Genomic DNA, 223,862 nt, shown 5'->3' on the forward strand with positions numbered 1-223,862 from the left:
GGACTGTCCAAGCACACGGTCGACGCCTATCTCCGACGCATCCGCGCCAAGCTCAACATCAACACCACCGCCGAGCTCACCCGCCTCGCGATCTCCCTGGGGCTGTGACCCCCCTGAGCCCTACCGAGTGCAACGACAGCGTGGCGGAGAAACGGGCACTGTTCCCTGGTATGTCATGAGTGGATGACCGAGCCGTCTGCCGCCGCACAGCTCCGCCGGATCGCACGCCGACGGAGCGCCAGGGATCCTCGGCGGCAACGGGGCCGCCCGATCGGGCCGGGCGGCGACGCCGGTATCAGCCGGCTGACGTGGGTGGCGCTCGCGGCGTCCACGCTGCCGGGACTGGCCGCACTCGTCGCCCTGCTGTTCACGTGGATGTCGGTGGGGCAGACCGACAAGGATCTGCAGATCTCCGAGCAGGGGCAGATCACCACCCGGTTCAACGCCGCGATCACCAACCTGGGATCGGCATCGCTGGATGTTCGCCTAGGGGGGATCTACGCCCTGCAACGCATCATGCAGGACTCCTCCCGGGACCAGCGCACCGTCGTCTCGGTGCTGTCCGCGTTCGTACGTCAGCACGCTCCCGTCCCGGCCGGTGGCTTCAAGCCGGCAGGGGAGTACAGACCCCCTACGGACGTGGCGGCTGTGATCGGGGTGCTGGGCAACCGGTCCGCCGACCGGGAGGAGACCCAGGACGGGAAGCCGCTCTACCGCGTTGATCTGAGCGGCGTCGATCTGGACGGCCTGGACCGCGAAGTGGGCCTCACGGACGGCGGCATCCCCAGGCGCGGCAACTTCCGCTTCGCGAACTTCACCGGCGCGGACCTCCGACGCGCGGGCCTGGAGAATTTCGACCTCTTCGGCGCGTCCCTCGACGATGCGAACATGTCCGAGGTGAACCTTCAGGACACAGACCTCCGGCAAGCGTTTCTCGGAGGCGCCACTCTGACCGGCGCGCGTCTGGGCGCGGCCGTCATGACCGGCGCGGACCTCGGTGGAGCGAACCTTCACAAAGCCCACCTGAGCAGGGCCGAGGAAACCAGCGAGACCAGCGCGGCCGACACGAGCGCCGACCTGACCCGCGCCTCTCTGATCGACGCGAACCTGAGCACCGCGGACCTGCGCGGGGTGGTCCTGATCGACGCGGACCTTACCGGCGCGAACCTGGCCGGCGCCGACCTGCGCGGTGCGGACCTGAGGGACGCGGACCTGACGAACGCGGACTTGACCGGGGCGAAGCTGTCGGGTGCGAAGCTGAAGGGCGCGATCTTCGAGGGCGCACGCGGAGTGCCTCCGCACAGCCGTGACGGCTCGCCGTGACTTCGGCGGCATCACGCATGCGAGTTCAGTAATCCGTTCGGATGATCCTCGCCCGGTGCCCTTGTGTGCACCCGCCCTTGTCGGAGTCACTGGGATCATCCGTCAGTGCGCTGCCCATCCACTGCGATCTCCTGTGGTCGAACAGAAGTCGGTATCGAGGCAGCCATGGTCCAACGACGTTCCAGAAACCGGCGTCTGCTCGTCACCTCCGCGGCGGCGCTGTTTCCCGGTGTTTCCTTCGTGCTGGGCTCCGTGATCAGTCATGTGGCCGGAGTCGTGCAGATCACCTTCATCGCGGTGGGGGCGACCTTCTCCAGTCTGGCCGCCTATGTGGCCCTCCGCTCGAAGGCGGCGCTCGCGAACGCGGAGGTTCTGGCGCTCAGCGAGAACCTCTGCGTCATCGTGGAGAACGTGGCACGGCTCGCCCAGGAACCGGAGGGCGCCGGTGAGTTGAGGGTCCAGACGGTGGACTGGATCACCGCCCTGATGGCGACGACCGTCGGGCCCAGCACCAGATGCGCCTTCTACGCTCTGAACGGGCAGGGCCGGCGTCTGCACCGACGGGGGCAGTACGGTGACGTGAGCCAGGCGCCCGAGGAATACAGCGCGGACGATCCGGACGGCAGGGACCTGCTGTGGGCTCTCGGACGCAAGACGACGATCAAGATCGACGACACCCACGCCACGTGCGGATACCCGATGATCAATCTGGGGGACGGCTACCGGTCGTCGATCATCGCTCCCGTACACGCGGGAGACCGGCCGGTCGGCGTTCTCATCGTGGACGCGCCCCCGGTCGCCGCCTTCGCGGACGTCGACGAGAGCTATGTGCGTCTCTTCTCGCTCCTCCTCGGCATCGCGCAGAGCGTGGATTGCGGATCGACCGGCACCGGAGTGATCGGCCGGCCGAGGAACCCGCCGGCGCGGGACGGTGACCGCGAGCCGGTGGAGGAGCGGCGCGACAACGGCGTCTGACCCCGCGTCACCGTGGGGAGTCCGATGGTGCGTCCAGGACCCGGCGGCGGGCGTTCCGGTCCGGTTCCCGCCGGCGCAGGGCCCATACGGCGACGGGGGCCCCGGCTCCCACGAGGAGCGCGGCGACACACAGCCCGGCCTGGTACCCGGTGAGCAGGGCGTCGGGACGGGGCACCCGCCGGGACAGGCACACACGCTGTACGAACGTCACCACGACCCCCACGAGCACGATGCCGAACACTCCGGAAAGCTCACGGGCGGCACTGAACAGGCCGGCCGCGAGGCCGGAGAGGTGACCGGGGGAGGACTCCAGGGCCCGCGTGGTGAGGGGGATGGCCAGCGAGGAGCCCACGCCGACGACCGCCAGGCCGGGAATCAGACCGGCCAGCCCGCCGTGTCCGCTGCCCAGCGCGAGCAGCAGCAGCCCCACGGCGACCAGGAGCAGACCCGCGGCGGAGATCCGGGCCTCTCCCCACCGTCTCGCCATCGCCGTGACGAACGGCGCCGTGAGGAAGAGCGCCGAGAAGACGGGAGTGAAGGTCAGGCCCGCCTGCGTCGGACTGAGCCGCAAACCGCTCTGCAGAAACTGGCAGGTGTAGAAATAGACACCGCTCACACCAAGGCCCCACAGGAGTTGGGTGACAAGCCCACCGCTGTAGGCCCGTTGCCGTAGCAGTTCCCCCAGGGCCGGATGGCGGCAAAGTCCGCCACGGCACAGGGCGAGCGCGCCCGCCGTGGAAATCACCGCGCAAAGGACGACGGGCGGTTCGGAGAATCCGTAGGCCGGCCCCTGGATCAGGCAGTAGACGAAAGCGGCCAGGGAAATACACGCCAACGCGACGGTGCGGTTCGGCACGGCTGCCGACGTGCGCGGAACAGGGCCTTTGCGGCGGCCGGGAACGGCCACGGCGCCGACGACGAAAGTGGCCGCTCCGAGCGGGACGTTGATGAGGAAAAGCCATTCCCATCCCAGATGCTGCGTCACCACACCGGAGATCACGGGTCCGAAGGCCAGCGCACAGCCCAGTGCGGCGGTCGCCGCGCCGAACGTGGCCGTGCGCATCCTGGGCGGCAGGTCGTGCGCCATCACGGCCAAGGACGCGGGCAGGATGAAGGCGGCGCCGGCGCCCTGCAGACCGCGGAAACCGACCAGCATCACTCCGCCGGCCGACAGCGCACAGCACGCCGACGCCGCGGTGAACACCGCCACCCCGGTGAGCAGCGCCCAACGCCGTCCCCTGGCGTCGGCCAGCTGCCCCGCCCCCAGCAGCGAACTGGCCAGCGTCAGCGGATACGCGGTCGCCACCCACTGCACATCGGTCTGCGTCAGGCCGAGTTCGACGCGCATCCGAGGCAGTGCGACATTCACCACGGTGTTGTCCAAAGCCGTCAGGAAGGTGGAGCACATGACGGCCGCGCAAACGCTCCATACACGCAGCCGGCTCATGGCCGAACCATAAGTCTTTCCGTATGACCAGATGCCCGCAGCTCACTCGTATTCGGCGTGTCGACGGAATAAGGGCGACGGCCCCGTGTTTCGCTGTCTCCCGCCGCGGCCCCGCTGAAAACGAAGGTTCGGTGAGCCAGTGCCATCATCGGTGACGGATACACTCAGCCACCATCTCGCCCACGTCGCTGCTCTCACACCCGACGAAACGGCCTTCACCTTCGTCGATCACAGCACTCGGATCGAGGGAGAGATCTCCTCACTGAGCTGGAGCGGGCTGGAGGACCGGGTCCGCGCGGCGGCCACCGGACTGCGCCGCATGGGCGCGGCGGGTGAAAGGGTGGCCGTCGTCGCGCCGCAGGGTCTCGAATACGTCGTCGGTTTCCTCGCCGCCGCCTGTGCCGGAGCGATCGCCGTCCCGCTGTTCCCCCCGTCCCTGCCCGGGCACGAGGAGAAACTGGTGGCGGTGCTCAAGGACGCCGCCCCCACGGTGCTGCTCACCGTCGAAGCCCAGCGCCCGCTGCTCACGGACTTCTGCGCGACGCACGGCCTCAGCACCGGCTCCCGCATCGTCACCGAACCGGAGCTGTGCCAGGAGGCGGCGCACTCCGAGACCCCGTCCGGCGAGCCCCGGCCGGACGACGTGGCGTACCTGCAGTACACCTCGGGATCCACCCGTGTCCCCTCCGGTGTGGAGATCACGCACGCCAATGTGTGCGCCAATGTGCGCCAGTCCATGGAGGCCTACGATCTGCGCCGGGGCCGCAACTGCGCCGTGGGATGGCTGCCGCTGTACCACGACATGGGACTGGTGCTGGCCGTCGCCCTGCCCGTCGTCGGCCACCTGCCCTCGGTCCTCATGGATCCGCTGGCCTTCATCCAGCAACCGGGACGCTGGCTGCGCCTGCTGACCCAGCACCCCGGGGCCGTGACCGCCGCGCCCAACTTCGCCTACGACTACTGCGTCCGACGCGTGGACGCCGAGGAGCGCGCCGAACTGTCGCTGGGGCCCGTCGCTGCCATGGTCAACGGCAGCGAACCCATCACCCCCGCCACCCTCGAACGCTTCCAGGCGGCCTTCTCCCCGGCCGGCATGACACGCACGGCCATGCGCCCCTCCTACGGCCTGGCCGAGGCGACCGTGTTCGTGTGCTCCTCCCCGGCGGGAGAGGAGCCGACCGTCACCACGTTCCGCCGGGACGCTCTCGGCCAGGGCATCGCCCACCCCGTGGACAGCGCCGACCAGCAGGCGGTGGCCGAACTGGTGGCATGCGGCCGGCCGACCGGTCAGGAGATCGCGATCGTCGATCCGGCGACCCAGCGGCGCCGGGAGGACGGCCGGGTCGGCGAGATCTGGCTGCGCGGCCCCAACACCGGGCGCGGTTACTGGGGCCGCCCCGAGCAGAGCGAGGCCACCTTCCGCGCGGTGCTCCACGGCGAGGAGCGGGGCGGCCCCTGGCTGCGCACCGGGGATCTGGGCGTGTGGCACGACAAGCAGCTCTACGTGACCGGCCGGTTGAAGGACCTGGTGATCATCGACGGCACCAACCACTATCCGCACGACATCGAGGAGACGGTCCAGGGCGCCCATCCGGCCATCCGCTCCCGTCGCATCGCCGCCTTCGCCGTGTCCGCCGGCGACGGGGAGCGCCTCGTCGTCGTGGCCGAGCACGACCATGACCCGAGCCGTGGCGACACCCTCGGGCAGGAGGTGACGCGCGCGGTGCGGGCGGCGGTCGCCACCGGGCACGGCGTCGGCGTCCACGACCTGGTGCTGGTGCCGCCCGGCGAGGTGCCGCACACCACCAGCGGCAAGGTCTCCCGCAGCGCGTGCCGCGAGAAGTACCTGGCGGGCGCCTGGAGTACGGGCGGCGCGAACACCTGACACGCCATCACACGGCAGCACCCCAGGGCGCAGGCAGGGAGAGAGACAGATGGAACCAGACACGGATTCGGCCGCTGCGTCCGGGCAGACCCCGCCGACCGCCACCGAGCTGCGGGCGACCCTGCGCACCCTCATCACCGAGACCTGCGACATCCCCGAGGACCAACTCGACGACGCCCGGCCCCTGGTGGAGTACGGGCTGACCTCGCGTGCCGCCGTCGGCCTGGCCGGACGTCTGGAGCGCGTCCTGGGCAGGCCCCTGTCGGCCACCCTGCTGTGGGAGACCCCGACCGTCGAAGGGCTCGTACAGCACCTGAGTACGATCGGGCAGACCGCGCCGGAGGACGGGCAGGACGACGTGGAGCCCGCCACGCCCCGCGATTCCCGCACCGCCGCGGCTTCCACCGCCGGGGGCGGTCGCGGCGGGCCGCCCACGGCGTCCTGCCCCGTCGCCGTGATCGGCATCGGCTGTCGTCTGCCCGGCGGCATCAGCGGACCCCAGGCGTTCTTCCGGCACCTCCTTGCGGGCAGCGACCTCGTCGGCCACGTCCCCGGCAGACGCCTGCGGGACTTCGCCACCGGGCCGGGCGCGGCGGCGCTGCTGGAACGGACCACGCGCCGGGGCGCCTTCCTCGACGACATCGAGGCCTTCGACGCGGACCACTTCGGCATCACCCCCCGCGAAGCCGAGGTCATGGACCCCCAGCAGCGCCTGCTGCTGGAAGTCGGCAGCGAGGCGCTGGACCACGCCGGACGTCCCGCCCACAGTCTCGAAGGCAGCGACACCGGGGTCTTCGTCGGCCTCAGCGCGCTCGAATACGGACACCTGACCACCGCGGACCCGACCCGGCTGACCCCGTGGACCAGCACCGGGGCCGCGGGCAGCATCACCGCCAACCGGCTGTCCTACCTGTTCGACCTGCACGGCCCGAGCCTGACCATCGACACGGCATGCTCCTCGTCCCTGGTGGCCGTGCACCAGGCATGCCGGAGCCTGGCCGCCGGAGAGTGCGACACCGCCCTGGCGGCAGGCGTCAACGCCTTGCTCACACCCGCCGTCACGGCGTCGCTCGAGCAGGCGGGGGCGCTGGCCGCGGACGGACGCTGCAAACCGTTCGACGCGGCGGCGGACGGCATCGCCCGGGGAGAGGGCTGCGCGGTCGTCGTCCTGAGACGTCTCGTCGACGCCCAGCGCGACGGCGACCGGATCCTGGCCGTCATCAAGGGCACAGCGGTCAACTCCGACGGCCGCTCGGCAGGGCTGATGGCCCCCAACCCCGCGGCTCAGGAGCGCCTGCTGCGCAGCGCGCTCGGCAACGCGCGGACCGACCCCACGAGCATCGACTACGTCGAGGCACACGGGACCGGCACCCTGCTCGGGGACCCCATGGAGGCAGGTTCCCTCGGGGCCGTCCTCGGCCGTGGCAGACCGGCCGACGAGCCGCTGCTCATCGGCTCCGTGAAGAGCAACCTGGGCCATCTCGAAGGCGCCGCGGGCATCGTCGGCCTGATCAAGGCCGTACTGGCCCTGCACCATCAGCGCATCCCGCACACCCTGCACTTCCACACGCCCAACCCGCACATCGACTTCACCGGCCTTCGGCTACGGGTCGTCACAGCGCCCACCGCCTGGCCCGAGCGGGACTCCCACCCGCCCCGCGCCGGCGTCTCCGCCTTCGGCTTCGGAGGCACCAACGCGCACGTCGTCCTCGAACAGGCACCCGCGAGCGCACCCGTCGACAGCACACCCGCCGACAGCACACCCCAGGCAGGCCCGCATGCGCTCGTCGTCTCGGCCCGCTCCCGGCAGCGCCTCGGCGACGTCGCGACCGCCCTGGCCCGGCGGACGGCCGCCGACGACGCACCGGAGCTGCGGGACCTCGCACACACCCTGGCCCGGCACCGAAGGGGCCCGGCGTGTGCCGCAGTCGTCGCACGCACCCATCAGGAGGCGGCCGACCGGCTCGCGGCCCTGGCGAGCGCCGACGAAGGCCCCGGCATTCTGACGCCCCGCACCGACAACCCCGGCGGCCGCTCGTCCGGCGACCACCGCCCGGTGTTCGTCTTCTCCGGCCACGGCTCGCAGTGGCAGGGGATGGGCCTGCGCCTGCTGGAGGACGACCCCTTCTTCGCCGCCGCGGTCGACGACCTGGACTCCGTCTACGGCAAGCAGGCCGGCGCATCGCTGCGGCAGCTGCTCACCCGGCTGGAACCCGGCAGCGGCGTGGAGCACATCCAGCCCGCCCTGTTCGGGATGCACATCGCCCTGGCCCGGACCCTGAACGCCTACGGTGTCCACCCCGCCGCCGTCATCGGCCACTCGATGGGAGAGGTCGCCGCGGCGGTCGTGGCCGGCGCCCTCGACGTGGCCGGCGGACTGCGCGTCGTCCTCAGCCGGTCGGCCCAGCTGGCCACCCTCGACGCCGAAGGCGCCGGTGCGATGGCCGCCGTCGAGCTGGCCGCGGAGGACCGCGCCCAGGTCCTGTCGCGCTTCCCCGGCGTGGAGATCGCCGTGCACTCCTCCCCGCTCCGGTGCACGGTCGCCGGCCCCGCACCCACCGTGCGGCAACTGGTGGACGAACTGACCGCCCAGGGCCGTCTCGCGCGGCTCCTGGACGTCGGGGCAGCGGGGCATTCCCCCGCGGTCGACCCCATCGTCCGCGAGCTGCGGCGCGGCCTGAGCACACTGCGCGCCCGGCCGTCCGACATCGCCTGGTACAACACCGTGTTCGACGACCCACGGGCCCGAGTGGCCGCGGACGCCTCCTACTGGTGCGCCAATCTGCGCCGTCCCGTACGCCTGCACCAGGCGGTGGCCGCCGCCGCTGCGGACGGCCACGACCTCTTCCTGGAGATCTCGCCCCACCCCATCGCCCTCATTCCGCTCGGCGAGACCCTGCAGAGCGCGGCGAACGCCTCCGAGGCGGCCGTCGTCCCCACCCTGCACCGGCAGCGAGACGAAGCCGTCGACCTGCGCACCGCGCTGACGCGACTGCACTTCGCCGGGGTACGGGTGGAGGAGGACCGGCTGTGGCCCAAGGGCACCCGGGTCCCGTTGCCCAGCCCTGTCTGGCGCCATGAGCGCTACTGGTTCGGCCGCCGTGGCCGGGCCACCGGTGCCACCGGCCCGTCCCACGCCCTGCTGGGCCGTCGCATCGACGACCCCCGCTCGGGCGCCGTCCTGTGGCAGACCGACCTCGGCCCGGGCGACGCGCACGCCCCCGGACGCCGCCTCCACGGCCGTCCCGTCCTCGACCTGCCCGAGGCCGCCGCGCTCATGATCGCGGCAGCCGGGGAGATCCACGGCCGCGACGGCGTCAAGGGCCTGCGCATCGAGGAACTCGCCATCCACCGGTGGCTGCCGCTTGCCAGCCGTACCCCCGTCACCCTCACCTGGGAACCCGTCGGCGCGCACGCGGCCGTCGCGGTCAACGCCCGGGCGACCGACGGCACATGGCATTGCCACGCGTCCGCGCGGGTGCATGCCCACCCGGGGCCCTTCGAGGGAGGCGAGGCGCCCGGCACCGCGCCGGCCGCCGTCCTGCACTGGACCCCCGCCACACCCGAGGAACCGGCCCGGCATCCGTACGAGGAACTCCTCACCGCCATGCTGTACGCACCGGCCGAGACCGCCGAGCCCACCCCGAGCGACACCGCCCCCGACGGGCCCCGCACCGAGACGGTCCCCACCGCCCTGCGGAGCCTGCACATCGAAGACCTCACGGCACCCGCCACGCGCTGCACCATCGAGGCCTTCGCCGAGCCCGGCCCGCACTGGAACGTCGTGGCCGGCGCCGCACACGGCCGGATCACCGCGACGGGCCTGCTGCTGCGTCCCGCCGAGCGCTGCGAGGTACCCAAGCCGCTGGAAGCGCTCACCTACGAGATCGAGTGGGAGAAGTCGCCCGTCCCGCTCCCCGGCCGGCTCGGCAGCGCCCTGTTGCTGGCCGACGAGCCCGCGGCGGGCGCGGGCGGCACCCTGGCGGCGGCCCTCGGCGCCGCGCTGGCGGCGAAGAACGTGCGCACGACCACCGAGGACGCCCCGGCAGCCCGCACCGGACAGCTGATCGACCGCTGGCTGGAGGACACCACCCCGGGCGATCCCAGGGCGGTCGTGCTGCTGTCGACCCGCCCGGCCGGGTCCCACGACCCCGAGGTCCTGTACACCGCCACACAGCTTGCGCGACGCCTCGCCTCCCGCCCCGGCGGAGGGCCGCCGCCCCGCCTCTGGCTGGTCACCGTACGCGCCCGCTCCACGGCACCGGGCGAGGCCGGCCACCCGGACCTGGCCAGTCTGCGCGGACTGGTGCGCACACTCGCCATCGAGGAACCCGCCCTGCGGGCTTCCTTGGTCGACATCGACACCCAGCCCGACGCCGTCGACGACCTCTTGCAGGAACTGCTCGGCGACAGCCCCGAAGACGAAGTCGCCTGGAGAGCCGGAACCCGTCTCGTCGCCCGGCTGACCTGCGCCGAGCTGGCGGAGCAGCAGTACGAGGCGCCGTTCGTCCGGGGCGACGGTGCCTACCTCGTGACCGGCGGCCTGACCGGTCTCGGCCTGGAAACGGCCCGCCGCCTCGCCGAACAGGGAGCCGGACGCCTCGTCCTCAACGGCAGGCGGCCCCCCACCCCCGAGGCCGAGGCGGTCATCGACCGGATCGGCGCCGCCGGAACCTCCGTCGCGGTGATGCGCGGAGACATCGCCGACCCCGACGTGGCCCAGCACCTGGTGCGAGCCGCACTCAGCGAGGGACACACCCTGCGCGGAGTCGCCCACTGCGCGGGCGTCCTGCACGACCGCATGATCACCCACCTGGAGACCGCCGACCTCGACGCGGTACTGCGGCCCAAGGTCACCGGTGCGCTCCACCTAGAGGCCGCCCTGGACTCGCACGACCTCGACTGGTGGGCGTTCTACAGTTCGGCGGCGGCCCTGCTCGGCTCGCCCGGGCAGGCCGCCCACGCGACCGCCAACGCCTGGCTGGACGCGATGGCGCAGCGCCGCAGAGCCGAGGGGAAGCCCGCCACGTCCATCGCCTGGGGCCCCTGGAGCGACACCGGCGCCGCCCCCGCCGACCGGGCCCTGGCGCTGGAGTCCCTTACCGTGTCCGAGGGACTGGACGCCCTGCAGACACTCATCGTCCACAACCGCACGCACACCGGTGTCCTCCACCTCGACACCCCGCGTCTCCTGGAGGCCTTCCCCGGCTTCTCGGGCATCCCCTTCTTCACCAACAGCCTCCGCGCCGAGGACCTGGCCCCGGACGACTGGACCGGCCCCCTCGGCATCAAGGCCCTCGGTGACGGCGCCGCGGACAGGGTCTACCAGCGCCTGGTCAAACGCACGGCCGCCGTCATGGGCTTCAGTCCCGCGGACCTCGACGAGGCCGTGCCGCTGCCGGAACTCGGCCTGGACTCGCTGATGGCGGTACGCATCCGGAACGCGGCGCGGCAGGACTTCGCCGTCGACCTGCCCCCGGACCTCATGCTGCGCGGCGCGACACTGCGCGAGGTCGGCGACACCGTCCTGCGGGCGCTCGGACTCGCGCCCGACACGCCGGACACGGTTGACACGGCGGATGGGAAGGACGCGGCAGCCACGGCGGCCACACCCACGTCACCCGCACTGCCCGGCACACCCGACGACACGCCGCCGTCCGCGCCGCTGCCGTCCACCCTCCAGCCGCGCGACGCCGCCGAACGCCTGGTGGCCGGCGCCTGGGCCGAAGTCCTGGGGCAGCCCCCCGCCGACGTCCGCGCCGATTTCACCTCGGCCGGCGGCAACGAGCGCACGGCCGAAGACCTCGTCGACCACGTCCGCCGCCGCCTGGGCGACGCCCAGCCCGACCTCACCGCCGAGACCGTGCTCGAACAACGCACCGTCGCCGCCATCGCCGATCTGATCAGACCGGCCGTCAACCCGAGCGGCGACGGTGTCGTCAACGTCCTGCGTCCGCCTGGCGCGGGCTCCTCCGGGCCCCCGCTGTTCACCTTCCACCCGGCCGGCGGTCCCACGTCCGTCTACCAGCCCCTGACCCAGCTCCTGCCGTCCGACCAGGCCGTGTACGGGATGGAGCGGCTGGACGCGTTGAGCACGATGGAGGACAAGGCCGCGCACTACGTCACCCTCATCAAGGACCTTCAGCCGCGGGGACCGTACCGGCTCCTGGGCTGGTCCTTCGGCGGCTGCCTCGCCTACGAGACGGCGCAACAGCTGACGGACGCGGGGGAGACCATCGATTTCCTCGGCCTCATCGACACCATCCTGCCCGCGGCCCTGCCTGACCTGGACTCGCCGCAGGTGCTGCTCGAACGCTTCGGCCGGTTCGCCGCGTACATCGAGAAGACCTACGGCCGTCACCTGGAACTGCCCTACGACGAACTCGCGGCCACCCCCGAGGACCAGCAGATCGAGGTCGTGATGCGCCGGGTGGCCGAGGCCGGCCTGGACATGAGCCCCGGCGTCATGCAGCACCAGCGGACCTCGTACGTCGACGCCCGCGTCGGCGAGCGGTACGTCCCCCGCCCCTACCACGGCCACGTGGTGCTCTACCGGGCTCGACAGCACCACCTGCTCACGACCGCGCTCGACCCGCGCTATCTGCGGACGGAGGCCGACCTCGGCTGGGCGCCTCTGTGCCCCCGCCTCGAAGTCGTCCCCGTCGAGGGCGACCACCTGTCCCTCATCGACCCGCCGCATGTCGCGACGATCGCCCAGCACCTTGGGCGGACCTTCACGGCGTGACCGACCGGCGCTTCGCGTGCCCGCGCCCGCCCCTGGAGCACCCACACCCATGACCAGACGCCTCTCCCTCCCGGCCCGCCGCACCCGGACCCTCCAAGCCTGCCTGCTCACCAGCGCGATGGTGCTGGCGTCCCTGTGCACGGTCGGCACCCCCGCGGCGGCCCGCGCGGCCCGTCCGGCAGCCCGCGCGGACGACGGCGCCTACATCAGTGCCGTCAAGCACCTGGACCCACGCACGCTCGACCTCACCGTCGAATCCCCGGCCATGAGGAAGGGCATGCCGGTGCGCGTGATCCTCCCCAGGCACTGGAAGCCCGGCACGAAGCGGACGTTCCCCGTCCTGTACCTCCTCCAGGGAGCCGGTGACGACTACACCTCCTGGACCCGTGAAACCGACGTCGAACAACTCGCCGCCCCCGCCGACGTCCTCATCGTCATGCCGGACGGCGGGCGGGCCGGCTTCTACTCCGACTGGTGGGACTTCGGGCGTGCCACGGCCCCCCGCTGGGAGACCTTCCACACCCAGGAACTCAAGCAGTTGATGGAACGGGCATACGGCGCCGGCAGCACCCGCGCCGTGGTCGGACTGTCCGAGGGCGGACTGGGTGCCTTGAACTACGCGGCGCGCCACCCGGGCGACTACCGCTTCGCCGGCTCGCTCAGCGGCATCGTGGACGTCACCGATCCGCTCATGCAACTCACGATCAGCGCCACCTGCCTGCGCGAGAACCTCGACCCGGTGCGGCTGTGGGGACGCCCGGACGAACACCGGGACATCTGGGACGCCCACAATCCGTCCCACCTGGTCCACGCGTTCGCGAACACCTGGGTCTACCTCTACGCGGCCAACGGGGAGCTCGGCGGCCTGGAGCAGCAATACAGCTCCGCCGCCGCGCTGTTGGAGCAGCCCCTGGGCCAGTCGACCTACCGGTTCGCCCAGCAGTTGCGGCGCGCCGGGGTGACGGTCACCACCAACCTCTCCCAGCCCGGCACCCACTCCTGGCCCTACTGGGAACGCGAACTGCACACGATGTGGCCGTCCCTCCTCTACGCACTCCGCGTCCCGCCTCCCACCGACTGAGTGGTCACCGCCGCCTCACCCGCCGAGTGGTGCGACGCGGCGTCACGCCGTGATGTCCACCAGGACCTTGCCGACGGCGCCGCTCTCCACCGCCCGGTGCGCGTCGGCGGTGCGGTCGAGCGGAAAGCGGACCAGCGGCAGGCCGTGCTCCTCGCCGACCGGCAAGGCCTTGTCGCGGACCGCGGCGGCGACGTCCTCGGCGGCCGCGGCGCGCGCCGCGGCCCCGGCCGTGTAGAGCACCAGGAACTGCAAGCGTGTGTTCAGCACCATGTTCCGCAGCACGTCCAGTTCGACCGGCTTGCCACCGTCGTTGGCGTAGGTCGAGATCGTGCCGCGCGTCCGCAGCACGGCCAGGTCCAGTGCCAGGTTCGCGCCCAGCGCCACCTCCGCGACGATGTCGACGCCGTCCGGGGCGATCTCGCGGATCTCGGCGGCCGGGTCGCCCTCGCGATAGTTGATCACGTGGTGGGCCCCGGCGGCGGTGGCCAGCCGGGCCTTCTCCGGGCCGCTGATCGTGCTGATCACGGTGGCTCCGGCCCATCGGGCGAGCTGGATCACCGCGTGCCCGACCGCCCCGGCGCCGCCCGCGGCGAGCACCACCCTGCCGTCGAGCGCCCCGGGCCGCAGACGGCGCGGCCCGTCCTCGGCGACGGTGAGCGCGCGGTGCGCGGTGAGCGCGGGGACGCCGAGTGAGGCGCCGACGTCGAAACCGGCCTCGCCGGGCAGCGGCACGGCCTGTTCGGCGGGCACGACGGTGAACTCGGCGGCGGTACCGGTGGGCCGTCCGGCGGCGGCCATGAACAGCCAGACCCGCTGACCGACCCGGCTCCGGTCGATCCCCTCACCGACGGCGTCGATCGTGCCGGCGCCGTCGAGGTGCGGGGTGACCTCGGGGAAGTGCTTGGGGTGGGCGGCGCCGGAGCGGGCCTGCCAGTCGGTCGGGTTGACGCCGGACACGGCAACCCGGACGCGAACCTCGCCGGGTCCGGGCGCGGGCAGGTCACGGTCGACGAGCCGGAGAACGTCGGGGCCGCCGTTGTCGCGGTAAATGATCGCCTTCATGATCCGTCCTTAGGGACTCCGGGCCTCGCGACCCGGGTCCGATGGTTGTGGTCAGCCGATGGGGAGATCGTTGGAGCGGGACTCGACGGCCTCGCCGCGGCGGTCGCGCAGGCGCTCGAGCTGCAACGGGCCGTAGCCGATCCGGAATACGGTGCGGCCGGCGAACGAAGCGGTCCGGGTGGTCATGACGCTGTCTCGACGGGCGGTGACTGCAGGGCGGTGTACAGCAGTTCGGCCTGGTAGAGCGCCAACACCCGGTGGGCGATCGGGGTGGCACGCTCCCGGGCCCCGGCCGGCTCGTGGTGCTCGGCCTTGACCAGCCACGCCGTGACGCAGTCGTGCAGCATCGCGCGCATCCGGTCGGTCATGTCGACGACGATGTCGCGGATGGCCGGGTTGGTGGTCGCCTCGCCCCAGGTCTGCACGCCGACCCGGGCCTCGGCGGGGTCGATCGCGGCGATCAGGCGGGCGAGCAGTTCGTCGGGGTCGGGCGGGGTGGCGCTCGCGGCGTACTGGCCGAGGACCTTGGCGCGCGCGGCGAGCACCTCGCGGGCGGCGGCCTGGACCAGGTCGGCCTTGTTGCGGTAGTGGGCGTAGATGGAGCCGGCCGAGAGTCCGGCCTCGGCGGTGATGTCGGCGATCGAGGTCCGTTCCAGGCCGTTGCGCCCGAAGCAGCGTACGGCGGCCTCCGTGATCTGGGCGCGCCGGAGTTCCTTGCGCGCGTCGGTGAGCCGGGGCATCGCGGTCCCTCCTGCAAAAAGAACGGTGGTTCTGCTTGTGACACCCTACAAGCAGAACCACCGTTCTTTTTGCGGTGGGCGGGTCACGGGTGGGCGCGTCACGTACGAAACAAGCCCGGTCGTGACGACCGGGCCTGTTCGCGACGGGTTCGTCGTGCCCATCGGCGTTGAACTCGTACCGGGACGGCTCCCGTCAGGGCTGAGTACCGCCCCGGGGCGAGCGGGTCACGCGTAGGTGAATCCGCCCGTCACGTTCGTACTGCCCGCGGGAGTCGTCACGACGACCGCGGCGTTGCCGGCGGCTCCCGCAGGAGTGAGCCCGGCGACCACGTTGCCGGAGGAGACGACGTTGGTCGCCGCCACTCCGCCGAAGGTGACCTGAGCCCCGGTCAGGTTGGAGCCGGTGATGACGAACGGCGTACCGCCCGCGGTGGTCCCGGTCGTCGGGTTGATGGACACCACGACGGGGGGAAGCGGCGTGACATAGGTGTATCCGCCCGGGACGGTCGCGGTGCCCGCGGGCGTGGTCACCTGGACGGCCGCGTTGCCCGCGGCCCCCGGAGGTGTCAGGCCGGTCAGGACGACGCCGGCGATGACGTTGACGTTGGTGGCCGGGACGCCGCCGAAGGTGACCGTGGCGCCGGTCAGGTTGCTGCCGACGATGGTGAACGGTGTGCCGCCCGTGGTCGGACCGGTCTGCGGGGTCATGACGGCGACGGTCGGCGGCTGGGGGGCCGGCGGTGCCACGTAGGTGTAGTTGGCGGGAGTGCTGACCCCGGCGGCGGCCGTGACGACCACGGGAACGCTGCCCGCGGCGTGGGGCGGGGCGGCGACGGTGATCAGGGTCCCGGAGGGGTCCTGGGACAGGATGGTCGCCGGCGTGCCGCCGAAGGTGACGGATGTGGCTCCGCCGAGGTTGGTGCCGATCAGCAGCACGTTGTTGCCGCCCGCGGTGGGGCCGAAGCCGGGTACCGCGGCGAACAGGGTCGGCTGCGTCAGTACGGGAGGCAGGGGCGGCAGCAGATTCACGGACATGGTGGTTCCCTCGTGAGAATTGGCGATCGATCCGCTGGAGTCCGCCGGTGTACGGGCACGGGTGCGGCGGATCGGCTGACGTTCTGTCAGGAGTCGGCCTGGTCACCGAGGCATGCGTCGCGACGGCTGCGTGGGCAAAGCAGCGCCGAGGGAGCTGGGACAGCTTCCTGGGGCAGACCCCGGACATCGGTGATGTCGCGTGTCCGGCGTGGATGGGCTGCCTGCCGGTACTTCAGTGGTAGAGAGCGTTGACCTCCACCGACAAGCCTCCTGCGTGAAGCTCACCCCTACGAGGGAGCGCGAAGGGTGTGAGCCGACCTTGTCGGCGCACCACCAGCGGCGCCGGGCGCCCTATATGCGCTGTTTCTGGCTCTGTCAAGTCCCGAGCCTTCGGAACATGAGGTCGTGGGGGTGGTGCGGGCCTACTTGAAGTGCGGTCCTCGCCGGAAACTCCGGAGACGAAATCTGAGGTCCGCCGGGCACAGGAAAGTGCCTCTCACTTCAGGAGGAAAAGATCATGATGCGTATGATCCGCGGCCAGGACGACGCTCGTCCCAAGCGCCGTCTCGGGCTGGCGACGGCGGTGGCGTCGGCGGTGGTCGTCGCCGGGGGTGTGATTCTGCCGGCCGCAGTCGCGACCGCGGCACCGATGCCGGAGGCGTCGGTGCCGGGCATGGCCCAGGGGCATCCCAGCAAGCACCACAAGGAGTACTGCTGGTCCAAGAAGCACCACAAGCACCACAAGCACCAGAAGTACTACTGCTGGGACGACCACTACAAGTACTACTGGGATGACCACTACAAGTGCTACTACGTAGTGGAAAAGCACTACAAGTACTACTTCTGGGACTCCCACAACGACTTCCACTGGTGGGACAAGCACCACGATCACCACAAGCACTGGGACACCAAGGACAAGGACCACTGGAAGGGCGAGCACCAGGTAGAGAAGCACGAGCCCAAGAAGCACGAGCCCAAGAAGGAGGACCCCAAGAAGGAGGACCCCAAGCAGGATCCGCCGAAGAAGGACGACCCGAAGAAGGACGAGCCGAAGCAGGACGATCCCAAGCAGGATCCGCCCAAGAAGGACGATCCCAAGCAGGATCCGCCGAAGACCGGGGGTAAGGGCGGCGACGGCGGTGCCGGTGGTGTCGAGGGCGGCGACGGCGGTCCGGGCGGTAAGGGCGCCGACACCGGCGGCGACGGCGGCAAGGGCGGCACCGGTGGTGTCGAAGGCGGCGACGGCGGCCAGGGCGGCGACGGCGGCAAGACCGGCGGCGACGGTGGCCAGGGCGGTACCGGTGGTGTCGAGGGCGGCACCGGTGGCGACGGTGGCCAGGGCGGTCAGACCGGCGGTGACGGTGGTGACGGCGGTACCGGTGGTGTCGTCGGCGGCGACGGTGGCGACGGTGGCCAGGGCGGTCAGACCGGTGGCGACGGTGGTGACGGCGGTACCGGTGGTGTCGTCGGCGGCGACGGCGGCGACGGTGGCCAGGGCGCTCAGACCGGCGGTGACGGCGGTGACGGCGGCGCCGGTGGTGTCGTAGGCGGCGACGGAGGGGCGGGCGGCGACGCCGTCTGACGGCTCCGGCCTGTCAGTACTCACGGCCCGGGCGGATTCATCCCGCCCGGGCCGTGACCCCCGGATAGGAGAAAACTCATGATCAGGCGTATATGGCAGCGTTGCGTCGTACTGGTGGCAGCCGCACTGGCTTCCGCGGTCGGCATCACCTTCGCCGCTCAGGCAGCACAGTCACCGGACGACATCGCGGCAGGCTCCAGCCACCGAGCGGGGGCTGCTGGCCTCCCCGGCGGCCAGGGCGGCCAGGGTGGCAAGGGCGGTGACGGCGGTGAGTGCGGCAACGGCGGCGACGGCGGCAAGGGCGGCGACAGCGGTCAGGACGGTGGCCCAGGTCAGCCGGGGGAGCCCGGCAAGCCCGGCACCCAGGGCTGTACCCGGTTCGAGGACCTGCCGGACAAACCGAAGGAGAAGCTCACGCTGGCGGACAAGGTCCGGGTCGTACTGGTGGTGCTGCACGGGCCCACGACCAGTGCCCAGGCCGCCGAGAAGTACAAGATGTCGGCCCACGAGATCGACGCCTGGATACGGGACTACCGTGCCGGCGACTGGACGGCCCTGATGGGCAAGGCCCCGGCCGGGTGAGGGAAGACGGGTATCGGGTCAGCCGCATACACTCGCGACTGATGACGGCCAGAACCCGACACGGCCTCTCTGAGGGGATCCCCGAGGTCCCCTTCGCCGCACCGGCGGGTACGCCCGCCGGCGTGGAGGTCATGTCGCTGGCCGATCTGCGCGGACGCGTACCGGAACACACCCTCACCCGGCCGCAGCGCCCCGACTTCCATCACCTGCTCACCCTCACGGCGGGCGACCTGCGGCACACCGTGGACTTCACCGCCCATGCCCTCCGGCCGGGCTCCTGGACGTGGGTCCGGCCGGGTCAGGTGCAGCAGTGGGGCGATCTCACCGAGGCCGAGGGCAAGCTGATCCTGTTCCAGCAGGACGCCCTCGATCCGGCCACCGCGACGGCGGCCCGCGTCGACGACCCGTACGCGCCCGTCGTCAGCACCCCCGTCGGCGACGACGCCGAAGCCTTGAACCTGGCCGCGGAGCACCTCAGCCGCGAGTTCCACGCGCTCGGTCACCTGCCTCTGGAGGTGCACCTGGCGGCCCTGCGCCACCTCTTGGCGGTCCTGGTGCTGCGCCTGGCCCACCTCACGGTCCCGGCCGGCAGCCCCGCACCGGAGCCGGACGAGACGTACACACGCTTCCGTGACGTGGTCGAACGGAACTTCACCCGCACCCGGCGAGTGGAGGACTACGCCCAGATGCTCGGCTACTCCACACGCACGCTCGCCCGGGCCACGCTGACCACCGCCGGGCTCGGCGCCAAGGAGTTCGTCGACCGGCGGGTCGTCCTGGAGGCCAAGCGCCTGCTGGCGCACAGCGACCGGACCGCGGCCCAGATCTCGGAGCAGCTCGGCTTCGCCAATCCCTCGCAGTTCAACAAGTACTTCACGCACCGGGCCGGCCGGTCCCCGATCGACTTCCGCAACGAGGTGCGCGGGCGCGACGGGGAGGCCGCCTCTTCGGCTCAGGCTCGCTCGCCGAGAGCGCGCCGGTAGGCCGTCTCGTCATCGGCCCCGAACACGGTGAACACGACCCGGTCGAACCGGCCGGGGTGGGCGTCGAGCCAGTCGCTGACGGTGCCCAGGGCTACGGGGGCGGCCTCGTCCTTGGGGTAGCCGAAGACGCCGGTGCTCACGGCGCAGAAGGCGAGGGTGCGGATCGTCCGCACTTCGGCGGCGAGGTCCAGGCAGGCCCGGTAGGAGGAGGCCAGGGCCTTGGCGTCACCGTGGTCGGGACGGCCGTGGACGACGGGGCCGACGGTGTGCAGGACGTAGCGGGCCGGTAGATGGTAGCCCCGGGTGATCTTGGCGGTACCGGTCGGCTCGGCGGCACCCTGCAGCGTGATGACGGTGTGGCAGTCGTCCCGCAGACGGGGCCCGGCGGCGTGGTGGATGGCATTGTCGATGCAGGGGTGCAGGGGGCGGAAGCAGCCGAGCAGGGCGCTGTTGGCGGCGTTGACGACGGCGTCCGCAGCGAGTGTGGTGATGTCCCCGCGCCACAACGCCGTATGACGTGCCGCCGGGAAGGCGGTGTCGGGGAACTCCTCGGCAATCGTGGGCAGTCGGCGTGCCGGAACGGCTGACCGCAGTCGGCGTTCCGCACCGAGGACGGTGTCCACCGCGGCGGCGGCGCCGTCGGGCAGCGGGCCGGGAGCGCGGACGGTCAGCAGGGCGCGCAGCACCCGGCGGGCCGTCGTCGCGTCGGCGTCCGCGGCAGCCCGCAGTGACTCCGCTCGCAGGCCGAGCCGCTCCACGGCGGGGTCGGTGCCGAGCAGTCCCAGGGCCGAGCGCACGTGCGTGTCCAGCCGGTCGGCCGGGGCGGGGGGCGCCGACGGCCGGAAGGGTTCGTCCAGGGCGATCGCGGCGCGGTAGGCGGCCGGCGGCAGAGCCGGGGGCAGAGCTGAGGGCTGGGCGGCCGCCTGTTCGGCGAAGCCGTCGTACCGCGCGCGCGAAACGGTCATGAAAGGCCCCGGTCGGCGCGGATGACGTCGGCGAGGGGCGTGGCGGGGTGGCCGGTGAGGCGGGGCACGGCGTCGCTGACGCCGTCGAGCCGGCCGGCCGCGATGGCCGTGTAGGTGGACACCCAGGCGTCGAGCTGCCACTGCGGGGCACCGTAGGAGGCGCGGGAGGCGTACGCCTCCTCGACCGTCTGAGGCCGGTAGGTGACGGTGCGGCCGAGCCGCTCGGAAAGGATCGCCGCCGCGTCGTCCAGCGTCAGGGACTCGGGACCGGTCAGGTCGTAGGTGCTGCCGGCGTGTTCGGCGGGCCGGGTCAGGACCGCGGCGGCGGCGTCGGCGATGTCGTCCTGGGAGACGAACGCGGCCCGCCCCCGCCCGGCCGGACCACGGATGACGCCGTCCTCACCGACCAGGCCGGGGACGAACTCCGCGTACAGGTTGTCGCGCAGGAAGGTGTACGCCAGACCGGCGGTGCGGATGTGCTCCTCGGTGTGGAAGTGGTCGCGGGCCAGAGTGAACGTGGCGTCGGGTGCCGCACCGAAGAAGGACACGTACACCAGGTGCCGTACCCCGGCCTCGGCGGCGGCGTCCACGAACGTCCGGTGCTCGCGGAGCCGGTCGGCGCTCTCGGAGGCGGACACCATCAACACGGTCTCCGCGCCGCTCAGGCCGCGCAGGACGGCCTCGCGGTCGCCGTAGCCGCCGCGGACCGGTGTGGCGCCGGGCAGTCGGGGCGCCCGCTCGGGGCTGCGCACCAGCAGCCTCTGCGCCAGGCCCCGCTCGGCCAGGCGGCGGGCGACGCGCCCGCCGAGTTGTCCCGTGGCCCCGGTGACCACCACCGTCGGTTCAGGCTGATCGGTCATGGCTGACATCCCTTCCGGTCGGGTCGAGTGAGTGCGTCCAGGAGCACGTCCGCCCCCGAACGGCACGGACAGGGCACGGGCTCCGAGGTCGGCGGGGACTTCCGGGTGGCCGGGATTCACCCGCACCAGGCGTGCTCCAGGCGTGTGGCGGACGATGTTCTCCATGGGCAGGCGGACCACGCCCGGAGTGTTGAAACCGGCGCCGAACTCCAGGACGAGCAGACGGGCACCGCCGGGCGCCTCGCCGAGCCACCGCACCAGCCGGTCCCCGGCGGACATATAGGCGCTGTCGACGAACTCGGGTCCCACCCGTACGTTGGGGAAGACGTCCGCACCGCAGTGGGGGCAGACGGGCAGGGCGGCCGGGTCGGTCACCCGTCCCGTGCCAGGGTCGTACGCGGCGAGGATCCGCTCGAGGAACGGCTTGGCGGCCCAGGTCTCCCGCACGCACGGCACGGTGCACTGCAGACGTCCGTAGTCGCCCTGGGGCGTGAAGATCCGGCCCGGCCCGAAGCCGTTGCGGGCGAACAGCGCGTCGACGTTCGACGTCGTCACCCAGTGGTCGCGGTCCCCGACCAGGGCGCGCAGCCGCCGGTAGAGGGGGTTCGGCCGGGATCCGAAACGGATGTCGTCGATATGGACGGCCCAGTAGCCCCACATCATGTCGGCGGGCAGCGGCACGCCCAGCAGGTACCGGGAGCGCAGTCCGAGCCGGTGCAGCGCCGGGAACAGCTCCCTGAACCGCTCGACGTCACCGTAGTCGTACCCGGCCGCCGCGCTCAGCCCCGCACCGGCCGCGACCAGCACCCGGTCGGCCTCGTCGAGCCAGGTACGCACCGTGTCGGCCGGGGGCAAGTCGTTCTGAACGGTCATCTGTCGAGTTCCTTTCGGCTTCACCCCCAACGTAGGAGGACGAGCCGCACGGAACGGGACGGGATTACGACGGGCAATGGTCAGAATCCGACAAGCGACAGTCGGTGTCTCCGGCTCAGTCCACCGGAGAGGTGCGGATGGCGGCGATGTCGAACTGCAGGCGCACCTTCTCGCTCACCATGGCGCCGCCCTCGGCCAGTCTGGCGTTGTACGTCAGGCCCCACTCGGAACGGTTGATGGTGGTCGTGCCGTCGAAGCCGACCCGCTCGTAGCCGAACGGATCGGTCACGCGTCCTATGTAGGTGAGCTCCAGGACGACGGGACGGGTGGTGTCCTTGATGGTGAGGTCGCCGGTCATGCGGTAGACGTCGGCGCCCGCGAGTTGCACGGCGGTGCTGGCGAATCGCATACGCGGATATGTCACGGCGTCCAGGAAGTCACGGCCGACCAGGTGGGCGTCGCGTTGTTCCACCCCGGTGTCGACACTCGCGGTGGACAGCGAGATCTCGGCCCGCGAGCGAGCGGGATCGCGACCGTCGAAGTAGAGGCGGCTCTCGAACTCCGTGAAGGCGCCGCGCACCGTGGTCACCATGGCATGCCGCACGGAAAAACCGATCCGGCTGTGCGCCGGGTCGATCGCCCACTCTCCGGTCAGCGCCGCCAGGGCGGGATCCGGCAGACCGGTGCCGGGGAAATCCATGGTGTGGACCGGGAGTTGGCGAGAGGTGGGGGCGCCGAGCGGCGCAGGGACGCACCGCGGTTGAACAGGTTCATGATCCACGTAGTTACTGCAGGGCGGATACCGCCGCAAGCGTTGGAGGAGACCCGCACACGCTCGTCACGGAAACTCCTCTACTCGCCTTTTCGCGCCGGAGGATAGTCTCGAAGCCCGGGTGACAACGTTGCCGGCCCGGTCGCTCAAACGTGTCGGACGACGGAGGCGAGCAGTGGCTGCCAGTGCGGTGGTGATCGGTGCCGGTGTCGCAGGGCTCACCACGGCGGTGTGCCTGGCGGAATCGGGAATGGACGTCCGGGTGGACGCCGATCAGCCCCCCGGTGCGACGACCTCGGCCGCCGCGGGCGCGATGTGGGATCCGTATCTGGCAGAGCCCAGGAACCAGGTCGAGCGATGGAGCCGGGAGACCCTGCCGGTGCTGACCGCGCTGAGTACCGTGGCGGACACGGGAATCCGGCTGGTGGAAGGCGTTCAGCAGTCCAGGATTCCCTGCGACATGCCGGCGTGGGGTGGTCTGGTGGACGCGCGGATGTGCGCCCCGATCGACCTCCGGGACGGTTTCGTGGCGGGGTGGCGCTACCGCGCACCCGTCGTCGACATGCCCCGATACCTCCACTACCTCGTCCGGCGGCTCACCCAGGCCGGCGGATCCATGCGCCGGCACCGCTACCGGACCCTCGAAGAGGCGATGCGCGAGGCGCCGGTGGTCGTCAACTGCTCGGGTGCCGGAGCCCGGTTCCTGGCGGACGACCCCGCGGTCGAGGCGGTGCGCGGCCAGCTCGTCGTGGTGGAGAACCCCGGGATCGAGTCCTTCTTCTGCGACGACACCCCCGGGGCCGAGGTGCTCACCTACATCTACCCCCACCGCGACGTGCTGGTCCTCGGCGGAACGGCGGACCGGGGAAGGTGGGACCTCCGGCCCGACCGGGCCGCGGCCCGGGAGATCGTCCGCCGCTGCGCCGCCGTCGAACCCGCCGTCGCGGAAGCACGGGTGCTCGGGCAGCGGGTGGGGCTGCGACCCGTACGGGAGCGGGTCCGGCTCGTTCAAGAGCGGTATGAGGGCTCGCTGCTGCTGCACAACTACGGTCACGGCGGAGCCGGACTGACGCTGTCCTGGGGGTGCGCCCGGGAGATCGCGGAGCGGGTCCGTGCGGCGGTGGGACCTACTCCCTGATCTGCCACTGCCGGCGCTCCGCGATATCGGCCTCCGCGCCTCGGCGATAGAGATACAGCCAGGTCCGGGCGGCGAGCGTGGCGGTGATCACGGTGGTCCAGGGCCAGCTGGTGACATCCGCCGCCACCAGCGCCGCGCCCACCGCGGGCGAGACCGCCGTGAGCGCCATCAGCACGATCTCGGGCCCGGATCGCCGGAACCGGTAGGCGATCGAGAATGCGGAGCGCTCGTAGCAGGCGATCGCGGCACCGAGTACGACGGCCAGCACCATGGTCGACCACGGATCGCCGCTGGCCTGCGCGTAAGTCACGGGAAGCGAGATCAGAAAGGGGAACACGCCACCGTACTCGGACAGCACGTTCCCCCATTTCATGATCTCGCCGAACGAGTTCGAGCGGATCCGGGCCAGTTCTCCGGAGGCGCTCGCGTAGACGATCAGGGAGAGCACGGTGCTGAACGTCGCGCCGATGAGGAGCAGGCGCACGTCGTCCGGGAAACGGGTCGACGAGAAGGCGAAACCCAGCAGGAAAGTGATCGCGGCGAGTATGGAACCGGAGAAGGCGATGCCGGCCGCGGCTTCCCCGGACTGGAGGGTCGCGGGGTCGTCCTGATCGAATCGGGCGATCTCGAACGCGGGCTCACCGCCGAGCGTCACCAGTGCCGTCAGCGCGTGGTCGGAGGGCGCCAGGGACTCCTTGAGCTGCTCCCGCGCATGGGCGTGCACGAGATGCCGGGCGTCCGGATCCAGGTATTCGACGCGCGCCTTGTACTGATAGTGGATATGGAGACCGTCTTCCCAGTCGCTGACGTGCATGACCCGGGTTCCTATGAATCCGCACGCCAGCAGGAGGCGGGTCACGGCCAGTTCCCCCGTGCTCGCCACGGCGGATATCAGAGGCGGTTCGCTCGACCTTTGTGGCAGTTCCCGCACCGTCTCAGCGAGGAGCCGGGCGGCAACGCCCTGTCGGCGCATTCCGGCCCGGACCGCGATCACCGAAAGACGCGCATGACCCGGGGACGGCATTTCCGCGGCGACGCAACCCACCAATTCGCCATCGGATTCGGCCACTCGGACCAGGTCGTGCTCAACGGCGTCGGCGAGGAGCGCGGACGGGGGAACGACCGCCGTGTCGCACGCCTCGGTCAGCAGAGAGCGCAGCTGGGGCAGGTCGTCTGGGCAGGCCGCCCGGGTGGACCACGCAGCCATGTCCGTCCGTTTCGTTCAGCTCGGAGTGCTGTCGAGGGACATGATGCATCACAACTGACGGCCCTTTCGGCCGAGTTGTACACCTGGTCGACACACCGGACCACTTTTCGCCCACATCATCCCGATTCGCCGACATGTTCCGTTCTGTTACGAGCCGACCGCCGCGCTCGTGTCAAGGAGCCCCGAGGGCTGACGGCGGCGCGAACGGTGTGGATGGCAAGATTCATTCACGCCATCATCGTTTCGAAGGGGATGTGACCATGTCTGTGGCCCGTCGGCCAACGCTCAGCGATGTGGCGCAGCAGGTCGGAGTCAGCGCCAAGACGGTGTCCCGGGTGCTCAACGGTGACGGGCCGGTCGCCGCCGAGACCCGGGAGCGGGTGATGGAGGCCGTCCAGCGGCTCGGCTTCCGGCCCAACCTGATGGCACGTCATATGCGCCTCGGCAGGAGTGACACCGCCATCGGGCTGATCGTGCCGGACATGAGCAACCCGTTCTTCGCCACGGTGGCGAGCGGCATCGAGTCGGTGACCCACGGCAGGGGCCTCACCCTGCTGGTCGGGTCCTCCGCCCAGGACGCCGAGCGGGAACGCACCCTGGTCGGGACCTTCCTGGACCGCCGGGTCAGCGCCCTGCTGGTGGCGCCGACCGTGAAAGCGGATCACGCGTACCTCAAGGCGGATCGCTCCGCGGGGCTGCCGGTGGTCTTCCTGGACCGCCCCGGCACCGGCCTGGCCGCGGACAGTGTGCTCAGCCCCAACCGGCGCGGAGGCCGCGAGGGCACCGCGCACCTGATCCTGCACGGCCACCGCCGGATCGGTTTCGTCGGAGACAGCCCCACCGCCCTCTACACCCGGCGGATGCGTCTGCGCGGCTACCGGGACGCCCTCGCGGAAGCCGGACTTCCCTACGACAAGGCGCTGGTCGTGGGCGGTCACGACGTGCAGTCGGCGGCCGACGCCACCGAACGCCTGCTGCACCTGGCGGACCCGCCGACCGCACTGTTCGCGGCGAACAACTTCGCGTCGATGGGGGTCGTGATGGGCCTCGCCCGGACCGGCCGCAAGGATGTCGCACTCGTCGGTTTCGACGACATCCCCCTCGCCGAGGTTCTCGAGCCCGCCCTCACCGTGGTCGCCCAGGACCCGGCGGCCATGGGCGCCACGGCCGCGACGATCGCGCTGGCCCGTCTGGACGGCGACCGCTCCCGGGCGCGCTCCACGGAGATTCCCACCCGGCTGATCCCGCGCGGCTCGGGGGAGCTGCGGCCCCGCTGAGCCCGCCCGGACGCGTGGACCACCGAGTGGTGGCCGGTGCCCCTGATGCCGAGGGAGAGGTCCTTCTCCAGGATCACTCCGTGCTTGGTCCAGGGACCGGTGGGGGAGGGGCCGGTGGCGTAGGCGACCCGGTAGTCCTCGTCCCGGGTGTCGTTCTCCGACCACATGAGGTAGTAGGTGTTCTCGCGCTTGATGACGAAGGAGCCCTCGTTGTAGCCGCCCGGAGTGATGTCGGTGACCTTCGACGCGTCGAAGGAGACCATGTCGTCGTTCAGCGGGACCACATGGGCGTGGCCGTTGCCCCCGTAGAGGTACGACTGCCCGTCGTCGTCGGTGAAGACGGCCGGGTCGATCATCTGGCCGCTGTACTGGCCCGCCTTGAGCAGCGGCTTGCCCAGGGCGTCCGTGAACGGGCCGGTCGGCGAGTCGGAGACGGCGACGCCGATGTTCGCGTCGGCACAGAAGTAGAAGTAGTACTTCCCGTCCTTCTCGGCGATCGTCGGCGCCCAGGCCCTGCTGTCCGCCCAGGAGACGTCCGGCCCGAGGTCGAGGATGACGCCGTGGTCCTTCCAGTGGACCAGGTCGGTGGAGGAGTACGCCTTGAACCGCGTGCCGCTCCAGCCCTCGAAGCCGTCGGTGGTCGGGTACATGCAGAAGGTGTCGCCGAACCGCACGATGTTCGGGTCGGCGTTGAGCCCCGACAGGACGGGGCTCCTCATGACGAGCGCCGACACCGTCCAGGTGCGCTTCTTCCCGTCCGATCCGGTGACCTCGTACCGTACGGGCTCGGTGAAGTCGCGGACGCTGCCGGAGGCCGGGCTGATCGCCGCGCCGTGGGCGAGGGTGAACTCCGGTGCCAGGGCGGTGAGATCGGTGCCCTCGGTCAGCGGCAGGGTGATCCGGCTGTGGGCGTCGTCGACGAGGGCGTCGACCTTCAGCGCCGGGTGGGTCGCCTTCGCGACGCCCGTGGTGTTGCCGCTGAGCTCCAGGACCTCGGCGGCCGACAGGGCCCGGTCGTAGATCCGGAAGTCGTCGACCTCGCCGCCGAAGTACGGGTCGGCGGAGTAGAGGGACCGGCCGATGTAACCGCTGAAGTCCTTGGCCCCGTCGTACAGGTCGGACGGCTTGATGGTGATGCCGGTCGTGCGGGCGACCTCGGTGCCGTCCACGTAGAGGACCGCCGTGCCGGAGCCGCCGTCGAGGGTGACGGTGACGTGCTTCCACTCGCCCGGGGTGAGCCGCGAGCCCGCGGTCAGCTTCGACTCCGCCGACCAAGTCACCTTGGTGATGGAACAGCGACGCGGCGGCCAGGGCGGCGATCCGGCCCGCCCGGTGTCTCGCGCGGCTGCGCGGACGTGCGGTGTACGGCATGACGAGTTCCCCTGCTGAGGCATGGCTGACGGGAAGGGAAGAAGGCGCGCGGAAGCGGTCCGGCGACGGGGGCCCCGGCCGTGGGCGCCCTGTCGTTTCGGCTGTGTGACGTCGTGTTGCGAGAGTCTCGATCGGGGTGTGGCGCAGCGTCAAGGTTTTTCGAACGATGTCCGGCCCACCGAACGCCGGCGCGGATTTGCCTTCGAGTGGACTCCAGCGTCCACACTCGTCGCGACGGAACTCCGCGCGGTGAAAGGCGGCATCAGATGGCGACGGCGAGGCGGACGGGGCACCCCCTGCCCTACGACATCTACCGGCAGGCGATCGAGCGGGAGACCCTGCGCTACGTCGAGGTGGTCGAGGGCGCGGACCCCGCGACCGGCGTACCCTCCTGCCCCGACTGGACGCTGGCCGAGCTCACCCGGCACGTGGGATCGCTGCAGCGCTGGTTCTGCGCGCTGCTGACCCGGCTGGTGCAGGAGCCTCCGCGCAGCCGTGACGTGGAGCTGGGGCTGCCGGAGTCTCCGGGGGAGTACGCCGGCTGGGTGGCGGCGGGCGTGCCCCAGGTGGCCGCCGTGCTGCGGGCCACGGATCCCGAGGCGGGGATGTGGGCCTGGGCCGAGGACCAGCACGCGCGGTTCTGGGTCCGGCGGATGCTGTTCGAGACGCTGGTGCACCGGACGGACGCGGAGCGCGCCGTCGGCCGGGAGTCGGACATCGACCCGGTCCTGGCGGCCGACGGGGTGGACGAGTTCCTCGTCAACCTGCCCTACGCGGGGCTCTTCGCCCCAGGCGTGTCGAAACTGCGCGGCGACGGCGAGACCATCGGCTTCCAGTGCACCGACCCCACCGGCGAGACCGTGGAGGAGTGGCGGGTGCGGCTCGACCAGGACGGATTCCGCCTGCTCCCGCCGACGGCCACCGACGCCGCCCCCGCCGAGACGCGGGCGACGGTACGGGGACGGGCGGCGGACCTCCTGCTGCTGCTCTACGGGCGGCGGTCGTACCAGGACACCGCCTTCGACGTCTCGGGCGAGGCCGCCGTGCTCGACGTCTGGTTCACCCACACGGCCTTCTGATCCCACGCCGCCGCATCCGACGGCCACGCCCGGGCTCCGGAGGGGAGCGGGCCCCTGCCGGTGATCACGCGTCGTATTCGTCGGGGAGGCGCATGGCGGGGCCGCCCACCTGCAGACCCAGGGGTACCGCGCGGCCCCGCGGCTCCTCCCATGCCTCCTGGCGGCCGAGCGCGGTGAGGTCGAGGTACGGGTAGCCGTTGTGGAACTCCTCGATGCCACGGCCGAAGGCGGAGTAGGTGTGGAAGACCTCGTCCCCGACGCGCAGGAACGCGCTGATCCCCGGCCAGTCGCCGCGCATGCTCTGCGACCACGGCATTCCGGCCTCGGCCAGCTCGGCCTCGGTGCGGTGGAAGATCTGCACCGGCGCGACCCGTTCGTCGACGGTCGCGTGGAAGTCATGGTTGAAGTCGCTGCCGGCCGAGGAGTACCAGGGGAACGTCCAGCCCATGCGCGCACGGAACGCGGCGATCTTCTCGTACGGCGCGCGGGACACCGCGACCAGCGTCGTGTCGCGGACGTGAAGCTGCCGCGGGTTGCCGATGCCGTCGGCCGCGGAGGAGCAGCTGGGGCAGCCGGTGTCGCGGGGGTGCTCGGTGCCGTCGGCGTCGATGTCGTAGGTCCACATGAAGTGGTGCATGACCAACTGGGAGCGCCCCTCGAACAGGTCGAGCAGACCGGCCTTCCCGTTCGGGCCTTCGAAGGTGTACGGCTTGTCGACGCGGACCATCGGCAGCCGCCGCCGGTCGGCGTTGACCCGGTCGCGGGCCCGGGTGAGTTCCTTCTCCTCGGCCAGCAGCTCCTTGCGGGCGGTGAGCCACTCCTCGCGCGACACCACCTCGGGCAGATTCGGCATCGTCGTCATCTCCGCTCTCCCCACCGGTCGGGCACCCACCGTCCAGCTTGCGCCCGGCCCAGCCTCTGTGCGAGGGCGCTCACCCGCCCGGCGACTCCTGTCGCAGCAGCGCACGGGCCGCCCCTTCCGCTCGCTCCACCCGGGACATCAGGCGCGCCCGCCGCCTGGGCCACCAGGCCAGGTCGAGCGCGAACAGGGCGACCACCAGCCATGACACCAGGGCCTCCCGGGCCGACCCGGCCACGGTGTCGTAGACGGCCAGAGCCACCGCCGCCACGGCGGCGAGCACGACCACCCACCGCAGGAGCCGGTCCTGATCCCGCGCGGCGCGCAGCGCGGCGGCGTATTCGACGACCGCGGGCGCCAGCCGGGCCTCCCCGGCAGCCTCACCCCGTCGGGTGGCCCGTACCACCCGCGCCCGGTCCGCCGGCTCCAGATCCGCGGCGCCGGGCCACAGCCTGCTCATCCGGCGGGCCACCCTGACGCCGTACAGGAGGGAGAGCACCACGAAGACGACGGCGGCGCCCACCCAGGAGCCGGACTCGACGACCACGAAGGCGGCGAAGAACACGCCGGCGGGAAGGCCGGCGCCCAACGCCCTGCGCAACGGGCTCCCTCGCCACACCCAGCCCGGGACCAGAATCACGGGCCCATGCTGTCGATCACCGGTTTCGTAAGCAATCACCACACCGGCGAGTCCGCAGGGTGTTCGTCGGCCGGCGGATGCGGGAGCCGGCGTCCCCGCACGAAGATGGGACGCGTGAGCGGAACGAGTGAGCGCAACGGTCCCGCGGTCTCGCGCCGGGACTTCGACGCGCTCTTCGAGGCGGTCCGCACCTGGGGGCGCTGGGCCCCGGCCGACCGCGGTGCCTGGAACCGTGTGACCGCGGACCATGTGCGGCGGGCCACGGCCAGGGTGCGGTCGGGGAGGGTCGTCCCGATGGCGCTGCCCTGGAACACCCGGCCCGGACCCGACAACCGCAGGCCCGCCCTGCACCACATGACCGATCTCGGTGACGTGGAGAGCCCGGAACCCTCCACCCACAAGGACTTCATCGCCGTCGACTACCACGGCAAGGGCGTCACCCATCTCGACGCGCTGTCCCACATCGCCTATCGGGGGCAGCTCTACGACGGCCGGACGGCACACGAGGTCGTGGACGCCGCGGGCGCCCGCTTCGGTACGGTCTCGGCGCTCGGCCCCCTGGTAACGACGGGCGTGCTCCTCGACCTCCCCGCCGTCCTCGGGATCCGCTGGCTGGAGCCCGGACAGGCGGTGCACGCGGAGGACGTCGTCGCCGCGGAGAAGGCACTCGGGGTGACCATCGGCGAGGGCGACGCGGTGCTGCTGCGCTCCGGGCACGTCCGCCGCCGCGAGGAACTCGGTGCCTGGGACCCCGACACGGGGAGCGCGGGCTTCCATGTGGACGCCGTGCCGCTGCTGGCCGAGCGGGGCGTCGCGCTGCTCGGAGGCGACGGTGACAGTGACGTACGGCCCTCGCCCGTCGAGGGCGTGCACTCCCCGGTCCACGCCCTGGCCGTCGCCGCGATGGGGGTGCCGCTGCTGGACAACCTCGACCTCGAAGCCCTCTCCGCCGCCACCGCCGAGACCGGGCGGTACGAATTCCTGCTCGTCGTGACTCCGCTGAACGTTCCGGGGGGAACGGGCTCGCCCGTCAGTCCGATCGCGGTGCTGTGAGGACCGGCGCGGCCGGTCACCGTGGGTGCGGTCTACGAACCGTGACTCGTGCCTGTAATGCCCGTATCCTCGTCAATGCCAGATTTTTTCCGAAAAACGGATTATCGGCGGGGGCGAGTGAGGCGAAACGTGGTTCGGTCCGGCGGGGATCCGATACCGACGGGGCGTGCGACAGGCGGCACGGGCCCCGCCCGTTTTCGCGAGCGTTTTCTGCAGGGCGAGCCGGTCGAAGCGGGGGTGCGGACATCGATCCTGAACTCCTGGCGGCGCTGCCGGACCCTGGGCCTCTCCCCGGACCAGGCCGAGCTTCCCTTCCGGGAGGACTTCGATCCGGGCGGGCGGATCGTCCGCGCGGCCGTACCCGTGCTCGACCGGCTGCAGGCCAGGTACTCCGGCAGCGAGATCAACATCTGCGTCGCCGATGCGAGCGGGACGGTCCTCCTGCGCCGTTTCGGAGAGGCATCGCTGGCCAGAAGCCTCCCGGCGATCCAGCGGGACCCGGGATTCGTGTTCGCCGAGCAGGTCGCCGGCACCAACGGCATCGGTCTCGCCCTGGCGGAACGGCAGCTCACCCGGGTCTACGGCGCCGAGCACTTCGCCGAGCGCTCCCAGGGCAGCGCCTGCCTCGCACTTCCCGTCCGCGACCCGCTCAGCGGGCGTATCGAGGGCGTCCTGTGCTTCGGCTATCCCCGCAGCGCCGAGGCCCCGGCGCTGCCCGCAGTGATCCGCAAGGCGGCCGCGGCCGTGGAGCGGCGGCTGCTGGGGCAGAGTTCCGCGCGTGAGCGCGCGCTGCTGCGGGCGTACCTGGCCACCGGAGCCGAAGCCGCCGTCAACCTCCACCGCGGCGTCGCGGTGGACGAACTGGCCCTGGAGCTGTGCCCCCGTGACCGGGAGATCCTCATGGAGAAGGCCACCGAGCTGATCTCCCGCGCGCAACGCGCCGCCGTCGACGTGTCCCTGCCCGACGGACGGCGCGTCACCCTCGTCAGCCGTCCGATGACGAGCGCCTCCGGCGTGGAAGGCATGGCCGTCGAGGCCGTCCTCCCCGGCCGCCCACCGGCCGAGACCTTCGTCATCCCACGCCAGGGGGACGAGCCCTCGGCGTTCCCCGAGCCTGCGGGGTTGCCCGCGGCGCCTGCCCTCGTGGCCACCCTTCCGCCGCTCGCCCGCCTCTCCGTCACCACGCCGTCCGGACACCTGGCCGACGCCGTACCCGGCAGGCTCGGCACGGACGGCAAGGTCACCGCCGACGGCGCCGACGGTGCCGACGGTGCCGACGGTGCGACGAACGCCCACCCCGAACCGCCGCCCTCGACCCGAGGGCTCCTGCTGGTGGGGGAGCCGCACGTCGGGACGTACGCCCTGGCGGCGCGACGCCGACTGGAGCTGCTGTCCGAGGCCAGCGCCCGCATGGGCACCACCCTGGACGTGCGCCGCACCGCCGAGGAACTCGCCGAGACGGCGGTCCCCCGATTGGCCGACTTCGTCACCATCGACCTGCCCGAGGCCGTGCTGCGCGGCGAGGAGTCGGCCAACCCCCTCGGCGACCTGCGCCGCACGGTGGTGCACGGCATCCGCGACGACCTCCCCTTCACCCCGGTCGGCAAGCGGATCGAGTTCGGCCCGACCGTGCCCCAGCTGCGCTGTCTGACCAGTGGAGAGGCGGTGCTCGAACCGGACCTGCAGGCTGCCGCGGGCTGGCTCGCGCAGGACCCCGAGCACACCGAACGGTTGCTGACCCACGTCCACTCCCTCATCGCGGTACCCCTGGTCGCGCGCGGTGTGGTGCTGGGCATCGCCAGCTTCTACCGCGCGGAGGATCCCGCCCCCTACGGGGACGACGACTGCTCGCTGGCCCAGGAACTCACCACCCGCGCCGCCCTCTCGATCGACAACGCGCGCCGCTACACGCACGAGCGCAGCATGGTCCTGGCCCTGCAGCGCAGACTGCTCCCGCACGGTCTGCCCGACCAGCACGCCGTCGAGGTCGCCCATCGCTACCTGCCCGCCGAATCCGACGTGGGCGGAGACTGGTACGACGTCATCCCCCTCTCCGGCAGCCGCGTCGGCCTCCTCGTCGGCGACGTCGTCGGCCACGGCATGCTCTCCGCCGCCACCATGGGCCGGCTGCGCACCGCCGCGCGCAGCTTCGCCGAACTCGACTTCCCGCCGGACGAGGTCCTCATCCACCTGGACAACCTCGTGGGGCGCCTGGACCGGGAGGACCCCGACGGCGAGGGGGCCGGCATCATCGGCGCGACCTGCCTGTACGCCATCTACGACCCGACCTCCCAGCAGTGCGTCATGGCCCGCGCCGGCCACCCTCCGCCCGCGCTGGTCCACCCCGACGGGGGCGTGTCCTATCCCGACCTGCCGGCCGGACCCCCGCTCGGCCTCGGCGGGCTGCCCTTCGACGCCGTCGAGGTCGACCTCCCGGAGGGCAGCCAGCTGGTCCTCTACACCGACGGACTCATCGAGGACCGGCACCGCGACGTCGACGTGGTCCTCGACCAGCTGCGTGTGGCCCTGGCCCAGCCGGAGCGCACACCCGAGGAGACCTGCCAGGTGGTCCTGGACACCGTGGCGCCCGCCCACCCGTGCGACGACATCGCCCTGCTCGTCGCCCGCACCCACGCCATGGACCCCGGTCTGATCGCCACCTGGGACCTGCCCGCAGACCCGGCCCTCGTCAGCGAGGTCCGCGCGTCCGCCCTGCGACAACTGGCCGACTGGGGACTCGACGAGGCCGCGTTCGCCGCGGAACTGATACTCAGCGAGCTGGTCACCAACGCCATCCGCCACGGTGCCGGCCCCATCCGGGTGCGGCTGGTGCACGACCGCACCCTGATCTGCGAGGTCTCCGACACCAGCAACACCGCTCCGCACCTGCGCCGGGCGGCCTCCACCGACGAGGGCGGACGGGGTCTGTTCCTCGTCGCGCAGCTCGCACAGAGCTGGGGCACGCGCTACACCCCGGAGGGAAAGCTCATCTGGGCCGAGTGCGGGCTCGACGGCGTGTAGCGAATGGGTTAATGCGCGGAATGCCGGAAATGATGCGATGTGCCGGTTAGTATCCCTTTGAATGTCGGGAAGAACTCGCCAGGCCGACCCCCCGGAGATGTCCGTGCACGACGCTCCCGGCACGTCCGCGAAGGTGCCCGCGCCCCTCGGGCCGGATCCCCTGCTCCGCATCCGCGGACTCGGCAAGAGGTTCGGCGGCACCGTCGCGCTGGCCGGGGTCGACCTCGACGTCCACGCCGGCAGCGTCCTCGCCCTCCTCGGGCCCAACGGCGCCGGGAAGTCCACGCTCATCAAGGTGCTCGCCGGCGTCCACCACCCCGACACGGGACAGATCACGGTGGACGGGCACCCGCTCGGGACGCACTCCGCCACCCGCGGCATGTCCTTCATCCACCAGGACCTCGGTCTCGTGGAGTGGATGACGGTCGCCGAGAACATCGCCCTGAGCACCGGGTATCCGCGCCGCGCCGGACTGATCTCCTGGCGGCGCACCCGGGAGCGCGGCACCGACGCGCTCGGGATCGTCGCCGCGCATCTCGACCCCGACGCGCCGGTGGCCCGACTCGGCCCCGCCGAGCGCTCCCTGGTCGCGATCGCCAGAGCCCTGGCGGCACGCGCGAAGCTCATCGTCCTCGACGAACCCACCGCCCGCCTCCCCGCCGCGGACTGCGCCCGGCTGTTCCGGGTCCTGCACGCCCTGCGCGACCGGGGACACGCCATCCTCTACGTGAGCCACCGCCTGGACGAGGTGTACCAGGTCGCCGACACCTTCGCCGTACTGCGTGACGGCCGCCTCGTCGGCCACGGCCCGCTGGCGGGCCACAGCCCCGGGCGCCTGGTCCGCGACATCCTCGGCGAGGAACCGGCCGACCACCGCCCCGCCCCCGCCCCGGCGGGCGGACCGGTCCTCCTCACCCTCGACGGCGTACAAACCGCCGGGACGGGACCGGTCGGCTTCGAGCTCAGGGCCGGGGAGGCCCTCGGCCTGGTCGGCCTCTCGGGCGCCGGACACATGGACCTGGGCCGGGCCCTCGCGGGCTGCCGCCCCTTCCTCGCCGGGCGTGTCCTGCTCGACGGCCGGCCCTACCACCCCCGCACGGTCGCCGACGCCGTCGGCCTCGGCGTCGGCTTCGTACCGGGCGACAGACTGCGGGAGGGGTGCGCCGCCGAGCTGACCGTACGGGAGAACCTCCTGGCCAATCCACGCGCGGCGGGCCGGCCGGCGCTGTCCTGGATCGGCCCCCGCCGCGAACGCGCCGAGGCCGCCACGCTGATCGAGCGGTTCTCGGTGCGTCCCCGCGACAGCGAGGCCCGCATCGCCACCCTGTCCGGCGGAAACCAGCAGAAGGTCGTGATCGGCCGGTGGCTGCGCCTGGGCCCGCGGCTGCTGATCCTGGAGGAGCCGACCGCGAGCGTGGACATCGGCGCCAAGGCCGCGATCCACCGCCTGCTCGACGAGGCGCTCGCCGCGGGTCTCGCGGTCCTGCTCATCTCCACCGACTTCGAGGAGGTCGCCAAGGTGTGCCGGCGCGCCCTGGTCCTCGTCCGCGGATCGGTGACGGCCGAGCTGAGCGGTCCGGCCCTCACGGTCGCCGGGCTCACCCGGACGGCCTCGGCCCTGCCCCCCTCCGCAACCGCGGCGAACCCATGACCGCCCCGGCCTCGCCGCGACCGCACCGGCCGGCCGGGCACCTCGTCGGCGCCTACGGCCTCCTCGCCCTCACCGCGCTGCTCGTCCTGGTCTTCTCCCTAGCCCTGCCGCGCACCTTCCCCACGCTGGACACCGTCGACTCGATCCTGTCCAACCAGTCGATCCCGGCCGTTCTCGCGCTCGCCGCCATGGTCCCCATCGTGACCGGCGCGTTCGACCTCTCCCTCGGCTACGGCCTCGGTCTGGCGCACGTGATGGTGATGCGGCTCGTCGCGGTCGACGGCTGGCCCTGGCCGCTCGCCTGTCTGGTGGTGATCGCCGGAGGGGCGGCCGTGGGCGTCCTCAACGGTGTCATCGTCGAGTTCGGCCGGATCGACTCCTTCATCGCCACCCTCGGGACCGGCAGCATGCTGTACGCCGTGACCGGCTGGATCACCGACGGCGGCCGGATCGTCCCCGGCCCGCAGGGCCTCCCGGAGGCCTTCACCGACCTCTACGACTCCACGTTCCTCGGCCTTCCGGTCCCCGCGTTCTACGTGCTCGCCCTCACCGCCGTCCTCTGGCTGGTGCTGGAGCGGCTGCCGCTCGGCCGGTACCTGTACGTCGTCGGCTCGAACCCCGCCGCCGCCGGCCTCGTCGGCATCCCGACCCGCACGTACACCGTCTACGCGTTCGCCGCGTCGGGGCTGATCGTCGGCTTCGCCGGGGTGCTCCTGGCGGCCCAGCAGCAGATCGGCAACCCCAGCGTCGGCCTCGACTATCTGCTGCCCGCCTTCGTCGGCGCCCTCCTCGGCTCCACGGCGATCAAACCCGGCCGGCCCAACGCCGTCGGCACGCTGGTCGCCGTCGCCGTCCTCGCCGTCGGCCTCACCGGCATCGGCCAACTGGGCGCCGACTTCTGGACGGTGCCGCTGTTCTACGGCGGCACCCTGCTGATCGCCGTCGGTCTGGCCGGCTACGCCGCCCGCCGCCGGCTGCGTACCGGTGCCGTCGCGGCCCGCGACGCGCCTGCCGTACCGCCCGCGCCACCGTCCTCCCCGAGACGGGAGGACGGCACGGCCGGCCCCACACCCTGACCCGGCCGCGGGCACCATCGCCGTGCCCGGCCGCGTCCTCCCGCTCATTCCTCCGCGAGGAGCTCCCGTGCACGGCAACCGCAAAGCCACCCCCGGTGTCTCCAGGGCCCGGCTCGCCTCGTGCGCCCTGCTGGCGACGGCGACCGTCCTCGCCGGCTGCGAACGTGGCTCGTCGGGCGGTTCGGGGCAGTCCACGACGGGCCCGAGCGGCTGTCCCGCCGTCCACGCCCGGGCCCAGGCCGCCGTCACCCGGGCCGAGCGGACCGACGTCCCCTGGAACGGGCCGACCAGCGGCCCCGCGGCGGTCTCCGGCAGGACGATCGTCTTCGTCGCCCAGACCATGACCAACCCCGGAGTCGCGGGCGCCGCGAACGGGGTGCGGGAGGCCGCGCGGGTCATCGGATGGCGTGTCCGGGTGATCGACGGCGCGGGCACCCCCGCCGGCATCCAGGCGGCCATGAGCGAGGCCGTGACCCTCAAGCCCTCGGGCATCGTCATCGGCGGCTTCGACCCCGACTCGACGGCGCAGCAGGTCTCGCGGGCCAACGCGGAGCGCATCCCGCTCATCGGCTGGCACGCCGTCGCCGCTCCCGGCCCCAGCCGGCGGCCCGAGCTCTTCACCAACGTGACCACCCGGGTCGAGGACGTGGCCGGCATCAGCGCGCGGTGGGTCATCGCGACCTCTCGCGGCCGGGCCGGGGTCGTGCTCATCACCGACGCCTCGATCCCCTTCGCGAGGAACAAGTCCGACCTCATCAAGAGGGAACTCGCCACCTGCGAGGGCGTGCGGCTGCTCGCGTACGAGAACATCCCGATCCCGGACGCCAGCAGCCGCACCCCCCGGGAGATCTCCTCCCTCCTCGCCCGCTTCCAGAGCCGGTGGACCCACTCCGTCGCCATCAACGACCTGTACTTCGCCGACGCGGCCCCCGCCTTCCGCGCCGCCGGCCGAAAGGGCACCGGCCCACCCTTCAACATCGGCGCCGGCGACGGCGACCCCTCCGCCTTCCAGCGGATCAACAGCGGTAGCTACCAGGCCGCCACCGTGCCCGAGCCGCTCTCCCTCCAGGGCTGGCAGATCATCGACGAGTTCAACCGCGCCTTCTCCGACCGCCCCGCCAGCGGATACGTGGCCTCCGTCCACGTCACCACGGCGGACAACACCGGGGGCGCCACGACCTGGGACCCGTCGGGCTACCGGGAGGCGTACCGGAGGATCTGGGGCAGGTAACCCGTCTTCGCGAGGCATGCCAGGATGCCGTTCTGACAGTCACTCACCAGGCTTTGTCCGGTGGGGGGATGAGAGCGAAGGACGGAGCCAGGACCATGACTTCCCTCGGCAGCGGCGGCAGCGGCGCTCACCCGGTCGAGATAGACACGAGCAGGCCCCACCCGGCCCGGATGTACGACTACTTCCTCGGGGGGAAGGACAACTTCGAGGTCGACCGGCAGGCCGCCGAGCAGTTCATGAAGGCGGCCCCGGAGGTGCAGGCGGGTGTCCTTGCCAACCGGCGCTTCATGCACCGGGCCGTCCGGCACGTCGTCGCGGAGGGCGGCATCCGGCAGATCCTCGACGTGGGGACGGGTCTGCCCACCAAGCCCAACGTGCACCAGATCGCGCACGCCATCGCTCCCGACACCCGTATCGCCTACGTCGACAACGATCCGATCGTCAGCGCCCACTCGATGGCGCTCATGGCCGACACCGACACCTCCGTCGTCCTGGCCGACCTGCGTGATCCCCGTGCCGTCCTCGACCATCCCGAGGTGCGCAAGGTCATCGACTTCGCCCAGCCGGTGGCGCTGCTGCTGGTGGCCGTCGTGCACTTCATCTCCGAGGCGGAGGACCCGGACGGCATCGTCGCCGCCCTCCGCGACGCGCTGCCCACCGGTTCCTACCTCGTCCTGTCGCACGCGACGGGTGACATCCACGAGGACCGGCGCGAGGACGCGGCGGCCGTCTACAACAGCGCCACCGCCTCCTTGAACCTCCGCTCCCATGCCCGGGTCCTGGACTTCTTCGGCGACTTCACCCTGGTCGATCCGGGTCTGGTCCAGGTCCCGGACTGGCGGCCCGACGAGCCCGCGCAAGCCGACGCCCCGCCGATCGGCATCTACGGAGGAGTGGCCCGCAAGCACGGCTGACCGGCCGAAAAGTGTTGCCGGTGAGGGCGAACGGCAGTCGGCGAGGGTCAATTTGAGCCGTTGATCTGTTGCAGTCATGACAACCCCAGGGGTGGGGTGTCACTCTGCTGTCGCACTCACCATGTGTTCACAAGTCCCTCACCTTCCCCCACCACTTCCCAGGGCACGGCCTCGCCGTGTGCCGTGCCCTGTTCACCCGCGCGCCGCCGGACGGCCGTACCCGGCCCGACCCGCTCTCCCGGACCTCACCGAGTCCGCTCACCCCACCGAAGGAGAACGCCTTGTTCCGGCAGGAACGTCAGCCACACCGACCCCGATACACCGCGGCCCTGGTGCTCACCGCGGTCGGCACTCTGCTTGCGGCCGGTGTCCAGACCGGCACCGCCTCAGCCGCTCCGGGCGGCCGACCGAACGCGAAGATCCTGGCCACCCCCCGGGCCGGAGCGGCCCCGGCGAGTCTCTCGCCGAAGAAGCACGCCGCGCTCGTCAGAAGAGCGGCCGGGGCCGCCGCGAGCACGGCGAGAAGCCTCCACCTCGGGGCCAAGGAGAAACTCGTCGTCAAGGACGTCGCACAGGACGCCGACGGCACCACCCACACCCGCTACGAGCGGACCTACGCCGGCCTCCCCGTCCTCGGCGGCGACCTGGTCGTCCACGCCAGGAGCGGCCGGCTCACCGTGTCCAAGGCCACGAAGGCCCACCTCGCCCTGCCGACCACCACGCCGAAGGTCTCGTCGGCCTCGGTGCGCACCAAGGCGCTGGCGGTGGCGGTGAAGGCCGGTGGCGAGCGCGCCAGGATCGACGGCGCTCCGCGTCTCGTCGTCTGGGCCGCCGGTGCCGAGCCCGTGCTGGCCTGGGAGTCGGTGGTCGGCGGTTTCCAGGACGACGGAACACCCAGTGAGCTCCATGTCATCACCGACGCCGCCTCCGGCAAACCCGTGTCCCGGTTCGAGAGCGTGCGGACGGGGACCGGTACGGGGCAGTTCAGCGGAACGGTGCCGCTCGGCACCACGCTGTCGGACTCGACCTACCAACTCGTCGACGGCGACCGCGCCGGACACCGCACCTACGACCTGAACCAGGGCACCTCCGGCACGGGCACCCTCTTCACGGACGACAACGATGTCTGGGGCGACGGGACCCAGGCCGACCGGCAGACCGCGGGCGTGGACGTCGCCTACGGCGCCGCGGCGACCTGGGACTACTACAAGGACGTCTTCGGCCGCAACGGCATACGCAACGACGGAGTGGCCGCCTACAGCAGGGCCCACTACGGCAACAACTACGTCAACGCCTTCTGGTCCGACACCTGCTTCTGCATGACGTACGGCGACGGCTCGGGCAACACCCATCCGCTGACGGCGCTCGACGTGGCCGCGCACGAGATGAGCCACGGCGTCACCAGCGCGACCGCCGGCCTCAACTACTCCGGTGAGTCGGGCGGCCTGAACGAGGCGACCTCGGACATCTTCGCCGCCGCGGTGGAGTTCCACGCCGGCCTGCCCGCCGACGTCCCCGACTACCTGGTCGGCGAGAAGATCGACATCAACGGCGACGGCACCCCGCTGCGCTACATGGACAAGCCCTCCAAGGACGGCGCCTCCCGCGACTACTGGAGCTCGTCGCTGGGCGGTGTCGACGTCCACTACTCCTCGGGCCCCGCGAACCACTTCTTCTACCTGCTGTCCGAGGGCAGCGGTGCCAAGACCGTCAACGGGGTCGCCTACGACAGCCCCACCTACGACGGGCAGCCGGTGACCGGCATCGGCATCGACAACGCCCAGCGCGTCTGGTACCGGGCGCTCACGACGTACATGACCTCGACCACGAACTACGCGGGCGCCCGCACCGCGACGCTCCAGGCCGCGGCCGACCTCTTCGGCGCCTACAGCCCCACCTACCTCGCCGTGGCCGACGCGTGGGCGGCGATCAACGTGGGCAACCGGATCAAGCTGGGCGTCAACCTGGCCCCGATCGCGGACCAGATCAGCGGGGTCGGGCAGGCGGTGTCCCTCCAGACCGACGCGTACACCACCAACTCCGGCGCGCGCCTGACCTATACGGCGACGGGCCTCCCGGACGGACTGACGATCAGTGACTCGGGCCTGATCTCCGGCACCCCGACCACGCTCGGGGCCGGTGACGTCACGGTGACGGTCACCGATGACACGGGCGCGACGGCCGCGGTGAGCTTCACCTGGCGGGTGGCCGACATCTACGCCAACAGCAGCCGCGTGGACATCCCCGACAACGGTGCCGCGGTGGAATCCCCGATCACCATCACCGACCGGCCCGGCAACGCCTCGGCCACCACCCAGGTCTACGTCAAGATCGTGCACACCTACCGCGGTGACCTGACCGTCGACCTCGTCGGCCCCGACGCCACGGTCTACTCCCTGCTGAAGCGCAGCGGCGGCTCCGCCGACGACGTCGACCAGACGTTCACCGTCGACGCCTCCGCCCAGCCGGTCAACGGCACCTGGAAGCTGCGGGTGCAGGACCACGCCGGTATCGACGTCGGCTACATCGAGCGGTGGCAGCTCACCCCCTGACCCGGTCCGCCCCGACGCGCCCGTCGGCCCCGGGAAGCCTCCCGCTTCCCGGGGCCGACGGCCGGTCGTGGTTCAGGCGGCCGCGGGCTCCTCTCGCTGGTCCTGCCCGATGCCCGCCGTCGCGGTCTCGTCCCCCTTCGCCCGCAACGCGATCACGCTGAGGAGGCAGCAGGCCAGGGCCGCGACACCGCAGACCACGTAGCCGATCGCATAGCCGTTGCCGAGGGCTTCCAGGGCGATGGGTGCCGCGCCTCCCGGCGGGGACGACGGCGGAACCGAGTTGGCGGCGAGCGGGCCGCCCTCGGCCGCGACCTGCCCCGCCGCCGTCTTGACCTGGGCGCTGAGGTCGGAGGCGGCGAGCTTCTGGGTGAACTCGTCGGCGGCACGGCTGAGGGCGATCGCGCCGATGACGGCGGGGCCGAGCGTGAAGCCGAAGTCGCGCAGCAGGCTCGTCGACGCGCTGGCCATACCGGCGTAGTGGACCGGCACCGTGTTGACGGCGGTCGCGGTGATCGCGGAGACGGTGAGCGCGAAGCCGATGCCGACCAGGCCGATGGGGAGGATGAGCGAGGTCAGGGCGCGGTCGTCGACCGGCAGGGTGGCGGCGATGAAGTCTCCCGCCGCCATCAGCCCCAGACCGGCGCCGAGCACCCAGCGCGGGCTGACCTTCTCCAGCAGCCGGGAGATCAGCGGCATCAGCAGCAGTGTCCAGGCGTTGAGCAGGATGAAGGCGAACGAGCCGCGCAGTGGGCTCTGGTGCTGGATCGGGCCGAGCCGGATGCTGGTCGCGTAGGCGGTGCCGAGGTAGCTGAACATGCCGACCACCGCGACGAACGACGCCACCGCGAAGGCCCGGTTGGTGAACAGGTCCAGTCGCAACAGCGGTGCGGCGGCGCGCCGTTCGGCCACGATGAACAGGCCGATGAACACCACGGCGACGACGTACGCGATGACCACCGGCGTCGCGGTCCAGCCGTCCGCCGGGCCCTGGATCACCGCGTACAGCAGGGCGAACATACCGATGCCGATGGTGATCTGGCCGGCCAGGTCGAGTGACCGGCCCTGCGGGGCACTGGAGTTCTTCGCCAGCAGCTGGCTGAGCACCGTGCTGATCACGGCCAGTGCGGTGACGACGATGAAGGCCCAGCGCCAGGAGCCGTAGTTGCCGGTGATACCGCCCAGGACCGGGGCCACGAAGCCGCCGCTGGACAGGGCGGCGGCCCAGAGCGTGATGGTGCGGGCACGGTCCCGGGCCGAGTGGGTGCCCGCGGCGATCATCGCGAGCGAGGTCGGGAACAGCGCTGCCGCGCCCAGACCGGCGATGGCCTGGCCCACCCAGAGCATGTGGATGCCGGTGCTGGCGGCGGCCAGCGCCTCGCCGAGCACGAGCAGCGCGCCACCGCCGACCAGCAGCCGTTTGCGGCCGAAGAGGTCGCCGAGGACGCCGAAGGTCAGTTCCAGGACGGAGACGGGCAGCAGGAACGCGTCCGAGATCCATGTCAGCTGCGAGCCGACGGGATGCAGGTCCTCCTGGAAGAGCCCGTTCAGGGTGGCCGGCATGGCGAGGGCGATCTGCGCCAGGCAGACCGCGAAGCAGCCGGCGACGAGGGTGCCGATGGGCAGGCCGGCGGGCGGTTGCGGGGCGACCGTGGAATCGGGCTGGGTATGCGTTTCGGTGGACACGGATGCTCCCCTTTGAGCGGCTTGGGTGGTGGGGATGGCGGCGCCGAGAACGCGATGAATGTAGGGCGATTTTTCGACGGCAGTCAATAGACTGCCCAATATCGACGGACAGACCTGTCCGGAAGAGGTGCCGCGAGCTCGTGGATCCTGGGCTGACCGGCCTGTCCGCCGAGGTCACTCGCCCGGGGCGGCCACCGTGATCACGTCCAGTGCGCGGGCGGCCTCCTGGCGGGCCGGCTTCTCGTAGCGGCGCGCCAGTGCGTGGAACCGCTCCTCCGCGCGGGCCGCCGGCCACTCCCCGGGCAGGTGCTCGGCGGGCAGATGCGGATCCTGCCGGATCTGTTCCAGCCAGTCGGTGTGCAGCAGCAGCTGCCGTACGAGCGCCCCCGCCTCGTCGGCGTCCCCCGGCTCCTGGTCCGGGTCCGTGCTCCACCGGGCGAGGAAGGCCCCGTACCCCTTCGCGATGGACTCCACGTCGAACGCCGTGTGCAGGACCGTACGCGCGTCGGTCGGCGAGACGGCCGTGGCTCCCTGGAAGACCCTCAGATACGAGTCGAGGCCGAGCCCCGCCACCACCTCGGGCACGTCCACCGTGCCCGGCGCCACCCACAGGCCGTTCTGCAGCGGGCCGAAACCGCTCCACACCAGCCGGGAGCGCAGATCGTGCCGTTCGCTGCGCCACGCCTCAGGGAGTGAGAAGCCGACGAGTGTCCAGGTGCCGTCCCAGTCCCGGTTGACGGCTCCCGTGTGCCAGATCCGGTCGTGTCCGTCCTGGAGGACGCGGGCGGCCCGTGAGGTCAGCCCGAAGTACGTCTTGCGGCCCCGGCGGTGCCGGTCGAGCAGGCCGCGCTTGACCATGCGCGTCAGCGTGGACCGCACGGCGTCCTCGGTGATCCCCGCCTGCGCGAAGACGTCGATCAGGCTGCCGGCCGACAGGGCGACGTCCCGGCCCAGGGCGTGGATACCGAAGAAGCTCAGCATCAACGACTGCGGACGCGGCGCGCTGCCTGCCTGATCGAAGCTGGTCACGGGGCAAGAGTAGATCCGCGCCGGGTGAGTTCAAGGGCCGGGGTGCCGGGGCGGTGGGCCGCGCTGCTCCGTGCCCGGGCAGTCAGCACTGCCCGGGCACCATGCCTGGCCTGAGGAGCCGGTCAGGCGGGGGTGATGTTCTCCGCCTGCGGGCCCTTCTGGCCCTGGGTGATCTCGAACGTGACGGCCTGGCCCTCGTGGAGCTCGCGGTAGCCACTGGCGTTGATGTTGGAGTAGTGCGCGAAGACGTCGGGGCCGCCGCCGTCCTGCGCGATGAAACCGAAGCCCTTTTCGGCGTTGAACCACTTGACGGTGCCGCTGGCCATGTCGGTGCCTTCCAGTCGATGGCGGGTCCGCACCGCGCGGACCCGGAGGTGATCGTCCTGGTCCTCGGGCACTGCACAGCAAAACGCCCGCACCACAGCGCGGGCAGGAACTGCGAACCACGACATCTGATGGCGACGCTACACGGCGCGTGCGCCCCTCACCAGTAATTAAGTACCCCCGGTCGGTGGCGTGTTGGGACCGTGGGCGACACGGAGGGCGCCTTGGGGCCCCAGTCGTCCGAGTGGCCCGAGTCGCCCGAATCGCCCGGGACCGCAGAGGCCGTCCCGGCGGCGACCGCCGTGCAGCCGCATGCCGCCGGTACCGCCGCGGGCCGCCCCATTCCTCCGAACTGCTGGCCGAGGGAATTCGTGGCAGCCTGGAATCGTGTGAGCCTCATGCGAGAGGAGCGCCAAATGGTCACGCACGGTGCAGGAATGCAGCAAACCACTGCCGGCAGGGGAACGGGCGTATCGGGGTGGACCGCATTCGCCGCGATCATGATGATCTTCGGCGGCATCATGGCGATATTCGAGGGAATAGCGGCGATCGCCAAGGACGACGTGTTCGTCACGGCGCGCAATTTCACCTTCCAGTGGAGCCTCAGTGGCTGGGGCTGGCTGCACCTCGTCCTCGGCGTCCTGGTGACAGCGGCGGGCTTCGCCCTGTTCCGCGGCGCGATGTGGGCCCGTGTCACCGGCATAGCCCTGGCGGGACTGTCACTGATCGCCAACTTCGCGTGGGCGCCGTGGTACCCCTTCTGGGCCATCATGGTGATGATCATCGACGGGTTCGTCATCTGGGCCCTGTGCGTCGGCCCGAGCAGGGACGCCCGGGCCTGACCCGCTGCGCCGTTCAGCCTCGGCCATCACCCCCAGGTGGCGCCGAGGCACGCGCCGCCGGGCTGTCGTGGTGCGGTGATGCTTACGTGGTGGTGCGGATTTCCCCGGGCAACGGGATTGCACCCTAGGGAGTGTCATCAGTGGAGACCAACGGCGGCGAGGACGCTCAGCCGATCGCCTTTCCCCTCCTCAAGGGCCAGAAGGCGCTCGTCACGGGCGCGAATTCCGGCATCGGCAAGGCGACCGCCATCGGTCTGGGGCGGGTGGGAGCCGATGTCGTGGTGAACTACGTGGCGGACCAGGACGCCGCCGATGAGGTGGTGCGGGAGATCGAGGGATTCGGCGTCCGCGCGTACGCGCACCAGGCCGACGTCTCCCAGGAGGACCAGGTCGTCGACATGGTCACCCGTATGGTCAAGGACTTCGGGACCATCGACATCATGGTGGCCAACGCCGGCCTGCAACGGGACGCCCCCATCACCGACATGACGCTGGACCAGTGGCGCAAGGTGCTGGACGTCAACCTCACCGGCCAGTTCCTGTGCGCCCGCGAGGCGGCCAAGGAGTTCCTGCGCCGGGGCGTGGTGCCGGAGGTGTCGCGGTCGGCCGGGAAGATCATCTGCATGAGCTCCGTGCACCAGATCATCCCGTGGGCCGGGCACGCGAACTACGCGGCGTCCAAGGGCGGCGTGCTGATGCTGATGGAGACGCTCGCGCAGGAACTCGCTCCGCACCGGATCCGGGTCAACGCCGTGGCCCCGGGCGCGATCCGCACGCCCATCAACCGCAGCGCGTGGGACACCCCGCAAGCCGAGGCCGATCTGCTCCAGCTCATTCCCTACCGCCGCGTCGGCGACCCGGACGACATCGCGAACGCGGTGGCCGCGCTCGCCTCCGACCTCCTCGACTACGTCGTAGGCGCCACGATCTACGTGGACGGCGGTATGACGCTCTTCCCCGGCTTCGCCACGGGCGGCTGAGAAGTTCCGTTCCCCGCCCGTCCCGACGACCAGCGAGGCACCGCGTGACCCACGCGATCGACGTCCTGGCGGCCACCCCGCCCCAGCTGCTCCCCGCGCGCGAACTGATGGCCTTCACCCTGGCCACGCACATCCTGCTGGTGCCCTTCGGGGTCGCCCTGCCCGCCCTCACCCTGCTCATGCACCACCGCGGGCTGCGCAGGGGCGACGAGGTCGCGCTGCGCCTCGCCCGCCGCTGGTCGGCGGTGATGGCCGTGCAGTTCGCCATCGGCATCGTGACCGGCACCGTACTGTCCTTCGAGTTCGGACTGCTGTGGCCCGGCATGATGGGGCGGTGGGGCGACGTCTTCGGACTCGCCTTCGGCATCGAGGGCTGGGCCTTCTTCCTGGAGGCGATCCTCATCGCCATCTACCTCTACGGCTGGCGCACGCTCAAGCCGTGGCCGCACTTCTGGACCGGCGTTCCGCTGTGCGCGTCCGCGCTGCTGGGGGCGTTCGGGATCATCGCCGCGAACTCGTGGATGAACACACCCCGGGGCTTCACCCTCGACGCGTCCGGGAACCCGGTGAGCGTCGACGTACGGCGGGCGGTCTTCACCCCGATCCTCGGCCCCGAGTACTGGCATTTCCTGGCCGCCGCCTACATGACCGCGGCGTACGTGGTGGCGGGCGTGTACGCGGCGGGCTGGCTGCGCGGACGCCGGGACCGCTACCACCGGCTCGGCTTCACCCTGCCGTTCACCGTCGCGGCCGTCCTCACCCCCGTGCAGTTCATGCTCGGGGACTCACTGGCACGTGCCGTGTTCCACAAGCAGCCGGTGAAGTTCTCCGCCATGGAGATCGTCTGGCGGACCGGCACCCATGTGCCGGAGTACATGTTCGGCCGGTTGCACCCCGACGGCAGCATCTCCGGCGGGCTGAGAATCCCCCAGCTGGACTCGATCCTGGCCGGCTTCAGCCCCGACACGAAGGTGCCGGGGCTCACGGCGGTCGCCGCGAGCAGCCGTCCGACGGCGACTCAGGCGACCATCGTGCACTGGGCGTTCGACATCATGGTGACCCTCGGCAGCCTGCTCGTCCTGCTCGCGCTCTGGTACGGCTGGTGCTGGCTGCGCCGGCGCGACCTGCCGGCATCACGCTGGTTCTTCCGGTGCGCGGCCGTCGCGGGCGCGGCCTGCCTGGTCACCGTCGAATGCGGCTGGATCACCACGGAGGTGGGCCGCCAGCCCTGGATCGTCTACCAGCACATGCGGGTGTCGGAGGCGGTCACCGGCACCCACGCCTACGGCCTGTGGACGATGTTCGCCGTCGTCGTCGTCGTGTACGCGTGCACCTTCGGCGCCTTCCTGGCCGTCGTACGGAAAATGAGCGCCGGATGGCGGCAGACGGACTCGGGCGCGGAACCGCAGGCCGCGACGGAGGGCCCGGAGAGCGGGATCCCGTACGGGCCGCGGGTGATGTCCGGCGCCGACGACCGCGCCGGGCGCGGGAACGGAGACCGCGCATGACCGTCGCGGACCTCATGGCCTGGGTGCTGCTGATCCTGGTCGCCGCCTACGCCTGCGCCGGAGGCACGGACTACGGTGCCGGGTTCTGGGACCTCATGGCCGGGGGCGCCGAGCGCGGCAAGCATCCCCGGTGGCTGGTCGACCACGCGATGGCACCCGTCTGGGAGGCCAACAACGTCTGGCTCATCTTCATCCTGGTCGTCATGTGGACGGGCTTCCCGGTCCTGTTCCAGACGATCTTCTCGGCCATGTGGCTCCCGCTGGCCCTCGCGGCGGTCGGACTGGTCCTGCGCGGCGCCGGATTCGCCCTGCGCAAACCCACCCGGCGGCTCGCCGGCCGCAGGGTCTACGGCGCGATGTTCGCCGTCTCGTCACTGCTGACGCCGTTCTTCCTCGGCGCGGTGGTCGGGGGCCTGGCCACCGGCCGGGTGGCTCCGGGGACGCCGGCCTCGGCCGAGTCGTGGTCCAACGGCACCTCCGTGCTCGCGGGCCTGCTCTCCGTCGCGGCCACCGCCTTCCTCGGCGCGGTGTTCCTCACGGCCGACGCGCGCCGCTTCGGGGCGACCGGCCTCGTCGGCTACTTCCGGCTGCGGGCCTGGGCGAGTCTCGGCGCCGTCGGCGTCCTGACGCTCATCGGCCTCGGCATGACGCACGACGACGCGCGGTACGTGCACGACCGGCTCACCAGCGGAACCGGGCTGGTCCTGGTGCTCCTGGCCGCGGTCGGCGCCCTGGTCACCGCGGCGCTGCTGCACCGCTACGCCACCGGGTGGGCGCGGTTCACCGCGGTCGCCTCCGTGGCCCTCGTGGTCTTCGCGTGGGGGCTGGCCCAGCGCCCGTACCTCATCCCCACCTCCCTGACCGTCTCGCAGGCTGCGGGGGCGTCGACCACACTGCGCTGGCTCGCCCTCGTCATGGTGATCGCCGTCGTACTGGTCGGGCCGGCGCTGTTCCTGCTCTACCGACTGGACACCCGCGGCGCCCTGCAACCGCTCACCGAGGCGGACCTGAGCGGGGCGGCCCCCGACGACCCCGCTGGACGGACCGGCCGCTGATTCACTCGGCCGACCCCTCCCGCCTCGCCCGGTCGCGTCGGCCGGGGTCTCCTCGAAGACATGACAGCCAGCGGCACGCCCCCACCGGAGCCGGAGCGCCCCCACGGCGCCTCGTCCGGCGATCAGCGGCTCTCGAAACAAGAGCGCGACGAACTCGACGACCTGCGCGGCCGGATCAGCGCGCTGGAGGGCGCCGAGCGCCGGCCGCGGCACCGGCTGCGGTCGCTGGGCTCGGCCCTGCTGATCATCCTGGCGTCCGTGCTGGCGATGCTCTCCGTCGTCGCGGTGTGGACCAACAGCATCGTCCGGGACACCGACCGCTACGTGGCGACCGTGGCGCCGCTGGCCGCCAACCGCGACGTCCAGCAGGCGGTCACCGACCGGGTCACCGACGTCGTACTCCAGAAGATCGACGTGGACGCGCTGGTCGCGCAACTCAGCCAGGCCGCCGCGGAGAAGGGCGTGCCGCCCCGGGCCGCGGACCTCATCAACACCCTGAAGGGCCCCATCAACAGCGGTCTGAAGCAGCTGGTGAGCTCCACCGTCATGCGGGTGGTCTCCAGCAGCACCTTCGAGACGGTCTGGACGGACGCCAACCGCCGGGCCCACAGCGCCGTGGACAAGGCCCTGACGGGACAGGCCGGCGGAGCGCTGTCGCTGCAGAACAACCAGGTCGCCATCGACATCGGGCCCCTCGTGGCCCAGGCGAAGGACCAACTGGTCAGCGCCGGGTTCGGGCCGGCCGCGAAGATCCCGGAGGTGCACACGGACTACGTGGTGGTCCAGGGCAAGGACATCGGCAAGGTCAAGACGTATCTGAGGCTGCTACAGATCGTCGGCACCTGGCTGCCCGTCCTCACCGTGCTGATCGCCGCCGCGGGCGTGTACCTGGCGACCCATCGACGGCGGGCCCTGATCTGGGCCGCGCTCGGGGTGTTCGCCGCCATGGTGGTGCTGGGCGTGGCCCTCAGCGTCTTCCGCACGGTCTACCTCGATCTCCTGCCGCCGGGCACGAGCGAGGCCGCCGCCGGGGCGGTCTACGACGCGCTGGTGAGGTTCCTGCGCGCCGGTGTGCGGGCCGTCGGCGCGCTGGCCCTGTTCACGGCGCTCGGCGCGTTCTTCGCCGGTCCGTCCCGGGCCGCCGTGTTCACCCGCCGCTTCTTCGGCAGGAGCATCTCCGCCGCGCGCGGCGTGGCCGCCTCGGCGGGGCTGCGCCTGGGCGCGGTGGGCCGGTTCGTGCACCGTTTCAAGAGGTGGATCGGGGTGGTCATCCTGGCCGTGGCCGCCATCGTCCTGTTCACCTGGAACTACCCGACCACGGCCGTGGTGACCTGGACGGCGGTGATCGTGCTGGTGGCCTTCGCCCTCCGCGAGTTCCTGGACGCTCCCGCCGCGTGAGGCCGCTCAGTCCGGCGGTGTCCGGTGTGCCGCGCGCTCGTCCCGGCTTGTGCCCACGCGGCGCCAGATCGCCCGTTGGCACTTCAGTGTGGCGGTGCCGACCAGGATCAGGATGCCGATGTTGAGCAGCAGTTGGAGCAGCGAGCCCGAGGCCTCGTGCCAGTCGGCGAAGGCGCAGGAGACGCCGATGTCGGCCCCCGCCGGAATGGTGGTGACCGAGATGAAGACACCGAGCAGGGCGCTGGTGCGGGCTTCCGCCAGGGACACGATGCCGACGACTCCGGCCAGCACGGCGACCACCACGGAGAAGAAGTTCGGCGTGTCGATCAGGTGCGAGACGGGCCGGATGCCGAGGCCGAACGCCGGCGGCTGCAGGCCCTGATCGCGGACGAGCAGGGCGAACAGGAACGTGCAGGCGACGGCCAGGACGAACCCGACGAGCAGGGCGGCGAGTCCGTGGCGGACCCGGGATCCGGAACGCCGGTCGATGCCGAGCGCGACGCTGGTGATCGCCCCGTACTCGGGTCCGACGACCATGGCCGCGACGATGAGGATCTGGGAGTTCGTGATGATGCCCACCGCACCGATGAGGCCGGCGATCGCCAGGAACAGGTAGAAGCTCGGCGGATAGCGTCCCTCGGCCCGGATCCTGGCCTCGACCTGCTCCCACACCGGCGCCCGCAGCCGGGCCCCGAGCTCCCGCGCCCCGGCCGTCGCGGCGCGGTCCGAGAAGGCGAAGTCGACCGGCGCCAGGACGATCGATCCGCGGTGCTCGATCTCCAGTCCGCGCAGGCCCCGGAGCACCTCGTTCGCGGCCCCGGTCAGTACGTCGCACTCGATGGCGTCGCCGTCGGGGTTGCGTACGCGGCCGGGATGCAGGACGAGGTTGAGGACACACGGCTCGGCGCCGAGCAGGGCCATCGCCCGTTCCGTGAGGTCCGGCGGGGACACCGCCCGGACGTGCAGCATGTCCATCGCAACCTCCGAGTCTCAGGGCGCCAGTCCATTAGCGCGGCGGGACCGGCTCCCGGCAAATCGGCACGCGGCGCGCCGATCGGCTCGGCGCGCGCCGAACCGGGCTCTGCCGGATGGTGGGAACATGCCGACGTCCCACGGACTCAGCGAGGCCGACTTCCGTGCCCTGCACCGGCGTCTGCGCGGCACGGCCCCCGGCGCCGCCGCTCCGCGCGGTGCGCTGGACACCCTCACGGCCGAACGGGTGCTGGCCGCCGCACGTGAGGTGCGGTCCGGGCGTACGCTCTCGCTGGCCGCCCCGGTGAACCTCGTCCCCGCACCGGACGATCCCGAGCCCGCCGAGCACCGGCTCACCGCTCCGCCGGGCGGCGTCCCGGAACCGGGCGGGGGCCTGGACTTCGCCAGGGACCGCTTCGCCATGGACGTCCACGGCGACGTCAACACCCACCTCGACGCCCTGTGCCACGTCATCTACGACGACACCCTGCACGGTGGCGTCCCGGCCGCCGGCGCCCTGTCGCCCGAGGGGGCGGACACCCTGTCCCTGGACCTGGTCCGGGACGGCGTCGTGGGACGCGGCGTGCTGCTGGACGTTCCGGCACTGCACGGCCTGCCCTGGCTCGAACCCGGATCCCAGGTCACCGCGGACGACCTCACCGCCGCCGAGGCCCGGCAGGGTGTGCGGGTCGGGCCCGGCGACATCCTGCTCGTCAGGGTGGGGCACCGGCGCCGCCGCGAGGAGCTGGGGCCGTGGGACGTGGCCCGCGCACGCGCCGGACTGCACCCGGCGGCCCTGGAGTTCCTGGCCGAGCGCGAGGTGGCGGTGCTCGGCGGCGACGGCAACAACGACACCGCGCCGAGCGCGGTGCGGGGCGTCGGCTTCCCGGTGCATGTGCTCGCCGTGCACGCCATGGGACTGCATCTCCTGGACTACCTGCGGCTGGAGGAGCTCGCGCCCGTCTGCGCGGAGGAGGGTCGCTGGTCCTTCCTGTGCGTGATCGCACCGCTGCGGCTGCCGTCCGCGACCGGTTCGCCGGTCAACCCGCTCGCCGTCCTGTGAGAGCCGGTGCCTCGCCATCCGCGGGCGGTCGCCAGGCCGATGGGCACCGGACCGAGCACCGTCGCTGTCCGCGCGGGTCCTGCCGCACGCTCGCACATCCTCGGCGCATCCGGCCGCGCCGTCACCCGTTCGGCCCCCGCTCGGCTCGCGTCACGGTCCGCCGGGGCCGCCGCCACGGCACGCTGGCAGCATGCAGCCAGGCACAGGACCCGGAGGGGGCGGCCCGGCCCCGCGGCGTCGGCGGGGCGCGGCGGTCCGGTCCCGGCTGCACGGGCTGCGCGACCGGGCGGAGACACGGTTCCCGGTGATCACGCATCTCATGGAGCACCTGCTCACGGTGTACCTGCTGGACTCCGCGACGCGGCTGGCCGCCCAGACCTTCCTGACCGCGGTACCGCTGCTCTTCGTGGCGGCCTCCGTCGCCCCGGAGGCGCTGCGCGACCAGTTCGTCGCCTCCCTGCACGACGTCTTCGGACTGACCGGAGCAGCGGACGCCCAGTTGAAGGAGGTCTTCCAAGGTGACACCTCCGAGCTGCGTCAGACCACCGGGGTCGTCAGCGGGCTGATGGTGCTGGTTTCGGCCACCGCCTGCAGCCGGGCCATGCAACGGCTCTGCGAGCGGGCCTGGGGCCTTCGGAAGGCGGGCGCGAGGATGGCCGCCTGGCGCTGGATCGCCTGGCTCGTCGCGTGGCTGGTCATGATCGGGCTGCAGGGGCCCCTGCGGGACGGCTTCGGCCTGGGCCGGTGGCTCGGCCTGCCGCTGCTGCTGGTCACCGAGGTCGGTATGTGGTGGTGGACCCAGCATCTGCTGCTGACCGGCCGGGTGCCCTGGCTGCCGCTGCTGCCGGGCGCCCTGCTCACGGGCACGGCCCTGACCGTCCTCACCTCGGCCGCGCCGCTGTACGTGCCCAGGGCCCTCAACCACAGCCTCGCCAAGTACGGTTCGCTGGGCGCGGTCTTCACCATGCTGTCCTGGCTCATCGCGCTGTGCGTGGTCGTGGCCCTCTGCATCACCGTCGGAGTGGTCGTCGCACGCGAGCCCGCGGTGGCCCGGCGCCTGGGCACACCCGAGTCGCCGGGCCCACGGTCCGGAGCTACGTTGGTAGGCGAATAGCATTCGACCGATTCATCCGGCAGGACCGGAGCACGCTCCGAGGACGGCGGCCGGTATGCGCGACGCACGCCATTATGACGTCATCATCATCGGCACCGGCGCGGGCGGCGGAACCCTCGCCCACCGGCTGGCGCCCAGCGGGAAAAGCATCCTCATTCTCGAACGGGGCGATTATCTCCCCCGTGAACGGGCCAACTGGGATTCCACGGCGGTCTTCGTCAAGGGAAAGTACCGCGCCCCGGAATTCTGGTACGACAAACATGGAAACCAGTTCCCGCCCGAGGTCAATTACTACGTGGGCGGGAACACCAAGTTCTACGGGGCCGCACTGTTCCGGCAGCGCCCCGAGGACTTCGGCGAACTCCGCCACCACGACGGCGTCTCGCCCGCCTGGCCCCTGCGGTACGAGGACCTGGAGCCGTACTACACGCAGGCCGAACAGCTCTACCTGGTGCACGGCCGGCACGGCGAGGACCCCACCGAGGGACCCACGAGCGCCCAGTACGCCTACGAGCCGGTCCAACACGAGCCGCGCATCCGGCAGTTGAGCGACGACCTGGAAAAGCGCGGGCTGCACCCGTTCCATCTCCCGATCGGGGTGAACCTCACCCAGGACGACCGGGGACGGGCGACCCACGACAGCGTGTGCATCCGCTGCGACCGCGTCGACGGCTTCCCCTGCCTGGTGGGCGCGAAGTCCGACGCCCAGGTCATCTGCGTCGACCCCGCGCTGCGCCACGACAACGTCGAGATGGTCACCGGCGCCGAGGTCCGGCGCCTGGTCACGGACCCGGCCGGCCGGAGCGTCACCTCGGTCGTCGCGGCCCTGCCCGACGGTTCGACCGCTGAGTTCAGCGCCGACATCGTGGTCGTCGCCTGCGGCGCGGTCAACTCCGCGGTCCTGCTGCTGCGTTCGGCGGACGACCGGCATCCGCACGGCCTGGCCAACAGCTCGGGGGTGGTGGGCCGTCACTACATGCGGCACAACAACCTGGCGCTGATGGCCGTGTCCAGGGAACCGAACGACACCAAGTTCCAGAAGACGCTCGCCCTGCACGACTGGTACCTGGGTTCGGACGACTGGGACTACCCGCTCGGGGGCATCCAGATGCTCGGCAAGTCGGACTCCGAACAGATCCACGGAGAGGCGCCCCGCTGGGCCGGAACCGTCTCGCCCGACCTGCCCTTCGAGGTGCTCGCCCACCACGCGGTCGACTTCTGGCTGTGCGGCGAGGATCTGCCCGCCCCCGGCAACCGCGTCACCCTCGACCGGGACGGCGCCGTGCACCTGGCACTGGACGAGAACAACAACACCGCCGGACTGAAGCGGCTGCGCCACAAACTGCAGGGCATGCTCGGCCACCTGGGGATGCACGAACACCACCTGCTGCCGCACAGCCTCTACCTGCACAAGGGCATGCCCATCGGCGCCACCGCACACCAGGCGGGCACCGTCCGCTTCGGCAGCGACCCCGCGAGCTCCGCGCTCGACGTCCACTGCAAGGCCCACGACCTCGACAACCTCTATGTCGTCGACACCAGCTTCTTCCCGAGCATCGGGGCGGTCAATCCGTCGCTGACGGCCATCGCCAACGCCCTGCGCGTGGGCGACCACATCGCGGAGCGCCTGCGATGAGCGAGCCCCACCCCACCGGCCACGACCTGCGGCACCGCACCCCGAAGGAGCGGGCCGCGCTGGGCCGGGCCGCCCGCTCCGCCGTCCCCCGGTCCGCGCACGCCGAGTTCACCCCCTCGCCCAAGCGCACCGATCCGGTGGACACCATCGAGGCCCAGTCGGCGAAGCGGGTCCCGGACCTCGTACCGATCCGCTACGGCAGGATGAGCGAGTCACCGTTCCGCTTCTACCGCGGAGCGGCCGCCATCATGGCCGCGGACCTCGCCGACACTCCGCGCAGCGGCATCAGAGCGCAGTTGTGCGGCGACGCGCACATGCTGAACTTCCGGCTGCTGGCCTCCCCGGAGCGCCGCCTGATGTTCGACATCAACGACTTCGACGAGACCCTGCCCGGCCCGTGGGAGTGGGACGTCAAGCGCCTGTCGGCCAGCCTGGTCATCGCGGGCCGTGCGAACGGCTTCAGCGCCAAGGAACGGGCGTCGGTGGTGCGGGCGGCCGTACGGGCCTACCGCGAACGCATGCGCGCCTTCGCGGCCCTGGGAAACCTCGAGGTCTGGTACACCCGCTTCGAAGCCGACGAACTGCAGCAGCAGTTCGCCCCGGAGCTCGGCGCCAAGGACCGCGAGCGCTGGGAGCAGACCCGGGAGCGGGCCCGCTCGCACGACACCCTGCAGGCCTTCGACAGACTCACCCGCGTCGTCGACGGACGGCGCCGGATCGCCCCCGACCCGCCGCTGCTGGTGCGACTGGAGGACCTGCTGCCGGAAGCCGAACGCGGCGCGCTGGAGAAGCAGATCGGACGGCTGATCGAACGGTACGGGGAGACCCTGCCGTCCGACCGCCGGTTCCTGCTGGAGAGTTACCGCGTCGCCGACATCGCGCGCAAGGTCGTCGGGGTGGGCAGCGTGGGCACCCGCTGCTGGATCCTGCTGCTGCTCGGCAAGGACGACGAGGATCCGCTGTTCCTTCAGGCCAAGGAGGCCGACGAGTCGGTGCTGGCGCCGTACGCCGGCGCCAGCAGACTCCGTACCCAGGGCGAACGGGTCGTCGCCGGGCAGCGGCTGATGCAGGCCACCAGCGACATCTTCCTGGGCTGGGAACGCGTCCAGGGCATCGACGGCCGGCGCCGCGACTTCTACGTACGCCAGCTGCGCGACTGGAAGGGCATCGTGGTGGCCGAGAACATGTCGCCGAAACGGATGGGCCTGTTCGGCCAGTTGTGCGGCGCCACGCTGGCCCGAGCCCACGCCAGGTCCGGCGACCGGATCGCGATCGCCGGATACCTCGGCGGCGGTGACGTCTTCGACCGCGCGCTGGCGACCTTCGCCGAGCTGTACGCGGACCAGAACGAGAAGGACCATCAGGCCCTCGTCGATGCCATCCGGGCGGGACGGGTGCCCGCCGAAGCGGCCTGAAGGAGACTGCTATGGACCGCTACCCGCCCATCGCCGACCACGGACTGCTCGGGGACCTCCAGACCGCCGCGCTGGTGACCTCCGCGGGGGTGATCGACTGGTTCGCCGCGCCGCGCTTCGACTCGCCCAGCGTCTTCGCGTCCCTGCTGGACCACGACGGCGGCGGGCACTTCCTGTTCGCGCCCGTCTCCGCCGAGGTGACGCGCCGCCAGCTCTACTATCCGGACACCGCCGTGGTCGTGACCCGCTTCATGTCCCCCGACGGGGTCGGCGAGGTCATCGACCACATGCCGGTCATCGAGTCCCGCAGCCCGTCCGACCGCCACTCGCTGGTGCGCGTCGTACGCACGGTGCGCGGCACCGTGCGCTTCGCCCTGGAGTGCCGCCCCCGCTTCGACTACGCCCGCGCCGACCACGAACTCGACGTGAGCGAAGGGACCGCCACGTTCCGGGCGCCCGGTACGACCGCGTATCTGCAGGCCACACTGCCGCTGGAGCGGGACGGCCGGGACGTGCGGGGCTCGGTCACCCTGCACGCGGGCCAGACGGCCGCCGCCGTGTTCACCGTGTGCGGCCCGGACGGCGCGCCGCCACCGCCGCCGACCGTGGACTGGCTCACCGAGGAGCTGTGGAACAACATCGACTTCTGGCAGCGCTGGGTGCGCACCTCCCGGTACCGCGGCCGGTGGCCGGACATGGTCAACCGTTCGGCCATCACGCTCAAACTGCTCACCTACGCCCCGAGCGGGGCCCCCGTCGCCGCGGCGACGATGGGACTGCCCGAACAGGTCGGCGGCGAGCGCAACTGGGACTACCGGTACACCTGGATCCGGGACGGCTCCCTGTCGGTCCGGGCCCTGCTCGACCTGGGATTCGCCGAGGAGGCCGCCCAGTTCGTCGGCTGGCTCGGCGACCGTCTGCGAGACCGCGACGGGGAGGCCGGGGAACCGCTGCAGATCATGTACCGGGTCGACGGGGACCCCCGGCTGACCGAGGAGATCCTCGAACACTTCGAGGGCTACCGCGGTTCCAGCCCGGTGCGCGCCGGCAACGCCGCCGCCGACCAGCTCCAGCTCGACATCTACGGCGAGGCCCTCTACGCCATGTCCCAGGGCTTCGAGGAGATCGGCCAGCAGGCCGGATACCACGGCTGGAAGGGCCTCGCGCGGCTGATCGACTGGCTCGCCGACCACTGGGACCGGCCCGACGAGGGCATCTGGGAGACCCGGGGCGGCCGCAAGGACTTCACCTACAGCCGCGTGATGTGCTGGGCGGCCTTCGACAACTGCCTGCGGCTCGCCGAACAGTTCCGGCGGCCCGCCAACAGCGAGCTGTGGACCCGGGCCCGCGACACCATCCTCGAACAGGTCATGGAGCGCGGCTGGAGCCAGAAGGAGCAGGCACTGGTCCAGCACTACGGCGGTGACGTCCTGGACGCCGCGATCCTGCTCGCCCCCCGGGTGCGGTTCATCGCCCCGCGCAGCCCGGGCTGGCTGTCCACCCTCGACGCCATCGACCAACGGCTGGTCTCCGACAGCCTGGTCTACCGCTACGACCCGGCCGCCTCCCCGGACGGACTGCGGGGCTCGGAGGGCACGTTCAGCCTGTGCACCTTCCTCTACGTCGATGCCCTCGCCCGGGCCGGCCGGCTCCCGCAGGCCCGCTACACCTTCGAGAAGATGCACACGTACGCCAACCACGTCGGGCTGTTCGCCGAGGAGATCGGCCCGAGCGGGGAGCAACTGGGCAATTTCCCGCAGGCCTTCACCCACCTGTCGCTCATCATGGCCGCGACGACCCTGGACGACGCCCTCGACCGCCTGATGGCCTCGTACACCGGCGTACGCGCCGTCACTTCACAGAACGCTCACAGAGCCTCGCCAAAGCTTTAGGTTTCAAGCGCTACGCTCGCCGGCAGTCGAGTGGCCGAGGGCGGCCCAACCGCCGCGGCGCTCGTTCCTCCCAGGCACAGGAGACTCGGTGTGCGTGACGGCGACGTAGTAGTGATCGGCGGCGGCTATGCCGGCGTCCGTCTGGCGAAGCGACTGGATACGACGGCGCGGGTCACGGTGGTGGATCGCAAGGAGGTGTTCTTCCACCGCATCGCGTCCCTGCGCGCCGGCGTCCATCCGGCGTGGACGACGACCCCCTTCATCCCGTACGACCGGCTGCTGCGCCATGGCCGGGTGGCCGTGGGCAAGGCGGTGCGCGTCGACACCGGCGAGCGGCAGGTCGTGCTGGCCACGGGGGAGCGGCTCCCGTACGACGTCGTGGTGATCGCCACCGGCGCCGACTACCCCGAACCGGCCCGCTTCACCGGCGTCACCACCGCGGAGGCGGTCAAGTCCTTCGCCGAGCACCAGCAGCAGATCGCCACCGCCGACCACGTCCTCGTCATCGGCGGCGGGCCCTCCGGTGTCGAACTCAGCGCCGAGATCCGCCTGGCCAGGCCGGACGCCCGGGTCACGCTCGCCCATGCCGGGCCGACGCTGCTGAACTCCACGGGCAGCCCGCGGGCGGGGCGCAAGGCACGCGCCTGGCTGGAGTCCCACGACGTGGAGGTGCGGCTGGACTCCTTCATGGCCCCCGGCAACGACTTCGGTACCTATCGCGACGCCCACGGCGGTGTCATCGCCGCCGATCTCTCCTTCTGGGCGACGGGCACCACCCCCAACACCCTCTGGCTGCGCCTGGCAGGCCACGGTGACTGGCTGAACGCGGCCGGGCACGTGAAGGTCGACCGTACGCTCCGGGTCGAGGGGCGGCTGGACGTCTTCGCGGTCGGCGACGTCAACGACGTCAGCGTGCTGAAGACGACTCCCGCCGCGCTGGCCCAGGCAGACCTCGCCGCCCACAACATCCGTACCTACCTGCAGAACGCCGGCCGGCATCGCAAAGAACCCCGGCTCTACCGGGCGATCCATCGCACCCCGCTCGTCGTGCCCTTCGGCTCGGCCGACGGGCTGACCGTGCTGCCCGTGCCCGGCGGCGAGACCGCGGTCCTCGGCAGCCGCACCACCACACTGGCCAAGGCGAAGACCCTCATGACCCCGTACATGCGACGCCAGCTCGGTTACACCGCGGCCTGAGGCGCGTCGGCGGCGGTGCTCAGCGCACCGGGAAGCCGAAGGAGTATCCCTGCTGCTTCAGCCACGGCAGCACCTCGCGCAGGGCGGCCACGGTCTGGGAGCGGTCGCCGCCCGCGTCGTGGAAGAGGACGGTCGGGCCGCCCGAGATCTCCCTCTGGACGGTGGCGACGATCTCGTTCGTGCCGGGCTTCTCGAAGTCCTTGGAATCGACGTTCCAGCCCAGCGGCCGCATCCCCCGGGAGGCGGCGAGTTGACGGCTGTACGGGGTGAACGCACCGCCGGGCGCCCGGTAGTAGAGCGGCCGGACACCCCCGGACGCCTTGGTGATCATGCGCTCGGCGTCCAGGATCTGCTGTGACTGGTACGCCTCGGACTTGGTGTCCATGGTCGTGTCGTGCGACACCGTGTGGTCGCACAGCCGGTGCCCGGCCGCCACCACCGCCTTGACCAGGTCGGGGTGCGCCTGGGCCTGGGTGCCCACCATGCAGAACGTGGCCTTCACACCGTTGTCCTTGAGTATCTGCAGCACCTGGGGCGTCCAGTTCGGGTCCGGTCCGTCGTCGATGGTGATGTTGACGCCCCGGGCGCCGTGGTCCGAGGCGTGGGCGATGTCCACGGACACCCGTTCGGGCTGCCGAGGCGAGGAGGCGGCCGAGGCGCCCGCTCGCGCGCGGCCCTCCGCGGCGGAGTCGGCCTGCGCGGTCCACACCGAGGTGGCGGCGGCCACAGCCGTCACTCCGATCGCCGCCGCGAGCACCCGACCGTGCCAACCGCGTCCGCCATGCTTCACCATGTCCGCCCCGTTCCTTGCCGTCTCCGTGGGTCTTCGTGCACCTGTCAGGACGGAGGAACGGGGCCTCGGGATCCGTCCGTTACGGATCACGGACAATTCCGCGGGGATTCCGCGACAGGCAACCCCCGGACGTAGTACGCCAACCGGGCGGGACCGCAGCCCCGCGCTGGTCGTGGGCCTGTGCGTCGCGATCACACTGGCTCCGGTGCTGCAGCGCGGGGCCTGGCTGTTTCCGATGCCGGGCACGCGCGCCGCGTGCCGCGAGCTCGGCCACGCAGCACATCCAGAGCCATACCGCCGTCGCCGACTGCCTGGCGGCCACCACGACCCTGTGGGGCGCGGGGCACGGGTGACGGCGGTCGGGCGAGAACCTGTGGTTCTCCCCACAATTCCGGCCCAATGCGCTCTTTCGTGGCATCGGTCACATCGCAGGACGGGTGTTCTGTCTACGTTCGCAGTTCCGTGCCCTCCCACACGAACCGCGAGGCCTCTTCACCATGCCGCACCGACCGTCCCACCGACCGTCCCCCCTGTCGCACCCGCGCAGGCGCACGACCCGCGCCAGGCTCACCGCGGGCCGCGTCGGTGTCCTCGCGGCCTCGGTGGCGACGCTCCTGTCGGCCGGCACGCTCGCCCCGGCACTGGCGGCCACGGCGCCGACGGGGCCCGACGCGGACCACTTCCGCGCACTGGTGCGGCCACAGGGGAAGGAGCGGGTGACGGCCGCGGTGCTCGACCTGGACGGCACGGGCCGGCAGCCCGTGGTGTACGGCGACGACTCGCCCTACGACACCGCGAGCATCGTCAAGGTCGACATCCTCGCCGCCGCGCTGCTCCAGGCACAGCACGCCGGACACGGTCTGACCGCGCGGGAGCGCGCCCGGGCGACGGCGATGATCGAGCGCAGCGACAACACGGCGGCGAACGCGCTGTGGCGGAGCATCGGCCGGGCGCCGGGCCTGGAGGCGGCGAACAAGCGGCTGGGACTGACCTCGACCACGGGCGGCCCCGGCGTCAGGTGGGGACTGACACGGACGACGGCCAGCGACCAGATACGGCTGCTGCGCGCGGTGTTCGACACCGCCCCGGCCGCACGCGCTACCCCCGCGGCGCTCAGTGAGTCCTCCCGGACCTACATCCGCACCCTGATGGCCCGCGTCGTGGGCGAGCAGGCATGGGGCGTCTCGGCCGCCGGAGGCTCCGGGTGGGCCCTGAAGAACGGCTGGCTGCAGCGCGACACGACCGGCCTGTGGGACGTCAACAGCGTCGGACAGGTCACGACCGGGGGACACCACTACCTCGTCGCGGTCCTCTCGGACGGCAGCACCTCCATGAAGGACGGCATCTCGCTGGTGGAACGCGCGGTCCGCGCGGCGGTCCCCCCGGCGGTCCCCCCGGCGACCGCGCACTGACGCCACACCCGTGCCCCGGCCCCGTCCCGCCGCTCAGCGTCCCGGCAACGTCTCCTGCAGCCAGTCGAAGACGACCTCGCAGTGCTGCTGCGGGGCCATCGGGGAGCAGTGCAACTGCGCGCCGGTGGCGGCGCTGAGCTTCACGTAGTCCTTCGGGGAGGTCAGCTTGTCGTACATCTGGCGCGGCTGCCCGGGATAGAACTGCTCGTCGTCGTAGTCCAGGACCAGGGTGGGCGTCTTGATGCGACCGACGACGTTCGTGAGGTCGAGCGACTCGACGAGCTTGGCCGGGGTGTAGAAGTCGGTGAACATCTTCCCCTCGCGGGCGGCGAGCATCGCCGGCACGGAGAACGGTTCGAACCGCTTCCTCAGCGTCGCGGCCTCGGCCGGAGACAGCTCGGGAACGACCTCGGTGTTCCAGATGTCGTTCGTCTCCTCCTTGTCCGGGGTGAGGATCTCCCGGATCTGCGCGGGGAAACCCAGCCAGGGCCTCAGCACGCCGGGCATCGCCACCAGAGCGGCGATCCTGTTCTCGTAGGCGGCGGCGCGCGGCGCCAGCTCCCCTCCCATGCTCAGCCCGGTCAGGGCGATCCGGTCGGTGTCCACGTCGGAACGGGCGGCCAGCCAGTCGACGAGGGGAGTCACCACCGTCTCCCAGCGCGGCGTGAAGACGGCACGGTTCACGAAGAGCAGCTGGCCCTGGCCCGGTCCGTCGTACACGAGGGCGTTCCAGCCACGCTCCAGGGCGGCCGACACACCGTAGGTCCACATGTCGACGTTCTGCCCGTCGCTGCCGTTGGTGAGGATCACGGTGGGGCGTCGCTCGTCGGAGCCGGCCGGCCGGAAGAACCAGACCGGAAGCGGCGTGTTCCCGTACGGAACGTTCGCCGTCACCGGGGCCGGGTCGCACAGTTTGCAGAACGTGTCCCACGCGCCGCGCGCGGACTTGTACAGCTGCTCCTCGTCGCCGGGGGCGTCCGAGCCCAGGACGAAGAACAGCGCCTGGCTGTAGTACTGCGATGCCCGCAGCGCACTGAAGCGTGTGGTCTGCGGCCCGGGCTTGTCGCCCTCGGGCGCCTTCGACAGCCGGCCCGCCAGCTTCCGGAAGGTCTCCACATAGGTCTGCGCGGAGAGCCCGGCCTTGTTGATCGCGTTCACCGCGGTGAGCACCTCGCCCACCTCACCGGCACCCTGGCCGGACCCGCCGAGGGCGAGCAGCGCGTTGAAGTTGAAACCCGGGTCGTCGAAGAGGGCCATCACCCCGGGCGTGGCGGCGTCCGCGGAGCCGGTGGCCGACCGCGTGGGACTCGGGGCGGTCCCTTGCGCGGAGGTGTCCCCCAGGGCCGTACAGCCGGCCGCCAGCACGGAACCGGCGCCGACGAAGAGCCCGGTCAGCGCCGTGCGCCGGGTGCAGGCGGCGGCGTCCTTCGGTAGATGCGTCATATCAGCCGACCGTAGGAGCGGTGTCCCGCGCATCCCGTTGACCACACCGGCGATTCCCCCGAACAGCCGCCCCCCGGCCCGCACGGCTCTGATCAGGGCCGTTCGCGGGCACGCGCGGCCATCCGGTCGGCCGCCACCGACAGCGGCACACTGGCGGCCCAGCTGTAGACGGCGGCGAGGGGCGAGACGCGCGCGATCCCCACCGAGGCCAGGAACACGGCCGCCTGGGCAGGGAGCGGGACGCAGCGCCAGGTCGCCCCCGCCGCACGGCTGACGTGCAGGTCGAGCCCGTACAGCACCAGTGCGGCAGCGCCGATGACAGCCCCGTACAGACCGGGACCGAGGAAACGGTCGCCGTAGTTCTCCAGGACATGGGTGGGAAACGGGATCAAGGACACCAGCACCAGGAACGCGACGTTGAGCCAGAACACGTACGGGTCGATGTGCTCCAGGTTCCGCACCGCCGCATGGTGGGCCCGCCAGAACAGCGCGATCACCACCGCGCTCAGCACGAAGGCGCCCACCTGGGACTGGACCGCGTCCAGGGCCCGGCGCAGTTCGGCCCCCTCCAGACCGTCCGGCAGCTCGATGTCCAGCACGAGCAGCGTCATGGCGATGGCCATCACACCGTCGGTGAGGGCGAGCATCCTGTCCTTCGTCACGACATCCGCATCGGGCCGCACTCGTCGTGGCTCCGCGCTTGTGTTCATGGCACCCGTGGTAGCAGCCCCGACCCCGCGCGGGCGGGCAACGACGCGCGGGCGCGGCAGAGCCCCGAGCCGCGGCCGGGTCGCCCGCCCCGGCCGCCTGTGCCGCCTACCATGGAGGCATGGGCGAGATCGTCGTCGTGTACGAGGTCGACAGGCCGGTGGGCAAGCACTCCTCCCCGGATGCGCCGGGCGATGAGCAACAGCCCGTCCGCAGGGTGCACGCGGCGCCCGCTGCCCCGGGAGCGCCCTTCGCCAGGGGACCGCGCACCCTCTGCGGCAAGGACACCTTCGCCATGCGAACGGCCCTCTGGAGGCCCTCCGAACACCCCGCGGCGCCCTGGTACTCCGCGCAGTACGCGTCCGTGGTGTGCCCGGAATGCGATGCCGTGATGGAGCCCTGACCGGCCGGCGGCCCTCGCTCCTGCCGCGGCCGAGGAGGACCATGGGAGCTGAACGGAAAAGGGAGGCCTGCCATGAAGACCCAAGCCTCGGACTACGACACCTGGCTGTACTCACACACCCCCTCCCAGGCCGAGGGCGAGCGCGACGACCCGACCGAGCGCTCGGCCGTGGAGCAGCACCCGGACGTCCCCAGGACCGAGCCGTCCCAGGCGGAGGGCGAGCGGATGGACGACACCAGGACCGCCTGACCGCCGGTGGGCCTCACAGCGCCGCGAGGTAGCCGGAGAGGGCCCTCGCGGCGTCGGCGAGGGGGAAGCGCGGGCCGAGGTACCCGTCCGGGCGGACGACGAAGCCGGTCGGTCCGTCGGGGCGATAGAGCCGGGCGAACTCTCCGGCGGTGTCGCGGTAGCCGGGCACGGCCAGGCTGTCGGGAGCGGCCGGCGCGGTGTCGCGGCCGAGGACGGCGACGGTCTGCCAGCCGGTCCCGGCGGTTGCGGCGGCCGCGGCCAGATCGTGCGGGCCGGCCGCGTACAGGAGCAGCACATGCTCCGTTCGGCCGCGCAGGATGTCGAGCAGACGGAGCGGATAGGCCGCGACGGGTGCGGTCAGCCCGGCGCAGTCCGGGGCCCGGTCACCGGGCTGGGGCCCGTCGGCGGGCCCGCGGGTGCCGCCGGCGAGCGGACCGCCCCGGTAGCCGACGAGCAGCTGGGCCTCACGCAGCAGCAGGGTCCGCGGGTCCTCGGGGTCGCTCTCGATGCCCTGCGTGGCGTGCCGTACGGTCCGGCCGACGACCTCCTCGCCGACCGGGCGGCGCTCGGCGTCGTAGCTGGCGAGCAGGGCGGGCCCCGCCTCGCCCCGGATGGCGAGGGCGAGCTTCCAGGCCAGGTTGCAGGCGTCCTGGATGCCCGTGTTCATGCCCTGGGCGCCGGTGGGCGGGTGGATGTGGGCCGCGTCGCCCGCGACGAAGACGCGTCCGTCGCCGTAGCGGTCGACGATGCGGTGACTGATACGGAAGACGGAGGACCACCGCAACTTCGAGAGAACGGCCGGCCTGGGCGCGAGGCGGTCGACGACGGCCTGGAAGTGGGACAGTTCCGGACCCCGGCCGCCCTCCAGGCCGTGCTCCACCCCCTCGCCCGGTGCGGGCCCCCGGTCACTCGCCCGGGTGGAGAGCTCGGGGGGTACCAGCATCGACATGCGGTAGCGGCCCGTACCGGGCAGCGGGATGCAGACCAGGAGATCGTCGGTCGAACCGTCGTCGGCGCGATGGCTGGAGCGCAGGACGTATCCGTGCGGCAGATCCCAGTCGGCCTCGACGTCACCCAGCATGTACTCCTCCGTGAAGGCCGCCCCCTCGAAGCCGAGGCCCAGCCCCTTGCGTACGACGCTGTGCGCGCCGTCGCAGCCGATCAGATAGCCGGCCCGCAGCTCCTCCTCCGTGCCGGAGGCGGTGCGCAGCCGGGCGGTGACCCCGTCCCGGTCCTGCGTGAACGACAGCAGTTCGGTGCCGCGTTCGATGGCCGTGCCCAGGCCGGCGACGTACTCCTCCAGCAGGCGCTCCGTCTCGTACTGCGGCAGCGCGGCGAACGCGTAGGGCACCTCGGGGGGCAGGGTGAGGTCGATCCGCGCCCGTTCCCGGCCGTTGACGTAGATCAGCTGGCCGCGCACCAGTGCGGCGGACTCCAGGACGGTGCGGGCCAGGCCCATCCGGTCCCAGAGCTCCAGGGTGCGCGGCTGGATGCCGACCGCCTTGGCGTACGGCAGGCGGGCCGGCAGCCGGTCGACGAGTCGGCAGCGCACTTGGTGGCGGCGGAGCTCGGCGGCCGCACTCAGGCCGACCGGGCCGGCGCCCGCGATCAGTACGTCGGTTGTCAGGTCGTGCGCCACGGGCGTCTCCCAGTGCCTGGCCCCCGGACCGGTCCCGTACTCCATGGTCACCCGACGGCACACGGGCGGCGAGCCGGGCCCGCGGGCCGAGGGGCCGGGCCCGTGCGCATCCGGTCCGGTGCCGAAAATCCGGTAAACCTGCACACCGTGCACCGACCGGTCGTGGGAACCCGGACAGTCGTCGTGACCGTGCCGGGGCCCGACGGCTTTTGCGGGTGAGTGTCCGCCCCGGGAGGCGACGGCGGACGTCGCGCGTGTACCGGCGCGGCAGGCCATGTGAAGGAGCCCGCGTATTCGGTCACCGCGCTGTCACGCCGGTGAAGACGGAATCAGCGGTGCGTCCCGATCGGGCCTCTCGCGGCTGGCCGTCCCAATTACCGGCGTGCTTTGATCCTGCGCGTGGCCGAGTCGCCGACAACGTCTCCCGGCAGCGGGAATCGAGAAAGCGAACTCCGCCACGGAGAAATGCCTATGCGAAGGGAATCCGCGTTATGAACCTTGCCCCCCAGATCGAGACTGCCCAGATCTCCGACGCCGACCTGGACGACGTCTCCGGTGGCCTCGCGGGCGGCGGCTCCGGCGGTTTCTTCCTCGAGACGCCGATCGCGGACGTGTGCGCCGACGTCCTGGCCGTTGCCTCGACCGAGGGTCTCGCGGCGGGCGCCGGCGTCCACGCCGCCGCTCACTGACGACGACGTCCGACCGCCATGGGCCCGGGATCACCTGATCCCGGGCCCATGGCGGTCGTCCGCTCCGCATACGTGCGTTTCCGAATTCGCCCGAGGTTCACGTGCAAGGGTGGGGGAGGGGTGCACCGGATTGCCGAGTGGCGGAGGGACGGCATGAACTGGGCTCGCTTCGCGGAGCAGATGGCGTCGATGGCACGGGATCTGCTGGCACAGGAATCGGTCGCGACCACGCTGGAACGGATCACCGCCTCGGCCACCGAACTGGTGGAGGGCTGCCACGCGGCCGGCATCCTCGTGCTGCACGGCAGGAAGGTGGAAACGCTCGCCCCCACCGACACGCTGGTCATCGACAGCGACAGGCTGCAGGAGCGGCTGGCGGAAGGACCGTGCTTCGACGCCGCCCGTACGTCCGAGGGCGAGCGCGTCTTCCGCATCGCGGACTTCACTCGGGAGCAGCCGCGCTGGCCCGCCTACGCTCCGCGGGCCAGCGTTCTCGGTGTGGGCAGCATGATGGGCTTTCTGCTGTTCACCGAGGACGAGGACCTCGGTGCGCTCAATCTGTACTCCCGTGAGCCCGGCGCCTTCACCGAGGCCAGTGAGATGGCGGGCTGGCTGTTGGCCTCCCATGCCGCGGTCGCCTTCTCCAGCGCCCGTGCCCACGCCCAGATGGAGCGGGCGGTCGCCACCCGGCACATCATCGGGGAGGCCATGGGCATCCTCATGGGCAGCCACCACCTCACCGAGGAACAGGCCTTCGACGTGCTGCGTCGATTCTCCCAGGAGAACAACGTCAAACTCCGCGAGGTCGCCCGCCGGGTGTGCGAACAGGGCGACCTTTCCTGACCGTGGCGGCGGGCGGGGACAACCCCAGGACGGATCCGGGGGACTGCCCCGATGATCTCCGTACCGGGAAACGGTGAGATCTCCTCCGGAGGACGGGCGGCAGCGGCCCCATGCCGCCGCGGGACCGGTGTGGACCGGGGCGTGGGGGACAGCCGTGCAGCGGCCCGTCGTCCAACACGTACGGCACCACACCGCTGCGGGTCACCGCCGCGACCGTCGGCCGGTCCGCCGGTGACGCCCAGGTCTGGCCGGACAGCGTGCGTGAGCTGACGTTCGGGGGAGGCTGATCCGCGCCGCCCACGGCTATGTCTTCCAGGACGGCCTCCACCCCGATGAGGCCGGGTTCCACGCCATCGCCTCGGCCGTGGCCTTGACGCCCTCTGAGAGTCCGACCGGTCGCACCGGCCGGCGGCGGGCCCTGAGCGTGCGCTCATGCGTGGGAAAGGGCGAAGGAGACCAGAAAGCCGGTCACGGTGATCAGCCCGATGGCCAGGTGCGCGTCTTCGAAGGCCTCCGGGATCATCGTGTCGGCGATCATGGCGAGGATCGCCCCGGCGGCGACCGCGGTCACCGCGGCGATCACGGCGGGGGAGAAGGCGCCGACCACCGTGTACCCGAGGACGGCCGACGCGGTGCTCGCGGCGGCGATCGCGCCCCAGACGCCGAAGACGTAACCCCGGGTGCGGCCGGCCTTCTTCATCCCGGCCGAACTGGACAGCCCTTCCGGGACGTTGCTGATGAACACCGCAGCCACCGTCACCAGGCTGACCGCGCCACCGTCGAGCAGGCTGACCCCGATCACCGCCGACTCCGGCACCCCGTCGAGCAGCGCGCCCAGCGCCAGCGCCGTCCCGGATCCGCCCTGCTCCGCCTCAGACGGCTGCGCCTGTTCCGGATGGTGGCCCGAACGTCCCCGATGCCGGGCGCCCCGGCGGGCCAGCCACACATTGCCCCCGGTGTAGGCCAGCGCGCCGATCAGCGTGCCCGTGGCCGCGGGGGCGAGTCCCGCCTGGTCGTACGCTTCGCCCACCAGCTCGAAGGAGACGGCGGACAACAACACCCCGGCACCGAAGGCCATCACGGTCGCGATCACCTTCTGCGGCACCCGCGCCCCGTACCCCACCGCGGCACCGAGCAGCAGCGCAGAGCCCGCCAGAAGCCCCCACAGTCCTGCCTGTATCACTTCAGCCATGCTCGCCCGTCTACCCTGTCGGCGTCACTTCAGGGACGCGTACGAGTTTGTGTCAAGCCGTCAGAGTTCCCGTAGAAGCGGTGAAGAAAACAAGGTGAATCGAGCGTGTGTTCTTCCGTTCGCCGGGCACCAGGAGCGTCGGAGGTTGATAACTATGGTTCCCCTGCTTCTCGTTCTTCTGCTGGCTCTGGTTCTCTTCGGCGCGGGCTTCGCCCTGAAGGCGCTGTGGTGGATCGCCGTGATCGTCCTGGCCGTCTGGTTGCTGGGCTTCGTGGTCCGAACCGCGGATAGCGGCGGCCGAAGGGGCCGCTGGTATCGCTGGTAACCGTCAAGCGGTTCAGAACTGGCCTGGGGGCCCCGGACACGTCCGGGGCCCCCAGGCCAGTTCGGTGACGTGTGCTCCATGCCCCGGGATTGATGAAGTCAATACATCGGATCTCTCCCGTCCTGTTGACGCACAGCAGGCTCTTTTCTACGTTGCATCACGGGATAACTCCGATGAATTGACGAGCCCGCCTGGAGGTAACGTGTCCAGCCCCTCCGTGCCCAGTCCGTCCAGACGCACCGTCCTCGCCACCGGATCAGCCCTGGGCGGCGCACTGCTGGCGTCGGGCCTGCCCGCGCCGGCGAGGGCGGCGGACCGCGTCGAGGGCGCCGCGCAGTCCTCCGACCCCTGGCGCGCCGTCCTCGACGACGCCGACCTGGTCTGGCAGCGGATGCCGCAAACCTGGTACGAGGGACCGTTCCTCGGCAACGGCTTCCTCGGCTCCGGGATCTACGCCGAGCCGGGCGCCCCGACGACGGCCGTGCGCTTCAACGTCCAGCACTCCGAAGTGCAGGACCACCGTCCCGAGTTCGGCTCCCTCTTCGGTCTGGCCCGGCTGCCGATCGGGTACTTCACACTGCAGCCCGTGGGCGCGATCACCGGCCTCGACTGGCGGCTGGCGCTGCACGACGCCGAACTGACCGGCACGCTCACCACCGACCGAGGCACCCTGGCCCTGCGCGCCCTGGTCCACAACGACCGCTCGGTCCTGGCCGTGGAGGTGACGCCGAGCGAGGGCGAGCGCGACTTCCGATGGGTGTTCCACCCGGCGGACGCGATCAGTCCGCGGGCCGCCTTCAAACCACTGCCGGACGGCTACCAGGGCAACCCGCCCGCCGAGGTCGCCGACCACGACGGTGCGACCGCCGCCGTGCAGCCCCTGCTGGCGGGCGGACAGCACGTCACCGCGTGGCGCGAGCGCACCAGAGGCCGGACACGGACGCTGTACGTCCACGTCGCGCACTCCCACCCGCAGGCCACGGCCCTGGCACGGGCGCTGAAGACCGTCCGCGCCACCTCCCGACTTCCTTACCCCGCCCTGGCGGTGACCCACCGCGCCTGGTGGCACGCCTACTACCGCAAGAGCTTCCTCTCCCTGCCCGACCCCCGTATCCAGCGCTTCTACTGGATCCAGCTGTACAAGGCCGCCTCCGCCGCCCGCCGCGACGCCCCCGTGATGGCGACGAGCGGCCCCTGGCTGGAACCCACCCCGTGGCCCAACACCTGGTGGAACCTGAACGCGCAGCTGGAGTACTGGCTCATCCACGGCTCCAACCACCTCGAACTCGACGCGATCACCCGGGCGCTGAGCGAATTCCGGGACAACCTCGCCAAGGAGGTCGCGCCGCAGTACCGCGCCGACTCGCTCGGCATCCCCCGCACCACCGACCCCCATCTGGTCAACGGCGCGGCCGGCACCCTCACCGGCTACGGCGTGGGCATCCCCGGCCAGGACCCGCCGACACCGGAAGTCGGCGACCTCACCTGGGCGTTGCACAACGTCTGGCTGAGTTACCGGCACACGATGAACGAGTCCGTCCTCCGTGACGTCCTCTTCCCCCTCCTCCGTAAGGCGATCAACTACTACCTGCACTTCCTGGAGCCGGGCCCGGACGGGAAACTGCACCTGCCCGCCACCTTCTCCCCGGAGTACGGCGGCGACTCGCGCGACTGCAACTACGACCTGATGCTCCTGACCTGGGGCTGCCGCACCCTTCTCGAATCCGCCCAACTGCTCGGCATTCGCGATGAGCTGGCGCCGCGCTGGCGCGAGGTGCTGGCGAAGCGGGTGCCGTACCCGACGGACGAGAACGGCTTCATGATCGGCGCGGACATCCCCTTCGCGAAGTCCCACCGCCACTACTCGCATCTCCTCGCGGTCTACCCGCTGTACGAGGTGACCGGCCGCACCCCCGACGAACGCGCCCTGATCGAGAAGTCCCTGGCGCACTGGGTGGGCTTCGAGGGCGCCCTCCAGGGCTACACCTTCACCGGCGCCGCCTCGATGTCGGCGCTGCTCGGCAAGGGCGAGGACGCGCTGAAGTACCTCGGCGAGCTGATGACCCGTTTCATCCAGCCCAACACCATGTACAAGGAGTCGGGCCCGGTCATCGAGACACCGCTGTCGGCGGCCCAGTCACTGCACGACATGGTGTGCCAGTCGTGGGGTGGGATCATCCGCGTGTTCCCCGCCCTGCCCGCCGCCTGGGCGGACCTGACCGTGCACGACTTCCGTACACACGGCGCCTTCCTGCTGAGCGCGGTCCGCCGGGGCGGCACCACCCGCTGGGTGCGACTGGTCAGCGAGGCGGGCGCGCCCTGCGTCGTACGGCACGGCATCACGGGGCCGGTCGACGTACGGGACGGGCGGGGCCGGCCCCTGCGGTACGCCGACGCCGGGGACGGCGCGATCCGGGTCACCCTGGGCGAGGGCGAGTCGGTGCTGATCACGGGCGCGGGAGACCGCCCCGACCTGACCGTCACGCCCGTACGCCCGAACGGGGACGCGCCCCGCTGGGGGCTGCCCAGCCGGTGAGGCGCGCTCATGACCGGAGGACCAGAGTGCCGTCCGGCTCGTGGACGACGCGCGACCCGAAGTCGTGGCTCACGCGGTCCAGAACGGTCCGCAGCCACTCGGCGTCATCCTGCGAAGCGCGCAGCAGCCGCATCCGCCGTGCCTGGAAGGGCACCATCCGTACGGCGGCCGGTGCGCCGCTGTCCGGATCGACGGTGACGAGGAACAGCAACCGCAGGTCGTCCCGGTACCGTTCGTAGCCGCCGATCCCCTCGTAGTCGTCGACGAAGTCGCCGCAGCCGTACAGGACCGGCCTGCCCCGGTACACCTCCACCGGGCGCGGGTGGTGCGAGGAGTGGCCGTGCACGATGTCCGCTCCGCCGTCGACGAGTGCGTGAGCGAAGCGGACCTCGGCGCGGGAGACGCCGTACCCCCAGTTCGCCCCCCAGTGAATCGACACGACCGCGATGTCGCCCGGTCGCTTCACCTGCCGCAGACGACCGGTGATCCCGGCCGCGGCGGCGTCGGACGGCTCGGCCACGTAGTCCACACCGCCGCGCTCGCCGGTCGCGGCCCACCCCCGCGGGATGCCGCTGGACGGCGTCCCGCACGAGAACACCAGCACCCGGCCCCCGCCGTCGACCGGGACCACCGCCGGCCGCCTCGCCTCGGCCCTGTCCCGGCCCGCCCCCGCTGTCCTCAGCCGCGCGCCGGCCAGGGCGTCGAGCGTCTCGTCGAGTCCGCTGCGCCCGAAGTCCAGTACATGGTTGTTGGCCAGAACGCAGACGTCGGGGCGGGCGGCGGCCAGGCACGGCAGGTTCGCGGGGCTCATCCGGTAGTGGACCGCCTTTCCGGGCGCGAACCGGCCGTCCCCCGTGACACTGGTCTCCAGATTGACGATCCGGGCGTCGGGCGCGGCCTCGTCGAGGACCCGCAGCGCCTCGCCCCAGGGCCAGGAGAACCCGGCCGGCCGGGGAATCTCCCCGTTCACCGCCTCGGCCATCTCGACATACGCACGGGCGTCACGCACATACGTCTCCCGCAGCGCCGGGTTTCCGGGATGCGGAAGGATCTGATCGACACCCCGGCCCAGCATCACGTCACCGCACAGGAACAAGGTGACGGGGCCACCGCGCATGCTCCCAGCCTAGGCGGGTCCGGCCGGCACCGTCGCACACAGCCGCGCGCCGAGGTGCGGCACGCGCGGTGAACTGTGCGGTTGGCGCGGCGCCTCACATTCCCGGGTGCTGTGTTGTCGGACTGGTGAGACACCACCCGGCAATGACTCTGGAAGGGGAACCTCTCCATGTCCACGTCCACGACGACCGAGCAGGACGGCATCAAGTCGCGGCTGCCCAACCTCAACCAGGCTTTCCCCGAGCTGGCGGCACTGTCCGGAGCGCTGCGCAAGGCCATTGGGGACGGTCAGGTTCCGAAGACCACCATCGGCCTGGTGACGCTGCGCGCCGCGCAGATCGTCGGCAGCACCTACCACACCGTCCGGCTCACCAACGAGCTCCGCAAGGCCGGGAACCGGAGGAGCGCATCACCGCCTTGGCGACATGGCAGAGCGCCCCCTACTTCACCGACGCCGAACGGGTTGCGCTGGAGCTCGCGGAGGCCGTCTTCACACCCAGCCCGTTCGCGGATCGCGTCTCCGACGAGCTGTTCGCGCGGGCATCCGCCCACTACGACGACACGGCGCTCTGGACGCTCACCATGGCGATCGGCCACCTCTGCCTGTTCATCCCCGTCGCTCTCATCGGCAAGCCGATCCCCGGCAGGCCGTTCGGGAAGAACTACCACGCGTAACGCCCACCGGCTCCTCGAGGAGAAATCCGATGTCGACACTCACGGAAACCAACAAAGCCACGTTCAGCCGCTTCCATGACGCCGTCAACAGCGGCGACGCGGAAGTCATCGCGAAGACGATCGACGAGGTCGTCGAGCCGGACATGCTGTTCCACGCGCCAGTGCCGATGGAAACCACGGGGGCACAGGCACTCAAGCAAGTGTGGGCGGTGCTCCTTCGCGCGTTCCCCGACATCCGAGTGGAAGTCGAGGATGTGATCGCGGAGGGGGACAAGATCGTCTTCCGGAACACGGTTACCGGGACCCACCGGGGCGAGTACAGGGGCCTGCCGCCGACCGGCAAATCCGTCACCTACCAGGAGATCTTCATCATCCGTTTCACGGGCGGCCGAATCGCTGAGATCTGGGGAGTCGTCGACGTCTTCTCACAGATGCGGCAACTCGGCGCCATTCCGGCCTAGGGCCTGCCCGGCGGATCATGCCGCAGACGCGGGGCTTGGCACGCCCACCTGCGGCGTTGTCGTCGTTTGCCGACTCCCCCACGCTCGGCTTCGCTCGCGCGGGGGGACCCCCATCGCGTCGACGCCCTCCTCCGCCTTGCAGCTGGACGCTCCCCTTCGAATGCGCTCGCGGGGGGGACCCCCATCGCCCCGCTCACCAGCGCCGATGAGGCGCCGCCCGTGTCCTGCGACCTGATCCGCCGGACAGGCCCCAGCGGCGGGCGGGGCGGCGGCAGGACCCCGGGTCCTGCCCGTCTCCGGGCGAGTGCTCCTCGGCGTCGAGTACATCAGGGACCATGAAGCATGCGTCCGGATGACTGGCAACTCACCGAAGACTTCGACGAGTTTCTCGCCCGAGCCGGAGACTTCCTGCGCTCGCGCCCCGCCCTGCACACCACTCCGCTGACGGTGATCGAGAGACTGCGAACACGCGGGGTGGACGCGTACGGCGCCGAAGCCCCCGTCTTCGGCCGGCTGGAGCGAGGGGGCGAGGTCCGCGCCATCTTCTTCCGCCTTCCGTCCCATCGCCTGACCCTCACCCCCCTGTCCCTCGAACATGCCGACACTCTCGCCGCCCGCCTGGCCGACCTGGGCCGCCCCCTCTCCGGCGTCACCGCGGACCATGACACCGCCACCGCTTTCGCCGAGACATGGCAGCGGCACACCGGCGCAACGCCGGTGAAGAGCTGGCGGGGCCGTCTTTATCGGCTCGGCACGCTCACCCCACCGGAGCCGGTCCCGGAGGGCCGGGCGCGCGTGGTGGACGACCGTGAGCAACTCATCCGCTGGTGCGGTGAGTTCGCCGCCGCCGTCGGAGAGGCGCCCCCCATGGACGCCGGCTCCTGGGCCGACTCCCGCTTCGCCGACAAGCACTTCACGTTCTGGGAGACCCCGGACGGCACTGCGGTTTCCATGGCGGGCTCGACCTCGATGGTCGGCGGCATGGTCCGGGTGGACCCCGTCTACACCCCGGCCCACCTCCGGGGCCGCGGCTACGCGGGCGCCGTGACCGTCGAGGTGAGCGGAGCCGCGCTGACGGCGGGCGCGACGGACGTCGTACTGTTCACGAACCCGGCCAACCCCACCAGCAACGCCCTCTACCAGCGCATCGGATACGTCCCGGTCACCGACTTCACCGGGTACAGCTTCTCCTGACGACTCATCGGTTCTGCTCGCCTTCCGCGAACGCGGTGATCAGGCCGTGGGGTGCGTCGTCGCCGAAGAGGAGTCCGTGGAGCTGGTTGCCATCGACGGCGGCTTCGGTGCCGCGGGGGAACATGGCCTGCTCGTACTCGGTGAGGGCTGCTTCGACGTCGTCGGGGTGCGCGGCGATGGCCTTGCCGAGTTCGGCGCCGTCGTATAGGGCCAGGTTGGCGCCTTCGCCGTTCGGGACCGAGAGGTGGGCGGCGTCGCCGAGCAGGGTCACTCCCGGCACCCGATCCCACCGGTGCCCGGCCGGCAGGGCGTGGAGGGGGCGCAGGACCGGCGCGGTGTCGCAGTCGGTGATCAGCGCGGTGAGTTCCGGAGCCCAGCCGTCGAACTCCTGCGCGATCCGCGCGGTGGCCGCGGCGGCATCGGTGAAATCGACGGCGGCGAACCAGTCCTGCGGCTCGGTGAGCGCCACGTAGGTGTGCAGGGTGCCGCCCTTCTCCCGGTGAGCCTGGATCCCCTTGCCCGGCGCGAGCGCGAGCAATGCCCCGCCGCCGACCGCCTTCGCGGCGGCAGGGTGCCGGGTGTCGCCGTCGAACAGGTAGGTCTCGACGAACGACATGCCGACGTATTCGGGGGTGGCGTCGGAGAGCAGAGGCCGAACCCGTGACCACGCGCCGTCCGCGCCGACCAGCAGGCTCGTGACGACGGTGCCGCCGTCGGCGAAGGCCACCTCGTGGCGGCCCTCGCCGAGGGCACGGGTGCCGCTGACCTTGTGGCCCCACCGGACCGTGCCGGCCGGGAGCGAGTCGAGCAGGATCTGGCGCAGCTCGCCGCGCTGCACCTCGGGGCGTCCCCCCGTGCCGTCGTCGGGTTCGTCGACCAGGACGGTCCCGTCCCGGTCGAGGATCCGCATCGCCTGGCGGCCCTCCAGGACGAGGTCGCGGAACTCGTCGATCAGGCCCGCCGCCCGCAGAGCCGGTTGGCCGTTGTAGTCGTGGATGTCGAGCATCCCGCCCTGCGCGCGAGCCGTCGGTGAGGCCTCCGCCTCGTAGACCGTGGCCGTGATGCCGTGGACGTGGAGGACGCGGGCGAGAGTCAGTCCTCCGAGCCCGGCGCCGATGATCGTGACGTCAGTGGTCATGGTGATTCCTTGTATGTCGCACGCCTGCCGGATGGGCACCCGGCGGGATCTACGGAAAGGTCCCAGACCACGCCGACAGGCCGCCGACATCGGACCGACAGCCCCCGACAGATGACCGACACCGGTGAACGCCTGGCGGACGAACAGGTCCTGGTCGAGCACCATGTCCTCACCCGTGCCCGCCGCGGGATGCGTGATCATGGTTGCTGCGGAAGGATCGACTGGGGTGGTCGGCGCTCTGCGGTGCCGCGCAGGGCTCACCGCCGACCGGTGCCTCGGCGTCTGGCCGAGCTGGGGGTAACGCCCGTTCCGGCGTTCTTATCGGAGTATCGACATGCATGCCAAGCGCATCCTGCAGCGCCCTTCCCGTCCTGCCGCCGGTCCCGCTTCCGGTCCCGCTTCCAGTGCTGCGGAATCGGGAGCGCCCGCCATCACGGCGCCCACGTCGTCGGCCGCCGACTGGGGCCTGCTGCTCATCAGGCTGACCTTCGGGCTGCTGATGGCCGGGCACGGCGCCCAAAAGCTGTTCGGGATCTTCGGGGGCGACGGACTGGCGGCGACCGGTCGGGCGTTCGCCGGTCTCGGTTACCGGCCGGGAAAGCTCTTCGCCGTGATCGGCGGCCTGTCCGAGTTCCTCGGCGGCCTCGGCCTCGCCCTCGGGCTGCTCACTCCACTCGCGGCCGCCGCCCTGATCGGCGTGATGATCAATGCCATGGCCACGGTCAACGGCGCCCATGGCCTGTGGGAGGCGAACGGCGGCGTGGAGTACAGCGTCTGCATCGCCGTGGTCGCCCTGGCCGTCGCGGCCATCGGCCCGGGCCGGCTCGCCGTCGACCGGTTCTTCCGCTGGGGCTCGGGAGGCTGGGCCGAGGCCGCGCTCGCCCTCGGTCTGGGCGGTGTCGGCTCCGCGATCACGCTGAGTCTCTGAGGAGGAGTATGGTATTCAGCAGTCGATGAATTATTGCTCCCTCGAAGGGTGGGACCGTGATGGAGCGGACCACGTGCTGTGTGGTCGGGGGCGGCCCCGCGGGCATGGTGCTCGCCCTGCTGCTGGCCCGGGCCGGCATCGCCGTGACGGTGCTGGAGAAACACGGCGACTTCCTGCGCGACTTCCGCGGCGACACCGTGCACCCCTCGACGCTGGCGTTGCTGGACGACCTGGGCCTCGCCGAGCGCTTCGCCCGGCTGCCCCAGCGCCGGGTACGCACCGTCCAGCTGCCGGTCGGGGCCGGCCGATCGGCGGTCACGGTCGCGGATCTCGCGGTGCTGCCGGGCCCGTACAACTACGTGGCGATGGTGCCGCAGTGGGACCTGCTCGACCTCCTCGCGGACGAGGCCCGGCGCGAGCCGTCCTTCCGGCTGCTGATGGGCACCGAGGCGACCTCCTTCCTGACCGCAGGAGGCCGGGTGACCGGGGTCCGCTACCGCACCCCCGACGGCCGCGCCGGCGAGCTGCGCGCCCTCCTCACCGTCGCCTGCGACGGACGCGGATCACTGGCGCGCTCCCTGCCGGAGCTGGGACTGCGCAGCTTCGGCTGCCCGATGGACGCCTGGTGGTTCCGGCTACCGCGGCACGAAGGGGACCCGCGCGGACTCGTCGGCGGCGCCGGCGACCGCTTCCTGACCGCGATGATCGACCGCGGGGACTACTGGCAGTGCGCCGCGCTCATCCCCAAGGGCACCGACCCGGAGCGCCGTGCCGCCGGTCTCGACCGCTTCCTGGCCGACTACGCCGCCGCCGTCCCCTGGATCGCGGATCGCACCCGCCGGCTGCGCTCCTGGGACGAGGTCAAGCTACTCGACGTACGCCTGGACCGGCTGCGCCGCTGGCACCGCCCCGGGCTGCTGTGCATCGGCGACGCCGCCCACGCGATGTCCCCGGTCTTCGGCATAGGTATCAATCTCGCGGTGGAGGACGCCGTGGCCGCCGCCCGCTACCTGGTCGAGCCGCTGCGCCGCGGGAGCGTGGGACTGCGCGACGTGCGCGGAGTGCAGCGCCGCCGCCGTCCCACCACCGTCGCGACCCAGGCGCTCCAGCGGGTGGCCCACGCCCGCTTCATCGCCCCCGTCCTGCGGGGGCAGCCACCCCTCGGCAGTGTGGACCGGGCACGGCGCCTGGCGGGCCTGCTCAGCGGGTCACGGCTGATGCGCCGCCTCCCCGCGTACTTCATCGGCTACGGCGCGCTGCGCGAGCGACCACCGGCCGCGGCCGTCCGGCAGCGCGAGGGCGTCAGCGCCGGGCCTCGCTGATCAGCCGGGCCAGCAGCCGGGTGCGGGGAACCATCTGCGCGATGTCGACGTACTCACCATCGCTGTGGGCGCCCTCGCCCACCGCCCCCAGGCCGTCCAGCGTCGGGCACCCGACGGCCGCGGTGTAGTTGCCGTCCGAGGCGCCGCCGACGGCGACTCCGCGCAGGGGCCGCTGGCCCAGTTGCCGTGCCAGCCGTGAGGCGAGGGCCAGCAGCGCGCTGGAGGACTCCGGTTCCATGGGCGGGCGTCGGCTGCCGCCGCGCACCTCCAGCCGGGTTCCGGAAACCCGGGGAGTGAGCTGTCGCAGGAGCGCGTCGATCCGCTGCTGCGCCGTCGCGGTGGGCACCCGTACATCCACCAACAGGCGCGCCAGCGCGGGCACCGTGTTGCGGGTGCTGCCGGCCGAGAGCACGGTGGGGGTGATCGTGGGGGAGCCGAGCGCCGGGTCGCCCTCGGAGACCACCGAGGCGCCGAGTCCGGCAATGGCCAGTACCTGGTGGGCCGCCTCGATGGTGGCGTTGGCGCCCTTGTCCGGTTCCAGGCCCGCGTGCGCCGCTTTGCCGTGCACCACCACCTCGTAGACCGAGGTGCCCTTGCGCGCGGTCTTGAGTGTCCCTTCCAGGTCCGCCGAGGCCTCCAGCACGAAGGCCGCCACACAGCCGGCTGCCGATCGCTCGATCAGCTCCCGCGAGGTCGGGGAGCCGATCTCCTCATCGCCGGTGACGAGTACGCGCACGCCGTCCCGGGACACCAGGCCGGCCAGCGCGTGGAACATCTGCACCAGCCCGGCCTTCATGTCCAGCACCCCGGGCCCCGTGGCCCTGCCGTCGGTCACGGACCAGGGCCGGGCACGGAGCGAGCCGATCGGCCACACGGTGTCGTGGTGTCCCAGGAGCAGTACCCGGGGCGTGCCGAAGGTCCAGCTCAGATGGCTCACACCGTCGATCACGAGCGTCTCGGGCGTCTGGTGCAGCAGCCTCGACCCGAGCGCGGCGACCACTTCCGCACTGCGGGCCACCGCGGCGTGGTCGGCGGTGAACGACTCGCAGGACACCAGTTCCTCGAGGTCGGTGAGCATGGCCGACAACGTCGGCACGGTCTCGCGGTTCATCGGGCTCCCCTTCTTGCCGTTGTCCGCCGGCCCGGCGCGTGCGTCGACGCAGGCCACGACCACGACGGCCGGGACGCCGCATGCCCGTGTCCCGGTATGGCCGCCACCTCGACGTTAGGGAGGGGCGAGGTGTTCCACCAGCGACTGGGTTGCAAGGGCACGATGCGCCTCGGGAACGGGTGAGGCTGACGGGCTGCCGCCGGCCGACGGCATGACCACGGACGTCCTGTGCGAGGGCGGAAGTCCGGTGACACCGGCGTCTACCTCGGACAACGACGTGTCGCCGGAGACCGGTGAGACCTTACACAGTACGAGTGAATCAGCCGACTTTTCCGTTCGGCAACGGCGGCGGATCTTTTACGGTCTCCGCATGATCCGGCGGCCGCAGGGAGGTCCTGTGGGCCCGGGGGCCGGTTGAAGGGCGCACCGGATGGTGGGGTTGGGGAAGTCGCCGGACGTACTCAGGGTCCGCGCGGGGGTCTGGGGCGCGGTCGGTGTGGCCTGTCTCGTGGGAACGGTGCTGGCTGTCAGCGGGTTCCGGGCGGCCGGGAGCCTGGCGGCGCGGACGGTGGCCTCCGGGCCGTCCGTCGGTTGCTGGGTGCTGACGGCCTCCTTGATGTTCCGTGCCTGGAGTACGACCGGACTGGTGCGGACACGGCTGCTGCTCTTGGCGGGCTCCGCGGCCGCCGGGGGTGTGTACCGGGGGCTGGTCAATGTGCTGTCGACTCACCCTCAGGCGTGGGGCCGGGACGTTCGGCCCCTGATCGGTTCGGTGGTGGTGACCGGAGTGACGTTGGCTATCGGCCTGGGGATGGCCGGTCTGGTGGTCGCGGCCGATGCCGGTACCGGTCGGCATGTGCTGCTGCGGCGCGTGTTCGACGGGGTCGTCACGGCCGGGTCCGTGTTCATGACGGGGTGGGTGCTGTTGCGGGGGGCCGGTGACGGCTGGCGGCTCGGGAGGGGGATGGTCGGCGTCCTGTGGGCCGCGGAGCTCGTGTTCCTCTGCTTTCTGTTCGCTCTGCGCAGGCTCGTACGGGGCGACCGGCGGGCCACTTTGTGGGTGGGAGGCGCCGGACTGTCCCTCACACTGATCGGCGACACCGTGCGCATGTGGACGGTCGGCCCGCACGGCCCCGAGGTGATGTCCTTTCAACTGGTCGACGTCTGCGACACCGCGGGACTGCTGGTGGTCGCCGTCGGCCCCTGGGTGCCCGGCGGGGCCAGCCTCCTGGCCGCCGGACGGCCGACGTTGCGACTGGGGATAGAGGGCGCCGCGGCGTTCGTTCCCCTGACCGTCTGCACGGTCATGGCGCTGGGATACGCGTTGGCTCCCCTCTCCCGCGACCCCGTGCCGCTGGTGGTCGGCGGGGTCGTACTGCTCGCCCTCTGGGCACGCCAGACGTTCCTGCGGAGCGAGAACACCGGAAGAGGCGACGACTGAGTTCTCGTATGGCTCCGACCGAGGCGGAAGGCACCTGGAGACGGTAAACGTCGGCGCAGCGGGGTACGCAGCCAGGACCGTTCCGGGCTGAAGGGGTGAGGATGTGCGACGACGGCTGATGTGGATGCTGCTTCTGCGGGGCGCGGCGGCGCTGCTGTTCGGGGTGCTGGCGTTGGCCTGGCCGGCGGTGACGGTGCTGGCGCTGGCCATGCTGTTCGGTGTCTACGCGCTCGCCGACGGCGTGACCCTGCTCGTCGGCACGCTGCACCACGGAGGTGATCACCAGCACCGGATGGCACAGGCGGTCGGCGGTGTCCTGGGCGTGGTGGTCGGTCTGGTCGCGCTGGCCTGGCCCGGCATCACGGCCCTGGCCGTAGTGGCGCTGGTCGGCGCGTGGGCGGTGGTCACCGGTGCCGCGGAGCTGTGGGCGGCGGTGCGGTTCCGCCGTGAACTGCACCATGAGTGGACGCTGTTCCTGGCCGGGGCGGCTTCGCTCCTCCTCGGCCTGCTGCTGTGGGCGCGTCCGGGCGCCGGGGCCATCACCATCGCCCAGGTCACCGGTGGGTATGCGCTGATCACCGGCGTACTGGGCCTGGCCGCCGCCCGGCGGCTGCGCGACACCCCCAGCGGGGTGGGCCGGGCACGGCAGGCACGGCACGCCTGAGCCGCGGCCACCGCAACGAACGATCTTGTGAATGGTGTGTGCAACACCTGGCTGACCAGGTGTACTTCCCGGCTGCCGCGGGGTACCCGGCGCCGGACGACGTGCAGAAGGGTGACCACGATGACCGATACGAGCCGGTACACCGCTGCCGGCAGCGGGACCGAGCGGACCGCGACCGGCGGTGAGCCGGTGGGTGAACTGGTGCAGCGGGCCTCGCAGCAGCTGACGGAGCTGGTGCGCGGGGAAATGCGGCTGGCCCAGGCGGAGATGAAGGAGAAGGGCAAGCGCTACGGCAAGGGCGGCGGCCTCTTCACAGGCGCCGGCCTGACCGGCTTCCTCACCGCACAGGCCCTGGTCGCCACCGCCATAGCCGCGCTCGCGGTACCCCTGCCGGTGTGGGCCGCGGCCCTCATCGTGACGGCCGTCCTCGGGGTGGTCACCGCGGTGCTCGCCGTGACCGGAAAGAAGGAAGTCACCCAGGCCGCCCCGCCGGCCCCCGAGCAGACCATCGACAGCGTGAAGGCCGACGTGGCCGAGATCAAGGAGAGTGCCAAGCGATGACCCAGCCGCCCCATGACGAGCCCACCGCCTCCAGCCCCGAAGAGCTGCGCGAGCAGGTCGAGCAGACCCGCCACGAACTGGGGGAAACCGTGGAGGCGCTGGCCGACCGGACGGATGTCAGGGCCCGCGCCCAGGAGAAGGCCGCCGCGGTGAAGGAGCAGACCGCCGCGAAGGCCGCGGAGCTCACGGGACAGGCCAAGGCGAAAGCGGCCGAGGCCGCCCACCTTCTGCAGGACAGGCTGCCCGACCCGGTCAGGGACAAGGCCGCCGCGGCGGCCGATCAGGTCAAGGCCAAGGCCGGGCAGGCCGACCGCATCTGGCAGGAGAAGGCCCCCGGTCCGGTGCGCGACCACCGCTCCACGCTGATCGCCGCCGGAGCGGCGCTGCTGATCGCCTGCGTGGTGCTGCGCGGCAAACGGAAGTAGGGGGTGCTGATGGCGGCGCAAGTAGCCCTCCGCCAGAGAGTATTCGCGCCGGAGTGAAGCGGGTCGTGGTACGTTCGGCGTCGCCGTTTGGTGCTGCGAATCGAGGAGGTGAGACCGATCAACGCTGTGACAGGTCCGGGCTCCCTCCCTCGCATGGGCTAGGGAGTGCCCGCAGAAGGCATCCCGAAAGGCCAGAAACGCCATGCGCTTCGCCTCCCAGACGTCGTCCGACGGCGTCACCGAACAGCTCTTCACCCTGACCTTCACCTTCGGTGAGATCCCCGGCGTGCTGTGGACGCCGGACGGTGCGGCCGGGTCCCGCCCCCTGATCCTGATGGGACATGGCGGCGGACAGCACAAGAAGGCACCCGGCATCGTGGCCCGTGCCCGCCGCTTCGCGGCCGAGTGCGGTTTCGCGGTGGTGGCCCTCGACGCGCCCAGCCACGGCGACCGGTCGCGAACGGAGGAACACGAGCGGATCATCGCCGAGATGCGGACCCGTGCGCAGACCGGCGGGGACGTGACTGCGCTGGTCGCCCGTATCCACACCGTCCTCGCCGGCCAGGCCGTCCCGGAGTGGCGGGCGGTCCTGGACGCGGTCCAGGAACTGGACCACGTCGGCCCCGGCCCGGTGGGCTACTGGGGAATGTCGTTGGGCTGCGGCCTCGGCGTTCCGTTCATCGCCGCCGAGCCCCGCGTCCGCGCGGCGGTACTGGGTCTCAACGGGGTGGAGACCTCGGGCGAGGCCGCCGCCCAGATCACCGTTCCACTGGAGTTCCTGGTGCAGTGGGACGACCAGTTGGTGCCGAGGGCGGCGAGCCTGGCGCTCTTCGACCGCTTCGCCTCGCCCGAGAAGACACTCCACGCCAACCCGGGCAAGCACGGGGAGATCCCGGCGTTCGAGCTGGACAGCACGGTGCGATTCTTCACCCGGCACCTGAACTGACACCTTCGTCGTCCAGGACGCGCTGATCGGGTTCCGCTTCCGGTCGGCGCGTCCACCGGCCCGGACGGCACCCTGCTCCGTTCACCATCCGAGCATCGGGCCACCCAGCACTCGCTCACCGACCCGACTCGCCAGCCACTCCGCTCGGGGAAGATCGCCGAACTTCGTCATGTGCACAAACACCGTGTGGTCTTCGGCAGGCCGCTCCCAGCCCACGTCATCACTGTTGAACACGGCCTGAACCCCCTCGTACTCCGGGTTCGCCAGGAGTCCGAGTTCCGGGACGTCCGGCCAGGCGCCCCGCCAGTCGATCGTGGCGGGGCCGGTGCCGAGGGCACGAGCGAAGGACCGCTCCACTCCGTCCGCCGGCACATCGACGTCCACGAAGAGAGGTAGCAGCGCCCCGAGTTCTCCGCCACCGGCGGGCAACGTGTCCGCCCGGTACTCAAGACCTCGCTGTTCGGCCTCGTACCGGGCATGCGGCAGCACGCCCACCATCCGCCACACGTCCTCGGCCGTCCGCAGCTCGGCCGCCAGACGGACGGTCGGCTCCGACCACGACATCAACGTCCGCAGCCGCTGAGCCAGCGCGTACACATCCGCCGCAGCGCCGCTTCTGAAGACGGGGTATGCCGTGGAGTTGCCCATGGCCCCATGATCTAATACCCCGCCGGACGGTAGTACCCCAGCACCGCCGCCAGCTGCGCGAACCACTGTCCCAGCAGTTCGCGCGGCTTTGCCGCCACGACGCACTCGTAGACCCTGCCGTCGAGGTGGACGACGGCCATCATGAGGGCCTTGCCCGAGGGGCTCGCCTTGTAGTGGACGCTGCGGATCTCCTGCCAGGGGAACTCGGCGATGACATCGTGATCCTCGAAGGCGACGCCCATCTCGTCGACCACGATCGAGTTGTGCCGGTCGACGACCATGAACTCCGGACCCGTCGGCGGCGGCCCGGCGGGCATCGGCGGCATCGGGGCGTACTGCGGCGGGGGGCCGAAGCCCTGTGGCTGCTGGTGGCCGTACGGCGGCTGATTCGTCACGGGTCCCCCGGTCTTTCGCGCTTCGTCGTCTCCAGGGGAAACCTACCCGCCGTAGGCCGCGCGGGCCCCACCGCACCGGACTCGGCAACGACTTCCGAATCAGGGGGTGCAGACCTTGGTGAGTTCGCGGGCCGCGTCGGTCACCGGGCTGAGGTCCGGGGTGTCGTCGCCGTCCTTGATGGCCGTACGGACATTGTCGACCGCCGAGTCCAGGTCGTCGACCGCCTTGTTGACATCCGGGTTGTCCGTCCTGTCGCCAATCTCCTTCAAATCCTTGTCGATGGCGTCCAAGGAGGAGTCGGCCCGGTCCGGATTGACGGCCGCGTGCGCGGCTTCGAACTGGAGATCGGCGATGTCGTGGCTTATGGCCTCGGCGGTCTGCATGCAGTCCAGGGCCTTGTCGACGGCAGAGCAGCCGCCCGCGACGGCGGCGGTGAGTGCAGCGGTTGCCGCGGTGAGGGCGATCGGGGTACGTCGGTGTCGTCGCCTGGCCATGGCTGTGTTCCCTCCCCTTGTCGAGCCCCCGCGGGAGACCCTGCTGGTACCCGTAGGGACGCGAGGGCAGGCGGCCGGGCTGCCTGTGCCGGCCGGCCGCTTCATCGTCCCCTCGCTCGCTGGCGGTCTGCTCGAGCGCGGCCTGAGAACCGCCCCGCTGCCGCGACTCAGCCCAGGCGTGCCACCGCCCGCACCGGCGCCCCGTCGGCTCCCGGCAGCCGCAGCGGGAACAGGAACACCTCTACGTCGGGCACGTCGACCAGTCGCTCCAGGCCGGTGAGGTTCTCGGCGATCACCCCGCCCGCCCCGCACAGCACCCGGTGGGCGGGCAGGGCGAACTCGGCTTCCCCGGCTCCCGGTTGGGGTGTGGGGTCGATGCTCAGGGCGTCGACGGCGACCGTGCGGACACCGGCCGCGACGACTGCCTCGGCCGCCTCGGGCGTGAGCCACGGATGGGCGAGGTAGGCCTCGGTTCCCCAGTACGCCGACCAGCCGGTGGCGAGCAGGAGCACTCCGCCGGGGAGCTGTGCGAGGCGGTTCAGGGCGGGTGTCAGCAGGCCGGGCGTGATCGCCGCCCGCGCGGGCAGTCCTCGTACGTCGGCCACGACCGCCGGTCCGGCGAAGCGGTCCAGCGGCAGCTCGTCGAGCCGTGGCCAGGCGTCGTCCACGTGGTAGGGGGCGTCGACATGGGTGCCGGACTGCGAACCCAGGTGCAGCCGCAGCACGTTGACCCCGTCCGCCGGTGCCCGCAGGGCGGGGGAGACCTCGACCTCCGGATCACCGGGGTACACCGGCATCCCGGAGGCCACGGGCACCGACAGGTCGACCCAGTCCGCCGTCATCGGACCTCGGCGGCAGGCACCGGCGACGTCTCGCGGTCCCGCGCTCCCGGACCGGTGATCGGCGGCACCGGGACGTCGACGGTGCGGGCCAGCCACGCGCCCTCGGGGCCGTAGGCCGCGCGTGGCTCGGGGAAGATCCGCAGCAGCGCCAGATACAGCACCGCGGCCACGGCCATCGACAGCGGCAGGCTGATGTCGACACCGCCCGCGAGGTCGCCCAGCGGGCCCACGAACTGGCCGGGGATGTCGGTGAACAGCACGCCGATGAGGGCGGAGACCCACCAGGCGGTCATACCGCGCCAGTTCCAGCCGTGGGCGAACCAGTAACGGCCGCCGCGCTGACGGCGGTTGAAGACCTGGAGGGCGTCCGGGTCGTACCAGCCGCGCCGGGTGCGGAAGCCGAGCATCATCACGACCATCCAGGGAGTGGTGCAGGTGATGATCACGGTGGCGAAGGTCGAGATCGACTGGACCAGGTCCAGACCGAACCGGCCGACGAAGATGAACGCGATGGACAACACGCCGACCAGCAGCGTCGCCTGCACCCGGCTCAGGCGCGGGAACACCGAGGAGAAGTCGAGCCCGGTGCCGTACAGCGAGGTCGTGCCCGTGGACATGCCGCCGATCAGTGCCAGCAGACACACCGGCAGAAAGAACCAGCCCGGTGAGATGGCGAGCAGCCCGCCCACGAAGTCGGGCGCGGCGGGGTCGACGTACCTGGGGGCCTTCGTGGCGATGATGCTCGCGGTGGCAAGGCCGAAGAGGAACGGCAGCAGCGTGGCGATCTGCGACAGGAACGCGGCACCGATCACCTTGCGGCGCGGGGTGCTCGCCGGGATGTAGCGCGACCAGTCGCCGAGGAACGCCCCGAACGACACCGGGTTCGACAGCACGATCAGCGCCGCGCCGATGAACGACGGCCAGAACAGCGACCGGGTCGCCGCGTCCGCCGAGGCGGTGAAGACACCGGCGTACGACGGGTCGAAGTCGCCGGCGAAGGCGATCGCGCCCAGCAGGAACAGCACGGTCGCCGAGGTCACCGCGATCTTGTTGACGAAGAGCATGAACCGGAAGCCGTACACGCACACCGCGAGGACCAGACCGGCGAACAGCGCGTACGCGACGACGTACGACAGGGTGCTGCGCTCCAGACCGAAGAGCCGGTGCGCGCCGCCGACCAGGGCGTCACCGGAGCTCCACACCGAGATGGAGAAGAACGCGACGGCCGTCAGCAGGGAGAGGAAGGAGCCGACCACGCGGCCGTGCACGCCGAGGTGGGCGGAGGAGGCCACGGCGTTGTTGGTGCCGTTGACCGGGCCGAACACGGCCATCGGGCACAGGATGAGGGCGCCGGCGACGACGCCGAGGAGCGTGGCGGCCAGGCCCTGCCAGAAGGAGAGGCCGAACAGGATGGGGAAGGCGCCGAGGACACAGGTGGAGAAGGTGTTGGCGCCGCCGAAGGCGACGCGGAACAGGTCGAGCGGGGTCGCGGTGCGATCGGCGTCGGGGATGCGCTCGACGCCGTGGGTCTCGACCTCGGTGAGGGACGGGGGCTGCTCGGGCTGCGGGGACAAGGGGGCTCCAGCGGCAGGTCTACGAGGGAGCGCGGGGTGGCGCAGCGGGGCGAACGGCCTCCCGGTGCCGCGGGGTGGGCGGCCGGGCGGATGACGTCCTCGGTGGGTGCGCCGACGCTACGGCTCCCGCGAGGGTCCGCACCAGAGGACGGATCGTCCATCTTTCCGGGTGCCGGTGGACGGTTCCTCCATTCCTCCACTATCAGCTAAAGGAGGAGACCTCGTCATGACCCGCGCCGACCTCCCACTGCACCGCAGGACCATCACCCTCACCGCCTACGCGGAAGAGGGGGGCCGGGGGGATCTCGGTGGAGGGGGGAGCTGTGCGACGAGCGGCCGTGGGCCGGGCCGCCCGCCGCCGTCGTGCACCGGATGGCGCTCGCGGTGCGCGTCCGCCTCGCGGACATGGTCGTCGTGGCCGCCGACGCGGACATGCGGACCTTGCTCGACGCGGGCTGGCACCCGGGAACCGGCCCGCGGTCCTCTCCGGCGGATCATGCCGCAGACGCGGCGCTGATTCGGCGCCGCGACTTTCCCTCCGGCCTGATCCGCCGGACACGGCCTAGCGGCCCAGGTAGGCGAGTTCGGGGAAGTGGCGCTGGTAGGCGTCCAGCAGGCGCTTCGCGACGGCGTAGGAGTCAATCAGCGGGTGGATGGTCAGTGCCTTGACCGCGTGGGTGCGGTCGGCGGTGGTGGCGGCGTGGATCACCGCGCGTTCGACCGCCTTGACGGCACACACCAGGCCCTTGCCGTGGTCGGGCAACGGGGCGCCGGTGATGGGGCGCGCGCCGTTGGCGTCCACATGGCAGGGAACCTCGATCACGGCGTCGTCGTCCAGGGCGGGGATCCGGCCGCGGCCCCGGACGTTGAGGACCAGGGTGGTGCGCTCGTCCAGGGCGATGGCCCGCATGAGAGCGAGGGCCACCTGCTCGTATCCGCCGGATTCCAGGTCGCAGAAGTCCCGTTCGCCCATACCGACGGCTTCGCGGTTCTCGGCCATGTAGGTGATCTCGCGCTCCAGGCGGGTGGCGTCCCAGGCGTCCCAGGCGGCACGGGGCGCGGGCGGGTCGCCTCCGGCGGCGCCCATGGAGTCGTAGAAGCGCTGCTGCTGGGAGTGGAGGAAGGCGCCGCGGGTCTGTTCGCCGGCCCGCGCGGAGCCGAGCGACTCGCGGTGGAAGTAGTAGTAGTGCAGGTATTCGTTGGGCAGCGCGCCGAGCGTGCGCAGCAGGTCGGCGCCGAAGAGCTTGCCCTCCTCGAAGGAGGTCAGCGCGGCCTCGTTCGCGAGCAGGGACGGCAGCAGGTCATGGCCGTCGGCGTACAGGCCGCACAGCCAGCCCAGGTGGTTGAGGCCCACGTAGTCCAGGCGGGTGCGCGCCGGGTCGACGCCGAGTGCCCCGGCCACGCGGCGGCCGAGACCCACCGGAGAGTCGCAGATCCCGATCACACGGTCCCCGAGGAGGGCGGTCATGGCCTCGGTGACCATGCCGGCGGGGTTGGTGAAGTTGATGACCCAGGCGTCGGGGGCCAGGGCGGCGATGCGACGGGCGATGTCGAGCGCCACCGGGATGGTGCGCAGGCCGTAGGAGATGCCGCCGGCGCCGACGGTCTCCTGGCCGAGCACGCCTTCCTCCAGGGCGATCCGCTCGTCCGCCGCGCGGCCGGCGAGCCCGCCGACGCGAATGGCGGAGAACACGAAGTCGGCCCCGGTGACCGCCTCGTCCAGGTCGGTGGTGACGGTGACCGTGGGCGCGTCGGGGTGTCCGACCGCCTGGTCGGCGAGGACCTTGGCGATGGTGGTCAGCCGGGAGGCGTCCAGGTCGTACAGGGTCACGTCGGTGACGCGTCCTGCGCCGCGGTCGCCCAGCAGGGCCCGGTAGACCAGCGGGACCCGGAAGCCGCCGCCCCCCAGGATCGTGAGTCTCATACTTCGACCACCTCAACTCCCGCCTCGCGCAGGCGATTACCGGTCTTCACGTCCACCGGGGCGTTGGTCACCACGATGTCGATCTCCTCCGGACCGCACACCCGGGCCATTCCGGTGCCGGGAAACTTGCCCGCGTCCGCCAGCAGGACCACCTGGGCGCTGGCGGCGATCATCGCCCGCTTGACGGGCACCTCGACGGCGGTGGTGTCCAGGACCTGCCCGTCGGGGCGGACCCCGCTGGTGCCCAGGAACAGCCGGTCGGCGTGGACCTGCCGCAGGTTGTCCTCGGTGAGGAAGCCGACCAGCGAGCGGTAGTCGCGCCGGACCACGCCGCCCAGCAGGATCAGCTGGACGTCCTTGTCGTCCTGGAGTTCCTCGTAGACGGCCAGATTGCTGGTGATCACGGTGAGGGACCGGCCGTGCAGGTGGCGGGCCACCCGGTGGGCCGTGGTGCCGATGTCGAGCAGCACCGTCTCGCCGTCCCTGACGAGGTCCGCGCACCAGGCCGCCAGGGCGTCCTTCGCCTCGACGCGGAGGGTGGCCACGTCGGCGAACGGGTCGTCCTCACCCACGACGGGGGCGGCACCGCCGTAGACCCGCTTGAGCAGCCCCTCGTCCTCCAGTTGTGCGAGGTCCCGCCGGATCGTGGCCTGACTCGCCCCGACCTTCTCGGCCAGCGCGACCACCGTGGTGGGCCCGTCCGCACGCAGGGCGCGCAGGATCAGCTGATGTCTTCGGTCAGGGAGCATGCCGCTGACCATACTCGCGAACTCGCCAAACTCAAGCAAAGTCGCGCATGAATGTCTCGATATCTGCTTGACCCTTGTCAAACCCGCGCACCGGGTGCACTCTCTTGCGTAATTCGGAACCAGGTCCGGACCCCACTCCGGTCGGCCGAAGCGGGTGAACGGCGCATTCCGCCGTCACGGACGCGTCGGCACCCTCTGAGAGGACCAGGTCACACACCCCGGGTGGCTGAAGAGTTCCCACCCACGCCGATGCTCTTCAGCCACCCGGCCCCCGCCACTCCCCCCCGCGGCTCACACCTCACAGGTCCTGTCGGACATGCCGGACACGCCGAAAACTAGGAGAAGATCGTGGACCTTTCCCGCAGACGATTCCTTCAGGCCGCCGTACTGACGGCCGCGACGGCCGGCGCCACCGCGGCGTGCGGCGGCGGCTCCGGATCGGGCGGCAGCAAGGACAGCAAGAACCTGACCCTCTGGTACTGGTCCGGCGGCCTGAGCGACAAGGTCGTCGCGGACGCCAAGAAGCACTTCTCCGGCATCACCCTCAAGACCTCCGTGGTCGGCGGCGACTTCAAGACCAAGCTGCTCACCGGACTGCGGGCCGCCCAGTCCGCCCCGGACATCACCGGCGTCAAGGGTGAGGACATCGCCTCCTTCCTGCCCAACGCGAACCGCTTCATCGACCTGAACACCCTCGGCGCGGACAAGCTGGCCCCGCAGTACCTGTCGTGGAAGCTGAAGCAGGCCACGACGCAGGACGGCAAGCTCATCGGCTTCCCGATCGACATCGGCCCGTGCGCCACGTACTACCGCGAGGACCTCTTCAGGAAGGCGGGGCTGCCCACCGACCCGGCCAAGGTCTCCTCCGAGCTGTCCACCTGGGAGGACTACTTCAAGGCCGGCGTCGAGCTGCACAAGGCCGTCCCCAAGACGTATCTGATCAACAACATCGGCTCGGTGTTCTCGATGATCATCGGCCAGGGCACCCACCGCTTCATCGACGAGGACAACAAGTTCATCGGCGACCAGGACCACATCCGCACCGCCTGGACCACCGCCGTGAAGCCCTACACCCTGGGCATCGACGCCAAGATCAACGACAACACCTGGAACGCGGCCATCAGCGGCGGCGCCCTGGGGACCGAGATCGGCGCCGCCTGGCACGCGCTGGACATCAGCAACGCCGCCCCGGGCACCAAGGGCAAGTGGCGGGTGGCGAGCCTGCCGGGCGGGCCGTCCAACCTCGGCGGGTCCTTCCTGGCCATCCCCGCGACCAGCGGCAACCCCGAAGAGGCCTTCAAGATAATCAGCTGGATCCTCGACCCGGAGAACCAGGCCCGTGGCTTCACCGACGCGGCCCTGTTCCCGACCGCCCCGGCCGCGTACAAGCTGCCGGCGCTCACCGGCGGTGACGCCTTCTTCGGCGGTCAGAAGACCATCGAGATCTTCGGTCCGGCGGCCGAGAAGATCCCCGCCGCCTACGAGGCCCCGGCCGACGCGGCGGTCTCGGCGCCCTACTTCAGCGAGCTGACCAGCATCGAGGCCAAGGGCAAGGACCCCGACCGGGCCTGGAAGGACGCGGTCAGCCAGGCCAAGCAGATCGCCCAGCGGCAGGGAGTGAAGTGACATGTCGTCAAGCCCGGTAGCCGGCCCGGCACCCACCGGACCGACCTCCGGATCCGGCACCGGACCCATCGGCCGGCCGGCTCCGGACCGCCCGCGCGGCGGTCCGGGACGGCACGGCCGCCGGGTCCGCCCGGTGTCGGCCGGGGCCCGGCCCGGGCCGCGACGGCGGGTCGCCAGGCACTGGCCGCAGTACCTGGCCATCTCGCCCTACTACCTGATCTTCTCGGTCTTCATGCTCTTCCCGGTGATCTACACCGTGTATCTGGCGTTCCAGAAGTGGGACGGCATCGGCGACATGCACTTCGTCGGGTTCCAGCAGTTCCGCTTCCTGTGGGACGACCCGGTGTTCTGGCTGTCCGTGCGCAACACCCTCGTCATCTGGGTGCTGTCCACGGTGCCGATGCTCTTCCTCGCGCTGGTGCTCGCGGTGCTGGTGAACTCCACCAAGCGTTTCACGGCGTTCTACCGGGTGGCCCTGTTCATCCCCAGCATCACCTCGCTGGTGGCCATCGCGATCTTCTTCGGCGCGATCTTCAGCAACAACTTCGGCCTGATCAACGCCATCCTCCGCTCGGCGCACTTGTCCGCCGTGCCGTGGATGAGCAACGAGTGGACGATCAAGCTGGTGATCGCGGCCCTGATGACCTGGCAGTGGACCGGCTACAACGCGATCATCTACCTGGCCGGTCTCCAGGCCATCCCCTCGGAGCTCTACGAGGCTGCCAGGATGGACGGGGCCGGCCCGGCGCGGATCTTCTTCTCCATCACGATCCCGCTGCTGCGGCCCATCATCCTGTTCACCGTGGTGATCTCCACTGTCACCGGCCTGCAGAGTTTCACCGAACCGCAGGTGCTGTTCGGCAGCGAGGCGGCCACCAACCCCAACTCCGGCGGGCCGGGCCAGGCGGGCCTGACCACGTTGCTGTACTTCTATCACCAGGCCTTCGACAACAACGACTTCGGCTACGGGGCCGCCATCGTCTGGGCCTTCTTCCTGCTGATCCTGCTCATCGTCGTCATCAACTGGCGCCTGGTGCAGCGTAAGGAGCGACGGCCATGAACGGCTTGAACCGCAAGCGCGTCAGGGGGCTGAGCGTCCATGCCATCCTGATGCTCGGCGTGGTCATCTCGGTGTTCCCGTTCTACTGGATCGTCGTCATGGCGACGAACACCTCGCAGGACATCTACAGCTACCCGCCGAAGCTGTGGTTCGGTGACAACCTGCTGACCAACATCCACCACCTGTTCGGCAGGATGAACTTCTTCGGGTCGCTGTTGAACACGGTGATCGTGGCGGTCTGTACGACCTTGCTGGTGCTGTTCTTCGACTCCCTGGCGGCCTTCGCCTTCGCCAAGTACGACTTCCCGGGCAAGAAGTTCCTGTTCGGTGTGCTGCTGTCGATGTACATCCTGCCGACCCAGCTGGCGATCATCCCGCAGTACGAGATCATGGTGCAGCTGGGCTGGCTGGGCACCCTCAAGGCGCTCATCGTGCCCGCCGCCGCCAACGCCTTCGGCATCTTCTGGATGCGCCAGTACACCACCACCAGCGTCCCCGACGAACTGCTGGACGCCGCCCGCATCGAGGGTGCCGGGTTCTTCCGCCTGTACTGGCACGTGGTGCTGCCGTGTGTCCGGCCGGCCCTGGCGTTCCTCGGCATCTACACCTTCATCGCCGCCTGGAACGACTACATCCTGCCGTTGGTGATGCTGGTCAACCCCGACCGCCTCACCCTCCAGGTGGCACTGGCACAGCTGTACGCGGGCCACTCCACCGACTACAGCATGGTGATGTCCGGGGTGCTGCTGTCGGTCATCCCGCTGGTGCTGGTGTTCACCTTCTTCGCCCGCGGGTTCATCGCCGACGCCACCAAGGGCGCCCTTCGCTGACGGCGGCGGCGACCGGCCGCTCAGGCCCGCGGCTCGCGCGGCAGCCCCAGCACCTTCTCCGCGAGGATGTTCCGCTGCACCTGGGACGTCCCGGCGTAGATCGTCCCGGAGAGAGCGATGAGGAGCGCAGCGGCGCCCGGCCCACCGGCACCTGCCCGTGCAGGCCCATGATGTCCATCGCCAGGTCGGTGACCCTGGTGTGGTGCTCGCTCCAGTAGAGCTTGGCGATCGACGACTGGGGGCCCGGCTCGGCGCCCATGAGCCAGCCGGTGAGGATCCGGTAGCCGAGGTAGCGCATGATCTCGACCTCGGACCAGCACGCGATCCGCTGCCGGACGGCCGGATCCCGGTCCTTTCCGTACAGGCGGGCCAGCTCGACGAGGCGCTCCAGCTCGGCCCGGAACAGGGTTGGTGCCGCCTCCTTCCCGCGCTCCACGCCCAGCAGGCTCTGGGCGACCGCCCAGCAGTTGCCCGCGCCGCCGGCGACGAGTTCGAACGCTCCAGCGCTACGGGGAGGGCCGCCGACGCCACGTTCTTCAACCAGCAGGCGTGCGTGGCCAGCCGCTTCCAGTTGGTCGAGGGCTCCTGTGCCGACGCCGGCCGGTACGCCGCCCTGCTGTGCGAACGCCTGGGCGTCGCCCGCGAGTTCAGCTCGGCGGACGGCCCGCGGGTCGCCCTGGCCCTCCGTGAGGAGATCGACGTCCTGCGGTCCCTGGCACCCGACCACCGGGTGTGGGGCGGGTACGGCGGCCGGGGCCTGGTCATCCGCTCGCCCGAACCGGTGGACTTCCAGGAGTTCCGAGGGCGGCGCGGAACGGGCGGGCGGCGTGCTAGTCCTTGGCGGCGGGTGAGGTGCGGGTCGGCTTGCCCAGGGCCCAGAAGAGCACGCCGAGGAGCATGAAACCGGCGAGCGGGACGGCCTCCGTCAGCAGGTACTTCCAGCGCTCGCCGTGACTCCAGCCGTCCGGTGCGTAGTCCGAGCCGAACCAGTGGTCACCGAGTCCCGGGGCGACCAGCTGCACACTGGCGAACAGGACGAGCAGGGTGAGCACCACGCTGATGGTGCGGGGGAGGGGGGCCCTGTACGGGCGGGGGACGTCCGGGGCCTTGCGGCGCAGTACCGCGAGCGCCGGGAAGATGCCCAGGTAGCTGACGAGGGTGGTGGAGACGGCGAGGCCGAGGACGGCCCCGAAGAGTTTGGCGGCGCTGCCGTCGGTCAGCTCGTGGGCCAGGACCAGGACGACGGTGGAGACCACCCCGCTGAGGACGTTGACCCGTACCGGGGTGCCGAACCGGCTGGAGATGACGCCGAGGAACCGGGGCGCCGCGCCGTCGTAGCCGGAGACGGCGAGGGCGCGGTCGGAGCCCATGACCCAGGTGACGCCGGAGGACAGCACCGTGAGGATGAACAGGAGCGCGGCGAGGTCCCCGAGCAGGCTGCCGGCGCCGCTGAGGGTGGCCGTGCCGTCGGCGGCGACATGGCCGCCGTACACGGTGAAGACCTGCCGGATCGCGTCGATGAATCCGCCGAGCCCCGATATCGCCTTGACCGGCAGAACCAGCAGGATGCCGAGGATCGGCAGCGCGTACAGGAGGACGGCGAGGGCGGCGCTGCGGAAGATGGCGAAGGGCACGTCCTTCTGGGCGTCGGTCATCTCGTCGCCGGCGGTGTTGGGCAGCTCGAATCCGACGTAGTTGAACATCAGCACGGGCACCAGGCCGACGAAGCCCGCGTACGTCGGGGAGAAGTCCGCGATCCCGAATCCGTGCAGGCCGTGCTTGGCGCCGTAGACCACGACGGTGACGGTGAACAGGCCGAGCAGGACGAAACGGCTCCAGGCGCCGATGGTGGGAATCCACTTGCCGATGTCGAAGGAGAGGATCGCGGCGAGCACGCCCACCCAGACGAACACGAGGGTGAAGGCGTAGAAGGCCGGGGTGCTCAGGTCCTTCCCGTCGTTGAAGAAGGTGGTGTAGGCCGTGACGGCGGAAACGGAGAGGGTGCCGCCGAGCCACACCGGATTGGTGATCCAGTACAGGAAGTTGTTGACGGCACCGGCGAGGCGTCCGAAGGCCCGGCTGGTCCAGATGTAGGGGCCGCCCTCGTCCGGGAACGCGGCCCCGAGTTCGGCGGTCAGCAGCGCGGAGGGCACGAAGAACACGAAGGCGAGGACGATGAGCCAGGTGAATGCCTCGGCGCCGGACGAGGCCACCGTGCCGATGGTGTCCACCCCGACGATGGTGCAGAGGAGGAAGAAGAGGATGTCGAAGCGGCCGAAGTGCTTGCGCAGCTTCTGCCGCTCGGCCTGGGCTGCCGCCGGCGGGCCGGCCGGCTCTGAGGTCATCTGGCCAGCGGCCACCGGGGGCTCCTGCGGGCTCGGGGTACGAGTGAGATTCGGCCAATGATCTGCCGCCGCCGCGAAGTCCCACAAGCGTTCATGTACAAGTTTTGACCATCAGGCCGCCCTGTTCGGCTTCACCGACGCACACGAGCACGCGGACGCGGTCAGCGCCGCGCTCCCGGCATGGCCTTGACCTCCACGTTCGCGATCCGGCCGGCGGCGTCGAAGGCGACCTCGACCGCGCTGCCGCCGCCCAGGTCGGCGACGATCCGCTCGCCCTCGACCCGCTGGGGTATGCCGTGGTGATCGAAGTACCCGCCGACGACGTGCCGGGCCGAACACCCGATCAAGGCCGCTCCGTTGAGGAGCGTGCGCGGCAGCGCGACCGGGTCCGGGCCGACGCGTGGAACCTGCTTGTCCTCGGGCATGAAGTAGACCTGCGTGGCCGGTCCTGCCGGAACGCCGAGGTACCCGGGCGCCCCGGCCACCCCCATCCCGGTGAAGGCGAGCATCTCCGCCGCGCGCCGCGGGTCGTCGAAGCCGGACAGACGCACGATCCCGTCGGTCAGCTCGCTGATGCCGTGCGTCCGCCCGTATCGCTCGACCGCGCCCGTCAGGGCAACCACCTCGCTGCCCTGCAGCCCCGGGTTCGCCCAACCCCACATCCAGGACTGCTCGTCCATGTCGTAGGTCCCCAGCACGGCCACGCGCAGCTCCAGGTCGCCCTGCCGGTACCGGCAGGAGGACAGGTCGGCGTTCCACGGCCCCTCGGGCAGGAACGCGGTCAGGGCTTCGAGCTGGGCCGCGCCCCAGGCGGCATGCCGTTCGGCCTCCAGGAGGAACGCAGCGCTGAATTCGGTCACCATGCCCCGACCCTATGGCGCCGACGCGATCACACGTCAACCAGGGCTCTCCGCTTCTCAGTTGTCCGGAGCCGGTACGGCCAAGATCATGGCGAGATGACCGACGACTTCTCTTCCACATCGCCGACCGTGGTGCGGCTCCCGGACTACACGAGGGCCCAGCAGACCGAAATCCTCGGCGACAGTGCCGATCCGTTCGGTGTCGCGGACGCCGGGCTGACATGGCTGCCCAAGAAGGAGCATTTCGGCATCAGGTACAAGACCCGCCTCGTCGCGCACGCCGGTCTGCTGCGGCTGCCCCTCTCGATCGGCGGGGTCGGCACCGAGGTCGTGGGTGTCGGCGGGGTGGCTGTCGCTCCCGATCTGCGGGGACAGGGACTGGCACGGGCGGTCGTATCGGCGGCTCTGGACCACGCCCGGACGATGGGACCGCGGCACGGGCTGCTCTTCTGCCGACCGCCCCTCGTCCCGCTCTACCAGCGACTCGGCTGGCGAACCGTCGAGCAGGACGTGCACGTCCAGCAACCGGGAGGAACCGTCGTCATGCCGCTGCGGACGATGTGGACGCCACTGCGCGACGGCGCGGACTGGCCCGCCGGAGCGGTACACCTGCTCTCCCTCCCCATGTGATCGGTGCCCCGGTGAGTGCCGTCCCCCTCACCCCCGGCCGCTCAGACGCCGGGCGAGCCCGCTGCGCAGCCGGTTGGAAGCTCCGCGAAGGTCTCCGAGCTCCCTCACTTCGTCCACGTCGAGTTCCACCCGGCCTGCCAGAGCGAGCACAGCGGCATAGGGACGTTCTCCCTCCGCGAGCTTGGCTGCCGTGGCGGCGAGGACAGCTCTGAGCACGGCGCGGTCCGCTCGGGGGTGTGTCGACAACAGGTGAAGGAGCTTGTTGTCGTTCCACACGCTGTCGCGGACCGCGCTCAGTTCCACAAGGGCCTCGGGCGGGGTGTGGGGATTGGCGGCCAGCGCCTGCCAGACGAACGGGTACGGGCATCGCACGAGACGATGCAGAACAGCACCGTCGCTCTCAGCACGAGCCGGTTCGAGGTAGTCGGCAGGCGTGCGCATCCGGACAGCCCCCAAGATCGTCGAAACCGCCATACTGCCATGGTCCGGCCCACCAGGGAGTGGAGAGCGGGGTCGGCGGACAGCGCGGGGTGGATCGATATCGGATCGCGTGAGGTGGTCGCCCGCTGGCACGCTGCCTCCATGGAAGACGCGGAGGTACTTCTCATCGGCGGTCGGGCCGGTGTGGGCAAGACGACGGTGGGGTGGGAGGTCTCGGCGCTGCTGCGAGCGGCGGCGGTCTCCCACGCGGTCATCGAGGGTGACTTCATGGGGCAGGTGCATCCGGCACCGGAGGGCGACCCCGACCGCTCGGAGATCACCGAGAGCAACCTGACCGCGGTGTGGGCGAACTACGCCCAGCGCGGCTACCGCCGTCTGATCTATACGAACACGGTGAGCGTGCTGCCCGAGGCGACGGGCATGTTTCAGCGCGCCATGGGGGCCGGGGCGCGGATCGTACGGGTCCTGCTCACCGCATCCGATACCACCGCCCGCGAGCGGCTGGTGGGCCGGGAACTAGGCTCGGAGCTGGAGAAGGAGCTGCGAGGCAGCCTCCGCAAGGCACGGCTCCTGGAGCAGCGGGTCCCCGAAGGGACCGTGCGAGTGGTGACCGACGGACGTCCTGTCGTGGACATCGCGCGGGAGGTGGTGGCCGCCACCGGCTGGATCGGGCGTCACTCCGCCTGCGGATCGTGATCGGATTCCGAGGTCTTCTGTCCTGTGGGGGTGACGTGCGTCACGTCGCATCGTGTCACGTCCCGGCGGTCACCGGTGTCTTGAGGGCATGACTGAACACAGCAACCCCAGCAAAGTCGTGGTCATCGGCGGTGGTTACGCCGGAACGCTCGCGGCCAACCGTCTGCGGACGCGCGCCGACGTCGACATCACTCTGGTCAATCCCCGCCCGCGGTTCGTCGAACGCATCCGGCTGCACCAGTTCGTGGCCCGTACCGGCAACGCAACGATTGACTACGGCACGCTGCTCGGCGAGGGCATCCAGCTGCTCGTCGACAGCGCCACGCGCATCGACACCGCCACCCGCACCGTGCGGCTGGCGTCGGGCCACGCCCTGGACTACGACTACGTCATCTACGCGGTCGGCAGCACCGCGGCGACACCGCCATCGGTGCCTGGCGCGGCCGAATGCGCTGTGCCCATCGCCGAGTTCGAGTCCGCGCAGCGGCTGCGCGCCAGGCTGGAGGAACTGCCCCTCGACGCTCCGGTCACCGTGGTCGGCGGCGGACTCACCGGCATCGAGACGGCCGCCGAACTGGCCGAGCAAGGACGCACGGTCACGCTGGTGCGCGGCCGGACCCTGGCGCCCTCCCTGAGTGCGCCGGGGCGCCGATACGTCACCAAGTGGCTGACCCGGCACGGTGTCGCCGTGCTTGAGGGCGTGGTGACCGAGGTCCGGCCGGATGCGGTCGTCCTTGCCGACGGTTCTGCCGGCGGTGCGGTGCGTCCGAGCGCGCTGACCATCTGGGCGGCGGGCTTCGGTGTGCCGAAGCTGGCGGCGGCGAGCGGGCTGCGTACCGACACGCTCGGTCGGCTGCTCACCGACGAGACGCTGACCAGCGTCGACGACGACCGCGTCATCGCGGCGGGCGACGCCGCCGCGCCGTCGGGCCGGCCGCTGCGGATGAGCGGCTACGCAGCCGGGCCGCTCGGGGCACGGGCGGCCGACACCGTGCTGAGCCGCATCGCGGGGACCGAACCGGCGGTGATCGACCTGGCCTTCACGGGGGCGTGCGTCAGCCTCGGCCGACGCGCCGCCGTCCGACAGCTCGCCCGCAAGGACGACACCGCGGTGAACGTCTACATCGGCGGCCGCCTGGGCGCCGCGATCAAGGAGGTGACCTGCAAGTTCGTAGTGTCGAAGAGGATCTGCCGGGAGGCCCGCGACCCGGGTTCGATGGGCTGGCCCAAGGGCGGCCCGCGTCCCGCGCGGCCGACCTCCGCCGCACAGGAGGTCACCTCCCCGTGAGCACCGACGAGCACGCCGAGCGGTTCACCCTGTTGCGGCCGCTGCTGTTCACGATCGTCTACGAGATCCTCGGCTCGGCAACCGAATCCGACGACGTGCTGCAGGACAGCTACCTACGGTGGGCCGACGTCGACCTCGCGACGGTGCGGGACACCAAATCGTACCTGGCGCAGCTGGTGACCCGTCAGGCGCTCAACACACTGCGGGCGGGTGCGCGCCGTCGCGAGGACTACATCGGCCCGTGGCTGCCCGAACCGCTGCTGCTCGACGAGAACGACGCGTCGGCCGACGTGGTGCTCGCCGAGTCGGTGTCGATGGCGATGCTCGTGCTGCTCGAAACACTCACCCCCGATGAGCGTGCGGTGTTCGTGCTGCGCGAGGTGTTCGGCTTCGACTACGACGACATCGCCGTGGCGGTGGCCAAGTCCGCGGTGACGGTGCGCCAGGTGGCGCACCGCGCCCGCGAGCACGTGCGGGCGCGGCGTAAGCGCTTCGAGCCCGTCGACGCGGCCAAGACCGCGCGGATCACCGAACAGTTCATGACCGCGGCGGCCACCGGCGACCTGGAGGGGCTGCTCTCGCTGCTCGCACCGGACGCCACCTGGACCGCGGACGGCGGCGGCAAGACCACCGCGGCGCGTCGGCCGGTGGTGGGGGCGGAGCAGGTGGCCGCGGTTCTCATGCGCATCTTCCGCATGGGACGGCTGGCGGACCCGCGGATCAAGGTGGTCAACTGCAACAACACGCCCGCGATGGTGGTCTGCAGCGGCGACCACCCGGAAGGCGTCTTCCTGGTCGAGATCATCGACGGGAAGATCACCAGCGTCTACGCCATCCGCAACCCGGACAAGCTCGTCGCGGTGGCGGTCCCGCGTCGGATCAGCCGGTGAGGCGATCGGAAGGCCGAGTGGTCAGGGTGCGGCCGAGGAGGGGGAGCAGGCGGTCCCAATGGCGCTGCAGTCCTGAGGGGTTGAAGGCGTCGGTGTCGGACATGGTGAAGCCGTGGACGGTGCCGGGATAGATCTCGCAGGTGTAGCCGACACCTGCGGTGTCCAGGGCCTGGGTGAGCTCGCTGATGGCCTCGGACGACATGTCGTTTCCGGAGAGGCCGAGGTGGACTTCGGCGGTGAGCTCGGGGATGAGGCGGTGCGGGCTGTCGGGCGCGTCGGTGACCAGGAAGCCTGGATGGAATCCGGCCACGGCGGCCACCCGGTCGGGGTGGGCGGCCGCGGTGCGCATCGCCCAGGGGCCGCCCATGCAGTAGCCGATCGCGGCGACCGGTCCGGCGCTGACCTCGGGCCGGGTGGTGAGGAACCTGAGGTAGGCGTCGGCGTCGCGCAGGACGCGTTCGGTGGTCTGCGCCTCGATCCAGGGCATCAACTGGGCGATGACCGCGGGCCGGATCTCTTCTCCGATGTGCTCGGGAAGTTCGATCATCGGTGCCGGACCGTGCCGGTAGTAGAGGTTGGGGACGAGCACGTAGTACCCGTGCCCGGCCAGTTCGCGGGCCCTCTCCTCCAGTTCGGGCCGCACGCCGAAGGCGTCGCTGTACAGCAGCACCCCCGGGTGCCGCTCGCCACGGTCGGGGAAGGCGGCGAAAGCGTCGGCCTGGCCGTCGGTGGTGGGGATCTGCAGTGTCTTGGTGGGCAAGAGCTTCCTTCCTTGGGGTTCGCTCGGTAAACGTTCGTCGCACTAACGTTTTAGGCATGACTGAACGTATATCGTTAGTCGGACTAACGCAATGGATTAGGATGGGCGCCATGATCAGAGCCGAAGCCGAGGACGTACCCGACGACGGCGTGCTCAAGACGCCCGACAGGCTGCGCCGACGTGCGAGCCGACTCTTGTCGCAGCTGACCATGCGGTCGGACCGGCTGATCAGCGAAGGGCTGGCGAGGGCCGACGCCCGCAAGTGGCACTACGCCGTGCTCGCCTCACTGCAGGAGTACGGGCCGGGCAGCCAGGCGGAGCTGAGCAGGCGCTCCGGCATCTACCGCAGCGACATGGTCGGCGTGCTCAACGAACTGGTCGAGCGTGACCTCGTCGAGCGGGCACCGGATCCCGGCGACCGGCGCCGCAACATCATCACGATCTCCACCCGGGGCCGCCGCCACCTGCGCCTCCTCGACAAGGTCCTGGACGACCTCCACGACGAACTGCTCGCACCGCTCAGTCCGGCCGAACGCGACCAACTCGTGCGGTTCCTCACCCGCTTGCTGGACCACCACACCCAGACCTCCTGAGCCGCGTCCCCTGATTGACTGTGCGGCGTGACCGATATGATCAGTCACCCGCTGCATTCGGTGGCCCTGCTCTCGGTGGACCTGGACGCGGCCCTGTTGACCCGTCAGCGAGTGACGAGGCCGTCCACCATGGCTCGTAGCCCGTCCAGGTAGGTGTCTTCCGCGGTCAGGGGCGCCCAGTCGGCCGCGACCTGCGCCAAGCGGGGAAACTCGTCCGGGTCGAGTTCGGCGAAGACCTGTTCCCGATAGGTGGCACGGTCATCGTCCGCGCGCCGCCGGGCCGCTGTCGTCCGGATCACGATCTCTCCGGCGGTGTAGTACCAGATCGCGCGGTAACCGTGCACGGCCCGCTCGGGGGGCAGCCCGCATTCGACCAGGCCGTCCACGATCTGCTCGACGAACCACAGTGCGGACGTCGACATCAGGTCGTCGGCGGTCAGTACCTCCACGATCCAGGGGCAGGCGGCGAGTGCCTCGTGGATCGCGGCGGCGGCGACGACGATCCGCTCGCGAGGGTGGGCGGGTAGTTCGGGTCGGCGCAGCGTCCGCGCGGCGTAGTCGTCCAGCAGCAGGAGGAGCAGTTCCTCCTTGTTGCGGACGTGGTGGTAGAGCGCCATCGGGGTGCTGCCGATCTCCGTGGCCAGCCGTCGCATGGTCAGCCGGTCCACGCCTTCCTCGGCCACGAGCCGACGGGCCGTGTCGACGACCTCCTCGCGGGAGATGCGAGGAGGCCGGCCGAGGGTCTTGCGCGGTGCGGACGGTTGCGGCATGCCTCCATCATCCCCCAGGTGTCGACAACGACGCTCCCCTGACGCTACTTTCCTTACATGTATAAAAACTCACGAGGGCGCCCTGGCGTGGTGCTGGCGGCGGCTGCCGTCGCCCAGTTCGTCGTCGCCCTGGACATGTCGGTGGTCAACGTCGCACTGCCCGCGATCCACACCGCGCTGGGATTCGCGCCGCTCGACTTATCGTGGGTCGTACACGTCTACGCGCTCACCTTCGGCGGGTTTCTGCTGCTGGGGGGCCGCGCTTGCGACCTGTACGGCCACCGTCGGCTGCTCGTACTGGGCTTGACCGTCTTCGGGGTGTGCTCACTGGTGGGCGGGCTGGCCCAGGCACCCTGGCAGTTGATCGCCGCCCGGGCCGGTCAGGGCCTGGGGGCCGCCGCGGCCACCCCGGCCGCGCTGGCGATGCTCACCACCACGTTCACCGAGGGCCCGCGACGCGTGCGCGCGCTCGGGGTGTGGAGCGGGGTGAACGCCGCCGGGGGAGCGCTGGGGGTGCTGGCGGGTGGGCTGCTGACCGAGTACGCGGGTTGGCGCTGGGTGATGCTGATCAATCTGCCCGTCGTCGCGGTGGCTCTCGCGCTGGTTCACGCAGGCGTGCCCGCCGCAGCACGCCCCACCCGGCGCGAGAGGCCGGACGTGCTCGGCGCCGTCCTGGCGACCGGCGGAGTCGGGCTGCTGGTGTTCGGTGTCGTCCGCACCGACACCCAAGGGTGGGGCTCACCGGCCACGTTGTTGATCCTCGGCGCCGCGGCCACGCTCCTGGCCGCCTTCGTTCTCGCCGAATCCAGGGCCACCGCACCGCTGTTGCGCCTCGGCCTGCTGCGCAGCCGCTGGGTCGCCGGCGCCAACCTGCTGGTGTTCTTCTCCACGGCCGGGCAGTTCGCGGCGTTCTACTTCGTGTCCCTGTACATGCAGCAGGTTCTCGGCATGGGCGCCGCGGCGACCGGCGCCGCGTTCCTGCCTTTCTCCGTGAGCCTGGTCGCGGGCACCCTCGTCGCGACCCGCGTCACCGCGGCCCGCACCCCCCGTGCCGCGCTGGTGCCCGGCGCCCTGCTGGCCGCCGCGGGCCTGGCCTGGTTCGCCTTCATCAGTCCCGACGGCGGCTTCCTCACGGACGTGCTCGGCCCCTGCGTCATCACCGGAGTCGGCGTCGGACTGGTCATAGCCCCGATCGTCGCCGCCGCGACCACCGGCATCGCCCCCCGCGAGGCCGGTATGGCCTCCGGCCTCATGAACAGCTCCCGCCAACTCGGCGGCTGCATCGGCCTGGCCGCCCTGGCCACCGTCGCCGCGCACCGCACCGGCACGGCCACCGGCCCCACCGCGCTCAACGACGGCTACGCCCTGGGGCTGGCCGTCGCCGCCGCCCTCTTCCTGCTCGCGGCGGTCGTGGCGATCGGCGTGCTGCCCCGACGCCGGGCTACCCCACCCGTCCCGCGACCCGCCGCCCTCGCGGAGAACCGACTGGAAGGAACGCCGTCATGACGACGACACCCATCGACCTGTTCGCCTCAGCGCTGCAGTTCCACCCCGGCGGCGCCGTCCGGGCCGCCGAGCGGCAGATGACGAGCGGTGACCGCGGTGCCTGGCAGATCGCGACCTTCCATGTGGAGACCGACGCCGATGTCCACGCCGACCACTGGGAGATGCACCCGGCGGCCGAAGAGGCGGTGTGCTGCCTGACCGGCGGGGTCCGCCTCCACTTCCGCCCCACCGAGCCCGGCGGCTCCGAGGACGTGGTGCGGTTGGATGCGGGCACCGCCGTGATCGTTCCCCGCGGCCGCTGGCACCGCCTGGAACTGAACGCCCCCAGCGACCTGATGTCGATCACCCTTCGCCACGGCACCCGCCTCGAAAAGCGCACCGGGACCCGCTGACCGCATCGTGGCCCGGCATACCCGCTGCCGGGCCACCGCGCTCTCTTCTTCGGCCGTGGTTCAGGGGGTCCCTTCCGGAGAGGTCGCCACGGGCGCGGTGAGGTCCTTCTCCTGGGGGAGTTCCTCCACGTCGACGCCTCGGACTTGGGCGAGTTCGTGTTTGAGGGCCGCGAGTTCGGCGCCGCCGGCCATGTGGTTGGTGAGTTCTTCGAGGCTGACCTCGGTGCGGTCGGCGGAGAGTTCGAGGGTGCCCAGGCGCAGGACGCTGAAGTGGTCGCCGACCATGTAGGCGTGGTGGGGGTTGTGGGTGATGAAGATGACGCCGAGGCCGCGGTCGCGGGCGACGGCGATGTACTTCAGCACCACACCGGACTGTTTGACGCCCAGGGCGGCGGTGGGCTCGTCCAGGATGAGGACGCGGGCGCCGAAGTAGACGGCGCGGGCGATGGCCACACACTGGCCCTGGCCGCCGGAGAGGGTGCCGATGGGCTGTTCGAGGTCGTCGAGGACAATGGCCATGTTGCGCAGTTCCTCGTCCGGGAAGGCCCTGGGGGCCGCAGGAGCGGTCATCGGCACCCGCTTCCAGGCCACGGCCGAAGCCCTGGTCCACCCGTCGATCGCCACCGCGCTCGTCGAGGGACGCGGTCAGGACACCGGGCGCAACCGCGTACTCGACATCGCCCGCGGCTCGAGCCGGCCCTCCCGGTACACCGCTCGCACTCTGGGCCATCGCTACCTCGACCGATGGCGGGGCCGGGAAGCGGAACTCGCCGCGGACGCGCGGGCCCAGCGGGACTACCAGGACGACGTGGCACGGGGCGAGGTGCCGCCGCTGCCGGTATGGACCGGAGAGGCCGTCGACCTCATCACCGATCGGCCACCCGCGGCCGGTCTCGTCACCGCCCTGGCCGGACAGGCCGAGGACGCCCTGTCCCGCGCGGGAAGACACTGACCGCGACACCCGCCCCGCCCGGCGCGGCCATCAGGCAGGGGATGCCTTGTCCGTCGTATGCGGGCAGTAGGTCGACACCCGGGTCGTACTGCCGTCGTCCTCTGTGATGTTCCGGACGTGTTCGAAACCGATCTTGTCCAGCACCACTGGGTATCAGCCTTGCGGCTCCTGTGGCTTGACGTCGACCTCGCGCAGACTCCGGTCCTTGAGCTCGGTGCGGGCCTCCGTGCGGTGGCCGCGGGCGATGTAGTCCCGCACCACCGCCTCGACCGCGTCCTGGGGCGAGCCGATCCCTGCCAGGACCATCACTTCCACTACCAGTTCGGCGTCCAGACTGATGTTGACCTTGGCCACGGGCCGCTCCCCTCGTCGCGTCGCACCCGCACTTTAGCCGCAAGCCGGTCTGCTCTCGGCATGCTCCTGGGAATGGACGGCCGCCCGGTCAGTCTCCCGTTGCCGGACGTGTAGTGCGGGGCCGTGGGCGCGTCCCGGCCAGGCCGGTCTCCACGGCGGTGAGCAGGGTGAGGGCGGCGTCGAGGTGTTCGGTGTCATGGTGGGCGGCCTCGGCGACGGCAGTGGCCCATTCCCGGCGGACGAGGGCGTAGTTAGCGCGTCCGCGTTCGGTGGTGTGCACGGTGACCCCGCGTCCGTCACCCGGGTCGGCGCGTCGCTCGACGAGGCCCTTGCGCTCCAGGCCGCCCAGGACGGTGGAGAGGTTGGTGCGCTGCAGCCCGGTCGCGGCGGCGATGCGGCTCGGCGGGGCCGCGGACTCGCGCTGCAGGTAGCGCATCACCATGCCCTCGGACGGTGAGAGCGGCACCGCCCGCTCGTCGGTGTAGCCGCGGAACTGGATCTCCCGGCTGATGATCAGCACGAGGTCGGCCAGTTCGGCCCATCGCTGCTCGTGGTCCGGTCCTGCCATCGGGTCCTCCATCACGGCTCCAGGGTACGGGGTTGCCGGGAAGTAGTTATAGGCACATACTCATTATGAGTTCATAGTTATGAGTTCATAACATCAAACCATCGCATCAACCTTCTGAGAGCTGTCATGACGACGACTACTTCCTCCCGGCGCGCCGGAACACGTGCACTCTCGCCCCATGCCGCGGCCCGCGCGGGCGGGCTGCACCCCGTCGGGGTGTTCATCCTGCTGGCCGGCGCGTTCATGCCGATCGTGGACTTCTTCATCACCAACGTGGCTCTGCCCAGCATCGACGCCTCGCTCCACGCCACGGCATCGTCCCTGGAGTTGGTGATCGCCGGATACGGCGTCGCGTACGCCACCCTGCTCGTCCTTGGCGGACGACTGGGCGACCGTTACGGACGCCGTCGGGTCTTCCTCGGGGCGCTCGTGGGCTTCGTGCTGGCCTCGTTGGCCTGTGGTGTCGCCCCGAGCGTGGACGCGCTGATCGCGGCCCGCATCGTCCAGGGCGCCACCGCCGCCCTGCTCATTCCGCAGGTGCTGGCGACCTTCCACCACGTCCTCGCGGGAGAGCGCAAGGCCCGTGCCGTGGCCCTCTACGGGGCGACCTCCGGCATCGCCGCCGTGGTCGGGCAGTTGGTGGGCGGCCTGCTGGTCGGCGCCGACATCGCCGGCACCTCCTGGCGGCCGATCTTCCTGGTCAACGTACCCGTGGGCGTGATGGTGCTGTTCGTGGCGGCCCGGATCGTGCCCGAGACCCGCTCGCGCCATCCGGTCGGCATCGACCTCCCCGGCACCGTGCTGTTCGCCGCCACCCTGACCGCCCTGCTGGGGCCGCTGAGCGAGGGACACTCCCTGGGCTGGCCCTGGTGGACCTGGCTGCTGCTCGCCGTCGCGGTCGTCCTGGGGGCCGTCACCTACGTCGTGGAGAAGCGCACCGAGCAGCGCGGCGAGGTCCCGCTGCTGCCGCCGTCCCTGCTGCGCCTGCCGTCGATGGCCCGCGGACTGGCCATGGTGTTCGCCTTCAGCATCGGCTTCGGCGCGTTCATGTTCGTCTTCGCCCTGACCGTCCAGAACGGACTGCACGCCGACGCCCTGCACAGCGGGCTGGCGATCCTGCCGATGGCCCTGCTCTTCTTCGCCGGTTCACTGGTCGCGCCCCGCCTGATCACCCGGTTCGGCCGGGCCGCGCTCTCGGCCGGCGCCGTCGTCCAACTCGCCGGACTGGTCTGCCTGGTGATGGTTCTGCTCCGGAACTGGCCGCACGTCAGCCTGTGGGCGATGGCCGTCCCGCTGGCCCTGGCCGGTGCCGGTCAGTCGATGCTGTTCGCCGGTCTGTTCCGCAGCGTGCTCGCCGACGTTCCCACCCATCTGGCCGGTATCGGCAGCGGGGTGCTGATCACCTTGCAGCAGAGCGGACTGGCGCTGGGCGTGGCCACCCTCGGCACGCTCTATCTGGCCTTGGCGCCGCACGACGTCGCCCACGCGTTCGCCGGGGTCGAGTACGCGCAGATGGGCATCGTCGCCCTGCTCGCGGTCGGCGCCGCCGCCCTGCCGCGCTTCACCAAGGCCGCGCCCGCCGCCACTGCGGTCGTCGACGCCTGAACCCGCCGCCCCACGAGCGCGCACGTTCCCGGGTCTCGCGGGGCCCTACGCCACGATGCTCCTTGGAGCGTCCGGGCCCGGGCCACGGCCGTTCATCGCTCGCTGCCCTGCCCGTCCGGATGGAGTCCCGGCCCGCTGCGGAGCCCGGCCAGGGGGGTGGGGGAGAGGTCGGTGGGCTCCTCACCGGCTTCGAGCAGGGTGTCCGCGGCGCCGACGATCAACGGGTCGGGCTTGCCGACGACCGCGTGGTCCTTCGCCGGATAGTCGCAGCGGTCGAGGAGACTGCGCATGGCTTCGAGCCGGCCCCGTCGTTTGTCGTTGTTCTTCACGACAGTCCATGGAGCGTGCGCGGTGTCCGTGGCGCGGAACATCTCGACCTTGGCGGCGGTGTAGTCGTCCCACCGGTCCAGGGAGGCGAGGTCGGTGGGCGACAGTTTCCAGCGGCGGACCGGATCGACCTGGCGGATCGCGAACCGGGTCCGCTGTTCGGCCCGGGAGACCGAGAACCAGAACTTCACCAGCAGGATGCCGTCGCTGGTCAGCAGCCGTTCGAACAGCGGCGCCTGCTCCAGGAACTGCCGGTACTCGGCCTCCGTGCAAAAACCCATCACGCGCTCGACGCCCGCCCGGTTGTACCAGGAGCGGTCGAAGAACACGATCTCCCCACGGCCCGGCAGATGCGCCACGTACCGCTGGAAGTACCACTGCCCGGCCTCGTGCTCGGTCGGCTTTTCCAGGGCCACCACCCGGGCGCCGCGCGGGTTGAGGCGCTCGGTGAACCGCTGGATGGTGCCGCCCTTCCCCGCCGCGTCCCGGCCTTCGCAGATGACCGCGATCCGCTGACCGGTCTCCTTCGCCCAGCGCTGCATCTTCAGCAGTTCGATCTGCAGGAGCCGCTTCGTCCTGTCGTACTCGGCCCGGCTGACCTTGCGGCGGTACGGGTAGTTCTCCTGCCAGGTTTCTATGGGGCTTCCGTCGGCGTTGAGCAGCAGCGGCCTCTCCGGCCGCCGCTGGTCGACGTGAAGACCTTCGAGCAGACCGGCGTCGCCATCACCGTCGCCGTCACCCTCGTGTGCCCGCTCCATGCCCTCGTGCTCGGAAACCACGTCACTCCCGTCCTGTCCACCGACCCGCCACCGTTCCCGGCGCCGGGTCGGGCCGTCGTACCGCTCATGCCCACAGTTCCCGGCTTTCGCACAGACGCACGCCCATGTTGCACTCCATCATCCGCAGTGCCGCGTCCGCGAGGTCCGCGTGAATGTGCGCCACGGCGTCACGGGGAACGACGACCTCGAAGTGCCTTATGTGTGCGTCGAGGGACGAATAGAGCACACACTGCTCCGTCACCTGGCCGCACAGCACGAGCCGGTCGATCCCCTGCTGATGGAGCAGGTACGCCAGCGGTGTCTCGTAGAAGATCGAATGTCGGGCCTTGAGGACGAAGAGAGACGACTCATCCGGCTTCAGCGGCTCGACGAGCTTCGCGTGCGGCCCCGACAGGGCATGGTCGAGGACCTCGCCGTGGTGCGAGCGCCACTCGCCGAAGTTGTCGTTGACGTAGATGACGGGTACGTCACTCCGCCGAGCGCGCTCGATCAGGCCGGTCAGCGCCGGTACCACGGACTTCACCGAGGGAATCAGCAGCTCGGCGTCCTTGTGATCGTACGTGTTGATCATGTCGATGACGATCAGTGCGGTCTTGCTCATGCCGCCAGGGTTCCCACGGGCCGGCCTTCCAGTAACTCGTCCGCGTCACCGGTTCACCCGTTGGCGTCGGGCTCGGACGAGGATCGGCCGGCCCGCTCCCACCGCCGTGCGGAGCGGGCCCCGACGCCTCAGTGGGTGATCGGGCCGAACTCCTTGCGCGTGTCCACCGGTTCGCCGAAGAGCGACCATCGCTCGCCCTTGAACCGCATCAGCCGCATCGTCTCGATCGGGAAGGCGTCATCGGGCCCGGTGGCCAGGGTGACGCCGGGCAGCAGCATGCCCGCCTTGACCTCCTTGAGGTTGCGCACCGCGTCCCGCAGGCCCTCCCTGGTCGGGCACTTCATCGCGGCGAGGGCCCGGTGCAGGCTGGAGGCGACGGCCCAGCCGTAGGCGTTGAACTGGTTGGCGGGGTCGGCGTCCGGCGCGTACTTCCGCATCGCCTTGCGGTAGGCCTTCATCTCCGGGTCGTCGGCCCACTGCGGATCGGCGGGGTCCTTGAAGTAGGTGGCCGAGACCACGCCCTGGACGTTCTTGAACCCGACCGGCTTGAGCACGGCGGCGGACGAGGACACGTTGTTCACGATGTGCAGCGGGTTCCACTTGGTGTTCCTCGCGTCGGCGGCGAGGGCCTGGCTGCCGAACTTCGGCGTGGTGACGTTCAGCAGCACGTCGGCCTTGGAGCGGGCGAGGTTGGCCATCTGCGCGGAGACGGACGGGTCGGTGACCTCGTAGCTCTCCTTGGCGACCACCTTGATGCCGCTGCCGGCGACGGCCTTCGCGAACCCGCCGAGCAGGTCCTTGCCGAAGTCGTCGTTCTGGTAGAGGACCGCGACCTTCGCCTTCGGCCTGCTGTCCTTGAGGTACTTGGCGTACACCCGGGCCTCGGCCACGTAGTTGGGCTGCCAGCCGGTCGTCCAGGGGTGCTCGTCGTCCGTACCCCAGACGGAGGCGCCCGTGGCGACGAAGGGCTGTGGCACCTTCTGCTTGTTGAGGTAGTCCCACACGGCCGCCGTGGAAGGCGTGCCCAGGGTCTGGAAGACGGCGAAGACCTTCTCCCGCTCGACCAGTCTTCTGGCCTCCTCCACGGCCTTGGGCGGCTGGTAGCCGTCGTCGCGGACGATGAACTCGACCTTGCGGCCGTCGATACCGCCCTTGTCGTTGACGTACTTGAAGTAGGCGTCCACGCCCTCGCTGATGGTGCCGTACGCGGAGGCAGGTCCCGACAGCGGGTAGATCCCGCCCAGCTTGATGGTCTTGTCGGTGATGCCGGTGGTCTGCTGGCCCTTGCAGGCGCCGCCGGCGGTGGTGCCCTTGTCCTCCTGCCCTCGCTGGGTGGCACAGGCCGTGGCGGTGAGCAGGGCCGCGGTCGCGACCGCGGCCGCCCGCAGAGCGGTCTTGTTGCGCATGCGATTCATTCCTTTTCCGTGCGGGGCGATGCGCCCACGGTTTCGGCACCGAGCGGTGCGGGATCCGCGAGAGTCGCGGAGGGTTCGGGCTCGAGGGTCTGTGTCCGGTCCGGAGTGGTGGTGCGGGCGAGACGACGGGCGGCTGCGCCGCGGACGCGGCCCACCAGACCGGCGAGTCCCGCCGGGGCCACGTACATCACCGCGATGATCAGCAGTCCGAAGACCACACCGGGGGCGGCCTCGCTGAGGTCCTGCGCCACGTTCGGCACGTACATCACGAACGCCGCTCCCAGCAGTGGTCCGTACAGCGACGCCAGTCCTCCCACCACCAGACCGGCCAGCAGTGTGATGGACAGGACGAAGCTGAAGGAATCGGGGGAGACGAAGCCGATCACCCACGTGTACAGGCAGCCGGCGACACCCGCGAACATCCCGCTCCAGGCGAAGGCGAGGGTCTTGTGCAGCGACAGCCGCACCCCCATCACCTCCGCCGCACTCTCGTGGTCCCGGACGGCGAGCAGCGCACGACCGACCCGGGACCGCAGCAGATTGCGGGCGACCAGCAGTGCCACGGCGGTGACGGCGAGGACGAGGAAGTACAGCCACTGGTCCTCGGCCAGTCCGCTCCAGGCAGGCGGCTGCGGTTTGTCCACGGTCAGGCCCATGGAGCCGCCCGTCACCGGTTCGAGCCGCTTGAGCAGCAGCGGCAGGAACACCGCGAAGGAGAGGGTGACCAGGGCGAGATACAGCCCGCGCAGCCGCAATGCGGGCACGCCGAAGCCCAGGCCGAGCAGGAAGCAACCGGCGGCGGCCACCGGTAGCGTGGCCAGGTGACCGGTGTCGAACCGGTCGAGCATGACCGCCGCCGTGTAGGCCCCGGCGGCGAAGAACGCGCCGTGCCCCAGGGAGATCTGCCCGCCGTGTCCGACCAGCAGGTTCAGGCCGGCGAGCGCCACCGCGTACAGCAGCACCATGGTCAGCTGGAAGACCTGGAAAGGGGCGAAGTAGAACGGTGCGGCGACGGCTGCGGCTGTCGCGGCCAGTGCGGTGAGGGCCACCCGCAGCCGCCTGGCGCGGACGTCGTCGGCGCGGAGAATCCCGGTGCTCGTGCTCATGCGCGCTCCACCGCCGCCCGTCCGAACAGGCCCTGGGGCCGCACCAGCAGCACCACCAGGATGATCACCAGCGGAACGCCGATCTTGAGGTCGGCGCCGACGGCGTCCACGTACGCCCCCGACAGCGTCTCGGCGACGCCCACCAGCAGACCGCCGACGACCGCGCCGACCGGGCTGTCGAAGCCGCCGAGAGTCGCCGCGGCGAACGCGTAGATGAGGACGCCGCCCATCATGTTGGGTTCCAGGAACAGCAGCGGGGCGACGAGTACGCCCGACAACGCGCCGACCGTCGCGGCCAGGCCCCAGCCGAACATCAGGACCCTGCCCACGCGGATGCCCGAGAGACGGGCGGAGGTGGGATTGGCGGCGACCGCCCGCATCACCAGGCCGACCGAGGTGTGCTGGAACAGCAGGTACAGCAGCCCCATCACGGCGGCCACCACACCGATGATCCCGAGCGTGGACCAGCCGACGCTCACCCCCGCCAGGTCGATACCGCCGTCGGGGAACGGCTGCGGGAAGTCCTTGACGGTGAACGACCAGATCAGGCCGGCCACCGCGTTGACGAAGATGAACAGGCCCACCGTGACGATGACGAGGGTCAGTTCGGGGGCGCCCTCCACGGGCCGGATGACCACCCGCTCCACCAGCATGCCGCCGACGAAGGACACCGCCAGGGTGACCGGCAGCGCCAGCCAGAACGGCATGCCCGACGCCATCAACTGCCATGCCACGTAGGTGGAGAGCATCGCGAGCTCACCCTGCGCGAAATTGACGATTCCGGTGAACCGGTGAATCAGCACCAGGGCGAGTGCCAGGCTGGCGTACACCGCGCCCGCACCGACGCCCTCGACCACCTGCTGGAGAAGTTCGATCACGACGCTCACCCACCCTGCCGGGAGCGGACGGAGACCCCGAGGTACACCTCGGCGACCTGGCCGTCCTCGCGGATCTGCCCGGCCGGTCCGGACAGCACCAGGCGGCCGGCCTCCAGCACGTGGGCCCGGTGCGCGACGTCCAGCGCGAGCTGGGCGTTCTGTTCGACGACGATCACAGTGGTGCGTTCCTCCTCGTTGACGGCACGGACGATCTCGAACAGCTCGCGGGTGACCAGGGGGGCGAGTCCCAGGGACGGCTCGTCCAGGAGCAGCAGAGCGGGACGCAGCATCAGCGCCCTGCCGATGGCGAGCATCTGCTGCTCGCCGCCGCTGAGACTGCCCGCCGCCTGGCCGGCGCGCTGGCGCAGCTTGGGGAAGTAGCCGTAGATCCGCTCCAGGTCGGCGGCCACGGCCGCACGCTCGCCTCTGCCGCGGCGCAGGGCCCCGGTGCGCAGGTGGGCGCCGACGCGGAGGTTCTCCTCGACGGTCAGGTCGTTGAACGTGCCCCGGCCCTCGGGTACGTGCGCCACACCGAGCCGGGCGGCCTGCTCGGGGGAGCGGCCCAGCAACTGCGTACCGTTCAGCGTCACCGAGCCGCGGCCGCGGACCATGCCGCACAGGGCCCGCAGGGTCGTCGTCTTGCCCGCGCCGTTCGGTCCCAGGACGGCGCACACCTCTCCCCGCGCGACGGAGAAGTCGAGGCCCTGCAGCACGCGGGCCTGGCCGTATCCGGCGTGCAGGTCCGACACCTTCAGGAAGTCCGGCTCGACCGGTTCCGGGGCCGCGGTGGCGCGCTCCTCGGGGCGGTCGGTGGTGTGTTCGCTCACGCCGCCACCCCCAGGTACGCCTCGATGACGGCCGGGTCGCGCTGTACCTGCTCCGGCGGGCCCTCGGCGATCTTGCGTCCGAAGTCGAGGCACACCACCCGGTCGCACAGACCCATGACGAAACCCATGTGGTGCTCGACCACTACGAGAGTGAGGTCGAAGTCCTGCCGGATCGCGCGTACCAGGTCCGCGAACTCGTCGACCTCGCCGTGGCTGAGACCGTTGACGGGTTCGTCGAGCAGCAGCAGCCGGGGCCGTACCGCCAGCGCTCGGGCCAGCTCCACCCGCTTGAGCGTGCCGAACGGCAGCCCGGAGGCGGGTTGGTCGGCGACGTCCGCCAGGTCCAGCCGCCGCAGCAGCTCGTCCGCCTGCTCGCGCAGCCGCGCCTCCTCCCGCCGGACGCGGGGAAGGCGCAGAGCCGCGGCGAGGTGTCCCGCGCGGCCCCCGCTGTGGGCGCCGACCATGACGTTCTCGCGGACCGTGAGGCGTGGGAACAGCCCCAGGTTCTGGAAGGTGCGGGCGATGCCGTGGCGGGCCACGGCGTGCGGCGCGAGACCGAGCAGATCCTCGTCCTCGTACCGCACCGTTCCGGCATCGGGTGCGCAGCGCCGGGTGAGGCAGTTGAACAGTGTGGTCTTTCCGGCTCCATTGGGCCCGATGAGCCCGACGGCGGTGCCCGCCCCGACGGCGAAACCGACGCCGTCCAAAGCCGTTATCCCGCCGAAGCGCACGGTAATACCGTCGACCGTGAGCATGAGTGACGCCCTTTCCTCGGTCCCATGGGGGATGGGAGAGCGTCACCGTAGGGTGGCGCGATTCGAGCGCACATTGGGTGTGGGAACCCAACTTCACGACCGGTGACCTGTGCGCCGCGCACAGTCCCGCCGGAATCTCCTCCGCCAGACCTGTTGACGCGGCACGACATCGCGATGAACGATCTGCGCCATGCCTGGTGCACTGGTCGTGGGCACCCCTGCTCTGCCCGAACCGCTGAGACAAGAGCGACGGCGGATCCTGCGTGCTGTGCAGGACCGGGTCGAGGAGGTGGCGGACACCGCCGTGGCGGTGATGCGTGAGGAGATCCCGTCGTACGGGGTACAGGACGAGCGGTTCTTCCACGACGTACGGGACCAGGTGCTCTCGCACTACAGGATCAAACTGACGGTGCTGGCGGGTGAGCGGGACATCGCCTCGGAGGACCTGGTCTTCAGCCGCGCGGCGGCCATGCGCCGAGCACGCGCGGGGTTCGCCCTGGAGGACTGGATGAGTGCCTTCCGGGTCGGCCGGCAGGTCTTCTGGGATGCGCTGATGGAGTGCGCGGGCATCTCACCGGCGGCGCAGCAGGCCGCGTTGTCCCTGGTCACCCCGTTGATGCGGTACGTGGACTTCGCCAGCACGCATGCCGCGCAGGCCTATGTGGAGTACCAGCAGCACATCGTGGCCGACGCCGACCGGGAGCGCAGGGACCTTCTGGAGCAGTTCCTGGCGGGGGTGGCACCGACACGTGGTCCGCTGCTCGCCGCGGCGCAGGCGTACGGCATCGGCCCCCACTCACCGATGATGGTCGTCGTCGCGGTCTGTGTCCGCGACACCCGCACCGGAGACACGGCCCTGGCCGAGGACGGCTACGCCACCAGCGCCGCGATCACCTCCGCGGGATACTGGGCCAGTAGAACCCTGGTGGTCGTGCGCCACGGTGAGGTGGTGGCCGTGCCCGTGGTGCGCGCCGGCATGGACGAGGAAGACGTGTGCGCGCACTTCGACGCCATGCAACGCCGGCTCGCCCAGGAGGGGACCGCACTCTCCATGGGCATCAGCACGGTCGCCCGGGGCCCGTCGGAACTGCCGCGTGCCTACCAGGAGGCGCGGGCGGCGCTCGACCTGGTTCCGGGCGAGGGCGGGGTGGCGGCGCTGCCCCGGCTGTCCCCGTTCGCCTATCTGGCGCTGCGCGCCGACGACATCGCCCGTCAGCTGGTCGACCCCCGGGTGAGCGCGCTGCTGGACGAGGACTGCAGGCGTGGGGCCCCGCTGGCGGCCACGGTGCGGGCGTTCGCCGACGCGGACCTGAACCTGCGACTGGCCGCCGACCGCTTGCGCGTGCATCACAACACGGCGCACTACCGCTTGCGCCGGATCGAGGAACGCACCGGACGCAACCCGCGCCGGATCGCGGACCTGCTGGAACTACTGGTCGCCCTCGCCATCCGCGACGGGTCCCAAGAAGGCGAGAACAGACGGTGACCGAGACCGTTGAGCCGGCCTGGCCCCACCCCGCACAGCGGCGGCCGGCCGTGCAGGGGGCCCCCGCCGCTCCCGACTGCCCGGCCGCCCGGCGAACGCTGCTGGACGCGGCCCTGGAGGTGTTCAGCGCGCGCGGCTACACCGAGGCCAGCCTCACCGAGATCGCGGCGCGCTCGGGACTCCCCGTGGGGAACCTCTTCCAGCACTACGGCGGCAAGCGAGGGCTGTACCTGGAGCTGTGGGAGGAGTTCCGGGAGGAACAGGAACGCCGGACCGCAGGGGTGGTCGCCGAGGCCCGCAGCCGGGGGATGGATGACCCCGTCGCCCTCTTCGTGGAGGGGGCGCGGGCCTATCTGGAGGGTGCCTGGGAGAACCGCCGCATCGGCAGGCTGCTCGTGGAGGACGACGGCCCGGTGGGCTTCGACGCGCTGCGGCGGCAGTGGGACCGTGCGTGGGTGCGGCGCAACGCCCGGCTTCTGGAAGTGGACGAGCGGCGCCGCGCGGGCCGGGTACGGGTGATCGTGCTGACCACCGTCATCGGAGGGGCGGCACGGGAACTCGGCGACTGCCTGGACGAGGCCGAGGCGCAGGAGATCGTGGACGAGGTGTGCGGCATCCTGTCCCACTTGTCGGCGTCGCCCGGGTGAGCACCCGCTGGGGGCATTGCCGCTGTGCGAAGGCGCCCGGGGCGTCGTGCCGCGGTGTGCCGAACAGCGCCCCGGGCAGGTCGCCCTGGCGGTCTCGGGTCCTCACGAGGGCCCGGACCGGTACCCGCCGTAGGAGGAAGGCGGTGTGCGGGGCCGTGCGTGGGTGCTAGGGACCGGGGTGGGGGCGCTCAGTCCCTCCAGGACCGCCTCGACATTGCGGGCGGCGAGGTCCACCATGGCGGCGCGGGTGCCCTTTGCCGCGGAGCCGACGTGAGCAGTTCGTCGAACGGTACCCAGCGCGTCGCCGCCTTCGCCGCAGGCTGCAGTCGCGGTTCGCAGGCCGGCACCGCCGCCGACACGAAGGCCGGCTGCGCCGCCGCCCTGGCCAAGGCCCAGGCCGCGGTCAAAGCGGCCGAGGACGCCGACGCCCCGTGGGACGGCCCGACCACCGGCCCCAAGGCGGTCCCCGGCAAGACCATCGTCTACGTCGCCAAGAGCATGACCAACCCGGGAGTCGTCGGCGCCGCCGACGGAGTCAAGGAGGCGGCCAAGGCCATCGGCTGGAAGGTACGGGTCATCGACGGCCAGGGAACCCCGGCCGCGCTCAGCCAGGCGGTCGCCGTCAAGCCCGCCGGTATCGTGCTGTCCGGCTGGGTCATCAGCCAGTCCAGCGGCCGGGCCGGTGTGGTGGTCTTCACCGACGCTTCCACCCCCTTCGCCCGGGAGGCGTACCAAGGGATCTGGGGGAAGTGACCCGAGCCGACCGCATGGCCGTCCCTCCCGCTCACCCCGGCGGGAGGGACACCGCCGCGCCCACCTCGCCGACGCGTACTCCGGCGGGTGGGGTGAAGGCGTAGGCCTCGGCGTCGAACCGGGCAAGACGCCGTCGCATACGACCGGTCGACCAGGGCCAGCTGAAGCTGTTGACGCCGTTGGTGTCGAGGTAGTAGCTCGAACAGCCGCCCGCGTTGTAGACGGTGGTCGCCAGCGCCTGCTGGACCTCGGCGTTGAACGCGGCCTGCACTTCGGGCCGTACGTCCATGCTGGTCCAGCCCGCCAAGCGGGCATGGCGCACCGCGCCTGCCACATAGTCCAGTTGTGCCTCGAGGACCATGAAGGCGGAGGAGTGCCCCGTACCGAGGTGTGGTCCGAGGAGGACGAACGCGTTGGGGAAACCGCTGACCGTGGTGCCGAGGTAGGCGTCGGGACTGCCCTTCCAGTGTTCAGCCAGGCTCGCGCCGCCGGCGTCGAACACGCGCTGAGCGATGGGCATGTCGAGGATGTGGAAACCCGTGCCCAGGATGATGGTGTCGACGTCCGCGCCGCTGCCGTCCGCACCGATGACACGGCTGCCCTGAACGGACTCGACCGCGGTGGCGTGGACGTCGACGTTGGGGCGGGTCAGAGCCGGGTAGTACGTGTTCGACATCAGCAGCCGTTTGCAGCCCAGGGTGTAGTCGGGCGTGAGCGCTCGGCGGAGCCGCGGGTCCTTGACCGTGGCCCTGAGGTGGACGGTGCCCAGCTTCTGCACGGCGCGCAGGACGGCCGGGTGGCGGAAGCCCACGCCCAGGGCTTCCATGGCCGCGTACTCCCCGCTGCGCAGGGCCCGTTGCGCTGCCGGGAAGCGTCGCATCAGCCGGCGTTCGGCGCGCGGGACGTAATGGTCGGGCTTGGGAAGCACCCACTGGGCGGTGCGCTGGAACAGATGCAGCCGGGCCACACGCGGCTGGACGGCGGGGACGAACTGCACGGCGGACGCCCCGCTGCCGATGACGGCAACCCGTGCGCCGGTCAGCTCGTGGTCATGGCGCCAGCGCGAGGAGTGGAACACCTCGCCGGGGAAATCGGCCAGTCCCGGGATGTCGGGGACCAGCGGCTCGTGCCAGGGACCCGCGGCCGCGATGAGGAAGCGGGCCGTGTAGCGGTCGCGGCTCGTCTCGACGTGCCAGCGGGCCTCCTGGGGGTGCCACTGCGCGCGTACGGCTTCGGTGCCGAAACGGATGAGCGGGGTGATTCCGTGGGCGGCGGCAGTCCTGTCGAGGTAGGCGCGGATCTCGGGCTGGCCGGCGAAGGCGCGCGTCCACTCGGGGTTGGGCGCGAAAGAGTAGGAGTACAGGGCGGAGGGGACGTCGCAGGCGCAGCCCGGGTAGGTGTTGTCCCGCCAGGTGCCGCCCAGCTCCGCCGCCTTCTCGATGAGGACGATGTCGTGCACTCCGGCCTGGCGCAGCTTGATCGCCGCTCCGATGCCGGAGAGACCGCTGCCGATGATCAGTGCTTCCACGTCGTGGGTCTCGCGTGTGACGCCGACCGTGGGCCCGTCGGATCGGTGCATGTCAGGCTCCTGTCCGGGGGTGGAGGTGGCTGCCGGGAAGCTGTCGTGGGGCGGGCGTGTGCGGGAGGTCGCGGACGACGGCCCGCGTGGTGCGCAACGACGTTTCCAGCACCGTCAGGCGGCGTCGGGGGTCCATGAAGTTGCCGCCCATCACGTCCAGGTCGGCGGCTGTGGGCTCGATGCGGAGCACACGGGTGCCCGCCGCCTCCAGCGCGGCACACTCAATGGTCAGCCTGCGCGTCATGACGCGCCGCAGCATCGCTTCGGCGCGGCCGAGTCCGCGGCGCGGTCCCGGAGAGACCGAGCTCATGGGCGCTATGACATACACCTCGTCCAGTCCGCGGGACACCAGGACGTCTGCCGAGGTCGGCGATGTGATGCCGCCGTCCGCGTAGCGCCGGCCGTCGATGCGCACCGGGGGGAACCAGCCGGGGATCGCCCAGGACGCGCGCAGGGCGTCACGCAGTGCCGTCGGCGGAGCAGCGGGGTGCCCGAAGGCCCTGCGCCGCCCTGTGTCGAAGTCCGTGGCCATCAGCCAGGTCGCCGGATGGCGAACCCACTGTCCGTCCGGTGCCAGGAAGTCGGCGAGGGCCGCCAACCGGTCGGCGCTGCCACGTCCTTGGGGTAACAGGCCCGACAGTCCGGTGAGTGCGGGCAGGGCGCCGCCCAGCGCCCGGGCCGCCAGGCGCGGTGACCCGAGGAGGGCCGCGGGGCGCGGCGGGACGGCTCGGGGTGGCGTCGCGAAATGATCCGCGAGCCGCGGGCGGGCGGTCTCCTGGCCGAGCTGCGCGGCCAGCAGTTCCTCCACACCGACGCCGCTGCCGAGCAGGGCCGCCACCTCCGCACCCGCCGAGGTGCCCACCAGGATCCGGGCCTCGCGGACATCCCAGTGCAGCGCCTGCTGGAGGGAGTGCAGTGCGCCGATCGTCCAGGCGGTGCCGAGAGTCCCGCCGCAGCCCAGAACCAGGCCGCGGGTAGGAGCCGTTGTCGTGCCGGTCATGGTCACTGAGCTCTCCGCCCGTTCGGGATACCGACGAGATCCGGATACTAGTGGTATCCGAATGGGCTTGGACAGCCCGTGCCGGAGATAGAATCCGAAGGATCATGAGCTTCGTGGGGAAGCCGCGCAGGGAGGGGAAAGGGAACGGGACATGGCCCGCCTCAGCCGCGTCGAGAGTCAGGAACGCACTCGCGAGCGGCTCGTCGCCACCGCACGGCAGCTGTTCCTGAACAACGGCTACGCCGCCACCTCACTCAGTGACGTGGCGGAGACGGCCGGGTTCTCCAAGGGCGCGGTCTACTCGAACTTCCGCAACAAGGACCGTCTCTGCCTCGCCGTCCTCGACGCCATCCGCGCCGAACAGCTCGCGCTGCTCACCGAGGCCGTCATGCGCGCCGAGCGGTTCGACGATCGCCTCGCGGCCTTCGCCACCTGGGCCGAGACCCATATCGGCGACGAGGCCTGGACCACGCTGGAGGTCGAGTTCCTCACGCGGGCCCGTCACGACGACACACTCCGGCACGAGATCACGGCACGCGTCGGAGCCGTCCGCGACGCGCTGGCCCAACTCCTCGAAGCCCTGGCCCGGGAACTGGGCGCCCGGCTGGCGATGCCCGCCGACAAGGCCGCGATGGCCCTGCTCAGCCTGGGCATCGGACTGGGCGTTCAGCGAGTCGCCGACCCGGCCGTCCCCACCGCGGTACTCACCGACACCCTGCGGCTCATGCTGGGCATGGCCCGGTAGAGGCTGCCCGGGTCACTCTCCGGGCTGATACGCGCGAGGGGTCGAACCCGTCCAGCGCCTGAACGCCCGGTGGAAGGCGCTCGGTTCGGAGAAACCGAGCCGCTGCGACAGCTCCTCGATGGACATCGATCCCGCCGCCAGCGCGGTGACGGCCACGTCCCGCCGCAACTGGTCGCGGATCCGCTGGAACGAGGTGCCCTCGGCACCCAGCTGCCGGCGCAGGGTCTGCGGGCTGACCGCCAGCCGCGCGGCGACCTCCGTCTGATCCGGCATCCGGTCCGGCAGCGACTGTCCGAGCAGCCGTCGCACCCGGGCGGTCGCGGTGCTGCCGTAGTCCAGCCGGGCCAGTACGTCCGCCGGAGCGCGGCGCAGGAACGCGCGCAGCCCCGCCTCGTCCTGCAGCACCGGCTGGTCCAGCGCGTCACGGTGGAAGACCAGAGCGGTCCGCGGCGCGTCGAAACGGCAGTGGGCGCCGTAGAGCAGGTCGTACTCCAGGACATGGGAGGGTGCCGGATAGGCGAATTCGACCCGGGCCAGCTCGATACGGCGGCGGACCAGCCAGCCCGCGAAGCGGTGCGCCACCACGGTCACCGATTCGGCCAGATAGTGGTCGGGATCGTCGAAGGCCGCCAGATCGAAGACGACCCGGGCCTCGCCCGCCTCCCGGGGCTCCTCCAGCGTGAGCAGCGGCCCGCCGGGAAAGAGCCGGTAGAACGCCGCGCAGCGTTCCAGCGCGGACCGCAGATCGGGGGTGCAGTGGACGACGGCGTGGCACATCATCGCGAAGGTCCCCACCTTCAGCGGCTGCGGCCCGAAGCCCTGCAGCTCGTCGTCCAGCGCGTACCACAGGGCCTTGGTCAGCACGGCGAACTGCTGCGGCGACACCCGGGCCAGCGGAACCTCCAGAAGCCGCGGCGGGATCCCGGCTCGGGCCACCAGGGCAGAGGTGTCCACACCCCGCCGCTGCGCCCCGTACAAAGCGGCCCGGACATGGTGGATGGCGACGGAGCGGGCGGACATGCCCGCCGGGACCGGCGACGACGGCGTGCCCCGGTGCGGGGGTGGTGCGACCATGACCGCCGAGCGTAGAGGACCACCGAGGTCAATGGTTGTGAGCGCTGCGGTCATGACCTCGCGCGGTGTCTCCCGCCTACCGTCGCGCCATGATCAGAGACGGCTACTTCGACGAGGACCACGTGGCGTACCGGACCGTGTGGCGCGACTTCGTCGAGCGCGAGGTCCTGCCGCGTCAGGCGACGTGGGAGCAGGACGAGATCGTCGGCAAGGACGTGTGGCGCCTCGCGGGCAAGCGGAACCTGCTCTGCCCCTGGGCCGACCCCGCCTACGGCGGTCTGGGCCTGACCGACCTGCGCTACGAGCAGATCATGATCGAGGAGCTGGCGTTCGCCGCCGAGTCGGGCTTCGCGGTGCCGCTGCACTCCGGGATCGTCGCCCCCTACCTGGCCGCGTTCGGCACCGAGGAGCAGAAGAGCCGCCACCTGACGCGCGCGGTCACCGGGGAGGGGCTCGTCGCCATCGCGATCACCGAGCCCGGTACCGGGTCCGACGTGGCCGGCATCCGTACCCGTGCCGAGCGCGACGGTGACGAGTGGGTGATCAACGGCGCCAAGACCTTCATCTCCAGCGGGATCAACGCCGACCTGGTGATCGTCGCCGCCCGCACCGGCGATGGACACTCCATCGGCCTGTTCCTCGTCGCGTCCGACGCGCCCGGCTTCCGCCGGGGCCGCAAGCTCGACAAGCTCGGCCTGCGCACCTGGGACACCGCCGAACTGTTCTTCGACGACGTGCGGATTCCCGCGGACGACGTCCTCGGCGAGCCCGACCAGGGCTTCGTGCTGATGATGCGGCAGTTCGCGCTGGAACGCCTCGTCGTCGCCATGGGCGCCGTCGCCCAGTGCCAGGCGGCGTTGCGCGAGACCGTCGCCCACGTCAAGGAGCGCACGGCCTTCGGCCGGCCGGCGGCGAGGTTCCAGGACACCCGGTTCCGGCTCGCCACGATGCGCGCCCGGGTGTCCTCCGCGCAGGCGTTCGTCGACGCGTGCGTCCTCGCGCACAACGCCGGACGGCTGACCGCCGACCAGGCCGCCGAGGCCAAGCTGGTGGCCACGGAACTGCAGGGGGAGGTCGTCGACGACTGTCTGCAGATCTTCGGCGGGTACGGCTACCTGCGTGAACACCCCATCTGCCGACAGTACGCGGACGCACGTATCCAGCGGATATACGGCGGTACGTCGGAGATCATGAAGGAAATCATCAGCCGCTCCATGGACCTGTGAACGGAAGGAGACCCGCGATGACCGTCATCGACGTGTGGGCCCAACACCCCACACCGCGCTTCAGCCGGCACGAGATGTTCGCCTCCCTGCGCCGCTGGACCGGCGCCGACCTCCTCACCGAGGAACTCCCGGTCGGCCTGACCCTCACCGCGATGGACGTCGGCGGCGTGGACATCTCCCTCATCAGCGCCTGGTACGGCCCCGAGGGCGCCCTCATCTCCAACGACGAGGTGGCCGCCTTCGCCGCCCAGGCCCCCGACCGCCTGGTCGGCGTGGCCTCCGTCGACCTGCGCAAGCCGATGGAAGCGGTGCGTGAACTTCGCCGCTGCGTGCGCGAGTTGGGTTTCAAGGCGCTGCGGGTCGTGCCGTGGCTGTGGGGCTGGCCGCCGGACGACCGCCGCTACTACCCGCTGTACGCCGAGTGCGTCGAACTCGGCATCCCGTTCTGCACCCAGGTCGGACACACCGGCCCGCTGCGGACGTCCGAGACCGGCCGCCCGATCCCGTACCTGGACAACGTGGCGCTGGACTTCCCCGAACTGACCATCGTGGGCGGGCACATCGGCTACCCGTGGACGCAGGAGATGATCGCCGTGGCCCGCAAGCACGAGAACGTCTACATCGACACCTCGGCCTACACCTGCAAGCGCATCCCGCCCGAGCTGGTCGCCTATATGCGCGGCGACCGCCACAAGGTGCTGTTCGGCACCAACTACCCCATGATCACGGCCGACCAGGCCCTCGCCGGCCTGGACCAGCTGGGCCTGGACGACACCGCCGCCGGCCTCTACCTGCACGGTCACGCGGAGCGGATCTTCGGACTCGGCGAGGCGAAGGCCGGGTGACCCGGGGAGTGCGCCGTGTCCACGAACAGGACCGTGTCGGCCTGGGCGGCCAGCTGGGGGTCGTCAGTGATGAGGAACGTGGTGCGGGAGGCCATCAGGCGCCGCAGCGGTTCCATCACCCGCCGCGCCGACTCGGCGTCCAGGCCCGTCGTGGGCTCGTCCATCGCGAGTACGGGGGAATCGCGGACGAGTGCGCGCGCGATGGCGACCCGCTGGCGCTGACCGCCGGACAGCTGCCTGCCGCCCGGGCCGACGGGTGAGTCGTAGCCGCGGGGCATCCGGCGGGCGAAGCCGTCCACGTCGGCCAGCTCGGCGGCGCGCAGGATGTCCTGCTCGCCGACGCCGCGGCGCCCGTAGGCGATGTTCTCCCGGATCGTCCCGTCCAGCAGCATGGGCTCCTGGGGCAGCAGGGTGATCTGCTCCCGCAGTGTGCGGGGCGGCATCCCGGCGATGTCCCGGCCGTCCAGGAGAATCCGTCCCTCGGTGGGGTCGTAGAAACGCAGCAGAAGTTTCGCGATCGTGGACTTCCCCGCGCCGCTGGGGCCGGAGAGGAGCACCAACTGCCCCGGAAGGGCCGTGAAGGTGAGACCGGTGACGATCCGTCGGTCCCCGGCGGGGGTAGGTGAAACCGACGTTGTCGAAGGTCACGACTCCGGGGCGGCGGGCGTATGTGCCGTCGCCGCCCGGAGCGGGCATACCCTCGCCTTCCGTGGAGACGGCCTTCCTGCTCACGGCGGGCCGGGCGTCGAGCACCTCGAAGATGCGCTCGCAGGCCGCTGTGGCGGAGGAGAGGGACACCGCGAGGCTGCCCAGGGACTGCACCTGGGGATAGAGGTAGCCGAGGTAGGCGGCGAACGCGAGCAGTCCGCCCACCGTCAGCCGGCCCGCGGAGATCTCCCAAGCGCCCGCGCCGACCACCGCCAGGACCGAGACGGACTCGATGACGTTGGCCAGCGGCCCGTACGCGTTGGAGAGCCGCGCCGTGGCAAGGCTGCTCCGCATCCGCTCGACGCCACGGCCGTGGACGCGGAGCCGCTCGGACTCCTGCTGGTTGTAGGCCTGCACCACCGGCATGTTGGCGAGGTTCTCGTCGAGCGTGTTCACCAGTTCGCCGTGGCAGTCGCGTTCGGTGCGGGACAGCGCTCTGATCGGGCGGGAGAGGCGGCGCGTGGCCAGCCAGAGGATGGGTGCCGCGGTGAAGGTGAGCAGGGCCAGGTCCCAGCGCAACCAGAGCGTGGCGAGCCCGAAGAAGAGCACGCTGGCGGTGGTGTTGAGCAGATGCACCACGCCCGAGGCGACCACGTGCTCCGCCTCGTCGATGTCGTCGGTGAACCGGGCCGGCAGATCGCCCGGCGATCGGTTGTCGTAGTAGTCCGGGGGCAGCCTCTGGGCGTGCTGGAACACCTCGTCGCGGCAGTGGAGCCGGAAGGCCTCACCGGCCCGGGCCGTCGACTGCTGTGCGACGAAGGTGGCGGCGGCGCCCAGGACGGCCACCGCGAGCCACAGCCCGGCGGGTTTCCAGAACTTCGACACGTCGGCCGCTGTGAGAACGCTGTCGGTGAGATACGAGAAAACCTGGATCGCGGCGGTGTCGCAACCGACGGAAATCGTCTGGCATATCACAGCCACGTAGAGATGAATTCTCTCAGGGCGGGTGAGTGGCCATAACCTCCGGAATGCGGTGACCGGCGAGACCTTCGCATGTCGCCTAATTCCGAGTCCGGCCAGACTCATCAGGATCTTCAGAGGGCTGCGGTGCACGGCCGGCCTTTCATCTGCGTCCGGTCGCCTCTCTCGGCTGTTACCCGCGCGGGCCGGCGACGGGAGGGGTGCGTTCGGCCCGCGCGGGTGCGGAGAGGTTTACTTCAGGCGGCTACTGCCCAGGCCTGGGACGCTGGCCCGGACGCGGCCGCTGCCCCGGCGGCGGCGGGGGAGGGACGGGCCGACGGGGCGGTCGGGGCACCGGTACTCGCATGCGCAGCATATCCATGTGAACTCCTTTCCTCCCCCTGCCGAGGCGGCCGAGGGGAATTACACGTGAGCCGGCGGCGGAATCTCCTGTTGCTTTCCAGGACTCATTCAACCGACCATCTCGGACATGTGTGCGGGCATGCTGCGGCTGCTGCTCAGCGATCAGGAAAACTCTCGCGAGCGGCTTGAGGAGCCTCCAGGTGACGGACACCGGAAGTCGGTGGACGCCTCTGTCGTGCGGGGCTTGGACATGGCCTTATGAGGAAATCACTTGTGTCGCCTATGGCATTTCTTTGAAATTCCTGACGGCGCAGTATGGCGCACGTCACAGTCCACGCCCGCGCATGCTCAGCCCTTGACGGCGGAGCTGGCGACCCCCTGGACGAACCAGCGCTGGAAGAAGGCGAACACCACCAGCACGGGCAGGACCAGAAGGACCCCGAAGGCGAGGATCTGGCCCCAGTCCGGGGGCTGTTGGCCCTGGAAGACGCTCATCTCCAGGGGGAGGGGGCGGACCGACGGGTCGGAGACCATCAGGACCGGCCACAGGAAGGCTCCCCACTGGGTGAGGAAGGTGAGGATCGCGACCGAGGCGAACGCGGGCTTCGACATCGGCACGATGATGGCGAAGAAGGTGCGCCACGGCCCGGCGCCGTCGAGACGGGCCGCCTCCTCGATGCTGGGCGGGATCTTCCGGAAGAAGGTGTGGAACTGGTACACGGAGAAGGCGTTGGCGACGAAGGGCAGCGCCTGGATGTAGATCGTGTTGCGCTGGTCGTTGAAGAGATAGAACAGCGGCACGGCCACCGACTCGAACGGCACCAGCATCAGCAGCAGCACGAGCGTGAAGACCGCCCCCTGGCCGCGCCACTTCAGCCGTGACAGGCCGTACGCCGCCATGGAGTTGACGAAAAGGCCGCCCGTCACCACGACGAACGCCACCAGCAGCGAGACTCCCATGAAGCCCCAGAACCAACCGGTGCTGTCGGAGTTCAGGCTGTCGAGGACGGCGGTGTAGTTGTCGAAGGACAGATGGGTCGGGAGGAAGCCGGACAGGCCGTTCAGTACCTCGTCGGACGGCTTCAGGCTGCCCAGGAACAGATAGAGGACGGGCAGCACGAAGAGGAAGGCGAGCACGCTGAGGACGGTGTAGTCCAGGAAGCGGCGCAGCGGCGCACGGGTCATGGCCATGGGTCAGTCCTCGTCAGTCGGAGTCGTCCGGCCGCACGACACGGCGCTGGATCAGGGTCAGGGCGACGACGATCAGGAAGAAGACGACGGTGATCGCGGACGCCTGGCCGATGTTGTTCTGGTCGAAGGCGGTGGTGACGGCCTGGTACATCACGGTGCGGGTGGCGTCCTCGTCGAGTCCGCCGCCGCGGACGAGGATGTAGACCTGGTCGAAGACGCGGAAGGCGAGCACCGAGGTGAGCAGGGCGACGAAGACCAGGGTGCCGCGGATGCCGGGCAGGGTGACGTTGCGGAACTGCTGCCAGCGCGAGGCGCGGTCGAGCTGGGCGGCTTCGTAGAGCTCGTCGGGGATCTGCTGCAGGCCGGCGAGCAGGATGACCATCTGGAAGCCGACCCCCTGCCAGACGGACAGCACGATGACGGAGGCCATCGCGGTGGTGGCGTCGCCGAGCCAGTCGAACGCGCCCCAGTTGCCGAAACTCAGCGCGTGCAGGGCGGAGTTGAGCATGCCCTGGTCGCTGCGGGCGAGGATCAGCCGCCAGATCACGGCGACCAGCGCCATGGGGAAGACGACCGGCAGGAAGAACAGCGACCGGAACAGGCCGATCGCCTTCAGCTTGCGGTTCAGCAGAATCGCGAGCGCCAGCGCGAGTCCGGTCTGCAGCGGTACGACGACCACGGCGAAGGTCAGGTTGTTCAGCAGGGCCCGCAGGAACGGGCCCGACAGGTCCGGATCGGTGAACAGCCGCCGGTAGTGCTCCAGCCCGAAGAACGTGGGCTCCAGCGGGGAGCCGAGGCGCACGTTGTAGAAGGACAGGACGACGGCGTAGCCGAACGGGATGCCGACGAACGCGATGAGACCGGCCAGTGCGGGCGCGGACATCAGCAGGCCGTGCAACAGGTCATGGTCGCCGCGGCGGCGAGCCGGCCGCTGCGGCTTCGCGGACGGGGCGGGTGTCGTGGGCGGAGCTGCCGGTTGGCGGCGGCCGGCGGATGCGGCCGGTACGGGTCCGACGGATTTCACGAGGGGTCCTCTTCCCGGCCGGGGCGGGCGGCGGCTGCGCGTACCCGCCCCGGCCGATGCGTCCTACGGGATCTGGTAGCCGGCGTTGTCGGAGAAGTCCCGGTCGATGGCGCGGGCGGCCTTGGCCAGGGCGTCCTTCGGGTCGGCGCCGCCGTAGACGGAGTTGAGGGCTTCGCTGAACTTGGCGGTGACCGTGGGGTATCCGGCGGTCACCGGCCGGGTCACGGCGACACAGGCCTTGGTGATGTCGCTGTCGCCGCAGGGCTTGGCGAGCTGTTCGGCGAAGAGCCGCAGCGGGCCGCCCTCCTTGTAGAGGGGACTCTTGGCGAGCGCGCTCTTGGTGGCGGGCGGGGCGCCGTTGGCCGTCGTGATGGCGGTGACGTTGGCGTCGCTCATCAGGTAGTCGAGGAAGGCGCCGGCGGCCTTGGCGTTCTTGGTGTCCGCGCCGACGCCCCAGGACCACGAGCCCTGCCCGGTCTTGGGGCCGTTTCCGAAGTCGGGCAGCGGCAGGACGACGAGGTCCTTGCCGAGGGCCTTGCTGTAGGTGGGGTACATCCAGTGGCCGACCCAGCTGAGCGCCGCACGGCCCTTGGCGAAGGCGTTGCCGTCGGTGTTGGCGTCCACGTACGGCTTCCAGGACTGGAAGGTCTTCAGCGCCTTGACGGCGGCCGGGCCGTCGAGGGCGCCCTCGGCCTTGCCGTCCTTCAGCAGGGAGCCCCCGGCCGACCAGACGGCAGGAGCGAAGCCGTAGGTGCCCCACTCGGTGGCCAGTCCGTTGCCCTCCTGGATGTCGAGCACCTTGCCGTCGGCGTCCTTGGCCTTGAGCGCCTTGAGCGCGGCGGTGAACCGCGCGGACGTCCAGTCGTCGGCGAGCCCCTCGGGGTGCTTCACCCCGGCGGCGTCCAGCAGCTTCTTGTTGCCGTAGATCCCGAGCCCGGAGTCGAACATGCCGAGGCCGTAGTGCTTGCCGTCGATCTCGCCCTGCGCCTTGATCGCGTCGGTGGCGTTGGACAGGGTCTTGGCGGAGACGTAGTCGTCGATCGGGGCGAGCTTCTTGTTGTAGACGAAGTTCGCCATGGTCGGCCCGTCGAACTCCATGACGTCCGGCAGCTCGGAGGCGTTGGTGGCGGTGATCGTCTTGGTGTAGTCCTTCTCGGGTATCAGCTTCAGCTCGACCTTGATGTTCTTCTGCGTGGAGTTGAAGGACTTCACCGCGTTCTGCAGCGCGGCGTCCTCGCCGGCCTGGCCCTGGTGCGCCCAGACGCTGATGGTGCCCTTGCCGCTGCCCTCCTCCGCGGACGCGCCGGTGCCGCCGCCCCCGCCGCAGGCGGCCAGGGCAGCCAGGGGGAGGGCGAGAGCCAGACCCCTGCGGGCTGCGTGACGGTACCTTCTCCTGCGGGTGATCATGGTGTGGTGCCTCCGTGCGTGGGTGCGATGAGTGCGGGGATGAGGATCGGAGTCCAGGGGGAGCGGGGCATCCCGGGGAAGGGCTGCCGAGAGGTCACTGGGTCCTGCGGGGGTTGGGCGGGGCGGTGGTCTCGCGCAGGGTCAGCCGGATGGGCATGTGCACCTGAGCGGGCGGCTCCGCGTCCGGCTCGTCCAGCCGGCCCAGCAAGAGCCGCGCGGCCTCGGCGCCTTGACCGGCGACCGGCTGGGCGACGGTGGTCAGCCCGATCACCTCGGCGAGTTCGTGGTCGTCGAAGCCGACCACCGACACGTCGTCGGGCACTCTGAGCCGGTGCCGGCGCAGGGCACGCAGCGCGCCCATCGCCATCTCGTCGGACTGCGCGAACACGGCGGTCGGCGGCCGGGAGACCGCCAGGAGCTCCGTCATCGCGCGCTCGCCGCCCTCGACGGTGTAGCCGCCGTCCGCCTCCAGCGCCGGGTCGTGCGCGATGCCCGCGTCGGCCAGCACGTCCAGGTACGCCTGCCGGCGCTCGATCGGAGTGGTCCAGTGCAGCGGCTCGCTGGCCCCGGAGATCATGCCGATGCGGCGGTGGCCGAGATTCACCAGATGTCGTACGGCGCTGGTGGCACCGGCGTGGTCGTCGATGCCGACCACCGTGAAGCCGCCCCGGGGACCGCCCACGGTGGTGGCCAGCGGCACCCCCAGGGAGCGCAGCGCGGCGGCCTCCTCCTCGTCGGGGATGAGGAGCGAGAGCACCGCGTCCACCCGCTTGCGCACCGGCAGCTTGGTGAAGAAACGCTTCCGTGCCTCGGGCGAGCCCAGGTTGTAGAGCAGGACGTCGTAACCGGCCGCGCTGAACACCTTCTCGGCGGCGTCGAGCACCGTACCGAAGAACCAGCGGCCGATGTACGGGGCGATGACCCCGATGGTGTAGGTGCGCCCGCTGGCCAGGCTGGAGGCCGAACGCGAGGCGGTGTAGCCGAGTTCGGCGGCGACGGCAGCGATCTGCGCCCGCACCTCCTCCGAGACGCCCGGCCGGTCGCGCAGCGCGCGGGACACGGTGGATGCCGAGACCCCGGCGGCGCGGGCGACGTCGGTGATGCTGACCGTCAAGGCGCACTTCCTCCGTTTCACGTAGGTGTGATCTGTGAGTGACGAGACCGTAAACCCGGCCTCGTTGTTGCGCAAGCGTTTGCGTTCAGATTTACTTGGGCCGATTCCCAATCGAGATCCATTAGGCCCGTGATCAGCGCACACGTTTGAGCGCTGCCTCAGCCCCAGGAAGTGCGCATGCGATACGCCCCGCCCGGCCTCTGCGTGAACGACTTCGCCCTGCTGCGCGACGACGACGGCACCTATGCGGTGCTGCACTTGCAGGGCCCGTGGACGACCGAGTTCGACCACCTGCGGATGGAGACCTCCTACGGCCGGGCCACCTCCGCCGACCTGGTCCACTGGCAGCCGCAGGGCACCGCTTTCGGCAACGGTCTGCCCGGCCGCTTCGACCAGCAGGCCGTGTGGACCATGCACCCCGTCCGGCACGGCGAGGGAATGGCGATGTTCTACACCGGCGTCTCGGGTCTCACCCCGGGAGGCTGGCCGCTGCAGTCGGTCGGGCTGGCGTACTCCGACCGTACCGACGGAACCGGCTGGCGCCGGCACGGCACGACGCCGGTCGTGGCGGCGGACCCGCGCTGGTACCGCACCGGTGAACGCATGGGCTGGCGCGACCCGTTCGTCGTCCGCGACGACGAGTCGGACGGCTGGGTCATGGTCGTCTGCGCCCAGGACACCGCCCTGCCCGCCGAGGTCAGCGGCTGTGTCGCCTGGGCCACCTCCGACGACCTGGAGCACTGGACCGTGCACCCGCCGCTCATCTCACCGGGGGACGTGGACGAGTTGGAGTGCCCGGTCCTGGAACGGCTCGACGACGGCAGCTGGCTGCTGATCGGCTCGATCGGCGCCACCCGGGGCTTCGAGGCGTGGACCGCCCCCCGCCTGCGGGGCCCCTGGACCCGCCGCGGCCCTCTCGGCCCCACGGGCTCCTACGCCCCCCGCGTCATCGCCGCTCCCGACGGCTCCCGGGTCGTCCTGCACACCACGCCCCGCCGTGTCGGCCTCACCGACTCCGGCGACCGCTGCCGCGGCATGCTCGCCCAGCCCAAGCTCCTTCTCACGCCTCCGGACGAGGCACCCCGCCTGGAGTGGTGGCCGGGCGTGGACACCTGGCTCGGCCCCGAGACCGACCGCCCCGTGCTGCACGCCGTCGGCGACACGGAGGTCACCGGCCGCACCGAGATCACCCTGCGCACCGACACCCCCGGGGGCCGCCCCGCCCTGACCGTCGGCTGCGACGGCAAGGACCTCTGGGTCACCGGCCCGGACGGAACCCTGCTCGGCGAGACCGTCCTGGCCGAACCCGCCACCACCGTGCGCATCCTCACCATCGGCGAGTACGTGGAGGTCTACGCCGAAGGCGTCTTCGTCCTCACCGCTCTGAGCTACTCCGGCCACCCCGCCCCCTGGACGGCCACCATCGACGGCCGCACCCGCCCCGTCCCCACCCGCCCGGTCCGCCTGTGCGATCCCCGCCGCGACGACGCCTCGGCGGTCTGGCCCGGTCCCGCCCCGCACGCGGAGCAGGGGGACGCCACGATGGTGTGAGGCGTGACGGCCTGCGGCAGTTCGCTTCCCTTGTAGTTCGTGCGGGCCTTGTAGTTCTTGCAGCCTTGTAGTTCGTGCACGGATCACATGGCTGGCGGAGGTACCGCTTCAGCGGGAGTCCTTCCACCAGACGAAGATCTCGGTGCTCGGCCCGCGTTCGGAGAACCGGCCCGACGGGGAGACCTCCCCCAGCAGCCGGCGCAGGTCTGCCTCGAAGTCGTCGCGGCGTGGGCCGAACAGGTGCGGAGCCGAGTACGACATCGAGAGCATCCAGGCGACGGCATCCTCGGACGTGCGTTCCAGCGGCTGCCCACCGGGAACGACATGGCGTTGGGGACCGGCGAATCCCGCCCGTGCGTAGACATCGGCCTCCCCGCCAGGTGTGCCCTGCGGGAGCACCCCTTGGCCGGCTCGTCGGACGGGGCCCAGATAGTCCTTGACCAGTTCCTCCATCGCCGCATACGGCACCGCCGGATACGGAAGGCCGTCGACGGTCCGGGTCTCCGTCTTCAAGTCCGCGATGTGCACCAGCGCCCCGCCCGGATCGAGCATGTCCCTGACGGTTGCCGCCACCAGGTCCTGATCCATCCAGTGGAAGGACTGGCCGAAGGTCGCGACGGTGAACGTTCCGAGTCCCGCGGGCAGATCCTCGGCCCGGGCCCGCACCCATGTCGCCTTCCCGGCGACTCCCGCCTCGGCCGCTCCGCGCCCGGCTTCGGCGATCATCCCGCTGTCCGGGTCCACGCCGACGATCTCGCCGAAGGAGTGCGCCAGTCTCAGGGCGAGCGTGCCCGGCCCGCATCCCACGTCGAGGAGGCGCCCCCGCCCGTCGAGCCGCAAAGCCTCGGTGAGCGTGTCCACCAGCCCGGGGGCGTAAGGAAGCCTCCCGCGCTCGTAGTAGGGGGCCGTGCCCGAGAACAACGTGTCGTCCCACTCCCAGTCGGCAACCACGTCCAGCCACCACCCTTCCCAGCGACGCGTACCCGGCCGGCGGCCGATGCTTCCACGGCTCGACGCACGAGTGCGAATTTGCCGACTCGGATTCGGCGACGGCTGTCCCCCCGCCGCTTCCGGAGGTTGTGTGACCGGTCACACGCGTGGGAGAGTTGTGACCGGTCACATGGTGCCGCACCGCCGCCGCGAGACCCAACCTCCCAGAAGGGGAAAGCCGTTGAGCACAGCCGTCGGAACAGCCGAGGGGTCCCGTCTCTGGTCGCACCCGGCGCTCGGGCTGCACGCCGTCGTCGACGCCGCCGGGTCGGTGCGGCTGGGAACGCCTGGCCAGGACCGGATCCGTCTGGTCCCGCTCGTCGAGGTCACCGCCACCGGCCATGGCCGCACCTGGTCGGGGGAGCGCTTCATCGACACGGCCATCGGCGACCGGCTGGCCTACCGCAGCCACGAGACGGTTCAGGACGGTCCCTGGGAGCGCACGGTGATCCGGCTCGCGGACCCGGACACGGGCCTGGCCGCCGAGGTCGGCCTGGACTCGTGCCCCGGAACCGGATTCCTGCGGGCCCGGGTGCGCCTGGTGAACGAAGGGACGGTTTCGCTGCAGTTGGAGAGCGTGTCCACGCTGACCCTCGGCGGCATCGTCGACGCGGCGGGCGGCCTCGACGGCCTGACCGTGCACTGGGCGGACAACGACTGGCTCGCCGAATGCCGGTGGCGGCAGGCCGCGTTCCGCGACCACAATGTCGCGCTGAGCCGGTCGGCGCACGGGCACGAGGGGCGCGGCTGCTTCGAGCGGTACTCGCAGGGCAGCTGGTCGACCGGCCGGCACCTGCCGGTTGCCGCGCTCACCGACCGGGAGGGCCACGCCTGGCTCTGGCAGATCGAGTCCAGTGCCGGCTGGCGTTTCGAGGCCGGTGAGCGCGAGGGCGCCGCCTACGTCGCCCTGTTCGGCCCCGACGAGGCCCACCACCAGTGGCGCCACACGCTCGCCCCCGGCGAGGAGTTCGGCACCGTGCCCGCCGTCCTCGTCCGGACGCGGACCGGCGGTCTCGACGCCGCCTTCGGCGAACTCACCCGCTACCGCCGCCGGATCCGCCGTGACCACGCCGACCACCGCACGCTGCCGGTGATCTACAACGACTACATGAACACCCTCATGGGTGATCCCACCACCGAGAAGCTGCTGCCGCTCGTCGAAGCGGCGGCGGCGGCCGGCGCCGAGGTCTTCGTCATCGACGCGGGCTGGTACGACGACGACGCCCAGGGCTGGTGGGACGCCGTCGGGGCGTGGGAGGCCGCGCCCGACCGCTTTCCCGGCGGCATACAGGAAGTCCTGGACGCCATCAGAGGCCGTGGCATGACGCCGGGACTGTGGCTGGAACCCGAAGTCGTCGGCGTACGCAGCCCGTTGGCCGGCTCCCTGCCGCCGGAGGCGTTCTTCCGGCGCGGTGGCGTGCGCGTCACGGAACACGGACGGCACCACCTGGACCTGCGCCACCCCGCCGCCCGTGCCCACCTCGACCGGGTCGTGGACCGGGTCGTCGGCGAGTGGGGCGTCGGCTACCTCAAACTCGACTACAACATCAACATCGGCCCCGGCACGGAGTCCGGCTCCGAGAGCGCGGGTGCCGGGCTGCTCGGGCACCACCGCGCCCACCTCGACTGGATGAACTCTCTCCTCGACCGGCACCCCGGCCTCGTCCTGGAGAACTGCGGCTCGGGTGGTCTGCGCATGGACTACGCCCAACTGGCCGTAGCCCAGCTGCAGTCCACCAGCGACCAGCAGGACCCGCTGCGCTACCCGCCGATCACCGCCGCGGCCGCCACCGCCGCCGCTCCCGAGCAGGCCGCCGTGTGGGCGTACCCCCAGCCCGGCCACACGCTCGACGAGATCGCCTTCACCCTCACCGGGGCACTTCTGGGCCGTGTCCATCTCTCCGGTTTCCTCGACCGGATGAACGACGACCAACTCGGCCTCGTACGCTCGGCGATCCGCGTGTACAAGAGCATCCGGTCGGACATCGCCGACGCGCTCCCCTTCTGGCCGCTCGGACTGCCGGCCTGGGACGACGGCTGGATCGCCCAGGGGCTGCGCGGCCGGGAGTCCACCTATCTCACGGTGTGGCGCAGGGAGTCCGGCGCCGGAAGCCGCACGCTCACCTTCCGGTCGTTGCGTGGCGCCCACCTCGTCCCGGAGGTGCTCCACCCCGGCACGTCCGACGCCACCGCGGTGTGGGACGCGGCCGGGAGGCTCACCGTCTCTCTGCCGCGTCCCCACACGGCGGTGCTGCTGCGCTGGGACACCGCCCGCTGAAGCGCTGCCCCTGGGCGCGCTTCAGTCGCCGGCCCCGGTGTCTCAGAACACGCCGGGTGTGCGGCCAAACAAAATCCCGGTGTCAAGCGTCGCTGCTCCCGCGACCGCGGCGGTCGGCTCCCAGGCGGGCGTAGTACTCGACGAGTTCCGGGGCGTCCACGGCGGCCGGGTTGACGACCTGCTCGGCGGGGGCGCCCTGGAGGAGCCGTTTCACCGGGACCTCGAGCTTCTTGCCGGTGCGGGTGTGCGGGATGCCGGGGACTTCGAGGATCTCGTCGGGGACATGGCGGGGTGAGGCGCCGGTCCGGATGGCGTCGCGGATGCGGTCGCGCAGGGCGTCGTCCAGGGTCACTCCGGCCGCCGGGACGACGAACAGGGGCATCCAGTAGTCGCCGTCAGGTTCCTCCGCGCCGATGACCAGGGCTTCGGCGATCTCCGGCATGCGTTCGACGACGTCGTGGATGTCGGCGCTGCCGAGGCGTACGCCGTTGCGGTTGAGGGTGGAGTCGGAGCGGCCGTGCACGATCACCGAGCCGTGGCCCGTGACGGTGATCCAGTCGCCGTGCCGCCAGACGCCGGGGTAGGAGGAGAAGTAGGCGTCGCGGTAGCGGGTGCCGTCGGGGTCGTTCCAGAAGCGGAGCGGCATGGAGGGCAGGGGGCGGGTGACCACCAGTTCGCCGACCCGGTCGACGACCGGGAGACCCTGGGCGTCGTACGCGGCCAGGGCGACGCCGAGGTGGGGAGCCGACAGTTCGCCCGCCCAGACGGGGATCGTGGGCGCGCTGCCGGCGAAGCCGGAGACGATGTCGGTGCCGCCGCTGATGGAGGCCAGCAGGACGTCGGCGCCGACGTGGTCGCGGACCCAGGGGTAGGCGGACGCCGGCAGCGCGGAGCCGGTGCAGCCGACCACGCGGACGGACGACAGGTCGTGCACGGACGGGTCGATGCCGAACTTGGCCATGCCCAGCAGATACTGGGGGCTCGTGCCGAAGACCGTGACGCGGTGGAGCGCGGCCAGCTCCCACAGGACGTCCGGGCGGCCGAAGGGGGCCGGGCTGCCGTCGTACGTGCAGGTGGTCGCGCCGGTCAGCAAGGTGGAGGCGACCAGGTTCCACATCATCCAGTGAGTGGTGGTGTACCAGAGCAGGCGGTCACCGTGGCCGAGGTCGGAGTGCAGGCTCAGGGTCTTGAGGTGTTCCAGCAGGACGCCCCCGTGGCCGTGGACGATGCCCTTGGGCAGGCCGGTGGTGCCGGAGGAAAAGACGACCCACAGGGGATGGTCGAACGGCACGGTGGTGAAGGCGAGTCGCTCGGCGCGGGTGGACGCGTCCTCCCACGGGATCACCAGAGAGGGGTAGGCGGCCGTGAGCCAGGGAAGCCCCACGTGGTTCACCAGCACCGTCGCCTTCAACGTCGGCAGCGCGCCGGCCAGTTCGAGGGCGGCCTCGCGGCGGTCGTGGGTGGTGCCGTTGAAGAGGTAGCCGTCGGCGGCGATCAGCACGGTGGGTTCGAGCTGCCCGAAGCGGTCGGCGGCCGCCGTGGGGGCGTAGTCCTGCCCGCACACCGACCAGATCGCGCCCAGGCTCGCGGCGGCGAGGAACGCGACGATCGCGTGCGGGGTGTTGGGCAGATAGCCCACGACCCGGTCGCCCTTGCCCACCCCCAGGTCGCGCAGGGTGGCGGCGACGGAGGCGACCTCGGAGCGCAGCCGCTTCCCGGTCACCTCGTACCCGGAGCCGGTCTCGTCGAGGGCGATGATCGCCACGTCCTCGTCCGGGAGGTTGCGCAGGGCGTGGTGGGCGTAGTTGAGGGTGGCGCCGGGAAACCAGTGGGCGCCCGGCATGGTCTCCTCGGCCAGGACCCGCTCGTACGGGGTGTCCGCGTCGATGTCGAAGTACTCCCACACCGCGCCCCAGAAGCCTTCCAGGTCGGTGACCGACCAGTGGTGCAGGGAGGTGTAGTCGCGGTCCACGGCAGCACCCCGGTTCCGGGCCGCCCAGCGGGCGAAGTCCACGATACGGCTGGCGGCGGCGGCCTGCGGATCGGGTGTGAAGAAGGGGGCCGGGTACGGCGTGTTCATCGCGTGGTGCTCCTCAACGGGCTTTCCTCAACGGTTCGTTGCGAAGGAAAAGGAATTCGTGTGGTGTGCAGCAGGGACGCCCAGCCGGCCGTGCTCGTGAACGCGCGGCCGCCGTCCGGGACGACGTCCATCACGACCCGGTCCGGCCGCAGCAGCACGGTGTCCGCTCGCCCCTCGCGCAGCCAGTCGGCGAGGCGGCCGTCGTCGTCGAGGCCGGTCACGGGGACGGTCCGGGCGCCGAGGCCGTCGGCGACCGCCTCGAGCGAGGGGGCGAGCGGTACGCGGGTGAGGACGGCGAAGGAGTCGCCGAGCAGTTCGTCGAGGCGGGCGCGCCGACCGTCGACCGTCACCCAGGGCTGCGGGCAGAAGCGGCCCACGAGACTCCGGCCGCCCCAGCGGGTGGGACGGCGTACGAGCGGCCCGGGCGCCAGGGCCGGGCTGAGGTCGCTCACGGCCGCCGTGGTCAGGCCGGGGATGCGGACGGCCGCGCCCAGGAGGCCGCGACGGAGGGCGGCGGCGCCGTCCTGGCCGCCGGTCATGGCCCACCCCATGGCGACCGCGAGCCGTATCACATATCGGGCGTGCGGCTTGCGTTCGCTCTCGTACGTGTCCAACAGCCGTTCCCCGGCGCCCTGTCGGAGGACGCGGGCGAGCTTCCAGGTGAGGTTGTAGGCGTCACGCAGCCCGGCGCACAGCCCCTGCCCGATGAACGGAGGGGTGAGGTGGGCCGCGTCGCCGAGGAGGAAGACGCGACCGCGGCGCCAGCGGTCGGCGATACGGGCCCGGAAGGTGTACCGCGCCTGCCGCACCAGCTCGAAGTCGGCGCCGCGCGCGATGTCCACCCAGGGGGCGATCATCTCCCGCAGCCGTCCGTGGTCCAGCTCGAAGTCGTCCCGGAGCCGGAACTCCCAGCGGTAGCGGTCCTCGCCGATGCGCATGAACGTCGCCGGACGCTCGGGGTCACAGATCTGTTCGACGCCTTCCCAGCAGCGGACCGGGAGGCTGGTGCGTACGTCGATGACGGTCCAGCGTTCCTCGAAGCGCAGGTTCTCCCATGCGGAGCCGATGGCCTCGCGGGTGAGGCTGTTGGCGCCGTCGCAGCCGAGGACGGCGTCCGCCCGCAGGAGGTGCTCACCCTTGTCGTCGCGGTAGGTCACGCGGACCGGACCGTTGTCGTCCTGGTGGACGCCGGTGACCTCCACCCCGCCGCGCAGCTCGCACTCCGGGGTGCGGGCCAGGGCGTCGCGCAGCAGCCGTTCCAGCTCGGGCTGGTCGAACATGCTGGTCTGCGGGAAGCCATGGGCCCCCTGCGCGGCGCGCGGGAACTCGGCCATCACCCGATGCCGGGCGTCCAGCAGCCGCAGCCCCCGCGCGGGGCGGGCGATCGCGGCGAACTCCTCCTGGACCCCTGCGGCCTGGAGGATGCGGCGCACCTCGTCGTCGGTGGCGACGGCGCGCGGCAGGGGGTAGACGTCGTGGTGGCGTTCGAGGACGACGGTCCGCACGCCACGCCGGGCCAGCAGCAGGGCGGCGGTCACGCCCACGGGCCCGGCCCCGACGATCACCACGGGTACGTCTGCCGAGTTGTACTCGACGGTCATGTGCGGCTCACTTCGGGTCTCCTCCAAGCAACATTGCCGTAATGAGGAAATCATCAGCTTTGACTCTTCGATCGTCAATAGCTGTCCTCAGCGAACCACTGATTGATTCATCAGAACTGTGGTACTGCGGTACTCGTTGCTAGACTCGCGCGTATGTCGACGTCAGCCGCACCCCGCAACCGCTTCGAACGGCGCCGTGCCGAGACCCGGCAGGCTCTCGTCCGCGCGGCCCGGCGGATACTCGCCGAGACCGGGGACACCAGCGCGAGCATCCAGACGATCGCGGAGCGCGCGGACGTGGGCTTCGGGTCCTTCTACAACCACTTCGAGTCGAAGGCGGAGCTGTTCGACGCGGCGGTACGGGACGCCCTCGAAGAACTCGGCCAGACCTTCGACGAGCACCTGAGGGACGTGGACGACCCCGCGGAACTCGTCACGGCGGGCTTCCGGCTCAGCGCGCGCCTGGTCGACTCCCGGCCCGAACTGATGCAGGTACTGCGCCACCGCGGCCTCGGCCACCTCCACTCGGACTCGGGCCTGGCCCCGCGCGCCCTGCGCGACCTGGAGGTGGGCATCGCCTCCGGCCGTTTCACGATCACCGACCCGACCGCCGCGCTGACCGCCCTGGGCGGTTCCCTGCTGGCGCTGGTGGAGCTGCGGTTCGCCCGCCCGGAACTCGACGGGGACGAGGCCGCGTCGAACCTGGCCGAGATGCTGCTGCGCATGCTGGGCGTCCCGCCGGAAGACGCCCGCGACGTCGCCCGGCGTCCGCTGCCCGATCTCGACTGACGAGAGCCGATCACCGAGGGACCGCACCTGCCTCTGCGTCGGAAGCCCGTGTGCCGCACAGGACCCCGGACGCCTCCTCGGCGAGAGCCTCGCGCGCGTGCTCCGTTCAGTGATCCGGTGCGGGCGTCCACCCGTCGCAAAAGACGGTGGCGCCCGGGCGCCGAGGCGTCCGTGCCTCGTCTGCCTCCCGGCGATGCGCATCCGCCCGTACGGCGTAACGTCGTGACTGTGGACGTCACCGCGGACAGCCTTGTGTGCCGTGCCGCGCAGGTGCTCAGCCGGAGCGCGGACAGGCTGATCGCCGATGTGGCGCGGTGCCTGCGCGAGGCGGTCCCCGAACTGTGGGAAGACCCGAAGATCGCTCGCATGACGTCGGAGAACATCGTCGAGCACATCGTCGGCGCGTTGGCCGGTCTTGAACACGGGGTCGAGCCGAGCCGGATCGATCCGCCCGCGGACGACGTCGAACGCGTACGGCAGCTGGCCCGGCACGGCATACCCGTCACCGCGATGCTGCGGGCTCACCGGCTCGCACAGGCCATCGCCCTCGACAGGCTGTTCGAGGAGCTGCCCCGGCTGACGAGCGACCCCGAGCTGGTCAGCGGGGCGGCACGCAAGCTGATAGCGACGACCACCGGATACGTGGACCGCACGGCCGAGCAGGGCGTCGTGGCGTTCCAGGAAGAACGGGACCGCCGGCTGCGATGGCGGCTGTCCATGGTGAACGAGGCGGGCATGCGCATCGGCACCACCTTGGACATCGCCCGCACCACCCAGGAACTGGCGGACCTCGCCACCGAGCACTTCGCGGACCGCATCACCGTCGACCTGCTCGACGCCGCGCTCCAGGGACACGACGCTCCGGCGGAGAAACCGCTCGTACTGCGTCGGCTCGCCCAGCGGTCGGTGACCGGCGACCGCCCGGAACCGACGATCACGCCGCAGCAGCTCCACACCTACCCGGACGGTTCGCCGCCGGACCGCGCCCTGACCACCGGCCAGCCCTCACGGCACCACCTCGACGGCCGTCCCGGCCACGCCGTGGACTCCCACCCGGTCCATTCCACGCTGGTCGTGCCCCTGCGCGCCCGCGGCACCACCCTGGGCGTCGCGCAGTTCTCCCGCCACCGCAACCCCGGCCGCTACGACGACGAGGACCTGCTCCTCGCCCAGGAGATCGCCACCCGGGCTGCCGTCGCCGTGGACAACGCCCGCCGCTACACGCACGCCCGCGCCACCGCCCTCAGCCTCCAGCGCAGCCTGCTCCCGTCGCACACGCCACCGCAGTCCGCGGTGGACGTCGCCTGCCGCTACCTGCCCGCAGGCGCCCGGCTCGGCGTGGGCGGCGACTGGTACGACGTCATCCCCCTGTCCGGAGCGCGAGTAGCCCTCGTGGTGGGCGACGTCGTCGGCAACGGCATCCACGCCGCCGCCACCATGGGCCGACTGCGGACCGCCGTACGCACCCTGGCCGACATCGACCTGCCGCCCGACGAACTCCTCACACACCTGGACGACGTCGTCCTCCGCCTGTCCGCAGAAGCCTCCACCGACCCCAACTCCGAGGCCTCGGACATCGGCGCCACCTGCCTGTACGCGGTCTACGACCCCGTCAGCAGCTGCTGCACCCTCGCCCGCGCGGGCCATGTCCTGCCGGTCGTGGTGGCCCAGGACGGCACCGTCGACATCCTCGACCTGCCACCGGGCCCACCGCTCGGCCTGGGCGGCCTGCCGTTCGAGGCGGCGGAGGTCGAACTGCCTGAAGGCAGCCTTCTCGCCCTCTACACCAACGGCCTGATCGAAGCCCGCGACCAGGACATCGAGACGGGTCTCACCCAGCTCCGGGAAGCACTTGCCCAGCCCTCCTCCTCCCTGGAGGCCGCCTGCGACACCGTGCTCGAAAAGCTGCTGCCGACGCGCCCGGACGACGACGTCGCCCTGCTCCTGGCCCGTACCCACGCCCTCGGGGACCGCCAGGTGGCCAGCTGGGACCTGGAGGCGGACCCTGCCGCGGTCGCCGGGGCCCGGTCGCGGGTCGCGCGGCAGCTGAGCAGCTGGGGGCTGGAGGACCTCGACTTCACCACCGAGCTGGTGGTCAGTGAACTGGTCACCAACGCCATCCGCTACGGCCGACCGCCCATTCGGCTGCGCCTCATCCACGACCGCGCCCTCCTGTGCGAGGTCTCCGACGCCAGCAGCACCACGCCGCACCAGCGCCGCGCCCGCATCGACGACGAGGGCGGCCGCGGCCTGCACCTGGTCGCCCAACTCGCCGAACACTGGGGTACGCGCCACGCCCGGCACGGCAAGACGGTCTGGGCCGAGCTGACCGAGAATCCCGGGTTCCCGGCTTTTGCCACTGTTTAGGCCGGTGGGCTCATCGGTAATAGGGTGAAATTACGAATAACAAGCAGAAATCAGTCGGCCGGAGCGCACATGAGCGGCCGCCCATGAGACGGCCGCGCCGACCCTTCGGTGGAGGACGGCCATGGCAAAGATCCTTGCTGTACTTTATCCCGATCCGGTGGACGGCTACCCGCCCTCCTACGCGCGTGAGGACATACCCGTCATCCGCGCCTATCCAGGAGGCCAGAGCACGCCTACACCGCAAGCCCTCGAATTCACGCCCGGCGAGCTGGTCGGCTGCGTGTCGGGGGAACTGGGGCTGCGCCGCTTCCTGGAGGACCAGGGACACACCCTGGTCGTCACGTCCGACAAGGACGGCCCGGACTCCACCTTGGAGCGTGAGCTGCCCGACTCCGAGGTGGTGATCTCGCAGCCCTTCTGGCCCGCCTATCTCACCCCCGACAGGATCGCCGGAGCGCCCCGGCTCAAGCTCGCGATCACCGCGGGGATCGGCTCGGACCACGTCGACCTGCCAAGCGCCATGGCTCACGACGTCACGGTGGCGGAGGTCACCTACAGCAACAGCATCAGCGTGGCGGAGCACGCGGTCATGCAGATACTCGCCCTCGTCCACAACTACCTCCCCGCGCACGAGTGGGTGACGACCAAGGGCGGCTGGAACGTGGCGGATTCCGTGGCGCGCAACTACGACCTGGAGGGGATGAGCGTCGGTGTCCTGGGCGCGGGCCGCATCGGCCAGGCGGTGCTGCGCCGGCTCAAGCCGTTCGACGTGTCGTTGCACTACTCCGACGTGCACCGGCTGCCCCCGGAGATGGAGAGTGAGCTGGCGGTGGCCTGGCATCCCGACGCCCGATCCCTGGCCGGTGCGGTCGACGTGCTGTCGATCCACGCCCCCCTGCACCCGCAGACGGAGAACATGTTCGACGAGGAACTGATCCACGCCATGAGGCGCGGGTCCTACATCGTCAACACGGCACGCGCGCTCATCGTCGACCGAGACGCCGTCGTGCGCGCCCTCAGCAGCGGCTGGCTGGCCGGGTACGCCGGTGACGTCTGGTATCCGGAGCCGCCGGAGCCCGACCACCCCTGGCGCACCATGCCGCACGAAGGCATGACACCCCACGTCTCAGGTTCCTCGCTCTCCGCCCAGGCCCGCTATGCGGCCGGCGTCCGGGAGATCCTGGAATGCTGGCTGGAGGGCCACCCCATCCGCCCGGAGTACCTGATCGTGGAGGGCGGCAAGCTGGCCGGGACCGGTGCGCACTCCTACACGGCCGGCGGAGGGCCCGCGGGCTGACCGACGCAGCCGGCGAGTCCGACGAGGTGCCGGGCCGTGGCGACGGGGTCGACGATCTGATGGAGGTGCGCGCCGGGCAGATGTGCCACGCGCCAGCCGCGTTCGCGCGCCTCGGCGGAAACGTCTCGTACGGAGGGCCGAACAGCAAGTATGAGCAGGGATGGTCGTCCCAGCCGTCGGGGACCGGGATGTGCTGCTCGTAGTAGGACAACGGCAGGGTGGGCTGCTCCCCGACGACTGCCCGCCGCACCACCGGACCGGCTGCATACGACGATCCTGTCGCCCATGCCGTCAAAGCCGCGGCAGTATCGGCCGACAGCAGAACGCTTGGCTGCGAAGAGGCTCACGTGCCCCGGCCGATCAGCTGGTCGCCGAGAGAGCTGCGGCGGTACAGGACCTGCCGCCCGTGACGAGCCCGGGTGACGAGGCCCGTGGCGTGCAGTACGCGCAGGTGCTGGGACACCGCACTCGGGGTGACCCTGAGCCGGCGGGCCAACTCGACGGTGGGGAGCGGCTCTTCAAGGAGATCGAGCAGCCTCGCCCGGGGTGCACCCAGAAGGGAGACAAGAGCAGGTCTGTCAGTGGGGGGCGCCGGGCCCCACAACGTCGCCACCCCACGGCTGGGGTATGCCAGGACCGGCGGCTCCTCCGGGCTGACCGGGGGCGCGGGCTTGTGAGCGAACACCGACGGCACCAGCAGCAGCCCTCGCCCGGACGCCGCGACGTGGTGCCCGCCGATCATCTTGTCGATGTGCAGCACACCGTTGCGCCATCGCAGATCGGGGTGCATGTCGGCGAACAGCAGGCGGGCGCCACCGATGGCCAGTTGCCGCGCGCGATAGGTCATGTCGGCCTCGAGCAGCAGTCGCATGTGCGGCCACACCGGCTTGATGGCGATCTCCCAGTACTGCCGCAGGAGTTCACAGATGGCGTCGCGGAGTCCGGTGACGGGCTCGTCGCCGGCAGCGGTGGCATCGCGCAGAGCTTCGGGAGGGGGATCCGGCGCGTGCGCGGCCAGCAGATCGCGCCGGACCAGATCCGGTGAGGTCCGGCGTACGACGGCCAGCTCTTCCTCGAACGCCGGGGCGAAGCTCGTCGGGCGCGGGGTCAGGAAATCAGGCAGGGAGCGCCTCACCGCGACGAGGGACAGCAGCAGGTCGGTGTCGAGCGTTCCGAGCCCGCCGAGCACGGACCTGCGCCAGGGGAGGTGCAACGCGGACAGCCCCGGATCGCGCAGCACCCGCAGACTGAGCACCGTCTCCTGCAGAGGTGAGACGGCGAACCGCGTGTCCACCAGGTCCTCGACGCCGAGCTCGAAGCTGATCATCAAGCCATACGCTACATCGATTGGCAGCGGAACGCGGGCGCCGTGAACTTCCACGTATGACACGGACAACTCCCCTACAGCGCACTGCGATTGCCACCGTCGCGGGCGGGCCGGTGGACGGAAGATGAGCCGCCGACTGGTCCTGATCCTGGCCATGACCTGCGGCGTGGCCGTGGGCAATGTCTACTTCCCGCAGGCGATCAGCTCGCTGGTCGCCGCCGGACTGCATGCCTCACCCGATTCGGCCGCCCTCGTGGTGACCGCCACACAGGTCGGCTACACCGCCGGGATCTTCCTGCTGGTACCGCTCGGCGACCGGCTCCCGCACCGCACCTTCCTCACCGCCCTCCTCGCTCTCACCGGCGTGGGTCTGCTCGCCGCGGGCTGCGCACCGGCCCTGCCCTTCCTCGTCGCCGCCAGTGTCCTCACCGGCCTCACCACCGTGGCCGCGCAGGTCGTCGCCCCGCTGGCGGCCGGACTTGTGGCAGCCGACCGCCGCAGCACGGTCATGGGCATCTTGCTGAGCGGATCGATCGGCGGAATGCTGCTGGCCCGCACCTTCAGCGGGACGCTCGGCGAATGGCTGGGATGGCGGGCCCCCTACCTGGTGGCCGCGGCCCTGGTCCTGCTCCTGGCGGGCGTCCTGTTCTCATCGGTACCGACCACCACCCCGCTCACCCGCCAGCCGTACCCGGCACTCCTGGCCGAGCCGCTGCGCCTGCTGCGCACCGAGCCGGACCTGCGCCGCTCCTGCTTCTACCAGGCAACGGTCTTCGCCGGGTTCTCGGCCGTCTGGACCTGCCTGGCGCTTCTCCTCACCGGCCCCGCCTACGGCCTGGGGGCCCAGGCGATCGGCATGCTCGCCCTGGTCGGCGGGGCGACCATGCTGTGCACGCCACTCGCCGGGCGTCTGGTGGACCGCCGAGGGCCGGATCCGGTCAGCTTCGTCTGCATGCTCGGCGTCCTCGCCTCGACCGCGATCCTCGCCCTGGGCGCGTCGGGCGGCACACGGGGGCTGGCCGCCCTGATCGTCGGCACGCTCCTGCTCGACGTCGCGATGCAGTCCGGCATGGTCGCCAACCAGGCCCGTGTCTTCGCCCTGCGCCCCGACGCCCGCAGCAGGCTCAACACCGCCTACATGACCTGCGCCTACCTGGGCGGCAGCGCCGGCTCGTGGCTCGGGCTGCGCGCCTACGCTCAGGCCGGATGGTCTGGTGTGTGCGCACTCGTGGCATTGCTCGCCACACTCGCCCTGGGCCGTCACCTCATGGCGTCGCACGGCCGAAGACGTGGACTCGGCGAGATCCCGTCCTCCACTCCTCAGCCGTGGTGTCACAAGCGGGGGTCCGGCGGTGTCTTCATGGCGAACGGCCAAACAGGCACACGTACAAGGAGAACACCATGACGCTACGCGTCCCGAAGGCCGAGCTCCCCGCCGAGCTCCGCGAGAACATGATCAAGCAGCTCGGTGCCGTGCCCGAGCCCGTCGAGCTGTTGTGGAACAACCCCAAGCTCGCCGAGGACAACCAGGAGTTCTCGGCCAAGGTGGCCCAGTGGGACGCGTGCGACGCGAGCCTCAAGACGTTCGCGCACATGGCCGTCGCGGCACAGATCGGCTGCAGTTGGTGCCTCGACATCAACTACTTCGCCGCGCTGAACCAGAGTCTGGACCTGGCCAAGGCGAGCCAGGTGCCGCGCTGGCGGCAGTCGGAGGTGTTCACGCCACTGGAGCGCGACGTGCTCGAATACGCCGAGGCCATGACGAACACACCGACGACCGTCACCGACGAGCTCTCGGCGCGTCTGCTCCACGGCCTCGGTCCGGCGGCGCTGGTCGAACTCACCGTGTTCATCGGCTTCGCCAACCTGGCGGCCAGGTGCAACACGGCGCACGGGATCACGTCGCAGGGGTACTCCGATGCCTGCGAGATCCCGCCGGCCGCGCGTCCCGGGACGGCGCCCGGCGTAGCGTCGACGGCATGACCGAGGACCCGTTCGTCGTCCATCGCAGCCTGCTGTTCACGGTCGCCTACGAGATGCTCGGTTCGGCGGCCGACGCGGAGGACGTGCTGCAGGAGTCCTGGCTGCGGTGGGCCGACGCCGACCGTTCGCAGGTGCGTGACCCGCGGTCCTACCTCGTCCGAACCGTCACACGGCAGGCGCTCAACCGGCTGCGGACGATGTCGCGCAGCCGCGAGGAGTACGTCGGCGAGTGGCTGCCGGAACCGCTGCTGACCAGCCCCGACGTCGCCGAGGACGTCGAGCTCGCGGAGAGCGTCTCGATCGCGATGCTGACCGTGCTCGAAACGCTCGGGCCGACGCAGCGCGCCGTCTTCGTGCTCCGCGAGGTCTTCGAGGTGCCGTACGGCGAGATCGCCGAGGCGACGGGCAAGTCCGAGGCCGCGGTGCGGCAGATCGCGCGGCGGGCACGCGAGCACGTGGCGGCCCGCCGGCCGCGGGTTCCGGTGAGCCGGTCGGAGCAGCAGGCCGTGGTGGAGCGGTTCCTGGCCGCGCTGCGCACCGGTCGGTTGCAGGAACTGCTGGACGTCATGGCACCGGACGTGGTCCTGGTCGCCGACGGCGGCGGGATCGCGTCCGCCGCTCCGGCTCCGGTCCACGGTGCCGGACTCGTCGCGCAGTTGCTCGCTCGCCCGGGCCGGGTGGTGTCGGCCGTGTGGCTCAACGGCGCGCCCGCGGGCCGGATCGAGATCGACGGCCGAGTGGCCGCGGTGAGCCTCGTGGTGGAGAACGGGAAGGTCACCCGGATCCTCGCGGTGGCGAACCCGCGGAAACTGACGCGGCTCGACGAAGCGGCGGAACTCACCCGGTAGTCCCGCCGCCGCTCAGGCGTCGTGTGTGTTCCGGGCGGGTCGCACCGCCCCGGGACACACACGACCGCGCAGTAGTCAGCCAAGTACTCTCCCGATAACGATCTCGGTGCACACCTTGTGCGACAGCCGGTGGCCTCTAGCCTCCGTTCATGGCATTTCTCTCAAGCCGCCGCAGACGTGCACGTCTCGTCCTCGAACTCGACGACGCTGCCCTCAGCCGGCTGCTGAAGTCCCTCCAGGCCACCACCAATACGGGCACGATCGCGACGACAGAGCTGTGCGCGGCCCAGATATCCCGCCTCCTGGACCAGGGCACCGCCGACTGGGACCGCCGTACGCACCGGCTGTCGGTCCTGGCGCACCGCCTGTCCGAATCGCACGTCCCTCGGGCCTGGGCCACTCGCGAGCCGCACAACGCGAGCGCGCTCGTCCTGCACGCATGGACGCAGCTCATACGCGGACGCTCCCAGGGACACCTGGATGACGTGGCCGGCATCGCCAGGGCCTGCTTGCGTGCCGCCGACCTCGCGCCGGAGGACCCCACTCCCTGGGTGGTCCTGTTGGGGGTGTCACGGCTGGAGCGCCGCAGCCGGCCGGAGGCGTTCGGTGTGTGGAACGAGATACTGGCGCGCGACCGGTGGAACCGCGAGGCGTATCTGAACATGCTGCGCTACCTGAGCCCGGAGGAAATGGGGTCCCGGATCCAGGTACTGGACTTCGTCGACGCCGTCCGCGCCCGCATACCCGAGAACGCGCCCTGCGCGGCGATCGAACTCACCGCCCAGGTTCTGCAGTACCACTCCGTCCTCAACCTGGGCGGAGTCGAGGCGCTGATGGCACGCAACCACTGGTCCCACGCGACGGCCGCCCAGGCCCTCGACCGTGCGGCCCGCAGCTGGGCCGGGCCCGGGTTCTTCCAGCATGCCGCAGCCCTTGCCGACCTGAACCTGCTCGCCTACGCGCTGATGGTCGCCGAGCGGCGCACCGAGGCCCGACCGGTCTTCGAGGCCATCAACGGCACCGTCGCCGCCTGGCCCTGGAGTGTCGGGGGCGACCCCCTGTCCGAGTACGAGAAGGCGCGGAGCAGGGCGACGGCCGGCCTGTGACGGACCGGGCGGGCATCCTGCCGACGACGGATCACACGAACGTCACCGCCGCCGAGCCGAGGCCGCCGAAGCGTGCCTCGACCTTCTGGCCCGCGCTGACGAAGGGAGCGGTGGTCATGGCACCGGGCAGCACCAGGTGCCCGGGTTCCAGGGCGGTACCGAAGGCCGCGAGGGTGTCCGCGAGCCAGGGGTGTCCAGGCGCCGCACACCAGACCCGCGGAGCCGGCGTTGTCGGCGACGGTGTCCGTCAGGGTGATCCGCCGGTCGCGGATCCGGCTGTCGACGATCTCCTCCAGCCTCACCCGCGCCCAGCTCAACATCGGCTACGAAGGCCGGACCTACGAGGACCGCTGGGTGGTCATCGACAACGAGATGCTCAAGCCGTGGCCGGACCACGACCGGCTGCGCTTGCGCTGCGACCCGGACCGCCCCGCGGTCGACTGCCCGACGCCCCTCGGACATCACGGCTGGGAGTTCCCGATCCTGCCGGCGACGACGAGCAGCACCTGACCACCCACACAATGGGGTGATTCGGTCATATTTATGTGAAGGGTGCGAGTCCGCTCGGAAGGATGGTGACCAACGGAGAGGTGGGTCGCGGATGACGAGCGGATTCAACGAAGAGGTCGGGAGTGGCGAGGCGTCCTGGGCGCTGCTGTCCGCCGTGGCGGACATCGCCGACAGCGGCAGGCGGTCCGCGGAGGACCTGCCCCACGCGCAGGCGTTCGCCCCGCTGGACGAGGTCCGGCTGGCCGCGCTGCGGCAGGCGTTGCGGACCGGGGACACCGCTGTGCTGCCCGAGGACCTGGCAGCGCAGGTGGAGCAGGTGCGCGCCAGGGGATACGAGGAGGTACGGATCCTCGGTGCGGAGGGCGACGAACTCGACGGCGCGCTGTGGACGCACCCGGACGACGAGCCGCGTCCGGCGCTGGTGATGCCCTCCCCTTGGGTCAATCCGGGATGGACCTCGTACACCGGCATCGCCGCCCGCTTCCAGGAGTGGGGCTACCACGTGCTGGCCTACACCGCGCGCGGCTTCGGTGACTCCGGCGGGCTGGTGGAGGCGGCCGGTGAGAAGGACGTCGTGGACGCGGGCAAGGCGGTGGACCATCTGCTGGCACGCCTGGGCGAGCGGGTGACGAAGGTGGGCTTCCTGGGCGAGTCCTACGGCTCCGGCATCAGCCAGCTGGCCGCCGCCGCCGACCTCCGCGTGGCTGCCGTGGCGGCGCTGAGCACATGGGGCGACATGGGCGCGGCCTTCTACGAGAACGGCACCCGGCACCTGGCCTCCGTCGGTGCGCTGAAGTCCTCCCCGACTCCTGGGCGCCTGGCCCCCGAGACCGAGAAGATGTTCGACGCCTTGCTGGGCGGCGGGGACGTGAGCGACCCGCTCGCCTGGGCCGCCCGACGCTCCCCGGTGAACCACGTCGAAGACCTCAACACCCGTGAGGTCCCCGTCCACTTCGTCCACGCCTGGCACGAGACGATCTTCCCGGTCAACCAGACCCTGGAGATGTTCCGCCGCCTGACCGGCCCCAAGCGCCTGTACCTGGGCATCGGCGACCACACCTCGCCGGAGCTGCTGTGCCTGAGCGGAGTACCGGGTGACCCGATCCTCGGGAGCCTGCGCCGGTGGTTCGACCGTTTCCTGAAGGACGAGGACAACGGCGTCGAGAACGAACCGCCGATCACCAGCGAGGTCATGCACACCCGCGTCCGCCACACCTACTCCGGCTGGGAGGACTTCACCGGCCAGGCCCAGCGGCTGTACCTGGGCGCGCCGGAGACCGGGCGCAGGCGCGGGACCCTGGCCGCCGGCCACCCGTCGGGCTGGAGCCTGTCCCTGCAGCCGGGACCGAGCACGCCGGCGAGGGCAGCGGACGCGGTGATCCTCAGCGGTCTGCTGGAGCGGTTCGTCCTGCCCAAGCGGTACCTCACCCACACCTTCGACCAAGGCGCGGCCCAGCAGTGCGTGGGCATCTGGAGCACCGGCCCGGCGAACCCGGGCGGCATCCGGCTGCGCGGCACGCCCCGGCTGAGCCTGAACCTGGCCTCCTCCACCGGCATGGCCACGGTCGTGGCCTACCTGTTCGCCGTGGACCCGCTCGGCGGCGGATACATCGTCAGCCACGCCCCCTTCACCCGCCACGACGGGCAGGCGGGCACCCCGGTGACCGCCGGGTTCGACCTGCAGACCGCCGACTTCTTCCTGCCCGCGGGGTGGCGCCTCATGCTCGTCGTCGACACCGCCGACCCCTTCTACGACACCGCCAACGAACCCGGCACCACCATCACCCTGACCACCGAAGACGGCCAGGCGAGCTACCTCGATCTGCCCGTCGCCTAAGGCGATGTTCGTCACTGCCGCCCGCCGAACTGCCAGTCGTGGACCTCGATGTCGGCGTACCGTCGCGCGGTCAGGACCGCGCGTGCCGTATCCGGGTCAGGGGCCCGGACCAGTGCCGCCGTACCCAGCCAGGCGGCGCCGTCGTCCGACAGCAGCGGCCCGTACGCGATCAGCTCGTCCCGGTCGGGCGGCACGGCGAGGTCGGCGGCCCGACCCGAACCGAGGCCCAGCACCAGGTACCGGTTGCCACCCGTCCGCCCACCGGGGAAATCCCACATGGTGCGCCCCAGCACGTTGCGCCATCGGCGCAGCAGCACGTCCCGGTACACGCCTGCCTGGTAGTTGGGCTCGTTGAAGGCGAACTCGCGGGCGGTGGAGGCGTCTGGCAGGTCGAGGATGTGGACGCTGCCGGTGGGCGTCTCGCCGTCAGCGGCGAAGGTCGGGCCGCGGGCGATCATCTCCTTCTCGTACCGGTCCATGTAGGACCAGTGCTCTTCCAGCAGCTCGTCGCGCAAGGGCAGGGAGCCGAGCCGGTCCCGGTGGTAGCAGAAGAACTCCATGCGCACAGACTCTCCCCAACGTCCGGCGACATCTCAACCGGCTTTGACGGCCATGACCCCACCTCGCCCGACCGGTCGCCCAGACCGAAGTCCCGCACGGCCTGGGGGCTGCTTCGGCCTGGTTCGTCGCCCCTCAGTCGTCGAGCAGCCGCCATGCGGTGAGGGCGAGGGCGGCCCGCGTCAGTCCGGTGGGTTCGGTGAGTTCGATGCCCAGGGTCTTTGCGATCTGTTCGAGTCGGCGGGCGACGCTGCTGTGGTGCAGGTGGAGAAGGTCGGCGGCCCGGCGCAGGGAGCCGGTGGCGCAGTAGGTGTCCAGAGTCTCCAAATCTTCGGGGTTGCCGGCGATCCGGGCGATGGCGGCGACGTCGGCGTTGTCTCGCACGGAGTCCGGGGACACCTGGGCGAGCAGCGCCAACGCCCCCAAGTCGTCGTGGTGGACGACCGGTTGGCGTGGGGTGGTGAAGCGGAGGGCGGTGCGGGCCTGTTGCCAGGACCGGTCGGGGCCATCGGCGGCGCCTATGCCCGCGCGTACGTCTGCCGGGATCCCTGTGGGGTCGACGGTGGTGGCCAGGATGACGCCCACGTCGGCGAGGGACGCCGCCTTCACGGGGCGGGCGGGGCAGAGCAGGGAGCCGATCCGGTCGAGGGGGAGCCGCGAGCGTACGGCGACGACGTGGAGTGGCAGGTCGGCGGCGAACCCCAGGAGCCGTAACGCCCGTGCTCTGGCCGTTTCGTCGCTGTCGGAGCTGATCGCCAGTTCGACGAGGGCAGGATCGGCCATGGTGGTACGGGCCGGACCGTACCGCTCGACGACCGCCGCGGCGGCGATGGCGAGGCGGTCCAGCAGTACTTCGTCGAGCGGATTCGGCGGGCCGGAGCGTTCCAGCCACACGGTGCCTATCTCCTCCTCATCGAGGGTGATCGGCGCCGTCGTGGACGCGGGTGACGGTGGGGCGGACGCCTGCCTGCCGTCGCGCGCGATCCGGGTCACCTGCCCGGTGCCGTGGAGCCGGATCCCGGCCACGCACTCGGCCAGGCCCGCCGAGGCCCGGGCGAGCGTCGGGAGATCCACCCGTCGGCGCATCAGGGTGTCGTAGAACGCGACGACGCGGATCGCGCCTTCGACGTACGAATCCAGCCCCGACAGCCGTACGGCCAGTGCCTCCATGGTCAGAGGATAGGACCCTCTGGCGGGGCGGAGGAGCGCCGATCGGCGCGCGATCCGGCTGGGAAACCCGACAGTTGGCGGATGATCCGGGGGTGGCGGGCGGTGAGGATGGCCGCCATGGATCCCGAACTCGAAGCATTCACCCACTTGCTCCCCAGCAACGACCTGAGCGACCCGGTCACCGCACGCGAGAACTACAACGAGCTTGCCGCCGCGAGGCCGGCACCGGACACCGCGGGAATGGAGATCGAGGACCGCACGGTGGCCGCCGATCCGGACGTGCGGGTGCGGGTCTACCGCCCGCACCAGGCGCAGGGCGCCGTCGTCTGGCTGCACGGCGGCGGATGGGTCATGGGTGACCTGGACACGGAGCACCTGTGGGCCGTCCCGTTGGCGCACCTCTCGGGTGCTGTCGTGATCACCGTCGACTACCGCCTGTCGCCCGAGCACCGCTTCCCGGCCGCCCTGAACGACGTCTACGCCGTGCTGACCTGGACGCACGAACACGCGGCCGAGCTCGGCATCGACCCGGACCGGATCGCGGTCGGAGGCCACAGCGCCGGCGCGAACCTCGCCGCCGCGGCGACCTTGCGTGCCCGCGACGAACAAGGGCCACCGATCCGCTTCCAAGTACTCAACGAGGCCATCCTCGACGACCGGCAGCAGACGTGGTCGGCGCGGAACTTCACCGACACGCCCTGGAACACACGCGCCGTACGCGCCGCCGCGTTGGGGCACTACCTGGGCTCCCAGCCCGCGACGCCATACGCCGCACCGGCGCGCGCCGACGACCTGTCCGGCCTCCCCCCGGCCTATGTCGCCACCGCGGAATTCGACCCCAACCGCGACGAAGGCATCGACTACGCGCTGCGCCTGCTCCAGGCGGGCGTGTCGGTCGAACTGCACCAGTGGCCCGGCACCTTCCACGGGTCGCTGGCGATCCAGTCCGCCGAGGTCTCGCAGCGCCAACTCACCGAACTCGGCGCCGCCCTGCGCCGTGCCCTGGCCGAGTGAGGCCGTCGAAGCCGACCCGGGCCCTCGAAGTCGGCCCACATACGGATCAACCTGCCGCCGCCGGACGAGTTCTGCCGTGACCGCCCCTCGCACGCCGGTATGTCACAGGAGCCGGGGCTGTCTCGTCCTGTGGTCGAGACGATGTACCGACCAGCGCGGTGGAGGCCGAGATGAAGGTTGTAGTGGTGGGTGCCGGATACGCGGGTACGGTCGCGGCGAACCGCATCGCCAAGAAGGTCAAGGCCGCGGAGATCACGGTGATCAACCCACGCCCCGACTTCGTGGAGCGGGTCCGGCTGCACCAGCAGATCGCGGGCACCGCCGTCGCCGCGACGCCCCTCGCCTCGATGCTGCGGGACGGGATCACGACCCGGGTGGGCATCGTCGACAAGCTCGGTGACGGTGTCGTCTCGCTCGCGGACGGCGAGAGTATCGACTTCGACTATGCCTTCCTCGCTGTGGGCAGCACGGTCCAGCCGCTGCCGGGAACGGTCCCGGTGGGCTCCTGGGAGGGGGCGGAGCGGGCCCGTACGGCGCTCGCCGAACTTCCGGCGGGCGGCACCGTCACGGTGGTCGGGGGCGGTGCGACAGGTGTCGAGACGGCGGCCGAAGTGGCCGAGGCCCGGCCGGACCTGCGCGTGCGGATCGTCGGGTCGCGGATTGCCGGGAACGTCTCCGGTGGGGCGCGCAAGCACGTGCTCGCCGGTCTGGAGCGGCTGAAGGTCGGCATCGTGGAGGACGGCGTCACGGAAGTCGTCCCGGGGGCAGGGGAGTGCGACGTGGTGCGCCTGCGCTCGGGCGCGGAGCTCGACTCCGACCTGACCCTGTGGGCGATCGTGTCGGGCGTCCCCGACCTCGCGGCCCGCAGCGGTCTCGCGGTCGATGCGGAGGGCCGCGCCATCGTGGACGAGTTCCTGCGCAGCGTCACCGACGAACGGATCTTCGTCGTGGGGGACAGCGCCGCAGTGCCCGGAGCTCGCTTCGGCTGCCAGACCGCCGGGCCGCAGGCCGGCCATGCGGCCAACACCCTGGCCCGCCTGGTCGAGGGCCGCGAGCCGGAGCCGTACCCCCTGCGCTACGTGTCACGGGCCGTGAGTCTCGGTCGCAAGGACGGGGTGGTCCAGTTCACCCGGCGGGACGACACCCTCCGGAAGGGGTACATCGCGGGGCGCACCGGGGCCGTGGCCAAGGAGCTGACGTCCTGGGGCGGGAAGTTCGGATCCCGCACCGGCATCAGCGGTTGACGGCATCAGCGCTGACGGCACCGGAAGCGTCGTGGTGTGAAGAGTACGTGCCCATCGGGTGCAGACGGTATCTCCTGCCGGTGGTGGACCGCGGGGTGGAGGCATGCATTCGCCGCGACGGTGCAAGTGTGAGGAATGAGGTGCTTTATCTATCGTGAGCCGCCGGGCTCGCCGGAGCGGGTGGACTGCGGTCAGGCCGACGGCGGCCGGGCGGCGGCGCTGAAGAGTCTGCAGCATCTGGGGGAGCGGGAGTTCTGCTGGGTGCACCTGGACGATCCGGCCCCGGAAGATCTGGAGGAACTGGCGGACCCGCTGGGGTTGCATCCGCTGGCGGTGGAGGACGCGGTCCAGGCGCACCAACGCCCCAAGCGGGAGCGGTACGGGGACGTGCTCGCGGTGGCGCTGAAGACGCTGTGGTACGTCGAGGACGGCTGCGAGGTGGAGACCGGCGAGGTGATGGTCTTCACCGGCCCGCAGTTCGTCCTGACCGTCCGCCACGGCCCGGTCGACCCCACCACCGAGGCCGCCCGGCGGCTCGGAGACGACCCGCAGACGCTGCGGTTCGGGCCGGTCGCCGTGCTGCACGCCGTCCTGGACACGGTGGTCGACTCCTACATCGAGGCCGCTGTCCGAGTCCGGGCCGACCTGACCGCGCTGGAGCGACACGTGTTCTCCCCGGAGCGTGAGGATCTGACCGAGCAGATCTACTCGCTCAAACGCGAGGTCCTGGAGTTCCGGGACGCGGTGCAGCCCCTGGCCCCGGTGGTCCAGGACTTCGCCGGCCCACAGGCGGGATGGCCCGAGGAGATGCTGCCGTACTTCCGCGACGTCGCCGACCACCTGCACCGCACCGACACCGAGGTCCGCTCGCTCGACGAACTGCTCAACTCCGCGCTCGACGCCCACCTCGCCCGGGTCGGTACCTGGCAGAACGACGACATGCGCCGCATCTCCGCCTGGGCCGCCATCCTGGCCACCCCGACCCTCGTCGCCGGGATCTACGGCATGAACTTCGCGCACATGCCGGAACTGAGCTGGGTGTACGGTTACCCGCTCGCCATCGCCGTGATGGTGACCGCCGCCGTCCTCCTGCACCGGACCTTCCGCCGCAACGGCTGGCTGTGAACGGCTCCTGACGCGGCTGGGCTGCGGGGGTGTCAGCCCTGGGCGAGCTGATCGGCCGGGCGACGGGTCCGCGCGAGAGGGCCGGAAGGCCTAGTGCGGGCGCACCAGGGTATTCGAGGGGCGTCGGCGGGGAAGCGGCGCAGCACCTGGGGAGGTCAAGCGCTGCTTCCCTGCCCACAGTGATCTCGGCGCCCGGAGAAGGGCTACGCGAGCCCAGCGCTTTTCGCACCGGGTCCCGGTGCGGTCCATGACTGCGGCGACCGGCAGGGCATCCCGCACGACAACGGGGCCGTGGCGAAGCGGTGAGCGGGGCTTGAGAAACTGGTGGGTATGGATATCGCTCGCAGGAACAACGTCACCGTCACCGGCAACCCGCAGGGGCCGACGGTGGTGCTGGCTCACGGGTTCGGCTGTGACCAGAACATGTGGCGGCTTACGGTTCCTGCCCTGGTCGAGGAGTACCGGGTGGTGCTGTTCGACTACGTGGGTTCGGGCCGCTCGGACCCGTCCGCGTTCACGGAGGACCGTTACGCCTCTCTGGACGGATATGCCCGAGATGTGGTGGAGGTCTGCGAAGCGCTCGACCTGCGCGACGCGGTGTTCGTGGGGCACTCGGTCAGCGCGATGATCGGGGTGCTGGCCGCCGGCATGGCCCCGGAGCGTATCGGGGCGCTGGTGATGGTCGCTCCGTCTCCGCGGTACATCGACGACGGCGGCTACCGCGGCGGGTTCAGCGCCCAGGACATCGACGAACTGCTGGAGGCCCTGGAGTCGAACTACCTCGGCTGGTCGGCGGCGATGGCACCGGTGATCATGGGCAACGCGGAGCAGCCCGAGCTCGGCGAGGAGCTGAAGAACAGTTTCTGCGCCACCGACCCGGACATGGCGCTGATCTTCGCCCGGACCACGTTCCTGTCGGATTCGAGGGACGACCTGAAGGGTGTGAGGGTGCCGACGCTGGTGCTGGAATGCACCCAGGACGTCATCGCCCCCCGGGAGGTCGGCGCCTTCGTCCACCAGGCGATACCCGGCTCGACTCTCGTCACGCTCGACGCGACCGGGCACTGCCCGCACCTGTCCGCGCCCGAAGCCACCAACGAGGCGATCAGGAACTTTCTGGCGGACCTGCGATGATGTGCCGCGCCGGGCAGCAGCCCGACCCGCATGACGCCGACGACGAGAAAACATCGGATGCGGCGTTCGCCGCACTGCTGGAGGACAGCGCCGAGGAACTGTACGAGAGCGCGCCGTGCGGGTACCTGTCCACGCTGATGGACGGCACCATCGCCAAGATCAACACCACCCTGCTGGGCTGGCTCGGTCTGGAGGAGGAAGCGGTGGTGGGCCGCATGCGGTTCACCGACCTGCTGACCGTGGGCGGCAAGCTGTACCACGAGACGCACTTCGCGCCGCTGCTGCGGATGCAGGGCGAGATCAGCGGCATAGCCCTGGAGATCAAACAGGCCGACGGCGGTCGGATGCCGGTGCTGGCCTCCTCCCTGGTCAAGTACGGCAGTACCGGCGAGCCGCTGCTGATCCGCACCACTCTCTTCGACGCCCGGGACCGCCGCGCCTACGAGGAGGAACTCCTGCGCGGCCGGAAAGCGGCCGAGGAAGCGCGCAAACAGGCGGAGGCCGACCGCGCGCGACTGCAGGACGCCCTCGCCGTGCTCCAGCAGTCGCTGCTGCCCTCCGCCCTGCCGCCGGTACCCGGAGTGGAGACGGCCGCCCATTACCACACCGCCTCCCCGGACCGACTCGGCGGCGACTTCTACGACGTCTTCCCCGTCGACGGCAAACGCTTCGCCTTCTTTCTCGGCGATGTGTGCGGGAAGGGGCCCCAGGCCGCCGCGGTCACCTCACTCACCCGCTACACCCTGCGCGCCGCAGCCCTGCACGATCCCGACCCCGTCTCCGCTCTGTCCACCCTCAACAAGGTGCTCCACGAGCGCTACGCCGGCAGCGGCGACCCGCGCTACTGCACCACGGTCTTCGGCACACTCGAACCCGACCCCGCGACCGGGCAGGTCGCCGTCCACCTCGCCTCGGGCGGCCACCCGCCGGCCCTGGTGTTGCGCGCGGACGGCACGGCCGACTTCCTGCCCACCCCCGGCGGCCTCCTCGTAGGCATCCTGCCCGCCGCTCGCTTCACCACCGCCACGACCGTCCTCGCCCCCGGCGACACCCTTCTGCTGTACACCGACGGCCTCACGGAAGCCCGTACCGGTGAGGACCGCACCACCCTGTACGGGGACGAGGCCCTGCTCGCCTTCGCCGCCGACCACGCCGGCAAGCCCGCCCACGCCGTCATCCAGGCCCTGACCGGCCTGCTGAACAGCCTCGGCGAGGGCCTCGACGACGACACCGCCCTGCTCGCCCTAGGCGTTCCCGCCCCTGGCCCTCAGACGAAGAACAGACGATGAGCCCGCTGAAGATCACCACCCGAGACGCCGCGACCGGTCCCGTTCTGGGGATCAGCGGAGATCTCGACTACGCCAACGCCACCGAGCTGCGTGAACTGATCACCACGATCAGCCTCCAGCCGGGGCAGCGCCTGATTCTGGACCTGGCCGGTCTTGAGTTCTGCGACTCCAGCGGCATCACCGCCCTGATCGCCGCCCGCAACCACGCCCATGCCGCCGACGCGGACTTCGCGCTCGCCGCCGTCCCCGCCAACACCCTGCGCATCCTGCGCATCGTCGGCCTCGACCAGATCTTCCCCGTCCACCCCGACACCGACACCGCCGTCCGGTCCTGACCCGTGACGACCTCCCCGCGTCAGCGACGGAGGCGATGAGGACGGCGCGCGGTTACGCCTCGGCGGTCGTCGCGTCGCGGACCTTGGCGGTGTCCACGAACTGTTCGAAGCGGACGATCAGCCCGCCACGTACGACGAAGTGATGCGCGACGCGTACGTCGACCGGTTTGCCCGTGGCCCGGTTGACGGCCGTGTAGCGGGCCAGGACGACGACGTTCTCGCCGTCGACGACGTACGTGTCGTCGTGGGCGGCCCAGTTCTCCCACTCCTTGGCGAGCTGCTCCATGACGTGGGAGGTGACGCCGCCGGGCGTGCGGTAGGTGCCGGCGAGGGGGAAGCCGGCCATCTCGGTCCACTCCACGTCGGGGGCGAGAGTGGCGCGCAGGGCTTCCAGGTCCCCGGCGGCGGAGGCCAGGTACTGGCGCCGTACGACGTCGGCGGGGGCGGTGGAAACGGCGAACTCGCTCACATCAGCCCCACTTCATCTCGCCCTTGGCGACCTTGGCGCCGATGTGGGCGGCGATCAGCATGCCGTGGTCGGGGTAGCGGCTGACGAGGGCGTCGGTCAGCGCGGCACCGTCGGCGGCCCTGGCCAGCTCCTCCTCGAACGCCACCAGGTAGTCGCGGGTGGCGGTGATGGCGGAGGCGTCGGCGGCGGTACCGGGCAGACGGTGGCCGGGGACGGCCAGCCGCGGTTCGAGGGCGGCCATCTCGTCGAGCAGCTTGATCCAGGCGACGCGTTGCTCGGGGCTCCGGGTGTCGGCGACCCAGACGTGTTCCTTCTGGAACAGCAGCACCCCGCCGACGATGGCGTGCTGCTCGGGCTGCCACAGGTAGTGACGGTCGGCCAGTTCGGCCGGGCCGCCCTTCAGCTCGAAGCGGTGGCCCTCCAGGGCGAGGTCGCCGGTGAGCGGTTCGAGCTCGACCAGGCGCGTGGGCAGGTTCGGGCCGAGGGCCGCCCAGGCCTTGAGCTTGCCCTCGTAGGAGTGGTGGATGTGCTCGATGACGTGCTCGGTGGCGACGAACCTCGCCTCGGGGAAGGCGTCGGCGAGGACTTCGGCGCCGAAGTAGAAGTCGGGGTCGCCGTGGCTGATGAACACGGTGGTCAGCTGAGTTCGTGGACTGGACGTGGGGACAGGTCAGCGGACCCGGCGGCGAGGTCTGGGCGATCCCCCCAGGACACCGGACCCATGGGGATGCTCCACCGCAAGGACATCTTCGACAAGCACGGCATCCAAGTGCCGAAGACCTGGGACGAGTTCGCGGCCGCCGCACGCAAGCTCCACAAGGCGGACCCGGACGTCTACCTGACCAACCTCGCGGCCAACGAACCCGCCGCCTGGCACGGCCTGCTGTGGCAGGCGGGCGCCAAGCCGTACGCGACCTCGGGCAAGAGCACTCTCTCCATCGGCGTCGACGACGCCGTCTCCAAGAAGCTCGGTGACTACTGGGGCGGCTGGCTGCTGGTCGCCTCGACCAAGAACACCCAGGACCTGTTCACCAGCTTCGGCCTGTGGTTCTCCCGTGCCCCGCGGCTGCTGGGCAACATTCGGGCGACCTTCACCCAGGACGACGGCGTCTTCGCGCACTGGCTGCTCAACACCGCCGTGTACGCCGCCGTCAGCGCGTTCGGCGCCGCACTGCTCGCGGCGGCCGGCGGCTACGGCTTCGCCAAGTTCCGCTTCCGCGGCGACCGGGCCGCCTTCAACCTCGTACTCGGCGCCATCATGGTCCCGGCCACCGCGCTGGCGATCCCCACCTATCTGCTGTTCGCCAAGGCCGGCCTGGTCAACACCCCCTGGGCGATCATCCTGCCGTCCCTCGTCAACCCCTTCGGCCTCTACCTCATGCGCATCTACGCGGCCGACGCCGTCCCGGACAGCCTCCTGGAGGCCGCCCGCATCGACGGGGCCGGGGAGACTGGGCCGCCCAGGCGCAGAACGGCGGGGCCGGCGCCGGCAGCGACATGCTCCCGCTCGTCGTGACCGGCTCCCTGATCTCCATCGTGCCGCTCGTCTTCGCCTTCCTCCTGCTCCAGCGCTACTGGCAGAGCGGTCTGGCGACCGGAAGCGTCAAGCAGTAGCCCGCTCATCCCTCGTTCCTCCGGAGGCTCCTCCATGGCGGATCTGCCCGCCCGCGTCCTGTTCGGCGCCGCGTACTACCACGAGTACACGCCCGCCTACGGCCCCGAACCGCGGCCCGGCGAACGGCTCAAGACCGACCTCGACCTGATGGCCGAGGCGCACTTCACCGTGATCCGGGTGGGCGAATCGGTCTGGTCGACCTGGGAGCCGGCAAACGGCCGCTTCGACCTCGAGTGGCTACAGCCGGTCCTCGACGCCGCCCACGAGCGCGGCATCTCCGTCATCATCGGCACGCCGACGTACGCGGTGCCACCGTGGCTCGCCCGCCAGTACCCGGAGATCACGGGGGAGTACGCCACCGGACGGCGCCTCGGCTGGGGCGCCCGCCAGGAGGTGGACTTCACCCACCCCGCCTTCCGCTTCCACGCCGAACGGATCATCCGCGAGATCGTCGCCCGGTACGCCGGTCACCCGGCGGTCATCGGGTGGCAGGTGGACAACGAACCGGGCCTGCACCTCTTCCACAACCAGGGCGTCTTCCAGCGCTTCGTCGACCATCTCCGCGAGAAGTACGGCGATGTGGAGACCCTCAACCGGGAGTGGGGCCTCGTGTACTGGTCCCACAGGCTGTCCACCTGGGCCGACCTGTGGACCCCGGACGGCAACGCCCAGCCGCAGTACGACGTCGCGTGGCGGGAGTTCCAAACCCGCCAGGTCACCGAGTTCATCGGCTGGCAGGCCGACATCGTCCGTGAGTACACCCGCCCCGAGCAGTTCGTCACCACCTGCATCTCCTACACGCGCCAGGCAGTGGCGGACGACGAGCTGTCCGACCGGCTCGACATCGCCTCCGGCAACCCGTACTACGACATGCAGGACGGTCTCCTGCTCCCCGACCCCACGCCCGACGAGCACGAGCAGATCTGGAAGACCACCGGCGTCTGGTCGATGTACCAGACCGCGGACTGGATGTTCTCCTCCCGGCAGGAGCCGTTCCTGGTCACCGAGACCAACGCGAGCTCCATCGGCTTCGCGTGGGACAACCGCCCCGCCTACGACGGCCAGTGGCGGCAGGCCGCGTGGGCGCACGTGGCCCGCGGCGCGCGGATGATCGAGTACTGGCAGTGGCAGACGCTGCGCTTCGGCGCCGAGACCTACTGGGGCGGTGTCCTGCCGCACAACGGACAGCCCGGCCGCGCCTACACCGAACTCGCCCGCCTGGGCGCCGAGATCGAGACGGCCGGGCCGCTCGTCGCCGGAATCGAGCCGGACGCCGACATCACGATGGTCTACTCGACGCCCAGCAAGTGGCTCATGCAGAAGCACCCACCGCTCGCGACCGCCGACGGCGACCCCGACCCCGCCGCCTACCACCGCATCTTCGACCCCTTCTACCGCGGCGCGTTCGAGGCAGGCCGTCAGGTCCGGATCGTGCACGCCCGGCACCTGCACGACCCGCGCGGCGAGCAGGAGGGCACCGCGCCGGAGGAGGCCGCACGCCGTCACCCCGTGCTGGTCGTACCGGGGCTGTACATCGCCGCCGACGCGACCCTCGACTGGCTCGCCGCCTATGCCGGGGCGGGCGGCCATCTGGTTCTCGGCCCGCGCACCGGATACGCCGACCACGAGGCCCGGGCCCGGCACGAAGCGGCACCCGGACGCCTCACCGAGGCCGCGGGCGTCACGTACGACGAGTTCAGCAACCTCGTGCGCGACGTCCCGGTCCACCCCGTGCCCGGCAGCGCGCTGCGGCTGCCGCAGGAGGCGGTGGCGACCCGCTGGGCCGACGGCCTGACCGTCACCGACGCCGACGTGCTCGCCGCGTACGACCACCCGCACTTCGGCCGCTGGCCCGCCATCACCACCCGCCGCCACGGAGAGGGCCGCGTCACCTACGTCGGCACCGTCCCCGGCCGGGCCCTCGCCCGCGCGCTGGCGACATGGCTTACACCCTCCGCACGCCACGGCTGGCGGGACCTCCCGGAATCGGTCACCGCCACGACCGGTACCTCACCCGACGGGCGCCGTGTCCACATCGTCCACAACTGGAGCTGGGAGCCCGCCCGCGTCCAGGCCCCGGTGGATCTCTCCGACGCCCTGAACGGCACGTCCGTCCCCGCGGGCACGGCGCTGGACCTCGGCGCCTGGGACGTACGCGTACTCGTCTCCTGATCCACCTCTCGCGAGCAACACCACGGTCATCCCCCGAGGAGGGGCAATGCACGGAAGAAGACTCGGGAAGCACTGGGAACCTTCGTCGCGGCATCAGCGATGCTGGCGCTGCCCATGGCCGGCGCGCAGGCCTACAACCCGACGGGCGGGATCCTCTACCAGCTCGGCGATGAACCGTGCCTGAAAGGGCGGGGCAACTGCGCGGTCTACCCCAAGTCGGCGCAGTTGCCGAGCGGACGTCTGGTCGCGTCGTTCGAGAAGGCGACTGTCGTACCGGCGACGGGGAGCGCCGACGGACAGACACTCCCGATCTACAAGAGCGACGACCACGGCAGGCCGTGGCAGCCGCTGTCAGAGGTCAAGGCACCGGCGTACCTCTCCCGCGACCCCAAGTACGCCAAGTACACGAGCAATTGGACCAACCCGTATCTCTACGTGCTTCCGCAGGACGTCGGAAACCTGAGGAAGGGCACGCTGCTCCTCGCGAGCGTCGTGTCGGGCGACGACTACTACTACAAGAAGCACAAGGCAGCCGACCCGAACTGGACGCCCTCCAACGACGGCGACCGCGAGAACCTGGCGATCGCCCTGTACTCCAGCACCGACCAAGGTGCCACCTGGAACGTCGTCAACGTCATCGCGACCGGCGGCTGGTGCGCCACGGGCAGCTGGAACGTCAGCAGGACCACCGACGGCTACTACAAGTTCCAGGCGGCCGAGACCCCGAACGTACACCTGACCGGCGCATCCCGCGGAGCGGCGCTGACCTTGCAGAACGCGGTCACCGACGGCTCGCAGGAGTGGCAGCTCGTCCAGCGGACCCCGGCGTCCGCGGACCTGACGAAGGAGGAGCGGTCCGGGAACCCTGATCGCGGCGAGCCGGGTCGGGGCGCGGGCAACCGTGTCGCTGGACGCCGCGACGTCGGATCCCGCGGGCCGTGGCCTGCACGCGAACACGACCGGCCACGTCTACGTGTTCGCGGCCGACGGGAAGGTCATCGACCTCGGCCCGGTCGCCTTCGACGAGGACCAGCAGGGCAGCGTCACGCTTCCGGCGACGATCACGGGCGGGGAGAAGATCAAGATCGCCGTGGTCTTCGACGACACACCGCTGATCTGGGACGCGGCCACGGTGCGGGCCGCTGCCACCGGACGCTGAGCCGTGGCTCGGGGTGAGCCGGTTCAATAGCTCTCGCTGGAGGGCCGTTTTCAGCTCCTCGCACATGAACCATATGCTCAACCGTGCGGGGGGCGGGGGGCGGGGCCCACCCCACCCCACCGAACCGACCTCTGGAGAACCTCCGTGCCCGTGCCCCTCGGCGAGGACCTGGTGGCGCTGCTGCGCCGCCCCGCCACCTGCTACATCGCCACGACGATGCCCGACGGCTCGCCCCAGCTCACCCAGACATGGGTCGACACCGACGGCGAGCACGTCCTGATCAACAGTGTCGAGTCGCATCAGAAGACCCGAAACATCGCGCGCGACCCGCGGGTGGCCGTCGCGGTCGCCGACCCCTCGGAACCGGCCTCCTACGTCCAGATCCGCGGACGTGTGGTGCGCGTGACCACCGAGGGGGCGGTCGACCACATCGAGGCGCTCGCCCAGAAGTACCTCGGCGGCCCCTACCCGTGGTTCGGCGGCCGGGACCAAGTCCGGGTGATCTATGTGATCCAACCCGAACGGATCAGCAGCCCTCGCGGCTGACGCCACAGCAATGTGCGTTCGACACCACCTTTCAGTTCCCACTAATGCCACCCATCCTCGAAGCCGGGCGGCAGGCCCGTCAGCCGGGGACGGTGACCAGTACCCGCCCCCGCCCGCCCGCGTCGACCCGGTCGTGGGCCTTGGCGATGTCGTCGAGCGGGTAGCGGTCGCCGACGTCGACGCCCAGGGCGCCTGCCGAGGCCGCCGCGGTGAGATCGCGGGCGGCCTGCCGCTTGGCCGCGGCGGGGAAGTCGTCGCTGCCGAGCAGGCGCAGGGTGACGTTGTTGAACAGCAGGGGCCAGAAGGGGAGTTCGGTACGGTCGGCGTGGGTGCCGTAGGCGGCGATGACGGCGTCGAGCGCGGCCACGGCGGTGTCGAGGTCGGCGTTGGCCGACAGCGATACCTCGATGACGCGGTGCACGCTGTCGGGCGCGTACGCACGGATCGCCGCTGCCGGGTCGCCGGAGTCCAGGGCGACGGCGTGGGAGACGACAGCCGGGTCGACACGGTCCAGATCACCGCTGTGGCGGACGGTGCCGAGGACGGTGGCACCGCCCCAGCGGGCGAGCTGCGCGGCCAGGGAGCCGACGCCGCCGAGGACGCCGTGCACGAGCACGAGCCGGCCGTCGACCGGGCCGTCGGCGAACACGGCCCGGTGAGCGGTGACGCCGGGGATGCCCAGGCTCGCGCCCAGTTCTGGGCTCGTCGGGGGAGGAGGGATCCTGTCGGTCGTGTCCTCGCCGAGGACTTCGTGCAGCCAGGCCCGCTCGATGTGGATGCTCGAGCGCCCGTGAGACCGCACCAGGCCGTGACTGATGATTGATCTTGCCGTGGCACGGTTTCCCTGTGGAGAAGGAGGAGCGCTGATGCGGCTCGAGCGTGGAGCGACTGGGTTTTGGGGCCACGGTGACGAACCGGTTCCGGAGACGGACGAGACGCTCTTTCGTAGCGCCTGCTGGGAAGCCGCAAGAGGGATCGGTGGCCGTGTCAGCGAGCCGGCCTACCCCGAGGTGTCCAGCTTCCACTCGGTCACCATCACCGGACGCGCGGAGACGTATGTCGTGCTGTGCCACGCGCACCTGCCGATCATCGCCTTCGCCGGGGCACCTCCCATACCAGGCCGGCCACTGTCGGGCTTCGAGGACCCGCCGCAGTGGGCGGCCGGCCTCGAAGTCGCCGGTTTCCGCTGCCTGCCCGTCGAGCAGCTGAGTACGCCGATGTCCAGGGTGGATGTGACCGGGCTGGCGGAAGCGGAGCTCACTCAGATCCGTGACTGGCGTCCCGCGGTGTTGAGCGACCTGCTGTTCAACTGGTGGGACTGAAGGCCGACGATGCGACGTGCAGCCTCAGTGCCGCTGCGTATCGAAGCGCTGGAGCTCGACTCGCAGGCCGTGCCGGCGAGCCAGGTCCACGGTGCCTTGCACGGCATCCGCGAGCGCGGTCTTCAGCCTGCCCAGCTCGGCGATCCGCTGCTCTTTGTCCGGCGCCGCGTCTACAGCCCGCCAGGCGGCGCGGTACGCGCCCTCCAACGGCTCCATCGTCTCGTGCAGTTCGATGATCGCGTCCAGGCCAAGAGTGATCTGACGGCGGTGAGCGGCCATGTCCAGCTGGGCGGTGACCGAGATCAGGTCTCCGACCAGCTGAATGTGGGCTACTCCGACCTTCATGCTCAGCAGGATTTCAGCCAGAACGGCGTTCCAGTGTTCTTCTCCAGGCGGCACTGTGTCATCCGTTTCCACGAACTTCCAGACCTCCTGGTACGGGCTCTCGTTGTCCTCTGCATCGCCGGGGCGACCGGCGTCGGGCCTGATCCGCACGAAACGGCTCAGGTCCGGGGCGTGCCGTCCCAGCGCCATGTGGTCGGACGAGGGTGTCCGGACAGTTCACCGCGCCCGGTGGCCCACAACAGGGTGGGCCAGGGATCCGTGGATTCAGGGGCGTCGGGGAAGAGCCGGGCGAGCACCCTCGCGCACAGATCGGCGGGCGGGTTCCAGGCGAGCCCGATGCCCTGCGCCAGGTCGTGCGTGTGCACCAGGGTCTCCACGATCCCCATCGCGGCGAAGCCCTCGGGGTCCGAGACGCCGAAGACGTGGTAGGCGCGGGTCTGCGGAGGCGCCGTGCGCACCATGGCGACCAGCAGCGCGCCGCTCGCTTCCAGCACCTGCAACAGGCCGCCAGGCCCCGCCTCACGGTCCGCGTGAATGGCGTTCGCCGGTCCGCCAGGCCGTCGGCTCTCCCACACGAAAGGCACCTCGCCCTCCAAGGGCGGTGTTCTGGGGCCCAGTTGCGCGGCATAGGCGAAGAGGTCGTCGCTGAGGTGCTCGACGGTCTCCCAGCAGTCCCACTCCAGCGAACCCGCCTTACCGTCCCACGCGGCCGGGGGCGCCTCGCGAAGGACGCTCACAGCGAGCCGCACGGCAAGGTCGAGGTCGTCCGCAGTGACGGAGGACGGGGAGAAGCCGGTCTTGGCTGATCGGGACATGGCAGGACCGTACCGCGACCGGAAAGAGCCGCGCCCCTCCTTACGAGTTACCGGCTGCGCGAAACCTTCATGTGATCATTCGCTTCCATGTGATTATTCGTCAGACAGCTCCTGGATCATGTCCCACGGAACTTGTTTGTCCACCCCTCAGGGGGCGGCGAGAATGCCGCCCAGGTGCGAGAGACGGAGGACGGGATGAAGCGGCTGCGGCGGGACAGGGCGGAGAAGACAGGCCCCTTGCGGCTCGACGGCGTGTCCAAGACGCCTGGTCCGACCCCGGTCCCACACAGGCCCGCACCCAAGTTGGTGACGGCTGGAGGCCCGGTACTGCAGCAGGTGTCCGGCACCGGCGCCCGCGTGGTGGAACTGACCACCGGAACGGAACCGGTGATCATCAGCATCACGCACCACGGGCCGGGCCACTTCGTCGTCGACACCCTCGACGGCACGATGCGTTCGGCCGGTCAGCCCGTCTGCACAACGGGCCCTTTTGCCTGCCGGGCCTTGGTCAACGCCGATGACCGTCCGGTCCGTGCCCTGCGCGTTCAGGCGGACGCGCCGTGGACGGTCGAGGTCACCGGCCTCGCGGATGCCGTCGTCCTCGACGGTCACGCCGAGCGCGCCGCTTCGGACGTACTCCGCTACACCGGCGGGCCGGCCGTCGCCGGTCTGCGCTACGACGGGGACCAGAGCGCTCCTGACGGCGGCTACTTCCTCGCAGACTCCTTCGCACCCGACGGTTCGGGCTTCCTCGACGAGCTGGCCAACCATGTGGGCCCATGGCACGGCGAAGTCCCGCTGTCAGGACCATGTCTGCTGTACGCACGGGCCGATGGACCGTGGAGCATCACGGTCCGCCCACTCCGAGGCTAGGGTCTGCTGCGAAAGTGGATCTCGGGGCCATGGATGATCACGCTCCGTGGGGCGTGGCGCTTCTCCGTCCCGGTGTCTGCGGACCGAGTCCGCGACTGTGCCGGTCGCAGTCCGCAACGAGTGGCTGCGACCAGCACTTTCCCATCGGTCCCTAAGGGCGGAAGTGCGTGCGGGCCTGCTCGATCCACCCCGACACGGCCTTGGCACCGCACTCGTCGGCGACCGACTCGGCCTCGTCGAGGTGGTGGAGCGCTGCCGATCGGTCGCCGGTCTCGGCCGAGAGATAGGCGAGCGCCACCAGGCCTGCCGCTTCCCCGGGTCTGAAGCCGATCTCCCGACGCAGCGACACCGATTCGGTCAACCGCTCGCGGGCCTGATCGAACCGGCCCGCGTCCCTGTCGGCGAAGCCCAGATGGCGTGTCGCGTAGGACATCGTCATCCGGTCGTCGACGGACTTCGCCAGCGCGTACGACCGCTCGAAGTACGGCCTGCCGGTGGCGCCGTCGCCCTTCACCACCTGATGCCAGCAGCCGACCCAGAACAACGCGTCCGCCTCGCCCGACGCGTCCCCCAGACGTCGGTACAACTCGGCCGCGCGCTCGAACAGCACCAGTTCCTGGCCGTTCTCCTCGCGGTCGTTCAGGAAGCGGACGTGCAGTACCTTGCCCCGCGCCATGGCAAGCGGCGCCTCGATCGCGTCCAGCATGTCATCGGACCGGTCCAGCGCGGAGGTGTCCCCGCCGAACATCGCCGCTTCGAACAGCTCTTCCGCGTGACCGATCCAGTCCTGCTCTCGCATGCCCCGACCCCTCCCCGTTGGACGATTCGCAGTGCTGAGGTTATCTCCGTACTCCCGGCGGAACTCGGGGATTTCCGGGAGCGGGAGCCGTGGCTGCGCGCTCAGCCGACGGGAGCGCCGAACCACCTGGGCAGCTGACCGAGCAGACCCTGCTGGTCTTCACCGGCCCACGCCACGTGGCCGTCCGGCCACAGCAGCACCGCGGGCACGTCCAGTTCGTCGCTGACGTCGACGACATGGTCGACCCGGTCCGCCCACTCCGTCACCGAGAGCCGGCCGGTCTGGTCGAGCAGCAGGCCGCGGCCGCCGTGCATCAGCTCGTAGAGGCGCCCCCGCGCGTGCAGGCCGCGCCCGCGGGTCTCCGCGGTCGGCTCGGTCAACCTCTCCAGCACCACCACGTGCACGCCGTGCAGCCGCAATTCGCCGGCCGGCATCAAGCCCGCCCTCCTTCCGCTGTGCGCGTGACTCATCTATTCTAGGTAGACCTACCTACCTAATTTGGATTGCGATGAGCGAGGCTGACGTGAGTACGACGGAGAGCGGAAGGCGTCGTCCGGCCCGGGAGCGGCTGCTCGCGGCGGCGGCCCGCCGCTTCTACGCCGACGGGGTGGCGGCGACCGGCATCGACACGATCACCGCCGAGGCCGGGGTGGCGAAAATGAGCCTCTACAACAACTTCTCCTCCAAGGCCGACCTGGTCCGGGCCTACCTGGACGCCCGGCACGAGGAGTGGCTGGGCCTGTACCGGGCGCGGCTGGAGCGGGCCCGGGGCCCACGCGACGGCGTCCTCGCCGTCTTCGACGCCTACGCCGACCACGCGGCGTTCGCCTACGAGCACGGCTTCCGCGGCTGCGGCCTGCTCAACGCCGCCGCCGAGCTCCCGGCCGGAGACGACGGCCGGGCCGTGGTACGCGCCCACAAGGAGGAAGTCGAGCGCTTGATCGCCGGCCACCTGGAACAACTGCTGCCCGAGCGCCCCGACGAGGCACACGCGATCGCCGAGCACCTCGCCTTCCTCCTGGAGGGCGCGATGGCCCGCGCCGGCCTGGAGGGTGACGGCGACCGCATCCAGCACGCCCGCGCCATGGCGGCGGCCCTGCTGGACAGGCTGTGAAGCGGCCCACCGGACGCGGCCGGTCCGCGGAGGCAGGGGCGCTGTGCGTGCTGGCGGCCTCCGTTCTGTGGGGTACGACGGGTACGGCCGCCACGTTCGCCCCGGCCGTGGGACCGCTCGCCATCGGCGCCGTCGCCATGGGCCTGGGCGGACTTCTCCAAGCCCTCACCGCCGCGCCGCAGATCGCCCGCCACGCACCCCGCCTGCGCGACCAGCGCGGCACGGTACTCCTGGGCGCCGTCGCGGTGGCGGTCTATCCCCTGGCGTTCTACAGCTCCATGCACCTGGCCGGAGTCGCCGTGGGCACCGTGGTGTCGATCGGTACCGCCCCGCTGGCATCGGCCCTGATCGAACGCGTCATGGACCGCCGCCGGCTCACGCGCCGCTGGACGCTGGCAGCCGCCCTCGGTCTGCTCGGCACCGTCCTGCTGTGCGTCGCCGAAGCCGCCCACGCCGACGAGGGCGCGGCACAGGCGTCCGTGGCCGCCACGCTGCTCGGCGTGAGTCTCGGTCTCGTCGCCGCCGCGACCTACGCCCTCTACTCCTGGGCCGCGCACCGGCTCATCACCCGCCGGATTCCCTCCCGCGCGGCGATGGGCGCCGTCTTCGGGCTCGGCGGACTGCTCCTCCTCCCCGTCCTGCTGGCCACCGGCACCCCACTCATCAGCTCCTGGTCCAACGCCGCCGTCGGCACCTACATGGCGCTGATCCCCATGTTCGCCGGCTACGTCCTGTTCGGCTGGGGACTCGCACGCGTGCCCGCCAGCACCGCCACCACACTGTCTTTGCTCGAACCGGCCGTCGCGGCCGTACTCGCCGTCCTGGTCGTCGGCGAACGCCTCCCCGCGGCCGGGTGGACCGGCATCGCACTCGTCATCGCATGCCTCGCCGTCCTCACCACCCCAGCACCCGCTGCCCACCGCCAACAGCGGCCTCGGGGCACGGTCGCGGGAGACGGTGCCGACGATGCGCTGCGAGACGACCGGGTGCGTCCCGGGGCCACCTAGGAATGTCCGGCGGATCATCGCGTCATAAGCTCCAGGGCATGCACAGCACCCTGGTGGAGCACGCCCGGTGTCTCTACGGAGACGAGTACCGGCCCACGCCGGAGTGCGGCCTCGACCACCGGGAGCACTACTTCGTCGAGGAGCTGACCTTCGCCGACGCGGATTCGATCCTCGCCATGCTGCATGAGCTCTGCCCGCACGTGGTCGACGGCCGTCTGCCGGTCTGGGTCCGCAACCTGGCCTATCGGCTGGTGCTCTTGCAGCGGCCGGACGAGCCGGCGCTGCTGCGGGAAGCCGCCCAGAACCTGTGGCTGCACGGCCCGGACTGGGACCACATCGCGGCGGACCTGACGAGACAGGCGGACGCTCTGGAAGCGGGCTGATCACGGCTCGAGCCAGAGCCGGATCGAGGCCACGACGACGATGGGCCGGATCCGCACCGGCGGGTCGGCGAGAAGCCACCGCCGCAGCGGCCGTACGCCCAGTGCGGGGAAAGTCATGGAGCAGGTCGGAGACAAGCCCGCTGGCGTCGGCTGCTGCGGCGGTGGCCCGCATCTGTGTCGACCATGGCCGCGGCCGGTCCATCAGCGGCGTCGGTCGACGCGAGACGCCGCTTCCGGTGACCGGGCCGGGAGGGTCAGACCGTGCCGCGCCAGGCGCCGGTCTCCACGCCGCCGCGCTGTTCGATGAACCCCTTGAACCGCTTGAGATCGCCGGTGACCTGCCGCTTGACGAAGCCGAGCTTGTCACCCACCGTCTCGGTCACGCCCTCGGGGACGACATCCATCTGCAGCATGACCTTGGTGCGGTCATCGCCCAGACGGTGGAAGGTGACGACTCCGGCCTGCTTGGCCTCGCCGCTCACGGTGGTCCAGGCGACACGTTCGTCGGGGATCTGCTCGGTGATCTCGGCGTCGAACTCCCGCTGTACCCCGTCGACCTTGGTGACCCAGTGGGTCAGGGAGTCGCTGCGCTGCTCGATGCGCTCCACACCACTCATGAACTCCGGGAAGGTCTCGAACTGGGTCCACTGGTTGTAGGCGGTGCGGACGGGGACGTTGACCTCGATGGATTCTTCGACCGAAGACATACTTGAGTTCCTCCTTCAGATGTCGTGCGTCCATCGGGTTGCCTGACTGCGCGCCCGGTATGCCTGCCGATCACGTCGCCCTTCCTGGAGGCGCCCGTCAGACAGACCGCAACTCGAACCAGTCGAAGGCCGCGTCGCCCCGCGTGGTGTACATGCCGAAGACACGGCCGGTGAAGCCGCCGGCGACCTCGGTGGTGAGGTAGCGGCCGTCGAGTTCGGCGAGGATCTCGAAGTCGCCGCTGTCCGTCTCGTAGCCCAGGCGGAGGGTGTCGGGACCGCCGACTCGGAGGCCGGGTGGGGGAGTGGTGTCCGAGCCCGTGCCGCGGGTGGTGACCGTGGGCGGCAGGATGTCGGAGGTCGTGACGTCGATCCGGAGCTTCAAAGGACCGGAGGGTACGGCCCGTTCGGCGACGGCGTGGCGCAGCGGGCCGATCCTGGCGACAGCGCGGACTGTGCCGTCACCCACCTCCACCTCGTAGTGGTGTGCCTCGTCCAGCCGCACCGCGAGTCCGCCCCGGCCGCCTTCGGCGACGTCGATCAGCGTGCGCGCGGTGCAGTCGGGGTCGCGCTGTCGTCGTCCGACGAAGAGTGCGCCGGGCTTGTCGAGGCTGTCCGCGCGGGCGTGCAGCACCAGGTGGCCCGGTCGCTCGTCGAGGCGGACGGCCTCCGGGTCGTGCCGTCGGAGGGACACCCAGCACGGGGCGAGCGTGGCGGAGTCGAAGTCGTCACGGTCCGGCTCCCGCGGCCAGGGACACGGCGGCAGCGCGGGGGCCTGCGCACGCAGCTCCAGTGGGCCGGGCAGCGGCCACTCGTCCTCCCACCGCACAGGAACCAGGAACGTCTCCCGCCCCATGCCGTGGTACATCGGGGTGTCGCCGCGGGGCCTGGTGCCCAGCAGCACCATCCACCACGTTCCGTCGTGAGCCTGCACCAGATCGCCGTGGCCGGTGTTCTGCACCGGGTGGTTGGTACTGCGGTGGGACAACACGGGATTGGCCGGGTACGGTTCGAACGGTCCCGGCAGGGTGCGGGCCCGGGCCAGCGACAGCGCGTGGCCGCGTTCCGTGCCGCCCTCCGACAGCAGCAGGTACCACCAGTCGCCGACCCGGTACAAGTGCGGGCCCTCGGGGTACTGCAGTCCGCTGCCCGACCACATCGACACCGGCTCGCCCAGCAGTTCGCCGGACTTCGGGTCGATACGGACCCCGCGGATCCCGCCCGACGAGAACACGCACCAGCAGGTCCCGTCCTCTTCCCAGGCCAGGTCGGGGTCGATGCCCGGTACGCCGATGAGCACCGGGTCCGACCAGGGGCCCGCGGGGTCCTCGGCGGTCACCAGGACGTTGCCCGCTCCGGCGACCACGGTTGTGATCAGCCAGAACCTGCCGTCGTGGTACCGCAGGGTGGGCGCGTACACCCCGGTGGAGGAGGGGGCCGTGTCGGGCAGTTCCAGCTGGGAGGGCCGATCCAGGGCGTGCCCGATCAGCCGCCAGTGCACCAGGTCGCGGCTGTGCCAGATCGGCACGCCCGGTACGTACTCGAAGCTGGACGTCGCCACGTAGTGGTCGTCGCCGGCCCGGCAGATGCTCGGGTCCGGGCTGAAGCCGGGGATCACGGGATTGTCGAAGAACGCCATGTCCGTCCTGAGATGTGTGGTCGGGGCGAGTGGCGGCGACCGGGCGGGGCGGTGCGGAGGCCGATCACTCCGCCGGGTCTGTTGAAGCGCTTCGAAAGTCGCATGCGTACGCATGGCATGTCAACTGTCTCTGAAGTAGCCGTATATGACTGCGAATGTCGAAGCGCTTCGACAGGACGAGGTGCCCCTCCGTCGCCGACCCGGTGTCAGCGGCCCGGGATACCCTTCCGGCGTTGACGTCCCGCGCAAGCCGGGTCGCTGGTGGGGGAGGAGTGGGGCCGTGAGCTTCCATATGCATCTGCGCGCCGTCCAGAACTCCGAGGTCCGGCTCGATCACGCCTGGCTTCAGGAGTTCATGGGGGCTGCCTGGGACTGGGACGTCCGTCAAGCGGAGTATGACGCGGGGATCGCGGAGTTCATCGAGAAGGACTTCAGTTCGGTGCACGAGCTCTACGAGGCGGGCAGCGGTCTGTCGGAGGGGCGGGATGGAACATGGGAACTGCCCATCTTCGGCGGTGACATCGTCCACCACCCTGACGACGAGCAACCGCCCTTCGTCCACCTGACCCCGGACGCGGTGCGGCGAACGTCGGCCTTTCTGGCGGACGTCTCGTTCGACGTTCTCTGGGAGGCCGTGGGCCCCAAGCTGCACGCAACGTTCGGTCCTGGCTGGGCTGAAGCGGACGTCAGGGACATCTATGTCCAGCACCATGCCGACCTCCGTGCCTTCTACCAGCGCGCCGCCGTGGCCGGGACGGCAGTGGTCAAAGCGTTCTGGTACTAAGGTCGTTCGCCTGTCACCAGATGTGTCCGCTCCCGTACAGTCCGTGGTGCAAGCGCTCCGTCACGAGCCCAGCGGTTGACCAGGAGAAGAAACATGGACACCGAAGCAAGTCCCGGCCCCCTTCCGTCCGTTCCCGGAACGGGGCGACCGGTCCCCGAAGCCGAGCCCGGACTCGTGGAGCGGTGGCGTTCGGGGGGAGGCGAACTGGTCGAGCTGCTGTCCCAGGTGCGCGAGCGGTTCGGAGGCGTCGCCGCGTTCCGCCTCGGGCCGGCTCGCACCGTTCTCGTCACCGACCCGCAGGCGGTCCAGCACGTACTCGCCCAGCACCCGGAGCGGTACGTCAAGCGCTCCCACCGCGCCCGTGTGCTGATCGGCGACGGGGTCCTCTCCGCCACCGGTACGGCGTGGAAGCGGCAACGCCGCCTGTTGCAGTCCCAGTTCACCGGCACGGGGATGCGACGCTACGAACAGCGGATCACCGAGGCCGCCCGGACCACCGCCCGGCGCTGGGACGGGTACGCCCGTACCGGGCAGACCCTCGACGTCGGGCGGGAGATGCGCCGCTTCGCCCTGGACGCCATCTGGCGCTCACTGACCGGGCACCACCTCGACGACGCGACCGAGCATGAACTGGCCGCCGTGGCGGCCGTGGCGACCGCCCTCCCGACTCTGCCCGCCGATGTCACCGACGCGCAGGACGCGGTCGCCGCCGATCTCGCCCGGATCGACGCGGTCGCCCGGCACGCCATAGAGGCCGCCCGCAGCGGAGCGGCAGGACCCGACGGCCCCGGGCTGCTGCACGTCCTGATCGACGCCGCCACCGAGCGTCCCGAGTACACCGACCGGCTGATCCGCGACGAGCTGGTCACGCTGCTCGTGGCCGGCCACGAGACCACCGCTACCACCCTGACCTGGCTCTACCTCCTCCTCGACCGGTATCCCGCCGTCCGCGAACAAGCCCTCGCCGCCGGCGGCGAAGGCTCACCACAGCGCCGCCAGGCCGTCCAGGCCCTGGTCCACGAGACGCTCCGGCTCTACCCGCCCGCCTGGATCCTGCCCCGCCACGCCACCGAGGACGGCACCCTCAACGGCTACACCGTCACGGCGGGCACCGACCTCCTGCTCTGCCCGTACCTCACGCACCGCGATCCCGAACTCTGGCGGGACCCGGAGCACTTCGCCCCCCGGCGCTTCCTCACCCCCGACGGCCGACCCACCCACCCGGGCGCCTACTTCCCCTTCGGTATCGGTCCCCGCGCCTGCCTCGGTCTGCAATTCGCGCTCCGCGAATCGACCGTCCTGCTCGAACACCTGCTCCCGGTCCACGCCGTGGCCTTCGACTCCACCCCCACGAAGGCGGCGTACGGCATCACCGTTCGCCCCGACGGCCCCACCCCGGCGACCTTGGCACCGATCGACGTCAGAGCCGGACAGAACTGAGCGAGACACTGTCGAGCGGGGCACCGCGATAGGTGAGTGGCACCAGGTAGGCGGCCGGGTGAGTGCCGGAGGAGTCGGTGGCCACCATGAACTCACCCCCAACAGGCATGGGGAAGAGGGCCGTTGGGAGGTGCTGCGGCGAGAGACTCGACTCCTTGAGATGTTCTCGACACTGAGCCGGATCCTCGTGGTGTGCGTCGGCCGTCGGCGAGGGTGTGCATCCGTGCCCGGTACCGGTTACCCGGTCTCCGGTCATTCGTGCGGGACCACCATGGTGCAGCACGGCTCAGGGACTCGTACATGTGTTTGGTGGTAGGCGGTAGGGGCTACTCGCACCTGGAAGCCTGCGTCGCAGCGAGGGACAGTGCCGACGGGACCGTACGGACACGGATGACAAGGGGTTGGTCGTGATGACCGTGGCGACACAGCAGGGCGGCGGGGGCGGTTCCAGTGGCCTCTACGACGTTCTGGAACTCATTCTCGACCGCGGGCTGGTGATCGACGCGTTCGTGCGGGTCTCCCTTGTCGGTATCGAGATACTCAAGATCGACATACGGATCGTGGTCGCCAGCGTCGACACCTACCTGCGCTTCGCCGAGGCCTGCAACCGCCTCGACCTGGAAGCGGGGCCGCGCAAGCCGGCCGGGCTCACGGAGCTCACGGGTCAGCTCACGGAGTCGGGCGCCCGCGGCAAGACCAAGGGGGCCCTGTCCGGCGCCGCGGAGACGATCTCCGACGCCTTCCAGCAGGCCCGTGACGAAGGTCGGCAGCGTCAGGGCGAGCGGTCCGCGCGCAGGAGTGGGGAATGAGGGATGAGTGCCTACGTGTACGGCATCACCCGTGCCTCGCACTCCCCGCTCGGCAAGGACACGGACGGCATCGGAGATCCCCCGCGGCCGAGACCGAAGGCGGCACCGCGGAAGCATTCGGAGCCGCCGGCACCCCGTCCCGCTAGCCACGTAAAGTGGCGATAGGTGCCAAAAGACTGAATTGTCATGAATCCCGGTATGGGGTGCGCATGCCTGGGATACCCGGGTGCGGTGGCACCGACACTGAGACGGCAGCACGGACGGCATGGCCGGCACACCGCGGCCGACCAGCAGGTCGAGACCGGGTGGAATCCGGGTGCCGGGCCGGATGAGCAGGTGGAGCAGCGGGCGCCGGACCGGCCGACGGACCTGCCGAAGCGCTCCTGGGGAGCGGTGTTGACGGGCACCCTCGGAGAGTTCAAGAAGGACGAGCTGACCGACCGGGCCGCGGCGCTGACCTACTACGGGATCCTGGCGCTGTTCCCGGCGCTTCTGGCGCTCGTCTCGCTGCTCGGGATCGTCGGTCAGTCGGCGACGCAACAGGTGCTGGACAACATCCAGAAGCTCGCTCCCGGCGCGGCCAGGGACATCCTGCGCGACGCGGTGCGGCAGATGCAGGGCAACGGCGGCCTCGGCTCGATCATGGCGATCGTCGGTCTGGCGCTCGCGGTGTGGTCGGCGTCCGGCTATGTCGCCGCGTTCATCCGGAGCGCGAACGCGGTCTACGACATTCCGGAGGGCCGTCCGGTGTGGAAGGTGATGCCGGTCCGGCTCGGTGTGACGGTGCTGCTGATGGTCATCGCCGTGATCAGTGCGTTGATCGTCGTCTTCACCGGCCGCCTGGCCCGACAGGTCGGCGCCGCGCTGGGCATCGGGGACACGTTCTTGACGGTGTGGTCGATCGCCAAGTGGCCGGTGCTGGTGCTCCTGGTCACGGTCATGATCGCGATCCTGTACTGGGCGGCACCGAACGCGAAGGTCCGCGGCTTCCGCTGGATCACACCGGGCAGCTTCCTCGCGCTGCTGATCTGGATGATCGCCTCCGCCGGGTTCGCGTTGTACGTGGCCAACTTCGCCTCGTACAACAAGACCTACGGCGCACTGGCCGGCGTGATCATTTTCCTGGTGTGGCTGTGGATCACGAATCTGGCGATCCTGCTGGGCCTGGAGTTCGACGCGGAGCTCGCCCGTCAGCGCGCTGTCGCGGGCGGTCACCCGGCAGAGGAGGAGCCGTATGTGCAGCCGCGCGACACCCGGAAGTGGGACGAGGAGGACCGCCGCCGCTTGGAATCCTGAGTGAGTCCTACCCCTGTTCGGAGTCGAGGACTTCGTCCCACACGTTGCCGCCGGCGGCCCAGGTCCACAGCCATCTTCGTAGGGAGGTGGTCGCATGGCACAGACCGTCGTGCGGGCCTTCGCCGAAGGTGTAGCCGTCGGCGTCGTGGAGCAGCACGGGGTTGTCGACCGCGATCAACGACACATGCCACTCCATCGTGCAGCCGCCGGAGGTGAGGAAGAGCCATGAGGGCGGCATGCCCTCCGCCCGGTTGCGTTCGTGGACGGTGACCGCGCACGGCCAGTCGTACACGTGCCGCGGAGCCCGGTTGCCGTCGGTCAGGGCGGCCAGTCCGGCGTCGGGGCCGAATCCTCCGTCGGCGACTTCGGTGTACACACGCCGGAGCAGTTCGGGGAGGCGGCGTCCGATCCTGCGCTCTGCCTCCTCGACCTCGGCCAGGGGGACCGGAGGGAACAGCGGGCCGCGCGGAGCGTCGGCGTAGTAGGCGGTAACCTCCTCGGCCCCGGCCTTGAGCTGGACTGTTCCGTCGCTGCCGTACGAGACGATGTCGTCCCGGTCCTGCTCCAACCGTGCACCGCTGTAGTGCTCGGCGATCCACGCGACAGGGACGTCCGCCCTGTCGAACCGCAGGCCCGGATCCCATGCCCGAGCCTGCAGCGCTGCGATCAACGCGTCGTCGTCCACGTCTTCGGCACCCGGCTCGAAGCGGAGCTCTTGGTGGAGTGGCGCAGGTGTGCCGGGCGGAGGGGAGGTCATGCGCCGGGAGCATACTGCTGGGCTCCGGCAGGCCGGATCTGGGGTTCGGCACCGCGTTCCCGCGGCGAACGGTGCCGTCAGTAGACGTCGCGGACGTAGCGTTTGTCCGTGGCCAGGCGCCTGACGTAGGCGGTGGCTTCGTCGTGGCTCATGCCGCCGTGGGTGGTGGCGATGTCCTTGAGTGCCTGGTCGACGTCCTTGGCCATACGTGCCGCGTCGCCGCAGACGTAGAAGTGGGCGCCGTCCTGGAGCCACTGCCACAGGCGCGGACCGTGTTCGCGCATCCGGTCCTGGACGTAGACCTTGTTGCGCTGGTCGCGGGAGAAGGCGAGGTCGAGGCGGTCGAGGTGGCCGGACGCCTGGTACGCCTCCAGGTCCTGGCGGTAGTAGAAGTCGGTGGCCTGACGCTGTTCGCCGAAGAAGAGCCAGTTGCGGCCGGTGTGGCCGCGGGCCTGGCGGTCTTCGAGGAAACCGACGAAGGGGGCCACGCCGGTTCCGGGGCCCACCATGATCATGGGGGTGGCGGGGTCGGCAGGTGGGCGGAAGTGCGGTGAGCGCTGGACGAAGACCTGGACCGGGCCGTCGTCCGCGCAGTCGGCGAGGTAGGCCGAGCACACGCCCTTGCGGTCCCGGCCGAGGTGGTTGGTGTAGCGGACCACGGAGACGGTGAGGCGGACCTCGCTGGGGTGGGCGAGCGGGCTGGAGGAGATGGAGTACAGGCGCGGCTGGAGACGCTTGAGGACGCCGGTCCACTCCGCCGCCGAAGCGCGCACCGGGAACGCGCCTACGACGTCGGCGGCCTGGCGGCCCCAGCTCCACTGCGCGAGCGCGTCCTTGTTGTCGGGCCGCAGGAGCCGCTTCAGATCGTGGCTGCCGGTGCGGTCCGCTGTGAACTTGAGCAGGTCGGTGGTGATGCGGGCGATGTCCAGGCGGGTGCGCAGTGCTTCTTCGAGGGGGATGGGTGGGCCGTCGCCGAGGTCGACGGGCTCGTCCGGGTCGAGTCCGGTGAGGGCGAGCCATTCGGTGACGAGACCGGCGCCGTTGGTCGGCCATACGCCGAGGGCGTCCCCGGCTTCGTAGGAGAGTTCGCCGTCGCGGGTGTCGAAGGCGAACTGCCGGACCTCCTTGCCGGAGCCGGGCAGGCTCAGCAGCCTGTTGCCGATGAGCAGGGTGGCGAATGGTGATGCCTTGGTGTAGCCGGCCGGTGCGGGAGCCGTCGCGGGCGAGGCGACGGCCGCTGGGGCCGTGACGCTTGTGGTGACGGCGGACGCGGTGGGTGTGGGAACGGCTGTCCCGGCTGCGTCCGCGGCCACGGAGTGCCCGTCGTCGGCCGTGGCCAGGGCGGTGACGACCTGGTCGAGCCACCGCTCGGCGGTCTCCTCGGAGCCGGGCTCGCAATCGGTGCGGGGGAGGACCCGGGTGGCTCCGAGTGTGTGGAACCGTTCGTCGAGCCGGCGGCCGTGTCCGCAGAAGTCGTCGTAACTGGAGTCGCCGAAGGCGAGGACCGCGTACCGGATCCCCTCCAGCCGTCCGGTGTACCGGGCGGACAGCTCCTGCCAGAACTCGGCGCCGTTGTCCGGGGCGTCGCCGTCGCCGAAAGTACTGGTGATCAGGAGTACGTCGGTGTCCGCACTGAGATCCGCGGGGGACACCTCCCGCATGGGCAGCAGCTCGGCGGTATGGCCCGATGCCGTGAGGCGGGCCGCGGCGGTGGCGGCGAACTCCTCGGCGTTGCCGGTCTGCGAGGCCCACAGAATGACCAGGCGGCGGGCCGGTACGGGCGTCTCGGCCGCCGGAGCGCCGGTCTGTCCGGGACCAGGGGCGGGCCCATCGGCGCGGGAGTACATGCCGGCGAGGACACCGTCGACCCACAGGGCGTGGCCCGGGTCGAAGGGGGCGCTCGGCGGCAGGACGGGAACGCGTCCGTCGGGCGGGGTGAGGGCGAGCCCGGAGAGGAAGCCGGAGAGGTACTGGCGCTCTGGTTCGGCCAGCGGTGCCGGGGTGAGGTCGGTGATGCCGAACAGCGTGGCGAGCGCGTGGACGGGGGAGTCCGCGGGGGCCGCTGCCGCGGTGGCCGGGACCGGCGCCGGGGCCTCGGGCGCTTCTTCGTGTGCGGTGGCGGCCGGGGCCGACTCGGGCTGGAGGTGGGGGCGTGCTGCCGGGACGGGGGCGGACGTCCTGGCGAGAGCGACGGCGCAGACCTTGAACTCGGGTTGGAAGGAGACCGGGTCGATGGCGTCGTTGGTGACGGCGTTGATGCTGAGGTATTCGCCGAAGAGGTCGTTCCAGTGGAAGGGCGCGAAGCAGGTGCCGGGCCGGACCCGGTCGGTGACCACGGCGGGCAGTACGGCGCGCCCACGGCGGGAGGCGATCTCCAGGTGGTCACCCTCGGTGATCCCGAGCGCGGCGGCGTCCTCGGGGTGGACCTCCACGAACGGGCCGGGGTTGAGTCTGGTGAGCTTGGCGACCTTGCCGGTCTTGGTCATCGTGTGCCACTGGTGCTGGAGGCGGCCGGTGTTGAGGACGAACGGGTAGTCGTCGTCGGGGAACTCGGCTGGCGGCAGGTGCGGGCGGGCGAAGAACCGGGCGCGTCCGCTCGCGGTGGGGAAGGCCAGGCGGGGGCGGGCGCCGTCCGCACGTTCCAGCAGGGTCTGGCTGACACCGTCGTTGAGGTAGCGGATCGGGTTGCGGTCCGGGCCGTCGGCGGCCGGTGCCGGCCACTGGACCGGTGTGGCGCGCAGCCGCTCATAGGTCACGCCGCGCAGATCCCAGCCGGTCGTGGGGTTCCACGCCTGCTTGAGCTCCTCGAACACCTCCTCGGAAGAGGTGTAGGTGAACGCTTCGCCGAAGCCCATCTCGCAGGCCACCCGGGCGATCAGCCGCCAGTCGGGCATGGCCTGTCCGGGCGGGTCGACGACGCCCTGGACGAGGGTGAGGTTGCGCTCGGAGTTGATCATGATGCCGTCGGACTCCGCCCACAGCGTCGCGGGCAGGACGACGTCGGCGTAGGCGTTGGTCTCGGTCTCGGCGAAGACGTCCTGCGTGATGACGAGTTCGGCGGCTTCGAGACCGGCGATGACGGTCTTGCGGTTGGCGACCGAGGCGACCGGGTTGGTGCAGATGATCCAGCACGCCTTGATGTCGCCGGCGGCCATCTGCTCGAACATCTCGACCGTGCCGCGCCCGGCCTCGGTCCGCAGGGAGCCTTCGGGGATGTCCCACAGCCGCTCGACGAAGGCGCGTTCGGTGTCGACGAGTACGGAGCGCTGTCCGGGCAGGCCGGGCCCCATGTAGCCCATCTCGCGCCCGCCCATGGCGTTGGGCTGGCCGGTCAGCGAGAAGGGACCGGATCCCGGGCGGCAGATGGCGCCGGTGGCGAGGTGCAGGTTGACCAGGGCGTTGGTGTTCCAGGTGCCGTGGGTGGACTGGTTCAGTCCCATCGTCCAGCAGCTCATCCACTCGCCGGCCTCGCCGATCCACTGTGCGGCCTGCCGGATGTCGCTCTCGGCGAGGCCGGTGATCTCCGCGACGCGCTCGGGCGGGTAGTCCGCGAGGAAGGCGGGCATTTCCTCCCAGCCCTCGGTGAACTCGGCGATGAACTCCTCGTCGGTGTGCCCGCCCGCGACCAGCAGGTGCAGCAGGCCGTTGAGCAGGGCGAGGTCGGTGCCGGGCTTGATCTGCAGGAAGAGGTCGGCCTTGTCGGCGGTGGCGTTGCGGCGCGGGTCGACGACGATCAGCTTGGCCCCGGACGACTTGACCCGGTCCATCATGCGCAGGAAGAGGATCGGGTGGCAGTCGGCCATGTTGGCGCCGATGACGAAGAACGCGTCCGCGTGGTCGAAGTCCTGGTAGGAGCCGGGCGGCCCGTCCGCCCCCAGCGACAGCTTGTAACCGGAGCCCGCCGACGCCATGCACAGCCGGGAGTTCGACTCGATCTGTTTGGTGCGTACGAAGCCCTTGGCCAGCTTGTTCGCCAGGTACTGCGCCTCCAGCGACATCTGCCCGGACACATAGAAGGACAGCGCGTCGGGCCCGTGCTCGTCCAGGATCGCCCGCAGCCGGCCGGCGACCGCAGTGATCGCCTCGTCCACATCGGTCTCGGCCGGCTGGGCGCCGCGCTCGGCACGCACCAGCGCCTTCGCCACACGCCCCGGGGCGGCCATCATGTCCGCGCTCGTCGCCCCCTTGGTGCACAGGCGGCCGAAGTTGGTGGGATGGGCCTTGTCACCCGAAGCCTTCGCCGCACGGCGCCGGCCGTCGGCGGGGTCCCGCGCGATGTCGAGCACGATCCCGCAGCCGACCCCGCAGTACGAGCAGACCGTGCGGACACTGCCGTCCTTCGAGCCAGCCACCGAACCTCCACCTCGCGGTGCGCGTACCTTCCCGAGCCCGGGGCGCGCCGCCCGATGGCTGACCACCCCGTGATCGTCACCGTAGGAAGATCGAATTTCCGGCCCGTCACACACCTGGCGCGTCCGGGGTTACGCCTCACGCACACGACGCGACGCCGGTGTGTGAGCGAGTGCGGGTCGGCGATGACCGTGAGGCGGGCTCGTCGCTGTGCGTCAGGCCGGGTAGGCGTGAGTCTGCGTGGCCTTGAGCGTCGCCCAGACCGGTGCACCGGGGTGGAGGCCGAGTTCGGCGGCGGCGACGGTGGTGAGGTCGGCGGCGAGGGGGAGCTCGCCGGTGAGGTCGGCGCGGATCTGGTCGCCGTGGGCCTCCAGGCCCGCGACCTCGCAGTGCCAGAGGTTGCGGGCGCTGGCGCCGGTGGGACGGTCGCGGTGGAGGGTGACGGCGCTCGGGGGGAAGGTGACGAAGACCGGCCCGGTGAGGTCCTCGGTGGTGGTGATCGCGGGCCCGGTGTCGAGTCGTACGGTGTGGCCTTCCGCGTGGCCCTTGTAGAGGTTCAGGCCGACGAGGTGGGCGATGTAGTCCGTGCGCGGGTGGCGTGCGATGTCGCCGGGTGTGCCTTCCTGCACCACGTGGCCGTCCTCTATGACGACCAGGCGGTCGGCCAGGACCATGGCGTCGAGCGGGTCGTGGGTGACGAGGACCGCCACCGCCTCGAAGGCGGCGAGATGGCGGCGGAGCTGGGCGCGGACGTCGATGCGGGTACGAGCGTCGAGCGCGGCCAGGGGCTCGTCGAGGAGCAGCAGCCGGGGATGGGTGGCCAGGGCGCGGGCGAGGGCGACCCGCTGGGCCTGACCGCCGGAGAGGCGGCGCGGCTTGGCGCCGATGTGCTCGGCGAGCCCCATCCGCTCCAGCCATTCGGCGGCCTGCGCACGCGCCTCCGCCTTGGTGGCGCCGTGGCAGCGAGGACCGAAGGCCACGTTGTCCAGGGCCGTCAGGTGGGGGAAGAGCAGGTAGTCCTGGAAGACGACGCCGACCGGGCGCGACTCGGGCGACGTGCGCTCCAGCGAGGCACCGTCGAGCCGCAGGTACCCGTCCGTGAGGGGGAGGAGACCGGCCAGCGCACGCAGGGCCGTCGTCTTGCCGGCGCCGTTGGGACCGAGCAGGGCGACCACGTCACCGGGAGCGGCCTTCAGCGTGACGTCGAGGCGGAAGCGGTCCCGGTCGACCACGAGACGGGCGTCCAGCCCTTCACCGGCGGTACGCGGTGCGGCGTCGGCGGTGTTGCGTGCGGTCTTCTCGGTGTCGGTCATGAGGCGGTCATCCAGCGGTCACGCAGCCCCGCGAGGACGGCGATCGACACGGTCAGCAGCACCAGACTGAGGGCGACAGCGGCCTCCGGATCGTTCTGCAGGGCGAGGTAGACGGCCAGCGGCATGGTCTGGGTGCGGCCGGGGAAGTTGCCGGCGAAGGTGATCGTCGCCCCGAACTCGCCGAGCGCCCGCGCCCAGGCCAGTACGGCGCCCGCCGCGACGCCCGGCGCGATGAGCGGCAGGGTGACCCGGCGGAAGGCGGTGAAGCGGGAGGCGCCCAGCGTCGTGGCTGCCTCCTCGTAGCGCGGGTCGGCGGCCCGCAGGGTGCCCTCCACGCTGATGACGAGGAAGGGCATCGCCACGAACGCCTCGGCCACCACCACCCCGGCCGTCGTGAACGGCAGCGTCACCCCGAAGGAGGCGTCCAGCCAGCGCCCCACGACCCCGTTGCGACCGAGTGCCATCAGCAGGGCCACACCGCCCACCACCGGGGGCAGTACGAGCGGCAGGGTCACCAGCGCCCGTAGGAGGCCGCGCCCGGGAAACTCGACGCGGGCGAGCAGCCAGGCCAGCGGCACGCCCAGGACCAGGCTCACTGCGGTGGCCGCCGTGGCGCAGACCAGGGACAGCTGGAGCGCCTGCCACACTTCCGTGCTGGTCAGCAGGCCCGGCAGGCTGCGCCAGGGAGTGCGGACGAGCAGCGCGATCAGCGGGAGCACCAAGAACGCCAGACCCAGCAGAGCGGGCACGAGCAGGGGGAGCGGCACGCCCCGGGAGTGCGCCGGGGCGCGGCGGCGCCGCGGGCCGCCCGTGAGGGTGTCGGCCGCGGCACCGGACTTGTCCGCTTCGGTCACGGCTTGAGGAACCCGGCCCCGGTCAGGACCTTCTGGCCCTCGGCGGACCGCACCAGCGCCATGAACGCCTTGGCCGCATCGGCGTTGGGGGCGTTCTTCAGCAGGGCGATCGGGTAGTCGTTGATGGCGTCGGCGGACTCGGGGAACTCCACACCTTCCACCTTGTCACCCGCCGCCTTCACGTCGGTCTTGTAGACGACGGCGGCGTCCGCCTCCTTCAGCACCACCTTGTTCAGCGCCGCCTTGACGTCCTCCTCGTAGGAGACCGGGGTGAGCTTCAGCTTGCTCGTGTCCAGGGCCTTCTGGGCGGCGGCGCCGCACGGCACCGTCTTGTCGCACAGGACGACCTTGAGACCCGACTTGGTGAGGTCCTTCAGGGAGGAGACCTTGTCGGGGTTGCCCGGCAGGGTGGCGATCTCCAGCTGGTTGCGGACGAAGGTGACCGGCTCGCTGGCGTTGTCCTTCTTGTCCGTCACGATCGCCATGGTCTTCGGACTGGCCGAGGCGAAGACGTCGGCCGGGGCGCCGCCGGTGATGCTCGTGGCGAGGGCGTCGCTGCCGGCGAAGTTGAAGGTGACCTTCGTGTCCGGGTGCGCCTTCTCGAACTCCTTGCCCAGGGTCGTGAAGCTCTCCTTGAGGGAGGCGGCCGCGAAGACGGTCACCGTGCCGGACAGGTTCGGTGTCGAGGACGTCGACGCGGAGGCGCCGGAGCCGGACGACGAGGAGTCGTCGGAGTCGGAGGAGGAGCACGCGCTCAGGGCCAGCAGTGCGGCGGCGCCGACGGCGGCCACCCGCAGGGTCCGGCGGGTCCGGCGCGCGGAACGGGTCATCAAGGATCTACTCCTTCTCACGAAACTCTGCTCAGGGTCTCTCGACGACCACGTCGGCCGATTTGATCACTGCGACCACCGGAACCCCGGGCTCCGGCTTCGGTTCCCCGGCAGCAGGTGTTCTCCCGCTCCGTACGGTTCCGGTAAGTGCGCATGCGCCGATGATATGCCGCAGATGCGAGGCCAAAGATCCCAATCTCATTGCAGGAGTCGGTCCAGAGGTCCCTCGGACTGGCATATGCGTTTGCGAGGGCGGCTCAACGGATGGGCCCGCTCAGCGATGTGGCCGGGTGGCGGGCGGAGGTGCGACAACTCCCGGGTTGAGACGGGCGAAGCCTTCCTGGCGCTGGTACGGGAAGTACGGGTAGGGCGCCGTCCTGCTGCTCGCCGCATCGAGTTTCGCCATCTGGCCGGGTGTGAGCGTCCAGCCGACGGAGCCGAGGTTCTGGCGAAGCTGCTCCTCGTTGCGGGCGCCGATGATGACGGAGGAGACGGTCGGTCGCTGCAGCAGCCAGTTGATGGCGATTTGCGGGATGGTCTTGCCGGTCTCCCGTGCGACCTCGTCGAGGGCGTCCACCACGCTGTAGAGGTGTTCGTCCTCGACCGGCGGTCCGAAGTCCGCGGTGTGATGCAGTCGGCTGTTGGCCGGTAGCGGCCGGCCGCGGCGGACTTTGCCGGTGAGTCGTCCCCAGCCGAGGGGGCTCCAGACCAGGGCTCCCAGGCCCTGGTCGAGCCCGAGGGGCATCAGCTCCCATTCGTAGTCGCGGCCGACGAGGGAGTAGTAGACCTGATGTGCGACATAGCGCGGGTGGCCGTACTTCTCCGCGATCGCGAGGGACTTCATCGCCTGCCATCCGGAGAAGTTGGAGACTCCGAGGTAGCGGACCTTTCCCGCTCGTACGAGATCATCGAGTGCGGACAGGACTTCCTCGATCGGCGTGCCGGCGTCGAAGGCGTGCAGCTGGAACAGGTCGATGTAGTCGGTGCCGAGCCGGCGCAGGGCGTCCTCGCATGCGGTGATCAGGCGCGAACGCGAGGAGCCGGCGTCTCCTGGGCCGTCGCCCATCGGCAGGCTGGTCTTGGTGGACACGATCACCTGGTCCCTGCGGCCCTTGATCGCTTCGCCCAGCACCTCTTCGGAGGCGCCGCCGGAGTAGACGTCGGCGGTGTCGAACAGCGTGATCCCCGCGTCGAGGCAGATGTCCACGAGTCGGCGTGCCTCTCGCGCGTCGGTGTTGCCCCAGGCGCCGAACAGCGGTCCTCGGCCGCCGAAGGTGCCGGCGCCGAAGCTCAGTGCGGGGACCTTGAGGCCGGATGCGCCCAGCCGCCTGTATTCCATGGCTGTTCCTCTCTCGATACCTGGAGCTGGCTAATGGTTCTGTAGTTCCGTTAGCGTGTCCTCAACGTAGCAGGCGAAGCCAATTAACGAAACTGGAGTCCCGTTATGGGAATTGAGGGAGCCGATCCGGGAACCGTCCGTCCCGGAGGGCGCACGGCGCGAGTGCGGGCAGCGGTGCTGCGGGCGGCCGGGGATGCCTTGGCGGAGCATGGCTTCGCCCACCTGGACCTCGCCGACGTCGCGCGCCGTGCCGAGGTGGGCAAGACCACCGTCTACCGCCGCTGGGGAACGGTGACCAGCCTGGTGGCGGACCTGCTGCTGGACATGGCCGAGCAGTCACTGCCCCGGACCGAGACCGGCTCGCTGCTCGGCGATCTCAAGGCCAACGCCCGGCTCGTGCAGCGCACCTTGGCCGACCCGCGGCAGGGAGCGCTGTTCAAAGCGGTGATCGCGGCCGCCACCGGCGAGGCGAAGGCAGCCGAGGCCCTGCACCGCTTCTACGACATCCGTGTCAACGAGTGGGCACCCTGCGTCCAGCAGGCCATCGACCGGGGCGAGGTGCCCGAGGGTACCGATGCCCACGAAGTGATCCGCGCCGTGTCCGCCCCCCTCTATTACCGCCTGCTGACCAGCGGCGACCGCCTCGACGAAGCCGCCGCGGACCGCGCCGCCGAAGCCGCCGCGGCTGCGGCGCGCGCGGGTGTGTACCTGCGGGGCGAAGGCGGTCCCGGGTGACCGGCGTCCCGCCGGTTCAGGGCCTCGGGCCGCTGTCCGTGCCGTAGAAGTGGCCCTGCTCGCACAGGGCGTCGATCTCGGCGTTGTCCTCCTCGCTCAGCTGCTCATCCAGCGCGACGCTGATGACGCGTCGGGCGCGGGCCAATCGCCGAGCGACCTTCCAGTCGATGACGAATGTGCCGATGGTGCACTCGTCGGCCGTTCCGGATGCCTGGCGGGAGCCGAGCCGGTCGAGGGAGACGACGAACTCGTTCAGGTCCTGGAGGATTTCGACGACCTCGTTGAGGGGGATGCGGATCTCTCGGGAGGACATGTCCATTGGCCGATTCAACTCCATGGCCGCTGCTCCAGGGCCTCGGCGGTGGGGAAGGTCATGGCTCCCCGGTTGCGCTCGGCGTCGCTGCGCAGAGGGTTCATGCCGGGCGGCCTAGCAATCGGAATGCCCTATCCAGTTTTGGTGCTACCGTGGTCCGCGGGGTGAATCGGAAAGGTCTATCCGGATCGTTGAAGCGGATAGCTCTATCCACCTTGAGCGTGAGCGCATGGGACAAGCAAGGCGGCTGCCCTCACATCGCCCGACACTCCGTCTCTCTCAACGAGGTTCTACGAAAGGATCGCTGTGACCAGCATCGCCATCGTCGGAGCCGGCCCCCAGCTGGGCCTCGCCATCGCCCGCACCTTCGGCTCCCACGGCCTCGACGTCGCCCTGATCTCCCGTCACCGCACCAAGCTCGAAGAGCTCGTCGGCAGGCTCACCGCCGAGGGCATCACCGCCGCCGCGTTCCCCGCGGACGTGCTCGACCGCGACGCGCTCACCCAGGCGCTCAAGGACGCCGCCGCGCGGTTCGGTGGCATCGACGTCCTGGAGTACTCCCCTGTGGGGACGTTCGGCGGCACCGTTCTGACCGCTCCGGTGGAGACCGAACCGTCTCATGTGGAGCACGAGATGAACTTCCAGCTCTACGGGGCCATGACCGCCACGAAGGCGGTACTGCCCGCCATGCGCGAGGCCGGGGCGGGCACCCTGCTCTACACCACCGGCGCCGGCTCGATCGACCCCGTCCCGGTGGTCGCCAATGTCAACGCCGCCGCGGCGGCACTGCGCAACTGGGCGATCAACCTGCACAAGGAGCTGGCCGACACCGGCATCCAGGCCGCCCATGTCGGCATCGACGTGTCGATCGGCACCGCCGTCATCCCCGGCGCGCCGGTGGCCCAGCCCGAGCAGATCTCCCCCGTCTACTGGGAGCTGCACACCACCCACCGCGACGAGGCCGAGCGCGTCTTCCGCCTCTGACACCGCACGGGCTGTCCTGGCTGCGCGTGCGGCCGAAGCCACCGCCGGGCCCGTCAGTCGCCGATCAGCAGGCCCGGGGTGCAGTGGCCACGGACCAGGAGGTGGCTGGTAGTGGCCGAGGACTGGTCATCGTGGATGAGCAGGATGGTGAACCCGGCGGCGTGGAGCACCTGCGCCGCTGCTGCCAGCACGGCCTGGTGCACGCGCGTGCCGAAACGGCGGACAAGGTCGTCGGTGTCGTGGTGGCGGACGCGTACCAGGCTGGTGGTGCTTTCGAAGAACACGAAGAAGACCGCCAGTTGTGGTTCACCGGTACCGTCCAGCGGCACCACCTCCAGGCCCGGAGTGTCGTCGCCGTGAGTGATCTGAAGTCCCGCCCCGGTCAGCACGTGCCAGACCTGGTCGGCCAGCACCTCCGAAGGGGCGGGCGCGGCCTGCGGGCCCTTCGGAGTCGGCCGGGGCGGTGTGCTGTCAGGGGGTGGAGGGTTCATCGGCTGATGGGCGGCCGGCCGAGGGGGAAGCCGCCGGGGCGGGTTTGGTGCGCAGGGTGACCTGTTCGAGTCCCAGGAGGATGAGGAAGGCCAGGGTGACGATGCCGCCGGCGGTGAGCATCACCTCGTCCAGGGCGTGGACGAAGCCGTTCAGGAAGGGCCGGGCCAGGACCGGGTCCAGGTGGGCGAGGAACGCGGTGTCATTGAGGTCGGGATGCCGCACCTGGGCCAGATCGTGCGGGTGCTGGGCGGCTGCGTGCTGGAAGGCCGGTGAGGTGCCGGCGGCCTGGTAGCGGTCGGCGATGGCGGGGCCGGCCTGCGCGAACAGCAGGGCCAGCAGCAGGGCGGCTCCGGCGGTGCCGCCCAGACCGCGGAACAGTGACAGGCTGGAGGTACCCGCGCCCATGTCGGTCGGCGGCAGCGAGTTGGTCAGCGCGGTCATCAGCGCGTTGCCGGCCAGGCCGGCGCCCGCGCCGAAGGCGAACATGTAGCCGCTGGTGACCCACAGGGAGGTGCCGACCGAGACCGAGGCCATGGCGAACAGCCCGCCCGCCAGCAGCGCCGTACCCGCGATCGCCAGGATCTTGTACTTGCCGGTGCGGGCGGTGAACCGTCCGGCACTGAAGGCCGCGACGGTCTGTCCCAGGGCGATGGGCAGGATGAGCAGTCCGGCCTTGGCGGGGGAGGCGCCCTTGACCAGCTGCAGGTACAGCGGCAGCACGCCCAGGCCGCCGAACTGGGCCAGGCCCAGGACGAAAGTGCAGATGATCGAGATGGTGTAGTTGTTGGTGCGGAACAGCCGCAGCGGGAGCAGGGCGTCGGCGCCCTTGCGGGCCTGAACGGCCAACAGCCCGGCCAGCCCGAGGGCGGCGACGGCGTAGCAGCCGACCGCGCGGCCGGAAGCCCAGCCCCAGGCTTCGCCCTGTTCGGCGATCAGCAGCAGCGGGGTCAGGCCGAGCGCCAGCAGGGCCGCGCCCCACCAGTCGATGTGGCGGTCCCGGCGGGTGGTGGTGAGGTGCAGAACCCGCTGCAGCACCATCAGGGCGACCAGGCCGACCGGCACGTTGATCCAGAAGATCCACCGCCAGCCGGTGATGCCCAGGATCGTGGTCTGTCCGGCCAGCAGGCCGCCCAGCACCGGGCCCAGCACACTGCCCAGCGTCATCGCGCTCATGGTGTGGCCCTGGTAGCGGCCGCGTTCACGGGGCGAGACCAGGTCGCCGATCACGGCCACGACCAGCGCCATCATGCCGCCGCCGCCCAGGCCCTGCAGCGCTCGGAAGGCGGCCAGCATGGGCATGGAGGTGGCCAGCCCGCACAATGCCGAGCCCAGGGTGAAGATCCCGACCGCGGTCAGCAGCAGCCGTTTGCGGCCGAACAGGTCCGACAGCTTGCCGTACACCGGCGTGCTGATCGTCGAGGTGATCAGGTAGGCGGTGGTCGCCCACGCCAGGGACGACAGGCCATGCAGGTCGTCGCCGATGGTGCGGATCGCGGTGGTCACGATCAGCTGGTCGAGCGAGGCCAGGAAGATCACCAGCAGCAGCCCGGGCAGGACCGTGGTGATCCCCGAGCGTAAGGCCCCGCCCGTCGAGGGGTCGGGTTCAGCGGTTGCGGTCAAGGGTCGTCTCCTACGTCTGGTTCGCCGCGTGGATGTCTGCCGCGCGAAGCCGCCCCGCCTCCCGGACGGTCCGGGGGCTCAGTTGGGGTTGGGGCTCTGGCCGGCCGAGGCCTTCCGGGCCGAGTGCCGGTCGGCATGCCGAGCCGAGCGCGACGAACCCCAGATTATCGAAGTAACTACGAAAAACAAGTCACTAGTGATTCGGGGTTGCTTCGATATCTGGATTACAGTGGCGGGCATGACACCCGGAGGACTGCGGGAACGCAAGAAGGCCCAGACACGCAAGCGGCTGGCCGAGACGGCCTTCGCGATGTTCCGCGAGCGCGGCTTCGACACGGTGACCGTGGCCGAGATCGCCGACGCGTGCGACATCGCGGTCAGCACGCTGTTCGCCTACTTCCCCAGCAAGGAATCGCTGGTCTTCGACCAGGAAGCCGCGCACGAACAGCAGCTCGCCTCAGCCGTGCGCGACCGTCCGGCAGGAACGACGATCCTGGACGCGCTGGAGGCCTATCTCGCCGCGCCCAAGCCACGCCACCCCGGCGACCCCTCCCGTGAGGACTTCCTGGACCTGGTCCACGCCACCCCCGCGCTGCGCGACCACTTCACGCGCATGCAACGCAACTGGGAATCCACCCTCGCGCACGCCATCGCCGAGGAAGCCGGGCTCCCCGACGACGACCTCCAGGCTCGCGCGCTGGCCCGCTTCGCCATGGACGTCGGCGCCCTCGCCGAGGAGAGCCCCGACCCCGCACACACGCTGCGCATCCTGTTCGCCCGACTGCGCAACGGCTGGGCCGACTTCGACCACACCCCCGACCGCCCGTCCTGACACCGGCAGCCGATGACCCGGGCTCCCGTCGGGGTGTGGGCGAGACCCGTCCGTGCTCTGGGCTCGCCGGGTGATCACCGGTCCGACGGGGGGTACAGCCAGTGCCGTAGTAGGTGGCTCAGCCGGGGCATCACCAGGTACGTCAGCGTCGGCAGCAGCACCAGTGGGAACACAGCGGCCCTGAGCGGCAGGGGCCAGGCGCCCGTGCGGGGCGTCACCAGCCACTGGATCAGCAGCGTGAACGGATAGGCGCCGAGGAACGTGGTGAGCACCATCTTCCAGCGGGGCGGGGCCTGCACGGTGGTGCCGGGCAGGCTGAACCAGGTTTCCATCCCGGACGTCGACTGCCGCTCGCTGCTGATCTCGGTGGCGATGTCCTTGATCCGCGCGTGCCATGCCGCCCGCTCCTCCGACTCCAGCCACGCGGCGAGCCGGTGCGGATCGGACCAGCGCAGCACCGCGTGAAAGCGGTTCCCCTCCTCGGGGCGCAGCCACGAGACGCCCTCGTTGCCCGGGAACACTCTGGCGCAGCGGGTGATCCCGTGCGTCCAGTCCTCGAACTCCTGCTCCCGGCCGGGGCGCACCTCCCAGGTGAGGACCGTGGTGACCGGCTCGCCCCGCCGTACTTCGGTGGTGCTCATGTTCACCAGGTGTCCCACGTATGGCAGGGGTCATGCCTCGTACGGCTTGATCGTGTGCTCGATGACGGGCTCCGGCAGGACGCAGGTCGTGTCATCGTCCCTCGGTCAGCCGCTCAATGGCCTTCAGGGCTTGGCCCGCTCCGTCCTCGGAGGCCATGTGGTGCGCGGCGGTCGCGGCGGCTCGTGCGTACGTCTGGTGCCTCGTGACCTGGTCGAGGGCGTCGGCGAGTCGTTCAGCGGTGAGGGTGCGGAAGGGGACGGGGGCGGTGGCGGCGCCGATCGAGGCGAGCCGCGTTGCCCAGAACGGTTGGTCCGCGGTCACCGGCACGGTCACCGCGGGCACTCCGGCGCGCAGCGCTGCCGCCGAGGTGCCCGCACCGGCGTGGTGGACCACAGCGGCCAACCGCGGGAACAGCAGGGCGTGCGGTACGTCACCGATGGTGAGGACATCGTCTTCCTCGGCCGCGAGCCCGGCACTGCCCGCTTGGAGGATGCCACGCAGCACGGCACGCCGCAGGGCTCGTACGGCGATCTCGCTCAGCCGCTCCCCGTCTCCGGCCGCCATGCTGCCGAAGCCGATGAAGACGGGGCGGGGTCCGGCGGAGAGGAAGTCCTCCACATCCGTGGGCAGGCGTTGCCCGATGCTCAGGTGGGGCCACCAGGTTCCCGCGATCCGCAGGCCGGAGCGCCAGTCGGAGGGGCGTGACAGCAGTGCCGTACTGAAGCCGTGCAGCACGGGCCAGTCGGCCCGTTCCTGCCGTCGGCGCACCGCGGACGCGGAGAGCAGGGGCAGCTCGAGGCGGTGGCGCAAGTCAGCGACCGCCTGTGCGTAGACACGGTCGGCCATGCGGAGGGCGAAGCGTCCGGCCGCGCGGTTGCCCGGGCGGCCCAGCGAACGGGAGCCCGTGATCACGGGCGGGAAGTCACCGGTCGGTGCGGTGGGCTGGAGGTACACACCGAGACTCGCTGTGCCCGTGGCCTCGGCGAGATGCCAGCCGAGCGGGGCCGTGGTGGCCGACAGCAGGAGCAGATCCGTGCCTTCGGCCACCGCGTCGGCGAACCCCTGGCCCAGTTCGGTGATGAACGCGGCGGCGGCGCGCATCAGCTCACGTCTGCCATTGACACCCCCGTGGGCTCGCGTGTCGGCCGGGAGGCGGCGGAATTCCAGCCCCGCGTCGCGTACGAGGGGCGCGAAGGTGTCCGTGGTGGCCAGGGCGACGTCGTACCCGGCGTGGCGCAGTTCGGCACCCAGGCCGGTGTAGGGCGCGACGTCACCGCGTGATCCGGCCGTGGCGATCAGGATTCTCATCGGTCTTCCTCAGGTTGGGCAGGGGAGCCGGGGTCAGCGCGGCGGGAGGCGTTGGCGTGGACCGCCTTGCACAGATAGGCGGCGAGGCCCGGCCGTTGCCGCGACGGCGGTACGACGAGAGCGAACGCGCGCGGGTCGGCGACGAAGTCGTCCGCGATACGCCGGTGCATCGCGGGCGGGCAGGGCGTGAACCAGCGGGTGAGGTGACGGCGGTGTTCCTCGGCGAGGTCCATGGCCCGTTCCCCGTCGCCGGGCTCCCCCTCGTCGAAGGCGGCGAGCAGCTCAGCGCGCCAGGCGTCGGCCTCGCCCATGAGCCGCCGCCAGTCATCCTTGGTGTGGGTGGACGCTCGTGCCATCGCTTGCCGATGTGCGTCCGAGTGCCCCCATCTCAGCTGAGCCTCGGTGGCGTAGCTGAGGTCGAAGGTGACCTCACCGAAGACGTCGAAGCGTTCCTCGGGTGTCAGTGACACCCCGGTCTGCTGGACCTCGATGGCACGTTCCGCCACCTCGGCCAGCCGCTGGAGTCTGGCGATCTCCTCGCTCAACTGCCGCTGCCGCCCTCGTAGATGCTCCAGGACGTTCGCCTGCGGGTCCTTGAGGATGGTGGCGATCTCGTCGAGGGGGAAGCCCAGTTCGCGGTAGAAGAGGATCTGCTGCAGGCGGGCCAGGTCGGCGTCGCCGTAGAACCGGTAGCCGGCGTGGCTGCGCTCGCTGGGTGAGAGGAGTCCCGCCTTGTCGTAGTGGTGCAGCGTACGCACGGTCACCCCGGCGAACGCCGACACCTGCCCCACCGAGTAGCCCATGCACTGCCCTTTCGTCCGGCCCCAGCCTCAACCCTGACGTAAGGGGAGGGGCAACTGGCCACCGCGGTAGGCCCTGCCGTCCTCTTTCCTTCCGCTGGGTCCGGGGCGTCGCGCGTCATCCACTGCCGTCCGGCTCAGAGCAGGGCCGTCAGGCGCTGAACGCTGCGGCTGCCCTCACGACGTACACCCACGGGGATCAGGGCGGCGCGGGTCGGCAGGCGCACGCCCCCGGTGAACGCCACCCGAGTGCCCGCGCCTTCGGGCACCGCCGCCACGCCGAGCAGCAGGAACCGGCTCTGCAGCCAGCACCAGCCGGGCCGCTGCACCCCGCGCAGTCGGGCCCGCATCCCGTACCTGCTGCGCGCCAGTGCTTCCACGTGATCGCCCTGCCGGCGGACGACGTGCAGCCGCTCCATGTCCGGCACGACCTGCCCGAAGGTGCCCTCCAGGTCGCCCAACAGGGCCCAGACCCGTTCGAAGGGGGCGTCGATGTGCGCCTCGGTCACGTGGGCGCCGCGGATGCCGGCGGCCAGGGCGCGCAGGCGGCGTACGGCGTCGAGGTCGGTGATGGGCCAGGGCTCGTTCATGACGTCCACGCCTTCCGGAAGGTGTCGCGGGCCCGGTGCAGCCGCGACTTGACGGTGCCCGTGCGGACTCCGAGCAGAGCGGCGGCGGCCCGCTCGTCCAGGCCCTCCACGTCACGCAGCATCAGCACCGCGCGGTGCTCGGGGGAGAGCCGGTCCAGTACGTCCCTGATGTCGGCCGAGAGTTGGGGGTCGCCGCGAGCGGGAAGCGCGCTGAGATCGGCCGGTACGGTACGGGCGGCGCGGTGCGCGGTGCGGATCGCCTCCCGCACGGCGATGGCACGGACCCAGCCGTGCAGGGCGGCCGGGTCCTTGAGGGTGCGCAGCGACTTGAAGACCGCCACCAGGGTCTCCTGCGCCGCGTCCGCGCCCAGGTCCAGGGCGATGGGCGCGCAGACACGGCCCACGTACGGGGCGAGGAGATCCAGGAGTTCGGCCATGGCGAGGGTGTCGCCACGCTGGGCGGCTCGCACGAGCCGGACTGTTCGGTCATCGGGCACGGGCCGCATCCTTCCAGCGCGCCACGCGCAGGGCGGCGACGGTCAGGACGGCGCACAGGGGGGTGTAGAGCGTGAGGTTGAGCCAGTAGAAGGCGGTGCCGGTCTGCTTGGCGAACAGCCAGTAGATCCCCGCCAGGGTGCGCAGCGAGAGTCCCATGGTCACGGCCAGGGTGCCGACGCGGAGCAGCGGGTGGCGGGGGCGGCGGGAGTGGGCGAGGACGAAGGCGGCGGCGGTGAGGAGCAGGGCGACGAGAGGAAGCAGGACCGGCGGTGTGAACGACACGTCCGCACCGAGAACCGCTTGGGACAGGCTCCCGTCGTCGGCCGCGGGCCAGGTGGCTCCCGTCGTCCAGTACAGGTGGAGCACGGCGTCCACGGTGAGCACCGAGGCGACGAGCGCGGCGGCGCGAGTGGGGGCGGGGATGTCAGGGCGGGTCCGCATGGGTCCTCCTACGGCAGCGACAGAACTCCGTCGCCAGGTGGAGGAGCGGCCCGCGCGAAACGTTCCCTCTCGGGTACGGGAATTTTCGACAGCCGGGGCCCATCGGGCCCCGGCTGTCGAGCGGGCTTTATGACACGAGTTCGGCGAGCAGCCCACGCACGCGCTGTTCGATCTCGTCCCGGATCGGGCGGACGGCGTCGACACCCTGGCCCGCGGGGTCGTCGAGCTGCCAGTCGAGGTACTGCTTGCCGGGGAAGACAGGGCAGGTGTCCCCGCAGCCCATGGTGATGACCACGTCGGATGCCTGGACCGCCTCGGTGGTGAGGATCTTCGGGATTTCGGCGGAGATGTCGATGCCGGTCTCCTTCATGGCCTCCACGACGGCCGGGTTCACGGTTTCGGCGGGAGCCGATCCGGCCGAGCGCACCTCGACCCGGTCACCGGCGAGGTGGGTGAGGAAGGCGGCGGCCATCTGGGAACGTCCGGCGTTGTGGACGCAGACGAACAGTACGGAGGGGCGCGGGGCGGCAGTGCTCATGGCGGGTGTCCTTGCGGAGGGGAGGGGCGGTCAGGAGGAGGCGGGTTCGGGTCGGCCGTGCGGGACGAGGACGTCCGCTGCCCGAGCGGGAGGTCCGTACACCACCGCCACGACACCCAGCCCGAGCGCGGTACCGAGCAGCTGGGCCGCGATGAAAGGGGCGACCGAGGCGGGGGCGATACCGGCGAAGGTGTCGGTGAAGGCGCGGCCGACGGTCACCGCGGGATTCGCGAAGGAGGTGGAGGAGGTGAACCAGTAGGCGGCCCCGATGTAGGCGGCCACGGCAGCCGGGGCCAGGGCGGCTCGGCCGACGCGCTCCAGGCCGAAGACGAGCAGGACCAGTCCTGCCGTGGCGACCACCTCACCCAGCCACAGGTGTCCTGCCGACCGGTCATGCGTCGAGAACTCCACGAGCGGCCTGGCGAACATGGCGCCGGCCAGGACCGCGCCGCCGATCGCCCCGGCCACCTGTGCGGCCACGTACGCGGCGACCTCCCGCAGGGGCGGGCCGGTGCGGTCGCGGCGGCCGGTGAACCAGGCGGCGAGGGTGACGGCGGGGTTGAAGTGCGCGCCCGAGACCGGCCCGAGCAGCGTGATCAGCACGGCCAGGCCGAAGACGGTGGCGAGGGAGTTGGCGAGCAGTTGCACGCCGACGTCGTGCGACAGTTCTGCGGCCTGGATGCCCGATCCGACGACGACCGCCACCAGGAGACCCGTCCCCGCGGCTTCGGCGGCGACGCGGCGGCCGAGCGGCGCGCTCACGCGGTGGCCCCGGCGGTCCGCGGCGTGGACAGGAACGCGGCGAGCTGGTCCAGTACGCCGGGCAGCACCCAGTAGTACACCCACGTTCCGCGGCGCTCGCAGTCGATGAGACCGGCCTGCCGCAGCAGCTTGAGGTGGTGGGAGATGGTCGGCTGGGACAGCTCGAAGGCCGGGGTCAGCTCGCAGACGCAGACCTCGCCGCCCTCCCCACGCGAGGTGATCATGGACAGCAGCCGCAGCCGCACCGGGTCGCCCAGCGCCTTGAAGACCTTCGCCAATTCCCCCGCGCGGTCCGCGTCCAGGGGTGCGGCAGCCAGGCCCTGGCAGCAGGCGGCGTCCTGGCCGATCACCTCAAGCTCTTGTTTCGACATGCCTCTATGTTGACGTTTTTCGATTCAAGGCGCAAGGTTGCATCAACGAACATCAATACAGGCCGTTCCCGGGGTACCGCGATGCCCCGTCACCGAGGAGTGAGTCATGAGCGAACAGTCCACCGACCTGCGCGAAACCGTCCGCCGGCGGTACGCCGCGGCGGCCGTGCAGGTCACCGAGGGCGGCACCGGCTGTTGCGGGCCGCAGCCGGTCGAGGTCGACGAGAACTTCGGCTCCACGCTCTACGCCGCCGACGAACGCGACGCCCTGCCCGCCGAGGCCGTGGCCGCCTCCCTCGGCTGCGGCAACCCCACCGCCGTCGCCGAACTGCGCGCAGGCGAGCGCGTCCTCGACCTCGGCTCCGGCGGCGGCATCGACGTCCTGCTCTCCGCCCGCCGCGTCGGCCCCACCGGCAAGGCGTACGGCCTGGACATGACCGACGAGATGCTCGCCCTCGCCCTGGCCAACGCCGAGAAGGCGGGTGCGACGAACGTGGAGTTCCTCAAGGGCACCATCGAGGCGATCCCGCTGCCCGCGCACACGATCGACGTGGTGATCTCCAACTGCGTGATCAACCTGTCCACCGACAAGGCGGCCGTGTTCGCCGAGACCTTCCGTGTGCTGAAACCCGGAGGCCGGATCGGCATCTCCGACGTCGTCGCCGACGACACCCTCACCCCGGACCAGCGGGCCGAGCGCGGTGACTACGTCGGCTGCATCGCGGGCGCGCTCACCTTCGCCGAGTACGGCGCGGGCCTGGAGGCCGCCGGGTTCACCGGCGTCGAGATCACCCCGACCCACTCGGTCGCCGACGGTATGCACTCCGCGATCGTCCGCGCCGTCAAGCCGGTGGCCGACGCTTCCTCGAAGGCGGTGGACTCGGCGGATGCGTGCTGCGGGGTCGACGCCTGCTGCACTCCGTCCGAGAGCTCCGTCGATCCAGCGGTGACCGTCGTCGAGGCGAAGTCGGCGTCGGGCTGCGGCTGCCAGAACTGAGCCCACGGAGGCCGGGACCCACCACGGTCTGCCGCGCCGATCTCGGGATGCGTCAGGCGGAGACGGAAGAGCACTCCGCTCCACGCCTTCCGGCGGAAGTGACCCCGGTCGCTACCACGGCGATCGGCTTCGGCTCCGTGGCCCCGGCTCCTGGACGAGAGGGGGAAGCTCGGTGAATTCCCCGGTGCGCAGTTCCCGCCAGGCGCCCGGGGAGAGGCCGTAGGCGGTACGGAAGGCCCGGCTGAAGTGCGAGGGGCTGACGAAGCCCCATCGCCGGGCCACGGTCGACAGGGTGGGGTTCGTCCTGCCGCGGCGGGCCAGTTCGCGTGCGCACTCTTCCAGTCGGCGTTGCCGGATCAGTCGCGCGACGGTGATGCCCTCCTCCTCGAAGAGCCGGTACAGGTGGCGGACGGAGATGTGGTGGGCTGCCGCGATGGACTCGGGTGACAGGTTCGGATCACCCAGGTTCTGGTCGATGTGCCCGCGGACGCACAGCACCAGCCGGGCACGGCCGCCGTCCGTGTCCGCAGCACTCGGCGGGGCCTGCTCGGCGACCAGGGTGGCGACGAGGTCGAGGACGTTGCCGGCCAGCCGGGGCCCGACGAGCGGGGAGTAGGAGTGCGCTGTGGCGGCCAGCGCGTTCAGGAAGGGGAGTACTACCGCGCCGAAGCCGTCCGCGGGGCCGATCGCGGTGCCGGAGACGCGGCGGATGCTGTCGTCCGGCACTTCGAGGGCGCTGCGCGGCATGTGGAAGACATGGGCGGAGAACGGCTCCGGGTAGTCGAAGGAGTACGGGCGGGCCGTGTCGTACAGCACGAGGTCGCCCTCGCCCACCTCGGTCCGTCGCTCTCCCTGGACCAGGGTCGCCGAACCCGACCTCTGGACGCCGACCGCGACCAACGGCTCGGGCGAGCACGCGATGAGCTCCGGCGTGCGGGTGGTCCGGTGGGCGCCGGCCTCCATGGTGGTCACACGGAGGCAGCCGAGGCGGCTGGTCGTGATCCGGCCGGAGAAGGGGCGGGTGCCCCGGGCCGTGACGGACATCGGCAGCAGCGCTCTGCCCAGCGCGTCGCCCCAATAGGGGACCTTGTCCTGGTCGGGAACGTGATCGGTCGTCAACACCAGACTCAACTGGCTCTCCTTCCACCCATGCCGTACGGGCGGAGATGACCACCACCCCGGGGAGGTGACGACCGGGGTGCCCCGCCCTGAGTAGCCAAGCAGCCGGCCGTTCAGGGCTACAGGCACATTGCAGGCAGAAATTTCCGCCGGTGCCGCGGGGTCAGTCGGTGCAGCGGGCGAGTTGCTCGCGGGCGTCGGCGACTCGCTGGGGATCGGCGTCGGCGCCGAGGGAGAGGCAGTGGGTGAAGGCGTCCCGGGCCTCGGCCTTGCGGCGGGCGGCCAGCAGCGTTTTGCCGAGGTTGACGAGGGCGCCGCTCTCCAGGCCGGTGTTGCCGCTCTCGCGGCTGAGGGCGACGGCCGTCCGCATATGGGTGACGGCCTCGTCCCAACGGGTCATGACCGTGGAGGCGCGCCCCAGGAGGAGGTGCAGAGCAATGCGCGTGCTGTTCGCGATGTGCGACTCCACCCGATCTCCGGTCCGGTCCAGCAGGGCGAACGCCTCCAGAGCCGAGGTGACGGCTGCCTCGACCTGCCCCTGTTCCAGCAGGCTGAGGCAATGACCGTGCATGGCCTGGAGGGCGCCGGTGACATCGCCTGCCGCTTCGAACAGCGGGACGGCCTGGTGAATGCGCTCGGCGGCCGACGCCCACGCGTGCAGCCGCTGGTGGGCCCAAGCCGCGTAGAGGTGGGCCCATGCCTGCTGCTGCAGGTCACCGGCGCGCTGGGCGACGGCGAGAGCCTGGGCCGAGCGGTCCAGGCTGGCGTGGTGGCGGCCCTCGCACATGAACAGGGCCCAGGCGTGGTAGTTGAGCTGAGTCGCCTCGACGACCGGGTCGCCCAGCTCCCCGGCGCAGCGGGCCGCGGTGTCGAAGACCTCGGGCCAGTGACCCCAGAAGATCCACTGGTCGGAGAACCAGTGCAGGGCCTCGGCCACCTCCACCACGGTGGCGTGTTCGCCCGCGGACGCCGCCCAGTGCAGTGCGGCCAGCCAGTTGGCGCCCTCCGCCTGCAGCCACTGGCGGGCCTTGCCGGCCGTGGCGAGGTCGACGGTCCCCTGCCAGGTCGCGGGCGGCGCGCCGTGGTCGGGCTCGTACCAGCGGCCGGCCACGACGGCGGTCTCCAGCAGCCAGCGGTTCATCGCTTCGCGGGCCCGCGCGGCCTCCTCGGCGGTCTCTTCGGCCTCCAGGCGGGTACGGGCGTACAGCCGCAGCAGGTCGTGGAGACGGTAGCGGTCCCGGTCCGCACCGAGCAGGCCGGTCTCCACCAGCTCCTCCAACAGGTCCTCGGTGTCGAACAGCGGCTGCCCGGTCAGCTCGGCCGCGCAGGCGGCGCCGATGTCGGGACCCTCGACCAGTGCGAGGCGCCGGAACAGGCGCGCGGCCGTCGGGTCGAGCTGGCGGTAGGACAGGTCGAAGGCGGCCGACACGCGCAGGTCTCCGGCCGCCAGCGCGTCCAGGCGCCGCTCCTCGAAGGCGAGGCGGTCGGCGAAGCGGCGCACGCTCCAACCAGGGCGGGTGACCAGCCAGTTGCCCGCCACCCGCAGCGCCAGTGGCAGATGCCCGCACCGCTCGGCCACCTCGGTCAGCGCGGCCGCATCGGTCCCGGCCCGTTCCGGGCCGATCAGCTCGGTCAGGAACACGGCGGCCTCGTCGGCGCTCAGCTCCGCCAGCGGCAGTCGGTGCACGCTCTCCAGGCCGGTGAGCATGCGCCGGCTGGTCACGATCACCATCGGCGCCCCGGTGCCCGGCAGCAGCGGACGGACCTGGGCCTCGTCGCGGGCGTTGTCCAGCACCAGAAGGAACCGCCGGTCGGCCAGCACCTGCCGGTACAGCGCAGGATGGCCCTGTGGCCCGGCCTTCGCCAGGTTGCGGTCGGCCACCCCGAGAGCCTTCAGGACCCCCAGCATCAGTTCGGCCGGCTCGGGCGGAACCTCGTCCATACCGCGCAGGTCCACCATCAACTGGCCGTCCGGGAACCGGTCGGCCAGCTCCCGGGCGGCGTGCAGCGCGAGCGTGGTCTTCCCCGTCCCCGGCGGACCGGACACCGCGGCCACCACAGCCACGGATCCGAACCCGGACGACTCCGCTGACTCCGCCGACTCGGCTGACGAGCTGCGATCGGCGAGCGCCTTCAGCCGGGTCAGTTCCCGCTCACGGCCCACGAAGTCGTCGACGCCGCGCGGGAACGCCCGTACCCCCAGCGGGCTGTAGCCCGGACTGCGGCCGGCCCGGGCGGCGGCCAGCAGCCGCTTCCGCTCCTCGTCGTCCAGCCCCAGTCCGTCGGCGAGCGCGGCCGCGGTCCGCGGATGCGGGGCAGCCCGCCGCCCCCGCTCCAGATCGCCGATGCCCCGTACGCTCACACCCGACGCCTCTGCCAGGGCCTCGATCGTCAGCGACGCCCCCATCCGCAACTCCCGCAACAGCGCACCGAACGCTGAACTCCCACCGGCCAACCTTGCCCCCCTGCGCGCTTGCTCACGGGAATTGTAAGAGGCCGGCCTCCGCGGCCTCTCCAGCCTCGATCGGCCTCGGTCCCGCACACGACGGCAGCCCACGCGAGGCAGCACCACACCAAGGCGCTGCCCTCAGCTCACCAGGTCAGGCTGAATCGCCGACAATCCGCGTTGCTTCAGTCCACGACCGCTCGAACAGACCGAGCGACGCGGCGCACCTTCACGAGCAGGTCCAGGGCGCCGACCGGAACGCGCGGTGGCCTTGGCGCACCGGCTGTGCGGGATGCTGAAGGATCCCTGTCGAGCTGGCAACCGCAGTCAGATGCTTGGCTGTTGGTCGCGGGCCGTGAGATCGTCCGCAGGTGACCGATGCTGCTGGAGAGACGATCTCGGCACGGCCGGACGACCGCACAGCGTCCGTTCTGCGCTTCGCGGTGGAACTCGTCGCCTGGGTGGCGACCCCGTGGGCGCTGGCCGGCGACTCATGGCTGCTTGCCGCCCTGTCCGTGGTGGTCCTGATCGGCCTTCCCACGTGCTTCTCCACACCGGGTGACAAGACGAACGTGATCATCGCAGTGCCGGGCTGGGTCACGATCCTTCTGGTGCTTCTCCAGCTCGTCGCGGCCGTGACTGCCTCGTGGCTGGCCTGGCCTGCGTGGGCGGCGCTCCCCGTGACCCTGCTGGCCGCCGCCACCCTCGTCACGGAGCGCCGACGCTGGCGATGGCTGGTCTCCGGCGAACCAACTCGTCATCCGGGGCACTCATCCGCCCACTGACGGGCCCGGTCGCGGCTCCCCGAGCGGCGGCGAACAGCCGCTCGGTCGACGCCCCGCAAGCCACACCGGGCGTTTTCGGCCTGATGGAACGCACCTGGCTGCGCGGACATGCCTGCGGGCAGGGCGGGCAGGAGACGCTCATCCTGCTCTCCACCTAAGGCGGCATTGTGACGTCCTCCGCGAACGCCCGCGAAGCAACAGCCGCCACCACGGAAGCAGTCGAGGTCATGGATGACCTGCCGTGGATCGAGGACGGGGGCAAGGTCGCTCCCAAGGACGCACGCGTGCTGTCCCGGCTGTTCCTGGATCGGCTGCGGGTCTTGGAGGAGGGCACCCGCGAGTACCAGTACGCCCGCAACACGCTGATCGAGATGAACCTGTCCCTGGTGGTGTTCGCGGCCCGCCGGTTCCGCAACCGGGGCGGCGGCGAGATGGAGGACGTCATCCAGGTCGGCACGATCGGCCTGATCAAGGCCATCGACCGGTTCGACCTGTCGCGCGAGGTCGAGTTCACCTCGTTCGCGATTCCCTACATCGTCGGCGAGATCAAACGCTTCTTCCGCGACACCACCTGGGCCGTGCACGTCCCGCGACGCCTCCAGGAACTGCGCGTCTCCCTGGCCAGGAGCAGGGAAGCCCTGGCCACCACGCTGAACCGCCCGCCGACGGTGAAGGAACTCGCTGCCCATCTGGACCTGACGGAGGACGAGATCATCGAAGGCCTCGTGGCCGCCAACGGCTACGTCGCCGGCTCCCTCGACACCCCGGGCGGCAACGACGAAGCCGGCGACGGCGGGCCGCGGTACGCGGACACCCTGGGCGAGACCGACCCGGCCCTGGCGCTGTTCGAGGACCTCCACGCGCTCGCCCCGATGCTGCGACAGCTCGACGAGCGGGAACGGGCAATCATCGAGATGCGTTTCGGCCAGGAGATGACCCAGGCGGAGATCGGCCGCGAACTGAACCTGTCCCAGATGCACATCTCCCGCCTCCTCACCCGTACCCTCACCAAGCTCCGCGCCGGGCTCCTCGGCACATGAGATCCCCGTCGCCGCACCAGGCCCACCCGCACAGCACCGAAAGGACCGCCGGACATGAGTCCTGAGCAGGATCCACTGCGCCAGCCGGCCGCACCGCTCGTGACCGAACCGGTGCCGGATCTCCAACTGCAGATGCTGGTACGGCTGATCGGACAGGACGCTCAGGCAGCTCTGCCGCTGACACTGGTCATCGGCGGCGGGTTCCTCTACGGAGACCTGATCTCCCACACGGCATGGACAGCCGACTGGGCGCGCAGCCTTCGCAGCATCGACGGACCCGGCGCGCAGTTGCTGGAACGATTTCCCGAGCAGGTGGACCAGGCAGTGGTCGACAAGGGGCATCCGGCCCCGCCACGACTGCCCCAGTGGATCCATCTGCGTGACGCCACCGGCGTCGCGGGCACCGGCAGGCCCCTCCTCATGCCCCTGTGGCGCGGCCGGCTCACGGACGTGTCAGGCTGGTCCCTGGGCAAGCCCAACTGACACCCTCCGTCACTGCCACCCCGGTCGAGAACTCACGCCACCTGGCTGTTCCGGCTCTGCAAGGCTGAGCGCATGTAGCGACAGCGGGCCATCCAGCGGCGGCGCATCCAGAGGATCCAGAAGCAGAACCCGAGCACGCCCACCGCGAAGACCAGCGGAACAGTCAGTGCGCCGGTGGCCACCCCGAGAGCGAGCATGCCGGCCGCGACCAGGCCCATGAAGCCGAGCCAGAACGGCAGCCACCGACGTCCCCGCTCCATCTGCCCCAGGTGCTCGGCGACCAGCCGTCGCATGGTCGCCTGCTCCTCGGGCTCCTTCGGTAACTCACGGTGCCGGATCTTGCGGTTGAGCTCAGCGATGCCGCCTGGGTCGGTGCCGACTGCACGGCTGACCCGGCGACGCTGCACAGCCAGGCACGCGAGGCCGATGGCGGTGTAGATCGCTCCCTGGATCACCCATGAGGCCGGATGCTCACCCTGGCGGAACAGGGCAGTGATCCCCACACCCAGAGGAAACATCAGGACCGCCTGCGCGGTCAGACTGCGGTCGAGCCAGCGCTTGAAGGCGTGCACGGCACATACCTCCTAGGAAGAGACGGGATACCGCTGTCGCTTCCCGAATACCCCGCCAAGGCCGACCTACGGGCGGCACGCCCAGCCGCTGCGGCTTCTGCCAACTCCGGCGGCCGGTGGGGGAGATGTGCGTGGCTGCCGCGCAATCAGGCTGGTTGCGCACAGCGGCCCGGCGGTGCTGTCCGCTGCGGTGCGTGCGGACGCATCACCGGGCCGCTGTGTCCTTCCGTCGTACGGTCCTGAGGGCAGGCGCCTACTCGGTCACCTTCAGCAGCTTGTTGGGTGTTCCGCTGCTGACGTTGGTGATCTTGTCGGCGGTTGCCGCACCGGTCAGGGCCGCGGCGACCTGGGCGGGTGTGGCGTCCGGATGACCGGCGAGGTAGACGGCAGCGGCTCCGGTGACATGGGGTGTGGCCATGGAGGTACCGGAGATCGTCTTGGTCCCCTGGTCGCTGTCGTTCCAGTCGGAGGTGATGTCGGAACCTGGTGCGTACAGGTCCACGAGGGAGCCGAAGTTGGAGAAGTCCGACTGGGCGTCGCCGTCGGTGCTGGAGGCGACGGTGATGGCCTCCGGTACGCGGGCGGGTGAGCTGTTCTTGGCGTCGGCGGACTCGTTGCCGGCGGCGACCGCGAAGGTGACGCCGGAGGCGATGGCCTTGCCGACGGCCGTGTCGAGGGCGGGGTCCGTGCTTCCGCCCAGGCTCATGTTGGCGACAGAGGGGCCCTTGTGGTTCTTGGTCACCCAGTCGATGCCCGCCACTACCTGCTCTGTGGTGCCGGAACCGTTGTTGTCGAGGACTCTGACGGCGACGATCTTGGTCTTCTTGGCCACACCGTGGGCGGTTCCGGCGATGGTTCCCGCGACGTGGGTGCCGTGGCCGTTGCCGTCGTCCGCGGTGTCGTCGTTGTCGACAGCGTCGAATCCGTAGGCGGCGCGGCCGTCGAAGTCCTTGTGGCTGATGCGTACACCGGTGTCGATGACGTACGCGGTTACGCCTTCCCCGGCCTTGTCCGGGTAGGTGTACTTGTGGTCGCCGGCCGTCTCGGTCTGGTCGATGCGGTCCAGCCCCCAGGACGGCGGGTTGTCCTGGGCGGCGTCGATGTGAAACTTCTTGTTCTGCACCACGGTTGAGACCGTGGGGTCGGCGGCCAGGCGCTTGGCCTCGGTCTCGGTGAGACTGGTGGCGGAGAATCCGTTGACCGCCGATCCGTAGGCCCGGCTGAGCTTGCCGCCGTACTGCGACGCAAGCTCCGCCTTCTGCGCCCGGGACGCGTTCTGGTCCAGCAGGACGATGTAGCTGCCGGCGACTGCTCCTTGGGCGTGCAGTCCGTAGACCGTGCCCTCCGCGGGTCGTTCCGCGTGAGCGGCGGGCGATATGGCCATGGCGGTGCCGGCCAGAGCGGCGGCGGAGGCGATCGCGGTAGCGAGCCTGGCCTTGCTCATACGTTTGTGATGCGCCGTCAAGAGGGGTCTCCTCCTCGTGTGGGGGGTGAGTGGGGGGAAGCCGCCGGCAACGAACGCCGGTGCGCCTCGGAGCGTGCCGACTTGTCGCGAGCAGATCAACCCCGTGTAAGTGCGAGGAAGTACGCCCTCGCACACCCCTCCACCAGATCCCCTCAGTTGCGACGCAACCCGCGAGTAAAACCACAGCTCACGGCCTTACTTGAAAGCAGAAATCAACATCGAAGGAACCTTCGTAAGTGTTTCTGCACGTGATGCCCACACAGCGTCGGCAGGAACAGGCCCCGCTACTTGAGGCCGCTGAGCATGACGCCGCGGATGTAGTACTTCTGCAGCAGCAGGAAGACGATCAGGACCGGGAGGATGCTCAGGACGAGACCGGCCATGACGATGGGCATCGTGCGGGTCGGGTCGACGTAGTCCTGCAGGAGCTGGATGCCGACGGGCAGGGTCATCACATCCGGGTCGGCGGTCGAGACGAGCAGCGCCCAGATGTACTCGTTCCAGGCGTCAACGAAGGTCAGCAGCCCGAGCGTCACCACGACCGGCTTGGTCTGCGGCACCACGATCCGCCACCACACGGCGAACTCGCCGGCCCCGTCGATGCGCGCGGCCTCGAGGACCTCGTCCGGGATCGAGACCATGAACTGACGCATCAGGAAGATCCCGAAGCCGTTGACGAGGAACGGCATGGCGAGCGCTGCGATGCTGACGGTCAGGCCCGCGCCGCCGCGCCCGAACAGGTCGTTGCCGCCGGCCAGCGGCCAGTGCACCAGGATCAGGAAGTGCGGGATGAAGAAGAGGAAGGGCGGGAACATCATCGTCGCCAGCACCAGGCGGAAGATGAAGTCCCGGCCGGGGAAGCGGAGTTTGGCGAGCGCGTAGCCGGCGAGTGACGACGTGAGCAGCACCGATCCGGTGATCAGGGCGGTGGCGATGACGCTGTTGCGGAAGAGTACCGGCAGATCGAGCTGGTCGATCGCCGCCCGGTAGTTGGACGGGTCGAACGCCTCGGGCAGGAACCGGTAGGGCAGCGTGCCGGACTCGCCGGGCCCCTTGAAGGACGTCATCACCATGTCGAGGAACGGCACCAGCGTGAGCACGGCGCCGGTCACGACCACCAGATACGACAACCACGGGAAACGGCGGCGGGTCATGCGTCCTCCCCCTTGCGCCGGAAGATCCACAACTGCACCAGAGTGACCACGAGGACCACCGCGAACAACACGAAGGCGGCGGCGCTCGCGGTGCCCCAGTCGCCGTGCACGAAGGCCTGCCGGTACATCTCCAGCGCTGCCACATTGGTCGCGTCACCCGGCCCGCCCTTGGTCATCACGATGATCAGCGCGAACGACTGCAGGCCGGTGAGGAACTGGGTGACACACACGAACAGCAGGGACGGCCGCAGCAGCGGCAGCGTGATCTTCCAGAAGACGGTGACGGGCCCGGCGCCGTCGAGCGCGGCAGCCTCGTAGTACGACTCGGGAATGGACTTCAGCCCGGCGGTCAGGATGAGGATCGCCGTGCCGACCGAGGCCCAGGCCTGTACGACCACGACCGAGGGCAGCGCGGTGTCCGGGTCCTGGAGGAACGCCACCGAGCCGAGCCCGAGGGCGTTGAGCACACCGTTGACGAGCCCGCCCGGCTCGTACATGTACTTCCATACGTTGCCGATGGCGACGACGGTCGTGACGATCGGCAGGAAGTACAGGGTGCGCCACAGCCCTTGGAGCCGCAGGCTGTCGATGCAGGTGGCGACGAGTACGGAGCCGGTGAGCGCGAGGGCCACGGTGCCCAGGGCGAACAGCAGCGTGTTGGTGAGGATCGGCGCCAGGAACGTCGATCCGTCCGCGAAGAGGCCGGTGAAGTTGTCCAGGCCGACCGGATCGATGGCGCCGAGGTCGAACCCGGCCCAGCGGGACATCGACAGCAGCAGCGCGAAGCCGAGCGGCAGCATCAGGAAGACCGCGAAGAACAGCAACGTCGGCGCCAGGAAGAGATAGGCGACGACGACCTGACGGCGCCGGGCCCGGCTGCGGCCGTCGGCGGCGGGCCCGGCGGGCCGCTTGCTGTGCGCCGCCCGATCGGTCGTCTCCAGCGTCAGGGTGTTCACCATGAGCGCGACACCTCCTGATCGATCTGACGGCGGGTGGTGCGCAATGCCTCCTCGACCGACTGCTGACCGGTCCACAGCGCCTCGATGTTCTTGCGCAGCAGCGACTTGGCCTGCTGCGCGCCCGGCGTGTTCGGCTCCGGCACCGCGTAGGCCAGCGCGTCCAGGAACGGGCGCAGGTTCGGATCGCTGCCCCCGCTCAGGAGCGTCCGCATGTCGTCGGCGCGACCGGTCAGGGAGCCGACCGACACCTGCAGCGCGCTCATCCGGGTCGCTGTCGCCCCCTTCTCGGCGCTCTTCACACGCACCTTCTCGGTGTTGAGCCAGCGCAGGAACTCCCAGGCCACGCGCGGGTGCTCACTGGCCGCGTTGACCCCCAGCATGAAGCCGGTGGAGAGCGTGGCGCGCTTGTCGTCCGCCTCGGGGACGGGCACCGGCGCGACGCCGACATCGCGGTAGTCCCTGCCCATCTGGGCCTTCAGGCTCCCGGTCCACCAGCCGGCGCTGACCACCATGGCAACCTGCCCGGACGCGAACGCCTTGTAGACGTTGATGCCGGGGGCGCTCGCACCTTTGACGACGAGTCGGTGCTCCAGATCGAACACGGCCCGGCCGGCCGGCGAGTCGATGGCGGTGCTCCTGCCGTCCGCGGAGACGAACGTTCCGCCGGCGGCGTTGAGCAGTGCGAGGGTCTGGCCGACGGTGGTGGAGTCGTCGTAGGTCGACAGCCCGAACCCCTGGACCAGCGTGTTGCCGTACCGGTCCCGCCGGGTGGTGCGGTAGGCCGTCTCCTCCAGCTCCCGCCAGGTGCGCGGAGGGCCGTGTACACCGGCCTCGCGCAGCAGCCGCTTGTTGTAGTAGAGGGCGTACGTCTGCACCTCGGTGGGGTAGCCGTAGACCGTGCCCCCCACCGACGAGGAGCCGACCGCGGCCTCGCTGTAGCCGCGTGTGATCTCCTCGGCGTGGTCGGACGGAGCGGGCCGCAGGACGCCGGCCCGGACGAGCTGGCCGTTCCACAGGCAGTACGGGTGGAGGATGTCGGCGCCCTGGCCCGCGGCCTGCCGGACCATGAACGTGGTCAGCAGGTCCGTGAACTCGACGGCGCTCGTCCGCACCTTGACCCGGTCATGCGTGGCGTTCCACTCGTCGACCGGGCCCTGCAGGGCCTCCTTGAGCTCCCCGCTCGCATAGTGGGAGAGCAGAGTCAGGACGATCGGATCACCGGGTTGCCCGGTGCCCTGGTGCGGCGCGGCGCATCCGGAGGCGAGCAGCGCCGAGGGGAGCGCGAGCGCGAAGTGACGGCGGCTCAGGCCGCCACCGCGGCGTGACGGCGTCACCGGGCGGCCTCCCGGCGCATCACCCGGAACACCCGGGTCGTGGTGAAACCGGTCTTGCGGTACAGGTGGCCCGCCTGGGACTGCTCGCCGGTCCACAGGAACCACGCGGAGTGCGCCCCGCGCGCCCGCATCCGCTCCAGGACCAGGTGGAGCAGCACCTTGCCGAGTCCGGTGCCGCGCATCTCCTCCACCACACCGAACGGGCCGAACCGCTCGTCAACCGACTCGTACGCGCCGTGCATCGCCCAGCCCACCAGGCGGCCCGAAGGGTCCCGGACGACGACGATCCGGTCCAGCGGGGTGCCCGCGGCCAGACACTCCCGGATCGCGCGCGCCCAGTCCGGGTTGAAGTGGCTTCCGGCGAGCGCGACCAGGTCCACCAGATCGTCGTCGGACGGGGTGGCGAACCGGTAGCCCTGTGCCGTCAGTTCGTCCCAGCGGAGCGCGACGTCGTCCGGGAAGCGATAACCGACCAGGCCGCGGTCCATCGCCGCAGCCTCGTACAGCGTGTGAAAGTCCAGGGACTCAAGGAGTTTGCCCGCTACCGGGTATGTCACGGTATCCAGGCCGGGGAGGATGTAGTTCGGGGTGTACGAGGAGAAGTCCACGCGGGTGCGGCCGTGGCCGTGGAGCCAGTCGAGGGCGTCGGTCAGCAGCCGGCGGCCGAGGCCGCGCCCGCGAGCGGCCGGGTCGACGAAGAAGAACGGGATCCAGCCCTGCTCCGGCTCCAGATCGGTGCCGGTCATCGGCGTCAGACGGCGCACCGCGTAAGCGGCGCCCACGACACGGTCGCCGTCGACGGCGACCCGAAGCCCCTCCGGATCGAAGTTGGCGTCGAGCAGCACCAGGGAGCGGAAGCGGTCCGGGGCGATGGGATCGGCCGGCGCACTCCGGCGCCACGCCTCCACCAACTGCGGGCCGTCACCCGCGCGAAAGCCACGAATCCCGGCCCGGGATGTCGTCGTGGGATCGGTCATCGACGGGGTTGTCCTTCCATACGCGGTCACGGACGGCGTCGAACGTGAGCCGGTCGAGGTCGAGGTTCTGGATGTGTCCTCGGCCAGGTGCAGCAGGTCGCAGCGGTGGGGCAGGACGGCTCAGGGGTAGAGCAGCACCTCGTCCCCGGCCCACCGTCCGGGCCGCGCCGGCGGATCGCACAGTGGCAGCGGGTCGTCCCCCGCGTCGACGGCACGCCGCAACCGGTCGGACCCCCACAGCAGGTCGATGAAGTGACGGTGTCCGGTCCCCTCCACACCGCCATCCGCGGTGCGCCAGGCGAAGTCGTCCGGGTACAGCCGCCGCAGCGTGGCGAGCATCGCGACGGCGGTACGTACGGGAGCGAACCCCTCGCGGTCGGTGATGTGGAGCTGGACCCCGCGCAGCGGCCGTCCGGCGTGTTTGTGGAAGGTCGGTACGTACCGTAGATCACGGAAGTGCACTCCGGGCAGGGCGAGTTCGGCGAGCGAGGGCGCGAACCGCGCGTCGACGTACGGGGCCCCGACGATCTCGAAGGGCTGCGTGGTACCACGGCCCTCCGAGAGATTCGTCCCCTCGAACAGACAGGTGCCGGGGTAGACGGTGGCAGTGGCCGGCGTCGGGATGTTCGGCGAGGGTGCGACCCAGGGCAGGCCGGTGGCCTCCGCGACTATGGCGCGCTGCCAGCCGGCAGCCTCGATCACCGTCAAGTCAGCTGCCTCGCCCGCTGCTTGGGGTACGGCAGAGGTGTTGAGATGCCGGGCGAGTTCGCCGCAGGTGAGGCCGTGCCGGACGGGGATCGCGGCGCGCCCGACGAAGCTGGCCCACGCCGGGTCCAGCAGCGGGCCCTCGCTGACCAGTCCGCCGAGGGGATTCGGCCGGTCGGCGACCACGAACCGTACGCCCGTACGGGCCGCCGAGACCATCAGGTCGAACATGGTCCACACGTAGGTGTAGAACCTGGCCCCGATGTCCTGTAGGTCGTACACCAGGGCGTCGACGCCGCTGTCGAGCAGCAGCTCGTCGAGGCGCTCGCCGCTGCACCGGTATGTGTCGTGGACCGGCAGGCCGGTGGCGGGGTCCGCCTGAGCGGCCTCGCTCTCACCGGCCTGTCCGGTCCCATGCAGCCCGTGCTCGGGACCGAACAGGGCGATCAGCCGCGCGCCGGTCTCGAGCAGCGCGGGCGCGGCCGGGTGAAGGTCGGGAAGGACGCCGGTGTGGTTGGTCACCAGCCCGAGCCGGCCCGGCCCGGCAAGTCCGGGCGACGCGTGCAGTCGCGCGATCCCGGTCGTCACCGCGACGCGGTCGTCCGTGCTCAATCCTCTGCCCCCGTCTGCCGGTGACATCTCGAAGCGGCGGTCGGAAACTCACATACCTGCCAGATTTGGCATTTAGGGATGGTTTATCACAGTTCGCACGGAGAGTGGCTGCGGTATCTCTCGCAGCGTCCGGGACATTCCACCGATGGCTTCCGCCGCCGGCAGATGATCACTGCGGCGGGGACCATGAATCGCTCGCACACCGGCCAGCCGCAACTCGGGCCTGGGCCAGGCTCACAGCCACAACGCGCACGCCGGCTGCAGGAAAAGGCAGGACAGCATACAGTCCTCCCTATGCCTGAGCTGCAGCTGCTTCGTTCGGACCATGCCCCGGCACTCCTCGCCTTCGAGCGGGAGAATCGGGCCTATTTCGCAGCGTCCATTCCTGATCGGGGCGAGGACTACTTCGCCCATTTCGACGAGCGGCTTGGTGACCTGCTGGCCGAGCAGGACGCCGGGGTCTGCTATTTCCACGTGCTGGTCGGCGCTGTGGGCGAAGTGCTGGGGCGGGTCAATCTGGTGGACGTGGCGGATGGCGGTGCCGAGCTCGGATACCGCATCGCAGAGCAGGCCGCGGGTCGCGGACTGGCCACCTCGGCCGTGCGGGAGGTGTGCGGCCTTGCCGCCGGCAGGTACGGGCTGACCGCCCTGCGAGCCGCCACCACCCTCGACAACGCGGCGTCCCGAGCCGTGCTGGCCCGTGCGGGTTTCGTCGTCACCGGCGAGACGCGCCTCTCCGGTCGCCCCGGCCTGACGTATCTTCGCGGCCTTGACGATTTCGCCTCTCCGCGTGTCGATGGCGGTCGTCCGTCTTCGGCGCCGGCGTGACAGGGCAAGGTCGAGATCGATCAGGGGACGGCACTCAGTTCGGGTTGCGGCTTTGGTGGCAGCGCTGGTGCGGTCTCGGGTTCCCACAGCTTGGTGGTCCGTACGTAGCGGTGGATCACTGAGGCCATCGCCAGGATGAGAAGTGGTCCAGACGCCCACGTATATGTGGCCATTTGCACCGACAGATAACGGTATGACAGCAAGAGTGCGGCGAAGACGGTCGCGCCGTGGATGACCAGCTGGGTTCCTGACCGGTCCCAGCCACGGTCGAGTGCGCGCAGCGCTCCCTCGATCGTGAGCGTGAACACCACGCCGGCGACGAGGTCCACGCCGTAGTGGTAGCCGAATCCCAGGGTTGCGCCGAGCGTGGCAAGGAGCCAGAACGTGCCCGCGTATCGCAGAGTCCGTGGGCCCTTGCGGGAATGAATGAAGATCGCGGTGGCCCACGCTGTGTGCAGGCTGGGCATGCAGTTGCGCGGGGTGATCTCGTCGAAGGGCATCTGGTGCGGGGAGCTGACCGGCGGCGGCGTGTTCGGCCACAGGTTGGCCAGCGCCCAGTGGCCGCCGTCGGCACCGTAGGCGAAGACCGGTCCGACCACCGGGAAGATCATGTAGATGCCTGGTCCGAGGAGGCCGATGACCAGGAAGGTGCGCACCAGGTGATGGCCCGGGAAGCGGCGCTCGACCGCCACATGCCGTAGCTGGTACAGCGCGACGACGACCGCGGCCACCGCGAGCTGGATGTAGACGTAGTCGAGAACATGGGCGCCGATCGGGCCGGTGGCCGCGACGATCCGGCCTGCCACCCACGACGGGTTGCCCAGCGCGTGATCGGCGGTTGCCACGTACTGGTCGAGCACCGCCGGGCGCGTCTTAGACGTGATGAGGAGCCAGGTATCGCCGGTCTTGCGGCCGGCCACCAGCAGCAGGCCCAGCGCGACGCCCTTCAGCAGCAGGACGCGTTCCTGGCCGGTGCGGCGCGTGACGGCGATGACCGCGACGCCCAGAATCACCCACAACGCGCCGTTGCCGAAGGGGTGGCCGTCGGTCACCTTGGCGTCGGCCGCCCACCGCACCAGCAAGAAGGCGATGTCGATCCCGATCGCGGCACCAACCGCGATGAACCGCTGCCGCCAGGTGAGCACCACCATCATCAACGCCATACCGGCATACAGCAGGAAACCCGATTTCGGCGGGAATATCACCTCTCGCGCCTGGTTGGTGATCGGCCCCGGCAGGCCGTAGCGGCGCGCGGCGATCTCGAGCGCGACGAGGAATCCGAGGGTCGCCACACCCGCCGTGGCCCACAGTATCGCCCTTGGCTGACGCAACGTGGCGAAGGTAATTCTGCAATTTGTTCGGGAAAACACCCGCGATGCTCTAGGTATCAATTGTTTGGCCGATTTGTTAGGTGTTAGTTAAATAAGTCACTCTTCGTGCCGGATAGCATGGATTTCCGGTGAAGGACGGGCGGTTGGGGCGCTCGTCATGGGTTCGATCATGCTAGCGGAGCGGTGCGGGTGGGTTTCGCTGGTCTTGGGCCGTGCTGTGATGCCTTCGGATTCTCATGGTGGGGGTGTGAGCGAGGCCAGTGCGGTGGGTTGTACTGCGCCGGCGGCGACCGAGCCGAGGAGCAGTTCGGTCAGGTCATGGGGCTGTGCCGGTTCACCGGTCGGAGCCGCTGCCGCGATCCGGTCAAGCCGGAAGCCCCGGCCGGCCCGGCGTGTGCGGCACCAGGCGATGAGGTACCAGCGGCCGTCGGCGGTGAGCAGCCCGGCCGGTTCCACGACGCGGGTGCTTTCGCGCCCTGCCGCGTCGGTGTAGGACAGCCGCAGCACCATGGTGTTGGCGAGGGCCTGCTCCACCGCGCTGCGGATGGCGGAGTCCCCGCGCCTCGGCAGGGCAACGATCCGTGCGGCGAGTTCTTGGGCCGCCGCCGAGGCGGGACCGGCCATCGAGGCCACGATCTTCTGAGCCGCCGTGCGGGCCGCGCCGGCGTAAGGGGTGGAGGCGTCGGCCGCGGCGAGCGCTGCGGTCAGTGCCGAGGCTTCATCGGCGGTGAGGTGGATCGGGGGCAGGGTCATCTGCGGGTCGATCGACCAGCCGCCGCCCCGCCCGGGTATGGAGCGCACCGGCACACCGGTCTGCATCAGTGTCTGAAGGTCGCGCTGTACCGTGCGCGTACTGACCTCGAACCGCGTGGCGAGCGCCGCGACCGTCAGCGGCCGCGGCGCTGCCGCCCGCAACTCTTCCACCAGCGCGTACAGCCGGGCGGTTCGGTTCATGCCGCCGACGCTACCGTCACGCGGACGCCAGGAAGTCGCGCTGCCGCCGTAGTTCCCGCTCGGTGATGGTCAGGGGGAACAGAGTGAAGCCGTGCATCGCGCCGGCGACGACACCGAGCCGCACCGGCGCACCCGCCGCCTCCCACCGTGCGGCCAGGAACAGCGAGTCGTCCAGCAGCGGATCCTCGGTGCCGACGACGATCCGGGCGGCCGGCAGCCCGGCCAGGTCCGCGAACAGGGGCGAGACCTCCGGGCTACGGCGCTGCTCTTCCCCCATCCCCGGCGTGAACAGCTCATAGCCGCCCCGAAGCGTGTCGGTGTTGCTCAACAGCGGTCGGGGGCCGAAGCTCCGCTGGCTTGGTGTCATCGACAGGTCGTAGGGGCCGAAGAGCAGGTGGGCCGCCCGGAACGCGCCGGTGATGCCGTGCCGGTCGCGAAGGCGCAGCAGCGTCACGACGCTGAGGTGGGCGCCGGCCGATTCACCGCCGATCAGCAGCCGTTCGGTACCGAACTCGGCCGCGGCGTGTTTCACCAGCCACCGGGCAGCCGCTTCGCAGTCGTCGGGCCCGGCAGGGAACGGGTGCTCCGGTGCGAGGCGGTACTCCACGCTCACCACGGCCAGCCGGGCCTGTTCGGCGAGCCGCCAGAGCCGCTCGTCCTGTCCGTCCGCGGACCCGAACGCCCAGCCGCCTCCGTGGATGTGCAGATACGCGCCGTCGACGTGGTCCGGCACGAAGACCCGTACCTTCACTCCGCCCTCGACGACGCGGTCTTGGCCGTGCGGCAGCCTTACCGGTGGCGTGTCGCCGCCGAGCCGGTTGCGCCGCAGGAGCGCCAGTGTGGCTGCGCTCGGCGCCGGCCCGCGAGCCGGACGGCTCACGGCGGCAGCCTCGAACTGCTCGTTGAACGCCAGGGTCTCGGGGAGGCAGTCCTCATCTGTGATCGTCATGCCGTCGACAGTCACAGCCGCCCGCGACAACGCCCTGTCACCCTTTCCTTGTGGACTGCGTCACGCTGCCGCGGCCCCGACTTCCCGCGCAGCGGCGAGGTAGGCGAGAACGAGTGGCCGTTTGTCGTCCTGGCGGGCGGCCACCGCCAGTCGGGACAAGGAAATGCCCCGTACCGGCACCGCGATCACCTCGTCCCGGACGACCAGCGGGGCGTTACCGGTGGCGAGCAGCGCCACTCCCTGGCCGCCGGCGACCGCCTCGTGGGTCTCCTCGGCGCTGGCCACCACCCCGCCGATCCGCGGCCGGCGACCGTCCCGGGCGTCCAGGGCGAGCCAGTAGTCCCGCAGCGGGCCGGCTTCCGGGGGGAGGGCCAGGAAGGGCTCTTCGAGCAGGTCGGCGAAGTCCACCTTTCCCTCGGGGTCGGACGCGGCCCGCGCCGCCAAGGGGTGCCCGTCCGGCAGCGCGACCAGCCGGGGCTCTCGGGCCACTACCGCGTACTCGTAACGGTGTTCCTCCGGCAGCGGCAGCCAGACGAAGGCGACGTCGCTGGATCCATCCGCCAACCCGGCACTGGGATCAGCCCAGTTGACCTGGCGCAGGGCGGGCTGCGCGTCCGGATGCCGGGAGAGGAGGCGGGTCCGCAGGGCGGGCAGCAGCCCGCGGCCCGGGCTGGTGGACATGCCGATCACCAGAGTGCGCCGCTCGGCGGTCTTCGCCTCCTGAACCGCCGCCTCGGCGGCCTGCCAGGCGGCCAGCACCTCGCGGGCGTGCGGTAAGAGGGCTTCCCCCACCGCGGTCAACCGCACTGCCCGCCGGTCCCGTTCGAACAGGACCACGGCGAGTTGCTTCTCCAGCATCCGTATCTGTTTGCTCAGCGCGGGTTGGGAGACGAAGAGCCGCTCGGCGGCCCGGGTAAAGCTCAATTCCTCGGCGACCGAGATGAAGTAGTGGAGATCGCGCCCGTGGACGTTCATAACTCATGGCTATCACAAGGGGTCTTGGACGCTCCCCTGGTGCCTGACGAAGGATGGGATCTGTCGACGGGGGAGCCCCGAACGGCGGTTGACGAAGGAGATGAAGATGAGCGAGAACACCAAGGTCTGGCTGGTCACCGGCGCGAGCAGCGGTTTCGGGCGGGCCATCGCGGAGGCCGCGGTCGCCGCCGGTGACACGGTGATCGGCACGGCCCGGCGGACCGAGGCGCTGGACGACCTGGTCGCCGCATACCCGGACCGTGCGGAGGCGATCAGCCTGGACGTCACCGACGGCGAGCGGATCGACGTGGTGGCCGCCGACGTCCTGGCCCGTTACGGCAGGGTGGACGTGCTGGTGAACAACGCCGGCCGCACCCAGGTAGGCGCGTTCGAGGAGACCACCGACCGGGAGCTGCGCGACCTGTTCGAGCTGCACGTGTTCGGCCCGGCGCGGCTGACCCGGGCGCTGCTGCCGCAGATGAGGGAGCGCGGCAGCGGATCGGTCGTGAACATCAGCAGCTTCGGCGGGCAGCTGTCCTTCGCCGGGTTCTCCGCGTACAGCGCGACCAAGGCGGCGCTGGAGCAGTTGTCGGAGGGCTTGGCCGACGAGGTGGCGCAGTTCGGCATCAAGGTGCTGATCGTGGAGCCCGGCGCGTTCCGTACCAACCTGTTCGGCAAGGGCGCGGCGTACTTCTCGGAGGAGAACCCGGCGTACTCGGAGAAGGTCGGCGTGACCCGGCAGATGGTGCAGGGCAGCGACGGCAGCCAGCCCGGCGACCCGGCGAAGGCCGCGGCGGCGATCCGGCTGGCTCTGGACGCCGAGAAGACGCCGCTCCGCCTTGCCCTCGGCGGTGACGCGGTCGACTTCCTGACCGGACACCTGGACTCCGTGCGGGCCGAGCTCACCGAGTGGGAGAAGGTCTCCCGGGGGACCGACTTCGACACGGAGTGACAGCAGTCGTGCGGAGCCTTGTCGGCATCCCTCCTCTACCGTATGCGGATGTTCAACCGGCTTGAGGTCAGGGTGTTGCCGCCAGGGGCCCGGTGGGCCGCCCAGTTGCGGTTGCGGATCGACGGCGAGGATGTGGTGGCGGCGTCGGTCGGCGAGGGAGGCCGTGGCCCGTTCGCGGAAGAGGCGCTGCCCGCCAACGGTCACAGCCCCCTGTGCGCGACCGGAGAGGGGCGACGCGTGGTGCTGGGGGAGCCCGAGTGCACGGGCGGCTGTTGCGGCTACCTCTCGGTGTCCGTGCAGCGGCACGGGGACATCGTGGAGTGGTCCGACTGGCAGGTGCCCGGCGACGAAGTGCGGCCCCCGGCCTTCCACTTCGAGGCCGGTCAGTACGACGCCGAAGTGACCCGAGCTTCGGCGGATCGGTCGTGGTGCCGCGTCCGTGACACGGAATCGCTCCTGGAAGCTTGAGTGACGACTTAGTCACCTCGTATACGCACCACGCCCTGGCGGAACTCGGGGCATCGAAGCTCGGCTTGGTCAGCGGGGTCGCAGCCCGTCGAAGACCACCTCGAAAATCCGCTCCCGGGCCCTCGGGTCGCCTGCGAGCTGCTCCATCGTCGCGCTTGTCCCGATCAGCAGGGCGATCAGCTCCGGCAGGCCCAACTCCGGGCGGACCGCCCCGGCCTGCTGGGCCCCGGCCAGCAGCTCGGCCAGCTGCGCTTGGATCCCCGCGCTCGGCTCTCGCAGGGCTGCGTGCGCGTCCACCCCGGCCGCGGCGAGCGCCTGGGTGAACTGGTTCTTGCCCATGGACTGGTCGACCACCAGGCGGAAGCAGCCCAGGAAGGCCTCGGCGGGATCGGCCGAGGCGGCCAGTTGCGCGATGCCGGTGTTGATCGTCTCGAGTCGGCGCACCATCACCGCTTCCAGCAGCGCCTCCTTGGTCGGGAAGTGCCTGAAGAGCGTCCCGACCCCGACCCCGGCGATCCGGGCGATCTCCTCGGTGGGCACGCCGACGCCGCGGGTGGTGAACACCTCCGTGGCGACGTCCAGCAGTCTGGCTCGGTTACGGGCCGCGTCAGCCCGCAGCGGGCGCTCCTGAGTGCCGCTCATTCCTCCCCCTTCCCGCCCACGGCAGAGCCGTACTGGACAACCGGAGCATCGGTCTGGACAACCGGAGTCGTCAGTCCGTATCGTCGAAACCGGATTCGCTAGTCCGATTCTAGTGACAGATCGTGCTGGGGGTTGATCATGTCCGAAACACTGCCACCTCGTGAGGTCTTCCAGAAACTGCTCAAGGGTATCGGCGCGGGGCGGTTCGGGGAGCTGGCCGAGCTCTACGCCGAGGACGCCGTGGTGGAGACCGTCTTCCAGCCAGTCGGGCCGCGCCGGTTCGAGGGACGGGCCGTGCTCAAGGAGCGGTTCGCGGAAGTCGCCGCGAGCAGTCCCCTGGAGTTGACCCCGGCGAACGTGGTGATCCGGGAGACCGACGACCCGGAGGTGATCGTCGCCGAGTTCGACTACCAGGTGCACCACCGGGTGACCGGGCGGACCTTCGAGGCTGCCAACATCCAGGTGCTACGGGTCCGCGACGGCCTGATCGTCAGCAGCCGGGACTACCACGACCACCTGGCCCTCATCACGGCCACCGGCAGCCTGCCGCAGCTGGTGGAGGCGTTGGAGGGCAAGTAAGGCGAAGTCGAGCGCGGGGCCGCGGGCCGGGACTTCCTCCGTGAGTCCCGGCCCGCGGCACATTCTGGGGGCTTCCAGCAGGTCCTCGGAGGCCCTGCCGTCCCCGCGGCTGGAGTTGGAGCCCGGCGGCGCCGACTCCATGGACCTACTCGATGTGCAAGGCGCCCCGAGCTTGCTCCGCAGTGCGGCCACGTGTGCGGGTACGGAACTCCTTCTGCGGACGAAGGAGTTCGCCCCTGTGACGGGCTGACATGCTGAGCCCCATGAAGATCACGACAGCCCAATTCACCTGTGTCCCTGCCGACATCCCGGCGAATGTGCAGCAGATGGCGGCCCTGGCCACCCGGGCGCGTGAGCAGGAGGCCGAGCTGGTGGTGTTTCCTGAGCTGGCGCTGACCGGGTATGAGCTGGAAGCTGTTCTCGCCCGCCGCGATCTTTGGGTGCGTGCGGATGACCCCCGCCTGGATGCGGTCCGGGAGAGCGGTGTCGCCACCGTCGTCAATTGCGTCGCCGCCACCCACGGGGAACGGCCCGCCATCGAGACGTTGGTCTTCGGGACCGACGGGGAACTGATCACCACGTATCGCAAACAGCGCCTGTTTGAGCACGAGCGGGACGTCTTCGTTGCAGGGCGACACGACGGGCGGTTCGAGTTCGGGGGGCTGCGTTTCGCCCTGGCCACGTGCTTCGACAACCACTTCCCGGAGCTGGTCTCCCGCGGAGCCGCCGAAGGGTGTCAGGTTCATCTGGCCAGCTCGCTGTATGGCACGGGTGGTGGAGTGGAAGAGCTGGCGGCGGTGTATCCGGGCATCGCCAAGGACTTCGACATGTACGTCGTCGTGGCCAACCATGTCGGCCCGGCTGGAGCGTGGACGGGTTGTGGCCGCTCGGCACTGTGGGCTCCGGGCGGCGCCCTGCTGAGGGAGGCCGACGCTGACACGACCATGGTGGTCACCGCCGAGGTCGGATAGGCCGTGCCCCTGATCCGGAGCGGAGCCGGATGAGGAGTGCGGTCGACTGCGGTGGACTGCGGGCGGTGAAGTCCCGCCGCGCCGTGCGCGCCGGATGGCGGCCTGGACGCGGTCGCGGTCGCGGCTGTGGCGAGTGTCAGTGGTAGGGGTGGACGGCGGCGTGACCCTTGCCGCGGCTGATCATCCACCGGTTTACCGGGGTGGTCAGTACGAAGGCCAGGGCGAGAGAGAAGGCCAGTGAGATCCAGAACAGGATCCGGGACAGGCCGGCGTCCATGGCGCCGGGGACAGCCACCATGACCGTGTTGTCGATCAGTTCCATCACCGCGATGGACACCGTGTCTGCGGCCAGGGCGACCTTGAGCGCCTGCCGGACGGGTACCCCGGCCCGCAGTACGCCCCGCATGGTCAGCGCGTAGCCGAAGACGAAGGCCAGCGCGATGGAGATGACGACGGTGGCCGCGTTGTGCAGACCGGCGGCCGTGCCGATGACCATGCCGAGGACCTCGCCGATGGCGCAACCGGTCAGGCAGTGCAACGTCGCCTGCGCGGCCATGCGCCAAGAGGTACCCATCCCGGGGTGGCCTTGGTGCTCGTGGTGGTGTTCATGCGCCGAGTGGTCCATCGT

200 protein-coding genes and 12 pseudogenes are annotated in these 223,862 nt (G+C 70.8%); 107 read left to right on the forward strand and 105 right to left on the reverse strand.

Annotated features, from left to right (window positions below):
• The first annotated feature begins 183 nt into the window (after positions 1–183).
• Positions 184–1,323, forward strand: coding sequence for a pentapeptide repeat-containing protein (locus tag ACZ7L0_RS18975; protein ID WP_471243621.1), 1,140 nt, complete (start codon positions 184–186; stop codon positions 1,321–1,323).
• Between the two features lie 165 nt (positions 1,324–1,488).
• Positions 1,489–2,298, forward strand: a complete 810-nt coding sequence (locus ACZ7L0_RS18980; protein WP_471243622.1) for a GAF domain-containing protein — start codon at positions 1,489–1,491, stop codon at positions 2,296–2,298.
• Positions 2,299–2,305: 7 nt separating this feature from the next.
• Here ACZ7L0_RS18980 and ACZ7L0_RS18985 read toward each other — a convergent pair whose 3' ends face one another.
• Positions 2,306–3,745, reverse strand: coding sequence for an MFS transporter (locus tag ACZ7L0_RS18985; protein WP_471243623.1), 1,440 nt, complete (start codon positions 3,743–3,745; stop codon positions 2,306–2,308).
• Positions 3,746–3,896: 151 nt separating this feature from the next.
• Here ACZ7L0_RS18985 and ACZ7L0_RS18990 point away from each other — a divergent pair, with 151 nt between their 5' ends.
• The 3 genes from ACZ7L0_RS18990 to ACZ7L0_RS19000 are packed head-to-tail and all read left to right on the forward strand — an operon-like array spanning position 3,897 to position 13,456.
• Positions 3,897–5,630: a fatty acyl-AMP ligase gene (locus tag ACZ7L0_RS18990; protein ID WP_471243624.1), complete on the forward strand. Its 1,734-nt coding sequence runs from the start codon at positions 3,897–3,899 to the stop codon at positions 5,628–5,630.
• Positions 5,631–5,679: 49 nt separating this feature from the next.
• The gene (locus tag ACZ7L0_RS18995) at positions 5,680–12,375 is read left to right on the forward strand and encodes an SDR family NAD(P)-dependent oxidoreductase (RefSeq protein WP_471243625.1); all 6,696 of its coding nucleotides are present in this window, start codon (positions 5,680–5,682) and stop codon (positions 12,373–12,375) included.
• Positions 12,376–12,424: 49 nt separating this feature from the next.
• Positions 12,425–13,456, forward strand: a complete 1,032-nt coding sequence (locus ACZ7L0_RS19000; RefSeq protein ID WP_471243626.1) for an alpha/beta hydrolase — start codon at positions 12,425–12,427, stop codon at positions 13,454–13,456.
• Between the two features lie 42 nt (positions 13,457–13,498).
• On the opposite strand, the gene ACZ7L0_RS19005 is transcribed toward ACZ7L0_RS19000, so the two are convergent.
• The 4 genes from ACZ7L0_RS19005 to ACZ7L0_RS19020 form a co-directional block, all read right to left on the reverse strand.
• Positions 13,499–14,518 carry an NADPH:quinone reductase gene (locus tag ACZ7L0_RS19005; RefSeq protein WP_471243627.1) on the reverse strand — a complete coding sequence of 340 codons (1,020 nt, stop codon included), beginning with the start codon at positions 14,516–14,518 and terminating at the stop codon, positions 13,499–13,501.
• A 51-nt stretch (positions 14,519–14,569) separates the two neighbouring features.
• A complete protein-coding gene (locus ACZ7L0_RS19010; RefSeq protein ID WP_471243628.1) occupies positions 14,570–14,704 on the reverse strand; it encodes a hypothetical protein in 135 nt (44 codons plus the stop codon).
• Positions 14,701–15,258, reverse strand: coding sequence for a TetR/AcrR family transcriptional regulator (locus tag ACZ7L0_RS19015; protein ID WP_471243629.1), 558 nt, complete (start codon positions 15,256–15,258; stop codon positions 14,701–14,703). The genes ACZ7L0_RS19010 and ACZ7L0_RS19015 overlap by 4 nt, the downstream gene beginning before the upstream one ends.
• 225 nt (positions 15,259–15,483) lie before the next feature.
• Positions 15,484–16,293 carry an IPT/TIG domain-containing protein gene (locus ACZ7L0_RS19020; RefSeq protein ID WP_471243630.1) on the reverse strand — a complete coding sequence of 270 codons (810 nt, stop codon included), beginning with the start codon at positions 16,291–16,293 and terminating at the stop codon, positions 15,484–15,486.
• A 517-nt stretch (positions 16,294–16,810) separates the two neighbouring features.
• Here ACZ7L0_RS19020 and ACZ7L0_RS19025 point away from each other — a divergent pair.
• The 3 genes from ACZ7L0_RS19025 (at position 16,811) to ACZ7L0_RS19035 (ending at position 19,440) form a co-directional block, all read left to right on the forward strand.
• Positions 16,811–17,875: a hypothetical protein gene (locus ACZ7L0_RS19025; protein ID WP_471243631.1), complete on the forward strand. Its 1,065-nt coding sequence runs from the start codon at positions 16,811–16,813 to the stop codon at positions 17,873–17,875.
• A 78-nt stretch (positions 17,876–17,953) separates the two neighbouring features.
• Positions 17,954–18,457, forward strand: a complete 504-nt coding sequence (locus ACZ7L0_RS19030) for a DUF1153 domain-containing protein (protein ID WP_471243632.1) — start codon at positions 17,954–17,956, stop codon at positions 18,455–18,457.
• 41 nt (positions 18,458–18,498) lie between these two features.
• On the forward strand, positions 18,499–19,440 hold the full coding sequence (locus ACZ7L0_RS19035; protein ID WP_471243633.1) for a helix-turn-helix domain-containing protein: 942 nt from the start codon (positions 18,499–18,501) through the stop codon (positions 19,438–19,440).
• Here ACZ7L0_RS19035 and ACZ7L0_RS19040 read toward each other — a convergent pair.
• The 3 genes and pseudogenes from ACZ7L0_RS19040 to ACZ7L0_RS19050 all read right to left on the reverse strand — a co-directional run bounded on the left by ACZ7L0_RS19040 (position 19,410) and on the right by ACZ7L0_RS19050 (position 22,912).
• Positions 19,410–20,405 (reverse strand): macro domain-containing protein, encoded by a 996-nt coding sequence (locus ACZ7L0_RS19040; protein ID WP_471243634.1) that lies wholly within the window; start codon positions 20,403–20,405, stop codon positions 19,410–19,412. The two genes, ACZ7L0_RS19035 and ACZ7L0_RS19040, sit on opposite strands and share 31 nt — an antisense overlap.
• Positions 20,402–21,274, reverse strand: a complete 873-nt coding sequence (locus ACZ7L0_RS19045) for an SDR family oxidoreductase (protein ID WP_471243992.1) — start codon at positions 21,272–21,274, stop codon at positions 20,402–20,404. The genes ACZ7L0_RS19040 and ACZ7L0_RS19045 overlap by 4 nt, the downstream gene beginning before the upstream one ends.
• A 979-nt stretch (positions 21,275–22,253) precedes the next feature.
• Positions 22,254–22,912, reverse strand: a pseudogene (locus tag ACZ7L0_RS19050) (YceI family protein).
• A gap of 173 nt (positions 22,913–23,085) precedes the next feature.
• Between ACZ7L0_RS19050 and ACZ7L0_RS19055 the strand changes: the two are divergent.
• Positions 23,086–24,048 carry an FAD-dependent oxidoreductase gene (locus ACZ7L0_RS19055; protein ID WP_471243635.1) on the forward strand — a complete coding sequence of 321 codons (963 nt, stop codon included), beginning with the start codon at positions 23,086–23,088 and terminating at the stop codon, positions 24,046–24,048.
• Here the strand turns inward: ACZ7L0_RS19055 and ACZ7L0_RS19060 are convergent.
• Entirely contained in the window at positions 24,038–25,255 is a 1,218-nt protein-coding gene (locus tag ACZ7L0_RS19060; protein ID WP_471243636.1) for a GNAT family N-acetyltransferase, read from the reverse strand. The two genes, ACZ7L0_RS19055 and ACZ7L0_RS19060, sit on opposite strands and share 11 nt — an antisense overlap.
• A 260-nt stretch (positions 25,256–25,515) precedes the next feature.
• On the opposite strand from ACZ7L0_RS19060, the gene ACZ7L0_RS19065 reads away from it, so the two are divergent.
• Positions 25,516–26,532, forward strand: coding sequence for a LacI family DNA-binding transcriptional regulator (locus ACZ7L0_RS19065; RefSeq protein ID WP_471243637.1), 1,017 nt, complete (start codon positions 25,516–25,518; stop codon positions 26,530–26,532).
• 14 nt (positions 26,533–26,546) lie between these two features.
• On the opposite strand, the pseudogene ACZ7L0_RS19070 reads toward ACZ7L0_RS19065, so the two are convergent.
• A pseudogene (locus ACZ7L0_RS19070) lies at positions 26,547–27,824 on the reverse strand (family 43 glycosylhydrolase); the annotation flags it as partial.
• A 345-nt stretch (positions 27,825–28,169) separates the two neighbouring features.
• Between ACZ7L0_RS19070 and ACZ7L0_RS19075 the strand changes: the two are divergent.
• Positions 28,170–28,982, forward strand: coding sequence for a maleylpyruvate isomerase family mycothiol-dependent enzyme (locus ACZ7L0_RS19075; RefSeq protein WP_471243638.1), 813 nt, complete (start codon positions 28,170–28,172; stop codon positions 28,980–28,982).
• 64 nt (positions 28,983–29,046) lie between these two features.
• Here ACZ7L0_RS19075 and ACZ7L0_RS19080 read toward each other — a convergent pair whose 3' ends face one another.
• Positions 29,047–29,844 (reverse strand): DUF899 domain-containing protein, encoded by a 798-nt coding sequence (locus ACZ7L0_RS19080; RefSeq protein WP_471243639.1) that lies wholly within the window; start codon positions 29,842–29,844, stop codon positions 29,047–29,049.
• Between the two features lie 70 nt (positions 29,845–29,914).
• Complete coding sequence (locus ACZ7L0_RS19085; RefSeq protein WP_471243640.1) at positions 29,915–30,442, reverse strand: hypothetical protein; 528 nt, start codon at positions 30,440–30,442, stop codon at positions 29,915–29,917.
• 153 nt (positions 30,443–30,595) lie between these two features.
• Between ACZ7L0_RS19085 and ACZ7L0_RS19090 the strand changes: the two genes are divergently transcribed.
• The 7 genes from ACZ7L0_RS19090 (at position 30,596) to ACZ7L0_RS19120 (ending at position 41,979) form a co-directional block, all read left to right on the forward strand.
• Positions 30,596–31,534: a cyclase family protein gene (locus ACZ7L0_RS19090; protein ID WP_471243641.1), complete on the forward strand. Its 939-nt coding sequence runs from the start codon at positions 30,596–30,598 to the stop codon at positions 31,532–31,534.
• A gap of 129 nt (positions 31,535–31,663) precedes the next feature.
• Positions 31,664–34,555, forward strand: a complete 2,892-nt coding sequence (locus tag ACZ7L0_RS19095) for a SpoIIE family protein phosphatase (RefSeq protein ID WP_471243642.1) — start codon at positions 31,664–31,666, stop codon at positions 34,553–34,555.
• A gap of 103 nt (positions 34,556–34,658) precedes the next feature.
• Positions 34,659–36,206 (forward strand): sugar ABC transporter ATP-binding protein, encoded by a 1,548-nt coding sequence (locus ACZ7L0_RS19100; RefSeq protein ID WP_471243993.1) that lies wholly within the window; start codon positions 34,659–34,661, stop codon positions 36,204–36,206.
• Entirely contained in the window at positions 36,203–37,282 is a 1,080-nt protein-coding gene (locus tag ACZ7L0_RS19105) for an ABC transporter permease (RefSeq protein WP_471243643.1), read from the forward strand. Before ACZ7L0_RS19100 ends, ACZ7L0_RS19105 begins: the two co-directional genes overlap by 4 nt.
• Positions 37,283–37,349: 67 nt before the next feature.
• Positions 37,350–38,513 (forward strand): substrate-binding domain-containing protein, encoded by a 1,164-nt coding sequence (locus ACZ7L0_RS19110; RefSeq protein ID WP_471243644.1) that lies wholly within the window; start codon positions 37,350–37,352, stop codon positions 38,511–38,513.
• Between the two features lie 95 nt (positions 38,514–38,608).
• Complete coding sequence (locus tag ACZ7L0_RS19115) at positions 38,609–39,427, forward strand: SAM-dependent methyltransferase (protein ID WP_471243645.1); 819 nt, start codon at positions 38,609–38,611, stop codon at positions 39,425–39,427.
• 281 nt (positions 39,428–39,708) lie between these two features.
• The gene (locus tag ACZ7L0_RS19120; protein WP_471243646.1) at positions 39,709–41,979 is read left to right on the forward strand and encodes a M4 family metallopeptidase; all 2,271 of its coding nucleotides are present in this window, start codon (positions 39,709–39,711) and stop codon (positions 41,977–41,979) included.
• A 72-nt stretch (positions 41,980–42,051) separates the two neighbouring features.
• On the opposite strand, the gene ACZ7L0_RS19125 is transcribed toward ACZ7L0_RS19120, so the two are convergent.
• The 3 genes from ACZ7L0_RS19125 to ACZ7L0_RS19135 all read right to left on the reverse strand — a co-directional run bounded on the left by ACZ7L0_RS19125 (position 42,052) and on the right by ACZ7L0_RS19135 (position 45,017).
• Positions 42,052–43,662, reverse strand: a complete 1,611-nt coding sequence (locus ACZ7L0_RS19125; RefSeq protein WP_471243647.1) for an MFS transporter — start codon at positions 43,660–43,662, stop codon at positions 42,052–42,054.
• A gap of 174 nt (positions 43,663–43,836) precedes the next feature.
• Positions 43,837–44,691: a PaaX family transcriptional regulator gene (locus tag ACZ7L0_RS19130; RefSeq protein WP_471243648.1), complete on the reverse strand. Its 855-nt coding sequence runs from the start codon at positions 44,689–44,691 to the stop codon at positions 43,837–43,839.
• 122 nt (positions 44,692–44,813) lie between these two features.
• Complete coding sequence (locus tag ACZ7L0_RS19135) at positions 44,814–45,017, reverse strand: cold-shock protein (RefSeq protein WP_471243649.1); 204 nt, start codon at positions 45,015–45,017, stop codon at positions 44,814–44,816.
• A 435-nt stretch (positions 45,018–45,452) separates the two neighbouring features.
• Between ACZ7L0_RS19135 and ACZ7L0_RS19140 the strand changes: the two genes are divergently transcribed.
• The 5 genes from ACZ7L0_RS19140 to ACZ7L0_RS19160 all read left to right on the forward strand — a co-directional run bounded on the left by ACZ7L0_RS19140 (position 45,453) and on the right by ACZ7L0_RS19160 (position 50,798).
• Positions 45,453–45,857, forward strand: coding sequence for a DUF7144 family membrane protein (locus ACZ7L0_RS19140; RefSeq protein ID WP_471243650.1), 405 nt, complete (start codon positions 45,453–45,455; stop codon positions 45,855–45,857).
• A 140-nt stretch (positions 45,858–45,997) separates the two neighbouring features.
• Positions 45,998–46,837: an SDR family oxidoreductase gene (locus tag ACZ7L0_RS19145; RefSeq protein ID WP_471243651.1), complete on the forward strand. Its 840-nt coding sequence runs from the start codon at positions 45,998–46,000 to the stop codon at positions 46,835–46,837.
• 107 nt (positions 46,838–46,944) lie between these two features.
• Entirely contained in the window at positions 46,945–48,345 is a 1,401-nt protein-coding gene (locus ACZ7L0_RS19150; protein WP_471243994.1) for a cytochrome ubiquinol oxidase subunit I, read from the forward strand.
• On the forward strand, positions 48,342–49,400 hold the full coding sequence (locus ACZ7L0_RS19155; RefSeq protein ID WP_471243652.1) for a cytochrome d ubiquinol oxidase subunit II: 1,059 nt from the start codon (positions 48,342–48,344) through the stop codon (positions 49,398–49,400). The genes ACZ7L0_RS19150 and ACZ7L0_RS19155 overlap by 4 nt, the downstream gene beginning before the upstream one ends.
• 60 nt (positions 49,401–49,460) lie before the next feature.
• On the forward strand, positions 49,461–50,798 hold the full coding sequence (locus tag ACZ7L0_RS19160) for a DUF4395 domain-containing protein (RefSeq protein WP_471243653.1): 1,338 nt from the start codon (positions 49,461–49,463) through the stop codon (positions 50,796–50,798).
• A gap of 6 nt (positions 50,799–50,804) precedes the next feature.
• On the opposite strand, the gene ACZ7L0_RS19165 is transcribed toward ACZ7L0_RS19160, so the two are convergent.
• A complete protein-coding gene (locus ACZ7L0_RS19165) occupies positions 50,805–51,773 on the reverse strand; it encodes a DUF389 domain-containing protein (RefSeq protein WP_471243654.1) in 969 nt (322 codons plus the stop codon).
• A 124-nt stretch (positions 51,774–51,897) separates the two neighbouring features.
• Between ACZ7L0_RS19165 and ACZ7L0_RS19170 the strand changes: the two genes are divergently transcribed.
• The 6 genes from ACZ7L0_RS19170 to ACZ7L0_RS19195 all read left to right on the forward strand — a co-directional run bounded on the left by ACZ7L0_RS19170 (position 51,898) and on the right by ACZ7L0_RS19195 (position 60,087).
• On the forward strand, positions 51,898–52,833 hold the full coding sequence (locus tag ACZ7L0_RS19170; protein WP_471243655.1) for a cyclase family protein: 936 nt from the start codon (positions 51,898–51,900) through the stop codon (positions 52,831–52,833).
• A gap of 190 nt (positions 52,834–53,023) precedes the next feature.
• On the forward strand, positions 53,024–53,947 hold the full coding sequence (locus tag ACZ7L0_RS19175; RefSeq protein ID WP_471243656.1) for a YhjD/YihY/BrkB family envelope integrity protein: 924 nt from the start codon (positions 53,024–53,026) through the stop codon (positions 53,945–53,947).
• A 55-nt stretch (positions 53,948–54,002) separates the two neighbouring features.
• Complete coding sequence (locus ACZ7L0_RS19180; RefSeq protein WP_471243657.1) at positions 54,003–55,583, forward strand: GMC oxidoreductase; 1,581 nt, start codon at positions 54,003–54,005, stop codon at positions 55,581–55,583.
• Complete coding sequence (locus ACZ7L0_RS19185; RefSeq protein WP_471243658.1) at positions 55,580–56,998, forward strand: DUF2252 domain-containing protein; 1,419 nt, start codon at positions 55,580–55,582, stop codon at positions 56,996–56,998. Before ACZ7L0_RS19180 ends, ACZ7L0_RS19185 begins: the two co-directional genes overlap by 4 nt.
• Positions 56,999–57,009: 11 nt before the next feature.
• Positions 57,010–58,890: a glycoside hydrolase family 15 protein gene (locus tag ACZ7L0_RS19190; protein ID WP_471243659.1), complete on the forward strand. Its 1,881-nt coding sequence runs from the start codon at positions 57,010–57,012 to the stop codon at positions 58,888–58,890.
• Between the two features lie 90 nt (positions 58,891–58,980).
• A complete protein-coding gene (locus ACZ7L0_RS19195) occupies positions 58,981–60,087 on the forward strand; it encodes an NAD(P)/FAD-dependent oxidoreductase (protein WP_471243660.1) in 1,107 nt (368 codons plus the stop codon).
• A 19-nt stretch (positions 60,088–60,106) separates the two neighbouring features.
• Here ACZ7L0_RS19195 and ACZ7L0_RS19200 read toward each other — a convergent pair whose 3' ends face one another.
• Complete coding sequence (locus tag ACZ7L0_RS19200; RefSeq protein ID WP_471243661.1) at positions 60,107–60,880, reverse strand: polysaccharide deacetylase family protein; 774 nt, start codon at positions 60,878–60,880, stop codon at positions 60,107–60,109.
• Positions 60,881–61,377: 497 nt separating this feature from the next.
• On the opposite strand from ACZ7L0_RS19200, the gene ACZ7L0_RS19205 reads away from it, so the two are divergent.
• Complete coding sequence (locus ACZ7L0_RS19205; RefSeq protein WP_471243662.1) at positions 61,378–62,292, forward strand: serine hydrolase; 915 nt, start codon at positions 61,378–61,380, stop codon at positions 62,290–62,292.
• A 33-nt stretch (positions 62,293–62,325) separates the two neighbouring features.
• Here the strand turns inward: ACZ7L0_RS19205 and ACZ7L0_RS19210 are convergent, their stop codons facing one another.
• Together ACZ7L0_RS19210 and ACZ7L0_RS19215 are read right to left on the reverse strand one after the other, a co-directional pair.
• Positions 62,326–63,735 carry an alpha/beta hydrolase family protein gene (locus tag ACZ7L0_RS19210; RefSeq protein ID WP_471243663.1) on the reverse strand — a complete coding sequence of 470 codons (1,410 nt, stop codon included), beginning with the start codon at positions 63,733–63,735 and terminating at the stop codon, positions 62,326–62,328.
• Between the two features lie 92 nt (positions 63,736–63,827).
• Positions 63,828–64,397 carry a TMEM175 family protein gene (locus ACZ7L0_RS19215; protein WP_471243664.1) on the reverse strand — a complete coding sequence of 190 codons (570 nt, stop codon included), beginning with the start codon at positions 64,395–64,397 and terminating at the stop codon, positions 63,828–63,830.
• 167 nt (positions 64,398–64,564) lie between these two features.
• Here ACZ7L0_RS19215 and ACZ7L0_RS19220 point away from each other — a divergent pair, with 167 nt between their 5' ends.
• Both ACZ7L0_RS19220 and ACZ7L0_RS19225 read left to right on the forward strand, forming a co-directional pair.
• A complete protein-coding gene (locus tag ACZ7L0_RS19220; protein ID WP_471243665.1) occupies positions 64,565–64,846 on the forward strand; it encodes a hypothetical protein in 282 nt (93 codons plus the stop codon).
• A 72-nt stretch (positions 64,847–64,918) separates the two neighbouring features.
• Positions 64,919–65,095 (forward strand): hypothetical protein, encoded by a 177-nt coding sequence (locus ACZ7L0_RS19225; protein ID WP_471243666.1) that lies wholly within the window; start codon positions 64,919–64,921, stop codon positions 65,093–65,095.
• 13 nt (positions 65,096–65,108) lie between these two features.
• Here the strand turns inward: ACZ7L0_RS19225 and ACZ7L0_RS19230 are convergent, their stop codons facing one another.
• Positions 65,109–66,779, reverse strand: a complete 1,671-nt coding sequence (locus ACZ7L0_RS19230) for an FAD-dependent monooxygenase (protein WP_471243667.1) — start codon at positions 66,777–66,779, stop codon at positions 65,109–65,111.
• Positions 66,780–67,225: 446 nt separating this feature from the next.
• Here ACZ7L0_RS19230 and ACZ7L0_RS19235 point away from each other — a divergent pair, with 446 nt between their 5' ends.
• Together ACZ7L0_RS19235 and ACZ7L0_RS19240 are read left to right on the forward strand one after the other, a co-directional pair.
• The gene (locus tag ACZ7L0_RS19235; protein ID WP_471243668.1) at positions 67,226–67,423 is read left to right on the forward strand and encodes a hypothetical protein; all 198 of its coding nucleotides are present in this window, start codon (positions 67,226–67,228) and stop codon (positions 67,421–67,423) included.
• A gap of 153 nt (positions 67,424–67,576) precedes the next feature.
• Positions 67,577–68,266 (forward strand): GAF and ANTAR domain-containing protein, encoded by a 690-nt coding sequence (locus tag ACZ7L0_RS19240; protein ID WP_471243669.1) that lies wholly within the window; start codon positions 67,577–67,579, stop codon positions 68,264–68,266.
• Positions 68,267–68,696: 430 nt separating this feature from the next.
• Here ACZ7L0_RS19240 and ACZ7L0_RS19245 read toward each other — a convergent pair whose 3' ends face one another.
• Positions 68,697–69,458 (reverse strand): ZIP family metal transporter, encoded by a 762-nt coding sequence (locus ACZ7L0_RS19245; protein ID WP_471243670.1) that lies wholly within the window; start codon positions 69,456–69,458, stop codon positions 68,697–68,699.
• A 154-nt stretch (positions 69,459–69,612) separates the two neighbouring features.
• On the opposite strand from ACZ7L0_RS19245, the gene ACZ7L0_RS19250 reads away from it, so the two are divergent.
• Both ACZ7L0_RS19250 and ACZ7L0_RS19255 read left to right on the forward strand, forming a co-directional pair.
• The gene (locus ACZ7L0_RS19250) at positions 69,613–69,783 is read left to right on the forward strand and encodes a hydrophobic protein (RefSeq protein WP_471243671.1); all 171 of its coding nucleotides are present in this window, start codon (positions 69,613–69,615) and stop codon (positions 69,781–69,783) included.
• A 202-nt stretch (positions 69,784–69,985) separates the two neighbouring features.
• A complete protein-coding gene (locus ACZ7L0_RS19255; RefSeq protein ID WP_471243672.1) occupies positions 69,986–72,319 on the forward strand; it encodes a glycosyl hydrolase family 95 catalytic domain-containing protein in 2,334 nt (777 codons plus the stop codon).
• A 7-nt stretch (positions 72,320–72,326) separates the two neighbouring features.
• Here ACZ7L0_RS19255 and ACZ7L0_RS19260 read toward each other — a convergent pair whose 3' ends face one another.
• Positions 72,327–73,436 carry a CapA family protein gene (locus tag ACZ7L0_RS19260; RefSeq protein WP_471243673.1) on the reverse strand — a complete coding sequence of 370 codons (1,110 nt, stop codon included), beginning with the start codon at positions 73,434–73,436 and terminating at the stop codon, positions 72,327–72,329.
• 416 nt (positions 73,437–73,852) lie between these two features.
• Here ACZ7L0_RS19260 and ACZ7L0_RS19265 point away from each other — a divergent pair, with 416 nt between their 5' ends.
• The 3 genes from ACZ7L0_RS19265 (at position 73,853) to ACZ7L0_RS19275 (ending at position 75,765) form a co-directional block, all read left to right on the forward strand.
• A complete protein-coding gene (locus ACZ7L0_RS19265) occupies positions 73,853–74,110 on the forward strand; it encodes a carboxymuconolactone decarboxylase family protein (RefSeq protein ID WP_471243674.1) in 258 nt (85 codons plus the stop codon).
• Positions 74,111–74,139: 29 nt separating this feature from the next.
• The gene (locus ACZ7L0_RS19270) at positions 74,140–74,571 is read left to right on the forward strand and encodes an ester cyclase (RefSeq protein WP_471243675.1); all 432 of its coding nucleotides are present in this window, start codon (positions 74,140–74,142) and stop codon (positions 74,569–74,571) included.
• A 342-nt stretch (positions 74,572–74,913) separates the two neighbouring features.
• Complete coding sequence (locus ACZ7L0_RS19275; RefSeq protein ID WP_471243676.1) at positions 74,914–75,765, forward strand: GNAT family N-acetyltransferase; 852 nt, start codon at positions 74,914–74,916, stop codon at positions 75,763–75,765.
• Between the two features lie 4 nt (positions 75,766–75,769).
• Here ACZ7L0_RS19275 and ACZ7L0_RS19280 read toward each other — a convergent pair whose 3' ends face one another.
• Positions 75,770–76,903: an FAD-dependent oxidoreductase gene (locus ACZ7L0_RS19280; RefSeq protein ID WP_471243677.1), complete on the reverse strand. Its 1,134-nt coding sequence runs from the start codon at positions 76,901–76,903 to the stop codon at positions 75,770–75,772.
• Positions 76,904–77,237: 334 nt separating this feature from the next.
• Here ACZ7L0_RS19280 and ACZ7L0_RS19285 point away from each other — a divergent pair, with 334 nt between their 5' ends.
• Together ACZ7L0_RS19285 and ACZ7L0_RS19290 are read left to right on the forward strand one after the other, a co-directional pair.
• On the forward strand, positions 77,238–77,831 hold the full coding sequence (locus ACZ7L0_RS19285) for a DoxX family protein (RefSeq protein WP_471243678.1): 594 nt from the start codon (positions 77,238–77,240) through the stop codon (positions 77,829–77,831).
• Positions 77,832–77,890: 59 nt separating this feature from the next.
• Positions 77,891–79,153, forward strand: coding sequence for an FAD-dependent oxidoreductase (locus ACZ7L0_RS19290; protein WP_471243679.1), 1,263 nt, complete (start codon positions 77,891–77,893; stop codon positions 79,151–79,153).
• Here ACZ7L0_RS19290 and ACZ7L0_RS19295 read toward each other — a convergent pair.
• The gene (locus ACZ7L0_RS19295) at positions 79,134–80,264 is read right to left on the reverse strand and encodes a M20 family metallopeptidase (RefSeq protein ID WP_471243680.1); all 1,131 of its coding nucleotides are present in this window, start codon (positions 80,262–80,264) and stop codon (positions 79,134–79,136) included. The genes ACZ7L0_RS19290 and ACZ7L0_RS19295 overlap by 20 nt on opposite strands.
• A gap of 517 nt (positions 80,265–80,781) precedes the next feature.
• On the opposite strand from ACZ7L0_RS19295, the gene ACZ7L0_RS19300 reads away from it, so the two are divergent.
• The 5 genes from ACZ7L0_RS19300 to ACZ7L0_RS19320 all read left to right on the forward strand — a co-directional run bounded on the left by ACZ7L0_RS19300 (position 80,782) and on the right by ACZ7L0_RS19320 (position 84,301).
• Positions 80,782–81,705 carry a hypothetical protein gene (locus ACZ7L0_RS19300; protein ID WP_471243681.1) on the forward strand — a complete coding sequence of 308 codons (924 nt, stop codon included), beginning with the start codon at positions 80,782–80,784 and terminating at the stop codon, positions 81,703–81,705.
• A 103-nt stretch (positions 81,706–81,808) separates the two neighbouring features.
• Positions 81,809–82,369, forward strand: coding sequence for an HdeD family acid-resistance protein (locus ACZ7L0_RS19305; RefSeq protein WP_471243682.1), 561 nt, complete (start codon positions 81,809–81,811; stop codon positions 82,367–82,369).
• A gap of 120 nt (positions 82,370–82,489) precedes the next feature.
• Positions 82,490–82,930 (forward strand): phage holin family protein, encoded by a 441-nt coding sequence (locus tag ACZ7L0_RS19310; RefSeq protein ID WP_471243683.1) that lies wholly within the window; start codon positions 82,490–82,492, stop codon positions 82,928–82,930.
• Positions 82,927–83,355, forward strand: a complete 429-nt coding sequence (locus tag ACZ7L0_RS19315) for a DUF3618 domain-containing protein (RefSeq protein ID WP_471243684.1) — start codon at positions 82,927–82,929, stop codon at positions 83,353–83,355. Before ACZ7L0_RS19310 ends, ACZ7L0_RS19315 begins: the two co-directional genes overlap by 4 nt.
• A 202-nt stretch (positions 83,356–83,557) precedes the next feature.
• Positions 83,558–84,301 (forward strand): dienelactone hydrolase family protein, encoded by a 744-nt coding sequence (locus tag ACZ7L0_RS19320; protein ID WP_471243685.1) that lies wholly within the window; start codon positions 83,558–83,560, stop codon positions 84,299–84,301.
• 81 nt (positions 84,302–84,382) lie between these two features.
• Here ACZ7L0_RS19320 and ACZ7L0_RS19325 read toward each other — a convergent pair whose 3' ends face one another.
• From ACZ7L0_RS19325 to ACZ7L0_RS19355, 7 genes are all read right to left on the reverse strand, one after another.
• On the reverse strand, positions 84,383–84,949 hold the full coding sequence (locus ACZ7L0_RS19325; protein WP_471243686.1) for a hypothetical protein: 567 nt from the start codon (positions 84,947–84,949) through the stop codon (positions 84,383–84,385).
• An 11-nt stretch (positions 84,950–84,960) separates the two neighbouring features.
• Positions 84,961–85,344: a hypothetical protein gene (locus ACZ7L0_RS19330; RefSeq protein ID WP_471243687.1), complete on the reverse strand. Its 384-nt coding sequence runs from the start codon at positions 85,342–85,344 to the stop codon at positions 84,961–84,963.
• Positions 85,345–85,443: 99 nt separating this feature from the next.
• The gene (locus tag ACZ7L0_RS19335; protein ID WP_471243688.1) at positions 85,444–85,839 is read right to left on the reverse strand and encodes a hypothetical protein; all 396 of its coding nucleotides are present in this window, start codon (positions 85,837–85,839) and stop codon (positions 85,444–85,446) included.
• 167 nt (positions 85,840–86,006) lie between these two features.
• Positions 86,007–86,681, reverse strand: coding sequence for a cyclase family protein (locus ACZ7L0_RS19340; RefSeq protein WP_471243689.1), 675 nt, complete (start codon positions 86,679–86,681; stop codon positions 86,007–86,009).
• Positions 86,678–88,255, reverse strand: coding sequence for a purine-cytosine permease family protein (locus ACZ7L0_RS19345; protein ID WP_471243690.1), 1,578 nt, complete (start codon positions 88,253–88,255; stop codon positions 86,678–86,680). The genes ACZ7L0_RS19340 and ACZ7L0_RS19345 overlap by 4 nt, the downstream gene beginning before the upstream one ends.
• 562 nt (positions 88,256–88,817) lie before the next feature.
• On the reverse strand, positions 88,818–90,179 hold the full coding sequence (locus ACZ7L0_RS19350) for a 6-phospho-beta-glucosidase (protein WP_471243691.1): 1,362 nt from the start codon (positions 90,177–90,179) through the stop codon (positions 88,818–88,820).
• Complete coding sequence (locus ACZ7L0_RS19355; protein ID WP_471243692.1) at positions 90,176–90,967, reverse strand: DeoR/GlpR family DNA-binding transcription regulator; 792 nt, start codon at positions 90,965–90,967, stop codon at positions 90,176–90,178. The genes ACZ7L0_RS19350 and ACZ7L0_RS19355 overlap by 4 nt, the downstream gene beginning before the upstream one ends.
• A gap of 309 nt (positions 90,968–91,276) precedes the next feature.
• Between ACZ7L0_RS19355 and ACZ7L0_RS19360 the strand changes: the two genes are divergently transcribed.
• Genes ACZ7L0_RS19360 through ACZ7L0_RS19370 form a run of 3 tightly spaced genes read left to right on the forward strand, consistent with a single transcriptional unit; the run spans position 91,277 to position 94,444 of the window.
• Complete coding sequence (locus ACZ7L0_RS19360) at positions 91,277–92,554, forward strand: extracellular solute-binding protein (protein ID WP_471243693.1); 1,278 nt, start codon at positions 91,277–91,279, stop codon at positions 92,552–92,554.
• A gap of 1 nt (position 92,555) precedes the next feature.
• Positions 92,556–93,614 carry a carbohydrate ABC transporter permease gene (locus ACZ7L0_RS19365; protein ID WP_471243694.1) on the forward strand — a complete coding sequence of 353 codons (1,059 nt, stop codon included), beginning with the start codon at positions 92,556–92,558 and terminating at the stop codon, positions 93,612–93,614.
• Positions 93,611–94,444, forward strand: coding sequence for a carbohydrate ABC transporter permease (locus ACZ7L0_RS19370; protein WP_471243695.1), 834 nt, complete (start codon positions 93,611–93,613; stop codon positions 94,442–94,444). Before ACZ7L0_RS19365 ends, ACZ7L0_RS19370 begins: the two co-directional genes overlap by 4 nt.
• Here ACZ7L0_RS19370 and ACZ7L0_RS19375 read toward each other — a convergent pair.
• From ACZ7L0_RS19375 to ACZ7L0_RS19385, 3 genes are all read right to left on the reverse strand, one after another.
• Complete coding sequence (locus tag ACZ7L0_RS19375) at positions 94,410–95,171, reverse strand: acyl-CoA dehydrogenase family protein (RefSeq protein ID WP_471243696.1); 762 nt, start codon at positions 95,169–95,171, stop codon at positions 94,410–94,412. The genes ACZ7L0_RS19370 and ACZ7L0_RS19375 overlap by 35 nt on opposite strands.
• Positions 95,172–95,274: 103 nt before the next feature.
• Positions 95,275–96,789 carry an APC family permease gene (locus ACZ7L0_RS19380; RefSeq protein ID WP_471243697.1) on the reverse strand — a complete coding sequence of 505 codons (1,515 nt, stop codon included), beginning with the start codon at positions 96,787–96,789 and terminating at the stop codon, positions 95,275–95,277.
• A gap of 161 nt (positions 96,790–96,950) precedes the next feature.
• The gene (locus ACZ7L0_RS19385) at positions 96,951–97,652 is read right to left on the reverse strand and encodes a DUF6882 domain-containing protein (RefSeq protein ID WP_471243698.1); all 702 of its coding nucleotides are present in this window, start codon (positions 97,650–97,652) and stop codon (positions 96,951–96,953) included.
• Between the two features lie 93 nt (positions 97,653–97,745).
• Here ACZ7L0_RS19385 and ACZ7L0_RS19390 point away from each other — a divergent pair, with 93 nt between their 5' ends.
• Entirely contained in the window at positions 97,746–98,279 is a 534-nt protein-coding gene (locus ACZ7L0_RS19390) for a GNAT family N-acetyltransferase (RefSeq protein WP_471243699.1), read from the forward strand.
• A 27-nt stretch (positions 98,280–98,306) separates the two neighbouring features.
• Here ACZ7L0_RS19390 and ACZ7L0_RS19395 read toward each other — a convergent pair whose 3' ends face one another.
• Entirely contained in the window at positions 98,307–98,753 is a 447-nt protein-coding gene (locus tag ACZ7L0_RS19395) for a hypothetical protein (RefSeq protein WP_471243700.1), read from the reverse strand.
• A 108-nt stretch (positions 98,754–98,861) separates the two neighbouring features.
• Here ACZ7L0_RS19395 and ACZ7L0_RS19400 point away from each other — a divergent pair, with 108 nt between their 5' ends.
• The 3 genes from ACZ7L0_RS19400 to ACZ7L0_RS19410 all read left to right on the forward strand — a co-directional run bounded on the left by ACZ7L0_RS19400 (position 98,862) and on the right by ACZ7L0_RS19410 (position 101,594).
• A complete protein-coding gene (locus tag ACZ7L0_RS19400; RefSeq protein ID WP_471243701.1) occupies positions 98,862–99,416 on the forward strand; it encodes an AAA family ATPase in 555 nt (184 codons plus the stop codon).
• A gap of 88 nt (positions 99,417–99,504) precedes the next feature.
• Positions 99,505–100,704: an NAD(P)/FAD-dependent oxidoreductase gene (locus ACZ7L0_RS19405; RefSeq protein WP_471243702.1), complete on the forward strand. Its 1,200-nt coding sequence runs from the start codon at positions 99,505–99,507 to the stop codon at positions 100,702–100,704.
• The gene (locus tag ACZ7L0_RS19410) at positions 100,701–101,594 is read left to right on the forward strand and encodes an RNA polymerase sigma-70 factor (protein WP_471243703.1); all 894 of its coding nucleotides are present in this window, start codon (positions 100,701–100,703) and stop codon (positions 101,592–101,594) included. The genes ACZ7L0_RS19405 and ACZ7L0_RS19410 overlap by 4 nt, the downstream gene beginning before the upstream one ends.
• Here the strand turns inward: ACZ7L0_RS19410 and ACZ7L0_RS19415 are convergent.
• Positions 101,584–102,354 (reverse strand): dienelactone hydrolase family protein, encoded by a 771-nt coding sequence (locus tag ACZ7L0_RS19415; RefSeq protein ID WP_471243704.1) that lies wholly within the window; start codon positions 102,352–102,354, stop codon positions 101,584–101,586. The two genes, ACZ7L0_RS19410 and ACZ7L0_RS19415, sit on opposite strands and share 11 nt — an antisense overlap.
• Before the next feature lie 110 nt (positions 102,355–102,464).
• Here ACZ7L0_RS19415 and ACZ7L0_RS19420 point away from each other — a divergent pair, with 110 nt between their 5' ends.
• Positions 102,465–102,947: a MarR family winged helix-turn-helix transcriptional regulator gene (locus ACZ7L0_RS19420; protein WP_471243705.1), complete on the forward strand. Its 483-nt coding sequence runs from the start codon at positions 102,465–102,467 to the stop codon at positions 102,945–102,947.
• Positions 102,948–103,051: 104 nt separating this feature from the next.
• Here ACZ7L0_RS19420 and ACZ7L0_RS19425 read toward each other — a convergent pair whose 3' ends face one another.
• Complete coding sequence (locus ACZ7L0_RS19425) at positions 103,052–103,717, reverse strand: TetR/AcrR family transcriptional regulator (protein ID WP_471243706.1); 666 nt, start codon at positions 103,715–103,717, stop codon at positions 103,052–103,054.
• A gap of 57 nt (positions 103,718–103,774) precedes the next feature.
• Between ACZ7L0_RS19425 and ACZ7L0_RS19430 the strand changes: the two genes are divergently transcribed.
• Together ACZ7L0_RS19430 and ACZ7L0_RS19435 are read left to right on the forward strand one after the other, a co-directional pair.
• Positions 103,775–105,223 carry an MFS transporter gene (locus tag ACZ7L0_RS19430; RefSeq protein WP_471243707.1) on the forward strand — a complete coding sequence of 483 codons (1,449 nt, stop codon included), beginning with the start codon at positions 103,775–103,777 and terminating at the stop codon, positions 105,221–105,223.
• On the forward strand, positions 105,220–105,615 hold the full coding sequence (locus ACZ7L0_RS19435; RefSeq protein ID WP_471243708.1) for a cupin: 396 nt from the start codon (positions 105,220–105,222) through the stop codon (positions 105,613–105,615). The genes ACZ7L0_RS19430 and ACZ7L0_RS19435 overlap by 4 nt, the downstream gene beginning before the upstream one ends.
• 60 nt (positions 105,616–105,675) lie before the next feature.
• Here the strand turns inward: ACZ7L0_RS19435 and ACZ7L0_RS19440 are convergent.
• Positions 105,676–106,152: pseudogene (locus ACZ7L0_RS19440) on the reverse strand (ATP-binding cassette domain-containing protein); the annotation flags it as partial.
• Between ACZ7L0_RS19440 and ACZ7L0_RS19445 the strand changes: the two are divergent.
• Positions 106,133–106,567 (forward strand): nitronate monooxygenase family protein, encoded by a 435-nt coding sequence (locus ACZ7L0_RS19445; protein WP_471243709.1) that lies wholly within the window; start codon positions 106,133–106,135, stop codon positions 106,565–106,567. The pseudogene ACZ7L0_RS19440 and the gene ACZ7L0_RS19445 sit on opposite strands and share 20 nt — an antisense overlap.
• 153 nt (positions 106,568–106,720) lie before the next feature.
• Here ACZ7L0_RS19445 and ACZ7L0_RS19450 read toward each other — a convergent pair whose 3' ends face one another.
• A complete protein-coding gene (locus ACZ7L0_RS19450) occupies positions 106,721–106,921 on the reverse strand; it encodes a type II toxin-antitoxin system VapB family antitoxin (RefSeq protein ID WP_471243710.1) in 201 nt (66 codons plus the stop codon).
• 88 nt (positions 106,922–107,009) lie between these two features.
• Positions 107,010–107,489, reverse strand: a complete 480-nt coding sequence (locus tag ACZ7L0_RS19455) for a MarR family winged helix-turn-helix transcriptional regulator (protein ID WP_471243711.1) — start codon at positions 107,487–107,489, stop codon at positions 107,010–107,012.
• A gap of 126 nt (positions 107,490–107,615) precedes the next feature.
• Here ACZ7L0_RS19455 and ACZ7L0_RS19460 point away from each other — a divergent pair, with 126 nt between their 5' ends.
• On the forward strand, positions 107,616–109,094 hold the full coding sequence (locus tag ACZ7L0_RS19460) for an MFS transporter (RefSeq protein ID WP_471243712.1): 1,479 nt from the start codon (positions 107,616–107,618) through the stop codon (positions 109,092–109,094).
• A 92-nt stretch (positions 109,095–109,186) separates the two neighbouring features.
• Here ACZ7L0_RS19460 and ppk2 read toward each other — a convergent pair whose 3' ends face one another.
• The 7 genes from ppk2 to ACZ7L0_RS19495 form a co-directional block, all read right to left on the reverse strand.
• Entirely contained in the window at positions 109,187–110,179 is a 993-nt protein-coding gene (gene ppk2 / locus ACZ7L0_RS19465; protein WP_471243995.1) for a polyphosphate kinase 2, read from the reverse strand.
• Positions 110,180–110,264: 85 nt separating this feature from the next.
• Positions 110,265–110,801, reverse strand: coding sequence for a cysteine hydrolase family protein (locus ACZ7L0_RS19470; protein WP_471243713.1), 537 nt, complete (start codon positions 110,799–110,801; stop codon positions 110,265–110,267).
• Positions 110,802–110,929: 128 nt separating this feature from the next.
• The gene (locus tag ACZ7L0_RS19475) at positions 110,930–112,207 is read right to left on the reverse strand and encodes an ABC transporter substrate-binding protein (protein ID WP_471243714.1); all 1,278 of its coding nucleotides are present in this window, start codon (positions 112,205–112,207) and stop codon (positions 110,930–110,932) included.
• 5 nt (positions 112,208–112,212) lie between these two features.
• The gene (locus ACZ7L0_RS19480) at positions 112,213–113,322 is read right to left on the reverse strand and encodes a branched-chain amino acid ABC transporter permease (protein WP_471243715.1); all 1,110 of its coding nucleotides are present in this window, start codon (positions 113,320–113,322) and stop codon (positions 112,213–112,215) included.
• Entirely contained in the window at positions 113,319–114,200 is an 882-nt protein-coding gene (locus ACZ7L0_RS19485; RefSeq protein ID WP_471243716.1) for a branched-chain amino acid ABC transporter permease, read from the reverse strand. Before ACZ7L0_RS19485 ends, ACZ7L0_RS19480 begins: the two co-directional genes overlap by 4 nt.
• A gap of 5 nt (positions 114,201–114,205) precedes the next feature.
• Positions 114,206–115,027 (reverse strand): ABC transporter ATP-binding protein, encoded by an 822-nt coding sequence (locus tag ACZ7L0_RS19490; protein WP_471243717.1) that lies wholly within the window; start codon positions 115,025–115,027, stop codon positions 114,206–114,208.
• Entirely contained in the window at positions 115,024–115,782 is a 759-nt protein-coding gene (locus ACZ7L0_RS19495) for an ABC transporter ATP-binding protein (RefSeq protein ID WP_471243718.1), read from the reverse strand. The genes ACZ7L0_RS19490 and ACZ7L0_RS19495 overlap by 4 nt, the downstream gene beginning before the upstream one ends.
• Positions 115,783–115,972: 190 nt before the next feature.
• Between ACZ7L0_RS19495 and ACZ7L0_RS19500 the strand changes: the two genes are divergently transcribed.
• The 3 genes and pseudogenes from ACZ7L0_RS19500 to ACZ7L0_RS19510 all read left to right on the forward strand — a co-directional run.
• Positions 115,973–117,268 (forward strand): PucR family transcriptional regulator, encoded by a 1,296-nt coding sequence (locus ACZ7L0_RS19500; protein ID WP_471243719.1) that lies wholly within the window; start codon positions 115,973–115,975, stop codon positions 117,266–117,268.
• Positions 117,265–117,915 (forward strand): TetR/AcrR family transcriptional regulator, encoded by a 651-nt coding sequence (locus tag ACZ7L0_RS19505; RefSeq protein ID WP_471243720.1) that lies wholly within the window; start codon positions 117,265–117,267, stop codon positions 117,913–117,915. The genes ACZ7L0_RS19500 and ACZ7L0_RS19505 overlap by 4 nt, the downstream gene beginning before the upstream one ends.
• Before the next feature lie 270 nt (positions 117,916–118,185).
• Positions 118,186–118,638 (forward strand): annotated as a pseudogene (locus ACZ7L0_RS19510) (substrate-binding domain-containing protein); the annotation flags it as partial.
• Positions 118,639–118,699: 61 nt separating this feature from the next.
• Here ACZ7L0_RS19510 and ACZ7L0_RS19515 read toward each other — a convergent pair.
• Entirely contained in the window at positions 118,700–120,247 is a 1,548-nt protein-coding gene (locus ACZ7L0_RS19515) for a flavin-containing monooxygenase (protein ID WP_471243721.1), read from the reverse strand.
• Between the two features lies 1 nt (position 120,248).
• Entirely contained in the window at positions 120,249–121,247 is a 999-nt protein-coding gene (locus ACZ7L0_RS19520; RefSeq protein ID WP_471243722.1) for a patatin-like phospholipase family protein, read from the reverse strand.
• 151 nt (positions 121,248–121,398) lie between these two features.
• Here ACZ7L0_RS19520 and ACZ7L0_RS19525 point away from each other — a divergent pair, with 151 nt between their 5' ends.
• The gene (locus ACZ7L0_RS19525) at positions 121,399–121,992 is read left to right on the forward strand and encodes a TetR/AcrR family transcriptional regulator (protein ID WP_471243723.1); all 594 of its coding nucleotides are present in this window, start codon (positions 121,399–121,401) and stop codon (positions 121,990–121,992) included.
• Between the two features lie 12 nt (positions 121,993–122,004).
• Here the strand turns inward: ACZ7L0_RS19525 and ACZ7L0_RS19530 are convergent, their stop codons facing one another.
• The gene (locus ACZ7L0_RS19530) at positions 122,005–123,066 is read right to left on the reverse strand and encodes an AraC family transcriptional regulator (RefSeq protein WP_471243724.1); all 1,062 of its coding nucleotides are present in this window, start codon (positions 123,064–123,066) and stop codon (positions 122,005–122,007) included.
• Positions 123,067–123,158: 92 nt separating this feature from the next.
• Between ACZ7L0_RS19530 and ACZ7L0_RS19535 the strand changes: the two genes are divergently transcribed.
• Both ACZ7L0_RS19535 and ACZ7L0_RS19540 read left to right on the forward strand, forming a co-directional pair.
• On the forward strand, positions 123,159–124,292 hold the full coding sequence (locus ACZ7L0_RS19535) for an acyl-CoA dehydrogenase family protein (RefSeq protein ID WP_471243996.1): 1,134 nt from the start codon (positions 123,159–123,161) through the stop codon (positions 124,290–124,292).
• A 17-nt stretch (positions 124,293–124,309) separates the two neighbouring features.
• A complete protein-coding gene (locus tag ACZ7L0_RS19540) occupies positions 124,310–125,137 on the forward strand; it encodes an amidohydrolase family protein (protein WP_471243725.1) in 828 nt (275 codons plus the stop codon).
• Here ACZ7L0_RS19540 and ACZ7L0_RS19545 read toward each other — a convergent pair.
• From ACZ7L0_RS19545 to ACZ7L0_RS19570, 6 genes and pseudogenes are all read right to left on the reverse strand, one after another.
• Positions 125,092–125,694: an ATP-binding cassette domain-containing protein gene (locus ACZ7L0_RS19545; protein WP_471243726.1), complete on the reverse strand. Its 603-nt coding sequence runs from the start codon at positions 125,692–125,694 to the stop codon at positions 125,092–125,094. The genes ACZ7L0_RS19540 and ACZ7L0_RS19545 overlap by 46 nt on opposite strands.
• Positions 125,695–126,028: 334 nt before the next feature.
• Positions 126,029–126,871 (reverse strand): annotated as a pseudogene (locus ACZ7L0_RS19550) (ABC transporter transmembrane domain-containing protein); the annotation flags it as partial.
• 585 nt (positions 126,872–127,456) lie between these two features.
• On the reverse strand, positions 127,457–128,299 hold the full coding sequence (locus tag ACZ7L0_RS19555; protein WP_471243727.1) for a carbohydrate ABC transporter permease: 843 nt from the start codon (positions 128,297–128,299) through the stop codon (positions 127,457–127,459).
• 13 nt (positions 128,300–128,312) lie between these two features.
• A complete protein-coding gene (locus tag ACZ7L0_RS19560; RefSeq protein ID WP_471243728.1) occupies positions 128,313–129,197 on the reverse strand; it encodes a carbohydrate ABC transporter permease in 885 nt (294 codons plus the stop codon).
• A gap of 189 nt (positions 129,198–129,386) precedes the next feature.
• Positions 129,387–130,730, reverse strand: a complete 1,344-nt coding sequence (locus ACZ7L0_RS19565; protein WP_471243729.1) for an ABC transporter substrate-binding protein — start codon at positions 130,728–130,730, stop codon at positions 129,387–129,389.
• A 94-nt stretch (positions 130,731–130,824) separates the two neighbouring features.
• Positions 130,825–131,844 (reverse strand): LacI family DNA-binding transcriptional regulator, encoded by a 1,020-nt coding sequence (locus tag ACZ7L0_RS19570; protein ID WP_471243730.1) that lies wholly within the window; start codon positions 131,842–131,844, stop codon positions 130,825–130,827.
• 177 nt (positions 131,845–132,021) lie between these two features.
• Here ACZ7L0_RS19570 and ACZ7L0_RS19575 point away from each other — a divergent pair, with 177 nt between their 5' ends.
• Positions 132,022–133,395 carry a glycoside hydrolase family protein gene (locus ACZ7L0_RS19575; RefSeq protein WP_471243731.1) on the forward strand — a complete coding sequence of 458 codons (1,374 nt, stop codon included), beginning with the start codon at positions 132,022–132,024 and terminating at the stop codon, positions 133,393–133,395.
• Between the two features lie 108 nt (positions 133,396–133,503).
• On the opposite strand, the gene ACZ7L0_RS19580 is transcribed toward ACZ7L0_RS19575, so the two are convergent.
• Positions 133,504–134,346 carry a class I SAM-dependent methyltransferase gene (locus ACZ7L0_RS19580; protein WP_471243732.1) on the reverse strand — a complete coding sequence of 281 codons (843 nt, stop codon included), beginning with the start codon at positions 134,344–134,346 and terminating at the stop codon, positions 133,504–133,506.
• A 220-nt stretch (positions 134,347–134,566) separates the two neighbouring features.
• On the opposite strand from ACZ7L0_RS19580, the gene ACZ7L0_RS19585 reads away from it, so the two are divergent.
• Positions 134,567–136,663 (forward strand): glycoside hydrolase family 36 protein, encoded by a 2,097-nt coding sequence (locus ACZ7L0_RS19585; RefSeq protein ID WP_471243733.1) that lies wholly within the window; start codon positions 134,567–134,569, stop codon positions 136,661–136,663.
• Between the two features lie 82 nt (positions 136,664–136,745).
• Here ACZ7L0_RS19585 and ACZ7L0_RS19590 read toward each other — a convergent pair whose 3' ends face one another.
• A complete protein-coding gene (locus tag ACZ7L0_RS19590) occupies positions 136,746–138,743 on the reverse strand; it encodes an acetoacetate--CoA ligase (protein ID WP_471243734.1) in 1,998 nt (665 codons plus the stop codon).
• Positions 138,740–140,344 carry a bifunctional 3-(3-hydroxy-phenyl)propionate/3-hydroxycinnamic acid hydroxylase MhpA gene (mhpA, locus tag ACZ7L0_RS19595; RefSeq protein ID WP_471243735.1) on the reverse strand — a complete coding sequence of 535 codons (1,605 nt, stop codon included), beginning with the start codon at positions 140,342–140,344 and terminating at the stop codon, positions 138,740–138,742. The genes ACZ7L0_RS19590 and mhpA overlap by 4 nt, the downstream gene beginning before the upstream one ends.
• A 153-nt stretch (positions 140,345–140,497) precedes the next feature.
• Between mhpA and ACZ7L0_RS19600 the strand changes: the two genes are divergently transcribed.
• From ACZ7L0_RS19600 to ACZ7L0_RS19610, 3 genes are all read left to right on the forward strand, one after another.
• Positions 140,498–141,133, forward strand: coding sequence for a TetR/AcrR family transcriptional regulator (locus tag ACZ7L0_RS19600; RefSeq protein ID WP_471243736.1), 636 nt, complete (start codon positions 140,498–140,500; stop codon positions 141,131–141,133).
• 228 nt (positions 141,134–141,361) lie between these two features.
• The gene (locus ACZ7L0_RS19605) at positions 141,362–143,500 is read left to right on the forward strand and encodes an ATP-binding SpoIIE family protein phosphatase (protein ID WP_471243737.1); all 2,139 of its coding nucleotides are present in this window, start codon (positions 141,362–141,364) and stop codon (positions 143,498–143,500) included.
• 121 nt (positions 143,501–143,621) lie between these two features.
• Positions 143,622–144,797 carry an NAD-dependent formate dehydrogenase gene (locus ACZ7L0_RS19610; RefSeq protein WP_471243738.1) on the forward strand — a complete coding sequence of 392 codons (1,176 nt, stop codon included), beginning with the start codon at positions 143,622–143,624 and terminating at the stop codon, positions 144,795–144,797.
• Positions 144,798–145,140: 343 nt separating this feature from the next.
• On the opposite strand, the gene ACZ7L0_RS19615 is transcribed toward ACZ7L0_RS19610, so the two are convergent.
• Positions 145,141–146,124, reverse strand: a complete 984-nt coding sequence (locus tag ACZ7L0_RS19615) for an ArsR/SmtB family transcription factor (RefSeq protein ID WP_471243739.1) — start codon at positions 146,122–146,124, stop codon at positions 145,141–145,143.
• A 124-nt stretch (positions 146,125–146,248) separates the two neighbouring features.
• On the opposite strand from ACZ7L0_RS19615, the gene ACZ7L0_RS19620 reads away from it, so the two are divergent.
• From ACZ7L0_RS19620 to ACZ7L0_RS19645, 6 genes are all read left to right on the forward strand, one after another.
• Positions 146,249–147,529, forward strand: coding sequence for an MFS transporter (locus ACZ7L0_RS19620; protein WP_471243740.1), 1,281 nt, complete (start codon positions 146,249–146,251; stop codon positions 147,527–147,529).
• The gene (locus tag ACZ7L0_RS19625) at positions 147,526–148,107 is read left to right on the forward strand and encodes a carboxymuconolactone decarboxylase family protein (protein WP_471243741.1); all 582 of its coding nucleotides are present in this window, start codon (positions 147,526–147,528) and stop codon (positions 148,105–148,107) included. The genes ACZ7L0_RS19620 and ACZ7L0_RS19625 overlap by 4 nt, the downstream gene beginning before the upstream one ends.
• Positions 148,104–148,955: an RNA polymerase sigma factor SigJ gene (sigJ, locus tag ACZ7L0_RS19630; RefSeq protein ID WP_471243742.1), complete on the forward strand. Its 852-nt coding sequence runs from the start codon at positions 148,104–148,106 to the stop codon at positions 148,953–148,955. The genes ACZ7L0_RS19625 and sigJ overlap by 4 nt, the downstream gene beginning before the upstream one ends.
• 149 nt (positions 148,956–149,104) lie before the next feature.
• Positions 149,105–150,061, forward strand: coding sequence for a hypothetical protein (locus ACZ7L0_RS19635; protein WP_471243743.1), 957 nt, complete (start codon positions 149,105–149,107; stop codon positions 150,059–150,061).
• A gap of 228 nt (positions 150,062–150,289) precedes the next feature.
• Positions 150,290–150,571 (forward strand): hypothetical protein, encoded by a 282-nt coding sequence (locus ACZ7L0_RS19640; RefSeq protein WP_471243744.1) that lies wholly within the window; start codon positions 150,290–150,292, stop codon positions 150,569–150,571.
• Between the two features lie 91 nt (positions 150,572–150,662).
• Positions 150,663–152,408 carry a CocE/NonD family hydrolase gene (locus ACZ7L0_RS19645; RefSeq protein WP_471243745.1) on the forward strand — a complete coding sequence of 582 codons (1,746 nt, stop codon included), beginning with the start codon at positions 150,663–150,665 and terminating at the stop codon, positions 152,406–152,408.
• An 11-nt stretch (positions 152,409–152,419) separates the two neighbouring features.
• Here the strand turns inward: ACZ7L0_RS19645 and ACZ7L0_RS19650 are convergent, their stop codons facing one another.
• Together ACZ7L0_RS19650 and ACZ7L0_RS19655 are read right to left on the reverse strand one after the other, a co-directional pair.
• Positions 152,420–152,968, reverse strand: coding sequence for a YciI family protein (locus ACZ7L0_RS19650; protein ID WP_471243746.1), 549 nt, complete (start codon positions 152,966–152,968; stop codon positions 152,420–152,422).
• 133 nt (positions 152,969–153,101) lie between these two features.
• Entirely contained in the window at positions 153,102–154,136 is a 1,035-nt protein-coding gene (locus tag ACZ7L0_RS19655) for a PucR family transcriptional regulator (RefSeq protein WP_471243747.1), read from the reverse strand.
• Positions 154,137–154,253: 117 nt separating this feature from the next.
• Here ACZ7L0_RS19655 and ACZ7L0_RS19660 point away from each other — a divergent pair, with 117 nt between their 5' ends.
• From ACZ7L0_RS19660 to ACZ7L0_RS19685, 6 genes are all read left to right on the forward strand, one after another.
• Positions 154,254–155,150, forward strand: coding sequence for an alpha/beta hydrolase (locus ACZ7L0_RS19660; protein ID WP_471243748.1), 897 nt, complete (start codon positions 154,254–154,256; stop codon positions 155,148–155,150).
• 170 nt (positions 155,151–155,320) lie between these two features.
• Complete coding sequence (locus ACZ7L0_RS19665; RefSeq protein ID WP_471243749.1) at positions 155,321–156,394, forward strand: NAD(P)/FAD-dependent oxidoreductase; 1,074 nt, start codon at positions 155,321–155,323, stop codon at positions 156,392–156,394.
• 135 nt (positions 156,395–156,529) lie between these two features.
• On the forward strand, positions 156,530–157,519 hold the full coding sequence (locus tag ACZ7L0_RS19670; RefSeq protein ID WP_471243750.1) for a magnesium and cobalt transport protein CorA: 990 nt from the start codon (positions 156,530–156,532) through the stop codon (positions 157,517–157,519).
• Positions 157,520–157,849: 330 nt separating this feature from the next.
• Complete coding sequence (locus ACZ7L0_RS19675; RefSeq protein ID WP_471243751.1) at positions 157,850–158,653, forward strand: alpha/beta fold hydrolase; 804 nt, start codon at positions 157,850–157,852, stop codon at positions 158,651–158,653.
• Entirely contained in the window at positions 158,653–159,942 is a 1,290-nt protein-coding gene (locus ACZ7L0_RS19680; protein WP_471243997.1) for a PP2C family protein-serine/threonine phosphatase, read from the forward strand. The genes ACZ7L0_RS19675 and ACZ7L0_RS19680 overlap by 1 nt, the downstream gene beginning before the upstream one ends.
• The gene (locus ACZ7L0_RS19685; RefSeq protein WP_471243752.1) at positions 159,939–160,277 is read left to right on the forward strand and encodes an STAS domain-containing protein; all 339 of its coding nucleotides are present in this window, start codon (positions 159,939–159,941) and stop codon (positions 160,275–160,277) included. The genes ACZ7L0_RS19680 and ACZ7L0_RS19685 overlap by 4 nt, the downstream gene beginning before the upstream one ends.
• 52 nt (positions 160,278–160,329) lie before the next feature.
• Here the strand turns inward: ACZ7L0_RS19685 and ACZ7L0_RS19690 are convergent, their stop codons facing one another.
• Both ACZ7L0_RS19690 and ACZ7L0_RS19695 read right to left on the reverse strand, forming a co-directional pair.
• A complete protein-coding gene (locus ACZ7L0_RS19690) occupies positions 160,330–160,746 on the reverse strand; it encodes a nuclear transport factor 2 family protein (protein WP_471243753.1) in 417 nt (138 codons plus the stop codon).
• A 1-nt stretch (position 160,747) separates the two neighbouring features.
• A pseudogene (locus ACZ7L0_RS19695) lies at positions 160,748–161,386 on the reverse strand (MBL fold metallo-hydrolase); the annotation flags it as partial.
• Here ACZ7L0_RS19695 and ACZ7L0_RS19700 point away from each other — a divergent pair.
• The 5 genes and pseudogenes from ACZ7L0_RS19700 to ACZ7L0_RS19720 all read left to right on the forward strand — a co-directional run.
• Positions 161,363–161,650, forward strand: a pseudogene (locus tag ACZ7L0_RS19700) (extracellular solute-binding protein); the annotation flags it as partial. The pseudogenes ACZ7L0_RS19695 and ACZ7L0_RS19700 overlap by 24 nt on opposite strands.
• A gap of 84 nt (positions 161,651–161,734) precedes the next feature.
• Positions 161,735–162,360 (forward strand): annotated as a pseudogene (locus tag ACZ7L0_RS19705) (carbohydrate ABC transporter permease); the annotation flags it as partial.
• Between the two features lie 34 nt (positions 162,361–162,394).
• Positions 162,395–164,533 carry a beta-galactosidase gene (locus tag ACZ7L0_RS19710; RefSeq protein WP_471243754.1) on the forward strand — a complete coding sequence of 713 codons (2,139 nt, stop codon included), beginning with the start codon at positions 162,395–162,397 and terminating at the stop codon, positions 164,531–164,533.
• Between the two features lie 114 nt (positions 164,534–164,647).
• Positions 164,648–165,187: pseudogene (locus ACZ7L0_RS19715) on the forward strand (sialidase family protein); the annotation flags it as partial.
• Between the two features lie 649 nt (positions 165,188–165,836).
• Positions 165,837–166,238, forward strand: coding sequence for a PPOX class F420-dependent oxidoreductase (locus ACZ7L0_RS19720; protein ID WP_471243755.1), 402 nt, complete (start codon positions 165,837–165,839; stop codon positions 166,236–166,238).
• A 79-nt stretch (positions 166,239–166,317) separates the two neighbouring features.
• Here ACZ7L0_RS19720 and ACZ7L0_RS19725 read toward each other — a convergent pair.
• A pseudogene (locus ACZ7L0_RS19725) lies at positions 166,318–166,935 on the reverse strand (zinc-binding dehydrogenase); the annotation flags it as partial.
• 118 nt (positions 166,936–167,053) lie between these two features.
• Here ACZ7L0_RS19725 and ACZ7L0_RS19730 point away from each other — a divergent pair.
• On the forward strand, positions 167,054–167,560 hold the full coding sequence (locus ACZ7L0_RS19730; protein WP_471243756.1) for a hypothetical protein: 507 nt from the start codon (positions 167,054–167,056) through the stop codon (positions 167,558–167,560).
• 24 nt (positions 167,561–167,584) lie between these two features.
• Here ACZ7L0_RS19730 and ACZ7L0_RS19735 read toward each other — a convergent pair whose 3' ends face one another.
• Positions 167,585–168,094: a hypothetical protein gene (locus tag ACZ7L0_RS19735; protein WP_471243757.1), complete on the reverse strand. Its 510-nt coding sequence runs from the start codon at positions 168,092–168,094 to the stop codon at positions 167,585–167,587.
• Entirely contained in the window at positions 168,064–168,720 is a 657-nt protein-coding gene (locus ACZ7L0_RS19740; RefSeq protein WP_471243758.1) for a maleylpyruvate isomerase mycothiol-dependent enzyme family protein, read from the reverse strand. The genes ACZ7L0_RS19735 and ACZ7L0_RS19740 overlap by 31 nt, the downstream gene beginning before the upstream one ends.
• A 336-nt stretch (positions 168,721–169,056) precedes the next feature.
• On the opposite strand from ACZ7L0_RS19740, the gene ACZ7L0_RS19745 reads away from it, so the two are divergent.
• Positions 169,057–169,593: a hypothetical protein gene (locus ACZ7L0_RS19745; protein ID WP_471243759.1), complete on the forward strand. Its 537-nt coding sequence runs from the start codon at positions 169,057–169,059 to the stop codon at positions 169,591–169,593.
• Positions 169,594–169,744: 151 nt separating this feature from the next.
• On the opposite strand, the gene ACZ7L0_RS19750 is transcribed toward ACZ7L0_RS19745, so the two are convergent.
• Together ACZ7L0_RS19750 and ACZ7L0_RS19755 are read right to left on the reverse strand one after the other, a co-directional pair.
• Positions 169,745–170,392, reverse strand: a complete 648-nt coding sequence (locus ACZ7L0_RS19750) for a tetratricopeptide repeat protein (RefSeq protein ID WP_471243760.1) — start codon at positions 170,390–170,392, stop codon at positions 169,745–169,747.
• 101 nt (positions 170,393–170,493) lie between these two features.
• A pseudogene (locus ACZ7L0_RS19755) lies at positions 170,494–170,832 on the reverse strand (aromatic-ring hydroxylase C-terminal domain-containing protein); the annotation flags it as partial.
• Between the two features lie 68 nt (positions 170,833–170,900).
• On the opposite strand from ACZ7L0_RS19755, the gene ACZ7L0_RS19760 reads away from it, so the two are divergent.
• The 3 genes from ACZ7L0_RS19760 to ACZ7L0_RS19770 are packed head-to-tail and all read left to right on the forward strand — an operon-like array spanning position 170,901 to position 172,896.
• Positions 170,901–171,506 (forward strand): TetR/AcrR family transcriptional regulator, encoded by a 606-nt coding sequence (locus ACZ7L0_RS19760; protein ID WP_471243761.1) that lies wholly within the window; start codon positions 170,901–170,903, stop codon positions 171,504–171,506.
• Positions 171,503–172,513: a DMT family transporter gene (locus ACZ7L0_RS19765; protein WP_471243762.1), complete on the forward strand. Its 1,011-nt coding sequence runs from the start codon at positions 171,503–171,505 to the stop codon at positions 172,511–172,513. The genes ACZ7L0_RS19760 and ACZ7L0_RS19765 overlap by 4 nt, the downstream gene beginning before the upstream one ends.
• 38 nt (positions 172,514–172,551) lie before the next feature.
• The gene (locus tag ACZ7L0_RS19770; protein WP_471243763.1) at positions 172,552–172,896 is read left to right on the forward strand and encodes a hypothetical protein; all 345 of its coding nucleotides are present in this window, start codon (positions 172,552–172,554) and stop codon (positions 172,894–172,896) included.
• Between the two features lie 254 nt (positions 172,897–173,150).
• On the opposite strand, the gene ACZ7L0_RS19775 is transcribed toward ACZ7L0_RS19770, so the two are convergent.
• The gene (locus ACZ7L0_RS19775) at positions 173,151–173,603 is read right to left on the reverse strand and encodes an SRPBCC family protein (protein ID WP_471243764.1); all 453 of its coding nucleotides are present in this window, start codon (positions 173,601–173,603) and stop codon (positions 173,151–173,153) included.
• 97 nt (positions 173,604–173,700) lie between these two features.
• Positions 173,701–175,239, reverse strand: coding sequence for a glycoside hydrolase family 43 protein (locus ACZ7L0_RS19780; RefSeq protein ID WP_471243765.1), 1,539 nt, complete (start codon positions 175,237–175,239; stop codon positions 173,701–173,703).
• Positions 175,240–175,531: 292 nt separating this feature from the next.
• Between ACZ7L0_RS19780 and ACZ7L0_RS19785 the strand changes: the two genes are divergently transcribed.
• Together ACZ7L0_RS19785 and ACZ7L0_RS19790 are read left to right on the forward strand one after the other, a co-directional pair.
• Positions 175,532–176,023: a DUF1877 family protein gene (locus ACZ7L0_RS19785; protein ID WP_471243766.1), complete on the forward strand. Its 492-nt coding sequence runs from the start codon at positions 175,532–175,534 to the stop codon at positions 176,021–176,023.
• A 93-nt stretch (positions 176,024–176,116) separates the two neighbouring features.
• On the forward strand, positions 176,117–177,463 hold the full coding sequence (locus ACZ7L0_RS19790) for a cytochrome P450 (protein WP_471243767.1): 1,347 nt from the start codon (positions 176,117–176,119) through the stop codon (positions 177,461–177,463).
• A 10-nt stretch (positions 177,464–177,473) separates the two neighbouring features.
• Here ACZ7L0_RS19790 and ACZ7L0_RS19795 read toward each other — a convergent pair.
• Positions 177,474–177,566 (reverse strand): annotated as a pseudogene (locus ACZ7L0_RS19795) (maltokinase N-terminal cap-like domain-containing protein); the annotation flags it as partial.
• Between the two features lie 307 nt (positions 177,567–177,873).
• Here ACZ7L0_RS19795 and ACZ7L0_RS19800 point away from each other — a divergent pair.
• A complete protein-coding gene (locus ACZ7L0_RS19800) occupies positions 177,874–178,272 on the forward strand; it encodes a gas vesicle structural protein GvpA (RefSeq protein ID WP_471243998.1) in 399 nt (132 codons plus the stop codon).
• A 231-nt stretch (positions 178,273–178,503) separates the two neighbouring features.
• The gene (locus tag ACZ7L0_RS19805) at positions 178,504–179,568 is read left to right on the forward strand and encodes a YihY/virulence factor BrkB family protein (RefSeq protein ID WP_471243768.1); all 1,065 of its coding nucleotides are present in this window, start codon (positions 178,504–178,506) and stop codon (positions 179,566–179,568) included.
• 7 nt (positions 179,569–179,575) lie between these two features.
• Here the strand turns inward: ACZ7L0_RS19805 and ACZ7L0_RS19810 are convergent, their stop codons facing one another.
• The 6 genes from ACZ7L0_RS19810 to ACZ7L0_RS19835 form a co-directional block, all read right to left on the reverse strand.
• Positions 179,576–180,325, reverse strand: coding sequence for an SMI1/KNR4 family protein (locus ACZ7L0_RS19810; RefSeq protein ID WP_471243769.1), 750 nt, complete (start codon positions 180,323–180,325; stop codon positions 179,576–179,578).
• Positions 180,326–180,402: 77 nt separating this feature from the next.
• The gene (locus tag ACZ7L0_RS19815; protein WP_471243770.1) at positions 180,403–184,677 is read right to left on the reverse strand and encodes a molybdopterin-dependent oxidoreductase; all 4,275 of its coding nucleotides are present in this window, start codon (positions 184,675–184,677) and stop codon (positions 180,403–180,405) included.
• 213 nt (positions 184,678–184,890) lie between these two features.
• A complete protein-coding gene (locus ACZ7L0_RS19820) occupies positions 184,891–185,988 on the reverse strand; it encodes an ABC transporter ATP-binding protein (RefSeq protein WP_471243771.1) in 1,098 nt (365 codons plus the stop codon).
• A complete protein-coding gene (locus ACZ7L0_RS19825; RefSeq protein ID WP_471243772.1) occupies positions 185,985–186,842 on the reverse strand; it encodes an ABC transporter permease in 858 nt (285 codons plus the stop codon). The genes ACZ7L0_RS19820 and ACZ7L0_RS19825 overlap by 4 nt, the downstream gene beginning before the upstream one ends.
• Positions 186,839–187,672: a molybdate ABC transporter substrate-binding protein gene (gene modA / locus ACZ7L0_RS19830; protein ID WP_471243773.1), complete on the reverse strand. Its 834-nt coding sequence runs from the start codon at positions 187,670–187,672 to the stop codon at positions 186,839–186,841. The genes ACZ7L0_RS19825 and modA overlap by 4 nt, the downstream gene beginning before the upstream one ends.
• A 274-nt stretch (positions 187,673–187,946) precedes the next feature.
• Positions 187,947–189,011 carry an aldo/keto reductase gene (locus tag ACZ7L0_RS19835; protein WP_471243774.1) on the reverse strand — a complete coding sequence of 355 codons (1,065 nt, stop codon included), beginning with the start codon at positions 189,009–189,011 and terminating at the stop codon, positions 187,947–187,949.
• Positions 189,012–189,116: 105 nt separating this feature from the next.
• On the opposite strand from ACZ7L0_RS19835, the gene ACZ7L0_RS19840 reads away from it, so the two are divergent.
• Complete coding sequence (locus ACZ7L0_RS19840) at positions 189,117–189,746, forward strand: TetR/AcrR family transcriptional regulator (protein WP_471243775.1); 630 nt, start codon at positions 189,117–189,119, stop codon at positions 189,744–189,746.
• 16 nt (positions 189,747–189,762) lie between these two features.
• On the opposite strand, the gene ACZ7L0_RS19845 is transcribed toward ACZ7L0_RS19840, so the two are convergent.
• The gene (locus ACZ7L0_RS19845) at positions 189,763–190,065 is read right to left on the reverse strand and encodes a hypothetical protein (RefSeq protein ID WP_471243776.1); all 303 of its coding nucleotides are present in this window, start codon (positions 190,063–190,065) and stop codon (positions 189,763–189,765) included.
• A 300-nt stretch (positions 190,066–190,365) separates the two neighbouring features.
• On the opposite strand from ACZ7L0_RS19845, the gene ACZ7L0_RS19850 reads away from it, so the two are divergent.
• The gene (locus ACZ7L0_RS19850) at positions 190,366–191,043 is read left to right on the forward strand and encodes an SDR family NAD(P)-dependent oxidoreductase (protein ID WP_471243777.1); all 678 of its coding nucleotides are present in this window, start codon (positions 190,366–190,368) and stop codon (positions 191,041–191,043) included.
• A gap of 53 nt (positions 191,044–191,096) precedes the next feature.
• Here ACZ7L0_RS19850 and ACZ7L0_RS19855 read toward each other — a convergent pair whose 3' ends face one another.
• Entirely contained in the window at positions 191,097–191,534 is a 438-nt protein-coding gene (locus tag ACZ7L0_RS19855; protein ID WP_471243778.1) for a hypothetical protein, read from the reverse strand.
• A complete protein-coding gene (locus ACZ7L0_RS19860) occupies positions 191,515–193,155 on the reverse strand; it encodes an MDR family MFS transporter (protein ID WP_471243779.1) in 1,641 nt (546 codons plus the stop codon). Before ACZ7L0_RS19860 ends, ACZ7L0_RS19855 begins: the two co-directional genes overlap by 20 nt.
• Before the next feature lie 238 nt (positions 193,156–193,393).
• Here ACZ7L0_RS19860 and ACZ7L0_RS19865 point away from each other — a divergent pair, with 238 nt between their 5' ends.
• The gene (locus ACZ7L0_RS19865; protein ID WP_471243780.1) at positions 193,394–193,987 is read left to right on the forward strand and encodes a TetR family transcriptional regulator; all 594 of its coding nucleotides are present in this window, start codon (positions 193,394–193,396) and stop codon (positions 193,985–193,987) included.
• Positions 193,988–194,061: 74 nt separating this feature from the next.
• On the opposite strand, the gene ACZ7L0_RS19870 is transcribed toward ACZ7L0_RS19865, so the two are convergent.
• The 9 genes from ACZ7L0_RS19870 to ACZ7L0_RS19910 form a co-directional block, all read right to left on the reverse strand.
• Positions 194,062–194,628, reverse strand: a complete 567-nt coding sequence (locus ACZ7L0_RS19870; protein ID WP_471243781.1) for an antibiotic biosynthesis monooxygenase — start codon at positions 194,626–194,628, stop codon at positions 194,062–194,064.
• Positions 194,629–194,719: 91 nt separating this feature from the next.
• On the reverse strand, positions 194,720–195,937 hold the full coding sequence (locus ACZ7L0_RS19875; protein WP_471243782.1) for a glycosyltransferase: 1,218 nt from the start codon (positions 195,935–195,937) through the stop codon (positions 194,720–194,722).
• Positions 195,934–196,740, reverse strand: coding sequence for a MerR family transcriptional regulator (locus ACZ7L0_RS19880; protein ID WP_471243783.1), 807 nt, complete (start codon positions 196,738–196,740; stop codon positions 195,934–195,936). The genes ACZ7L0_RS19875 and ACZ7L0_RS19880 overlap by 4 nt, the downstream gene beginning before the upstream one ends.
• A gap of 134 nt (positions 196,741–196,874) precedes the next feature.
• The gene (locus tag ACZ7L0_RS19885; RefSeq protein WP_471243784.1) at positions 196,875–197,327 is read right to left on the reverse strand and encodes a hypothetical protein; all 453 of its coding nucleotides are present in this window, start codon (positions 197,325–197,327) and stop codon (positions 196,875–196,877) included.
• A complete protein-coding gene (locus ACZ7L0_RS19890) occupies positions 197,324–197,833 on the reverse strand; it encodes an RNA polymerase sigma factor (protein ID WP_471243785.1) in 510 nt (169 codons plus the stop codon). The genes ACZ7L0_RS19885 and ACZ7L0_RS19890 overlap by 4 nt, the downstream gene beginning before the upstream one ends.
• Positions 197,814–198,266 (reverse strand): DUF3995 domain-containing protein, encoded by a 453-nt coding sequence (locus tag ACZ7L0_RS19895; protein ID WP_471243786.1) that lies wholly within the window; start codon positions 198,264–198,266, stop codon positions 197,814–197,816. The genes ACZ7L0_RS19890 and ACZ7L0_RS19895 overlap by 20 nt, the downstream gene beginning before the upstream one ends.
• Positions 198,267–198,393: 127 nt before the next feature.
• Positions 198,394–198,804, reverse strand: a complete 411-nt coding sequence (locus tag ACZ7L0_RS19900) for an arsenate reductase ArsC (RefSeq protein WP_471243787.1) — start codon at positions 198,802–198,804, stop codon at positions 198,394–198,396.
• Between the two features lie 30 nt (positions 198,805–198,834).
• Entirely contained in the window at positions 198,835–199,566 is a 732-nt protein-coding gene (locus ACZ7L0_RS19905) for an aquaporin (protein ID WP_471243788.1), read from the reverse strand.
• A complete protein-coding gene (locus tag ACZ7L0_RS19910) occupies positions 199,563–199,937 on the reverse strand; it encodes an ArsR/SmtB family transcription factor (protein WP_471243789.1) in 375 nt (124 codons plus the stop codon). The genes ACZ7L0_RS19905 and ACZ7L0_RS19910 overlap by 4 nt, the downstream gene beginning before the upstream one ends.
• Positions 199,938–200,043: 106 nt before the next feature.
• On the opposite strand from ACZ7L0_RS19910, the gene arsM reads away from it, so the two are divergent.
• Positions 200,044–200,934: an arsenite methyltransferase gene (gene arsM, locus ACZ7L0_RS19915; protein ID WP_471243790.1), complete on the forward strand. Its 891-nt coding sequence runs from the start codon at positions 200,044–200,046 to the stop codon at positions 200,932–200,934.
• Positions 200,935–201,045: 111 nt separating this feature from the next.
• Here the strand turns inward: arsM and ACZ7L0_RS19920 are convergent, their stop codons facing one another.
• Together ACZ7L0_RS19920 and ACZ7L0_RS19925 are read right to left on the reverse strand one after the other, a co-directional pair.
• The gene (locus ACZ7L0_RS19920) at positions 201,046–202,056 is read right to left on the reverse strand and encodes an AraC-like ligand-binding domain-containing protein (RefSeq protein WP_471243999.1); all 1,011 of its coding nucleotides are present in this window, start codon (positions 202,054–202,056) and stop codon (positions 201,046–201,048) included.
• A 160-nt stretch (positions 202,057–202,216) separates the two neighbouring features.
• The gene (locus ACZ7L0_RS19925; protein ID WP_471243791.1) at positions 202,217–204,508 is read right to left on the reverse strand and encodes an ATP-binding protein; all 2,292 of its coding nucleotides are present in this window, start codon (positions 204,506–204,508) and stop codon (positions 202,217–202,219) included.
• A 362-nt stretch (positions 204,509–204,870) separates the two neighbouring features.
• Between ACZ7L0_RS19925 and ACZ7L0_RS19930 the strand changes: the two genes are divergently transcribed.
• The 3 genes from ACZ7L0_RS19930 (at position 204,871) to ACZ7L0_RS19940 (ending at position 206,807) form a co-directional block, all read left to right on the forward strand.
• Positions 204,871–205,284: a hypothetical protein gene (locus ACZ7L0_RS19930; protein WP_471243792.1), complete on the forward strand. Its 414-nt coding sequence runs from the start codon at positions 204,871–204,873 to the stop codon at positions 205,282–205,284.
• A gap of 227 nt (positions 205,285–205,511) precedes the next feature.
• The gene (locus ACZ7L0_RS19935; protein ID WP_471243793.1) at positions 205,512–206,324 is read left to right on the forward strand and encodes a SigB/SigF/SigG family RNA polymerase sigma factor; all 813 of its coding nucleotides are present in this window, start codon (positions 205,512–205,514) and stop codon (positions 206,322–206,324) included.
• 54 nt (positions 206,325–206,378) lie between these two features.
• Positions 206,379–206,807, forward strand: a complete 429-nt coding sequence (locus tag ACZ7L0_RS19940; RefSeq protein ID WP_471243794.1) for a hypothetical protein — start codon at positions 206,379–206,381, stop codon at positions 206,805–206,807.
• A gap of 32 nt (positions 206,808–206,839) precedes the next feature.
• On the opposite strand, the gene ACZ7L0_RS19945 is transcribed toward ACZ7L0_RS19940, so the two are convergent.
• From ACZ7L0_RS19945 to ACZ7L0_RS19975, 7 genes are all read right to left on the reverse strand, one after another.
• Complete coding sequence (locus ACZ7L0_RS19945) at positions 206,840–207,379, reverse strand: hypothetical protein (protein ID WP_471243795.1); 540 nt, start codon at positions 207,377–207,379, stop codon at positions 206,840–206,842.
• Between the two features lie 253 nt (positions 207,380–207,632).
• Entirely contained in the window at positions 207,633–208,823 is a 1,191-nt protein-coding gene (locus ACZ7L0_RS19950; RefSeq protein ID WP_471243796.1) for a S8 family peptidase, read from the reverse strand.
• A gap of 305 nt (positions 208,824–209,128) precedes the next feature.
• Positions 209,129–209,998, reverse strand: coding sequence for a carbohydrate ABC transporter permease (locus ACZ7L0_RS19955; RefSeq protein ID WP_471243797.1), 870 nt, complete (start codon positions 209,996–209,998; stop codon positions 209,129–209,131).
• Positions 209,995–210,957, reverse strand: a complete 963-nt coding sequence (locus ACZ7L0_RS19960; protein ID WP_471243798.1) for a carbohydrate ABC transporter permease — start codon at positions 210,955–210,957, stop codon at positions 209,995–209,997. Before ACZ7L0_RS19960 ends, ACZ7L0_RS19955 begins: the two co-directional genes overlap by 4 nt.
• Positions 210,951–212,291 (reverse strand): ABC transporter substrate-binding protein, encoded by a 1,341-nt coding sequence (locus ACZ7L0_RS19965; RefSeq protein ID WP_471243799.1) that lies wholly within the window; start codon positions 212,289–212,291, stop codon positions 210,951–210,953. The genes ACZ7L0_RS19960 and ACZ7L0_RS19965 overlap by 7 nt, the downstream gene beginning before the upstream one ends.
• Positions 212,288–213,268, reverse strand: a complete 981-nt coding sequence (locus tag ACZ7L0_RS19970) for a GNAT family N-acetyltransferase (RefSeq protein ID WP_471243800.1) — start codon at positions 213,266–213,268, stop codon at positions 212,288–212,290. Before ACZ7L0_RS19970 ends, ACZ7L0_RS19965 begins: the two co-directional genes overlap by 4 nt.
• Positions 213,269–213,388: 120 nt before the next feature.
• Positions 213,389–214,585, reverse strand: coding sequence for an exo-beta-N-acetylmuramidase NamZ family protein (locus ACZ7L0_RS19975; RefSeq protein WP_471243801.1), 1,197 nt, complete (start codon positions 214,583–214,585; stop codon positions 213,389–213,391).
• A gap of 294 nt (positions 214,586–214,879) precedes the next feature.
• Here ACZ7L0_RS19975 and ACZ7L0_RS19980 point away from each other — a divergent pair, with 294 nt between their 5' ends.
• On the forward strand, positions 214,880–215,413 hold the full coding sequence (locus ACZ7L0_RS19980) for a GNAT family N-acetyltransferase (protein WP_471243802.1): 534 nt from the start codon (positions 214,880–214,882) through the stop codon (positions 215,411–215,413).
• 20 nt (positions 215,414–215,433) lie between these two features.
• Here the strand turns inward: ACZ7L0_RS19980 and ACZ7L0_RS19985 are convergent, their stop codons facing one another.
• The 4 genes from ACZ7L0_RS19985 to ACZ7L0_RS20000 all read right to left on the reverse strand — a co-directional run bounded on the left by ACZ7L0_RS19985 (position 215,434) and on the right by ACZ7L0_RS20000 (position 219,622).
• Positions 215,434–216,705, reverse strand: a complete 1,272-nt coding sequence (locus tag ACZ7L0_RS19985; protein ID WP_471243803.1) for a phosphatase PAP2 family protein — start codon at positions 216,703–216,705, stop codon at positions 215,434–215,436.
• A gap of 273 nt (positions 216,706–216,978) precedes the next feature.
• Positions 216,979–217,698 carry a helix-turn-helix transcriptional regulator gene (locus tag ACZ7L0_RS19990; RefSeq protein ID WP_471243804.1) on the reverse strand — a complete coding sequence of 240 codons (720 nt, stop codon included), beginning with the start codon at positions 217,696–217,698 and terminating at the stop codon, positions 216,979–216,981.
• A 16-nt stretch (positions 217,699–217,714) separates the two neighbouring features.
• A complete protein-coding gene (locus ACZ7L0_RS19995) occupies positions 217,715–218,647 on the reverse strand; it encodes an alpha/beta hydrolase (RefSeq protein ID WP_471243805.1) in 933 nt (310 codons plus the stop codon).
• A 60-nt stretch (positions 218,648–218,707) separates the two neighbouring features.
• Complete coding sequence (locus tag ACZ7L0_RS20000) at positions 218,708–219,622, reverse strand: LysR family transcriptional regulator (RefSeq protein ID WP_471243806.1); 915 nt, start codon at positions 219,620–219,622, stop codon at positions 218,708–218,710.
• A 106-nt stretch (positions 219,623–219,728) separates the two neighbouring features.
• Between ACZ7L0_RS20000 and ACZ7L0_RS20005 the strand changes: the two genes are divergently transcribed.
• Complete coding sequence (locus ACZ7L0_RS20005) at positions 219,729–220,574, forward strand: oxidoreductase (RefSeq protein ID WP_471243807.1); 846 nt, start codon at positions 219,729–219,731, stop codon at positions 220,572–220,574.
• A 48-nt stretch (positions 220,575–220,622) separates the two neighbouring features.
• Entirely contained in the window at positions 220,623–221,042 is a 420-nt protein-coding gene (locus tag ACZ7L0_RS20010; protein ID WP_471243808.1) for a hypothetical protein, read from the forward strand.
• A 69-nt stretch (positions 221,043–221,111) separates the two neighbouring features.
• Here the strand turns inward: ACZ7L0_RS20010 and ACZ7L0_RS20015 are convergent, their stop codons facing one another.
• Positions 221,112–221,684: a TetR/AcrR family transcriptional regulator gene (locus tag ACZ7L0_RS20015; RefSeq protein WP_471243809.1), complete on the reverse strand. Its 573-nt coding sequence runs from the start codon at positions 221,682–221,684 to the stop codon at positions 221,112–221,114.
• Positions 221,685–221,822: 138 nt separating this feature from the next.
• Between ACZ7L0_RS20015 and ACZ7L0_RS20020 the strand changes: the two genes are divergently transcribed.
• Both ACZ7L0_RS20020 and ACZ7L0_RS20025 read left to right on the forward strand, forming a co-directional pair.
• Positions 221,823–222,263, forward strand: coding sequence for a nuclear transport factor 2 family protein (locus tag ACZ7L0_RS20020; RefSeq protein WP_471243810.1), 441 nt, complete (start codon positions 221,823–221,825; stop codon positions 222,261–222,263).
• 263 nt (positions 222,264–222,526) lie between these two features.
• The gene (locus ACZ7L0_RS20025; protein WP_471243811.1) at positions 222,527–223,234 is read left to right on the forward strand and encodes a carbon-nitrogen hydrolase family protein; all 708 of its coding nucleotides are present in this window, start codon (positions 222,527–222,529) and stop codon (positions 223,232–223,234) included.
• A gap of 136 nt (positions 223,235–223,370) precedes the next feature.
• Here the strand turns inward: ACZ7L0_RS20025 and ACZ7L0_RS20030 are convergent, their stop codons facing one another.
• Entirely contained in the window at positions 223,371–223,859 is a 489-nt protein-coding gene (locus ACZ7L0_RS20030; protein WP_471243812.1) for a DUF4396 domain-containing protein, read from the reverse strand.
• Positions 223,860–223,862 lie beyond the last annotated feature (3 nt).

The sequence above is a fragment of the Streptomyces sp. NPDC039424 genome, assembly GCF_055639495.1.

What these genes read in the sequence shown, in the direction of transcription:
- ACZ7L0_RS19575 (WP_471243731.1), top strand. Translation starts at nt 132,022, where the DNA reads ATGCGATACGCCCCGCCCGGCCTCTGCGTGAACGACTTCGCCCTGCTG.
- ACZ7L0_RS20000 (WP_471243806.1), bottom strand. Translation starts at nt 219,622, where the DNA reads ATGAACGTCCACGGGCGCGATCTCCACTACTTCATCTCGGTCGCCGAG.
- ACZ7L0_RS19760 (WP_471243761.1), top strand. Translation starts at nt 170,901, where the DNA reads ATGAGCGAGGCTGACGTGAGTACGACGGAGAGCGGAAGGCGTCGTCCG.
- ACZ7L0_RS19385 (WP_471243698.1), bottom strand. Translation starts at nt 97,652, where the DNA reads ATGGTGACCGAATTCAGCGCTGCGTTCCTCCTGGAGGCCGAACGGCAT.
- ACZ7L0_RS19655 (WP_471243747.1), bottom strand. Translation starts at nt 154,136, where the DNA reads ATGGAGGCACTGGCCGTACGGCTGTCGGGGCTGGATTCGTACGTCGAA.
- ACZ7L0_RS19240 (WP_471243669.1), top strand. Translation starts at nt 67,577, where the DNA reads ATGAACTGGGCTCGCTTCGCGGAGCAGATGGCGTCGATGGCACGGGAT.
- ACZ7L0_RS19220 (WP_471243665.1), top strand. Translation starts at nt 64,565, where the DNA reads ATGGGCGAGATCGTCGTCGTGTACGAGGTCGACAGGCCGGTGGGCAAG.
- ACZ7L0_RS19270 (WP_471243675.1), top strand. Translation starts at nt 74,140, where the DNA reads ATGTCGACACTCACGGAAACCAACAAAGCCACGTTCAGCCGCTTCCAT.
- ACZ7L0_RS19175 (WP_471243656.1), top strand. Translation starts at nt 53,024, where the DNA reads ATGCAGCCAGGCACAGGACCCGGAGGGGGCGGCCCGGCCCCGCGGCGT.
- ACZ7L0_RS19065 (WP_471243637.1), top strand. Translation starts at nt 25,516, where the DNA reads ATGTCTGTGGCCCGTCGGCCAACGCTCAGCGATGTGGCGCAGCAGGTC.
- ACZ7L0_RS19405 (WP_471243702.1), top strand. Translation starts at nt 99,505, where the DNA reads ATGACTGAACACAGCAACCCCAGCAAAGTCGTGGTCATCGGCGGTGGT.
- ACZ7L0_RS19420 (WP_471243705.1), top strand. Translation starts at nt 102,465, where the DNA reads ATGATCAGAGCCGAAGCCGAGGACGTACCCGACGACGGCGTGCTCAAG.
- ACZ7L0_RS19970 (WP_471243800.1), bottom strand. Translation starts at nt 213,268, where the DNA reads ATGACCGATCCCACGACGACATCCCGGGCCGGGATTCGTGGCTTTCGC.
- ACZ7L0_RS19210 (WP_471243663.1), bottom strand. Translation starts at nt 63,735, where the DNA reads ATGACGCATCTACCGAAGGACGCCGCCGCCTGCACCCGGCGCACGGCG.
- ACZ7L0_RS19525 (WP_471243723.1), top strand. Translation starts at nt 121,399, where the DNA reads ATGGCCCGCCTCAGCCGCGTCGAGAGTCAGGAACGCACTCGCGAGCGG.
- ACZ7L0_RS19460 (WP_471243712.1), top strand. Translation starts at nt 107,616, where the DNA reads ATGACGACGACTACTTCCTCCCGGCGCGCCGGAACACGTGCACTCTCG.
- ACZ7L0_RS19025 (WP_471243631.1), top strand. Translation starts at nt 16,811, where the DNA reads ATGATGCGTATGATCCGCGGCCAGGACGACGCTCGTCCCAAGCGCCGT.
- ACZ7L0_RS19555 (WP_471243727.1), bottom strand. Translation starts at nt 128,299, where the DNA reads ATGGCCATGACCCGTGCGCCGCTGCGCCGCTTCCTGGACTACACCGTC.
- ACZ7L0_RS19895 (WP_471243786.1), bottom strand. Translation starts at nt 198,266, where the DNA reads ATGCGGACCCGCCCTGACATCCCCGCCCCCACTCGCGCCGCCGCGCTC.
- ACZ7L0_RS19790 (WP_471243767.1), top strand. Translation starts at nt 176,117, where the DNA reads ATGGACACCGAAGCAAGTCCCGGCCCCCTTCCGTCCGTTCCCGGAACG.
- ACZ7L0_RS19590 (WP_471243734.1), bottom strand. Translation starts at nt 138,743, where the DNA reads ATGAACACGCCGTACCCGGCCCCCTTCTTCACACCCGATCCGCAGGCC.
- ACZ7L0_RS19910 (WP_471243789.1), bottom strand. Translation starts at nt 199,937, where the DNA reads ATGTCGAAACAAGAGCTTGAGGTGATCGGCCAGGACGCCGCCTGCTGC.
- ACZ7L0_RS20010 (WP_471243808.1), top strand. Translation starts at nt 220,623, where the DNA reads ATGTTCAACCGGCTTGAGGTCAGGGTGTTGCCGCCAGGGGCCCGGTGG.
- ACZ7L0_RS18995 (WP_471243625.1), top strand. Translation starts at nt 5,680, where the DNA reads ATGGAACCAGACACGGATTCGGCCGCTGCGTCCGGGCAGACCCCGCCG.
- ACZ7L0_RS19810 (WP_471243769.1), bottom strand. Translation starts at nt 180,325, where the DNA reads ATGACCTCCCCTCCGCCCGGCACACCTGCGCCACTCCACCAAGAGCTC.
- ACZ7L0_RS19635 (WP_471243743.1), top strand. Translation starts at nt 149,105, where the DNA reads ATGGCATTTCTCTCAAGCCGCCGCAGACGTGCACGTCTCGTCCTCGAA.
- ACZ7L0_RS19435 (WP_471243708.1), top strand. Translation starts at nt 105,220, where the DNA reads ATGACGACGACACCCATCGACCTGTTCGCCTCAGCGCTGCAGTTCCAC.
- ACZ7L0_RS19115 (WP_471243645.1), top strand. Translation starts at nt 38,609, where the DNA reads ATGACTTCCCTCGGCAGCGGCGGCAGCGGCGCTCACCCGGTCGAGATA.
- ACZ7L0_RS19030 (WP_471243632.1), top strand. Translation starts at nt 17,954, where the DNA reads ATGATCAGGCGTATATGGCAGCGTTGCGTCGTACTGGTGGCAGCCGCA.
- ACZ7L0_RS20015 (WP_471243809.1), bottom strand. Translation starts at nt 221,684, where the DNA reads ATGAGCGGCACTCAGGAGCGCCCGCTGCGGGCTGACGCGGCCCGTAAC.
- ACZ7L0_RS19295 (WP_471243680.1), bottom strand. Translation starts at nt 80,264, where the DNA reads ATGAACCGCGAGACCGTGCCGACGTTGTCGGCCATGCTCACCGACCTC.
- ACZ7L0_RS19075 (WP_471243638.1), top strand. Translation starts at nt 28,170, where the DNA reads ATGGCGACGGCGAGGCGGACGGGGCACCCCCTGCCCTACGACATCTAC.
- ACZ7L0_RS19500 (WP_471243719.1), top strand. Translation starts at nt 115,973, where the DNA reads ATGCCTGGTGCACTGGTCGTGGGCACCCCTGCTCTGCCCGAACCGCTG.
- ACZ7L0_RS19495 (WP_471243718.1), bottom strand. Translation starts at nt 115,782, where the DNA reads ATGCTCACGGTCGACGGTATTACCGTGCGCTTCGGCGGGATAACGGCT.
- ppk2 (WP_471243995.1), bottom strand. Translation starts at nt 110,179, where the DNA reads ATGGAGCGGGCACACGAGGGTGACGGCGACGGTGATGGCGACGCCGGT.
- ACZ7L0_RS19800 (WP_471243998.1), top strand. Translation starts at nt 177,874, where the DNA reads ATGACCGTGGCGACACAGCAGGGCGGCGGGGGCGGTTCCAGTGGCCTC.
- ACZ7L0_RS19455 (WP_471243711.1), bottom strand. Translation starts at nt 107,489, where the DNA reads ATGGCAGGACCGGACCACGAGCAGCGATGGGCCGAACTGGCCGACCTC.
- ACZ7L0_RS19000 (WP_471243626.1), top strand. Translation starts at nt 12,425, where the DNA reads ATGACCAGACGCCTCTCCCTCCCGGCCCGCCGCACCCGGACCCTCCAA.
- ACZ7L0_RS19820 (WP_471243771.1), bottom strand. Translation starts at nt 185,988, where the DNA reads ATGACCGACACCGAGAAGACCGCACGCAACACCGCCGACGCCGCACCG.
- ACZ7L0_RS19865 (WP_471243780.1), top strand. Translation starts at nt 193,394, where the DNA reads ATGACACCCGGAGGACTGCGGGAACGCAAGAAGGCCCAGACACGCAAG.
- ACZ7L0_RS19170 (WP_471243655.1), top strand. Translation starts at nt 51,898, where the DNA reads ATGCCGACGTCCCACGGACTCAGCGAGGCCGACTTCCGTGCCCTGCAC.
- ACZ7L0_RS18985 (WP_471243623.1), bottom strand. Translation starts at nt 3,745, where the DNA reads ATGAGCCGGCTGCGTGTATGGAGCGTTTGCGCGGCCGTCATGTGCTCC.
- ACZ7L0_RS19275 (WP_471243676.1), top strand. Translation starts at nt 74,914, where the DNA reads ATGCGTCCGGATGACTGGCAACTCACCGAAGACTTCGACGAGTTTCTC.
- ACZ7L0_RS19845 (WP_471243776.1), bottom strand. Translation starts at nt 190,065, where the DNA reads ATGGACATGTCCTCCCGAGAGATCCGCATCCCCCTCAACGAGGTCGTC.
- ACZ7L0_RS19135 (WP_471243649.1), bottom strand. Translation starts at nt 45,017, where the DNA reads ATGGCCAGCGGCACCGTCAAGTGGTTCAACGCCGAAAAGGGCTTCGGT.
- ACZ7L0_RS19995 (WP_471243805.1), bottom strand. Translation starts at nt 218,647, where the DNA reads ATGACGATCACAGATGAGGACTGCCTCCCCGAGACCCTGGCGTTCAAC.
- ACZ7L0_RS19310 (WP_471243683.1), top strand. Translation starts at nt 82,490, where the DNA reads ATGACCGATACGAGCCGGTACACCGCTGCCGGCAGCGGGACCGAGCGG.
- ACZ7L0_RS19855 (WP_471243778.1), bottom strand. Translation starts at nt 191,534, where the DNA reads ATGAACCCTCCACCCCCTGACAGCACACCGCCCCGGCCGACTCCGAAG.
- ACZ7L0_RS19980 (WP_471243802.1), top strand. Translation starts at nt 214,880, where the DNA reads ATGCCTGAGCTGCAGCTGCTTCGTTCGGACCATGCCCCGGCACTCCTC.
- ACZ7L0_RS19645 (WP_471243745.1), top strand. Translation starts at nt 150,663, where the DNA reads ATGACGAGCGGATTCAACGAAGAGGTCGGGAGTGGCGAGGCGTCCTGG.
- ACZ7L0_RS19520 (WP_471243722.1), bottom strand. Translation starts at nt 121,247, where the DNA reads ATGACCGGCACGACAACGGCTCCTACCCGCGGCCTGGTTCTGGGCTGC.
- ACZ7L0_RS19615 (WP_471243739.1), bottom strand. Translation starts at nt 146,124, where the DNA reads ATGATCAGCTTCGAGCTCGGCGTCGAGGACCTGGTGGACACGCGGTTC.
- ACZ7L0_RS19190 (WP_471243659.1), top strand. Translation starts at nt 57,010, where the DNA reads ATGGACCGCTACCCGCCCATCGCCGACCACGGACTGCTCGGGGACCTC.
- ACZ7L0_RS19150 (WP_471243994.1), top strand. Translation starts at nt 46,945, where the DNA reads ATGGCCTTCACCCTGGCCACGCACATCCTGCTGGTGCCCTTCGGGGTC.
- ACZ7L0_RS19900 (WP_471243787.1), bottom strand. Translation starts at nt 198,804, where the DNA reads ATGAGCACTGCCGCCCCGCGCCCCTCCGTACTGTTCGTCTGCGTCCAC.
- mhpA (WP_471243735.1), bottom strand. Translation starts at nt 140,344, where the DNA reads ATGACCGTCGAGTACAACTCGGCAGACGTACCCGTGGTGATCGTCGGG.
- ACZ7L0_RS19395 (WP_471243700.1), bottom strand. Translation starts at nt 98,753, where the DNA reads ATGGCGGTTTCGACGATCTTGGGGGCTGTCCGGATGCGCACGCCTGCC.
- ACZ7L0_RS19475 (WP_471243714.1), bottom strand. Translation starts at nt 112,207, where the DNA reads ATGCGCAACAAGACCGCTCTGCGGGCGGCCGCGGTCGCGACCGCGGCC.
- ACZ7L0_RS19445 (WP_471243709.1), top strand. Translation starts at nt 106,133, where the DNA reads ATGTTGCGCAGTTCCTCGTCCGGGAAGGCCCTGGGGGCCGCAGGAGCG.
- ACZ7L0_RS19540 (WP_471243725.1), top strand. Translation starts at nt 124,310, where the DNA reads ATGACCGTCATCGACGTGTGGGCCCAACACCCCACACCGCGCTTCAGC.
- ACZ7L0_RS19780 (WP_471243765.1), bottom strand. Translation starts at nt 175,239, where the DNA reads ATGGCGTTCTTCGACAATCCCGTGATCCCCGGCTTCAGCCCGGACCCG.
- ACZ7L0_RS19730 (WP_471243756.1), top strand. Translation starts at nt 167,054, where the DNA reads ATGATTGATCTTGCCGTGGCACGGTTTCCCTGTGGAGAAGGAGGAGCG.
- ACZ7L0_RS19735 (WP_471243757.1), bottom strand. Translation starts at nt 168,094, where the DNA reads ATGGCGCTGGGACGGCACGCCCCGGACCTGAGCCGTTTCGTGCGGATC.
- ACZ7L0_RS19335 (WP_471243688.1), bottom strand. Translation starts at nt 85,839, where the DNA reads ATGGCCAGGCGACGACACCGACGTACCCCGATCGCCCTCACCGCGGCA.
- ACZ7L0_RS19200 (WP_471243661.1), bottom strand. Translation starts at nt 60,880, where the DNA reads ATGGTGAAGCATGGCGGACGCGGTTGGCACGGTCGGGTGCTCGCGGCG.
- arsM (WP_471243790.1), top strand. Translation starts at nt 200,044, where the DNA reads ATGAGCGAACAGTCCACCGACCTGCGCGAAACCGTCCGCCGGCGGTAC.
- ACZ7L0_RS19040 (WP_471243634.1), bottom strand. Translation starts at nt 20,405, where the DNA reads ATGACCGTTTCGCGCGCGCGGTACGACGGCTTCGCCGAACAGGCGGCC.
- ACZ7L0_RS18975 (WP_471243621.1), top strand. Translation starts at nt 184, where the DNA reads ATGACCGAGCCGTCTGCCGCCGCACAGCTCCGCCGGATCGCACGCCGA.
- ACZ7L0_RS19365 (WP_471243694.1), top strand. Translation starts at nt 92,556, where the DNA reads ATGTCGTCAAGCCCGGTAGCCGGCCCGGCACCCACCGGACCGACCTCC.
- ACZ7L0_RS19625 (WP_471243741.1), top strand. Translation starts at nt 147,526, where the DNA reads ATGACGCTACGCGTCCCGAAGGCCGAGCTCCCCGCCGAGCTCCGCGAG.
- ACZ7L0_RS19425 (WP_471243706.1), bottom strand. Translation starts at nt 103,717, where the DNA reads ATGCCGCAACCGTCCGCACCGCGCAAGACCCTCGGCCGGCCTCCTCGC.
- ACZ7L0_RS19565 (WP_471243729.1), bottom strand. Translation starts at nt 130,730, where the DNA reads ATGATCACCCGCAGGAGAAGGTACCGTCACGCAGCCCGCAGGGGTCTG.
- ACZ7L0_RS19315 (WP_471243684.1), top strand. Translation starts at nt 82,927, where the DNA reads ATGACCCAGCCGCCCCATGACGAGCCCACCGCCTCCAGCCCCGAAGAG.
- ACZ7L0_RS19600 (WP_471243736.1), top strand. Translation starts at nt 140,498, where the DNA reads ATGTCGACGTCAGCCGCACCCCGCAACCGCTTCGAACGGCGCCGTGCC.
- ACZ7L0_RS19010 (WP_471243628.1), bottom strand. Translation starts at nt 14,704, where the DNA reads ATGACCACCCGGACCGCTTCGTTCGCCGGCCGCACCGTATTCCGGATC.
- ACZ7L0_RS19770 (WP_471243763.1), top strand. Translation starts at nt 172,552, where the DNA reads ATGCACAGCACCCTGGTGGAGCACGCCCGGTGTCTCTACGGAGACGAG.
- ACZ7L0_RS19840 (WP_471243775.1), top strand. Translation starts at nt 189,117, where the DNA reads ATGGGAATTGAGGGAGCCGATCCGGGAACCGTCCGTCCCGGAGGGCGC.
- ACZ7L0_RS19670 (WP_471243750.1), top strand. Translation starts at nt 156,530, where the DNA reads ATGAGGTGCTTTATCTATCGTGAGCCGCCGGGCTCGCCGGAGCGGGTG.
- ACZ7L0_RS19060 (WP_471243636.1), bottom strand. Translation starts at nt 25,255, where the DNA reads ATGGCTGCGTGGTCCACCCGGGCGGCCTGCCCAGACGACCTGCCCCAG.
- ACZ7L0_RS19390 (WP_471243699.1), top strand. Translation starts at nt 97,746, where the DNA reads ATGACCGACGACTTCTCTTCCACATCGCCGACCGTGGTGCGGCTCCCG.
- ACZ7L0_RS19105 (WP_471243643.1), top strand. Translation starts at nt 36,203, where the DNA reads ATGACCGCCCCGGCCTCGCCGCGACCGCACCGGCCGGCCGGGCACCTC.
- ACZ7L0_RS19205 (WP_471243662.1), top strand. Translation starts at nt 61,378, where the DNA reads ATGCCGCACCGACCGTCCCACCGACCGTCCCCCCTGTCGCACCCGCGC.
- ACZ7L0_RS18980 (WP_471243622.1), top strand. Translation starts at nt 1,489, where the DNA reads ATGGTCCAACGACGTTCCAGAAACCGGCGTCTGCTCGTCACCTCCGCG.
- ACZ7L0_RS20030 (WP_471243812.1), bottom strand. Translation starts at nt 223,859, where the DNA reads ATGGACCACTCGGCGCATGAACACCACCACGAGCACCAAGGCCACCCC.
- ACZ7L0_RS19515 (WP_471243721.1), bottom strand. Translation starts at nt 120,247, where the DNA reads ATGCACCGATCCGACGGGCCCACGGTCGGCGTCACACGCGAGACCCAC.
- ACZ7L0_RS19180 (WP_471243657.1), top strand. Translation starts at nt 54,003, where the DNA reads ATGCGCGACGCACGCCATTATGACGTCATCATCATCGGCACCGGCGCG.
- ACZ7L0_RS19260 (WP_471243673.1), bottom strand. Translation starts at nt 73,436, where the DNA reads ATGCGCGGTGGCCCCGTCACCTTGTTCCTGTGCGGTGACGTGATGCTG.
- ACZ7L0_RS19875 (WP_471243782.1), bottom strand. Translation starts at nt 195,937, where the DNA reads ATGAGAATCCTGATCGCCACGGCCGGATCACGCGGTGACGTCGCGCCC.
- ACZ7L0_RS19045 (WP_471243992.1), bottom strand. Translation starts at nt 21,274, where the DNA reads ATGTCAGCCATGACCGATCAGCCTGAACCGACGGTGGTGGTCACCGGG.
- ACZ7L0_RS19235 (WP_471243668.1), top strand. Translation starts at nt 67,226, where the DNA reads ATGAACCTTGCCCCCCAGATCGAGACTGCCCAGATCTCCGACGCCGAC.
- ACZ7L0_RS19005 (WP_471243627.1), bottom strand. Translation starts at nt 14,518, where the DNA reads ATGAAGGCGATCATTTACCGCGACAACGGCGGCCCCGACGTTCTCCGG.
- ACZ7L0_RS19870 (WP_471243781.1), bottom strand. Translation starts at nt 194,628, where the DNA reads ATGAGCACCACCGAAGTACGGCGGGGCGAGCCGGTCACCACGGTCCTC.
- ACZ7L0_RS19015 (WP_471243629.1), bottom strand. Translation starts at nt 15,258, where the DNA reads ATGCCCCGGCTCACCGACGCGCGCAAGGAACTCCGGCGCGCCCAGATC.
- ACZ7L0_RS19990 (WP_471243804.1), bottom strand. Translation starts at nt 217,698, where the DNA reads ATGAACCGAACCGCCCGGCTGTACGCGCTGGTGGAAGAGTTGCGGGCG.
- ACZ7L0_RS19955 (WP_471243797.1), bottom strand. Translation starts at nt 209,998, where the DNA reads ATGACCCGCCGCCGTTTCCCGTGGTTGTCGTATCTGGTGGTCGTGACC.
- ACZ7L0_RS19675 (WP_471243751.1), top strand. Translation starts at nt 157,850, where the DNA reads ATGGATATCGCTCGCAGGAACAACGTCACCGTCACCGGCAACCCGCAG.
- ACZ7L0_RS19245 (WP_471243670.1), bottom strand. Translation starts at nt 69,458, where the DNA reads ATGGCTGAAGTGATACAGGCAGGACTGTGGGGGCTTCTGGCGGGCTCT.
- ACZ7L0_RS20025 (WP_471243811.1), top strand. Translation starts at nt 222,527, where the DNA reads ATGAAGATCACGACAGCCCAATTCACCTGTGTCCCTGCCGACATCCCG.
- ACZ7L0_RS19880 (WP_471243783.1), bottom strand. Translation starts at nt 196,740, where the DNA reads ATGGGCTACTCGGTGGGGCAGGTGTCGGCGTTCGCCGGGGTGACCGTG.
- ACZ7L0_RS19480 (WP_471243715.1), bottom strand. Translation starts at nt 113,322, where the DNA reads ATGAGCACGAGCACCGGGATTCTCCGCGCCGACGACGTCCGCGCCAGG.
- ACZ7L0_RS19680 (WP_471243997.1), top strand. Translation starts at nt 158,653, where the DNA reads ATGTGCCGCGCCGGGCAGCAGCCCGACCCGCATGACGCCGACGACGAG.
- ACZ7L0_RS19660 (WP_471243748.1), top strand. Translation starts at nt 154,254, where the DNA reads ATGGATCCCGAACTCGAAGCATTCACCCACTTGCTCCCCAGCAACGAC.
- ACZ7L0_RS19350 (WP_471243691.1), bottom strand. Translation starts at nt 90,179, where the DNA reads ATGAGACTCACGATCCTGGGGGGCGGCGGCTTCCGGGTCCCGCTGGTC.
- ACZ7L0_RS19530 (WP_471243724.1), bottom strand. Translation starts at nt 123,066, where the DNA reads ATGGTCGCACCACCCCCGCACCGGGGCACGCCGTCGTCGCCGGTCCCG.
- ACZ7L0_RS19650 (WP_471243746.1), bottom strand. Translation starts at nt 152,968, where the DNA reads ATGGAGTTCTTCTGCTACCACCGGGACCGGCTCGGCTCCCTGCCCTTG.
- ACZ7L0_RS19430 (WP_471243707.1), top strand. Translation starts at nt 103,775, where the DNA reads ATGTATAAAAACTCACGAGGGCGCCCTGGCGTGGTGCTGGCGGCGGCT.
- ACZ7L0_RS19610 (WP_471243738.1), top strand. Translation starts at nt 143,622, where the DNA reads ATGGCAAAGATCCTTGCTGTACTTTATCCCGATCCGGTGGACGGCTAC.
- ACZ7L0_RS19940 (WP_471243794.1), top strand. Translation starts at nt 206,379, where the DNA reads ATGAGTCCTGAGCAGGATCCACTGCGCCAGCCGGCCGCACCGCTCGTG.
- ACZ7L0_RS19185 (WP_471243658.1), top strand. Translation starts at nt 55,580, where the DNA reads ATGAGCGAGCCCCACCCCACCGGCCACGACCTGCGGCACCGCACCCCG.
- ACZ7L0_RS19935 (WP_471243793.1), top strand. Translation starts at nt 205,512, where the DNA reads ATGGATGACCTGCCGTGGATCGAGGACGGGGGCAAGGTCGCTCCCAAG.
- ACZ7L0_RS19035 (WP_471243633.1), top strand. Translation starts at nt 18,499, where the DNA reads ATGACGGCCAGAACCCGACACGGCCTCTCTGAGGGGATCCCCGAGGTC.
- ACZ7L0_RS19140 (WP_471243650.1), top strand. Translation starts at nt 45,453, where the DNA reads ATGCAGCAAACCACTGCCGGCAGGGGAACGGGCGTATCGGGGTGGACC.
- ACZ7L0_RS19620 (WP_471243740.1), top strand. Translation starts at nt 146,249, where the DNA reads ATGAGCCGCCGACTGGTCCTGATCCTGGCCATGACCTGCGGCGTGGCC.
- ACZ7L0_RS19400 (WP_471243701.1), top strand. Translation starts at nt 98,862, where the DNA reads ATGGAAGACGCGGAGGTACTTCTCATCGGCGGTCGGGCCGGTGTGGGC.
- ACZ7L0_RS19710 (WP_471243754.1), top strand. Translation starts at nt 162,395, where the DNA reads ATGGCGGATCTGCCCGCCCGCGTCCTGTTCGGCGCCGCGTACTACCAC.
- ACZ7L0_RS19740 (WP_471243758.1), bottom strand. Translation starts at nt 168,720, where the DNA reads ATGTCCCGATCAGCCAAGACCGGCTTCTCCCCGTCCTCCGTCACTGCG.
- ACZ7L0_RS19285 (WP_471243678.1), top strand. Translation starts at nt 77,238, where the DNA reads ATGCATGCCAAGCGCATCCTGCAGCGCCCTTCCCGTCCTGCCGCCGGT.
- ACZ7L0_RS19160 (WP_471243653.1), top strand. Translation starts at nt 49,461, where the DNA reads ATGACAGCCAGCGGCACGCCCCCACCGGAGCCGGAGCGCCCCCACGGC.
- modA (WP_471243773.1), bottom strand. Translation starts at nt 187,672, where the DNA reads ATGACCCGTTCCGCGCGCCGGACCCGCCGGACCCTGCGGGTGGCCGCC.
- ACZ7L0_RS19470 (WP_471243713.1), bottom strand. Translation starts at nt 110,801, where the DNA reads ATGAGCAAGACCGCACTGATCGTCATCGACATGATCAACACGTACGAT.
- ACZ7L0_RS19250 (WP_471243671.1), top strand. Translation starts at nt 69,613, where the DNA reads ATGGTTCCCCTGCTTCTCGTTCTTCTGCTGGCTCTGGTTCTCTTCGGC.
- ACZ7L0_RS19320 (WP_471243685.1), top strand. Translation starts at nt 83,558, where the DNA reads ATGCGCTTCGCCTCCCAGACGTCGTCCGACGGCGTCACCGAACAGCTC.
- ACZ7L0_RS19890 (WP_471243785.1), bottom strand. Translation starts at nt 197,833, where the DNA reads ATGCGGCCCGTGCCCGATGACCGAACAGTCCGGCTCGTGCGAGCCGCC.
- ACZ7L0_RS19785 (WP_471243766.1), top strand. Translation starts at nt 175,532, where the DNA reads ATGCATCTGCGCGCCGTCCAGAACTCCGAGGTCCGGCTCGATCACGCC.
- sigJ (WP_471243742.1), top strand. Translation starts at nt 148,104, where the DNA reads ATGACCGAGGACCCGTTCGTCGTCCATCGCAGCCTGCTGTTCACGGTC.
- ACZ7L0_RS19155 (WP_471243652.1), top strand. Translation starts at nt 48,342, where the DNA reads ATGACCGTCGCGGACCTCATGGCCTGGGTGCTGCTGATCCTGGTCGCC.
- ACZ7L0_RS19665 (WP_471243749.1), top strand. Translation starts at nt 155,321, where the DNA reads ATGAAGGTTGTAGTGGTGGGTGCCGGATACGCGGGTACGGTCGCGGCG.
- ACZ7L0_RS20005 (WP_471243807.1), top strand. Translation starts at nt 219,729, where the DNA reads ATGAGCGAGAACACCAAGGTCTGGCTGGTCACCGGCGCGAGCAGCGGT.
- ACZ7L0_RS19750 (WP_471243760.1), bottom strand. Translation starts at nt 170,392, where the DNA reads ATGCGAGAGCAGGACTGGATCGGTCACGCGGAAGAGCTGTTCGAAGCG.
- ACZ7L0_RS19885 (WP_471243784.1), bottom strand. Translation starts at nt 197,327, where the DNA reads ATGAACGAGCCCTGGCCCATCACCGACCTCGACGCCGTACGCCGCCTG.
- ACZ7L0_RS19380 (WP_471243697.1), bottom strand. Translation starts at nt 96,789, where the DNA reads ATGACCTCAGAGCCGGCCGGCCCGCCGGCGGCAGCCCAGGCCGAGCGG.
- ACZ7L0_RS19370 (WP_471243695.1), top strand. Translation starts at nt 93,611, where the DNA reads ATGAACGGCTTGAACCGCAAGCGCGTCAGGGGGCTGAGCGTCCATGCC.
- ACZ7L0_RS19950 (WP_471243796.1), bottom strand. Translation starts at nt 208,823, where the DNA reads ATGAGCAAGGCCAGGCTCGCTACCGCGATCGCCTCCGCCGCCGCTCTG.
- ACZ7L0_RS19340 (WP_471243689.1), bottom strand. Translation starts at nt 86,681, where the DNA reads ATGACGGCGGACTGGGTCGACCTGTCGGTGCCCGTGGCCTCCGGGATG.
- ACZ7L0_RS19020 (WP_471243630.1), bottom strand. Translation starts at nt 16,293, where the DNA reads ATGTCCGTGAATCTGCTGCCGCCCCTGCCTCCCGTACTGACGCAGCCG.
- ACZ7L0_RS19080 (WP_471243639.1), bottom strand. Translation starts at nt 29,844, where the DNA reads ATGACGACGATGCCGAATCTGCCCGAGGTGGTGTCGCGCGAGGAGTGG.
- ACZ7L0_RS19225 (WP_471243666.1), top strand. Translation starts at nt 64,919, where the DNA reads ATGAAGACCCAAGCCTCGGACTACGACACCTGGCTGTACTCACACACC.
- ACZ7L0_RS19960 (WP_471243798.1), bottom strand. Translation starts at nt 210,957, where the DNA reads ATGGTGAACACCCTGACGCTGGAGACGACCGATCGGGCGGCGCACAGC.
- ACZ7L0_RS20020 (WP_471243810.1), top strand. Translation starts at nt 221,823, where the DNA reads ATGTCCGAAACACTGCCACCTCGTGAGGTCTTCCAGAAACTGCTCAAG.
- ACZ7L0_RS19290 (WP_471243679.1), top strand. Translation starts at nt 77,891, where the DNA reads ATGGAGCGGACCACGTGCTGTGTGGTCGGGGGCGGCCCCGCGGGCATG.
- ACZ7L0_RS19165 (WP_471243654.1), bottom strand. Translation starts at nt 51,773, where the DNA reads ATGGACATGCTGCACGTCCGGGCGGTGTCCCCGCCGGACCTCACGGAA.
- ACZ7L0_RS19685 (WP_471243752.1), top strand. Translation starts at nt 159,939, where the DNA reads ATGAGCCCGCTGAAGATCACCACCCGAGACGCCGCGACCGGTCCCGTT.
- ACZ7L0_RS19325 (WP_471243686.1), bottom strand. Translation starts at nt 84,949, where the DNA reads ATGGGCAACTCCACGGCATACCCCGTCTTCAGAAGCGGCGCTGCGGCG.
- ACZ7L0_RS19835 (WP_471243774.1), bottom strand. Translation starts at nt 189,011, where the DNA reads ATGGAATACAGGCGGCTGGGCGCATCCGGCCTCAAGGTCCCCGCACTG.
- ACZ7L0_RS19230 (WP_471243667.1), bottom strand. Translation starts at nt 66,779, where the DNA reads ATGGAGTACGGGACCGGTCCGGGGGCCAGGCACTGGGAGACGCCCGTG.
- ACZ7L0_RS19775 (WP_471243764.1), bottom strand. Translation starts at nt 173,603, where the DNA reads ATGTCTTCGGTCGAAGAATCCATCGAGGTCAACGTCCCCGTCCGCACC.
- ACZ7L0_RS19280 (WP_471243677.1), bottom strand. Translation starts at nt 76,903, where the DNA reads ATGACCACTGACGTCACGATCATCGGCGCCGGGCTCGGAGGACTGACT.